The 187,386-nt window shown below is 45.3% G+C and carries 178 protein-coding genes, 1 pseudogene and 4 riboswitches; of the genes and pseudogenes, 137 read left to right on the top strand and 42 right to left on the bottom strand.

Translation table 11 applies throughout. From position 1 onward, the window contains the following. Positions 1 to 32: 32 nt before the first annotated feature. Positions 33 to 1,664 carry an L-glutamate gamma-semialdehyde dehydrogenase gene (gene pruA, locus ACNQGS_RS03790; RefSeq protein ID WP_491486185.1) on the bottom strand — a complete coding sequence of 544 codons (1,632 nt, stop codon included), beginning with the start codon at positions 1,662 to 1,664 and terminating at the stop codon, positions 33 to 35. Positions 1,665 to 1,963: 299 nt separating this feature from the next. Continuing rightward, positions 1,964 to 2,044, top strand: a riboswitch (glycine riboswitch). A gap of 130 nt (positions 2,045 to 2,174) precedes the next feature. Between pruA and ACNQGS_RS03785 the strand changes: the two genes are divergently transcribed. Further along, on the top strand, positions 2,175 to 3,539 hold the full coding sequence (locus ACNQGS_RS03785; protein WP_491486184.1) for an amino acid permease: 1,365 nt from the start codon (positions 2,175 to 2,177) through the stop codon (positions 3,537 to 3,539). A 74-nt stretch (positions 3,540 to 3,613) separates the two neighbouring features. Here ACNQGS_RS03785 and ACNQGS_RS03780 read toward each other — a convergent pair whose 3' ends face one another. The 4 genes from ACNQGS_RS03780 to ACNQGS_RS03765 all read right to left on the bottom strand — a co-directional run bounded on the left by ACNQGS_RS03780 (position 3,614) and on the right by ACNQGS_RS03765 (position 9,290). After that, on the bottom strand, positions 3,614 to 4,813 hold the full coding sequence (locus ACNQGS_RS03780) for a phosphoglycerate dehydrogenase (protein WP_491486183.1): 1,200 nt from the start codon (positions 4,811 to 4,813) through the stop codon (positions 3,614 to 3,616). A 49-nt stretch (positions 4,814 to 4,862) separates the two neighbouring features. After that, a riboswitch (ZMP/ZTP riboswitch) is annotated at positions 4,863 to 4,941 on the bottom strand. 255 nt (positions 4,942 to 5,196) lie between these two features. Beyond that, entirely contained in the window at positions 5,197 to 6,648 is a 1,452-nt protein-coding gene (locus ACNQGS_RS03775) for a carbon starvation CstA family protein (protein WP_491486182.1), read from the bottom strand. Positions 6,649 to 6,818: 170 nt separating this feature from the next. Next, positions 6,819 to 7,556, bottom strand: a complete 738-nt coding sequence (locus ACNQGS_RS03770; protein WP_491486181.1) for a LytR/AlgR family response regulator transcription factor — start codon at positions 7,554 to 7,556, stop codon at positions 6,819 to 6,821. Then, positions 7,557 to 9,290: a LytS/YhcK type 5TM receptor domain-containing protein gene (locus tag ACNQGS_RS03765; protein WP_491486180.1), complete on the bottom strand. Its 1,734-nt coding sequence runs from the start codon at positions 9,288 to 9,290 to the stop codon at positions 7,557 to 7,559. Positions 9,291 to 9,524: 234 nt separating this feature from the next. Between ACNQGS_RS03765 and ACNQGS_RS03760 the strand changes: the two genes are divergently transcribed. The 5 genes from ACNQGS_RS03760 (at position 9,525) to ACNQGS_RS03740 (ending at position 14,152) form a co-directional block, all read left to right on the top strand. Then, entirely contained in the window at positions 9,525 to 10,685 is a 1,161-nt protein-coding gene (locus ACNQGS_RS03760) for an ABC transporter substrate-binding protein (RefSeq protein ID WP_491486179.1), read from the top strand. Between the two features lie 158 nt (positions 10,686 to 10,843). Further along, positions 10,844 to 11,728, top strand: coding sequence for a branched-chain amino acid ABC transporter permease (locus tag ACNQGS_RS03755; RefSeq protein WP_491486178.1), 885 nt, complete (start codon positions 10,844 to 10,846; stop codon positions 11,726 to 11,728). A 4-nt stretch (positions 11,729 to 11,732) separates the two neighbouring features. Continuing rightward, positions 11,733 to 12,704 (top strand): branched-chain amino acid ABC transporter permease, encoded by a 972-nt coding sequence (locus ACNQGS_RS03750; protein ID WP_491486177.1) that lies wholly within the window; start codon positions 11,733 to 11,735, stop codon positions 12,702 to 12,704. Further along, positions 12,676 to 13,449 (top strand): ABC transporter ATP-binding protein, encoded by a 774-nt coding sequence (locus ACNQGS_RS03745; protein WP_491486176.1) that lies wholly within the window; start codon positions 12,676 to 12,678, stop codon positions 13,447 to 13,449. Before ACNQGS_RS03750 ends, ACNQGS_RS03745 begins: the two co-directional genes overlap by 29 nt. Continuing rightward, positions 13,442 to 14,152, top strand: a complete 711-nt coding sequence (locus ACNQGS_RS03740) for an ABC transporter ATP-binding protein (RefSeq protein ID WP_491486175.1) — start codon at positions 13,442 to 13,444, stop codon at positions 14,150 to 14,152. Before ACNQGS_RS03745 ends, ACNQGS_RS03740 begins: the two co-directional genes overlap by 8 nt. Before the next feature lie 44 nt (positions 14,153 to 14,196). Here ACNQGS_RS03740 and ACNQGS_RS03735 read toward each other — a convergent pair whose 3' ends face one another. Continuing rightward, entirely contained in the window at positions 14,197 to 14,796 is a 600-nt protein-coding gene (locus tag ACNQGS_RS03735; RefSeq protein ID WP_491486195.1) for an NADPH-dependent FMN reductase, read from the bottom strand. 247 nt (positions 14,797 to 15,043) lie between these two features. Between ACNQGS_RS03735 and ACNQGS_RS03730 the strand changes: the two genes are divergently transcribed. The 8 genes from ACNQGS_RS03730 to ACNQGS_RS03695 all read left to right on the top strand — a co-directional run bounded on the left by ACNQGS_RS03730 (position 15,044) and on the right by ACNQGS_RS03695 (position 24,301). Next, entirely contained in the window at positions 15,044 to 16,135 is a 1,092-nt protein-coding gene (locus ACNQGS_RS03730; protein ID WP_491486174.1) for an LLM class flavin-dependent oxidoreductase, read from the top strand. Between the two features lie 295 nt (positions 16,136 to 16,430). Continuing rightward, the gene (locus ACNQGS_RS03725) at positions 16,431 to 17,984 is read left to right on the top strand and encodes a flavin monoamine oxidase family protein (protein WP_491486173.1); all 1,554 of its coding nucleotides are present in this window, start codon (positions 16,431 to 16,433) and stop codon (positions 17,982 to 17,984) included. Positions 17,985 to 18,132: 148 nt separating this feature from the next. Then, positions 18,133 to 18,179: riboswitch (PreQ1 riboswitch) on the top strand. Between the two features lie 121 nt (positions 18,180 to 18,300). Further along, a complete protein-coding gene (gene queF, locus ACNQGS_RS03720) occupies positions 18,301 to 18,801 on the top strand; it encodes a preQ(1) synthase (RefSeq protein WP_213147880.1) in 501 nt (166 codons plus the stop codon). A gap of 206 nt (positions 18,802 to 19,007) precedes the next feature. Continuing rightward, complete coding sequence (locus tag ACNQGS_RS03715; protein ID WP_491486172.1) at positions 19,008 to 20,435, top strand: L,D-transpeptidase; 1,428 nt, start codon at positions 19,008 to 19,010, stop codon at positions 20,433 to 20,435. Between the two features lie 113 nt (positions 20,436 to 20,548). Then, positions 20,549 to 20,995 (top strand): DUF3052 domain-containing protein, encoded by a 447-nt coding sequence (locus ACNQGS_RS03710; RefSeq protein ID WP_491486171.1) that lies wholly within the window; start codon positions 20,549 to 20,551, stop codon positions 20,993 to 20,995. 1,121 nt (positions 20,996 to 22,116) lie between these two features. Further along, positions 22,117 to 23,283, top strand: a complete 1,167-nt coding sequence (locus ACNQGS_RS03705) for an Alp7A family actin-like protein (protein WP_491486170.1) — start codon at positions 22,117 to 22,119, stop codon at positions 23,281 to 23,283. A 15-nt stretch (positions 23,284 to 23,298) separates the two neighbouring features. Then, positions 23,299 to 23,892 carry a hypothetical protein gene (locus tag ACNQGS_RS03700; RefSeq protein WP_491486169.1) on the top strand — a complete coding sequence of 198 codons (594 nt, stop codon included), beginning with the start codon at positions 23,299 to 23,301 and terminating at the stop codon, positions 23,890 to 23,892. Between the two features lie 139 nt (positions 23,893 to 24,031). Beyond that, a complete protein-coding gene (locus ACNQGS_RS03695) occupies positions 24,032 to 24,301 on the top strand; it encodes a hypothetical protein (protein ID WP_491486168.1) in 270 nt (89 codons plus the stop codon). 37 nt (positions 24,302 to 24,338) lie between these two features. Here ACNQGS_RS03695 and ACNQGS_RS03690 read toward each other — a convergent pair whose 3' ends face one another. Together ACNQGS_RS03690 and ACNQGS_RS03685 are read right to left on the bottom strand one after the other, a co-directional pair. Further along, positions 24,339 to 24,677 carry a helix-turn-helix domain-containing protein gene (locus ACNQGS_RS03690; protein WP_491486167.1) on the bottom strand — a complete coding sequence of 113 codons (339 nt, stop codon included), beginning with the start codon at positions 24,675 to 24,677 and terminating at the stop codon, positions 24,339 to 24,341. Positions 24,678 to 24,693: 16 nt separating this feature from the next. Then, a complete protein-coding gene (locus ACNQGS_RS03685; protein ID WP_491486166.1) occupies positions 24,694 to 25,629 on the bottom strand; it encodes an ImmA/IrrE family metallo-endopeptidase in 936 nt (311 codons plus the stop codon). A 542-nt stretch (positions 25,630 to 26,171) separates the two neighbouring features. After that, positions 26,172 to 26,256, top strand: a riboswitch (cyclic di-GMP riboswitch). Positions 26,257 to 26,280: 24 nt separating this feature from the next. Here ACNQGS_RS03685 and ACNQGS_RS03680 point away from each other — a divergent pair. Further along, the gene (locus ACNQGS_RS03680) at positions 26,281 to 28,293 is read left to right on the top strand and encodes a PxKF domain-containing protein (RefSeq protein WP_491486165.1); all 2,013 of its coding nucleotides are present in this window, start codon (positions 26,281 to 26,283) and stop codon (positions 28,291 to 28,293) included. Between the two features lie 191 nt (positions 28,294 to 28,484). Here ACNQGS_RS03680 and ACNQGS_RS03675 read toward each other — a convergent pair whose 3' ends face one another. Further along, positions 28,485 to 28,619, bottom strand: a complete 135-nt coding sequence (locus tag ACNQGS_RS03675; RefSeq protein ID WP_464492156.1) for a DUF4023 domain-containing protein — start codon at positions 28,617 to 28,619, stop codon at positions 28,485 to 28,487. Between the two features lie 108 nt (positions 28,620 to 28,727). Further along, entirely contained in the window at positions 28,728 to 30,110 is a 1,383-nt protein-coding gene (gdhA, locus tag ACNQGS_RS03670) for an NADP-specific glutamate dehydrogenase (protein WP_213147887.1), read from the bottom strand. A gap of 158 nt (positions 30,111 to 30,268) precedes the next feature. Here gdhA and gltC point away from each other — a divergent pair, with 158 nt between their 5' ends. From gltC to ACNQGS_RS03655, 3 genes are all read left to right on the top strand, one after another. Then, positions 30,269 to 31,174 (top strand): glutamate biosynthesis transcriptional regulator GltC, encoded by a 906-nt coding sequence (gene gltC / locus ACNQGS_RS03665; RefSeq protein ID WP_491486164.1) that lies wholly within the window; start codon positions 30,269 to 30,271, stop codon positions 31,172 to 31,174. A gap of 127 nt (positions 31,175 to 31,301) precedes the next feature. After that, complete coding sequence (locus ACNQGS_RS03660) at positions 31,302 to 32,891, top strand: glutamate synthase-related protein (RefSeq protein WP_491486163.1); 1,590 nt, start codon at positions 31,302 to 31,304, stop codon at positions 32,889 to 32,891. Between the two features lie 64 nt (positions 32,892 to 32,955). Further along, entirely contained in the window at positions 32,956 to 33,900 is a 945-nt protein-coding gene (locus ACNQGS_RS03655; RefSeq protein WP_491486162.1) for a phosphotransferase, read from the top strand. A 37-nt stretch (positions 33,901 to 33,937) separates the two neighbouring features. Here ACNQGS_RS03655 and pepT read toward each other — a convergent pair whose 3' ends face one another. Together pepT and ACNQGS_RS03645 are read right to left on the bottom strand one after the other, a co-directional pair. Next, complete coding sequence (gene pepT / locus ACNQGS_RS03650; protein ID WP_491486161.1) at positions 33,938 to 35,170, bottom strand: peptidase T; 1,233 nt, start codon at positions 35,168 to 35,170, stop codon at positions 33,938 to 33,940. A 277-nt stretch (positions 35,171 to 35,447) separates the two neighbouring features. Continuing rightward, a complete protein-coding gene (locus ACNQGS_RS03645; protein ID WP_491486160.1) occupies positions 35,448 to 36,443 on the bottom strand; it encodes a nuclease-related domain-containing protein in 996 nt (331 codons plus the stop codon). Between the two features lie 206 nt (positions 36,444 to 36,649). Here ACNQGS_RS03645 and ACNQGS_RS03640 point away from each other — a divergent pair, with 206 nt between their 5' ends. From ACNQGS_RS03640 to ACNQGS_RS03625, 4 genes are all read left to right on the top strand, one after another. After that, positions 36,650 to 37,273, top strand: coding sequence for a TetR/AcrR family transcriptional regulator (locus ACNQGS_RS03640; RefSeq protein WP_491486159.1), 624 nt, complete (start codon positions 36,650 to 36,652; stop codon positions 37,271 to 37,273). Between the two features lie 91 nt (positions 37,274 to 37,364). Beyond that, positions 37,365 to 38,249, top strand: coding sequence for an ABC transporter ATP-binding protein (locus ACNQGS_RS03635; protein WP_491486158.1), 885 nt, complete (start codon positions 37,365 to 37,367; stop codon positions 38,247 to 38,249). Between the two features lie 6 nt (positions 38,250 to 38,255). Beyond that, the gene (locus ACNQGS_RS03630; RefSeq protein ID WP_491486157.1) at positions 38,256 to 39,053 is read left to right on the top strand and encodes an ABC transporter permease subunit; all 798 of its coding nucleotides are present in this window, start codon (positions 38,256 to 38,258) and stop codon (positions 39,051 to 39,053) included. A 16-nt stretch (positions 39,054 to 39,069) separates the two neighbouring features. Then, entirely contained in the window at positions 39,070 to 39,867 is a 798-nt protein-coding gene (locus ACNQGS_RS03625; protein ID WP_491486156.1) for a DUF2705 family protein, read from the top strand. Between the two features lie 42 nt (positions 39,868 to 39,909). Here the strand turns inward: ACNQGS_RS03625 and ACNQGS_RS03620 are convergent, their stop codons facing one another. Then, positions 39,910 to 40,596, bottom strand: a complete 687-nt coding sequence (locus ACNQGS_RS03620; RefSeq protein WP_213147895.1) for a hypothetical protein — start codon at positions 40,594 to 40,596, stop codon at positions 39,910 to 39,912. A 266-nt stretch (positions 40,597 to 40,862) separates the two neighbouring features. On the opposite strand from ACNQGS_RS03620, the gene ACNQGS_RS03615 reads away from it, so the two are divergent. The 11 genes from ACNQGS_RS03615 (at position 40,863) to ACNQGS_RS03565 (ending at position 53,922) form a co-directional block, all read left to right on the top strand. Further along, a complete protein-coding gene (locus tag ACNQGS_RS03615) occupies positions 40,863 to 41,606 on the top strand; it encodes a gluconate 2-dehydrogenase subunit 3 family protein (RefSeq protein WP_213147896.1) in 744 nt (247 codons plus the stop codon). Between the two features lie 59 nt (positions 41,607 to 41,665). Further along, entirely contained in the window at positions 41,666 to 43,387 is a 1,722-nt protein-coding gene (locus ACNQGS_RS03610; protein WP_491486155.1) for a GMC family oxidoreductase, read from the top strand. 96 nt (positions 43,388 to 43,483) lie between these two features. After that, positions 43,484 to 43,828, top strand: coding sequence for an ASCH domain-containing protein (locus ACNQGS_RS03605; protein ID WP_378586444.1), 345 nt, complete (start codon positions 43,484 to 43,486; stop codon positions 43,826 to 43,828). A 150-nt stretch (positions 43,829 to 43,978) separates the two neighbouring features. Continuing rightward, positions 43,979 to 45,721, top strand: a complete 1,743-nt coding sequence (locus ACNQGS_RS03600) for an ABC transporter ATP-binding protein (RefSeq protein WP_491486154.1) — start codon at positions 43,979 to 43,981, stop codon at positions 45,719 to 45,721. Then, positions 45,711 to 47,570 carry an ABC transporter ATP-binding protein gene (locus tag ACNQGS_RS03595; RefSeq protein WP_491486153.1) on the top strand — a complete coding sequence of 620 codons (1,860 nt, stop codon included), beginning with the start codon at positions 45,711 to 45,713 and terminating at the stop codon, positions 47,568 to 47,570. The genes ACNQGS_RS03600 and ACNQGS_RS03595 overlap by 11 nt, the downstream gene beginning before the upstream one ends. 202 nt (positions 47,571 to 47,772) lie before the next feature. Further along, on the top strand, positions 47,773 to 48,984 hold the full coding sequence (locus ACNQGS_RS03590) for an MFS transporter (protein ID WP_491486194.1): 1,212 nt from the start codon (positions 47,773 to 47,775) through the stop codon (positions 48,982 to 48,984). Between the two features lie 314 nt (positions 48,985 to 49,298). Then, positions 49,299 to 50,483, top strand: coding sequence for an ABC transporter substrate-binding protein (locus tag ACNQGS_RS03585; RefSeq protein WP_213147901.1), 1,185 nt, complete (start codon positions 49,299 to 49,301; stop codon positions 50,481 to 50,483). 104 nt (positions 50,484 to 50,587) lie between these two features. Beyond that, the gene (locus tag ACNQGS_RS03580; RefSeq protein WP_213147902.1) at positions 50,588 to 51,469 is read left to right on the top strand and encodes a branched-chain amino acid ABC transporter permease; all 882 of its coding nucleotides are present in this window, start codon (positions 50,588 to 50,590) and stop codon (positions 51,467 to 51,469) included. 15 nt (positions 51,470 to 51,484) lie between these two features. Beyond that, the gene (locus tag ACNQGS_RS03575) at positions 51,485 to 52,459 is read left to right on the top strand and encodes a branched-chain amino acid ABC transporter permease (RefSeq protein ID WP_491486152.1); all 975 of its coding nucleotides are present in this window, start codon (positions 51,485 to 51,487) and stop codon (positions 52,457 to 52,459) included. Further along, a complete protein-coding gene (locus ACNQGS_RS03570) occupies positions 52,434 to 53,213 on the top strand; it encodes an ABC transporter ATP-binding protein (protein WP_213148105.1) in 780 nt (259 codons plus the stop codon). Before ACNQGS_RS03575 ends, ACNQGS_RS03570 begins: the two co-directional genes overlap by 26 nt. A 1-nt stretch (position 53,214) precedes the next feature. Next, positions 53,215 to 53,922: an ABC transporter ATP-binding protein gene (locus ACNQGS_RS03565; RefSeq protein WP_378586457.1), complete on the top strand. Its 708-nt coding sequence runs from the start codon at positions 53,215 to 53,217 to the stop codon at positions 53,920 to 53,922. A gap of 29 nt (positions 53,923 to 53,951) precedes the next feature. Here ACNQGS_RS03565 and ACNQGS_RS03560 read toward each other — a convergent pair whose 3' ends face one another. Continuing rightward, positions 53,952 to 55,754, bottom strand: a complete 1,803-nt coding sequence (locus tag ACNQGS_RS03560) for a TIGR04190 family B12-binding domain/radical SAM domain protein (protein WP_491486151.1) — start codon at positions 55,752 to 55,754, stop codon at positions 53,952 to 53,954. A 454-nt stretch (positions 55,755 to 56,208) separates the two neighbouring features. Here ACNQGS_RS03560 and ACNQGS_RS03555 point away from each other — a divergent pair, with 454 nt between their 5' ends. From ACNQGS_RS03555 to ACNQGS_RS03535, 5 genes are all read left to right on the top strand, one after another. Further along, on the top strand, positions 56,209 to 58,074 hold the full coding sequence (locus ACNQGS_RS03555; RefSeq protein WP_491486150.1) for a GAF domain-containing sensor histidine kinase: 1,866 nt from the start codon (positions 56,209 to 56,211) through the stop codon (positions 58,072 to 58,074). Further along, positions 58,049 to 58,708: a response regulator gene (locus tag ACNQGS_RS03550; protein ID WP_491486149.1), complete on the top strand. Its 660-nt coding sequence runs from the start codon at positions 58,049 to 58,051 to the stop codon at positions 58,706 to 58,708. The genes ACNQGS_RS03555 and ACNQGS_RS03550 overlap by 26 nt, the downstream gene beginning before the upstream one ends. A gap of 273 nt (positions 58,709 to 58,981) precedes the next feature. Further along, entirely contained in the window at positions 58,982 to 61,441 is a 2,460-nt protein-coding gene (locus ACNQGS_RS03545; protein ID WP_491486148.1) for a S8 family serine peptidase, read from the top strand. Between the two features lie 265 nt (positions 61,442 to 61,706). Continuing rightward, positions 61,707 to 62,183: a Cys-tRNA(Pro) deacylase gene (gene ybaK, locus ACNQGS_RS03540; RefSeq protein WP_491486147.1), complete on the top strand. Its 477-nt coding sequence runs from the start codon at positions 61,707 to 61,709 to the stop codon at positions 62,181 to 62,183. Between the two features lie 193 nt (positions 62,184 to 62,376). Continuing rightward, complete coding sequence (locus tag ACNQGS_RS03535; protein WP_491486146.1) at positions 62,377 to 63,477, top strand: PRK06851 family protein; 1,101 nt, start codon at positions 62,377 to 62,379, stop codon at positions 63,475 to 63,477. 95 nt (positions 63,478 to 63,572) lie between these two features. On the opposite strand, the gene ACNQGS_RS03530 is transcribed toward ACNQGS_RS03535, so the two are convergent. Further along, positions 63,573 to 63,749: a hypothetical protein gene (locus ACNQGS_RS03530; protein WP_491486145.1), complete on the bottom strand. Its 177-nt coding sequence runs from the start codon at positions 63,747 to 63,749 to the stop codon at positions 63,573 to 63,575. 90 nt (positions 63,750 to 63,839) lie between these two features. Between ACNQGS_RS03530 and ACNQGS_RS03525 the strand changes: the two genes are divergently transcribed. The 3 genes from ACNQGS_RS03525 to ACNQGS_RS03515 all read left to right on the top strand — a co-directional run bounded on the left by ACNQGS_RS03525 (position 63,840) and on the right by ACNQGS_RS03515 (position 66,522). Continuing rightward, a complete protein-coding gene (locus tag ACNQGS_RS03525) occupies positions 63,840 to 64,517 on the top strand; it encodes a DNA alkylation repair protein (protein ID WP_491486144.1) in 678 nt (225 codons plus the stop codon). A gap of 71 nt (positions 64,518 to 64,588) precedes the next feature. Beyond that, positions 64,589 to 65,440 (top strand): Cof-type HAD-IIB family hydrolase, encoded by an 852-nt coding sequence (locus tag ACNQGS_RS03520; RefSeq protein ID WP_491486143.1) that lies wholly within the window; start codon positions 64,589 to 64,591, stop codon positions 65,438 to 65,440. Between the two features lie 14 nt (positions 65,441 to 65,454). After that, the gene (locus ACNQGS_RS03515; RefSeq protein WP_491486142.1) at positions 65,455 to 66,522 is read left to right on the top strand and encodes a PQQ-dependent sugar dehydrogenase; all 1,068 of its coding nucleotides are present in this window, start codon (positions 65,455 to 65,457) and stop codon (positions 66,520 to 66,522) included. Between the two features lie 346 nt (positions 66,523 to 66,868). Here the strand turns inward: ACNQGS_RS03515 and ACNQGS_RS03510 are convergent, their stop codons facing one another. From ACNQGS_RS03510 to ACNQGS_RS03480, 7 genes are all read right to left on the bottom strand, one after another. Further along, entirely contained in the window at positions 66,869 to 67,789 is a 921-nt protein-coding gene (locus tag ACNQGS_RS03510; RefSeq protein WP_491486141.1) for a FixH family protein, read from the bottom strand. Next, positions 67,786 to 68,463: an ABC transporter ATP-binding protein gene (locus ACNQGS_RS03505; RefSeq protein WP_491486140.1), complete on the bottom strand. Its 678-nt coding sequence runs from the start codon at positions 68,461 to 68,463 to the stop codon at positions 67,786 to 67,788. Before ACNQGS_RS03505 ends, ACNQGS_RS03510 begins: the two co-directional genes overlap by 4 nt. Further along, positions 68,460 to 69,257 carry an ABC transporter permease gene (locus ACNQGS_RS03500; RefSeq protein WP_491486139.1) on the bottom strand — a complete coding sequence of 266 codons (798 nt, stop codon included), beginning with the start codon at positions 69,255 to 69,257 and terminating at the stop codon, positions 68,460 to 68,462. The genes ACNQGS_RS03505 and ACNQGS_RS03500 overlap by 4 nt, the downstream gene beginning before the upstream one ends. Continuing rightward, positions 69,221 to 70,570, bottom strand: a complete 1,350-nt coding sequence (gene nosD, locus ACNQGS_RS03495; protein ID WP_491486138.1) for a nitrous oxide reductase family maturation protein NosD — start codon at positions 70,568 to 70,570, stop codon at positions 69,221 to 69,223. The genes ACNQGS_RS03500 and nosD overlap by 37 nt, the downstream gene beginning before the upstream one ends. Continuing rightward, the gene (locus ACNQGS_RS03490; protein ID WP_491486137.1) at positions 70,567 to 71,154 is read right to left on the bottom strand and encodes a hypothetical protein; all 588 of its coding nucleotides are present in this window, start codon (positions 71,152 to 71,154) and stop codon (positions 70,567 to 70,569) included. Before ACNQGS_RS03490 ends, nosD begins: the two co-directional genes overlap by 4 nt. 148 nt (positions 71,155 to 71,302) lie before the next feature. After that, positions 71,303 to 73,174, bottom strand: coding sequence for a Sec-dependent nitrous-oxide reductase (nosZ, locus tag ACNQGS_RS03485; protein ID WP_491486136.1), 1,872 nt, complete (start codon positions 73,172 to 73,174; stop codon positions 71,303 to 71,305). A gap of 15 nt (positions 73,175 to 73,189) precedes the next feature. After that, on the bottom strand, positions 73,190 to 73,639 hold the full coding sequence (locus ACNQGS_RS03480; protein WP_491486135.1) for a cytochrome C: 450 nt from the start codon (positions 73,637 to 73,639) through the stop codon (positions 73,190 to 73,192). Positions 73,640 to 73,922: 283 nt separating this feature from the next. Between ACNQGS_RS03480 and ACNQGS_RS03475 the strand changes: the two genes are divergently transcribed. Then, a complete protein-coding gene (locus ACNQGS_RS03475; RefSeq protein WP_491486134.1) occupies positions 73,923 to 74,666 on the top strand; it encodes a Crp/Fnr family transcriptional regulator in 744 nt (247 codons plus the stop codon). A gap of 54 nt (positions 74,667 to 74,720) precedes the next feature. On the opposite strand, the gene bshB2 is transcribed toward ACNQGS_RS03475, so the two are convergent. The 3 genes from bshB2 to pdxK form a co-directional block, all read right to left on the bottom strand. Next, a complete protein-coding gene (gene bshB2 / locus ACNQGS_RS03470; protein WP_423800165.1) occupies positions 74,721 to 75,389 on the bottom strand; it encodes a bacillithiol biosynthesis deacetylase BshB2 in 669 nt (222 codons plus the stop codon). A gap of 36 nt (positions 75,390 to 75,425) precedes the next feature. Beyond that, on the bottom strand, positions 75,426 to 75,773 hold the full coding sequence (locus ACNQGS_RS03465; protein ID WP_464492126.1) for a YojF family protein: 348 nt from the start codon (positions 75,771 to 75,773) through the stop codon (positions 75,426 to 75,428). Positions 75,774 to 76,271: 498 nt separating this feature from the next. Continuing rightward, a complete protein-coding gene (gene pdxK, locus ACNQGS_RS03460) occupies positions 76,272 to 77,114 on the bottom strand; it encodes a pyridoxine/pyridoxal/pyridoxamine kinase (protein WP_491486133.1) in 843 nt (280 codons plus the stop codon). A 251-nt stretch (positions 77,115 to 77,365) separates the two neighbouring features. Between pdxK and fdhD the strand changes: the two genes are divergently transcribed. From fdhD to ACNQGS_RS03390, 14 genes and pseudogenes are all read left to right on the top strand, one after another. Continuing rightward, positions 77,366 to 78,163, top strand: a complete 798-nt coding sequence (gene fdhD, locus ACNQGS_RS03455; protein WP_491486132.1) for a formate dehydrogenase accessory sulfurtransferase FdhD — start codon at positions 77,366 to 77,368, stop codon at positions 78,161 to 78,163. Positions 78,164 to 78,212: 49 nt separating this feature from the next. Further along, entirely contained in the window at positions 78,213 to 78,785 is a 573-nt protein-coding gene (locus ACNQGS_RS03450) for a twin-arginine translocation signal domain-containing protein (protein ID WP_241114171.1), read from the top strand. 12 nt (positions 78,786 to 78,797) lie between these two features. Then, positions 78,798 to 81,203: pseudogene (fdnG, locus tag ACNQGS_RS03445) on the top strand (formate dehydrogenase-N subunit alpha); the annotation flags it as partial. Next, positions 81,203 to 82,027, top strand: coding sequence for a 4Fe-4S dicluster domain-containing protein (locus ACNQGS_RS03440; RefSeq protein WP_491486131.1), 825 nt, complete (start codon positions 81,203 to 81,205; stop codon positions 82,025 to 82,027). The pseudogene fdnG and the gene ACNQGS_RS03440, both read left to right, overlap by 1 nt. Continuing rightward, positions 82,020 to 82,724 carry a formate dehydrogenase subunit gamma gene (locus tag ACNQGS_RS03435; protein WP_491486130.1) on the top strand — a complete coding sequence of 235 codons (705 nt, stop codon included), beginning with the start codon at positions 82,020 to 82,022 and terminating at the stop codon, positions 82,722 to 82,724. Before ACNQGS_RS03440 ends, ACNQGS_RS03435 begins: the two co-directional genes overlap by 8 nt. Positions 82,725 to 82,936: 212 nt before the next feature. After that, positions 82,937 to 83,746: a formate dehydrogenase accessory protein FdhE gene (locus tag ACNQGS_RS03430; protein WP_491486129.1), complete on the top strand. Its 810-nt coding sequence runs from the start codon at positions 82,937 to 82,939 to the stop codon at positions 83,744 to 83,746. 12 nt (positions 83,747 to 83,758) lie between these two features. Further along, positions 83,759 to 84,358: a molybdenum cofactor guanylyltransferase gene (mobA, locus tag ACNQGS_RS03425; protein WP_491486128.1), complete on the top strand. Its 600-nt coding sequence runs from the start codon at positions 83,759 to 83,761 to the stop codon at positions 84,356 to 84,358. 16 nt (positions 84,359 to 84,374) lie between these two features. Further along, entirely contained in the window at positions 84,375 to 85,607 is a 1,233-nt protein-coding gene (locus ACNQGS_RS03420; RefSeq protein ID WP_491486127.1) for a molybdopterin molybdotransferase MoeA, read from the top strand. Between the two features lie 14 nt (positions 85,608 to 85,621). Then, positions 85,622 to 87,544 (top strand): molybdopterin biosynthesis protein, encoded by a 1,923-nt coding sequence (locus ACNQGS_RS03415; protein WP_491486126.1) that lies wholly within the window; start codon positions 85,622 to 85,624, stop codon positions 87,542 to 87,544. Beyond that, a complete protein-coding gene (locus ACNQGS_RS03410; RefSeq protein WP_491486125.1) occupies positions 87,545 to 88,012 on the top strand; it encodes a molybdenum cofactor biosynthesis protein MoaE in 468 nt (155 codons plus the stop codon). It abuts the gene before it with no gap. Next, on the top strand, positions 88,005 to 88,238 hold the full coding sequence (gene moaD, locus ACNQGS_RS03405) for a molybdopterin converting factor subunit 1 (protein WP_491486124.1): 234 nt from the start codon (positions 88,005 to 88,007) through the stop codon (positions 88,236 to 88,238). Before ACNQGS_RS03410 ends, moaD begins: the two co-directional genes overlap by 8 nt. Positions 88,239 to 88,487: 249 nt before the next feature. Further along, on the top strand, positions 88,488 to 89,507 hold the full coding sequence (locus ACNQGS_RS03400; RefSeq protein ID WP_491486123.1) for a MoeB/ThiF family adenylyltransferase: 1,020 nt from the start codon (positions 88,488 to 88,490) through the stop codon (positions 89,505 to 89,507). Between the two features lie 163 nt (positions 89,508 to 89,670). Next, positions 89,671 to 90,000 carry a YwdI family protein gene (locus ACNQGS_RS03395; RefSeq protein WP_213147933.1) on the top strand — a complete coding sequence of 110 codons (330 nt, stop codon included), beginning with the start codon at positions 89,671 to 89,673 and terminating at the stop codon, positions 89,998 to 90,000. 143 nt (positions 90,001 to 90,143) lie between these two features. Beyond that, entirely contained in the window at positions 90,144 to 90,515 is a 372-nt protein-coding gene (locus tag ACNQGS_RS03390) for a DUF423 domain-containing protein (RefSeq protein ID WP_491486122.1), read from the top strand. Between the two features lie 47 nt (positions 90,516 to 90,562). On the opposite strand, the gene gerQ is transcribed toward ACNQGS_RS03390, so the two are convergent. Together gerQ and hemQ are read right to left on the bottom strand one after the other, a co-directional pair. Then, positions 90,563 to 91,027 (bottom strand): spore coat protein GerQ, encoded by a 465-nt coding sequence (gene gerQ, locus ACNQGS_RS03385; protein ID WP_491486121.1) that lies wholly within the window; start codon positions 91,025 to 91,027, stop codon positions 90,563 to 90,565. Positions 91,028 to 91,212: 185 nt separating this feature from the next. Then, positions 91,213 to 91,956 carry a hydrogen peroxide-dependent heme synthase gene (gene hemQ, locus ACNQGS_RS03380; RefSeq protein ID WP_491486120.1) on the bottom strand — a complete coding sequence of 248 codons (744 nt, stop codon included), beginning with the start codon at positions 91,954 to 91,956 and terminating at the stop codon, positions 91,213 to 91,215. A 247-nt stretch (positions 91,957 to 92,203) separates the two neighbouring features. On the opposite strand from hemQ, the gene pta reads away from it, so the two are divergent. Continuing rightward, complete coding sequence (gene pta, locus ACNQGS_RS03375) at positions 92,204 to 93,172, top strand: phosphate acetyltransferase (protein ID WP_491486119.1); 969 nt, start codon at positions 92,204 to 92,206, stop codon at positions 93,170 to 93,172. 256 nt (positions 93,173 to 93,428) lie between these two features. Next, positions 93,429 to 94,259: an octanoyl-[GcvH]:protein N-octanoyltransferase gene (gene lipL, locus ACNQGS_RS03370; protein ID WP_491486118.1), complete on the top strand. Its 831-nt coding sequence runs from the start codon at positions 93,429 to 93,431 to the stop codon at positions 94,257 to 94,259. A gap of 244 nt (positions 94,260 to 94,503) precedes the next feature. Here lipL and ACNQGS_RS03365 read toward each other — a convergent pair whose 3' ends face one another. Further along, positions 94,504 to 95,265, bottom strand: coding sequence for an RsfA family transcriptional regulator (locus ACNQGS_RS03365; protein ID WP_491486117.1), 762 nt, complete (start codon positions 95,263 to 95,265; stop codon positions 94,504 to 94,506). 529 nt (positions 95,266 to 95,794) lie between these two features. Here ACNQGS_RS03365 and ACNQGS_RS03360 point away from each other — a divergent pair. The 4 genes from ACNQGS_RS03360 to ACNQGS_RS03345 all read left to right on the top strand — a co-directional run bounded on the left by ACNQGS_RS03360 (position 95,795) and on the right by ACNQGS_RS03345 (position 98,424). Next, positions 95,795 to 96,016: a YuzB family protein gene (locus tag ACNQGS_RS03360; RefSeq protein WP_491486116.1), complete on the top strand. Its 222-nt coding sequence runs from the start codon at positions 95,795 to 95,797 to the stop codon at positions 96,014 to 96,016. Between the two features lie 202 nt (positions 96,017 to 96,218). After that, positions 96,219 to 97,514, top strand: a complete 1,296-nt coding sequence (locus ACNQGS_RS03355) for an HD domain-containing protein (RefSeq protein ID WP_491486115.1) — start codon at positions 96,219 to 96,221, stop codon at positions 97,512 to 97,514. Between the two features lie 32 nt (positions 97,515 to 97,546). Beyond that, positions 97,547 to 98,059, top strand: coding sequence for a YwgA family protein (locus ACNQGS_RS03350; RefSeq protein WP_491486114.1), 513 nt, complete (start codon positions 97,547 to 97,549; stop codon positions 98,057 to 98,059). Between the two features lie 134 nt (positions 98,060 to 98,193). Next, positions 98,194 to 98,424 carry a hypothetical protein gene (locus tag ACNQGS_RS03345; RefSeq protein WP_491486113.1) on the top strand — a complete coding sequence of 77 codons (231 nt, stop codon included), beginning with the start codon at positions 98,194 to 98,196 and terminating at the stop codon, positions 98,422 to 98,424. A 111-nt stretch (positions 98,425 to 98,535) separates the two neighbouring features. Here ACNQGS_RS03345 and thmT read toward each other — a convergent pair whose 3' ends face one another. Further along, positions 98,536 to 98,721: a 2-hydroxymuconate tautomerase gene (gene thmT / locus ACNQGS_RS03340; protein WP_423800147.1), complete on the bottom strand. Its 186-nt coding sequence runs from the start codon at positions 98,719 to 98,721 to the stop codon at positions 98,536 to 98,538. A 167-nt stretch (positions 98,722 to 98,888) separates the two neighbouring features. On the opposite strand from thmT, the gene ACNQGS_RS03335 reads away from it, so the two are divergent. Together ACNQGS_RS03335 and ACNQGS_RS03330 are read left to right on the top strand one after the other, a co-directional pair. Further along, positions 98,889 to 99,548, top strand: coding sequence for a site-2 protease family protein (locus ACNQGS_RS03335; RefSeq protein ID WP_423800146.1), 660 nt, complete (start codon positions 98,889 to 98,891; stop codon positions 99,546 to 99,548). 18 nt (positions 99,549 to 99,566) lie between these two features. Beyond that, positions 99,567 to 100,076: a YwhD family protein gene (locus tag ACNQGS_RS03330; RefSeq protein ID WP_491486112.1), complete on the top strand. Its 510-nt coding sequence runs from the start codon at positions 99,567 to 99,569 to the stop codon at positions 100,074 to 100,076. A gap of 183 nt (positions 100,077 to 100,259) precedes the next feature. Here the strand turns inward: ACNQGS_RS03330 and ACNQGS_RS03325 are convergent, their stop codons facing one another. Then, a complete protein-coding gene (locus ACNQGS_RS03325; protein ID WP_491486111.1) occupies positions 100,260 to 102,329 on the bottom strand; it encodes a transglycosylase domain-containing protein in 2,070 nt (689 codons plus the stop codon). 226 nt (positions 102,330 to 102,555) lie between these two features. On the opposite strand from ACNQGS_RS03325, the gene speE reads away from it, so the two are divergent. From speE to ACNQGS_RS03300, 5 genes are all read left to right on the top strand, one after another. Further along, positions 102,556 to 103,386, top strand: coding sequence for a spermidine synthase (gene speE / locus ACNQGS_RS03320; protein WP_491486110.1), 831 nt, complete (start codon positions 102,556 to 102,558; stop codon positions 103,384 to 103,386). 54 nt (positions 103,387 to 103,440) lie between these two features. After that, positions 103,441 to 104,313 (top strand): agmatinase, encoded by an 873-nt coding sequence (gene speB, locus ACNQGS_RS03315; protein WP_491486109.1) that lies wholly within the window; start codon positions 103,441 to 103,443, stop codon positions 104,311 to 104,313. 228 nt (positions 104,314 to 104,541) lie between these two features. Further along, entirely contained in the window at positions 104,542 to 104,952 is a 411-nt protein-coding gene (locus ACNQGS_RS03310; protein WP_491486108.1) for a YwiB family protein, read from the top strand. Continuing rightward, positions 104,949 to 106,619, top strand: coding sequence for an arginine--tRNA ligase (gene argS, locus ACNQGS_RS03305; protein ID WP_491486107.1), 1,671 nt, complete (start codon positions 104,949 to 104,951; stop codon positions 106,617 to 106,619). The genes ACNQGS_RS03310 and argS overlap by 4 nt, the downstream gene beginning before the upstream one ends. 301 nt (positions 106,620 to 106,920) lie before the next feature. Further along, positions 106,921 to 107,100, top strand: coding sequence for an H-type small acid-soluble spore protein (locus ACNQGS_RS03300; protein ID WP_491486193.1), 180 nt, complete (start codon positions 106,921 to 106,923; stop codon positions 107,098 to 107,100). 36 nt (positions 107,101 to 107,136) lie between these two features. Here the strand turns inward: ACNQGS_RS03300 and uvsE are convergent, their stop codons facing one another. Together uvsE and cls are read right to left on the bottom strand one after the other, a co-directional pair. Further along, positions 107,137 to 108,096 carry a UV DNA damage repair endonuclease UvsE gene (gene uvsE, locus ACNQGS_RS03295; protein WP_491486106.1) on the bottom strand — a complete coding sequence of 320 codons (960 nt, stop codon included), beginning with the start codon at positions 108,094 to 108,096 and terminating at the stop codon, positions 107,137 to 107,139. A gap of 58 nt (positions 108,097 to 108,154) precedes the next feature. Next, positions 108,155 to 109,252, bottom strand: coding sequence for a cardiolipin synthase (cls, locus tag ACNQGS_RS03290; protein ID WP_491486105.1), 1,098 nt, complete (start codon positions 109,250 to 109,252; stop codon positions 108,155 to 108,157). Between the two features lie 290 nt (positions 109,253 to 109,542). On the opposite strand from cls, the gene ACNQGS_RS03285 reads away from it, so the two are divergent. The 10 genes from ACNQGS_RS03285 (at position 109,543) to pyrG (ending at position 123,959) form a co-directional block, all read left to right on the top strand. After that, on the top strand, positions 109,543 to 111,654 hold the full coding sequence (locus ACNQGS_RS03285) for a (Fe-S)-binding protein (RefSeq protein WP_491486104.1): 2,112 nt from the start codon (positions 109,543 to 109,545) through the stop codon (positions 111,652 to 111,654). 324 nt (positions 111,655 to 111,978) lie between these two features. After that, entirely contained in the window at positions 111,979 to 113,166 is a 1,188-nt protein-coding gene (locus ACNQGS_RS03280) for an acetyl-CoA C-acetyltransferase (protein ID WP_491486103.1), read from the top strand. A gap of 192 nt (positions 113,167 to 113,358) precedes the next feature. Then, positions 113,359 to 114,210, top strand: coding sequence for a 3-hydroxybutyryl-CoA dehydrogenase (locus ACNQGS_RS03275; protein ID WP_491486192.1), 852 nt, complete (start codon positions 113,359 to 113,361; stop codon positions 114,208 to 114,210). 201 nt (positions 114,211 to 114,411) lie between these two features. After that, the gene (locus tag ACNQGS_RS03270; protein ID WP_491486191.1) at positions 114,412 to 115,542 is read left to right on the top strand and encodes an acyl-CoA dehydrogenase; all 1,131 of its coding nucleotides are present in this window, start codon (positions 114,412 to 114,414) and stop codon (positions 115,540 to 115,542) included. A gap of 276 nt (positions 115,543 to 115,818) precedes the next feature. After that, a complete protein-coding gene (locus ACNQGS_RS03265; RefSeq protein ID WP_491486102.1) occupies positions 115,819 to 116,958 on the top strand; it encodes an acyl-CoA dehydrogenase in 1,140 nt (379 codons plus the stop codon). Positions 116,959 to 117,102: 144 nt separating this feature from the next. Beyond that, positions 117,103 to 117,735, top strand: a complete 633-nt coding sequence (locus ACNQGS_RS03260) for a TetR/AcrR family transcriptional regulator (RefSeq protein WP_491486101.1) — start codon at positions 117,103 to 117,105, stop codon at positions 117,733 to 117,735. Between the two features lie 45 nt (positions 117,736 to 117,780). Further along, positions 117,781 to 121,041 (top strand): fused isobutyryl-CoA mutase/GTPase IcmF, encoded by a 3,261-nt coding sequence (icmF, locus tag ACNQGS_RS03255; RefSeq protein WP_491486100.1) that lies wholly within the window; start codon positions 117,781 to 117,783, stop codon positions 121,039 to 121,041. Positions 121,042 to 121,176: 135 nt separating this feature from the next. Beyond that, a complete protein-coding gene (locus ACNQGS_RS03250) occupies positions 121,177 to 121,374 on the top strand; it encodes a hypothetical protein (RefSeq protein WP_423800130.1) in 198 nt (65 codons plus the stop codon). Positions 121,375 to 121,507: 133 nt separating this feature from the next. Further along, positions 121,508 to 122,098, top strand: coding sequence for a DNA-directed RNA polymerase subunit delta (rpoE, locus tag ACNQGS_RS03245; protein ID WP_491486099.1), 591 nt, complete (start codon positions 121,508 to 121,510; stop codon positions 122,096 to 122,098). A 265-nt stretch (positions 122,099 to 122,363) separates the two neighbouring features. Continuing rightward, positions 122,364 to 123,959 carry a CTP synthase gene (gene pyrG / locus ACNQGS_RS03240; protein ID WP_491486098.1) on the top strand — a complete coding sequence of 532 codons (1,596 nt, stop codon included), beginning with the start codon at positions 122,364 to 122,366 and terminating at the stop codon, positions 123,957 to 123,959. A 199-nt stretch (positions 123,960 to 124,158) separates the two neighbouring features. Here the strand turns inward: pyrG and ACNQGS_RS03235 are convergent, their stop codons facing one another. Continuing rightward, positions 124,159 to 124,689: a DUF2529 domain-containing protein gene (locus tag ACNQGS_RS03235; RefSeq protein WP_491486097.1), complete on the bottom strand. Its 531-nt coding sequence runs from the start codon at positions 124,687 to 124,689 to the stop codon at positions 124,159 to 124,161. 183 nt (positions 124,690 to 124,872) lie between these two features. Here ACNQGS_RS03235 and ACNQGS_RS03230 point away from each other — a divergent pair, with 183 nt between their 5' ends. The 43 genes from ACNQGS_RS03230 to nuoN all read left to right on the top strand — a co-directional run bounded on the left by ACNQGS_RS03230 (position 124,873) and on the right by nuoN (position 165,995). Beyond that, on the top strand, positions 124,873 to 125,244 hold the full coding sequence (locus ACNQGS_RS03230) for a response regulator (RefSeq protein ID WP_491486096.1): 372 nt from the start codon (positions 124,873 to 124,875) through the stop codon (positions 125,242 to 125,244). A 371-nt stretch (positions 125,245 to 125,615) separates the two neighbouring features. Then, entirely contained in the window at positions 125,616 to 126,470 is an 855-nt protein-coding gene (locus tag ACNQGS_RS03225) for a class II fructose-bisphosphate aldolase (protein WP_491486095.1), read from the top strand. A 106-nt stretch (positions 126,471 to 126,576) separates the two neighbouring features. Further along, on the top strand, positions 126,577 to 127,227 hold the full coding sequence (fsa, locus tag ACNQGS_RS03220; protein ID WP_213147959.1) for a fructose-6-phosphate aldolase: 651 nt from the start codon (positions 126,577 to 126,579) through the stop codon (positions 127,225 to 127,227). Between the two features lie 335 nt (positions 127,228 to 127,562). Next, a complete protein-coding gene (gene murA / locus ACNQGS_RS03215; RefSeq protein ID WP_378586571.1) occupies positions 127,563 to 128,849 on the top strand; it encodes a UDP-N-acetylglucosamine 1-carboxyvinyltransferase in 1,287 nt (428 codons plus the stop codon). Positions 128,850 to 128,907: 58 nt separating this feature from the next. Next, a complete protein-coding gene (gene glpX / locus ACNQGS_RS03210; RefSeq protein WP_213147961.1) occupies positions 128,908 to 129,867 on the top strand; it encodes a class II fructose-bisphosphatase in 960 nt (319 codons plus the stop codon). Between the two features lie 290 nt (positions 129,868 to 130,157). Continuing rightward, complete coding sequence (gene rho, locus ACNQGS_RS03205) at positions 130,158 to 131,423, top strand: transcription termination factor Rho (RefSeq protein WP_491486190.1); 1,266 nt, start codon at positions 130,158 to 130,160, stop codon at positions 131,421 to 131,423. A 202-nt stretch (positions 131,424 to 131,625) separates the two neighbouring features. After that, the gene (gene rpmE, locus ACNQGS_RS03200) at positions 131,626 to 131,835 is read left to right on the top strand and encodes a 50S ribosomal protein L31 (protein WP_213147963.1); all 210 of its coding nucleotides are present in this window, start codon (positions 131,626 to 131,628) and stop codon (positions 131,833 to 131,835) included. A 268-nt stretch (positions 131,836 to 132,103) separates the two neighbouring features. Then, positions 132,104 to 132,715 carry a thymidine kinase gene (locus tag ACNQGS_RS03195; protein WP_213147964.1) on the top strand — a complete coding sequence of 204 codons (612 nt, stop codon included), beginning with the start codon at positions 132,104 to 132,106 and terminating at the stop codon, positions 132,713 to 132,715. A 216-nt stretch (positions 132,716 to 132,931) separates the two neighbouring features. Further along, complete coding sequence (locus tag ACNQGS_RS03190) at positions 132,932 to 133,423, top strand: hypothetical protein (RefSeq protein ID WP_491486094.1); 492 nt, start codon at positions 132,932 to 132,934, stop codon at positions 133,421 to 133,423. A 631-nt stretch (positions 133,424 to 134,054) separates the two neighbouring features. Then, positions 134,055 to 135,128, top strand: coding sequence for a peptide chain release factor 1 (gene prfA / locus ACNQGS_RS03185; RefSeq protein ID WP_491486093.1), 1,074 nt, complete (start codon positions 134,055 to 134,057; stop codon positions 135,126 to 135,128). Continuing rightward, on the top strand, positions 135,121 to 135,990 hold the full coding sequence (gene prmC / locus ACNQGS_RS03180) for a peptide chain release factor N(5)-glutamine methyltransferase (RefSeq protein ID WP_491486189.1): 870 nt from the start codon (positions 135,121 to 135,123) through the stop codon (positions 135,988 to 135,990). Before prfA ends, prmC begins: the two co-directional genes overlap by 8 nt. A gap of 180 nt (positions 135,991 to 136,170) precedes the next feature. After that, entirely contained in the window at positions 136,171 to 137,136 is a 966-nt protein-coding gene (gene spoIIR, locus ACNQGS_RS03175) for a stage II sporulation protein R (protein ID WP_491486092.1), read from the top strand. A 502-nt stretch (positions 137,137 to 137,638) separates the two neighbouring features. Beyond that, positions 137,639 to 138,085: a GNAT family N-acetyltransferase gene (locus ACNQGS_RS03170; protein ID WP_491486091.1), complete on the top strand. Its 447-nt coding sequence runs from the start codon at positions 137,639 to 137,641 to the stop codon at positions 138,083 to 138,085. 186 nt (positions 138,086 to 138,271) lie between these two features. Further along, on the top strand, positions 138,272 to 139,315 hold the full coding sequence (locus ACNQGS_RS03165; protein WP_491486090.1) for an L-threonylcarbamoyladenylate synthase: 1,044 nt from the start codon (positions 138,272 to 138,274) through the stop codon (positions 139,313 to 139,315). A 144-nt stretch (positions 139,316 to 139,459) separates the two neighbouring features. Then, on the top strand, positions 139,460 to 140,017 hold the full coding sequence (locus tag ACNQGS_RS03160) for a manganese efflux pump MntP (RefSeq protein WP_491486089.1): 558 nt from the start codon (positions 139,460 to 139,462) through the stop codon (positions 140,015 to 140,017). A gap of 71 nt (positions 140,018 to 140,088) precedes the next feature. Next, on the top strand, positions 140,089 to 140,529 hold the full coding sequence (locus ACNQGS_RS03155; RefSeq protein ID WP_491486088.1) for a low molecular weight protein arginine phosphatase: 441 nt from the start codon (positions 140,089 to 140,091) through the stop codon (positions 140,527 to 140,529). A 240-nt stretch (positions 140,530 to 140,769) separates the two neighbouring features. Next, a complete protein-coding gene (gene rpiB / locus ACNQGS_RS03150) occupies positions 140,770 to 141,216 on the top strand; it encodes a ribose 5-phosphate isomerase B (RefSeq protein ID WP_491486087.1) in 447 nt (148 codons plus the stop codon). A 114-nt stretch (positions 141,217 to 141,330) separates the two neighbouring features. Next, on the top strand, positions 141,331 to 141,897 hold the full coding sequence (locus ACNQGS_RS03145; protein ID WP_491486086.1) for a TIGR01440 family protein: 567 nt from the start codon (positions 141,331 to 141,333) through the stop codon (positions 141,895 to 141,897). Positions 141,898 to 142,072: 175 nt separating this feature from the next. After that, the gene (gene glyA, locus ACNQGS_RS03140; protein ID WP_491486085.1) at positions 142,073 to 143,314 is read left to right on the top strand and encodes a serine hydroxymethyltransferase; all 1,242 of its coding nucleotides are present in this window, start codon (positions 142,073 to 142,075) and stop codon (positions 143,312 to 143,314) included. A 169-nt stretch (positions 143,315 to 143,483) separates the two neighbouring features. Further along, complete coding sequence (upp, locus tag ACNQGS_RS03135) at positions 143,484 to 144,113, top strand: uracil phosphoribosyltransferase (RefSeq protein ID WP_213117131.1); 630 nt, start codon at positions 143,484 to 143,486, stop codon at positions 144,111 to 144,113. Between the two features lie 510 nt (positions 144,114 to 144,623). Next, a complete protein-coding gene (locus tag ACNQGS_RS03130) occupies positions 144,624 to 146,951 on the top strand; it encodes a S8 family serine peptidase (RefSeq protein WP_491486084.1) in 2,328 nt (775 codons plus the stop codon). A gap of 359 nt (positions 146,952 to 147,310) precedes the next feature. Beyond that, positions 147,311 to 147,535 carry an AtpZ/AtpI family protein gene (locus ACNQGS_RS03125; RefSeq protein WP_491486188.1) on the top strand — a complete coding sequence of 75 codons (225 nt, stop codon included), beginning with the start codon at positions 147,311 to 147,313 and terminating at the stop codon, positions 147,533 to 147,535. 2 nt (positions 147,536 to 147,537) lie between these two features. Continuing rightward, positions 147,538 to 147,912 (top strand): ATP synthase subunit I, encoded by a 375-nt coding sequence (locus tag ACNQGS_RS03120; RefSeq protein ID WP_491486083.1) that lies wholly within the window; start codon positions 147,538 to 147,540, stop codon positions 147,910 to 147,912. A 21-nt stretch (positions 147,913 to 147,933) separates the two neighbouring features. Then, positions 147,934 to 148,647, top strand: coding sequence for a F0F1 ATP synthase subunit A (atpB, locus tag ACNQGS_RS03115; protein WP_213117134.1), 714 nt, complete (start codon positions 147,934 to 147,936; stop codon positions 148,645 to 148,647). A 56-nt stretch (positions 148,648 to 148,703) separates the two neighbouring features. After that, a complete protein-coding gene (gene atpE, locus ACNQGS_RS03110; RefSeq protein WP_027323467.1) occupies positions 148,704 to 148,916 on the top strand; it encodes a F0F1 ATP synthase subunit C in 213 nt (70 codons plus the stop codon). Between the two features lie 107 nt (positions 148,917 to 149,023). Further along, on the top strand, positions 149,024 to 149,554 hold the full coding sequence (locus tag ACNQGS_RS03105; protein WP_213147976.1) for a F0F1 ATP synthase subunit B: 531 nt from the start codon (positions 149,024 to 149,026) through the stop codon (positions 149,552 to 149,554). After that, positions 149,551 to 150,087: a F0F1 ATP synthase subunit delta gene (locus tag ACNQGS_RS03100; protein ID WP_491486082.1), complete on the top strand. Its 537-nt coding sequence runs from the start codon at positions 149,551 to 149,553 to the stop codon at positions 150,085 to 150,087. Before ACNQGS_RS03105 ends, ACNQGS_RS03100 begins: the two co-directional genes overlap by 4 nt. Before the next feature lie 16 nt (positions 150,088 to 150,103). Then, on the top strand, positions 150,104 to 151,615 hold the full coding sequence (gene atpA, locus ACNQGS_RS03095; RefSeq protein WP_491486081.1) for a F0F1 ATP synthase subunit alpha: 1,512 nt from the start codon (positions 150,104 to 150,106) through the stop codon (positions 151,613 to 151,615). A gap of 90 nt (positions 151,616 to 151,705) precedes the next feature. Next, entirely contained in the window at positions 151,706 to 152,563 is an 858-nt protein-coding gene (gene atpG, locus ACNQGS_RS03090; protein ID WP_423800110.1) for an ATP synthase F1 subunit gamma, read from the top strand. Between the two features lie 65 nt (positions 152,564 to 152,628). Further along, positions 152,629 to 154,050, top strand: coding sequence for a F0F1 ATP synthase subunit beta (atpD, locus tag ACNQGS_RS03085; RefSeq protein ID WP_213148114.1), 1,422 nt, complete (start codon positions 152,629 to 152,631; stop codon positions 154,048 to 154,050). 21 nt (positions 154,051 to 154,071) lie between these two features. After that, positions 154,072 to 154,476 (top strand): F0F1 ATP synthase subunit epsilon, encoded by a 405-nt coding sequence (locus tag ACNQGS_RS03080; RefSeq protein ID WP_491486080.1) that lies wholly within the window; start codon positions 154,072 to 154,074, stop codon positions 154,474 to 154,476. Between the two features lie 370 nt (positions 154,477 to 154,846). Further along, on the top strand, positions 154,847 to 155,083 hold the full coding sequence (locus ACNQGS_RS03075; protein ID WP_491486079.1) for a hypothetical protein: 237 nt from the start codon (positions 154,847 to 154,849) through the stop codon (positions 155,081 to 155,083). 94 nt (positions 155,084 to 155,177) lie between these two features. Continuing rightward, positions 155,178 to 155,552 carry an NADH-quinone oxidoreductase subunit A gene (locus ACNQGS_RS03070; RefSeq protein ID WP_491486078.1) on the top strand — a complete coding sequence of 125 codons (375 nt, stop codon included), beginning with the start codon at positions 155,178 to 155,180 and terminating at the stop codon, positions 155,550 to 155,552. Then, entirely contained in the window at positions 155,543 to 156,055 is a 513-nt protein-coding gene (locus ACNQGS_RS03065) for a NuoB/complex I 20 kDa subunit family protein (protein ID WP_213117142.1), read from the top strand. The genes ACNQGS_RS03070 and ACNQGS_RS03065 overlap by 10 nt, the downstream gene beginning before the upstream one ends. Positions 156,056 to 156,058: 3 nt before the next feature. Continuing rightward, positions 156,059 to 157,468 (top strand): NADH-quinone oxidoreductase subunit C, encoded by a 1,410-nt coding sequence (locus tag ACNQGS_RS03060; RefSeq protein WP_491486077.1) that lies wholly within the window; start codon positions 156,059 to 156,061, stop codon positions 157,466 to 157,468. A 3-nt stretch (positions 157,469 to 157,471) separates the two neighbouring features. Continuing rightward, positions 157,472 to 158,572 carry an NADH-quinone oxidoreductase subunit D gene (locus ACNQGS_RS03055; protein ID WP_213147981.1) on the top strand — a complete coding sequence of 367 codons (1,101 nt, stop codon included), beginning with the start codon at positions 157,472 to 157,474 and terminating at the stop codon, positions 158,570 to 158,572. Next, complete coding sequence (gene nuoH / locus ACNQGS_RS03050) at positions 158,572 to 159,576, top strand: NADH-quinone oxidoreductase subunit NuoH (protein ID WP_491486076.1); 1,005 nt, start codon at positions 158,572 to 158,574, stop codon at positions 159,574 to 159,576. Before ACNQGS_RS03055 ends, nuoH begins: the two co-directional genes overlap by 1 nt. A gap of 79 nt (positions 159,577 to 159,655) precedes the next feature. Then, entirely contained in the window at positions 159,656 to 160,075 is a 420-nt protein-coding gene (gene nuoI, locus ACNQGS_RS03045) for an NADH-quinone oxidoreductase subunit NuoI (protein ID WP_213147983.1), read from the top strand. Further along, positions 160,072 to 160,599 carry an NADH-quinone oxidoreductase subunit J gene (locus ACNQGS_RS03040; RefSeq protein ID WP_491486075.1) on the top strand — a complete coding sequence of 176 codons (528 nt, stop codon included), beginning with the start codon at positions 160,072 to 160,074 and terminating at the stop codon, positions 160,597 to 160,599. Before nuoI ends, ACNQGS_RS03040 begins: the two co-directional genes overlap by 4 nt. Then, positions 160,596 to 160,910 carry an NADH-quinone oxidoreductase subunit NuoK gene (gene nuoK / locus ACNQGS_RS03035; protein ID WP_213147985.1) on the top strand — a complete coding sequence of 105 codons (315 nt, stop codon included), beginning with the start codon at positions 160,596 to 160,598 and terminating at the stop codon, positions 160,908 to 160,910. The genes ACNQGS_RS03040 and nuoK overlap by 4 nt, the downstream gene beginning before the upstream one ends. A gap of 169 nt (positions 160,911 to 161,079) precedes the next feature. Next, positions 161,080 to 162,948 carry an NADH-quinone oxidoreductase subunit L gene (nuoL, locus tag ACNQGS_RS03030; protein ID WP_491486187.1) on the top strand — a complete coding sequence of 623 codons (1,869 nt, stop codon included), beginning with the start codon at positions 161,080 to 161,082 and terminating at the stop codon, positions 162,946 to 162,948. Further along, positions 162,945 to 164,450 (top strand): NADH-quinone oxidoreductase subunit M, encoded by a 1,506-nt coding sequence (locus ACNQGS_RS03025; protein ID WP_491486074.1) that lies wholly within the window; start codon positions 162,945 to 162,947, stop codon positions 164,448 to 164,450. Before nuoL ends, ACNQGS_RS03025 begins: the two co-directional genes overlap by 4 nt. A gap of 6 nt (positions 164,451 to 164,456) precedes the next feature. Further along, positions 164,457 to 165,995: an NADH-quinone oxidoreductase subunit NuoN gene (nuoN, locus tag ACNQGS_RS03020; RefSeq protein WP_491486073.1), complete on the top strand. Its 1,539-nt coding sequence runs from the start codon at positions 164,457 to 164,459 to the stop codon at positions 165,993 to 165,995. A 583-nt stretch (positions 165,996 to 166,578) separates the two neighbouring features. On the opposite strand, the gene ACNQGS_RS03015 is transcribed toward nuoN, so the two are convergent. The 3 genes from ACNQGS_RS03015 to ACNQGS_RS03005 all read right to left on the bottom strand — a co-directional run bounded on the left by ACNQGS_RS03015 (position 166,579) and on the right by ACNQGS_RS03005 (position 167,887). Beyond that, entirely contained in the window at positions 166,579 to 167,352 is a 774-nt protein-coding gene (locus ACNQGS_RS03015) for a general stress protein (RefSeq protein ID WP_491486072.1), read from the bottom strand. A 48-nt stretch (positions 167,353 to 167,400) separates the two neighbouring features. After that, complete coding sequence (locus ACNQGS_RS03010; RefSeq protein WP_491486071.1) at positions 167,401 to 167,571, bottom strand: CsbD family protein; 171 nt, start codon at positions 167,569 to 167,571, stop codon at positions 167,401 to 167,403. A 70-nt stretch (positions 167,572 to 167,641) separates the two neighbouring features. Continuing rightward, positions 167,642 to 167,887: a hypothetical protein gene (locus tag ACNQGS_RS03005; RefSeq protein ID WP_491486070.1), complete on the bottom strand. Its 246-nt coding sequence runs from the start codon at positions 167,885 to 167,887 to the stop codon at positions 167,642 to 167,644. A gap of 190 nt (positions 167,888 to 168,077) precedes the next feature. Here ACNQGS_RS03005 and ACNQGS_RS03000 point away from each other — a divergent pair, with 190 nt between their 5' ends. Together ACNQGS_RS03000 and ACNQGS_RS02995 are read left to right on the top strand one after the other, a co-directional pair. Next, positions 168,078 to 169,580 carry a mechanosensitive ion channel gene (locus tag ACNQGS_RS03000; protein WP_491486069.1) on the top strand — a complete coding sequence of 501 codons (1,503 nt, stop codon included), beginning with the start codon at positions 168,078 to 168,080 and terminating at the stop codon, positions 169,578 to 169,580. A gap of 351 nt (positions 169,581 to 169,931) precedes the next feature. Further along, positions 169,932 to 171,230, top strand: a complete 1,299-nt coding sequence (locus ACNQGS_RS02995) for a hemolysin family protein (protein ID WP_491486068.1) — start codon at positions 169,932 to 169,934, stop codon at positions 171,228 to 171,230. Between the two features lie 211 nt (positions 171,231 to 171,441). On the opposite strand, the gene ACNQGS_RS02990 is transcribed toward ACNQGS_RS02995, so the two are convergent. Beyond that, on the bottom strand, positions 171,442 to 172,128 hold the full coding sequence (locus ACNQGS_RS02990) for a TrkA C-terminal domain-containing protein (RefSeq protein ID WP_491486067.1): 687 nt from the start codon (positions 172,126 to 172,128) through the stop codon (positions 171,442 to 171,444). A 289-nt stretch (positions 172,129 to 172,417) separates the two neighbouring features. Next, on the bottom strand, positions 172,418 to 172,690 hold the full coding sequence (locus ACNQGS_RS02985) for a YbyB family protein (RefSeq protein ID WP_491486066.1): 273 nt from the start codon (positions 172,688 to 172,690) through the stop codon (positions 172,418 to 172,420). 125 nt (positions 172,691 to 172,815) lie between these two features. On the opposite strand from ACNQGS_RS02985, the gene ACNQGS_RS02980 reads away from it, so the two are divergent. From ACNQGS_RS02980 to ACNQGS_RS02960, 5 genes are all read left to right on the top strand, one after another. Then, positions 172,816 to 173,745 carry a magnesium transporter CorA family protein gene (locus ACNQGS_RS02980; RefSeq protein WP_491486065.1) on the top strand — a complete coding sequence of 310 codons (930 nt, stop codon included), beginning with the start codon at positions 172,816 to 172,818 and terminating at the stop codon, positions 173,743 to 173,745. Between the two features lie 181 nt (positions 173,746 to 173,926). Beyond that, the gene (locus tag ACNQGS_RS02975; protein WP_213147997.1) at positions 173,927 to 174,238 is read left to right on the top strand and encodes an anti-sigma factor antagonist; all 312 of its coding nucleotides are present in this window, start codon (positions 173,927 to 173,929) and stop codon (positions 174,236 to 174,238) included. A 12-nt stretch (positions 174,239 to 174,250) separates the two neighbouring features. Next, positions 174,251 to 174,724, top strand: a complete 474-nt coding sequence (rsbW, locus tag ACNQGS_RS02970; protein ID WP_491486064.1) for an anti-sigma B factor RsbW — start codon at positions 174,251 to 174,253, stop codon at positions 174,722 to 174,724. Then, positions 174,690 to 175,481 carry an RNA polymerase sigma factor SigB gene (gene sigB, locus ACNQGS_RS02965; RefSeq protein ID WP_491486063.1) on the top strand — a complete coding sequence of 264 codons (792 nt, stop codon included), beginning with the start codon at positions 174,690 to 174,692 and terminating at the stop codon, positions 175,479 to 175,481. Before rsbW ends, sigB begins: the two co-directional genes overlap by 35 nt. A gap of 174 nt (positions 175,482 to 175,655) precedes the next feature. Continuing rightward, positions 175,656 to 176,789, top strand: coding sequence for a PP2C family protein-serine/threonine phosphatase (locus ACNQGS_RS02960; RefSeq protein WP_491486186.1), 1,134 nt, complete (start codon positions 175,656 to 175,658; stop codon positions 176,787 to 176,789). A gap of 178 nt (positions 176,790 to 176,967) precedes the next feature. Here ACNQGS_RS02960 and ACNQGS_RS02955 read toward each other — a convergent pair whose 3' ends face one another. Further along, complete coding sequence (locus ACNQGS_RS02955; RefSeq protein WP_491486062.1) at positions 176,968 to 177,438, bottom strand: Dps family protein; 471 nt, start codon at positions 177,436 to 177,438, stop codon at positions 176,968 to 176,970. A gap of 180 nt (positions 177,439 to 177,618) precedes the next feature. On the opposite strand from ACNQGS_RS02955, the gene ACNQGS_RS02950 reads away from it, so the two are divergent. Together ACNQGS_RS02950 and ACNQGS_RS02945 are read left to right on the top strand one after the other, a co-directional pair. Beyond that, positions 177,619 to 180,369, top strand: a complete 2,751-nt coding sequence (locus ACNQGS_RS02950) for a CHASE3 domain-containing protein (RefSeq protein ID WP_491486061.1) — start codon at positions 177,619 to 177,621, stop codon at positions 180,367 to 180,369. Then, positions 180,362 to 181,261: a CheR family methyltransferase gene (locus ACNQGS_RS02945; RefSeq protein WP_491486060.1), complete on the top strand. Its 900-nt coding sequence runs from the start codon at positions 180,362 to 180,364 to the stop codon at positions 181,259 to 181,261. The genes ACNQGS_RS02950 and ACNQGS_RS02945 overlap by 8 nt, the downstream gene beginning before the upstream one ends. Before the next feature lie 51 nt (positions 181,262 to 181,312). Here ACNQGS_RS02945 and ACNQGS_RS02940 read toward each other — a convergent pair whose 3' ends face one another. Further along, complete coding sequence (locus tag ACNQGS_RS02940; RefSeq protein WP_213148002.1) at positions 181,313 to 181,567, bottom strand: GlsB/YeaQ/YmgE family stress response membrane protein; 255 nt, start codon at positions 181,565 to 181,567, stop codon at positions 181,313 to 181,315. A gap of 130 nt (positions 181,568 to 181,697) precedes the next feature. Continuing rightward, positions 181,698 to 182,015, bottom strand: a complete 318-nt coding sequence (locus tag ACNQGS_RS02935; protein WP_491486059.1) for an IDEAL domain-containing protein — start codon at positions 182,013 to 182,015, stop codon at positions 181,698 to 181,700. Between the two features lie 162 nt (positions 182,016 to 182,177). Here ACNQGS_RS02935 and ACNQGS_RS02930 point away from each other — a divergent pair, with 162 nt between their 5' ends. From ACNQGS_RS02930 to spoIID, 6 genes are all read left to right on the top strand, one after another. Further along, positions 182,178 to 182,504, top strand: a complete 327-nt coding sequence (locus ACNQGS_RS02930; protein ID WP_491486058.1) for a YflT domain-containing protein — start codon at positions 182,178 to 182,180, stop codon at positions 182,502 to 182,504. A gap of 75 nt (positions 182,505 to 182,579) precedes the next feature. Next, entirely contained in the window at positions 182,580 to 182,759 is a 180-nt protein-coding gene (locus ACNQGS_RS02925; RefSeq protein ID WP_491486057.1) for a hypothetical protein, read from the top strand. Between the two features lie 167 nt (positions 182,760 to 182,926). Beyond that, positions 182,927 to 183,160: a DUF1146 family protein gene (locus tag ACNQGS_RS02920; protein WP_423800086.1), complete on the top strand. Its 234-nt coding sequence runs from the start codon at positions 182,927 to 182,929 to the stop codon at positions 183,158 to 183,160. Positions 183,161 to 183,362: 202 nt separating this feature from the next. Further along, positions 183,363 to 184,208 (top strand): YwmB family TATA-box binding protein, encoded by an 846-nt coding sequence (locus tag ACNQGS_RS02915; protein WP_491486056.1) that lies wholly within the window; start codon positions 183,363 to 183,365, stop codon positions 184,206 to 184,208. Between the two features lie 32 nt (positions 184,209 to 184,240). Continuing rightward, complete coding sequence (murA, locus tag ACNQGS_RS02910; RefSeq protein ID WP_213148007.1) at positions 184,241 to 185,551, top strand: UDP-N-acetylglucosamine 1-carboxyvinyltransferase; 1,311 nt, start codon at positions 184,241 to 184,243, stop codon at positions 185,549 to 185,551. Between the two features lie 392 nt (positions 185,552 to 185,943). Then, complete coding sequence (spoIID, locus tag ACNQGS_RS02905) at positions 185,944 to 186,978, top strand: stage II sporulation protein D (RefSeq protein WP_491486055.1); 1,035 nt, start codon at positions 185,944 to 185,946, stop codon at positions 186,976 to 186,978. Between the two features lie 216 nt (positions 186,979 to 187,194). On the opposite strand, the gene ACNQGS_RS02900 is transcribed toward spoIID, so the two are convergent. Continuing rightward, on the bottom strand, positions 187,195 to 187,386 hold a 192-nt coding region (locus ACNQGS_RS02900), incomplete at its 5' end, for a hypothetical protein (protein WP_491486054.1).

Genomic DNA, 187,386 nt, shown 5'->3' with positions numbered 1-187,386 from the left:
GTTTGGTTTCAACCTCTTTTTTACATTATTTATTATTCTGCATCCATAAATGGATAAGCAACCTCTGCAGTTGGTGCAAAGTTTTCTTTGATGACACGAGGACTTGTCCAGCGAATCATGTTGAATACAGAACCTGCTTTATCGTTTGTACCAGATCCACGAGAACCGCCAAATGGCTGTTGATTAATCATCGCACCAGTTGGTTTATCATTGATATAAAAGTTTCCAGCTGCGCCGGATAAGCGGTTTTCTAAGTGAACAATGGCCCCGCGATCTTGGGCAAAGATTGAACCTGTTAAGGCATACATAGAAGCAGTATCTACTGCATGCAATGTTTCTTCTAATTGATCATTTTCATATACATAGATTGTTAAGACTGGTCCAAAGATTTCTTCCACCATTGTTTTGAAGTTTGGATTTGTAGTCACAATGATGGTCGGTTGAACGAAATATCCAACAGAATCATCATAAGTACCGCCAGCAATAATTTCTGCTTCTTCAGAAGCTGCTGCGTAATCGATATAGCTTGTAATTGAATCAAAAGCCGCTTTATCAATAACTGCACCCATGAAGTTTCTAAAATCGCGGACATCCCCAACTTTAAGCTTTGCCGTTTCTGCCACTAAACCGGCTTTTACTTCTTCCCACATACTTGCTGGAATATAAGCACGTGAAGCTGCGGAACATTTTTGACCTTGGTATTCAAATGCACCACGAACAAGGTTGGCTACTACTTTGTCTGCTTGTGCAGTTTCATGAGCGAATACAAAGTCTTTACCGCCTGTTTCCCCAATTAAACGAGGGTATGATTTATAGCTTGCAATGTTTTCCCCAACTGTTTTCCAAATCGTTTGGAACGTGCTTGTTGAACCGGTAAAATGGAATCCAGACATACGAGGGTCTGTTAGGACTACTTCTGATACTTGCGAACCACGAGAAGGCACGAAGTTGATGACACCTTTAGGTAATCCTGCCTCTTCTAAAATACGAATAAAGTAGTAGTTTGCTAGAATAGAAGTGGTAGCTGGTTTCCAAACGACTACGTTCCCCATCATTGCAGGAGCTGCTGGCAGGTTTCCGCCAATGGCTGTGAAGTTAAATGGAGAAATCGCCAATACAAAACCATCTAATGGACGGTAATCAGTACGATTCCATACATTCTTCATGCTGCTTGGCTGAATTTGATAAACTTGATTTGCATAATCAACGCCAAAACGTAAGAAGTCAACTAATTCTTGGGCAGAATCAATTTCAGCTTGAACAACTGTTTTGGACTGTCCTAACATCGTCGCGGCGTTCATTACATCACGGTATGGACCAGAGATTAAATCAGCAGCTTTTAAGAAAATAGCGGCGCGGTGTTCCCAAGCCATATTAGCCCATGCTTCTTTGGCAGCCATCGCCGCTTCAACAGCATCACGCAGCTCTTTTTCTCCGGCTTGCGAATAGTTTGCTAAAACATGTTGATGATCATGTGGCATAACCACTTGCTTCACTGTATCTGTCTTTATATTTTCGCCATTAATAATCACAGGAATATCGATTACGATACTAGATTGGCGTGTTAATTCTGCTTTTAATGTTTCCCGTTCTTTTGTACCTGGAGCATAAGTATTGCCAGGTTCATTTGTAGGAGTTGGGATTTTGAAAATTCCGTTACTCATTCTCTCACGTTCCTTCCCGTTTATATATTCTGTTCCCTTATAGACAAATCTACGTATTTCGACAATTATTATAACATACTTTTTCTGTTCTGGGACTTTCTATTGTCCCTTTATGAAAACGGATTCAAATCCATCCCTCGGGGGTGGTAAGTTAATTTCAGAGAGTCGATAAAATATTTAAGAGTCATTTATTGTTGACAAAGTAATTTAATACTACTAAAATTAAAAATTATTCAACAATACTATCTAAAAAACTTAATAATTAGCAAGCTATGATTGCTATGGATCACACTATAGCAGGAGCAGCTTCTGGAGAGACCGCGAAAATTACGCGGCGCCGAAGGGTTCACAATCTCAGGCAAAAGGACAGAAGAGTACTAAATATATATTTGTCGTGCTGGCAATTTTAAGCATAATAAGTATTATTTGTTATTCTTATGAACTAAGAGATTGGAGGACATCCAATCTCTTTTTTTATTGGGTTTTATAACTTCTAAGGAGGAGTCAACGTTGGCACAGCAAGAATTAAAGAAGAATTTAGCAAATCGGCATGTTCAACTAATTGCAATTGGCGGCACCATTGGTACCGGATTATTCTTAGGGTCGGGTAAAGCAATCCAACTAGCAGGTCCATCTATCATTCTAGCTTATTTAATCGTAGGGATGGCCTGTTTCTTTGTAATGAGGGCACTCGGAGAACTTCTGCTGTCAAAGGCAGGATATCAATCTTTTACCGACATTGCCGAGGATTATCTTGGACCTCGGATTGCGTTTGTAACGGGATGGACTTATTGGTTTTGCTGGATTATGACCGCTATGGCTGATGTGATTGCTGTTGGTGTATATGTACGATATTGGTTTGATATCCCACAGTGGATACCTGCAATGGTCTGTTTGGTCGTCTTATTGGGTCTCAATCTATTAACGGTAAAACTTTTTGGAGAATTGGAGTTCTGGTTTGCCTTAATAAAGGTCATTACCATTCTTGCCTTAATCGGAATTGGGGTGATTTTGCTAGTGATGGGATTCAAGACAGATGCAGGGGCGGTCTCTATTAAAAATCTTTGGGAACATGGCGGCCTTTTTCCAAATGGAATGACAGGCTTCTTGCTTTCATTCCAAATGGTCGTTTTTGCATTCGTTGGTGTGGAATTAGTGGGTGTATCGGCAGCAGAAACAGCCAATCCGGAAAAAAACATCCCTTCAGCCATTAATAAAATTCCTTTACGGATTTTATTTTTCTACGTTGGCGCATTGATCGTTCTTCTATGTATTAATCCATGGACGGAACTGAATGCCGCTGAAAGTCCGTTTGTCAAAACGTTTAGTATAGTCGGGATTCCGATTGCCGCAGGAATTATTAATTTTGTCGTTTTAACTTCAGCCGCTTCTGCTTGTAACAGTGGGATGTTTTCAACAAGCCGGATTTTATATAATTTAAGCAATAATAGCCAAGGTCCAGCGAATTTTGCAAGACTGAATAAAAATCATGTGCCAAGTAACGCGTTATTGATTTCGACTCTTGTCTTGACAGGGGGAGCGCTCCTTAGCAAACTTATTCCGGAGCAGGCTTTTGGAATTGTGACAACCATTAGTGCCATTTGTTTTATTTGGGTTTGGGGTGTTATTCTGGTTTGCCATTTAAGGTATAAAAAAAACCGTCAGGATTTACAGGCAAAGTCAAAATTTAAAGCACCATTTACACCATTTGTTAATTACGTGGTCCTAAGCTTGTTTGCGGCGATTCTCATCATCATGCTGTTTGCTGAGGCTACCCGTCCAGCCCTATTGTTGACACCAGTATGGTTTATTCTATTATTTATTTTGTATTCCTATAGAGGGAAAAAGGAAAAAAACATAAAATTATCAGCATAGACTCTAATAGTTTAAAAGAAATGGAGCCGGTATTGAAACCAGGCTCCATTTTCTTGTTAAAACGTAACATTCAATTAAATAATCCGTACTGTCACCATTCCGGAGATTTGATTTATTTTCTCCTCTAAGGAAGGAATAACATCCCCATTTACTTTATTATCAATGTCAATGATGGTATACGCATATTCTCCGCGGCTTCTGTTGACCATGTCGGCAATGTTTAAATGGTAGCCAGATATAGTTGAGGTAATCTGTCCTACCATGTTTGGAACATTGTGGTGGAATGCCGCCACGCGCCGCTTACCAGTATAAGGAAGGCTGGTATTTGGGAAATTCACTGAGTTTTTGATATTTCCTGTTTCTAAAAATTCCTTTACCTGACGAGCTGCCATGATTGCACAATTTTCCTCTGATTCATTTGTGGAGGCGCCTAGGTGCGGAATTGGAACGATATTTTTCATTTTAAGCACATTTTCATTCGGGAAATCGGTAACATACTTCCCAACTTTTCCGCTTTCTAGGGCTGCAGCCATGTCTGATTCATTGACAAGTTCACCACGGGAGAAGTTTAAAATATGAACACCAGGCTTCATGATACTGAATGTCGCTTGGTTAAACATACCTCTTGTGTCATCTGTTAGCGGTACGTGAACAGTGATATAGTCAGATTCTGCAAATAACTGTTCAATTGTCATTGCCCGCTGTACATTGCGGGACAAATTCCAAGCGGTATCGACAGAGATAAATGGATCAAATCCGATGACATCCATATCTAAATCCAACGCATCATTCGCCACAAGGGCACCAATCGCTCCTAAACCAATGACACCCAATGTTTTCCCTTTAATTTCTTTTCCGACAAATTGTTTTTTGCCTGCTTCGACAAGCTTTGGAATTTGTTCGCCTTCACCATCTAACGACTTAGTCCAAGCTACACCAGCAAAAAGGTTACGGGAAGAAGCTATTAATGAGGTAAGGACCATTTCTTTTACAGCGTTGGCATTTGCTCCAGGGGTATTGAATACAACAATACCTTGCTCTGTACATCTATCGACCGGAATATTGTTAACACCTGCTCCTGCTCTTGCGATTGCCTTTAAATTTTCACCGAATTCTAACGAGTGCATATTAAAGCTGCGAACAAGGATGGCATCGGGGTTTTCACTGCCGTTGTCAACCAGAAAGCCGTTCTTATTGAATACGTTTAGCCCTCTTTCCGCGATATTATTAAGGGTTTTGATGGTGTTCACTTTTTCTAAAGCGATCGTGCTCATTTTTCTTCCTCCTTTTATAAGCAGAAAGAGGCAAGGGAGTTAATTCCCTTACCTCTGCCCAGGCGAACGGCTTCAACACCGTGTGCTCCCTCGCGGTTATCCGCGTTTCGCCAGTTACACACGGCCTTTTAAACTTATTTCATCGTATCACAAATTTTCATAATTTTCTACCCTAAAGATTCATGGGGACGGTTCTTTTGTTTTAAAACAAAAGAACCGTCCCCATGCTTTACCTTATCGAAGGAAGAGCGCTAGGATCCCTCCTGTTATGATGAGTAGAATAATAATTTTAGCCAACAAAGGAACAGAATCCTTGCCCTTTAGATTAAGCTCTTCTTCCTTTTCATTGACAGTTTTCCGGTAGTTCGGGTTACAGCAGCCCATTAGGCCACCTTGTTCCAGCCGGATATGTCTTCTTCGAGAGGAAGATTATTGGCACGAGCCTTCTTAGCGGCATTAAAGAATAATACGAGCAGGATTATTGTGCCGATAGCCCCGCCAATCCATGAAACAGTTACGGATAATCCGAAGCCGATTGGGGCATTAAGGATATAAGTGATAACCATCAAAAGCATAAACGTTCCCGGAATCAGCGGAACAAAGTAGTTCTTCTTCGCAATATATAGATACATAGCGCCGACAAATAGAGCGATGACTGCTGTTGATTGGTTGGCCCAGTTAAAGTATCTCCATAAAATATTAAAGTCGATTTGAGTTAAGGCTGCTGAAATCACGAAAAGTGGAACTGCAATCCATAACCGGCTTGATAATTTCTTTTGCGCGATATTTAAATATTCTGCAATGATCATCCGTGCACTGCGGAAAGCAGTATCCCCGGAAGTGATTGGCAGGACTACAACACCTAGAACAGCAAGTGTACCGCCGATTGCGCCAAGAAGTGTGGTGGAAGCTTGGCTGACCACTGCACCAGGTCCGCCGGCAGCAAGGACTTCCTGCAAGCCGTTATAGCCATGGAACATGCTCATTCCGGCAGCAGCCCAAATCATCGCGATAACACCTTCTGTAATCATCATGCCGTAGAAAATTTTACGGCCTTCTTTTTCATTTTGTGTTGTGCGCGAAATGATTGGTGTTTGTGTAGCATGAAATCCTGATAAAGCGCCACATGAAATCGTGAAAAACAATAATGGGAAAATGGAAGCGCCAGCAGGATGGAAGTTTTTAAAAGATAGTTCTGGAATTGGCTGGCCTGTAACGACTAAGCCGATACCTACGCCGATGGCACTGATTAAAAGTAGCGCGCCGAAATATGGGTAAAGGCGGCCAATTACTTTATCAACTGGCAAAAGTGTAGCCAAAATGTAGTAGAGAAAAATAGCACCAATAATAACGGCTAAAGCTACTTTACCATTCATCAAGACATTCAAAAGTGCGGCTGGTGTTGTGACAAACACTGTACCTACTAATAAAAGCAACAGGACTGCAAAACCATTGACCACGTGTTTCATTACCTTCCCCAAAAATCTGCTGGCAAGCTCAGGAAGATGGGCGCCGCGGTTTCGGATGGAAATCATTCCTGTTAAATAATCGTGGACAGCACCGGCAAAAATACAGCCAACCACAATCCAGATAAAGGCAACAGGTCCATATAAAGCTCCTAATATAGGTCCGTAAACAGGTCCTGTTCCGGCGATATTCAATAATTGAATTAAAGAGTTCTTTGGTGTACTCATTGGCAAATAGTCAACACCATCGTTATTGACAAAGGCCGGCGTTGCTCTGTTTTCCTTTACGCCAAACATTTTTTCAACGAATTTGCCATACGTGAAATAACCGATTATTAACAGGGCAATCCCCGCAAGAAATGTATACAAGTTTTTTCCCCCTTTTAACAAATAAATGAATGCGTTTACATCCATAAGTATAAAAGAGAAGAAGTGAGATATGGGTAAATTGAGATTAAAAGGTAGATTTTTGGGATTAACATGTTTTCTTTCGAGTCTAAGATGCTGAAAATTAAATTACTTGTTCTTTTTTTAAAATATTAAATTTCAAGTCTTGTTCTTAATGCCTTTACATAATTCCTGCTGACAGACAGCATTTCCTTTCTACCTTCGATTTGCAGCTGGTAGGCGCCATTAAACCAAGGGGTCAATCGGGTAACATAGTCAAGGTTCACAAGAAAGCTTTTATGAATTCGGAAGAAACCAAAAGTAATCAGCCTAACCTCCAATTCTTTAAGAGGAATTTTCGTTTCAAACTCACCGTTGTTCGTGATCAGTCGTGTCCATTTGTCATCCCTGTAAATATAAAGAATATCCTTTGGTTCAATATAGAAGATTTCCCCTTCTGTTTCAATGGCTAGCTTTCCGGATTGTTTGCCTGCGTCAGCATCAGCATCCGAGGGGGTGCTCCTATTTTTTATAATACGGTTAACCGTCTCCTGTAATTGTCCCTCATCATAAGGCTTAAGTAGATAATCTATGGCATTATAGCGAAAAGCTTCAACGGCAAATTGCGGGTAGGCAGTGGCAAACACGACTAATGGTGTCTTTTTTAATTCCATCAATGCTTTTGCAGTACTCATCCCATTCATTTTTGGCATTTCAACATCCAGAAAAACGACATCTGGCTGAAGCTGAATGGCCTTCATGATTGTCTCCTGGCCGGATTCCGCTTCCCCGACAATTTGAATAGCAGGGAAATTCCCTAACAGGTGTTTAAGTTCATCCCTGCTGTATAGTTCATCATCTACAATCAGGGTTCTAATCAATTGTTCCATTTAGCCCGCCTCCAAACAAGGAATAGAAAGGGAGATTTCTGTCCCGATATTAATTTCACTTTTTACATTTAGGGCAGCTTCTTCGCCAAACACCATCGTCAATCTGCGATTTACATTATAAAGGGCTAACCCGTTTCCAGATTCAGAAGCTATCGGCGCTTTGCTGATCTGCCTGGCCCGCTCCGTGCTCATTCCAATCCCATTATCCTCAATTTTTACGTATGCCGACTCTTGCAGCATTTGAATCGTAATTTTTACAACGCAATTGCTAACCTTGTCTTTAATACCATGCTTTATGGCGTTTTCAACGATTGGCTGCAGGGTCAGAGGCGGAATCTGCTGCAGAAGGGCAGCTTCTTCTATTTCATAGATAACTTTCAATTTATTGATAAATCTTGCTTCTTCAATCGCTAAATAGGCTTTCACATGCCGCAATTCCTGTTCAAGTGTTGTCATGCTTTGGGTTGTGACGGATAGGTTTTGCCGTAAAAAATGCGACAGTGAGACAAGCAGTTCCCGTGCCTTTGGTGGATTGATTCGAATGAGTGAGAGAATCGTATTTAATGAATTAAATAGAAAATGAGGGCTTATTTGTGCTTGAAGAGCCTTAATTTCCGCTTCCTTTGCCAGCTGATAGGATTTATCGGCTTCAGCAATCTCAAGCTGGTTGCTTAATAGCAGGCTTAGTCCAGAAATCAATTCCATGGTGACTGGGGTGATTTCTTTTTCTGAGCGGAAGAAAAATTGTAAGGTTCCAATCGTCTCTCTCCGTTGTTTTAAAGGTGCAATGACGACGGCGTCAAGCGGACATTCCTCGGTTTCACAAAGGGTATTTCGCCGGGAAGTGGTAATTTCCCCTTTTTTTATAACGTCCTGTATGGTTTTGCTTTTAATCGTAAGATGTGGTAAATGATGATCATAGCCAAGGCCGACATGGGCCAATATTTCCACTGAATTTGTCATGGTCACGGCACTTGTTTTCATTTCATTATGGAGAATGTGGCAAACCACTTTGGCCGATTCGGTATTGAGCCCATTCCGGAGAAAGGCCAGAGTTTTGTCAGCGATACGCAATGTTTTTTGAGCCTGCAGGGCCCCTGCTTTCTCCTCTTCATTTATGACACTTTTAATAATGAGAAGGAAAAGCGCACAGCCAATCCCATTTGCAATAATCATCGGCAGGCCAATAATCTCAACTAAATCCCAGGCTTTTTCAAACGGCCGGGAGATTAATAGAATGACCAGCATTTGTATTGATTCTGCAAGGGCACCAAGCAGAAAAGAAGACTTTAGTTTTACATGCTTGTCTTTCTTATGGAAGAATCCTGCCAGTATTCCTGTCAAGATCGTGGCAAGTCCGCAGGATATCGCTGTAAACCCGCCTAAGGTAAAGCGGTGCAGCCCGGCAATTAGTCCGGCACCAATGCCGACTCGATAGCCGCCGAGGAGGCCCCCCAAAACGACACCTATGACCCGGGAGTTGGCAATCGCTTCATCCGAATTAAGGTCTGAGATCCAACGGTTAAATTGAAGACTATTTGTATTAAGTGTCAGTCCTGAATACGTGCCGATAATCCCAAAGGAGCCAAAGAAGACTATCGCAAGCACTTGCTGTTTTCGATTCAATTCCTCCCGATAAATCATGTCGCGAAAGAAAGGGAATCTTGTCAACACAAACGCGATCATCACAAGGATTCCAAGCCGCTCTACCATCGTAACTAATAATTCAAACATGGAAATCCTCCCTTTGCAAAAATAACTACCTTTCCTCTATTGTAACAGTATTAATAATATTGAAAATTATTTTTTAAAAGAAACTGCTAGATTAAAAGAATGTAAGCGTTTTATTATTTTTCCAATAGAAATAAAATTCTAAAAATTCAGTTCAAAATCTTTACATTGAAATAATATTAGTATTTAATAGATATATATAACTAATTTTGTCGAAAAATAGGGGGAAAGAAGGACATGAGAAAAATCCTTAATAAGTCGTTTCTGCTTTTTACCGTTCTTTTACTTGTTGTCTTAACAGCATGCAGTAATAATTCAGAAACTTCTGGCAAAAAAGACGATACGAAAGAAAGCGGCAAGGCTGTGGAAGCAAAAATCGGTGTTGTTTCCTATTTAACTGGACCTGGAGCAGCTTACGGTGAAGCTATTACTAACGGTTTTAATTTAGCGAAAAAAGAAATTAATGCAAAGGGCGATGTCAAAATCGATCTTGTTGTTGAAGACTCAGCAGGTAAACAGGAACAAGCTTTATCTGCAGCTCAAAAGTTAATGAGTGACGATAGTATTGTAGCCCTATTGGGACCTACTTTAAGTACAGAAATGAATGTTGTCGGCCCTGAGGCAGACTTGAATGGTATTCCAATTATGGGTACGTCCACAACTGCTGATGGAATCCCGCAAATTGGCGACTATGTATTCAGAAACTCGCTGCCTGAAGCACTTGCTATTCCTGCATCTGTGAAAAAGGCAGTTGATAAATATAAAGTGAAGAAAGTTGCGATTCTTTACGGTAATGACGACGTATTCACAAAATCCGGCTATGACACGATGAAAAAGACAGCGGAAAAGATGAAGCTTGATGTCGTAACTACCGAGACTTTCCAAAAGGGTCAAGCTGACTACAATGCGCAATTAACAAAAATCAAAGGACTTCAGCCAGACCTAATCCTATGTTCCGCTCTTTACAATGAAGGTGCTGTAATCATGGACCAGGCACGCAAAATGGGCATTGATGTACCATTTGTCGGCGGAAACGGATTTAACTCTCCACAAGTGATTCAAATTGCTGGACAAGCTGCAGATGGCTTAATTGTGGCAACTCCTTGGTTTGCTGAAAAGGAAGATCCGAAGGTTCAAGAATTCGTGAAAAAATATGAGTCTGAATATGGCAAGAAACCAGACCAATTCGCAGCGCAGGCTTACGATGCACTATACATCATGGCTGAGGCTCTAAAAAATGCGGGTGAGGCAGACCGCGACGCATTGCGTGATTCCCTTGCAGAAATTAAGGACTTCCCAGGTATTCTTGGTAAATTCTCCTTTGACAAGGATGGGGACGTTGTAATGGATCCAACCGTTCTTGTCATCAAAGACGGCAAATTCCAAATCTTTGAATAAGGTGAATCCTTCTTGGGTTGGGAACACTGGAAGAATGATCAGGAATTTGAATTGAAAACTTCCAACCAACTGCTCCTCGCTCCGGGCTTTTAGCCTTCCGGCGGGGGGCTTTCATTACTATTGGTTTCAAAAAATTTGGAGTTAGCGGGTGAGATGTTTTGCTATTAGAACAGCTAATTAACGGAATCACACTAGGAAGCATCTATGCCATCGTTGCCCTTGGATTTACACTTGTCTTTGGAGTTCTAGGCATCATTAATATGGCGCACGGTGAAATCTTTATGTTTGGCGCTTTTATTGGAGTAATTGTGACAGATACACTAGGTTGGCCGATTTGGCTGGCGTTTATTGCAGCCATCGTTGTCACGGCCATTTTAGGTTTCTTGATGGAAAACCTTGCACTGCGCCCGCTGCGCGGGAAACCAGGTGTCTCCCATCTTGCTCCATTAATAAGCACGATTGGCGTATCAATATTATTAGAAAATTTATCGCATCATTTATTTGGAGCAGGTAATCATCCTTTTAAAAATGCCTTTGCAGAGATTCATTTTCAAATTGGCTCGATTACGATTTATGTCGTACAAATTGTTATTTTCGTCATCTCTGTCGTTTTAATGTTAGGTCTTTCCTATTGGCTTTCAAAAACAAGAGCAGGAAAAGCCCTTCGTTCAACGGCTGAGAATTTAGAAACAGCTAGCATTCTCGGAGTAAATACGAAAAGAATCATCACCTTAACGGTTGTCATAGCTTCCGCAATGGGGGGAATCGCCGGGATTCTTGTAGGAATGGCGTTTAACTCGGTTAACCCGCAAATGGGCTTATCGATGGGGTTAAAGGGACTTGCCATTATCATCTTGGGCGGTATGGGCAATGTGAAAGGTGCCATGGCCGGGGGCTTAATTCTTGGTTTAGCTGAAACGCTCATTGTTGCTTATGGTGATTCAGGATATCGGGATGCCATTGCATTCATCGCAATCATCGTGATTCTTCTAATACGGCCGCAGGGATTATTCGGCCAAAAGACATCTGAGGGAAGGCCGTGATGACATGCTTGGAGACTTTCTAAATCCATACTACCTTCAAGTCGCTTCGTTTATTATGATTAACATTATTTTAGGTTTGAGCATTTACGTTACCCTTTCTTCCGGCCAGCTCTCCTTAGGGAATGCCGGGTTTATGGGGATTGGAGCCTATACGTCTGCGTTGTTGACAATAAATTACGATATGCCGATTGTCGTTGGTGTCATTGCCGGGGCATTGATGGCAGGAATCGTCGGTATTATCATCGGCATTCCGTCACTTCGGTTAACGGGCGTTTATCTGGCTATTGCCACGCTTGGCTTCGGCGAAGTCATTCGTGTGTTCCTCATCAATTGGGAATCCCTTACTAAGGGTGCAGTCGGCCTATCAGGTATTCCGCAAATTGGCAGGGAACTGCTCAAATTCTCAAGGGATGCCGGATTTAATCCGCTGGACATTGGTTTGAAAAATAATCAATTTGTTTATTTATTGGTCCTAATCATATTAGTCATCGTTAATATTTTTGTTATTTGGTTTATTATCAGGCAGAATAAGTCACGTGTCGGCCGGGCGTTTGCAGCTATTAAAATGGATGAAAAAGCGGCGGAGGCAATGGGAATTAATATCACTTATTACAAAGTTTTATCTTTTGTTCAAGGGGCTCTTTTTTCAGGCTTTGCGGGTGCATTATTCGCACACGTCATGGGGTATATCAGTCCGGCTGACTTTTCCTACCACCGCGCTGTTGAGATTTTAATTTTTGCGGTATTCGGAGGCAGCGAAGTGATTTGGGGCTCCATTTTCGGTGCCACCTTCATGACCCTGATGCCTGAAGTATTACGCTTTATCAGCGAATACCGTTATATGATTTATGGTGCCATTCTAATCTTAATGATGGCTTTCCGTCCGCAGGGAATTATTGATATTTCCATTTTACAAAAGTTACAGCTGCCAAAGAGGGGGATTAAGCATGGTTCTAAACATCAAAAACATCTCTAAAAATTTTGGCGGAATCTCGGCATTAACTGATGTTTCCTTTTCTCTCAGGGAAGGAGAAATCTACGGTCTCATCGGCCCAAACGGAGCAGGGAAAACGACCATGTTTAACATGATTACGAATATGTTCCCTCCGACATCGGGTGAAATTACTTTTTTTGATGAAAAAATTACCGGCATAAAGCCGCATAAAATTACCAATAAGGGAATTTGCCGGACCTTCCAAAATATCCGTCTGTTCCCGCAAATGACGGTTCTTGAAAATGTATTGGTCGGCGGGCATTCCCGCAGCAAATCGGGTGTCTTTAGCGGCGTGCTAAGGACAAGGTCACAGCGTGCCGAAGAAGAAAGATTGCGGACCACTGCGGGTGAGCTGCTGGAATTGGTGGGCCTAGCCGAGTTTGAAGATGCAGTTGCGGAAAACCTAGCCTATGGCCAGCAAAGAAGGCTGGAAATTGCCAGAGCATTGGCCAGCGATCCGAAGCTTTTATTATTGGATGAGCCCGCGGCAGGCATGAACGAAACGGAAACGGAAGAGCTTTACGGCTTAATTAAGAAGGTCCAGAAAAAGGGTATTACCGTCCTTTTGATCGAACATGACATGCCGCTTGTGATGAAGCTGTGCGACAGAATCGTGGTTTTAAATTTCGGGAAAAAACTTGCTGAAGGTACACCAGAGGAAATTCAAAACAACCAAGCTGTTATTGAGGCCTACCTCGGTAAAGAGGAGGAAGATGATATTGCTTAAAGTAACAGGAATTGAAACGTATTATGGGAAAATCCAGGCCCTTAAAGGAGTCAGCCTTGAGGTTGAACAAGGGAAAATCGTCACCATCCTTGGGGCGAACGGGGCTGGCAAAACCACAACGATGAAAACAATTGCCGGGTTAATTAAGCCAAAGACTGGAAGCATTGAGTTTTTAGGTGAAAATGTAACGGGGCTTCGTCCTGACCAGCTTGTTAAAAAAGGAGTCTCTCTTGTTCCTGAGGGCAGAGCTATCCTATCTGGCATGACCGTCATGGAAAACCTTGAAATGGGAGCATATCAACGAAACGATAAAGAGATTGACAAGGATATCGAAGACGTGATGAGGCGTTTTCCTATTTTAAAGGAAAGAAAGAGTCAATTGGGCGGTACTCTGTCGGGCGGCCAGCAGCAAATGCTTGCCATCGCCCGTGCCTTGCTGGCACGTCCTAAGCTATTATTGCTGGACGAGCCTTCAATGGGACTAGCCCCGTTGATTGTGGCGGAGATTTTTAAAATCATCAAGGAAATTAAAGACGCCGGGACTACAGTGCTTGTCGTCGAACAAAATGCTAAGCAGGCCTTGAAAATTGCCGATTATGGATACGTTCTGGAAACCGGGAAAGTTATCATTCAAGGCAAGGCGAAAGACCTGTTAGAGGATCCGAGAATTGTTGAGGCATATCTGGGGAAAAGAACCGGATGATTTATAAAAAAAGGAGATTGCTTTCGGGCAATCTCCTTGTTTGCTTATCGTAAAGTTTTTAATGCGCCGCTCCAAGAGTTTACCTGATCAAGCATAGCATTTACGTTATCAAGGTGTAATGCTTGTGGCTTGAAAACAGATCCGTTTTCGAAATCAGTGAACAAAGATAATGTTGGATGTACGCGAACGTCAGCGATCATTAACTCGCCCATGATACCGCGTAAATGCTCAGCAGCACGTGCGCCGCCTGTAGAACCATAGCTTACGATACCTGCTGCTTTGTTGTTCCATGCTTCACGAGCAAAATCAAGAGCATTTTTTAAAGCGCCAGTGATGCTGTGGTTGTATTCTTGAACGATAAATACAAAGCCATCCAAGTTAGCAAGCTTTTCATTCCATTTTGCGATTCCTGGTTCTGTTCCATCAGTTGTTCCTAAGAATGGTAAGTTGAAATCAGCGATATCTACGATTTCATAGTTGGCATCCCCGCGTTTGTCCGCGATACCTTTTACCCATTCGCCAACTTGCGGGCTTACACGTCCTTCACGAGTGCTTCCTAAGATAATACCGATATTTAATTTTTCAGTTGTCATTTTGTCTTCCTCCTTAGCTGAATTGCCAAATAATTTGTCTATAAATCCCATTTCCTGCTGCACCACCTTGTATTTTCTTGATGTTAGGCATGTGACCTTATTTTTTTGCTTTATTGCAAAAATTAAACCTAAATAAACAAAGGTAAATGAAGTGTATTAGGCGCATTTACACATCATTTTCCTTGAATTAAAATATCTTTAATCTGAGATTTATGATAGAATAATGAATGGATATTGTCAAGTAATCAATACTATTAGTAAGTTTTGTTTGCTATAGAACTTTGGGAGGATACCGCAAATGAAGACAGATAATATAAATGAAAATAACGGTATGGAAGTTGGCATATATACACTAGGAGACCTGGTACCAGACCCGCAAACAGGTAAAACCATTAGTGCCAGACAAAGGATGGCAGAAATTTTGGAAGCTGCAAAAATGGCCGACGAGGCCGGCCTCGATGTCTTTGGTGTTGGTGAACACCATCGACTTGACTATGCGGCGTCTTCACCGCCTGTGATTCTTTCCGCCATTTCTCAAGTGACAAAACGGGTGAAACTGGCAAGTACAACGACTGTCTTAGGGACTGTTGATCCAGTGCGGTTATTTGAAGACTTCTCGACGCTGGACCTTTTGTCGGATGGACGGGCAGAAGTGATTGCGGGCCGCGGGGCCTTTGTGGAATCCTTTTCACTGTTTGGTTATGATTTGGATGATTATGATGGGCTGTTTGAAGAAAACATCGATTTATTTTTGAAGTTAAATGCAAATGAAAGAGTGACTTGGACAGGAAAATTTAGAACCCCATTAAGGGACGCGGAAATCGCCCCTAGGCCTGTCCAAAAGGGGATTCCGTTTTGGGTAGGAGTCGGAGGTTCGCCGGAAAGCGCGATCCGTGCCGGTAAATATGGCGCGGGCTTAACGATGGCGATCCTTGGCGGTGATCCGATGAGATTTAAGCAGATTGTGGAAGTATATCGCAAGACAGCAACAGAAGCTGGGTTTGCGCTTGATGATTTAAAGGTGGCCGTAACGGGACATGCGTTTATTTCAGAGACGAGCCAACTGGCGAAAGACAATTATTTCCCTTACTACGCAAATTATCGTGGGTTTTTCAATCAGGAACACGGGGTAAATGCCATGGCGCGGGAGGAATTTGAAAAACTTACTGGACCGGAAACCGCCCTGTTTGTCGGCAGTCCGCAGGAGATTACTGAAAAGATCCTTCGCCAATATGAGCTTTTTGGCCATCAACGTTTCATGGCGCAAATGGATATCGGCGGCATGCCATTTAAAAAGGTAGCAGAATCCATTGAACTTTTGGCGACCAAGGTGGCGCCGGTTGTTCGACGCGAAACAAACAAAGCAGTTAAACTGCCTGTTTCATTGTAAGCATCAGTAGTTGGAGTCCAAAAAAATGGGCTCCTTTTTTGCGTTTATAAACCAAAAACCGCCATTTTTTACTCCATGCTAAAGCGGCATAAATGGGAATTCTGGCCATGCTGCCAGCCATTGTGTTCATAAGTATCTACAGGTCACCAGTCCGTTGATAAAAATAAACCAGATGACCTACTGCCTGCCTAAAGCCAAAAAGAGAAGCCATGCATATTTTATTGATAGATATTACTATCACAGGATAGTGATTCAATCATTAGCATGATTTATTTTTGCAAAAGGAGGACAGGCTTTGGCACGAACACCATTAGCAGGTATTTTGCAGAAGTCTTTTGCTGCGGCCAGTGCCGCGGTGGAAAAGGAAAAAAGTACTGGACAAGCTAATTTAAAGGAAGGTATCACGGTACAAGATCTCGATGACATTCCAGATAAGGAAAAGAAGCAGTTAATTACAAGTAGTTTTCATAAAGCACCAAGGGTAGTCATTGTGGGAGCAGGATTGGCGGGACTCACGAGCGCCTTACGACTTAAACAGCAAGGGATTATCGCAACCATTTATGAAGCGGCCAATCGAGTTGGGGGGCGTTGTTGGACAAGAAGGGGGCATTTTAAAGACGGCCAAATCGTCGAACGCGGTGGGGAATTAATAGATACAGGTCATAAAGAGATTCAAGAATTGGGAAAAGAGCTTGGCTTGGAATTTGATAATGTAGTGATGGCAGAACCAAAAGGGACAATGCCATTTTATTTTTTTGATGGCTGCTCCTATACCTTTGAGGAAGTCACAAATGATTTTATGCATATTTTGCCTAAACTCAAAAAGGATTTAATAGAGGTTGGTGAGACCACACTTTACAATCATTATACTGAACGTGGGTATGAACTGGATCATATGTCAGTGTTGGATTATATTAATGAAATTGTACCGGGAGGAATTCAATCAAAATTCGGTAAATTATTGGAAGTTGCCTATACCGTTGAAAATGGAGCAGATGCAAGTCTGCAGAGTGCATTAAATCTCCTCTATATGTTGGGCTTTGCCCAAAAGGATCATTTTCACATATATGGAGACTCAGATGAGTGCTTTCATATTAGAGGTGGAAATGATCAGCTCCCCACCTTATTAGCTGACAATCTTACAGGACAAATCGAGTTAAATTCCCCTCTTATAAAAATTGAACAAACCAGCCAAAATGAAATAAGACTTACCTTTCGAAATCGTATAAAGGAATGGGAGGTTTTGGCCGATAAAGTTATTCTGGCTATTCCTTTTAAGATTTTAAGAACAATAGATTTTGAGAATGCCAGCTTTCGAGACTTAAAGAAAATAGCGATTGAAGAATTGGGAATGGGGGTAAATACAAAGCTCCATGCACAGTTTGCCCAGCGATTCTGGAATGACCTTGGGAATAATGGAGAAACCTTTACGGATACTGGCTACCAGCAGACCTTCGAATCCTCACGTACCCAACAAGGCACTTCAGGAATTTTGGTCAATTATACGGGAGGCGAAACAGCAGCCAAACTTTCTGCGTTAACAGTAACAGAAAAGAAGGAGATTGCTAAAAGTTTCTTGGACAAGTTAGACCCCGTGTTGCCAGGAAGTACAAGTAATTGGAATGGTTTAGCCACGGTTGATCACTGGCTTAGCAACCAATGGTCAAAAGGAGCCTATTCTTACTGGAAAGTAGGCCAATACACAAAATTTGCCGGAATAGTTGGAGAGCGGGAAGGCAATATCTTCTTCGCTGGTGAACACACCTCCATTAAGTATCCAGGCTATTTAAATGGAGCAGTGGAATCCGGGGAAAGGGCTGCGAAAGAAATAATCAATGATTTACTATAAAAAGTAATGTTATGTTCAAAGATTAGATTTCTATAAATTATTAGACAGATACAAACAAAATGCTTGTCCCCTCGCTAAAAATTTTCCATTTGACGAATAGTGCACTGTCCAATATAGTATAAATATAAAAATAGAATACCCGTATCGAACGGGAGAGGTTCATAGCTGTTACCCTCTATAAAAAACTATGGATTCATGTCAATAAAGCCATGTCCATAAGGATGTGGCTTTTCTGCTTTTATCCCCTTAGTTTGATTAGAATGGTGAAGGACCTCTCTTGTGAAAGTGCTGGGGCACATTTACAGGAGGTTTTTTTATGTCTGGACGTACAGATGAACAAGGTTTAAAGGATTTAACACTGCTCGGAAATCAGGGCACCAAATACTTATTTGAATATGCGCCGGAGGTCTTGGAGGCTGTCGACAACCTGCATCCAAATCGCGACTTTTTTGTAAAGTTTAACTGCCCTGAGTTTACAAGCCTTTGCCCGCTGACGGGACAGCCGGATTTTGCAACGATGTATATTTCTTATATCCCGGATCAGAAAATTGTCGAAAGTAAGTCGCTGAAATTATATCTATTCAGCTTCCGTAACCACGGCGATTTCCATGAAGACTGTGTCAACATCATCATGAATGATTTAATCAAGCTTCTGGATCCACGGTATATTGAGGTTTGGGGAAAATTTACGCCGCGCGGCGGAATTTCCATTGACCCATGGTGCAACTATGGTAAACCGGGAACCAAGTATGAAGAAATGGCCCAATTCCGGTTGATGAATCATGACCTTTATCCTGAAAAAGTGGATAACCGATAAGATACAGTTAACAACAAGATATACTCAGAAATCCCCTCCCTCCTTTGGTCCTAAGGCCATGGGAGGTTTTTTTATTAAAAAATCTTTACAATATTTTCACTTATGTTAAAAAATTAGAAGTTTTGCAAATTTACCGCTAAAATTTGACAAAATATTCCTCCGATTCGTGGTACTTTATAATCATCAACAGAATTGGGGAGAGAAATATGAGGAAATTATCGTCTGTGGTTTTAATTTTTGTATTAACTTTCTTTTTCTTTTCAAGCCAATCAGAGGCTGCCACTTCTCAGTTAATCATTATTAATAAGAAGACAAATACCCTAGCATATTACGATGGAGGCACATTAGTAAGGACTTTTAAGGTGGCGACAGGGAGGTCAAGGGACTTAACTCCCGAAGGAAAATTTAGGATTGTTAATAAAATTGTAAATCGTCCTTATTATACAGGCCATATTGCCGGAGGGGACCCCCGCAACCCACTTGGCGACCGCTGGATGGGCCTTGAGGCAAGAGGAACCTATGGAACCACCTATGGCATCCATGGGAATAACAATGAAAGCTCCATCGGCCGGTACGTCAGCTCAGGCTGTGTGCGCATGCATAACTCGGAAATTCGATGGCTCTTTGACCGAATTCAAAATTATACTGAAGTGGTTATTACCCATTCAGGTGATAGTTTTGATACTATCGCCATGGCTAATGGATATGGAGTAACCGTACCAGTTAATGGGGAGAATCAAGGTACGACGGCACCAAAAATTCAAAACGGCTGGGTGCAAGCAGGTGGCAATAAGTATTATTATGAAAATGGAGCGGTAAAAACAGGCTGGCAGACGATAAATGGCAAAAAGTATTTCTTTGATAAAAACGGAATAATGAAGACCGGCTGGCTGACGGATAGCGGCAAGAAATATTATTTGGATAGCAGCGGTGTGTTGAAAACAGGCTGGCAAGAGATTAAAGGGAAGAAATATTATTTTGCAAATGATGGTGTGATGAAGATCGGCTGGCTAGAAGATGGCGGTCAAAAATTCTATCTTGATAAAGACGGTGCAGCGAAAACGGGGTGGTTGGAAGACGGTGGCAATAAGTATTACTTTGACGCTGCCGGGGCAATGAAAACCGGCTGGATCGAGGATGGCGGAATGAAATATTTCCTTGACACTGCAGGCGCGATGAAAACGGGTTGGCTGGAGGACGGCGGTAATAGATATTATTTAGATAATACCGGAGCCATGAAGACCGGCTGGCTTGAAGCGGGCGACAAGAAATATTATTTTGCTGGCGATGGTGTGATGCAAACCGGGTGGGTAAAAGACGGAGAAAACTGGTACTATCTTGACCAAATTGAAGGCATGAAGACCGGCTGGATCAATTATAAAGGAAAATGGTATTACATTAACTCCAATGGCGTGATGGATAACACCGTCATCAGCAAGCTCGAGGACTTTGATCCTGTTGTTACGGAAAATACCGGCTGGACGGATATTGCTGGGAATAAATACTTTTTAAAGAAAAACCCTACTCTTGTCACTGGCTGGTTGAACTTCGAGAATAACTGGTACTATCTCTACATTAATGCCGATATGGCGAAAAACTTCCTTAAAGATAGTAATACGCTTGTACAAAATTAAGAATCGCAAGGAGAAGGCACTTCATGAAGTGTCTTCTTTTTACATGAAAGGTATGATAAGTCAAAGGAAAAGTTTAAAATGTTTGTAGGTGTATAGGAAAGGAAGGAAGTTCAATGTCAGTGCTAAAGAAGTTGCAGTTTAAGGACCAGGGACAGCCAGTGTTGATTGTCAATGCACCGCAGTCCTATGATGAGGTTATTCGAACGTTTGAAGGTGAGGTCCACCGCGAGGCGGTAATGGAAAGCTATGATTTTGTGCAGGTATTTGGGACAAGTAATGAAGAATTAGGAACACTAGCAAAAAGCGCTCAGAAGTTCGTAAAAGACGACGGGCTTTGCTGGTTATGTTATCCAAAAAAGTCCTCAAAGACCTATAAAGGTTCTGATTGCAGCCGCGATACGGTGATGTATTTGCTGGCTGATGAAGGCTACGAACCTGTCCGACAGATTGCCATCGACGACGATTGGTCTGCCTTAAGGTTTCGGAAGGCCGAGAATATTAAAACCATGAGGCGAAGCTTTGCTGTAACGGAAAAAGGAAAAGAGCGGAAGGAAGATTAGGCAAATAAGTCGACACATTCTTTCATCCCCATATATATTAAAAAGCTAAGAAACGGATTTGAAGGTACTCATGTTGGGTACCTTCTATTTAGTTTCAACTATAACTTTGTAAGAATTTACCTATGTATACAACGCGTAAACAGGTTTACTTTTTGTATACATTTAGTTTACAAATCTGTTTACACGTATACAAAGCTGTTTACATACTGACACCTAGCCATGTATACAGATTTGTAATTTTCGTAAACATTGCCGTATACATTTTCATCTGCGTTTACTCCAGCCCATGTCAATTTGTTGGGGAGTTGAATGTCAGTTCTTAAAAAATTCAACCAGGGATCTCCAGTGTTAATTAACAACGCACCAAAGTCTACAATGAGGTTATTCAAACATTTGAAGTTGAGGTCTAAACGTGCGAAAATGGACCGCTATGATTTTGTGCCAGTAATTGGGACAAGCAATGAAGATTTAGGGCCTTAGCAAATAGCGCTGAACGGCTTGTAAAACCAGCCGAGCTTTACTTGCTATGCTATCCGAAAGGTTCAGATTTGCAGCCACGACATGGAGATGTATCTACTCATTGTTGAAGGCTATGAATCTGTCCGGCAAATCGCTATCGACTATGATTGGTCCGCATTAAGGCTTCGGAAGACAGAGTATAGTAAAACTATGTAGTGAAGCTTTGCTGTAACGGAAATTTAAGTGTCACCTTATCGCTCTTTGTAACCGGATTGAGAGCGATTCGATAATGCAGGTAAAACGAAAGGAAGTAGATTTTGAGGGTCCCTAAAAACGGGTCCCCTTTTTTAGTTTCTCTGAAATATTTGTAATAATCTACGGTTGTTTACAATCTGTAAACATGTCCACTTTTTGTATACGTTTTGTTTACAAACATGTTTACATGTATACGAAGTTGTATACATTCCGTTGTTCCGCCATGTATACAACTTTGTTATTTTTGTAAACATTCGCGTTTACAAATTTCTCCATGTTTACATCCTGTTTACAATTTTACACTTGTGTTTCTTTTCGGCCAGCCTCATTGAAGAAACTAGTAATCTTCTATACGCTTATAGAAAGTACTAGATTGCAAGTCTATTAAATGAAAAGGAATGATGAACATGACTAAATCCAGAATTGCAGCTATCGATGTAGGTAATGACTCCATCAAGGCTATTTTTGGTGAATTAGAATATGAATTAAATATTCCTAACATTATCGCAAGAGACACCGAGGACCGCCCTGTCATCGGCATTGAAGAACTGGACAGCAAAGACCCATTGGATGGGATACATATTAAAGTGCACTCCCCTGCCCTAAAGGAAAATAATATTATCTATCGTGTCGGAAATTTGGCGACAAAAAGCAATAACACCACCGAGCTGGACCCTGGCAGCAGCAAGTCTGAGGAAGACCAGACATTAATTATGCTATTTGCGACATTGGCAATGGATGCCGTAAAAGCCGAATTCCCGCGTACGAAAAACATTATTGATGCTAATTACACATTAGGAACTGGCCTGCCGCTGAGGGAAGTAAAGGAAGGCAAGGATGCCGGTTACCGTTCAAAATTGCTTGGTAATGTCCATCAGGTCGAATTTCTTGTAACCCCAAAATACCAAGGCATTAAAGTTAATATTAGGTTCAATGAAGTAAAGGTTTATCCTGAAGGCTTTGCGGCTTATATCAACCTTGTCATGGATAATAATTTAAAAGTTATTAATAAGGACTTAATCGATAAACGCATTTTAATTCAAGACATCGGTGGCCTCTCCACGGACATCGCCGTCATTAAAAACCGCAATGTCGACGATGACAAGGCGCAAGGGTTTAATCTTGGGGTATCCGAATCGCTAGAAATGATTCGTGAGGAAATTCGTAAAAAACACGGTGTGGAGCTCGACAGCCGCCGCGATGTCGTAGAAATTATTACGAAGAAAAACGACCGTAATCACATCATGGTGAAAGGAAGCCGGACAAGTGTCCATGACATCACCGACCGCATCCTGCTAGACCTTGCGAAAAAGCAATACCGCTTGCTGCGTAATGTCTGGTCTAAGAACTCGCAGACTGAAATCTGCTACTTTGTCGGCGGCGGGTCCATCATTTTAAAGGAATATTTAAAAGCATTGAATAACGGTTTAGATGGTTTTAACATTGATTTCTTTGAGGACGAGAAGGAAAGCATTTGGATGATGTCGAATGCTTATTATAAGTTAATTACGGATTTTGTTCGTAAAACTGAGAAGCAAAGGGCTGCCCAAGATAAAGCACCAGTAAAAAGTTAATTTTAGGGTGATTCTATGAAAAAGGCATCCGAAAACGAAATCAAAAGGGGCCAGGCTTTATCCTTCCGCATCCCTTCTGATACTCCGGATCACATATTAAAACAGCTTCAAAAAATTAAGGAAACAGAACGCCGGAATTTTTCCAGCAAAATTGCTTCGTTTGTTATGGAGGGTGTCGGCCAGTCCTTTTCCCGGGAAAAGGAAACGGTCACCATCCCCCTCCCCAAGGGGCTAACGAAAGCACAGCGTGATTGGCTGAAGCACGAGCATTCCGAAGCACTGCTGGGAAGCATTCTTTATCAGTTGATTTCCGACCCGGTAAGGTCGACCGCACTGCTGGCCTCGTTGAACAGCAAGGCTGTAGATATTGATGAGGCGTTGTACCTGCAGGAGAATATGGCATTCCCTGCCCCTGAGCCACTATCTTTTTCGAAGAGCCCTTTTGAAGAAGAAATAGCTGTAGGAATTGACTTGGCTGATGATGATTTGGACGAGTTTGCTTTCGAGACCATCGACCAGGCCATGTCCCCTACTGAGGATGAAGCCGATGAGAAGGATCTTGATGCCGATGACCTGCTGGGCGGGTTTTTGGCGAGTATGAATAAATAAGGATTAGGATGAAGGCACCTTGTGATGAGGTGCCTTTTGCTATGGTTTAGTATCCTATATTACTGGTATTTTATAATTTTAGTAGGGTTATAGCTTAAAAGAATAGAAATTAAGTAGACTAGGAGGGATGAAGATTCATATGAAGGTGTGTATACAGGTAATTCTGGGGATTATTATTGGCTGGCTCCTGTTCTATGTCATGGGGCTTGAACAAGCAGAATTGTTTAAGTTCGTGTATCAATACATAAATTCGACAGTGTTTTATTTTGTTGTTTTGATGGTTGTGCCCGCTATTTGCTTTACTTTTCTTCGTAAATTTAAGGTTTTTGGGGTTGCTGTTGCAGTTACGATGGTGGGGCTGTTTGGGCTGGTTTATGTGGCGCTGAATACAGGAAGTATTGGATTTTAAAAATTTTAAAAGGGTGGTAGAAACCACCCCTTTGGGTCTAATGGAACAATTTCGAAAAAATACTTTTTAGCGAATTCCCTTTTTTAAAATAAATATCTTCCCGCACCTTTTCATTAATTGCCTGCCAAAGCATGATTTCTACGTCCGAGAGCTGCTTGGATTCCGCCTCTTTTAGGAAAGCGGCAAAATAGTCTAACGGCACTCCGTAAAATCTTGAAATATCCGCCATGATCTCAAACGAAACAGACTTACGATCCCCTTTTTCAAGCATGCTTAAATATTGAAGGGTGATTCCAGTCCCCTTTGCAACTTCTTCAAGTCGTAAATTTCTTTCTAACCTTAATCTTCTTAACTCATGCCCCAATGGAGTGGCCATAATATACCCCCTTCCCCTACTCTATTTCCGAGCTGTATTTAATCGTTATGATATAGTACCAGCTAACTGCGGCTTCAAATAATGTGATAATAAGTTCCTCTGATTTTCTTGGAATTTTAAAATACCTTTGTATTTGATAATGAAGCAGCTCGTGAAAAATAGTTTGTAATTGCTCAGGGTAATCCATTTTTTCGTCGATGATAATTATTTTTTTCTTAGGATAATAAACACCCTTTATATCTTTCAAATCCATAAAAACAATAGGGATGTCATATTTTCTCATTATCTTCTTCGTTAATAAATTGATCTGGGATTGATTAATCGAAATAAACTGCTTATGCAGGTATCCAATGATCGTATAGTAGGTTAGAAACAGAATAAGTACCAGATTAACCTCAAGCTGATTGAAGAAAGATAGTATAGGGAATATAACAGCTACTTCAAACATCATAGGTCCAAACCGGTCCAAAAATAGCTTACTAGATGCTGTCCCAGTCTCTAAATACACATAGACATATTTCAAAACTATGCTTAGAGTCAACATAAGCAGTAAAGTTAGATACCGAGCAAAATAAGTCTTGTCACTATAAACATTATAAATCTCGTTGCAGATAATGATAGTGATAATATACATGGTGAGCAAGGATATCCTGGATTGAATGCTGCCTCTTTTTTGAATGAAGCTAGCAACGAAACAATCAACAAGCAAATAAATGAAACCGTAAACAATGGAGAAACGGTCAAATATGATTAATGATAATATGACATGAAAAAAGGAATAGTCGAAACCGGAAAAAACCTTCAGATTAATTTGGTCAAACAGGACCATAATGCAAAGAAAGAAAACAATATTCCATTCCAGCTCTTCGGGGAAAACAATAAATAAATCTGTCAAAACTATGGAAGGAATCATGAAGAACAAATAGATATGATGCCGCCCGAAATGTTTCATGACGATTCTCCTATTAAGCCGTAATTTTATTCCGTTTTTTATTATGTTACTTGAGAAAATTTACAATTTAAATAATTATTTTTCTACAAAGGAATAAAATTTTGACGGATCTTGTCATTCGAAAAACATTCAATTCCACTATCGTTTAATATATTCTTAATATAGAAGGGTGTAAAATTCTAACTTTATTTTCCTCCTATCTTTTAAACGCACTAACTAAGGTTAGTGCACTTTTTTTCTGTATCCAGCATATTAATAAACCGTTTGTGCGGTTTTCTCACAAATTATTTATAAAAATATATATTCCACTATTGTTGAAGTTATTTACTTTTAATCAAACTTACTTAGTTTTGCTGATTTTGTCGAAAATCAGTTGGGTAATGTCGAAGGGAAAAAATACCTATAAACTATAGTTTAAATTATAATATTTTCATAGATATTTAGTTCTATATACTGAACGAACCCTATGAAGGTGATATCGATATAGGGGGTTAATGGGAAGAGGGTGAGCTATGGAAATTATAACTTCAGGTGATACTTTTAATTTTTTGGGAAGCGATGATATATAACCGGCAATCTGGACACTTAGGTTATATGGAGTTAGTAGTGTAACCGGCCCTCTTAATCATTATTTAAGAGGAGAGAAAAGTTATGGAGAAAATTAGCTTTATAAATGTATTAAGCAAAAAAGCCCTAAGCGCAGTTACTGCGTTGGCAATTTCAGGTCTTGTCCCAACAGGTTTTGCTTTGGCAGGTGAACTTGAGATTACTACCTCTGAATTAGTTGCATCATCCACTAATGTATCTGTTGAGCAAGGAGCAACCCAATCTTTTAATCTTATTGTAAGTTCGGATGGTAATATGACTAATGCAGACGTTAAATTACCTACAAACTTTACAATTGCTGCAAATGGGAGTATTACTACTAGCAATTTAGTTACAGTAAACCTAGCTGGCAAAGATAGTTCTAAAAATGTTCCTGCAACTATTCAAGTTGATCCTACCTTACAACCAGGAACATATTCATTTACCTTTAATAGTACTAATGTTGTCATCACTAATAACAATCAACAAGGAGCAAGCCTAGAAAATAAATTTGGTGACACCATTAAATTTGTTGTAACCAAGAAACAAGTACTAGATACAACTGCTCCAGTAGTCACTGCTACTCCTGATAGAGCTGCAAACACTAATGGCTGGTATAACCAAAATGTAACAGTTAATTTCTCCGCTGTAGATGAAGAAGGTGGATCTGGTCTTTTACCAGGCTCAGTATCTGCACCTGTTATAGTTTCTGAAGACGGAACTCATACTATCACTGGTACAGCTAGTGATATAGCTGGAAATATAGGTACTTCTGCACCAATTACAATAAATTTTGATAAAACAAAACCTATGATTTCAGGAAGCACTGACAAAGTGGCTAATTCTGATGGTTGGTATAATCAGGATGTAACAGTTAGTTTTGATGCTCAAGATGCATTATCTGGTTTAGCAAGTGTAACAGACAATAAAACTCTTGGTGAAGGTGCAGGCCAATCTGTTACTGGTACTGCGACTGATAAGGCTGGCAATAGTGAATCAGCAACGGTTTCTGGTATCAATATTGATAAAACAAAACCTACAATATCAGGTAGCCCTGACAGAGCAGCAAATTCATCTGGTTGGTATAATGGAGATGTTACAGTAAGCTTTACAGCAGACGATGCATTATCTGGTTTAGCAAGTGTAACCGGCAATAAAACTCTTGGTGAAGGCGCAGGCCAATCTGTCACTGGTACTGCGACTGATAAGGCTGGCAATAGTGAATCAGCAACGGTTTCTGGTATTAATATTGATAAAACTGCTCCAACAATTTCAGGTAGCCCTGATAGGAAAGCTAACTCAAACGGTTGGTATAATGATGACGTAGTTGTTACATTTGCTGCAAATGATAACTTATCTGGTGTAGCAAGTTTCACACAACCTGTTACCCTTAGTGAAGAAGGTTTAAACAAATCTGCTACTGGTACTGCAACAGATAAGGCAGGGAATACTAGTGCTCAAGTAACTGTATTTGGTTTAAAAATTGATAAAACAAAACCTGTCATTACTATTGGCGGCCTTACTCTTGAAAACGATGGAGTTGTATCAAACATTGGTACTTTTACGCTTAACCAACTTGCTACATGGTCTGCATCAGATGCATTATCTGGTCTTGCAACTGAAGGAAGCGGTACACTAAATACGGCAACAGCTGGTTTACACACTGTTGAGTTAACAGCAACAGACAGGGCTGGAAATATATTCAATAAGACAATCATATATAACGTTGCCTACAATTTTGGTGGGGTTCTTCAACCAATTATCAATGGTTCAAGCGTGTTCAAGGCAGGCAGCACTATCCCTGTTAAATTCCAATTGACCGATTCTCAAGGAGCATTTGTCTCAACTGCAAATGCAACCATTTCGTTTACAAAAATAACCGATGTAGCTTTAGGTACTGAATTATCGGTAGGTGTCAACAGTACACCTAATACAGGAGATGCGTTTAGATATGACCCAACATCAAATCAGTATATCTACAACTTAAGTACTAAGGGCTTATCAAATGGTTCTTACTATGTCTCTATTAATCTCCATGATGGATCTGATGTTAAAAAAGTGTATTTTAGTTTAAAATAAATAAAGGTGGCCGAGGAAATTAGTAGTCCTCGGCTATTAATATGCTCTATAGATAATGTAAGAAATACTAGCGCCTATCGATAGGTAACGCTATGATATGATACTTATGATTTATAATTAGAAAATTGGGAAAATAATTATTTTAGTGGGCAGTAAGGAGGGTTTTAAGTTAAAGTTCCTCCTTACTGCCTTTAATGTGTCTTATTCGGCAATTTCTTACTAGGCGTATCACTGCCCTGATTCTGTCTGTTTTTTAAATCCTTTGCCTGATTTTCATGTAGCTTTTCGACAAATTCATGGGTGCTGCCTTCAAGGTTTTTATCCATCATTCGAACCTCCTATTTAAATTGAACAATGGTTAATGTAACCAACCACACCCCAAAACATGCAGACACAAAAAAATCCCCTCGTCAAAAGGGGATTTTTCAAATATCTTAGATAACGCCCTGCACGATCATCGCGTCAGCGACTTTAGTGAATCCGGCAATATTGGCACCAACCACCAGATTGCCTGGGAAACCGTACTCTTCGGATGCCTTCACAGCGTTTTGATAAATGTTAATCATGATTTGATGCAGTTTAGCATCGACTTCTTCAAACGTCCAAGATAAGCGCTGGCTGTTTTGTGCCATTTCTAGTGCGGAAACTGCAACACCGCCGGCATTGGCTGCTTTTCCAGGGCCAAACAGAACATCGTTGTTTAAAAATACATCGACTGCTTCAAGAGTAGATGGCATGTTAGCGCCCTCTGCAACAGCTTTCACGCCGTTTGCCACCAGCATTCTTGCAGACTCTTCATTGATTTCATTTTGTGTTGCACAAGGAAGAGCGATATCGCATGGAATTGACCAGATGCCGGAGCAGCCTTCATAGTACTGCGCTTCCGGATGGTACTTCACATACTCGCTGATGCGCTTGCGGTCCACTTCCTTAATTTGTTTCACAGTCTCGACATTAATGCCGTTTTCATCATAGATATAGCCGCATGAATCGCTGCAGGCTACAACTTTAGCGCCAAGCTGGGTAGCTTTTTCGATCGCATAGATGGAAACATTGCCGGATCCAGAGACAACGACGGTGCTGCCGGCGATGCTTAGGCCTTGATCTTTCAGCATTTCCTGCACGAAATAAACGGTACCGTAGCCGGTCGCTTCGGTTCTTGTTAAGCTTCCGCCGTAGCCGAGGCCTTTTCCGGTTAAAACGCCAGCCTCATTGCCGCCGCGGATTTTTTTATAATAACCGAAAAGATAGCCGATTTCTCTTCCGCCGACACCGATATCCCCAGCAGGTACGTCGACGTCTGGGCCAATGTGGCGATAAAGCTCTGCCATAAAGCTTTGACAGAAGCGCATGATTTCGCGGTCTGATTTACCCTTAGGGTCGAAGTCGGAGCCGCCTTTGCCGCCACCGATAGGCTGGCCTGTTAATGAGTTTTTGAAAATTTGCTCAAAGCCCAAGAATTTAATGATGCTGGCGTTAACTGATGGATGAAAGCGCAGACCGCCTTTGTATGGCCCGATTGCGCTGTTATACTGGACACGGAAGCCACGGTTCACGTGCACCTTGCCTGAATCATCCACCCATGGAACACGGAAAGTAATAACCCTCTCAGGTTCAACGATTCTTTCGAGAATTCCCTCCTGCATATATTTTGGGTGTTTCGCAAATACAGGCACAAGCGAATCGAAAATTTCCTTAACGGCCTGATGAAATTCACTCTCGAATGGATTGCGGCTTTTCACCGTTTCAAAAACTTCACTTACATAATCCCTTGCTGCCTGTGATCCTGACTGTTTTACATGCTCAATAGTTTGCATGAAATCACCCCTTTTTAAAAATAATAAATTTGTCCTAAATACTGAATATTTTATTTTTTCGCGTCAATTAATTTTATTATGTAAAATCAATCTAATCAATATTAATAATAGATATAATTAATACAGGAATGAGATTGATTGGAAGGGGCATGAAAAAAATGGAGCTCAGGCAGATCAAATATTTTATAGAAGTGGCTAAACGGGAGCATGTGACAGAGGCGGCGTATCGGCTCCACGTTGCGCAATCTGCAGTCAGCAGGCAGATTTCCAACCTGGAGGAGGAGCTTGGGGTCAGCTTATTTATCCGTGAAGGGCGAAATGTCAAACTGACGCCGATTGGTGAAATGTTTTTAAAGCATATGGAGCAGGCGGTCAAGCTAATTGAAGATGCCACAAGTGAGGTAGAGGAATTCCTTGATCCTGAGAAAGGGACAATCCGTATTGGGTTTCCCAGCAGTCTAGCGGGGTATACGCTGCCAACAACGATTTCAGCCTTTAGAGAGCGGTATCCTAATGTAAAGTTTCATTTAAATCAGGGATCCTATGCCTATTTAATTGAAGGGGTAATAAAGGGAGAGTTTAATATGGCGCTAATGGGCCCGGTGCCAAAGAAGGAAAAGAAAATTACTGGGAAAACGCTTTTTACCGAAAACATTGTAGCCTTACTGCCCGAGTCCCACCCACTAGCTAGTAAACGAGTATTGAAGTTAAGCGACTTGCGGGATGAACCCTTTATCGTGTTTCCTCAGGGCTTTATTTTGCGTAAGATCATTGTGGATGCCTGCGCGCAACTTGGCTTTGAGCCCATGGTGGCCTTCGAGGGCGAGGATATTGATGCCATTAAGGGGTTGGTTTCTGCCGGACTGGGCATTACGCTGATTCCTGAAATCACGCTTATCGACAGCCTTCCCCGCTCAACGGTTAAGATTGCTGTCACAGAACCTAACGTCAGCCGCACGGTCGGCGTCATCATCCCGGCAGAACGCAGCCTTTTGCCTACTGAAAAACTGTTTTATGAGTTTTTGAGCGAGTTTTTTGGCATGCTGGACCGATTTCAAATTTAATTTGAAAAATTGACGCTAATAAGTTGTCCATGGATATTACCATAACCATCATACATATGTATTAGGTATGCGTTTGTTGCTTTTGGACTGTACATCTGCAAATGCCAAATAAATAAGGAGGCTTTTGATGGTGTTATGGACAATTTTGACTGTTCTATTGGTAGTCTTCATTGGCGGGCCGCTTTGCTTTTTCCTATGGCTGCGTAATTTGGCGAAAAAGCCGCAGCACTCGATTATCCGGGCCTATCCCTATTTCGGCTGGATCCGCTATGCGCTGGAAATGCTGGGTCCAAAGCTGAGGCAGTATTGGTTTGATGATGATAATGGTGCAAGGCCGTTTTCCCGTGCCGATTATTTAGGAATTGTTTTTTCGGCGAAATATCGGACTGACTTAATCAGCTTTGGCTCGAAGCGGGACTTTGAGCAGCCCGGCTACTATATTGCCAACGGCCTGTTTCCCCTTTTAAAGGAGGAATTAAGAGTCGACAACCAAGAAAAGGTAGAGGGGATGAAATACAAAATTGACCATGAAGGTTTATTTTTCCGCAAGGAGCACTTAGCGGAAGATCAGATTCCACGCTGGCTTTTTCATGAGGAGGAGGCTGTTGTGGTTGGCGGTGAGCGGAGGGAGCCATGGAAGCTCTACGGCCCATTTGGGGCATCGGCCACCTCCTATGGTTCCGTTGGTGAGAACTATATTCTTTCTACTGGGTATGGCTGTCAAATGGCTGGAGGCTCCTGGTTAAATACAGGCGAAGGCGGGATTGCTCCGGAACACTTGTCCGGCGGGGCTGATGTTGTGGCACAGATTGGACCTGGCTTGTTTGGCTTTCGCGATCATGAGGGTAATTTTTCAATCGAGGTATTTAGAAAAATTGCTTTGGAGCCGGCGATTAAAGCCTTTGAACTGAAGTTTGGCCAAGGGGCAAAAATTCAGGGCGGCCACCTTGAGGGCGCGAAGGTGACGGCTAAAGTTGCAAGCATTCGCAAGGTGAAAGAGGGCGAGACGATTATTTCCCCAAACCGCTTTTCGTTTTTACGTAACGCCGAGGCAGCCTTGGAGTTTATTAAACGATTGCAGGATGAAGGCGGGAAACCGGTTGGCATAAAAATTGTTGTGGGGTATCAGTTGGTTTTGGAAGAGTTTTTTGGAGCGATGAAGAGGCTTCAGATTTATCCTGATTTTATTACGGTGGACGGCAGTGAGGGCGGATCGGGCGCAACGTACAAAGCGATGGCGGATACAATGGGGCTGCCGCTTTACCCGGCGCTGCTTGCTGTGGTTGACAAGGCCCATGAATACGGCATCCGCGATCGGTTTAAGATATTTGCCTCCGGAAAACTGATTGCGGCTGATAAAATAGCACTTGCCCTCGCGATCGGCGCCGATGCGGTGAACTCGGCACGCGGCTTTATGATGGCGAACGGCTGCATTATGGCACTGCAATGCCATACCGGCAAATGCCCCACCGGCGTCACCACGACCGACCCTAAGCAGCAGGAGGCGCTCGTGCCTGAGGAGAAGAAATGGCGGGTCATGAACTATATTATCAGCATCCGGCAGGGGCTGTTTGCCCTCGCGGCGGCGTGCGGCCTAGACTCCCCTAGAAAATTTACCCGTGAGCATATTGTTTTTATGGGTGCGGATGGCCAAGTTAGGCGATTATCGGAGCTATTTCCCCTTCCAGAAGAAGGTCCCGCTGTCGTGGATAAATAACTTGCCAAATTATGGGATTGACATTATATTCATAGTGAAAACCTACTAAAAAGGTTGTGGGGCTATGGCGCTGCCAAACGATATCGTCCATGAGGATGGGAGTTTAAATGCCAGTTTGATAGTAAAAAAGGAACGCCTTTATCAGGGCATGAACGGCAGGTTCGTTGAGCGGTTTTATTTGTCTCCTAAGGAAAGCTACATTTTTAAACCGCTGACGAATAACGCCCAGATGGGTAAAGAGACCTGGATTCATGAGCATGTACTCAGCCGGTTCCCAGCCATTTATCCAAAAATTTTGGCTTACTCCAAGCATGATAACCCTGTTTTAAGCTGGATGATTCTCGAGGACCTCGGCCCGCTTTCGCATGAGTTTACGGAGGAAACGGTCCTTGCTGTGGCCAAGTGGATGGCCTGGTGGCACTCCCTTCCGTTGAAGTCGTTTGCGGATGTTCCGTTGACCGGGTTGAAGCCTCGGATTGAGGCGGTGGCGGAGGAGGTCTGCGAGAATAAGGATGCCCTCCTTGGGATGCTTCCGCGATTGGGGCTCACTGGAAAACAGGCTCTGCATGTGTTTAAACAGCTTGATAGTTTCCTATTTTCAAAGCTTCAGGTATTATCACACGGGGATTTGCATTTGGGGAATTACGCTGTCGTGAAGGGGAAATTGATCATTCTGGACTGGGAGCACGCCCATTTGAATACGCCCTACTGGGATTTGTATCATTTGCTGGATATGTCACATCCGATTTTCCCCAAAAAGGTAACTAAGGGGTTTCGGGAGCAGGTGCTTGGGTTTTATCTTGATGCTGTCGGGCTGGAACTGGAAAGTGCCGCGTTTATTCGGGAATACTATTTATTTTCTGCCGTGTATTCAATGTGGATGATTCTGTTGATTCAAAAAGACTTGTTGGCTGACGCCGGCAAGTGGTCGAAGGAGCAGCTGAAGAGGCAATTGCAGGAGACGGTTTCGAGTTTAAGGCAGTGCGCGGAGGCGCTTGATGATTTATAGACAAAAAAGCTAACCTAAGGCGGTTAGCTTTCTTTTTTTAAGCTTTTTTTTCAAAAAGCTTAATGACTTCAATGATGGTTTCGGTTGCTTTCACCATGTTTTGCACGGAAATGAATTCGTATTTGCCGTGGAAGTTTTCGCCGCCGGTAAAGATATTTGGCGTCGGCAGACCCATGAATGATAGCTGGGAACCGTCTGTACCGCCGCGAATTGGCTTAATAAGCGGCTTGATGTCCAAGCTCTCCATCGCTTCCTGGGCAATATCGACGATTTGCTTGACCGGTTCGATTTTTTCGCGCATGTTATAGTATTGGTCTTTCATCTCAAGCTGGACAGTGTCACTGCCGTATTTTTCGTTTAGCTGCTGGACAATGCTTTCCATCGTCGCTTTTCTTTTATTAAAAATTTCTCTGTCATGGTCGCGGATGATGTAGTTAAGCTTGGTTTGCTCAACATCACCGTTAAAGGACAGCAAGTGGAAGAAGCCTTCGTACCCTTCTGTGTGCTCCGGTGCCTCCTGCGTCGGCAGCTGGCTATGTAATTCCATCGCGATTTTCATCGAGTTGACCATTTTGTCTTTAGCGGAACCAGGATGAATATTGTTACCTTTTATCGTGATTTTTGCACCCGCGGCATTGAAGCTTTCGTACTCAAGCTCGCCTAGTGGACCGCCGTCAACAGTGTAAGCATACTTCGCGTTAAAGGCCGCAACGTCAAACTTATGAGGCCCCCTGCCGATTTCCTCATCAGGCGTGAACGCAACGCGGACCTTACCGTGCTTAATATCTGGGTTTTGAATTAGATGCGCCATCGCTGTCATGATTTCGGTGACGCCAGCTTTGTTGTCGGCCCCAAGCAGCGTGGTGCCGTCGGTTGTGATGAGCGTGTGGCCTTTATAGTCTTTTAGGCTCGGGAAGTCGTTTGGTGACATAATAACGTTCAGGGCCTCGTTTAGGACGATTTCCCCGCCTTGATAGCTCTCAAGAATTTGCGGATTGACGTTTTTGCCAGTAAAATCAGTCGCTGTGTCAACGTGGGCAAGGAAGCCGATGGTTGGCACTTCTTTATCGGTATTGGACGGCAGCGTCGCCATCACATAGCCGTTCTCGTCGATGGTCACCTCTTGCATGCCGATTTGGTTGAGTTCTTCAACCAGCATGCGCAGTAGCGTCCACTGCCCTTCTGTTGATGGACAAGTCTCACTGCTTTCGTTGGATTGCGTATCCACTTTCACATAGGAAGTAAATCGTTGAATCAATTCCTCTTTCAATTTAGCACACTCCCTTTTTATATATTTTCATGATTATCATATCACTTTATGGGAGCGGATACACGTATTTGAAGGGGGTGGCTGCAGGTCGGTTTTGGTTTACTGTCGTATAGGGCTCTGTTACTGTCGGATGAGCCTCCGTAACTGTTGTATAACCGGACATTACTGTCGCGGCCGGATTTTACTGTCGGATGAGACCTGTTTACTGTCGTATAGGTACTAATTACTGTTGGATAAATCCCAGTAACTGTCGTATAGCCGAACTATACTGTCGTCCCTATCTATGTCTGTTTGGAATATAGATTCCCCCTGTGTTTTGATGAAAACAGCTGCTACTCAGATCCATAAAATATGACCTATTTCGAAATGTACCCTCGCTTTGCAAATTCATACTTTGCAAAATCCGTTTCGCGACCTGGATATCCACCCCCAAAAACTCCTGGCACTCCCGATTCGTAATGGTCCTACTCATCACCAAAAACCACTCCAATAATGTCCTTTGATGGGCTAAATGGTCTGTTGCACCGCAAAAAGGGCAAATCCATGTGCGAGGTGCCTTCACCATGCCGAATTTGTAGCATACACCACACCGTACTCCATTTTTAAAATCACCCCGCGGGATTTTGTAGAACTCTGAAATCGGTTTTGGAATAAAAGGCTGGTGGCTCTTGAGGAGCTCTAAAGAAAGCCAATGGAAGGTTTCTGGGTCCAACTTAAAGTCTGGCTGCGGGATATTTCGAATGAATGAGGGTATCAAGTTGGGGAATAAAAGCCGCGTTTTCGCTGGGGGAACTGCAACAATCTGCTTCGGATAGGCAAGAACAACGGAACCGTAAATAGGAATGCGGATATTGTGCTTCCGTAACCAATCACTCAATAATTCGTAATTGCGTTCCAATTGGACTACTGGACTTTCGAAGCCGTCCTTGTGTCCATCATCACGGGTTCGGATTAATTGTGGTGGATTATCCTTAAATTCGAGGACCCCAGCGATGTTTTTGACTTCAAGAATATTTCCAAACCAGGGAGTCAGTCCAAAGGAGTCGATTTGAAATTTTTCATCTAAGGAAGGCCGTAAATCATGATAAACGTATTGTGGAAAGGCAAATGTAGTTTTTCGAAAAATCTCTGCCACTCGTTCCTCCCCGGCAATCCCCGCCTCTACAGAAGCCTGCTTGCCAGATAAAATAGGAAGCATGGGATGATTTGGTGCCAGCCTGCTTTGAGCGGCTATCAAACCTTCTAATGTTAATGATCTATCTCTGTTTTTCATGCTAATGGTCGTTCACCTCCAAAAATTTTGCTCTGCACCCGCATCGTATCACAACCCAAATCCCAATACTATCAACATCAAAACAAGTTCATTTTTTTGTAAAAAATAAATGGGTTGACCGGTATTGACCGTAATGGTCAACGGGAATATACTGTAATTGACCAAAACGGTCAACAACTGAACCAAAAGGAAGTGGGACTACTAAAATGTTTTCGAAATTCCTCAACCTAGATCAAGAAAAACAACACCGAATAATAAATGCAGCCATCAAAGAATTTGCCCAGAAAGGCTACGATAAAGCATCGACCAATGAAATCGTAAAGGAAGCGGGAATCTCGAAGGGACTTTTGTTTCATTATTTTCAGAACAAAAAACAACTGTACCTATTTCTGTTTGAATATTGCTATGAGCTCATTGCGGATGAATTTTATAAAAAAGTTGACCTTGCCGATACGGACTTTTTCTCGAGAATGAGACAGGCGATCATGATTAAAATGGATCTGCTGACGCAATATCCAGACCTTTTTAACTTTATGCAGGAGGCCTTAATGGAGGACTCGGCAGAAATTAAAGTGGAAATGGAAAAAAAGAAAAAGGAACTAACCGACATCAATTTTGGAAAAGTTTATGAGGGAATTGATTTGTCGAAGTTCAGGGATGACGTTGACGTCCATAAAATCTTAAAAATTATCTCCTGGACTTTCGAAAAAATGAGTGATGAGGAACTTTATAAAGCAAAGATGCAGCCAGACCACAAAATTGATTACCAAAAGGTCAGCCGAGAAGCAGAGGAATATTTCGAGGTTTTAATTAAATGTTTTTATAAATGAAGACTTGCTGACTGACAAGCCGAAAGCGTAGGCATAGGCGCAGGCTTAGTCGAATTTATGCGTATTAGCAAATTAGAGGGAGGCCTCAACTATGAACGTAATAGAAATTAAAAACCTAACCAAGACTTACGGCAAAGCACGGGGAATCACCGATATCAGCTTTAACGTGGAGGAAGGTGAGATTTTCGGCTTTATCGGGCCTAACGGGGCGGGCAAATCGACAACGATTCGCACGCTGCTGTCGCTCATATATCCGACAAGCGGCAACGCGACGATTTTTGGAAAGGACTGCATCAAATTTGCCCCAGAAATCAAAAAGGAAATCGGCTATCTTCCGTCGGAAGTGTTCTATTACGATAATATGAAGGTAAAGGACCTTTTGAAGTATTCGGCCAGTTTTTACAAAAAGGACTGCAGCAAGCGGATCAAGGAATTAGCGGAGATCATGGACCTCGACTTGAATAAAAAAATCGACGACCTTTCCTTGGGAAATAAAAAGAAAGTGGGCATTGTCCAGGGGCTGCTTCATGAGCCGAAGCTCATCATTCTTGATGAACCAACAAGCGGCCTCGACCCGTTGATGCAGCAGAAATTCTTTGAACTTTTAGAAGAAGAAAATAAAAAAGGCGCCACCATTCTCTTTTCCTCGCACATTCTCAGTGAGGTTCAGAGACTATGTAATCGGGTGGCTATCATTAAAGAGGGTAAGATTGTTACAGTTGAAAAGATTAGTACATTAAAAGAAAACAATTATAAGAAGTTTAAAGTCGAAACAAAGGTGCCGCTTGATCAAAACTATTTTAATATAAACGGAGTTAACAACTTGGCAACTAAGGGTAACGTGACGAGTTTTCTATTTAGAGGCGATATCAATGCGGTCCTAAGGAAAGTCGCAGAAATCGAAATAACCAACTTATGGATTGAAGAGCCAGACCTTGAAGAAATTTTCCTTCATTATTACGAAAAGGAGGCCTAATAAATTATGAATATCTTTTTTCATGAATTAAAGGCCTACCGGAAGTCAACGATCATTTGGACGATTTCGCTAATTGCCGTATTTGCGTTGTTTTTGTCCATGTTTCCGGCCTTCTCAAAGGATGCTGATGAATTCAAAAAGCTGCTGGAAGGCTATCCGGAAGCTTTAAGGAAAGCAATCGGCCTCAACTTGGGCAATTTATTTACGATTCTAGGATTCTATTGTTATGCGTTGACGTTTATCGTCCTGTGCGGGGCGATTCAGGCCATGAATCTGGGGACTTCGATTGTCAGCAAGGAGGTCCGGGAAAAAACGGCGGATTTTCTTTTGACCAAACCAGTTACCCGAAACCAGGTGTTAACCGCCAAGTTGCTGGCAGCCTTCACTTCACTCGTCATCACGAATGTTCTATATATTGCAGCTGCAACGGTAATCACCACCCAGGTGAAAACAGATGATTTTAGCATGAAACAATTCATATTGCTTTCACTGACGATGTTTTTCATTCAACTGATGTTTCTGGCTATCGGCATCATTGTTTCGGTAATCTCACACAAAATAAAGTCCGTGCTGCCCGTGTCACTTGGGACAGTCTTTGCGTTCTATTTTATCGGCGCAATCAGCGCCACAACGGATGATGAAGCGAAGCGCTACTTTTCACCGTTCAAATATTTTAATAACGATTATATTTTAAAACATTCAAGCTATGAATCATCATTTATGATTGTGGGTGCGATGATTATTTTGCTGGCCGTTGTGGCGAGCTATTTCGTTTATACAAAAAAAGATATCCATGCTGTGTAGGAGGGGGCTCGGACAAGTGAATATCTATGTAAGAGAACTGAAGTCCCATCGGAAATCGCTTCTCATTTGGTGCATTGGCGTCTTTCTGATGGTGGTTTCCGGGATGCAAAAATACGCTGGGTTATCATCTTCAGGCCAATCGCTGAATGACCTGTTTCAAGATATGCCGAAGTCCCTACAGGTGGTGATGGGTGTTGGTGCGCTTGACATGAATAAGGTCAGCGGCTACTACGGGATGCTGTTTATCTATCTATTATTGATGGCAACCATTCATGCGGCCATGCTCGGGGCAACCATCATCTCCAAGGAGGAGCGGGATAAGACGTCGGAATTCCTGTTTGTCAAACCGGTTTCACGGACAAAGATCATTATTGCCAAGCTGCTCGCGGCCTTTACGAATATCTTAATCTTTAACCTAGTTACCTGGGGGTCGTCAATTGTCATCGTTGGGAAATACGCTGATGGAGAGTCGGTGAATGGTGATATTGCCATCACCATGATGGGAATGTTCATCCTGCAGCTTTTGTTTATGGCCATTGGCAGTGCCATCTCCGCTTTAAAAAGAAAACCAAAAAAAGCGGCCTCGCTGGCGGCCGGAATCCTGCTTCTTACATTTGTATTATCAGTAGTCATTGATTTAAATGAAAGCATTGAGTTCCTGAAATACGTGACGCCGTTTAAATACTTTGAGGCAAAAAATATGATGTATGGGGGTGGATTGGACACCGGCTTTGTCCTATTATCCATTGTTTTGTTTGCAGCACTAATGGCTGTTACCTTTTTCTTTTATAAAAAGAAAGATTTGAATATATAAATGAAGGACCTGGCAGATTGGTTGCCAGGTCCTTTCCCAATTCTATTTTTCATTTGCCATTTTAACTAATGTGATAATATCACTTGATAGCTTGCTATAGGATGGTGATGGTGCTTTGATATTGGCTTTGATGCCATCTATGAGTGGCAGGGCATTTGGATTTGTGATAGAAAGAACCTGAACTTGGCCGTTAAAGGCCTTGTTCATTAAATCCTTGGCCTTTGCCAAATTATCGTCAGTATTCAGTTTATTAACATCGACACCATCAAGGGTCCCTTTTCCGGAGAGGCCTGAGGTATTTTTTAGCACCTTATTTTGCATTTCATCATAGCTGGTGGAGGTTGTCGCTGGTTCCGCCCTTGCCAAAATCACCGTGTCATCAAGGACAAATACCTTGATACCAGTAATTCCCTGCCCCGCAAGCCTGGATTCTAAATGGGATGAGATACCGCCGTCATGCAGGCTTGAACTTCCAATTAAACTGTAAACATTTTCCCCAAGGCCTGCTGTTTGATTGTTTGTACCTGTCGTGTGTTTCTTCGATCTGTCGACGCTTGGAATCACGTCAACATTATTTTGGCCATGAACGTGACCATTTCCTTTTTCATTTAAAGATTGTTGATGAAGATCTTCTGCATTTCCTTTCAATTCCTGCTGTGCTGAGCATGCGCCAAGAATTAATAGCACAGCAATCATCGGCACATACCACATGTTACTAATTTTTTTCATTTTATTTCCTCCTTTTTAACAAATAAATTCCCCTGATTTTTTGTGCGTATACATGCTTTATTTTGGGAACATTATCAAGCAATAGCGGCGGACTGCCGTATTTTTCAAATAATGTTGTTTATTGTCTAGCTGCAGCGCCTAGCCCCTCGAGTCATAAGCCAATCCGTCATGAAGGTTAAAAAGCAACCTTCCTGCCGGCTCGTCTTATGCTTGTCGGGGCTGAGCAAGGCGCTTCCGCTTTTCTAATTTCCTTGGAGGTGTGTTCTATGGCTGAAGAAAACAAAGAAAAGCAAGAAACATTATCGAGAAGAAGATTTCTCCGCAATACCGGTTTTACCGTAGGGGGACTCGCTGTTGGCGGGATCTTGGGAAGTTTGGTCCCAAGGGGAAAGGATGATAACAAAAACAATCCGCCGGCGCCTCAAGACCAAGATTTCAATCAAGCACTGATGTACTTTACTCCGGAACAATTCAGGATTACCGAAGCTGCCACCGAACGAATATTTCCTGAAGATGATAACGGACCGGGGGCAAAGGCATTGGGCGTTGCCTATTTTATTGATCACCAGTTAGCAGGTGATTGGGGCTTCAATGCCAGGGACTATATGCAGGCACCCTTTTTTCCTGGTGAAAAAGTTCAGGGCTATCAGGGGCGCTTAAAACGAAGAGATATTTTTGATATAGGACTGCGTGAGCTGCAAAATTACAGTAACACAGTAGGTAAGAAAAATTTCGAAGAACTATCGGGTGATGAGCAGGACAAAATTTTGAAAGATTTTGAAGAGGATAAGGTGAATTTAACGACCATATCTCCTAGCGGCTTTTTCCAGCTGCTGAGAAGTGCAACCTTAGAGGGAGTTTACAGCGATCCATTATATGGAGGAAATAAAAATATGGGTGGCTGGAAAATGCGAAACTACCCTGGCAGCCAAATGGCCTATGCCGAGATTATTGAGAAGGACTTTCAGAAGATTAAACCGCAAAGCCTGCAAAGCCATATGAAGCATTAAACGAAAGGGCTCAAGTACCGGTATTAATAGATTTTATTTTTAAAAAAGAAGGTGGAAAAATGGCGAGAAAATTACCGAAAGCTGACGTCGTTCTGGTGGGAGTTGGCTGGACTGGCGGAATTATTGCCTCTGAACTGACGAAAAAGGGCCTGAAGGTGGTCGGCTTGGAACGAGGCAAGGAAAGAAAGACCGAAGATTATTTCATGGTTCATGATGAACTTAGATACGCACTTCGCTATGATCTATTCCAGGATCTTTCCAAAGAAACGATTACCTTCAGAGGTAACGAAAGAATCCGCGCTCTGCCGATGAGGCAGTATGGTTCATTTCTGCTCGGGGACGGTTTAGGCGGCGCTGGTGTTCACTGGAACGGACAGACCTACCGGTTCCTCCCTTATGATTTTGAAATTCGCAGCAAAACGATTGAAAAATATGGGCAAAACAAAATCCCTGCGGAAATGTCTATCCAGGATTGGGGGATTACCTATGACCAGCTGGAGCCTTACTACGACAAATTTGAGAAAACCTGCGGGATTTCCGGTGAGGAGAACCCGCATCCTGGTGCCGGAAAGCGGTCGGATAAATTCCCAACCCCGCCGATGAAGAAATCACCGGCTATTAAAATGTTTGAGACAGCCGCAAAGAACTTGAAGCTGCACCCTTATATGATGCCGTCAGCTAACTTATCGGAATCGTATAAAAACCCGGACGGCATCTCAAGGGCGGCATGTCAGTACTGCGGCTACTGCGAGCGGTTCGGCTGCGAATACGGGGCAAAGGCAGACCCAGTCGTCACGGTTATTCCGGTTGCCAAGAAAACAGGGAATTTTGAGATTCGGACTCATTCCCATGTCAGAAGGATTTTACATACGGGGGGAAAGGCGACCGGGGTTATATATGTCGACACCACAACAGGTGAGGAAATTGAACAGCCAGCCGATATTGTGGTGCTGACAAGCTATGTGTTTAGTAATGTTCGCTTGCTGCTAATGTCGGGGCTTGGCAGACCGTATGATCCGACTACAGGAACTGGTGTGATAGGGAAAAATTATGCTTATCAAGTGATGAAAGGAAATGCCGTCGGCTTTTTTAATAATAAGGAATTCAGTACCTTTGCCGGTGCCGGGTCACTCGGAATGGTCCTTGATGATTACAACGGTGACAATTTTGATCATTCAAACCTGGGCTTTATCCATGGGGGCAGCATATCACTCACCCAAACAGGGTTAAGGCCGATTCAAAATAATCCTGTTCCGAAGGGCACGCCAGCTTGGGGCAAAGAGTTCAAACAACAGTCGCTCAAATATGCCAACCGTTTTCTTTCCGTTGGCGGTCAAGGCTCATCCATGCCGTTTAAGCATCACTATCTCGATTTAGACCCTACTTATAAGGATGCATTTGGCGATCCGTTAATCCGGATTACCTTTGATTTCGAGGATCAGGACCGGAAGTTGGCTGTCTTCCTAGCTGAGAAATCCGCCCAAATCTTGAAGGAAATGGGCGCAAACCATGTTGATTCATTGAAGGAGTTAGGCCCGTACGATATTACAACCTACCAATCCACTCATAATACAGGCGGTGTCATTATGGGGGCCGACCCGTCCACATCTGCCGTCAATAATTATTTGCAAATGTGGGATGTGGACAATTTATTTGTGGTGGGTGCGGCTAACTTTGCCCACAATTCCGGGTATAACCCGACTGGAACCGTCGGCGCCCTCGCTTACCGTTGCGCAGAAGGCATCGACAAATACCGGCAAACCGGCGGGCAGGTAGTCTAATTCACGGCCTCCTCTTTGCTTTTTTCAGTTCGTTTTTATTACAATAGCAATAGTGTTAAAATAAATAACTGAATTGGAAAAAGGAGGATATTAAAAATGACTCAACATGAAAACAATACATTACCACCGAAAACTTGTTCCGTTGACCGATTGGTAACAATGGAGGAAGACGTTAAAAAGGTACTTGCCGGTGAAAAGACAGCAACCCGCCGCAATGGCCGCTATGCTGACCCAGGCGAAATTATGACCTTGGAAGGCCATCAGTTTGTGGTGGATAACGTCTACTCACAAAGTCTGGGCGAACTAACAGATGAGGATGCCCGCCGTGAAGGTTTTAACAATGTGGAAGAATACAAACAATCAATTCTTTCCATTCATCCTGGAATGCCGTGGCTTCCGCAAATGCGCGTCTGGGTTCATGAATTCAGCCCGGTAAAATAAAATCAATGAAAAGGGCCTGTCCCCCGCTGCTTTAATGCGATACGCGAAAGCAATGCGGGGGCAGGCCCCTTTGCTTGTCTATTTTAAGAGCCCGAATTTATAATAGGTTTATTACATTTGTCTGGCAGTTTAGGAGCAGGGGGAGACCTCATGAAGCATTTTGCAAAGTACATAAAAAAGTATTGGAAGTCCTTTTGTATTGCGGTTCTATTCCTCACCTTTGAGGCAATTTGCGATTTGCTGCAGCCGACCGTGATGGCGAAAATTATTGATGAGGGTGTTGCCAACAGAGATATCGATTATGTCCTAAAAATGGGCGGCCTGATGCTCCTGATTACCGCTATTGGGGCCGTGGCCGCTTCTACCAGAAGCATCATGGCCAGCATCGTTTCGCAAAATTTTGGAACAGAGCTGCGGTCTGACCTGTTTAGCAAAATTCAATCTCTTTCATTTAGAAACCTGAACAACTTTGACCGCGCGTCCCTCATCACTAGGCTTACAAATGATGTGACCCAAGTCCAAGTGTTTGTAAACGGTACGATGCGGATTTTCGTAAAAGCTCCGCTGCTGGCGATTGGCGGTCTGGTCATGGCCACACGCCTTAACCTTCACCTCGCGGTCGTCCTTGCGGTGGTGGTGCCGATTGTGGCATTGTTTATCATCATCAACTTAAAGCTTGGCTTTCCTCTGTTTTCCAAGGTTCAGAATGCCATGGACCGGGTGAACGGTGTGCTTCGTGAATATTTATCCGGTGTCCGGGTTGTCAAAGCTTTTAACCGTTTTGAAGTAGAAACAGCTAAATTCTCAAAAGCTAACGAGCATTTCCAGAAGCAATCGATTGCCGCCAATCGACTGATGGCTGTTTTCAGCCCGGCGATTATGCTGACAGTTAACATTGGGATTGTCATTGTCCTCTGGATGGGCGGCCTTGGGGTTGAGTCGGGAAAGATACAGGTTGGCCATATTATTGCTTTTATCAACTACATGACGCAGATCTTATTTTCCCTCATGATGATTTCCATGGTGTTTACCATGTTTGTCAGGGCGAAGGCCTCAGCAGGAAGAATTGGTGAAGTATTCTCTGAGGAAGTCAACATTACGTGGAAAAACGATCAAATGAAATCTCTAACTGGTGAAAAAGGAAGAATTGATTTTGAAAATGTCTCCTTTTCCTATGATGAGGCTGCCGGCGAGCCGGTCCTTAAAGACATTTCCCTTACCATTCTTCCCGGGGAAACAGTCGGCATCATCGGCTCTACCGGATCCGGGAAAACGACGCTCGTCAGCCTGATTCCCCGCTTTTATGATGCATCAAGCGGGACGATAAAGGTAAATGGCGCGAACATTAAGGACATAGATCCGAAAAATCTAAGGGAGAAAATTGCTTTTGTTCCGCAAAAAAATATTTTGTTTACCGGGACAATCGCTGAGAATATTCGCTGGGGGAAGGAAAGTGCCTCTCAGCAGGAAATCGAAACAGCAGCAGCTATAGCCAGTGCAACGGAATTTATCGAGGCCTCACCAGAAGGCTATGACACAAAAATCGGTCAGGGCGGTGTCAATTTTTCCGGCGGGCAGAAGCAGAGGCTTTCCATTGCCAGGGCATTGGTGAAGCAGCCGGAAATCCTCATTTTGGATGACAGCACAAGCGCGGTCGACGCCGCCACTGAAGCCAAAATGAAAACTGCCTTAAAAAAATTCGCCAGGGGACTGACCTGTTTATTGATTGCCCAACGGATTTCCTCGATTATCGATGCAGATAAAATCATTGTCCTCGACCAGGGGGAAGTGGCTGGTATTGGCACCCATCAAGATCTGATCAAGGATTGTCAGGTATATCAAGAAATCTATCGCTCACAAATGGGCAGGGAGGGTCTGCAAAATGGCAAATAACACGAATCAACCGCAAAGAACCCTCCCTCCTGGTCCACCGCCGCTTAGGCCTGGTGGAGGTGCCCACCACCGCGGTCCGGTGGTTAAGCCAAAAAACTTTAAAGGTACCTTAAAACGCCTTTGGGACTATTTTGGCCGCGAAAAGGGAATGCTTTCCCTCATTTTCTTGTTTATCACAGTTGATGCAGCTTTAATGCTGCTTAACCCTTTTCTCATCGGTAAAGCCATCGATGCCATGACCCTAAAGTCTGGGAAGGTGGATTTCAGTTTTCTTGAGGTCATGATTGTCGTTCTTATCAGCGCCTATGTCGGCGATGCCGTCCTCACCTTCTTGCAGGGCTGGCTGATGGCTGGGGTAGCCCAACGGATAGTCAAACGATTACGAGCATCCCTTTTTCAAAAACTGCAAAAGCTCCCTGTTGCCTTCTTTGATTCTCGGACACATGGGGAACTGATGAGCAGGCTCTCAAATGATGTTGATAATATCAGCAATACGATATCCCAATCGACGACACAGTTAATGTCCGGTGTCATTATCATCGCCGGCTCGCTGATCATGATGTTAATACTGAGCCCGATTCTCACGCTGGCCAGCCTGATTACCGTGCCGCTTGTCTTTTTGCTAACAAAAACGATTGCCAAAAGAACGGGCGTCTTGTTTAAAAACCAGCAGGTTCAGCTGGGAAAATTAAATGGACATATTGAGGAATCGATTTCCGGCATTGAGGTTGTTAAAGCGTTTAATCACGAGGAAAAAGTCATTGAGGAATTTGAAAAGGTTAATGCCAAGCTTCGCGAGGTTGGCCTCAAGGCGCAGATTTGGTCCGGTTTCTTAATGCCGATTATGAACGTCATCAATAACCTTGGCTTTGCGGTCGTCGCTATTGTCGGCGGCATCTTAGCTGTCAAAGGGCATATCACGGTTGGAGCGATCGCCAGCTTCATCACCTATTCAAGACAGTTTGTCCGGCCGCTCAATGATCTGGCCAATATTTTTAACATTCTTCAATCAGGTGTCGCCGGAGCAGAGCGGGTCTTTGAAGTCATTGATGAAGAGGAGGAACCTGCTGATTCTCCTGGCGCTGTGCCGCTTAAGAATCCGAAAGGCCATGTTGTATTTGAAAATGTCAGCTTTGGGTACCGCCCTGATGTGCCAATTTTAAAAAACGTCAGCTTTGAGGCGGCGGCAGGAACCAGCACGGCTCTGATTGGTCCGACCGGTGCTGGAAAAACGACCATTGTTAATCTTTTGACAAGATTTTATGATGTGACAGGGGGCCGGATCCTTCTGGATGGCCGCGATATTCGCGACTACACAAGGGACAGCCTGCGGCGCAGCTTTGGCTTTGTGCTCCAAGATACCTATCTTTTTTCGGGGACAATCAAAGAAAATATCATGTACGGAAATCCAGCCGCGACGCAGGAAGAAGTGGAAACGGCGGCACGGATGGCAGGTGCCGAGGGCTTTATCAAACGTCTGCCCAAGCAATATGACACCCTCCTATCGGAAAACGGCGGTAACCTCAGTCAGGGAGAACGCCAGCTGCTGGCCATTGCTAGGGTTATTTTGGCACGACCATCGCTGCTGATTTTGGATGAAGCGACGAGCAGCATTGATACAAGAACGGAACTGCACATTCAGCGGGCATTGTTATCTTTGATGGAGAATCGCACCAGTTTTATTATCGCCCACCGCCTCAACACTATTCGTGATGCTGATGCCATCATGGTCATTGACCACGGGGAAATCGTAGAAACAGGCAGCCACGAGGAACTGATGGCGAAAAAAGAGAGATATTTTACCTTGTTCTCAAATCAATTTAAAAATGCGGAAGCCAATGAAGCGTAGCTCTGAGAAAATTTCAAACTGAGATTTTCTCTTTTTTTTGCTGACTGGTGTAAAGACATCTGTTAGAATTATGTCAGGACAGGGACTTAACAGTTCTTTCTTAAAAAGAAACGTATTGGGGAATAATATCAGAAACTCTGAAAATAGAGGGGGGCTTATGGTGGCTAACACAAATAGTGTTTCTGGCAGTGATTTTATTAAGATGAAATCAGGAAAGAAACGGGAATTATCAAACACGAAACTGCTCGGTATTGCCGGGATGGGCTGGATGTTTGATGCCATGGATGTAGGGATGCTTTCCTTCATAATTGCGGCATTGGCGGCAGAATGGAGTTTATCTCCCGGGCAAATGGGCTGGATTGGCAGCATCAACTCGATTGGTATGGCAGTTGGCGCACTTATTTTTGGCTTAATGGCTGATCGAATCGGGCGGAAAAATGTTTTTATCATTACCTTATTATTATTTTCGATAGGAAGCGGTGCATCGGCATTTGCAGGCTCCTTGACTGTCTTTTTAATTTTCCGGTTCTTAGTTGGAATGGGCTTAGGAGGGGAGCTGCCGGTTGCTTCAACGCTTGTCTCCGAAAGTGTCCCGGCTGAAAAACGCGGCCGGATCGTTGTTCTATTGGAAAGTTTTTGGGCAGGCGGTTGGCTGATTGCGGCGGTCATTTCCTATTTCGTCATCCCATCGATTGGCTGGCAGGCCGCGTTGCTAATCAGTGCGATTCCTGCCCTATATGCCTTATATTTGCGGATAGGGCTTCCTGACTCACCACGTTTTGCAGCAGTTAAAACGAAGGACAAGAGCTCCGTCCTCCATAACCTCACGCAGCTTTGGTCAAAAGAGTATAGCAGACAGACAGCGATGCTTTGGGTTGTTTGGTTCTGTGTCGTGTTCTCTTATTACGGCATGTTCCTATGGCTGCCGAGTGTCATGGTGATGAAGGGCTTCAGTTTGATTAAAAGCTTCGAGTATGTGTTGATTATGACGCTAGCTCAATTGCCAGGTTATTTTACAGCGGCGTGGTGCATTGAAAGGTTTGGCCGGAAGTTTGTCTTGGTTGTCTACCTAACCGGAACGGCTGCCAGCGCTTATTTCTTTGGAACCGCAGACTCTACGGCACTGTTAATGACAGCGGGAATTCTGTTATCATTTTTCAACCTTGGCGCTTGGGGCGGGCTCTACGCCTATACCCCGGAGCAGTATCCAACGGTAATCCGCGGTACGGGTGCCGGAATGGCTGCTGCCATCGGCCGTATCGGCGGTGTCCTCGGCCCATTATTGGTTGGCTACTTAGTGGCTCAAAAATATTCTGTCTCGACCATTTTTACAATCTTTTGTATATCCGTTTTAATTGGTGCTTTGGCAGTGTTTCTGTTGGGAAAAGAAACGAAAAAACAAGAATTGGTATAATGATTTATTGGAGGACCCTTTTTCAAGGGTCTTTTATTTCTGGAAAATCGAGGAAGTTATCCATATTTAGACAAAATAATTTAAAAATAGTTTGCTTTTTAAAGTAAAAACAAATACTGTTCTGCTTTAGCGGAATAACGCATAAAAACGCCCAGAAATCAGCATTTTTTATTATTTTCAAAATTATTTTAAAATAGTGGATACAGGTACTAGACGAACCCATAATTATTATGTACAATGTTTTCAGAATATTATATGTTTTGGGAAGAATTGCGCAACGGTTTAGGAAACTTTTAAAAACAGGGGGTAATTTCGTGAGAAAAAGAAAATTAGCAGGCGTGTTTGCTTCATTTATGCTAGCTGCAGGCGTAATGGCCGGCTGTGGATCATCCACATCCACTAGTTCAGGCGGCGGGGATGAAAAGGGCGGTGAAATCAAAATCGGTGCCAACCTTGAGCTTTCCGGCGGGGTAGCATCCTATGGCCAGTCCATTAAAGAGGGTATTGACCTGGCGCTTGAAGAAATTAATAAAGAGGGAATTGACGGCAAGAAATTGAAGCTGGTTGTCGTTGATAATAAGTCTGAAGCACCTGAAGCGATTAATGGTGCGACAAAGCTGATCAGCCAAGACAAGGTTTCAGCCATTATCGGGGCAGCAACAAGCGGAAATACAAAAGCACAGATTGAAATTGCGCAAAGCAACAATGTTCCAATCATCACGCCGACTGGTACGGCTGCTGACGTAACGGTTAAAGACGGCAAATTAAATGATTTTGTCTTCCGTACCTGCTTCATTGATCCATTCCAGGGTACTGTCGCAGCAAACTTTGCAGCTAAAGAATTAAAGGTTAAAACTGCTGCTGTATTCATTGACAGCTCAAGTGACTACTCTAAAGGCTTGGCAGCATCTTTTAAAGAAAAGTTTGAAAAAGAAGGCGGCAAGGTTGTCACTCAAGAAGCATATGTGGCGAAGGATACAGACTTCCATGCCCAATTAACGAATATTAAAGGGAAAAACCCAGAGTTCGTCTTTGTCCCTGGCTATTATGAAGAGGTTGGTTTAATTGTCAAGCAGGCTCGTGAAGTAGGTCTTGACGCTCCAATGATGGGTGCTGACGGCTGGGATTCTCCTAAACTAGTAGAACTTGCCGGCAAGGATGCTTTGAATAACACCTTTATTACAAACCACTATTCTTCTGGTGACTCCGACCAAAAGGTTCAAGAGTTTGTAAAAGCCTTTAAAGCAAAATACAAGGACAAATCTCCAGATGCTTTCAATGCTTTAGGTTATGATTCTGCTTATTTCCTTGCTGATGCCATCAAACGTGCTGGCGGCGGCGATTCTAAGAAAATTCAAAAGGCTCTTGCAGAAACAAGTGGCCTTGAACTAGTAACAGGGCAAATGAAACTAGATAAAGATCACAACCCAATCAAATCCGCTGTTATCTTAGAGTACAAAGACGGCGAACAAACATTTAAAACAAAGGTTAATCCGTAATTAATTTTATAATAGTCAAATGAATAGGGAGCATGTCCATGTTCCCTATTCCAATTTATAAGGATTAGGAGAAATTTCCTATTCCCACTGGAAGGAGTTGCGACATGGAACAACTAATACAGCAGCTAGTCAACGGCATTTCATTGGGAAGTATTTACGCATTGATTGCCCTTGGGTACACAATGGTATATGGTATCGTCAAGTTAATCAACTTCGCACATGGGGACGTCTTCATGGTCGGCGCTTTTATCGGTTTTTACTCTATTACTGTTCTCCATTTAGGATTTTTCCCGGCATTATTGATTTCAATGGTGGCCTGCGCAATTTTCGGCGTATTGATTGAGCGGATTGCCTACAAGCCGCTTCGGAATGCAACAAGGATTGCGGCATTGATTACCGCTATCGGAGTTTCGCTTTTCATTGAATATGGCACCATCTATATCCGCGGCGCCCAGCCGGAAGCCTATCCAGGCAATATCGTTCCATTGAAAAGCCTGGAGGTCTTCGGTGTTAAGATTAGCGGTCAGTCCATTCTAATTTTGGCCGTTTCCCTTTGTTTAATGATTATTCTTCAATTTATTGTTCATAAAACTAAGATTGGTAAGGCGATGCGCGCTGTTTCCCATGACCAGGATGCGGCCAAATTGATGGGAATTAACGTCAATAACACGATCTCTGCCACCTTTGCAATCGGATCTGCCCTTGCCGGTGCAGCCGGAGTGGTATTTGGAATGTACTATACAAAAATTGAGCCATTGATGGGAATCATTCCGGGTCTGAAGGCTTTCGTTGCCGCTGTTCTAGGGGGAATTGGAATTATCCCTGGGGCAATGGCCGGAGGATTATTATTGGGTGTCATTGAAGCCCTTGTCAGCGCGGCTGGAGGCTCGCTATTCCGTGACGCTGTAGCCTTTGTCGTGTTAATTCTAATTTTAATTTTCCGCCCTGCTGGTCTTTTTGGCAAAAACGTCAGGGAAAAGGTCTAGGGGGTGCTTGGTGAGATGAAAAAGTTAAATAACGCAAAAGGCTTTTGGGGTTCCATTATATTAGCGGTTATTTTTGCCGTTGTCGTCCAATTCCTGATTAATGGCGGTACGTTAAACCCCTTTTATGTAAATGCTCTATTTTCAATCGGCATTAATATCATCCTTGCCGCTTCGCTTCATCTGATCATCGGTATTACCGGGCAGTTTTCGATCGGCCATTCCGGTTTCCTTGCCGTGGGGGCATATGTTTCAGCCATTATCACAATGAAATTGGGATTGCCCTTCCCTGTCGCGATTTTGGCTGCCGGTGCGGCCGCTGCTGTTGCCGGTTTAGTGATCGGGGTTCCTACCCTTAGGCTCCGAGGCGACTACCTTGCCATCGCTACTCTAGGTTTTGCGGAAATCATGCGAATTGTCTTCTTGAATATTGATTATGTTGGCGGCGCTTCCGGGATGACGGTCTCGCACCTGATTACCTGGCCATGGCTGATTGCCTGTGTGGTCATCACCATTGTCGTCATTGTCAACTTTACGAATTCTACCCACGGCCGAGCCTGCATTTCGATTCGCGAAAACGAAATCGCTGCCGATGCGATGGGGATTAATACAACTTATTATAAAGTAATGGCGTTTATCATTGGTGCCTTTTTTGCCGGCGTGGCAGGTGCCTTGCATGCCCATAACTTTTACATTATCCAGCCGACCAACTTTGGCTTCTTAAAATCCTTTGATATTTTGATCTTTGTTGTGCTGGGCGGACTTGGCAGTATGTCCGGTTCCGTGCTTGCAGCGATTTTATTAACGATCATTTCAACATTCTTAGCCAATTATCCGGAAGTCCGGATGGTGATCTACAGCCTTGTGCTAATTGCGATGATGCTGTTCCGTCCGCAAGGATTAATGGGAACAAAGGAAATTACGTCTTTCTTCAAGCTGGGAAAATCCGGGCAAGGAGGGCCTCATGATGCGAACAAAAACACAGTTGCTTAAAGTAGAGAACGCAGGTATCCGATTTGGCGGTTTAAAGGCTGTATCCGGGGTCAACCTAGAGCTTTTGCAGGGAGAACTCGTCGGACTGATCGGGCCAAATGGTGCCGGCAAGACGACCTTCTTCAACCTGTTAACAGGTGTTTATGTTCCAACCGAGGGATCGATTTCTTTGGCCGGTGAAAAATTAAACGGGCATGCGCCTTATAAGATTACCAAAAAAGGAATCAGCCGTACCTTCCAAAACATCCGCTTGTTTGGAGAATTATCGGTGCTCGATAATGTTAAGGTTGCCTATCATTCGCTTGCGAAGCATTCCATTCTCAGTTCAATCTTCCGCCTTCCATCTCATTTTTCCGGTGAAAGGGAAATGGAAGAAAAGGCAATTGAGTTTTTAAAAATCTTTAAGCTTGATAATGTCCAGCATGAAATGGCGAAGAACCTGCCATACGGGCAGCAGCGCCGCTTGGAAATTGCCCGGGCATTAGCAGCAAATCCTAAGCTGTTGCTTTTGGACGAGCCGGCAGCAGGGATGAATCCGCAGGAAACTGATGAACTGATGAACCTGATTGCGTTAATCCGCGAAAAATTCTCGTTAACCATTCTTTTAATCGAGCACGATATGAATCTTGTCATGGGTGTTTGTGAAAGAATCTATGTTCTGGACCATGGACAGCTAATTGCCGATGGTACACCGGAAGAAATCCGTAACAATCCAAAAGTCATCGAAGCGTACCTTGGCGAGGAGGTCTCTTAGTATGCTTAAAGTCAACGATATTAATGTCTATTACGGAAATATCCATGCATTAAAAGGAGTATCCCTCGATATTAACCAGGGTGAAATTGTGACGCTGATTGGTGCGAATGGTGCCGGTAAAAGTACGCTATTAAAGACCCTTTCCGGGCTTTTGAGGCCGAAGAATGGCGAGATTGTGTTTGAAGGCGAACATGTTGCCGGAAAGGTGCCGCAATTGATTGTGAAGCGCGGGATCTCCCAGGTTCCAGAGGGCCGCCGAGTATTTGCCAATATGTCAGTTGAGGAAAATTTGGAGCTTGGCGCCTATTTGCGTAAGGATAGGAAGGGTATTCAGGAGGATTTTGAAAAAATCTATCAGCTCTTTCCGCGCCTGCTGGAGCGCAAAAAGCAGCTGTCTGGTACACTTTCAGGCGGTGAGCAGCAGATGCTCGCAATGGGCCGGGCGCTGATGGCACGACCTAGGCTGCTTTTATTGGACGAGCCTTCCATGGGTCTTGCACCGCTGCTGGTCAAAACAATCTTCCAGATTATTGAGGAAATCAATAAAACGGGAACAACGATCCTGCTGGTTGAACAGAATGCGAACATGGCGTTATCCATCGCTGACCGCGCCTACGTCATTGAAACAGGAAAAATAGTCGCCTCTGGTTTAGCTGAAGAACTCAGTGCCAGTGACCAAATTAGAAAAGCCTACCTCGGTGGGCATTAAAAAAGGTATCGGAGTGAACTCCGGTACCTTTAAATTTTTTGCTGGTCGGAATCAAGTGTAAATTGAAAACGATGTTTCGGCTGGAATGAGTGCTTGATTTTGCTTTTGTATTCGACATACAATTGCTCGAGCCCCACTAACGCAAGCGAGAAGAAATTAGCATAATTCTTCTGGACCTCCCACTTTAGCTCGTTCTTGCCGCAAATGCTGTAATAGTTTAGTTCCTCAATTTCTTTGGCAAGCTTAGCCAGCTCTTTAGTTTGTTTTTCTGTCGGAAGGGCTAGAATTTGGTCGATTTTTTCAATATAGGCCCTCGACTTTTCAATTTTCCCTTTAATATCCTGGAAGCCGGCTAAATCAATTAGCTGGTATTTTAATTTGAATTCGTTCAGCCGTTGTGCGGCCTCATAGGTGGCCCCAACGATTGTCTCACGCGTCATATCCTTCGTTTCGTAGCTGAGCATATGCTTCCAGGACGGCTGGGTGATGGCCTTGCGATGGTCTTCGAGTGTCTGGCACAATTTTTTATAGCCATGGATTTCCGGGTGCTCAAACGCCGGGCTCGCCGGATCCAAAAATGGTGCGAGCGGGGCAACGAAGTAAAAGATTCTTGGGTCCTTCCCGCAGGCCAGGTGGATGGTTTCACAAAATTCAATGTTTTCGACAGCACTTTCATACGTCTGTCCAGGGATTCCAACCATAAAGAACAGGTCAAATTTTTTACAGCCATTTTTGAGAGCGAACTGCAGTGTTTCGATCACCTTTTCATTTGAGCAGCTGAATTTCCCGTTATATTTCCTGATTTTTTCTTCATGGGTTTCAAGGGTAATTTCAATGCTGTAATGAGGCACGCTTTCATTCATCAGCCGGAAAAATTCTTCATCCGCATATTGAAATAACTCAAAGACGATTTCGTTTTTCAGCTTCAATTTTTTCAAACGGCAAAAAAATTCCTCAACATATTCTTGTCCACCCTGTCTTAGATCATGGAGGATAAAAATCGGCGCCCGGCTGAACCGGGAAATAAATTGAATATCCTCGACGAGCTTTTTCGGTGACCGCAATGCTAGCGTATGACGGTTGCAGTTTTGCCCATAAGCCTCTCTTGATCCGCCGCAAATCAAACAGTTCTGTGTGCAGCCGCGTGCGGTCAGCAGTGCGGTGTTCGGGTATTGAAGCCAGCCGTTGTATGGCAGCGGATCGAGGAAATTTCGGTATTTGAAAACGGAACGAATGGTGTAGCGGTAACCGGGAACATCAATATCATCGAGATCCTTTGGCACGTACGTTAACGGATTATAGCCAGTCTCGGTGCCCTTTTTCCACGTTAAATTAGGGATATCTGCAAAATGCGTATTTCCAGTCTCCAGCTTATTCATCAACAGCAGCATCAGCTTTTCTGTCGAGTCCCCGCGCATCACGAAATCAATAAATGGATATTGGATTAGCTCCTTGTGATAATACGTGGCCGACAATCCGCCAAAAATAATCGGGGTGTCCGGATGAAGCTGCTTGACAATTTTCGCTAGCTCAATACTGCCGTGGGCATGTGGCAGCCAGTGCAGATCAATGCCAAACGCACTTGCCCTGATCGATTTTAATTTTTTTTCGACATCAAAGTTTGGGTTCATGAGCATTCGGTTGGCGATATTGATGATTTTGACGCGAAGTCCATAACGCTCCAAATAGTCGGCGATGCTGGTCAGGCCGATGGGGTACATTTCAAACACGGGCGAGGATGGAACAACATCACTGATCGGTCCGGCAAGCAAAGGATTTTTTCGGAAATCGTAAACACTTGGAGCATGCAGCAGTACTAAATCGTATTTCATGGGAAACACCTCTTTGATTTGTAGTGTAATAAGTCCTTTTGGGGTATATATATAAATGTTTTTTCAAGAAAGGATTTGTGAGGGAATTCACAAGGTTTTTTAATGTTATGATCGCTGTTTACTTTAGTTTACTATAATAGTTGTTGGCTAGAGTGACAATCAGGTGACAAATTTTGGGTGATTTTGTGCCGGAATTACTACGAAGGTAGTAGGCAAGAATAATCCTTTAGCCAAATAGAAAACGCATAGCGGTTTATGACATAATAGTGGATATCAAACCATTATGGTTTGCGAGGGACCCAGTCCGGTTAGTGTGTTCATTAGACCGGGTTGGGTCCTTATTTTTTGCGGACATTTGGCGGGTAGGCATTCATATTGTTTTCAAGCTATAAATACATTAAACTGGAATAAACAGAAAATTAAGTAAATCGTCACAGAATTTGGAGGGGAAGCTTTGGGAGATATCGGCATTTTGCAAAAAAAAGAGCAGCTATCAAGGCAATTCCTACTATTTATCTCTGTCGTTGGAGTGTTTATTTATTTTCAATTTGGCTTGTTTCATTTAATGGTACCGCGCGAGCCAATTATTTTGACACTGCTGGTGTTGTTTCTCTTTATTGTGGAGCTATATCCTGTTCCGGTCTGGAAAGGCCATATTACCATCTCTTTTCCACTGGTGTATGCCATATATCTCATGGATGGATTAGCCTATACAATTGTTTTTTATGGGATTATCATTGCAGCAACCAACATAATGAATAGGAGACCGCTCCGAATTATTTTCTTTAATCCGTCCATGCAGGTCATTAGCTTTTTTATTGCCCATCTGCTTTGCCAGTGGCTGTATACGCAGATGCCGATCGAAGGGCTGCCAAGGGTCCTGCAGGGAATTATCCATTTTAATTTGCTTATCATCCCCTTTTATTTCATGAATAATCTCATTGTGGATCTTGTTTTTGCTATCAGGCCACAAACGTATAATCTGAAAATCTGGAAGATGAAAGCTCTCTTTGAGGTTTATAGTTTTCTTATTTCCTATGGTTATCTTGTTTTGTTGCATGTTTTGGGAAATCAAAGGCGGGGAACGATTGATGTTTTTTCATTTTTCTTCTTTTTTATCCCGTTAGTCTGTGTGGCTCTGCTAAGCTCGATTATTGCTAATTTAAAAAAGGAAAAGGCGAAGCTGAAAGCGTTGTTCAGCATTTCATCCGAGCTCAATAAAAAAATTGCGAGGTCTGATTGGTTAACTTTTTTAAAAGATAATCTTCAAGAATTTATCGATGTTGATGCATGGATTTTGTGGAAACGTCCACCGGAAGGCTGGTTGTTCCGATTTGCAGCCGGCCCTGTTAATGAAGATTTAACAATGTCGGCGGAAACGGCTGCTGCTCTTGATAAAATCACAAATTTGACCATTTACCATAATGCCAAAAGAGACCCAAGTCCTGCAGGGATCTTTTTTACAAAGGAAATAGGGACATTACTGTATGCTCCCTTAATTTTAGAAAATGAGCTGGTCGGGATGTTCGTCTTTGGCAGAAGCAGGACCAACAGCTTCGGGGAGGATGATATGCGTTCTGCCGCCACCCTTGCTAATCAGCTGGCTGTCCTGATTAAAACAAGATGGCTGTTTGCCGAGCAGGAGAAGCGGCTGATTTTAGAAGAAAGGAATCGGATTGCCCGGGATATCCATGATGGTGTGGCCCAGTCGCTCGCCGGCGCGATTATGAATCTTGAAACGGCGCAGCGGAAATTTGCGAAAATGCCGGACGATTCACTTCGGTTAATGGGCGAAAGCACCGAGAAGCTGAGGCGCAGCCTGAAAGAGGTGCGGGAATCCATCTATGCTTTAAGACCTTATCCGACTGAGCGGGTGGGGTTATTGTCGGCAATTTCTGCAAAAATTAATGCGGTCAAGCGGGAGCATAATCTGGATATCAATTTGGAGACAAGAGGTCCGGAATTCCACCTGAGCTCGATGGTTGAAAAAATTATTTTCGATATTTGTCAGGAAAGTGTGCAGAATGCCGTTAAACATGCAGAAGCCTCGAAAATTGACATTCTGTTAAGCTATCAAAAAGAAAATGTGCTTTTGAAGGTGAAGGATAATGGCAAGGGGTTTTCGCTTTTCCAGGCCATGATCAAGGCCCGGGAGCACCCGCATTTTGGAATATTACATATGAATGAATCGGCTGATAAAATTCAGGCCTCGCTGCAGGTAGACAGCCGCGAAGGAGCTGGAACAGAGATAACCTTAACGGTGCCAAGAATGGGGATTGAAGGGAGTGATTTGCGTGATCAAGCTTATGCTAGTCGATGATCATGCCGTTTTACGGGATGGGTTGAAAAATATTTTGGAAATGGAAACGGATATTGAGGTGATTGCGGAAGCCATCAATGGCAATGACGCAATTGAAAAGGTAAAAGAGACAATGCCGGATGTGATTTTGATGGATATTAACATTCCAGAGAAGAATGGCATTGAAGCAACGAGCATTATAAAAAAAATGTACCCTTCTATTAAAATTCTGATGCTGACGATGTTTGACCATGATGAGTACTTTATGTCGGCGATTCGCGAAGGGGCCGACGGTTATTTGCTGAAGGATGCCCCTTCCCAGCATGTGGTCGATGCAATTCGCGCGGTGGCAAACGGGCAGTCGGTCATCCACCCATCGATGACGAAGAAGTTTTTGGGCTTTTTCCAGCCGCCGGCTAAACCAGAGCCAGCTGAGGAAGAAAAGTCTGCGGATTCGACGCTGACTGAGCGGGAGAAGGATGTGCTTCTCTGCTTGGTCAAGGGCATGAATAACAAGGAAATCGCCCAAACACTGTTCATCAGTGACAAAACGGTCAAAATCCACGTGTCTAACATATTCAAAAAACTCGGCGTCAAAAGCCGGTCCCAGGTTGTCATTTATGCTGTACAGAATCAGCTTGTGCCGTTGACTTAGGAGTGACTTAAATAGTTTCTGAGAACCAAGCCGTGGGGCTTGGTTTTCTTTTGTAAGTGTAGGTGTGTCCATCCCGGAAAGACAAATGTCTTTTTGCGGTGCCTGACACCCTTTTCTTTGTATCTGCTATTTCTAACGGACTAATAAATATTACTTAAGTAGGAAGGGAAAATAGTACTTCTATTTAGTTGAAATAGACCCTTTGCTGAATAGTGTTTTGGTCCGGTTTCTTAGACAATGGACTCATACTTTAGCAGAAAAGGGGAATGGGTTGTGAAAAGGTGGTTTTCGGGTTTATTAACTCTTATCATTCTTTTGTCATTAGTTATACCAAATTTACCGGCAGCGAAGGCCGATACAACATCCGCTGTACTTGACCTCCAGCTGGTAAAGGCACTGGCCACAGCAGTTGAACCGCTTCAGGTTATCGTTACGTTTGATGGCCAAGGAGCGCCGACAGAGGACAATCTTACTCTATTAAAAACTTTGGGGATTTCTAAGGGCATTTCATTGAAGTCTCTGCCGATTACGGGAATTCTTGCAACAAAGGATCAGATTAATAAACTGGCGGAGCAGCCAGGTGTAAAATCTATCTATTTAAATCGGAAACTGGAATATTATAATGCCGATGCAACGGCATTAACAGGCGTGGATAAGGCGCGCACAGATGCGGCGATGCAAAAAGCAAACGGCGGCATGCCGGTAACTGGCAAAGGTGTCGGAGTTGTCATTAACGACAGCGGTGTCGATGGAACCCACAAGGATATCGAGTTTGGCAGCCATCTTGTGCAGAACGTTATGGCCAGCATTAATTTGGCTAGCCTTGCACCAGGAATACTTCCCATCACTTATGCTGAAAATGTGCCGAACACGGATTCCAACTCCGGGCACGGAACCCATGTAGCCGGTACAGTCGGCGGAACTGGAGCCATGTCCAGTGGAAAATATGAAGGCGTTGCCCCTGGTGCCAATTTAATTGGTTATGGTTCAGGTGCTGCATTGTTTGTCCTTGACGGACTAGGCGGCTTTGACTACGCCATTACCCACCAATTTGACTACAATATTCGCGTCATTACTAACTCCTGGGGTTCATCAGGGGACTTTGATCCCAATGATCCTATTAATATAGCTTCTAAAGCGGCTCATGACCGCGGCATCACTGTATTATTTGCAGCCGGAAATGAAGGCCCGGGCGAAAACACACACAACCCATATGCGAAAGCCCCTTGGGTGATCTCGGTTGCAGCTGGTGAAAAAGATGGTTCTTTAGCGGATTTCTCGTCCAGAGGAACAAAGGGTGTCGGAGGAACATTTGAAATGGACGGCGAAACCTATACATGGAAGGATGAGCCGACGATTACCGCCCCTGGGGTAGATATTATCTCGACTAGAGTGCTGGCGCCTGTATCTTCACTGGCGATTCAGGATGACGCTGCAGCCATTGAGCCTGCCTATCTGCCATACTATACGATGATGAGCGGCACCTCGATGGCAACACCGCACGTTGCCGGTATCACGGCCCTTTTGTTAGAGGCAGACCCAACCCTGTCTCCGGATGAAATCAAACAGGTATTGCAGAATACGGCTACGAATATGCCGGGCTATGAAACATGGGAAGTCGGCGCCGGCTATGTGAATGCTTACGATGCACTGGATGCTGTTATGTTTAATAAAACTTATGGGAAAACATTGAATGCCGGACAAAAATTTAATAGCTATGTCAACTCGACAGTTGATCGATCAGAGTTTACTGTTGACTATAATCCTGTCCTTGCCGAATCCAATATGTATTCCTTTACGGTTGCAGAGGGAGTATCCAATGTATCGGCCAGAATAGATGCCTACGGGTTATTGGGGCAGACCGGGAACCCAGTTAATTTGATGTTAATCTCTCCAGACGGTACGGAATATAGCTCGGGGGTTAGCTTATTGTTCCCGCTTTATCCAGATCGCACGGTGGCCGTGAATTCACCTAAAGCAGGTGAATGGAAGGTAAAAATTGAAGGGCTTCACGGCGATCCTTCTAATCCGCTTGGGATTGGTCTTCCGGAAACCATTACCGGAATGATCTCCACGACAAAAGTCAACGGCTTTTTCGGCCTAAACGATATCACGGGCGATCCTGCTGCTTCCGCTATCCAAATGGCAGTCAGTGAAAGACTTGTTGACGGTTATGTGGACGGCACCTTCAAGCCGAAGCAAAACCTTTTGCGTAAAGAATTGGCCCGCTTCCTCGTAATGGGCGTGGGCATCCGCCAAAGCCAGGCACCTATGTTGAAGGATGTTGCTACGGGTGATGTTCCATTTGTCAAAGCAGTTGTCGCCAAGGGCGCAGCCATTCGCGACGGCGTTTGGGTGCAGGGCGGCGTCATGCAGCCTGATGCGAACGGCAATTTTAATCCAAACGGTGAGGTCAACCGCGCGGAACTGGCTTATACCCTTGTCCAAGCGCTTGGTCTGGAAAAACAAGCCAAGGAATTCGCCGGGGATGTAACGGTTCAATACAAGGATGAGCGGATTAAACTTAAGGATGATGCTTCCATTCCGGCTTCCCTCAAAGGGTATGTGCAAGTGGCCCTCGACCTGAACATCCTAAATGCTACTTTTACGGTAAAACAAGGACCGTATGATTTAGTGCCGAATGTTGAAGCCAGCTTTGAGCCGGCGAAAAAAGTAACCAGAGGCGATTACGCAGTCGCTGTAACGCGCTACTTCCAGGCGTGGCTGCAATAGTTTTTGTAAGGAGAGAGCTTGTGCTAAGATGCAGGTTCTCTTTTTTTTTGAAAAATTCCGGTTGGAAAGTAAAGTGGTATATTTGGAAAGTATTTTATAAGATGTGAAAAGTAAATCTGAAATATATGTAAGTATTTAAAAAGAAAGGAAAGTAAATCGAGCAAAAGTGTAAGTATTTCCAAAAGGCTGGATAACGAAGACCTGTTTTTTAAAAATTTACCTCTTTTTTTGCTAAAATAGAGGAAAAATCAGAAGGATGATTAGAATGGCACAGGCCAAAACCAATGCAATGCGCATTTTGGACGCGAAGAAGATACATTATGAGGTGCTTACATACGAAAATAAGGATGGAAAAATTGATGGGGTGTCGGTTGCTGGGAAAATTGGCAGGTATCTGAAAGAGGTCTATAAGACACTCGTCACGCAAGGGGCAAGCAAAAACCTGTATGTGTTCGTTATTCCTGTTGCCGAGGAATTAAACCTGAAAAAGGCGGCTAAAGCGGCCGGGGAGAAGAGTGTCGAAATGATTCCGGTGAAGGATATCCAAAAATGGACCGGCTATATCCGCGGAGGCTGCTCGCCCGTCGGCATGAAAAAGCAATACCGGACCTTCATCGACCAAAGCTGCTCAGAAAATGACGCAATCGTCGTCAGTGCCGGCAAAATCGGCATGCAAATCGTACTCACGCCCAACCAATTAAAAGAAATCACCAATGCCGAGTTGGCAGATGTAATAAAGTAAACTTCCCGTTTTAAACATTCCTTTTTGTAACATTGTTGATTGGAGCGGAAATCAACACCCCATATAAAAAAAATCAGTTTTTCGCATAGGCATTCACCTATAAACAACAAAAGCATAAGATATGGTGAACTTAATCTTTGTGATTGAAATTGCCTAATGGCAATGTTGATTTTTAAAAAGGGAGTGTTAATGAATGGCAGGGAAAATTAAAAACTATTTTGCCGGCGGTAACACAGCCAGGGGATTTCATAATTTGTACGATTCCAACCTGCAGGGACTTGACCGTTTGTTTATCTTAAAAGGCGGGCCTGGTACGGGCAAATCGTCGCTCATGAAAAAAATTGGCCAGGAATGGGTGGAAAAAGGCTATGACATCGAGCTGCTCCACTGTTCATCTGATAATAACTCCATTGATGGAGTGATAATTCCGGCTTTAAAGGTGGGCATTGTTGACGGAACTGCTCCGCACGTCATTGAGCCGAAAGCGCCGGGCGCGGTGGAAGAATATATTAATCTAGGCGAGGCGTGGGATGCCAAGGCGCTAAGTGCGCAAAAAAACACAATCAAAAAGCTGACCAACCAAATTAGTGAGTCCTTTGCGACAGCCTACGCTACTTTTAAAGAAGCACTTGAAATTCATGATGATTGGGAAAAAATCTATATAAACAGCATGAACTTCCAAAAAGCGGATCAATTAACCAAAAAGCTGATTGAAACTTTCTTTGGAAAAATGAGGTTAAGCAAACAAGCCGATGTCCGCCATCGTTTTCTTGGGGCTGCCACACCAAAAGGCGCAGTTGATTTTGTCCCTAATTTAACGGAAGACATTCAAAAACGCTATTTTATTAAGGGCCGGCCAGGTTCTGGCAAGTCCACGATGCTTAAAAAGCTGGCTGCTGCAGCAGAGGAGCGCGGCGTCGATGTAGAAATCTATCATTGCGGCTTTGACCCGCATAGCCTCGATATGTGTATTTTTAGAGAGCTGGGGATTGCCATTTTCGACAGCACCGCACCGCACGAGTACTTCCCAAGCCGCGACGGTGATGAAATCATTGATATGTATGAAATTTTAATCGAGCAGGGAACAGATGAGATCTTTGCCGATTTTATCAGCAAAATTTCCACCAAGTATAGAAACAAGATGACAGAGGCAACAAGCTGGCTCGCCAAGGCAAAAAAGCTCCATGACGAACTTGAGGACATTTATATTGCCGCAATGGATTTTTCTGTGGTCGAAAAAATCCAAACTAAAATTGCTGCAGAAATCAATGCATTAGCTGGGGTAAACGCTTAGAACCAAGGGGGTTAATTCCCTTGGTTCTTTTTCTTGTTAGTGCTTAAAGCTGCGGGGGTCAGGTCCCAACTGTGTTAATTTGTTAACGACGGGGATCAGGCCCTATTTCCGTTATGGGTGTGGTTTTGCTTTGTTTTGCTCTTCTGGTCTTTGTTGCGTTTGTTTCCTTTGCTGTTGTCGCCGCTTACGAATTCGGCGGCGAATTCAGCTTCTGCATGACCTGCGCGTGGTGAATTTTGGTTTTGGCTGCCTTTATTATATTTTTTCGTCATTCATCATCCCTCCTTCTGCTCATGTTAGTTTGTCGTCAGTCTAACAGTTTATACAAGGGGTTTATCGCCAAAAATAGGATAAAAGAAAGGATGAATTTATTGAAGGAACAGATTGCGTTCTTAACCGAGTTGTTTGAGAAGAAGCGAAATGTAGAAAATGCAGGGCCGATGGAAAAATATATGAAAGGGCATTTTCCGTTTCTTGGCATAAAAAAACCTTTAAGAAGCGAGCTGGAAAAACAATTTTTTAAAGAAACCGGGATTTTGAAGGAGCCATTTAGTCAAGATTTTGTTTGGGGGTTGTGGGAAAAGGAAGAACGGGAATATCAGTATACCGCGCTTGTTTATATGGAAAAATTACTAAGCAAACTAGACAAGGACGACTTGCCATTCATGGAGCGCCTGATCATGACGAAATCCTGGTGGGACACGGTCGATGCGATTGCCCCAAAGCCGGTTGGAACAATTGCACAGGTCTTCCCTGAGGTAATCGAGGAGACCATAAACGGCTGGTCCGTCCATGAATACCTCTGGCTAAGAAGAGCGGCGATTCTTTTTCAATTGAGATATAAAGAAAAAACGGATGAGGAGCTGCTTTATCAATACATACGTGAGAACGCCTCAAGTAAGGAATTTTTTATCCAAAAAGCGATTGGCTGGGCGTTACGGGAATATTCGAAGACAAATCCTGATTCAGTCAAAAGGTTTATCAATACGCACCAATTACCGCCTCTAAGTGTACGTGAAGGCAGCAAGTACTTAAACTGAGCCAATTAGGAGAAAATACCAGTTGTTCATGGTAGAATGGCGATAATGAAAAGATGAAGGAGAACATCATGATGAAATGTATTGCGACAGATATGGATGGAACATTATTGAATTCTATGCAGGTTATTACCCAGGAAAATAAACAGGCGATCTTAAAGGCACAGGAAGCCGGAGTGGAAGTGGTGGTTGCTACCGGCAGATCCTATCAGGAGGCCACCTATGTATTAGATGCTGCTGGATTAAAATGTCCTGTTATATGCGTAAACGGTGCGGAGGTCCGCTCAAAAGAAGGTGAGATTATATCTGCTTCCCCTATATCAAAACAAATGGCCAAGGATGCTGCGGCGGTATTGTACGAAAAGGATATCTATTTCGAGGTATACACGAATAAGGGAGCTTTTTCCGTCGATACCGACAAGGCGGTTTCCATTCTCGTGGACATCGTGATGAGCGCCAATCCTGAGGCCGACCGGGACTATGTCGTTCATGCGGCGGGAGGAAGGATCAGAGATGGCTTGATTCATCCAATTGAAAATTATGAACTTCTTTTTGAAAGTGATGAGTATCAGATTTATAAGTTTTTAGTATTCTCCTTTGATTTGGACAAACTTGGCGATGCAGCCAGCGCTATTAAAGGGTTCGCTGAGCTTGAGGTCACGAAATCGGGCATTGAAAATATTGAAATTACCCATAAGAATGCGCAAAAAGGGATTGCCCTTGAGGCCTTCGTCAACGCAAAAGGGATAGATTTGTCAGAAACGATGGCGATTGGCGATAATTTTAATGACGTGTCAATGTTTGAAAAGGCTGGACGGGCAGTAGCAATGGGGAACGCCAGTCCGCATATTAAGTCGCTGTGTGATTGGATTACCGATACAAATGAAAATAGCGGTGTCGGAAAAGCGATACTGGAAGTTATATAAAAAGGAGGCTCTAAATGTACAAAGCGTGGTCCGTTTTGTTGGTCTTGATTTTGCTGCTTTCAGGCTGTTCTTTTTTTGAAAAAAAAGAGGAGGAGCAACCGGGCGATGAAGCCATTGTCCTTCTGCCTGATGTTGAGGTTGTCGCTGAAAATTTATCTGTCCCATGGTCAATTGATAAAGTGACTGGAACTTATTACATCAGTGAGCGCACAGGAAGCATTGCAAAAATCGAAAATGGCAACATGGAACGGCAGCGGGTGGTACTAAGGAAGCCGCTGGCCGAGGCGGCTGAAGCAGGGCTGCTTGGCTTTGTACTTGATCCTCAGTTTGCAGAAAATCATCAGGCCTACGCCTATTATACGTATTCGGAAGAGGGTCAGTTTAACAGGGTTGTTGTGTTAACTTGGAACGGTGCTGAATGGGTGGAGGGGCGGACTTTGTTGGACCGCATTCCGAGTGCGGCCTACCATCACGGCGGCAGGTTGAAAATAGGACCTGACGGCAAGCTTTATGTGACAACCGGCGATGCTACCGTTCCGGAATCAGCGCAAAATAGGAATTCTATTAATGGGAAAATATTGCGGATGAATTTGGACGGGTCTGTACCTGCCGATAATCCATTTCCAAATTCTTATGTATACAGTTACGGCCACCGGAATCCACAGGGGCTGGCTTGGGTTGGTGGGACGCTTTATGCAAGTGAACACGGGCAGTCCGCACATGATGAAGTTAACCTTATTAAGCCAGGGGCTAACTATGGCTGGCCGGTGATTGAGGGAACGAAGCGGAAGGCGGGGATGGTGACGCCGCTCTTTCAATCCGGGGATGAAACATGGGCGCCGTCCGGGATGGCTGCTTTTGACGGGAAGCTTTATGTGGCGGCCCTTCGCGGCAATGCGGTCCGCAAGTTTGACCTCGCGGCCGGCCGCACCACGGCGGTCATCACTGGACTGGGACGTATCCGCGATGTATACAACGACGGCGAATACCTCTACTTCGTCAGCAACAACACCGACGGGCGCGGCACCCCCGATGAAAAAGATGATAAACTATACCGGGTTTTGGTGAGGAATTTGAAATAAGTATGGGTAATGACTCGTTCATCTTAATGGATTCCCGTTGAATATGGAGGCTATAGCCATGACGATGTATGATGAAGACCATTTCAACTGATTCAAAAGCAGGTAATGTCCTTCATAGGTGTGATGAAGACCATTTCGAATGATTCTAGGTCTGTAAATGTCCTTCATAGGTGTGATGAAGACCATTTCGAATGATTCTAGGTCTGTAAATGTCCTTCATAAGCTTGATGAGGACCATTTCCAATGATTCCAGAACGAGTAATGTCCTTCATAAACAAAATGAAGGACATTTTTCATGATTCTCGCCCATGATTTGTCCTTCATAACGCATAGTGCCTGGCACCTTCTATAATATTTCGATTTTTAGCGAGTTAATCTGCGAGACTAGCAGGTCTTCATACTTCTTTTGGGCTTGGTAGTAAATCTCCTGGTTACCGGCTTTAGGATTTTCTTTTTTTGCTTGGTCAACTAAATCCTTTTGGACTTTTTGGGCAAGGACAATCTGTTTGTATTGCTGCTTTTCAACAGTCCAAAATTTTTCTTCACCATATTGCTTGATTAATGCTTGAGCTGATGGGAATTGTGCGTATTGTCCGCGTGCTTTTTCGACCGCCGCATCCACCTCGGCAGCCTCGGCCTTGTGACCTTTTTCCTCGGCCAGCATCGCCATCGAGCGGAGGCGGATAATCTGTGTTAATAGCTGGTTTTTGTCCTCAGCTAATTTCTCCTGAGAATCTAAAAAAGCCAATTCCTCGTCTAGTTGCGCCCCGCTGTAGTTCTTGCGGGCAGCCTCGCGGTTCATCTCAAGCTGGATCTGGTTGATCAATTTATAAAAAGCAACATCCTCATTGGTAATCCATTTTCCGTTCACCTTGGCTACGCCTTCAGGCTTTGCCACATTGATGGAAATCACTTTTTCAGACTTTTCCCCGTCTTTTTCCAAGTTGAAAACCGCTTCATATTTTCCGTTCATTGGAACCTTTACGTTAGCGGCGTAGGTGCCGTCCTTACTCTCGGCAAACTTTGCCTTCACGGTGCCGTGGTCCATGTTGGACATTGATAATTCAGCGGATATGGAAAGCCCTGTTACTGCCTTTCCGTTCTCCGTCACCTTGATTTCAAACGGCGACGCCTTCTCCTTTTGGAAATAAAGCTCCTTGGTTACGTCAATTTTATAATCAGGCCCCGAACTGCAGCCAGCCATGAAAGCCGCAAGGGCTATTATCATGACCAACAACAGCACCGCGGGCATAAACCTTTTCCTCATGATCCCAAACCTCCTAATTGATGTGTGTCTAAAAACTCTCCAACTGTATATTTTTCAATTTTCCCTTCATTTAAAAAAGCAACATGGGTGCAAACCTGGCGGATTTCATCCAGATGGTGAGACGAGAGCAGGATTGTTTTGTTCTTCAATCCCTTCAACACCTCCAATATTTCCTTCCGGCCCATCGGGTCAATCCCGCTTGTCGGCTCATCGAGAATTAGAATGCTCGACTCCTGATACAAGGTAATGGCCAGGCCCAGCCGTTGCAGCATCCCTTTGGAATACTTCTTTACCTGCTCACCGCGGTCATCCCAAAGCCGGACCGCCCGTAGCACCTCTTCCATCCGGCCAGCATCCGCCTTTCCTGAGACCGCCTCGGCAAAGAACGTCAGATTTTCAAGGCCGGTCAGCATCGGGTATAGCATGAATTTTTCTGGCAGGTAAGCAATCGCCTTTTTCCATTGGTTGTTTTTCTTGGAGACAATATGATCGTTAATGGTAATCTCGCCTTGCTTGACTGGCAAAAGCCCGAGCAAGCTATTAATCAGCGTCGATTTTCCGGCGCCATTGCGGCCGACAAGAGCACAGATTTCATATTGGCTGATTTCGAGATTGACAGAGTCCAACACTAGTTTCTTCCCAAATGATTGATTTAAATTAGCGACTTTAATCATTCGTAGCCCTCCTTGCGGTTAAACAATAGTGCACTCGAAAACGAGACGATGAGCCAAATCAGCAGATTCCCAAATAAAAAGAATACCGGCTTTGTCCACATGAACGCTTCCAACAGCCTCGACATGTGGCCGAAGGAGTATACACCCATGCCTGTTTCCAGAAACATCCGGATCGCCTGAAGCGGATTCAAAAAATAGACTAGTGAAAAGAATTTCACATTTTCATAGGTGACATCCGGCAAAAACGACAGCAGGATAAAGTCATGCAGGAAGAAAAAATAAAACCAGACAAAAATTGTGAAGCCGATAATCTGCATCCGCGAGCGGGCAAAACTACCGATTGCCGTCCCCATTTGCAAGAAGATCAGCACCATCACTAAAATACTAAAAAGAAAAATAAAATAGCTGCCAAAATCAAGCTGGAATTGGAACTTTAACAAAAGTGCATATAGTAGAAACCAGGCAAAAAGAGGCACCAGGACCACCATATAAAGCCCCATGTTTTTTCTCAGCAAAAAGCTGCCAAAGCTGTCCTGCTTCGTCAACAGCATGATTAAGGTCTTTTGTTCTTTTTCTTGAAAAATCGAAAACGCGCCGATAAATAAACATAATATCGGAATGAAATAAATAATTGTATCAAACAAATTGATTAGCAGAATATAAAAGCCTTTATCGAACGAAAGGTCAGCGGAACGGAACAAAATACTGATTGAAATCAGCACTATGATACTTAAGCTTAGCCATAGGCCTTTACCCCTTATATTTTCCTTCCATTCTTTCCAAATGTAATGCATAATCGCTGTCTCCCCTTTATCAAGACCAGCACGGCGGCAAGCGCAATCCCCAAACCAAAGAAAATGGCGAAAGTGGAATGTCCGTCTTTTTTAGACACGAGCGGGTGCGGGTCCTTAAACATAACTTCATCTTCATTAAGGCTTGCGTTGATTTTTTCATAGATGGAAATCGCCGGGCTTTTTAAAAAGAAATTCGTTAATTCTTGATCCTCAATCAACTGATGGAGGGCTGAACGGTAGGTTATCGGAAAATCCCCGATGCTGTCCTGGTTTAAATCGGTAAGCGGGAAGGCGGAGCCCCATTCGTTGCCTTTGCCCTTTTGGGTCCAGACATTGTGTTCACCTTTACCGCCAATCGTGACAGCAGGGATCGTATTTTCAGAGATTTGGTTTAAGGTAAAAATCTGGTCATTGGAACTGGTCCACAGCTCAATTCCGATTTGGTTGCGGATGATTTTATTATCTTTAATCAGATTTCGCGTTGCTTGGTCAATGTACAAGCCACGTTGGTTCATGTAGAATGTATTGTGTTCGATCTGGTTATCATTGGCCTGCATCAGCAATAAACCAAATGATTTGTTTCCATAGTTGACGATAAATTGATTGTCTGTAAGGGTAAGGCCATTGGAATTCATAATCGCGGCGCCGCCCTCATTCATCGTAAAGGTATTTCGTTTAAACGTATTCTCATCCGAGTACATGTAATGCAAGCCGTACCGGGTATTGCTGATGTTGTTGTCGAAGCTTTTATTATGGCTGGAATAATCAAAGAACATGCCGTCCCGGGTGCCATCAATTGTATTATGGGAAAGCAAATTGTTTTCGGCGTACCAAACATGGAGCCCGTTTCCCTGGGCAGCAATTTCACCTTTCCCAAGTCCCTTAATATTGTTATAGCGAACAATGTTGTGGTGGGCTTTGCTTAAATAAATACCGTGAAAGGAATGGCGGATGGTAATATGCTCAATCACGTTGTTATTGGTATAAACCTTAATGGCCGCATATTCCTCGGAAGAGTTGCGGTCCATGCTGCTGCCAGACACGGCAAGGTTTTTTAAACTGACATGAGCAGCTTTTACGGAAATTACGTTGCCTGTTCCGTCTCCTTTAATCACGGTGTTTTTGGAACCAATGATCGTTATCGGTTTCTTGATGACGATATTGCCCGTATAGGTTTGATTGTCAAGCTTCAATACCGCCCCCTCTTTCATGGAGTCGATTTTTGCCTGCAGATTATCGGCTGCCATCTTTCCCTCAGGTTCAAAAAACAACACTAGAGAAAAAACAAGAAACAGGAGCGCTACTTTTTTCATCTTTTTCGATCCTTCCATACCGGAATTAGTAACAAAATAAAGGCGGCAATCACGAAGTAAACGCCTGTACCTAAGATGCTATGGGTAGTAAAGTTTGCCACTGTGTTTTCACCGATTATCGGTGGAACAAATGGGTCCATATGGATCGGCGCTTTAGGGTCTAAATTGGTTCCATATTTTTTTAAGGCAGAATGGAGGTCCAATACGCCGGCAAGGCCGCCGATGACAAAAATGCTAATCAATCCGTAAAGAATTTTTTTATTGCGGAGGACGGCTGTAATCAGAGTGAGCAGTGCTAATCCGCTAATAACGTAAATCAGGTAACCCAATTCTGGGAAATTCTCTGCGCTGAAATTAGACATGCCAATATAGTGGTTAAGCCCGTTAATAATATCGATTTCGCCTTTCAACTTATTAGGGTAGACAATGATATTCAATCCCTCGGGATATTGCGGGGCATAAAACAGCATCTTCCACCATGGAAAAAATATTGATACAACCATTAATACGGCTGAAAGTCCAATGAGCAATGCCGAGGTAATCGATAATTTACTGCCTTTGTTACGACCATTCAAGTTAACCATTCCTTTTATGCTTAATAAGGCGGGGAGGCCGCCTCCCTTAGTGCCGGCCCCAGTAAAGAGGGACCGGACACTTTTCCTGAGACAGCCTCGCCCAAAAGTCGAAAGTATCTGGCTTTTTAAGTGAAGGCCTGTGCTTCGCGGTAATCCGTTAATTTTTTGGTTTAACCAGGAAGTAGCCGTTCATTTCTTGGTGCAGAGCCGAGCAGAAGTTTGTGCAATAAAGCGGGAAGGTACCCGCTTTATCGGCGGTAAACTCCATCGTATTGGTCTGGCCAGGCTGAACTTCCATGTTTAAGTCATAGCTGTTGATCGCAAAACCGTGGGTAATATCTTCATCGAAGTCGATATTCGTCAAATGGATGAAGACATGGTCACCTTGGTTCACCTCAATCACGTCAGGTCGTTTTGACTTACTGTCAAAGACGAATCTAGAGCGCATCGCAATTCCATACACATGGACTTCATTGCCGTTGCGGACAATTTTGGTGTCACTTTGTTTATAGACGGCATCCTTATTGTTTGGATCCTTCGGATAAACATTAATCGTTTTGATTTTGTCAGCTTTGATCATCTGTGCATAGTGCGGCTCAGGGTCAACCGGTGCTGATTGAACGACTTTCATTTTGCCGCTGATATCGATTAACTGCATTGATTCTGGGTGGGACGGTCCGACAGATAAATAGGTGTCTTTAGCAATCTTGTTCAAGGCAATCAGCCATTTGCCATCAGGTGCAACAGTGTCGCCTTCAGCTGCAACAGAGTGGCCTGGAGAATACTGAACAGGCACGCGGTCTAAAGTTTTACCGGTTTTCGGATCCCACTTGACGATTTCAGAAGAGATGAACATCGTTGTATATGCCATGCCTTTGTCATCAAACTGCGTATGAAGTGGTCCGAGTGCGTTTTCTGGGTTTACTTCGCGTTCCATCACAGATTCATATTTTAAGATTGGAATACCGTTGCGGTCGCCGGCAAACTCTTTCTTTTCAATTGCCTTAAAGGCTTTTTCAAATGAGAATACGGTCATCGCAGGGGCAAGTTTGCCGGAAGCGATGAAATATTTTCCATCCGGTGTTACGTCAACACCGTGCGGCGATTTGGCAACCGGCACTAAATAAATGCCGCCTTTTTCTTTTTCAGGGAAAATCATTTTCTGGCCGCCGACATCCTCGTATTTGCCTTCCTTGACCATCTTCTCAAGCTCTTTCCAGTTGAACAGAACGATGTAGTCGCGGTCAGCCTGTGATGCATTTACTTCCATCGTTGTTGTGGATTCTTCCGTGTTGTAGGTTGTCATAACAGCCCAGTCTTTTGAGCTCTTTTTCCCCGCATCGGAAAGGTCATAGGACCATGGTGGAAGGGCCACCTGATAAGCGATGTTCAGCTTTACATTCTTTTCGTCAAAGGTTACGGCTGACATCACACCGCGGTATTTCTGGCTGTAATCATCAAGAGATTCATATTTTTGTCCAAGCGGCACGGCGAAACGCGTCGGCAGGAACATGTACTCGGTATTTTCCGTTACAAACGCGGCACAGTGCGGGCCGGCAGTATTTGGAACATTGAGAATGTCTTTTGTTGTAAATGTTTTTAAGTCAACGACAGCGGCGCGGCTGTTGCCGACATCGGTGGCAAACATCCATTTGCCGTCATAGTCCCCGTTTGTTTCCGAGAAAGCAGGGTGGTGAAGGTCACCCCAAGTATAATCACCCATCATTTTCTTGGAATGCTCATCAAAACCATAGCCAGTAGCGGAATCTGGAGAAAAGACCGGAATCGTTCTGATTTTGCGCATCGAAGGCACACCGTAAATAAACATTTGCCCGGAATGGCCGCCGGATGCGAATAAATAGTAATCATCTTTTTTGCCAAATGGCACATAAACCTTTTCGGCATTGCTCTTGTTGCTGGCGTTTGCGGCCTCAGTCTTTGTGTTGTTCGACGAAAAATCCGCAAACGTCAGCGTTGCTGCAGCAAACCCGGCAAGCAGGCCGGATGCGATTGGAACCCATTTTTTCATACGTTTAACACCACCCTATTTTTCAGATGCCTGCTTGAGCAGGTCTAGTACTTGCTGACGTTCTTCATCTGTTAACGGATTTTTGCCGATAACGCCTGACATAACGGCAGATGTAGGTTGTTTCAGGAATTCCTCAATTGGTTTGCCGTGCTTGCCTTCAACGTTAACAAAGGCTTGTGAAAGATCCGGTCCGACCGCACCGCCTTTGATGTTGAGAGCTTCCACGCTGTGACAGCCAAGGCATCCCTTCTTGTTAAGGATGTTATCGTCATTAGCGCTTGAAGTAGTGGCTGTTTCCTTTGGTTTGCTGGAGTCATCCGCTGCTTTTTCCTTCGAAACAGCCTGAGCGGTTTGCGGTGCCTTTCCTGAGTCACTGGAGTTTCCCGTGATGACATCAAAAACTAGGTATCCAAGCCCGAAGCCGAGCACAAGGCTAATGGCAAAACTTATAAGAGCTTTTTTCAAATTTGTTCCCCCTCCTTTTTGTCAAATGAACAGCTTCATCCTAATCCATTAAATTTTGTGAAAATGTGACGTTCATCACACGAAATAAAGGGTTTTTGAACGTTCTGTGAAAGAGCCCCAAAAGCCTATATCTAAAGCGTTTTTTAAAAAATGAACGTTCTGTGAAAAACAATTTTTCCATGATGTATTGGCGATTTACAGTATTGTGACCCTTTTCACTTCTATAACGTGAGAAATAGCTTACAATTAGAGGAAAATAAGCAAGGTAAAGGTGGTGGGAAGGTTGGAGCGCATCAAAAAATTACTGGAGCCGAATTTATCAGTGATTCAGGAAGTCGACAAAGAGGAATTACTTCGAAAAATTGAGATTTTTAAAGACTTATCCCCGAAATCACTAAATATCATTGAAAGGCGGATTCAAACGCTTGAAGTGAAAAAAGGGATGCAGATTATCAAAGAGGATGAGAAGGCAAAAGGGGTCTTCTTCATTCATTCCGGGTCGGTTAAGCTCGCCAAACAGGATGAGAACGGGAATGAAATTATCGTTTGTGTGAAGCAGCAAGGGGATATTTTCGCCGAAGCATGTTTATTCACACGGAAGGAAGAATGTTACCCGGCAACAGCAACGATGCTTGAGGATGGCCGGCTGTTCTTTTTGGATAAGCAAGAGCTCGAGCAGGATCTTTACCAATATCCGGAGCTTTCTATGCAAATGATCCGCTATATGAGCGATGCTTTAAGAGAAATGACCTCACAGTTAAGGGATGTGGTCCTGCTCGATGTTTATGCAAAAACGGTAAAGATGCTGGAGCGGCTCGGACGGAAGTTTAACCCAGACTTCAAACGCTGGGAAGTTGAAATACCGTTAACCGTACAGGAATTCGCCACCGTCGTCGGCACCTCGCGTGAAAGCATCAGCCGTGTCTTCTCCAAACTTAAAAAAGAGGAAATGATTGATTTGAAATCGCGGAAAATCATTATCCTTGACTGGTGTAAATTTTGTACCTTGCTCCATAAAGAATATTAATAAGAAAGGGACCTGCCCACGCATTAAAGCGGAAGGACGGGTCCCTTTATATATTTAATCAAATTTGTACGTCCAAAAGCGCTCGTTGTTGATCCAGACCATAATTTGTGGGTCTTGGTTTTTTAGTTTTTCGGACACGTCGGCAAACATTTGCTCCGTTTGCGAGCGGTGTGCCTTGATGGCGGCAAGCTTTATTTCAGCGACAGGGCTGATATTATTGATGATGTCAGCTTCACCTAGTTTTTCAATACAATCGTTCGAGAAGGCAACGCAGTGTAAGGTTGGCCGTGCGGCTTCAGGAAGCCTTTCGACAGCGCGGACGACGGCCGCGCCGGTGGCGTCATGGTCGGGATGCACAGCATAGCCGGGATAAAAGGTGATAACCAAAGAAGGATTCAGTTCATCAATCAAGGCGGACATAACGTCGGCCAGCTTTTCTTCATCCTCAAATTCCACAGTTTTATCGCGGTAGCCGAGCATGCGTAAATCTTGGATGCCTAAAGCACGGGCAGCTTCCTTTAGTTCCGCTTTTCTGATTTTCGGGAGATTTTCCCGATTGGTAAATGGCGGATTCCCCATATTGCGGCCCATTTCCCCAAGGGTTAAGCAGGCGTAAGTAACAGGGGTGCCATTTTTGATATGGGTGGCTATTGTCCCGGATACTCCAAATGCCTCATCATCCGGATGTGGAAAGACAACTAAGACATGGCGTTCTTTTTCCATTTTACATTCTCCTTTCAGGACTGACGCATGAAACCACTATTCAAAGGGAGTCGGGCTGATTTCCAATGCGACTGCTAGTTTCCCTTCATTGTCATGGCCGGCAAGCAGAAGCCGTCCCAGTTCATCGATTTCAAAATGTGTGATGCCCTCAGCGTAAATCCAGCCAAGGTTTATTTTTAAGCCCACCCGGTAAGGACCTTTTCCGGTAATTTTCCCTATTTCATATTGGACTTTGGCGTTGCGAATATAAGCCCCTGCCGAAAAGAATGATTGATCGCGATGTGATGCGTAGGCACCGTTTGTGGTTTCAAGGTGAATATATACTTCTTTATTTACGAAGCTATTAATGGCTTCCTGTACTTGATTGGTGTTCACTAGTTCCAAGTTGATTCCTCCCTTCCCGTGATTCTTATAAAAAATAGGATTTAGTCTACGAGATATTTTTCTTTAAGAATGTAACTATCATACTAAAATTGGATAAAAAATGCGAAATGAATGCTCGGTTAAATATATGTTGATTTCCGCTCCAATCAACTAGGTTGGTGATCATTTCACATTTTTAAAGAAGGCTCAGTTATTATCATTGTTGATTTTCGTGTAGGTATGAAAATTCATAGGCAGAGAATTTCCGGCTAATGTATAAAGAGGAAGCTTAAGATGCAGAAATTAGCGGAGATTTTCCGATTAACTGCTCTAAATAACACAAAATCCAACGATTTAGATGATATAAACGGAAAAACTTCCTTTATTTTTATGGAAATATGAGTATTTCCCAAAATACACGGAATTCTTCCGTTTATTTTTCAAAGTAAAATCAACATTCAGTTTATAACAGAGCCTTAAAGAAAAAGAGCCGAACTTTATGTTCGGCTCTTAGAGAAATTATTCTGCGCAGTCTTCGCAGTATTCGGTTTTGCTTGTTGAAGCGCGGTAGGCACCGTGCCAGGTTGGGCCGACGTATTCGTTTAGGCGGAAGCCCTGTTCGATGGCTGCGGCGATAAAGTCTTTCGCCACTTCGACTGCTTCAAAGACGGATTTCCCTTTCGCAAGTTCAGCGGTGACCGCGGATGAGTAGGTGCAGCCGGCGCCGTGCGTAAAGGTTGTATTATATTTTGGTGATTCGTAAATTCGGAATTCCTTCCCATCATATAGAAGGTCGACGGCATTTTCCTCAGATTGAAGCTTGCTGCCGCCTTTGATTAGGACATTTTTTGCCCCTTGATCATAAATTTTTACAGCGGCTTCTTTCATTTCTTCCACTGTCCGCGGCGTCTTCATGCCTGCCAGCTGTCCGGCCTCAAACAGATTTGGTGTCACTACTAAACAGCGCGGCAATAAAAGCTCACGCATCGCATCGGTCGTTTCCGGGTTTAACACCTCGTCTTCGCCTTTACACACCATGACAGGGTCTATTACGACACGCTCTAGCTTATGGGCATCGATGGTTTTTGCAGCAATTTCAATTAACTCGACCGTTCCCAGCATACCTGTCTTCATTGCATCGATCCCAACAGATAGAATGGTTTCCAACTGCTTTTCAAGAATATCCGATGCAATCGGGAACACGTTATGATGCCAGTTGTCTTTAGGGTCCATCGTGACTATGCATGTCAGGGCGCTCATACCATATACGCCAAGCTCCTGGAACGTCTTCAAGTCCGCCTGAAGCCCCGCCCCGCCGCTTGAATCGGAACCGGCAATCGTCATTACTTTTTTAATGTTCATTATGTACTCCTCCTAAAAAAGGCTTAATCATCACCCTATTATTATAATTCAACAGCAAAAAAACAACCAAAATAAACTTTTATAATGATGCAAGTGATTTTTTTCGCCTATCGAAAGTGTTTGACAAAAAAGTGAAATATCCAACTTTTTTACTATTTTAATCAATTTTTAGTGATAAAAATTACTTTCAAAAAATTCCTCCAAAATTACTCTATTAATGAGAAATACTCTTTTAAAGGTGGTGGGAAACAATGAACCACAAAAGTTGCCCCGATGAATATCCCATTTCATTAATCATTAACGGATACGAAATGGCGGTTTTCCAATTGACAAAATTTGACCTTGAGGATTGGACATATGGCTATTTGTTTTCTGAAGGATTTATTCAGACAGCAAATGATATTGAGTCCATCGTCATCAATGAAGATATGGGGAGCATTCATGTTACTTTAAGCGCAGCCTTTGATGAAGATCAGGTCTTTTCAAAGAAGAAGCATTACACAGCAGGCTGCGGCAGGGGCGTTACATTTTTTTCAATGACTGATGTAAAGAATTTCGATAAGGTTACATCAAATCAAATCTATCAGCTTAGCTATCTGTTAAAAAAGCGCAGTGAATTTGCTCAGAACTCCCGTTTTTATTTGGAAACAGGCGGCATGCATGGCGCCTGCATTGTGGATGAAGAGGGAAATATCACCATTCGCGAGGATATCGGCAGGCATAATGCCGTCGATAAGATTATCGGACACGCATTGAGAAATCGCTTACACCCCGACCGGCTTGTACTTCTTACAACCGGCAGGGTTTCATATGAAATGATCTCAAAAGCAGCTAAATTCGGCTTTCCTGTTATCGGCTCGCGGACGGCCGCAACCAAGCAGGCCATCCAGCTGGCGCGGTACTTGAATATAGAAGTAATCGGCTATTTAAGAGGGAAAATGGCGATGATCTATACCGAGGCAGGACGGGTTGAAAATGATGTAAATCCAGAGCCGCTCTTGGAGAGAAGCTTTGAAGGGGGGAATCAGCCGGTAGAACTATATAGATAAACATAAAAATGGGATGTTCTATTCATTACTCTTGGGAAGGAGATTGGAAATGGTTGAAATGAACTTAAATCGCCGGCAATTTTTAAAGCTATCCGGTGCAACCGCTGCCACTTTAGCGGTTGTCGAACTGGGCTTTAATGAACAAAAAGCCTATGCGAAATCAAAGGAATTCAAAATTGCCAAAGCTACTGTAACACCAACCATTTGCTGCTTTTGCGGCGTCGGCTGCGGAATCTTAGTCCATACAAAGGACAACACAGTGGTTTATACGGAGGGGGACCCGGATAACCCAATTAATGAAGGTAAGCTTTGCAGCAAAGGAACGACACTCAGACAGTTATACACTTCTGAAAAGCGGATGACGAAGCCTCTTTATCGGGCTCCTGGCAGTGATAAATGGGAAGAAAAAGACTGGGAATGGATGCTCGATACCATTGCCAAACGTACAAAAGAAAGCCGCGATAAGTCGTTTATCGTTTCGGAAAACGGCGTTACGGTAAATAGAACTGAAAAGATTGCCAGCCTTGGCGGTGCGGCACTTGATAACGAAGAAACGTATTTGGTTTCAAAATTAATGAGAGGGCTTGGCGTTGTTTACTTAGAACACCAGGCACGAATATGACACAGTTCAACGGTTGCCGGTCTGGCACCATCGTTTGGACGTGGAGCAATGACAAACCATTGGAATGACCTGCAGCATACAGATGCAGCGCTAATTATGGGCGCTAACCCTGCTGAGAATCATCCAATCAGCTTTAGATGGCTGACAAAAGCTAAAGAAAACGGCGGTAAAATTATCAGTGTTGACCCACGTTATACTCGGACATCAGCAGTATCTGATATTTACGCTCCGCTTCGTTCCGGAACAGACATTGCGTTCTTGGGCGGAATGATAAAATATGCACTCGAAAATAATCTTATTCACAAAGAATATGTTATTAACTATACAAACGCTTCCTTTATCGTGGCGGATGGCTATGATTTCAAAGATGGCTTATTCTCTGGCTATGACCAAGCAAAACGCACTTATGATAAAACAAAATGGGCTCTTGCTGCAGGACCGGATGGAAAACCGGTTATGGATCCAACCTTGGAGAACCCTCGTACTGTTTTCCAATTACTGAAGAAGCATTATTCGCGCTATGATTTGGATACGGTTTCATCGGTAACAGGCACACCAAAAGAAGATTTATTAAAGGTTTACGAGACATTCTGTGAAACAAGCAAAGTCGGTAAAGCGGGAACCATCCTCTATGCAATGGGTACAACCCAGCATACAGTCGGCTCGCAAAACGTCCGTGCTTATGCGATTATCCAGATGCTCTTGGGCAACATTGGCCTGCCAGGCGGCGGAATTAACGCGATGCGCGGCGAATCAAACGTACAAGGCTCCACTGACTTTGGATTATTATGGGATAACCTGACAGGTTACCTGGCTATTCCTAAAGCATCAGTACCTGAGCACGCAACACTTGACGGCTACTTAAAGAAAGAAACACCCCCATCAGGCTATTGGAGCAACAGACCAAAATTCGTGGTCAGTCTACTAAAGTCGTGGTACGCACAAAATGCAACAGCCGAGAACGAATTTGGCTATCAATATTTACCTAAACCAGGGGCAAAGAACTACTCGCACATTTTCTTATTCAAAGCAATGTACAATAAAGAGCTTGACGGTGCGTTCCTTTGGGGCACAAACCCGGTTGTCGGCGGACCGAATGCCGGCAAGGAAAAAGAAGCACTTGGCAACTTAAAATGGCTGGTTGCTGTTGACCTTTGGGAAACAGAAACAGCGGCCTTCTGGAAAAAAGAAGCCGGCAGCGACCCATCGAAAATCAATACAGAAGTATTCCTGCTCCCAGCATCGGCATCCTTTGAAAAAGAAGGAAGTATTTCCAACAGCTCACGCTGGATGCAATATCGCTGGAAAGCAATTGATTCAAAAGGCGAAGCAAGACCAGACCTTGATATCATCCATGAGCTTGCCCTTAAGCTTAAAAAGCTCTATGCCGGTGACATGAGTGCACAAGCTGCTCCATTCCTGGCGCTTGATTGGAATTTTGGCAACGGTCCTGAATGTGACATTGATCTAGTTGCCAAGGAAATTAACGGCTATGACCTTACAACAGGCAAGCTGCTTCCTGGCTTCGGTGCCTTGAAAGCCGATGGAACAACTACCAGCGGAAACTGGATTTATAGCGGCTTCTATCCTGAAGAAGGCAAGAACAAATCAAAAAGCCGCGACAATAAAGATACGGGCGGACATAACTATCTTAACTGGTCATTTGCTTGGCCGTTGAACCGCCGTGTTCTATACAATCGTGCTGCTGCGGATGCAAACGGTAATCCTTGGAGCAAGGAAAAAGCCATCATCTGGTGGGATGCCATCCAGAATAAATGGGTGGGCAACGACGTTCCTGACTTTAACGCAACATTAGCGCCAACAGCACCAGGCGGTACTGGCGCAATCATGATGAATAAAGATGGTGTAGGGCTGCTTTATGCACCAACGATGAATGAAGGTCCTTTCCCTGAACATTATGAGCCGTTTGAAAGCCCAGTGCCGAATGCCTTCTCATCTGTTGAGTTAAATCCGGCTGTTGTGATCCATGATGGTGAATTCAACAAGAAGGGTGATAAAGGAAAATACCCAATTATCGCCACCACCTACCGGGTATCTGAACACTGGCAGTCCGGTTCGATGACCCGAAACCAAGAATGGCTGTCGGAAATCGCCGGATACATGTTTGTTGAAATAAGTGAAGAACTCGCAAAAGAAAAAGGCATCAAAAACAAAGATAAAATCACTGTCAGCTCAGCACGCGGCGAAATCACTGCATACGCAATGGTTACAAAACGTTATAAACCTTTCAAAGTAAGAGGCAAAGTCGTGCACCAAGTGGGAATGCCATGGCATTTTGGCTATAAGGGATATGTTACAGGAGATACAGCTAATCGCCTGACTCCGCACATTGGAGATGCTAACACGCAAATTCCTGAATACAAAGCATTCCTCTGTGATGTTAGGAGGGCTGACTAATGGCTAAAGAATATGTGAAATTCGTTGATGTTACCAAATGTGACGGCTGTAAAGCCTGCATGGTGGCCTGTAAAAACTGGAACGACCTGCCTGTTGAAGAGACAGCATTCCAGGGCAGTGCTCAGTCCCATCCAAAAACAACAGCTGATACCTGGAACGTCCTTCAGTACATTGAGCATGAGAATTCGGGAGGCGGTCTCGATTACTTGTTCCGCCACTCCTCCTGCTTCCATTGCACGGACGCAGCGTGTGAAAAAGTATGTCCTGAGAATGCCATCAGCTATACCGATTTTGGTTCCGTTGTCATCGACCAAGACAAGTGTGTTGGATGCGGCTATTGCGTCCAAAACTGTCCGTTCGAAATGATTTCTCTAAAGGAATACAAAGATAAAAACGGTAAAGAGTACCGTAAAGCTCACAAATGTACAATGTGTACCGACCGTTTGGAAGAAGGCTTGCAGCCTGCCTGTGTAACGACCTGCCATACTGGAGCAATGGAATTTGGCGATAAAGATGCGATGATCAGAAAGGCTGAAAAGCGAGTTCAAGAAATCAAAGACCGTTATCCTAATGCCCAGGTGTACAATCCGCAAGGCGTTGGCGGCACACACACCGTTTATGTTTTAGCAGAAAAGCCGTCTGTTTACGGTCTTCCGGAAAATCCGAAAGTTCCAACCTCCGCAGTTGCTTGGAAGGATTACGCACAGCCAATCGGCAAGATGATGCTGGGTGCCACCACGATGGCTCTTGTCGGTGCGTTTGTGACAAACAAGCTATTCAATAAAGATGGCAAGGAGCAAGACGGAGGTGGAAGCCATGAGTAATCAGACAAAACCTGATGTAAAAGTTCGCCGCTTTCCAAAGGCGTTTGTTTGGGCCCATGCAATCAATGGGATTTCCTTCTTTGCGTTGTACATTACAGCACTGCCAATGTATACCGAATTCTTTGACTGGCTGTATCCGGTGTTTGGCGGCCCGGCAAATGCCCGGCTGCTGCACAGAATTTTCGCCGTCACATTTATAACGCCAACCTTGATCTTGTTGATTTTTAGCCCGAAGTTCCTGATGCTTTGGCTAAAAGAACTAATCACATGGAAAAAGCGCGACCTTGAATTTTTCGGCAGTTTCGTTAAAGAATTGTTCGGCTTTAAGTTTAAGCATATAAAACAAACCTTCTTCAACGCTGGAGAAAAAATTAACTCGATTCTGCAGATGTTCTGTGCGATTTTGGTTATTTGTTCAGGCTTCACAATGTGGTTTCCTGAGTATTTCCCGAGAGCTCTTGTGCAATGGGGCTACTTATTCCACAACGTCGGCTTCGCTCTTGGAATTGCCGTCATTGTCGGTCACGTTTACTTGAGTGTGATTCATAAAAACTCAAGACCAGGCTACTCCGGCGTCGTTACCGGCGAGGTTCCTGCTTGGTGGGCAAAGGATCATTACCAAGAATGGTATGAAGAAGAGGTCAAAAAGGGTAACTTCCCTGAGTTGGATGATCCGAAACATAAAAAAGGCGCTTAATTTTATGAGGAAAGGGGCTGGCTGTCTGTCAAAGGCAGCCATTCCCATTAAAAAATAGAATCTTTAGTGTGGTTTTGGGGTCCTATTGGCGAATTTCAGCTTTCTATTGGCGAATTGTTGAGTTCTATTGGCGAATTTCAACATTCTATTGGCGAATTATGCAGTTCTATTGGCGAATTTTAAAAAATTAATAAAAAAGAGGTGCAACAACGATGATTAAATCCGTTGTTTCAAAGGAATACCAGAGCCTGCAAAAGGAAATTGTTCAGCTTCAGGAAAAATGGAAGCAGATGATTAATCCGGATACGGTCAGGCCAAATCTGGACAAAGCGGTGCTGGCTGCAGGGGTACCTGCTGCCGCGTTAACGGCGATTGATTTTGAAATTTCACTATACTTACAGTGGATAGAGGAAATAACAGCCCTAATCATAGAAAGAAGCCCAAACCTAAAGCCAAAGCTCGCTGATATCAGCAGTATGCTCAAGGAAGAAACGGCCATCCGCTGGATAGAGGAGGCTTATTCCTTTAACAGCCTCTATTTTGAAGGATTTGCAGAGGAAAATGGACTGGAACCATGGATTCCGCAATTCTTAGCAGAAACCGCACTCCGTCCGTATCTTCAACTAGTGGCTGAAAAAGTCCAGCCGGAAATCGACCGTGCCGTACCGGGTTCAGGCTGCCCTGTCTGCGGTGAGCCTGTAAGACTGGCAGTTTTGGAGGATGAGGGTAAAAAGGTCTGCCAATGTCCGCGCTGCCTCGCCCATTGGAATGCCAAGCGTCTGGAGTGCTCGCATTGCGGTAATGAAGACTACCAAAAAATCAAATTTTTAACGATTGAAGGGGACGCTGTTTCGCAAATACAGGTTTGCGAGGAGTGCAACGGCTATATTAAAATTATTGATACAAGGCAATATATAGAAAAGCCGTCTGCTGCCATGATTGATTTAAATTCAATCCATCTCGATTTTGTAGCGCAGGAAAATGGATTTATGGCGGTAGGCGAGAAAAAAGTAACGAATTAAGAGGTGCTGTCGATGAACGCTTCAGCAATTATTTTATCCGGCGGGAAATCCAGCCGAATGGGCACCAACAAAGCTCTATTAAAAATAAATGAGAAAACTAATATTGAAAGAATTAGAGACACACTTAAGCACCGTTTTAATGGTATAATTCTGGTAACCAATCATTTTGATGATTATGAATTTTTAGAACTGGAAATGGTCGCAGATGACTATCCCGGCATGGGGCCGCTCGCCGGACTTCATGCCGGTTTGAAAGCTTCCAAAGGCGATGTTAATTTTATCGTCGCTTGCGACATGCCGTTTGTGTCCGGGGAACTCGCCGAGACAATGGCAAAGCTATGCGGCGATTATGATGCGGTCATCCCGGTTATCAACGGGAATCAGCATCCGTTATTTGCTGTTTTTAAAAAATCAGTCGCAGCTGTTGCGGAAAGCTGTATTGCGGCGGGGAATCTCCGCATGAAACAGCTGCTGGACCGTCTTAATGTCCTTTATGTAACAGAAAAAGAGCTTGCAGGCTTTAGCCAAACAGAATTGGAGCGGGTCTTCTTCAACATGAACCGCCCGGAGGAATACGAAGACGCGAAAAAGTGGGCCGAAAGCGAACATTAGGGGGAGAAAGAGAACCATGCAATTTTTCAAAGTAAAAACAGTGGAAGAAACATTTGCCTTGATAGATGAAATGATCCCGGCAACCCAACAAACAGAAGTAAGAGAGCTTTCCGAAGCCCTTCATTATATACTAGCCGAGCCGGTGACTGCTAAGGAGAATGTTCCCGGCTTTGACCGCTCGACGGTCGACGGATATGCTGTCCGCGCGAAAGATACGTATGGTTCTTCCGAGTCCATGCCCGGCTTCCTGAACGTTGCCGGGGAAGTCAAAATGGGCGAGGTCCCCGATGTAAAAGTAGGCCTTGGACAAGCTGTTTACGTTCCGACTGGCGGGATGCTTCCGGTTGGCAGTGACAGCGTGATGATGATTGAACATTGTGAGGATGTCGAGGGACTCCTCAATACATATAAACAAGTGGCGCCCGGGGAAAATGTCATCCGGGCCGGCGAGGATATCCGCGAGGGCGAGATTCTCCTTGAAGAAGGGGTGAAACTCCGCGCACAGGAATTGGGTGCCCTTGCCTCCTTGGGGATTACTCATGTCACCGTTTTTCGAAAAATAAAAGCCGGCTACCTGTCGTCCGGCGATGAGATTGTTCCTTATCAAACGGAGAACTTGTCGGTCGGACAAATCCGTGATATTAACGGGCTGACGATTGCTGGCTTGGCGAGCGATTGGAATGTCGAGGTTGTGTACGGCGGCATTGTCCGCGATGACTATGAGGAATTCAGCCAAAAGGCCCGCGAACTTTACGAACAAGTAGACTGCTTGATTATGTCAGGCGGCAGCTCTGTTGGGGCGAAGGATTATACGACGGAGGTTATCCAATCATTGGGTGAGCCTGGCGTGTTTGTCCACGGGATTTCGATCAAGCCCGGAAAACCGACGATTTTAGCGGTGGCGGACGGCAAACCGGTGATTGGACTGCCTGGCCATCCGGCGTCGGCGATGATTATCTTCAAACTTTTTGGCGAGCGGATTTTGAAGAAGTTGTCCGGCGAACATCTCGTGCCGAAGCCTGGGCATATTTTTGCAAAAATAACGAAAAACATCCCGTCAAGCCCGGGCCGGTCGGATTATATCAGAGTCCGGCTTGAGGAAAGGGACGGCGAATGGTGGGCGGAGCCGATTATCGGCAAGTCCGGGTTAATTACGACGCTGGTAAAGAGTGACGGCATTGTGGAAATCAGTTCAGAAAAAGAAGGAGTTTCGCAGGGCGAGTATGTTCCTGTGATTCTGTCCAGGTAAGGGGAGCGACAGTTATGTATAAACGGAAAATTTACTTGGAAGATAAACCACGTTTCGAGGCGCGAGATGAAATTCTCGCTGCTTTTGAGAGTACTCCGGAAAAGGAACTGATTCCGACAGTGGATGCATTAGGGCGTGTGACGGCTGAACCGATTTTTGCACCTGTGTCAACGCCGCACTATCATGCCTCGGCAATGGATGGGGTTGCGGTTGTAGCGGAAAGCACGTATACGGCGCATGAGCAGAACCCGCTTCATTTAAAGCTTGGTGAGCAGTTTGTTCATGTGGATACGGGAAATGCGATACCATCGCCGTTTAATGCGGTGATTATGATTGAGCATGTGCAGGTGTTGGACGAGGAGACGATTGAAATCATCGAACCCGCTACGCCTTGGCAGCACATCCGTCCGATTGGCGAGGATATCGTTCAGGAGGAAATGCTGTTTCCGCAGGGTCATGCATTAAGGCCTGCTGATTTGGGAGTGCTAATTGCGTCAGGGCTGCTTTCGGTTTCGGTTGTGAAAAAACCGGTTGTGGCCGTGATTCCGACCGGTAATGAGTTAGTTGAACCGGGGCAGGAAATGGCGCCTGGAAAAATTGTTGAATTTAACGGCACTGTGTTTGCCAATTTTATTAAAGAATGGGGCGGCGAGCCGCGTTTGCACCGGATTGTTAAGGATGAGCCGGAGAAGATTAAAGAAGCGCTTTTGGAGGCTTCTGAGACTTCGGACTTTATCGTCATCAATGCGGGGTCGTCGGCGGGGCGCAAGGATTATACCGTTCATATCATTCAGGAGCTTGGTACGGTTTATACCCACGGCGTCGCGGCACGTCCTGGGAAGCCGGTTATTTTGGGTAAGATTAATGGTACGGTTGTGATTGGCGTACCGGGATATCCGGTTTCGGCTTATCTGGCGCTGGAATGGTTCGCACGACCGCTTGTCTGCAAATACTTAGGTGTGCCGGAGCCAGAGCGGCAGAAGGTTACCGTCAAGCTTGGCCGGCGCATCGTTTCGTCGATGGGCGCTGAGGATTTTGTGCGAATGAATATCGGCTATGTGAATGGCCAATTTGTCGCTAATCCGCTGACAAGAGCGGCTGGGGTGACGATGTCGTATGTGCGGGCAGATGGGTTATTGGTGGTGCCGCCAGATGTGATCGGCTATGAACAAGGAGAGCTGGCGGAAGTGGAGTTGCTGCGGCCGCTTGAGGAAATCCGAAATGCGATCATGTTTACGGGCAGCCACGATTTGACGATTGACCTATTGTCGTCGGCGCTGAAGCGGGTGCGGACCGAGATGAAAATTGTCTCCTCGCATGTCGGCAGCATGGCCGGCATTATGGCAATCCGAAAAGGCGAGGCCCATGTAGCGGGGATTCATTTGCTTGACCCTGAGACAAAACAATATAATATATCATATGTACGCCGGTTGTTAGCCGGACAGGAGGTTGTCCTGTATCCATTTTTGAAGCGCAAGCAGGGCTGGATTTTACCGGCAGGCAATCCGCTTGAAATCCGTGACGTGCGTGATTTGGTGGAAAAGGGAGCGAACTTCGTGAACCGCCAAAAAGGCGCCGGCACGAGGATTTTGTTTGATATGCTGCTGGAGGAAGCGGGGCTTGAGCCGGAGAGAATAGCGGGCTATGACCGAGAAATGTTCTCGCATTTAGCAGTTGCTGCGGAAGTGAACAGTGATGCTTATGGCGCTGGTCTAGGTATTTATCCTGCGGCAAAGGCAATGAGCTTGGAGTTCGTTCCGGTTTCCGACGAGGAATACGATTTAGTCATGACCAGAAGCTTTTACGAAAGTGAACAGTTCAAGCTGCTAGCGGAAATCATCCATTCCCCTGCCTTCAAGGCTCAGGTGGAGAATATCGGCGGCTATCAAGTGGTGGAAAACGCCGAGCCAAAGCGCTTGGCTGAAGAGGTGAAATAATTGAAGCTTTACGAGATTTCAAAAGAACCTATTAATATACAGGATGTTATCGACAAGGTGATCCAGCGTGAAGCTGGCGCGATTACGACGTTTATCGGTACCGTCCGGGAATTGACCTATGGAAAAAAGACGTTGTTTTTAATCTATGACGCATATGAAGCGATGGCTGTGAAAAAGCTGGAGCAGATTGGCCGCGAGATTGAAGAGCGCTGGGAGGGTTCTCGGGTTGCGATTACTCATCGGGTCGGGCGTTTGGATATTACCGATGTTGCGGTAGTGATCGCGGTGTCGACGCCGCACCGGGCTGATGCCTATGAGGCGAACCGCTATGCGATTGAGCGGATTAAGGAAATTGTCCCAATTTGGAAAAAAGAGCACTGGGAGGACGGCGAGGAGTGGGTCGGCAACCAGCTCGAAACGAAGGCCTATCCGAGCGGAAAGCCTGAGGAAGGTGATTTAAGTGAATAAAATTTTGTTTTTCGCCCATTTGCGCGATGCGGTGGGTGAAGAGTTCCTGAGGCTTGATGCCAGCGGCAAAACGGTGGCTGAATTGAAGGCGGAACTCTCTGAGAAGTACGATTTGCCGCGCATGGAAACGGTGATGACGGCGATTAATGAAGAGTTTGCTTCTAATGATGAAGTCATCCAGGATGGCGATGAGATCGCGTTTATCCCGCCGGTCAGCGGTGGCTGATTTTTTGATTCGCCGATAGAATGGTCAGATTCGCCAATAGAAATAGGAAATTCGCCAATAGAAATAGGAGATTCGCCAATAGAACGTCCCAATTCGCCAATAGAATCTAAAAAACCGCCAATTGACCGTGAAATGAATCTGTAATTCAATAAAATGCAAATTAGAAAAACAATTTTCCTTTAAAATTTGGTAATTTAATGCCCTAAAAGCTCGCCACCAGGCGAGTTTTCTTCTAGAAAGGGGATCTTTATGAACGAACGCTACTCAAGGCAAGTCCTTTTTCCCGGCATCGGTAAGGAAGGCCAAGATAAAATAAGCAGCAAGCATGTATTGATCATCGGCGCCGGGGCTTTGGGTTCGGGTAATGCGGAAATCTTGACCCGCGCCGGCGTCGGCAGATTAACTATCGTCGATCGGGACTATGTTGAAGCCAGTAATCTGCAGCGCCAGCAGCTTTATACAGAAGAGGATGTGGCAGAAAAACTACCTAAGGCAGCAGCAGCTAAAAAGCGTCTAAAAGCAATTAATTCAGATGTTGAAATTAACGCCATCATCGGCGACGCCACTCCGGAGCTACTCGAGGAGCTAGCTGCGGGGGTCGACCTGATGTTAGATGCGACTGACAATTTTGAAACGCGGATGGCGATGAACGACGTTTCCCAGAAATACAACATTCCTTGGATTTACGGGGCCTGCGTCGGCAGCTATGGGATGAGTTTTTCCATCCTTCCGGGTAAAACACCGTGTTTAAATTGCCTGCTGCGGACGATTCCGCTTCAGGGGATGACCTGCGATACGGGCGGCATCATTTCTCCTGCCGTGCAAATGGTCATTGCCCACCAGACTGCGGAAGCGTTGAAGATTCTAGTCGAGGATTGGGATGCAGTCCGCCAGGCGTTTGTCAGCTTCGATTTATGGAGAAATCAATATACAAGCATGAAAATGTCAAAGGCCAAATACTCCGGCTGCCTATCCTGCGGCGAGGAGCGGACCTTTCCTTATCTCGACCGTGAAAATATGACAAAGACCACAGTCCTGTGCGGCCGCGATACCGTGCAAATCCGTCCTGCCACACCTGGAGAAATTTCGCTCGAAAGGCTCGCAGGCCAGCTTAGCTCGCTCGGCTACTCTGTAAAAGGCAATCCATATTTAGTGTCAGTGGAAATGGGCGAGGAGCGGATGGTCATCTTCCAAGACGGCCGGGCCCTTATTCACGGGACAAAAGATTTGACCCATGCGAAAACAATCTATCAAAGGATATTAGGATAAACTAAGAAACCCGAATCTTTAAAGATGCGGGTTTTACATTTTTCAACAAGTTTCACGTGGAACATTTGAAATATGTCGAAAGCCTGTAAAAGACTATTTTTTCGAAAAAAAGCCGATACTCATGTAGAATAAAATAGAGACCGAAAATGAGGAGTATTTGAACGTGAATATATCTGTCCAAAAATTATTAGCCAAAATGGAAGAAGAACTGAATCAGGCACGGGCCAGCCATAAGGAAGAAAGCTTGCGGGAAAGGGTTTACTCTATTAAAATATTATGCGAATTGATATTGGAAGAAAAGCAGACCGGACGGGATGTGCAGCCTGCATCGGCCGTTATTCAGCAAGCAACAACAGCTCAAGTATTCCAGCAGGCAGCTTATCAGCCCGCTGTCTCGCAACCGATTTTTCAACAGCCAACAGTCACTACACCACAGCCAAAAAAATTGGAACTGGACGATGAGGCTAACGGAGATTCATTGTTTGATTTTTAAATAGAAAAGCGGAAGCGCCTTGACCAGCCCCGACAAGCATAAGACAAGCCGGCGAGAAGGCTGTTCTTTAGCCTTCTTGACGGATTGGCTTATGACCTCGAGGGGCTAGGCGCTGCAGCTAGACAAAAGGAGAGAATAATAACATGAAAACTTTTATTGTCATTGGCGCCATCAATGCCTTTTTGGCAGTCGCACTTGGTGCCTTTGGGGCACACGGGTTAAAGGACAGATTAGATGCTCATTATCTTGAGATTTGGAAGACGGGCGTTACTTATCAAATGTTTCATGCAACTGGCATTTTAATCATTGCCCTGCTGCTAGGAAAAGCTGCAACTAGCTCTTTATTTACCTGGTCAGGCTGGTTAATGCTTGTTGGTATCATCTTATTCAGCGGCAGCTTGTATGTATTAAGCTTAACAAAAATTGGACCGCTTGGCGCGATCACCCCAATTGGCGGCGTTTGCTTCCTAGCGGCTTGGGTATTGATGATTCTTGGAGCGATAAAACAATTTTAATCATGAAAAAAAGCATTGAGACATTATTGCTCAATGCTTTTCTCATATTATCTAGGCGGGTAAGTGCCTAATTGCGGTCCTCCGCCAAACGGATATTCATATTCGATTTCTTCGGCAAATGTGATGTAGTCAACAGCTACCATTGGAATCAGGAAGCGGGTACCTTTTTGCGGATCGCTTAAAATCACATGGTCGCGGCCGGCTGCCTCAATAATTCCTCTGAATTCTTTGGCATTCCACTGTGTGTTGCCTTCAAATGTAGCAAATACAGATACAAGCTTACCCTTGTTTAAGCGTAAAATATTCTCAATATACGATTGTTCAATTGGCAGCATGCCTGGAACAGAACTGCCTCCGGCAGGCGGCCTTGGCGGAACAGCTCCTCCCGGCGGAAATCCTCCCGACTGAGTGGGAACAAATCCCTGCCCGCCAGCGATTGGCTGGGCCCCTTGCATTCCGGCTCCACCGCCGGTATAAGGCTGAAATCCTTGAGGATTGTAATATTGGCTCATTTTATTCCCTCCTAAAAAAATATAAATAAAAAGCCCAACAGTCTATACATACTCGGAAACCTATAATTGGTTCCTACTTCTCGCTGTTTTATTAGTATGAGGGAAAGTTTGGAGATATGACTTTAGGACGAGGTGCAAATGAAAAAAGCTCCCAGTTTTGAGTTGGGAGCTTTTAAACGAACGAGTTATACGTGTAAGAAATTAGGAATGCGCTCTTCCTCTAACAGATTGCCGACAAAGAATGCCCCAAATTCACCGTAGCGGGCGCTGACTTCGTCAAATCGCATTTCATAAACAAGCTTTTTAAATTGCAGGACATCGTCCGCGAACAGGGTGACGCCCCACTCGTAATCATCGAAACCGACAGAACCGGTGATGATTTGGCGCACCTTGCCTGCATACTGGCGGCCGATCATGCCGTGGCTGCGCATCATATTGCGGCGCTCCTCCATCGGCAGCATGTACCAGTTATCATTGCCCTGGCGGCGCTTATCCATCGGATAGAAGCAGACATACTGTGTTTTTGGCAGAGTAGGATACAGGCGTGCCAAAATTTGCGGGTTCTGGTACGGATCCTCTCCTGCAGGCAGGTAGTTGCTGAGCTCGACAACGGACACATAAGAATGAGCCGGTATGAGGAATTCAGCAAATTTGGTCTTGTTGAATTCGGTTTCAATTTGGTTCAGTTCTTCCATCGTCGGGCGCAGGATCATCATCATGAAATCTGCCTTTTGGCCTACGATTGTATATAAAGCATGGCTGCCTTCTTTGCGTTCTTGGGTGGTGTTCCATTTTTCAATCAGACTTAAAAACTCGTGAATCGCCGCTTGGCGCTCATCTTCAGAAAGCATCTTCCAGGTGGTCCAGTCCACAGTGCGGAAATCATGCAGGCAGTACCAGCCATCAAGCGTTTGTGCTGCTTCACTCATTAAAATCACTCCTATGTAATCATTCTTCTTAAACAACCATAACTATACCATAGTTTGACCAAGGTTTCCCCAAATAAACCTTTAGTGGATATTTTTATGAAAAAAAGAGAATAGTAAAAAGTAGAGTGTTTATTTTTTGAAAACTAAAACTTCTCCGTGGAAGCGTTGTCTGTGATGAACATCGCTTGAAAAAATAATTTGGTAAAGTATCCTGATTTAAAGGAGTTTTTTAAAAGGAGTGTTTGGTGTGGATTTGTTTGAAGGATTGAAGAATAAAATTTCCGGACGCGGCTTGAAAATTGTTTTTCCAGAAGGTTTGGATGAGCGGATTGTCAGAGCGGCCAGCCGTTTGGCGGAGGAAAACCTGCTTACGCCAATTCTGGTAGGGAACATTGAACAGGTTCAGGCAAAAGCCCAGGAGCTTGGCGTATCCTTGGATGCCACAGAAATTTATGACCCGGCGAACTACGCGGGAATGGATGAGCTTGTGGCTGCGTTTGTGGAACGCCGCAATGGAAAAGCAACCGAAGAGGATGCCCGTAAAATTCTGTTAGATGAAAACTACTTTGGCACGATGCTGGTATATACAAATAAAGCACATGGACTTGTCAGTGGCGCTGCCCATTCGACTGCGGATACCGTCCGCCCTGCTTTGCAGATCATCAAGACAAAGACTGGGGTGAAGAAAACCTCCGGCGTGTTCATTATGGTCCGCGATGACGAGAAATATGTGTTTGCGGATTGCGCGATTAACATTGCACCGGACAGTATGGATTTAGCGGAAATCGCGATTGAAAGCGCGAAAACGGCGGAGAAGTTTGATCTTGAGCCACGTGTAGCGATGCTATCGTTCTCAACGAAGGGCTCTGCGAAGTCGGAAGAAACGGAGCGGGTTGTGGCTGCTGTTGAAGAGGCGAGGCGCCGTGAACCGTCGCTTGTGCTCGACGGGGAATTTCAGTTTGACGCTGCCTTTGTTCCTTCTGTGGCAAAAAGCAAAGCGCCTGGCTCCGTGCTGCAGGGCGATGCGAATGTATTCATCTTCCCTAGTTTGGAAGCAGGAAATATCGGCTATAAAATTGCCCAGCGCTTAGGCGGCTTTGAAGCAGTTGGTCCGATTCTGCAGGGGTTGAACGCGCCGGTTAATGACCTTTCCCGCGGCTGTAACGAAGAGGACGTTTATAAGCTGGCGTTGATTACGGCGGCACAGGGATTGTAATGATATTTTGAGGGCTGGTCCGAGGCTGGACTGGCTCTTTTTTTCGGGCCCGATTAGAATTTGTAGATATCTTACGAAAATGTGTAGATATATCGTGAAAATTGTAGATATCTGAAAAATTTTATAGATAAGTTGCAGAAATTTGTTGATATAAGACAGAAACGTGTCGATATCCTCCTTTGAGAGAGCCCAAACTATTTTTTCCTGAATCATTTTGATAAAATAACTCCATCATACCGTACAAGGAGCAACCAAAATGGAAGGTTTATTGCGACAACCACAGTGGCGGATTATTGACCAGTCCTCGGTCGGGCCGCATTTTCAGGCGCTGCAGTCATTTGGCATCGATGATACGCTGTGCGCCTCGGTCGGAGCGGAACAGGCCCCGGCAACAGCGCGCACGTGGGTGCATTACAACACGATCGTCCTCGGCATACAAGATACAAAACTGCCATTCCTACAGGAGGGCATTCAATTTTTACAAGAAAAGGGCTATCAGTCTATCGTCAGGAATTCCGGCGGACTTGCTGTGGTTCTCGATGAAGGAGTCCTTAACATCTCGTTGATTCTTCCGGAGGCGGAAAAAGGAATCGACATCAACCGCGGCTATGACGCGATGTGGGAGTTGGTCCAACACATGTTTTCCGACTTTCCGCAGCAAATTGAAGCGAGGGAAATCGTCGGTTCCTACTGCCCTGGCAGCTATGACCTCAGCATCGGCGGGAAAAAATTTGCCGGCATCTCGCAGCGCCGTTTGAAAAAAGGGGTTGCTGTCCAGATTTATCTTTGTGTAAACGGCAGCGGGTCAGAGCGTGCTGAACTTGTTCGCGAATTTTACAGGATTGCCAAACGGGATGAGCAAACTAGGTTCGCGTATCCCGAAATCGTTCCGGAAGTCATGGCCTCACTTTCAGAGCTGCTCGGGGTGGAACTTAGCATAGGGGATGTCATGCTCAGACTATTAACGGAGTTGAAAAATACCAGTGACCGGCTGTTTGCTGGCCCGTTAAATGAATACGAACTGGAGCTTTTGCCTGGCTACTACCAGAGAATTGTCGAGCGGAATGAAAAGCTGGCGGAGATGTAGCAAATCCGGCAAAGCTCGCTGCCGTTACAGCTTTCCGCCAATTGGTGGGTCTTATCAAGTAAACGCGCTTTATCTGCAAGTTGGCTGGCCCTATCCGCAAGTTGGGACTGGCGTGGAGTGTATTTACGGAGCTAATTTTTCAAACCAAGCAAAAAAGCCGTCACACTCCTTTGTTAAAGAATGTACGGCTTTTTTTGAATAAAGATGCTGTGCGTCTCTCTCCCTGGGCTTTCTGTCTAGAGAATTATTCGGCTACCTTTTCGAGGTTCCCGTTGCGGTCCATTTTGAACTTTGTTGCAGGACGTTCCTCTTCCTCAAAAAGAACAAGCTTGCGGGCGCGGTTCATGATCTTCATAAGGGTCTCGTAATCTTCCTGCATCGTTTCGCGGTTATCCTCAAGATCCCTGACTTTCGAGCTCAATTCTTCATTCTGCTGTCTCAGATCAGCAATTTCTCTTTTTAATCTTTCATTCTCAGTTTTTAATACATCATTTTGCAGATTGGAATGTTTAAAGTTTTCCAAGAAAGCAATGATGGTATCCATTGTGAGACCTGATGCGGATGTTGTCACGGCTGGCCTGTAGGTCTGTACCGGCGCTGTTTGCGCTTGCGTCTGCACCAATGCTTCTACTGCCATTTCAACCGTCATGTCCTGCATTTCAACAGGGCCCTCAGGAATCACTTCACTCTGAACGTTTAAAACTCCTAAATCTTCGGAGACTGGAACCGGCGGATTGTAGAGAAGCTTTTTCTTGCCGCCCTGATCCTTTCCTAGGATTCTTTGTCTTTGTTTGCGCTGTTTTTTCGCTAATTGCAACGCTTTTTCATAGCGATGGCGGACAACGGCGTTCCATCTGAAACCGCAGGCTGCGGAGGTCCGGTTCAATTTGTCTCCTACCTCTTCAAATGCGTTCAGCTGGGTGCTGCCCTCCCTCACGTGTCTGAGGACGGTTTCAGCTAATAGCAAATCGTCTTCATCTGTCCATGCATCTTGACGAACTTTCATATTTTTCATCTCCCTAACATAATTTCCAAGTGATTTGCCGGGCAAATTCCGGCGAAATTATAAAAAGTTCTAGTCTTATGATGGACAAGTTTTCTAGGCTTTATACCAAAATGGTTAAAAGGATAATAGATTTTTTTGCTAATAGGTTAAATGAAAACTCGCCGATTGGCGAGTCCGATAGGACGAAGACAGAGGCGTAGTTGAATTTATGCGTTAAGAAGTATAAAGTTTTCGACAGAAAATTTATACTTTCTTATTAGCAAATATAAAGCACGATTTGGGCGATTGCTTTGTTTATGCCGATTAGCGGCTGTTGTGTGGCGGTATTATTGAGAAGTAGAACCATGATTGCTAAACTTTGCAACTTGCATTGAAAACAGAGAAATTGTAAAATACGTTAGTAGTTCAATGTACGGACCAAGGCTTTATAAAGTTTTTTCAAAATCAAATTTTTCGCATTGTAATTTCAATATGGTAGTTGGTTAAACTATTATTTATAGATTGTTGATGTAGAAAGGGTTGTAATAAAATGTCCAATGAATTTCGCGTGTGCGACGATTGTCAGGCCGTAAATTTAAAGACATTGATCCCTCGTCTGAAAGAAATTGACCCGGAGGCCGAGATTAAAATTGGCTGCCAGTCCTATTGCGGACCAGGCCGGAAAAAGACCTTCGCCTTCGTCAATAACCGCCCGCTTGCGGCTCTGTCAGAAGAGGAATTAATGGAAAAAATCAATAAAAAACTAAAATAATCACCTATCGCACATCAGTTTAGGTGATTTTTTCTTTTGTATGGAGCTGCGGTTGCCGACCCCATATGGACAACTGTCAATAAGCGGTGCCTGACACCCTAGCCTTGTCGAAAAATACTGAGGAAAATTGTTGAATTTTGGATGATTTACCCTTTTGATGGGGATATAATAGAACCAAGAAAGATCAGGAAGAGGGAAGCCCATGGTGTATTCGGCGGAAAAATTGAGCGAAGAAAAAGTGTTTAAGGACCCCGTACATCGCTATGTCCACGTCCGCGACCGGGTGATTTGGGATTTGGTCGGGACGAAGGAGTTTCAGCGTTTAAGACGCATTAAGCAGCTGGGGACGACCTTTTTGACCTTTCACGGTGCAGAGCACAGCCGATTCAACCATTCCCTTGGCGTTTATGAAATTGTCCGCCGGATCATCGATGACGTGTTCGAAGGAAGGCCGGAATGGAACGACGATGACCGCCTTCTCACGCTTTGCGCGGCCTTGCTGCACGACCTCGGCCACGGTCCGTTTTCCCACGCCTTTGAGAAAGTGTTCGGCTTTGACCATGAGGACTTCACCCGTGCGATTATCCTCGGAAGCACAGAGGTAAACAGGGTCCTCCAAAGAGTCAGCCCGGAGTTTCCTGAGCAGGTAGCCGAAGTGATTGCGAAAACATCGGAAAAGAAGATGGTTGTCAGCCTGATTTCCAGTCAAATTGACGCCGACCGGATGGATTATCTCCAGCGTGATGCCTACTTTACCGGGGTAAGCTATGGGCAGTTTGACATGGAGCGGATTTTAAGGGTGATGCGCCCGCGCGAGGACCAGGTTGTCATTAAAAAGAGCGGCATGCATGCGGTCGAGGATTATATCATGAGCCGCTACCAAATGTACTGGCAGGTTTACTTCCACCCCGTCTCCCGCAGTGCGGAGGTTATTTTGACAAAAATCCTCCATCGCGCCAAGGAATTATTTAAGAAAAACTATTCTTTTAAACATGAACCGATTCACTTTATCTCTTTTTTCACGGAGCAAGTGACGTTAGAAGACTATTTAAAATTAGATGAATCTGTGATTATGTTTTATTTTCAGATCTGGCAGGAGGAGGCCGACCCCATTTTAAGCGACCTCTGCCAACGTTTTGTCAATCGGAATTTATTCAAGTATGCCGAATTTGATCCTGCCAAGGAATATAAAAAGCTTGCCGAATTAACGTTGCTTTTTGAAAAAGCAGGCATTGACCCCGAATATTACTTGGTGGTCGATTCTTCATCAGATCTGCCATATGACTTTTACCGTCCAGGTGAGGAAGAGGAACGGCTGCCGATTCATCTATTGATGAAAAATGGGGACTTGCGAGAGCTTTCCCGCGAATCGGAAATCGTCGATGCAATTTCGGGAAAACGCAGAACGGACCACAAGCTTTACTATCCGGCTGATTTTCTTGAGGACACTGCCATTGGTGCAGAGTGGAAAAAGAAAATTCGCGCCCTTTTACAATAAGTATTGTTAAATGGAGTAGGAGATGACGAACATTGCTGAAAGATCATGCCAAACTGATGCAGGCAATTCTAGTTTCCGGTGAAATAATCGGAAGAAAAAAGCTGCAGAAGATGATATATATTGCTAAAAAAATTGATTTTCCGTTTCAAGACCGCTTCCAATTTCACTTTTACGGCCCATACTCTGAGGAATTGACCACACGCGTGGAGGAGCTTTGCAATATGGGTTTTCTTAATGAAGTGAAGGAGAAAAAGGGCGGATATTATCAATATCGCTATACATTGACCGATTCAGGCAAGGAGTTTTTGAGTTTAAACGAAGTGGACATGCCTTGCTTGGAGGATTGCCTGACCGATATGAATGACCAGAATGCTAGATTCCTTGAACTGGTTTCTACGGTTTTATATTTTGATAATCTTCCAAAGGAAGAGGTGGCCCAGAAGGTTTTCACGCTAAAAAGCAGCCAGCGCTACACGGTTGAAGAAATCGATGAGGCGTATCGGTATATCGAAACACTTAGAGAAAAAGTAATCCAGGAAGTTTAAATAGAGGTTGAAGCGCCCACGTCCGCTACAGGATGTCTGGGCGTTTTTTATTGGGAATTTTCGCGGCTCTCGGTATCCATTTTTGTGTAGGTTTGGTACAATTTTACTACTAAAGTTGTGATGGGGTGTGGAATATGGGGGAATTTGCAGGATTGGTTGCGATCATAATGGTATTTACGATTCCGATTGTTGCGATTGTCGGCGGATTATCACTTCAAAAGACAAAATTACATGCAAAAATGGTAAAAGATCAGTTGGAACTTGAAAAATTAAAGCACCAAAACTACTTAATTGAAACGGAAAAAATGAGGCTGGAACTCGAAAAAATACAGCTGGAAAGCCCAAAAAACGACTTTAAACTATAAATAAAAAATAAAGTGTGAATCCAAAGCAAGACTTAGCGGATTCACACTTTATTGATTTTATTGGGGGAGTATCCACCCAAGGCGGACAAATGTTAACAAGCGGTTGACACCCTATTTGTCGCTGAAGCGAACCCCAGCTCTTGCGTAGTGGTTTTTGCTCATTTCTTCGATGAAGATGGTGATGTTTTCTTTTGGTGCGCCGGTAGTTTCGCTGACGGCGTCGGTTACTTTTTCAACGAGCGCTTTTTTTTGATCCTCGGTGCGACCTTCAAGCATTTTAACAGTTACATATGGCATACTAACTTCCTCCTTTTAATGGGTCATGATTGTAGTGTTCCACAAACGGCCAAAATGTGCAAGAATGGTCGGCACATTTGGTTTTCTTTTTCAATAAGGTTTCATGTATACTTAAAGGAAACTAGAGAGATACCAAGCTGTTTTTTCACGAGAGAGGAGAAACCCATTTGGAAGGTTTTAGTCGCTTTTTCGCATACCCGTTGGAGCTGGTTCCCTACGTCGCGATTACGCTCGTGTTTGCCTTTACATTTCACGAATTTGCCCATGCTTATGTTGCCTATAAATTCGGCGACCACACTGCCCAAAAGCAAGGCCGCCTGACGTTAAACCCGCTGCAGCATCTTGATCCATTCGGGACCATTTTAATTTTTATCGCTGGCTTTGGCTGGGCCCGTCCTGTTCCGGTCAATCGCTTTTTCTTTAAAAAGCCGCGCCTTGCCGGAGTGCTTGTGTCAGCCGCGGGGCCGCTAAGCAATTTGGTGCTGGCCTGCCTCGGCTTTATTATCGCCTATGGGCTGAACCGGTTTGGGGTCAATGCACCAGATCGTTTATATGATTTTTTTGAAATCTTTATTCAGCTCAATGTGGTATTGTTTATTTTTAATCTGCTTCCCCTGCCGCCGCTTGACGGCTACCGGATTGTGGAAGATTTGGCGCCCAATGAAGTCCGGGCCAAAATGACACAATATGAACAGTATGGGATATTAATTTTTCTGATATTAGTCATCACACCGCTCGACAGCTATACGATTCAGCCGATTTTTAATGTTGTCGTCCCGTGGGTGGCTGGTGGATTAAGCAATTTCTTTTATGGGCTGTTTTTTTAAAGGAGGTTTATAGCATCAATGGAAGAAAACAAGAAAAAACTAGGTTTTAATATTATTAAAAACGACCCGACGGACGGGCACAAGGGCTATGGCAAGGGGGCGTTGAGCCTTGATAATGTTTCGCCGGTCATTATTGACGTCAATGCCGGAGAAGCAGAGATTGATGTCGGTGCGATGCATGCCCGCAGCGTTGTTGAAAAAGGGATCAAATTCCTCCCGAATCAGGACGATGTGCCAAACGGCAAGCCTTATTGGCTTGTGTGGGTGACGGTTGACCGCAAGCCGGAAGGTCCTTATTATGCTGGAGTGACGGCCTGTTATATGACTGTTGACCGGGAAATCCGCCGCGGCTACAAGTCGCTGCCGGAGCACGTTAACCGCATGGATAAATCGCTGAAGCGCCACATTATCGTCGAACATATGGACGACAAATCGAAAAAGGTGCTAGCCGATTTCCTGCGCGGCCATAACGAAGATTTATGGAACAATTCGACCGATGAACTGAAAAACGGTTTGCAGGCTGATTAGAATATTTTAGGAAAAATCAAGCCCCTTTTAAACGCTAATTATGAACATTTTTTTACAAAAATAAAAGATGTCAAACTCTTGTAGTTTTTTTCAAAAATGGGTAGTATTATAAGAAGTGTGAAAACACTGTAAGACTAGGACAGGAAAAAGCTCCGGGGCTGCCCCGGAGCTTTTTCCGTTCATTTAACTCCATGGAAGAATGCGTTTATACCATGGGGTTTTTTGGTCATCGCCGTTCTTATCATGCTTTTTGGAACCGCCTTTGCCGATATGCTCGGTGCAATATTCGGTTGGTTCAGTGCCAGTCACGTAGTAGGTGAAGCGGCGGACTGGGCAATCCCTGGTCGCCAGCTTGCCGTTCGTCGGGTCGACGTAAAGCCCGATGACACCCTCTTTTGGCGGCTTGAATGCTTTGACGGGCTTGCCGTCCAAAGCCTCCTCCATGAAATTCGCCCAAACGTTCTTCGCATACGTTTTTTCGGCAGTAACATCAAGCGGTTTGCCGATATCATAGCCTGCCCAAACGGCCGTCACCAGCTGCGGCGAGAAGCCAATCATCCAGCTGTCCGTTTCCGTCGAACCGGATTTTCCGGCATAGGGACGGGTCAAGTCGTTGATGATAGTACTTCCCGTCACCCTGGCATAGCCGCTTAGCTTTGGATCGAACACGCCGGTCATCATTTGCGTCATGACGAACGCTTTGGCCGGGTCCAGCACTTTTTCATCTTTATTTTCCTTTTCAAAAATGACATTGCCATTAAAGTCTTCCACTCTCGTAATCAGGTTCGGGCTGACCTTTTTACCGCCATTGGCGAACATGCTGTAGGCGTTCGCCATTTCAATCACCCGGACGCCTGAGGTGCCAAGCGCAAGTGACGGTACCTTTGACATTTTGGTCGACAGGCCAAATTTCTTCGCTGTATCAATTAATGTTTCTTCCCCTAAAAAGAGGTGGGTTTTTACGGCAAAAATATTATCCGAAACGGCAAGGGCCTGAGCAAGAGTAATCTCGCCGTCAGCATACTTGTTGTTAAAATTATGCGGCGTATAGTCGGCCTGGCCGTCATCAAACTGGAATTTCGTAACCTCGCTCCGCATCGTTGACGATGGCGTGAAGCCGTGCTCAAGGGCCGCGTAATATAGGAGCGGCTTGATGGTCGAGCCTGGCTGGCGGACCGCCTGAACGGCTCGGTTGAATGGACTTTTTTCATAATCCCGGCCGCCGACCATCGCCTTAACATTGCCGTTTTTCGGATCCATTGCGACAAGACCGACCTGAATTTCCGAGGATTTTGAGACATACCGATTGACCTGCTCCTCAGCCGCCTCCTGCTGCTTCATGTTCAGCGTTGTATAGACCTTTAGGCCACCAAGGGCAATCGTCCGGTCATCGAGATGAAGCTGATTTTTCAAGGCTTTTTTAACCGCATCCTGAAAATAAGGGGCGGTTCTGGCTTTGTGCGTCGGGTATTCGCCCACAAAAATAAGGCGCTGCCCCGCCGCAATTTGGGCTGCATCTTTCTTGATGTATCCGTTTTTCACCATGCTTTGCAAAATGATGTTTTGCCGGGCTTTCGCGTTTTCGATAGATCGGAGCGGCGAATAGATGCCCGGCCCCTTCGGAATGCCTGCGAGCAAGCTTGCTTCTGCCAGCGAGAGGTCGGCCGCTTTTTTACCATAATAATATTGGCTGGCTGCTTCGACTCCATAAGCGCCGTTGCCGTAATAAATCGTATTTAAATAGCCTTCGAGAATTTGTTGTTTAGAATAGTTCATCTCAAGGCGGATCGCATAAAAGGCTTCGGTCAGCTTTCGCGTCCATGTTTTGTCATGCTCGAGGAAAAGGTTCCGAGCGTATTGCTGGGTGATGGTACTTGCCCCCTGAACCTTGGCGAAGGCCTTGACATCGGCAAGAACCGCCCCGGCAATCCGCTTATAATCAAACCCATGATGCTCGTAAAAATTTTTATCCTCTATCGCGATGGTCGCATTGACGAGATCCGGAGAGATATCGTTAAGCTTTGCCCAGTAGCGCTTCTGGCCGTTATTGCTTTCGCCGATCAGCGTTCCGTCGTCAGCGAAGAATAACGTCGACTGCGGAACGGCGAGCGGCGGCGGTCCTAGTATTTTCGCATAGGCGAGGACGCCGAGGAAAAGTACAAGCATACAAATCATGCCAATCAAGCTGATGATGATTAGAGCACGCAAATATTTAACTGTTTTTCGAAAACCGTGATTCGTCATGACTTCCATGCTAACTTCACCCCCTGTTTGTTTGTCATACCGTTTTGACGGGAAATTTTGGATTTTGAAAAAAACCGATAGTAATAGTATTGAAAAAATAGACTCTTTTTAAACAATTTTTTGCAGGAATTTGAAACATTTTTGCTAGACTTTTTCGTGTGTTTGTAATTCAATAGTTTGGGTAGTATAAGTTTGAAGTGTTTACTTAGAAAAAAGAGGAAAGGAAGATGGTTAGATGGGCGGACTTTGGTTTACGGAAAAGCAGACCGAGAACTTTGGGATTACGATGAAAGTGAATCAAACTTTACATACAGAACAAACCGAGTTTCAAATGCTGGAAATGGTAGAAACAGCCGAGTGGGGCAACATGCTCTTGCTAGACGGCATGGTCATGACTTCGGTAAAAGACGAGTTCGTTTACCATGAGATGGTCGCACATGTGCCGTTATTTACGCATCCGAATCCGGAGAATGTGCTGGTGGTCGGCGGCGGTGATGGGGGCGTCATCCGCGAGGTGTTGAAGCACCCAAGTGTGAAAAAGGCGACGCTTGTCGATATCGACGGGAAAGTAATCGAGTATTCGAAGAAGTTCCTTCCTGAGATTGCCGGCTGGCTGGACGACCCTCGTGTCGATGTCCGCGTTGATGATGGGTTTATGCACATTGCCAATAGTGAAAATGAATACGATGTCATTATGGTAGACTCGACTGAACCGGTTGGACCCGCCGTTAACCTGTTTACAAAGGGCTTCTATGCCGGGATTTCCAAGGCATTGAAGGAAGACGGAATCTTTGTGGCCCAGTCAGACAACCCGTGGTTTAAAGCGGATCTGATTCGCAATGTGCAGCGTGACGTCCGTGAAATTTTCCCGCTGACCAACCTTTATGTTGCCAATATCCCAACCTATCCAAGCGGCCTGTGGGCATTCACCATTGGATCGAAAAAATACGATCCGCTCGCAGTTAGCGACGACCGCTTCCATGACATCGAAACACGATACTACACAAAAGAACTCCACAAGGCAGCCTTTGTTCTGCCGAAATTTGTGGGGGATTTATTGAAATAAATTGATCCGGTGATGTATTGGGGGGCGTACCCCCGTTAGAAAGGGGAATAAATGATGCGTTTTGATGAAGCGTATTCGGGGAATGTGTACATTAAGAGCCACCCGAATTTTGAGGAGAGTCAGGTTGTATTATATGGAATGCCGATGGACTGGACGGTAAGCTACCGCCCGGGTTCCCGTTTCGGCCCGGCACGGATTCGCGAGGTGTCGATCGGGCTTGAGGAGTACAGCCCGTACCTCGACCGTGAGCTTGATGAAGTAAAATATTTTGATGCGGGCGATATTCCGCTTCCGTTTGGGAATGCCCAGAAGAGCCTTGATATTATTGAAGATTTCCTTGACCAGGTATTGGCTGCGGGCAAATTCCCGTTTGGCATGGGCGGGGAGCACCTAGTTTCCTGGCCGGTTATGAAGGCTGTTTTTAAAAAATATCCGGATTTGGCGATTATCCATATGGATGCTCATACCGACCTGCGTGAAAATTATGAGGGTGAGCCGTTATCGCACTCTACACCAATTCGTAAAATCGCTGAGCATATTGGGCCGCACAATGTGTATTCTTTCGGCATCCGTTCCGGGATGAAGGAAGAATTCGAGTGGGCCAAACAAAACGGCATGCATATTTCCAAGTTTGAAGTGCTTGAGCCGTTAAAGGAAATCCTGCCGAAGCTTGCCGGTCGTCCGGTTTATGTCACAATCGATATCGACGTCCTCGATCCGGCGCATGCGCCAGGAACTGGTACCGTCGATGCGGGTGGAATCACCTCAAAAGAGTTGCTTGCTTCGATTCATGCGATTGCCCGTTCTGAGGTAAATGTGGTCGGCTGCGATCTTGTTGAAGTGGCGCCAATCTATGATCCATCCGAACAAACAGCCAATACTGCGAGCAAGCTAATTCGTGAAATGATGCTGGGATGGGTGAAATAACTAGTGGGGGTCATCTGGCTCCGATGATGTAACGAGTAAAAATAAAGGGGGAACTGACCCCTACAGGTTGCCTGCCCTAGTTTTGGGTAGGCTTCTTTTTGATTTGCAGGCTTTCCAAGTTTATAATAGGAAAAGTATGCGAAACGGCGTGAAAGTCAATGTTATAGACATGGACAGAGAAAAAAGAGCTTATCAAAGTTCCTTTTTAAAAAGAAAAGGAAGTGCAGTATGGAGATTCCGGTAAGGGTTAATGTAAAGACGACGATTGATGAACAGGAGACGTTTGAACTGACGGTGTTTGGCCGCTATTTTCAAAAGAATAACGGCTCCTACCTGCAGTATGAGGAAGTGCTGGAGGAGGGGACGGTGCGCACGATTGTGAAAACATCTCAAGACGAGGCACTGATCCTAAGAAGCGGCCCTTTGAAGATGCGCCTGCCCTTTCAACTGAATCGGAAGCTTCGCGGTAGTTATGAGCTGGCGTTTGGGACATTTGAGACAACGACAAAGGCGCGGAAGCTGGACTATTCATACGACAATGGCAACGGACAAATTAGCATCCTATATGATTTTGCCATGCAGGGGACGCCTGCCGGTACATACCATTTAGAAATAAGTTTTCAGGAGGAACAAAAATGAATATTGTGGGACAAGTGCAGCAAAAGATTAAGGAGGAAATTCGGGCGGCGGTGCTGAAGGCAGGGCTCGCGTCTGAAGAACAGATTCCGGATGTGATTCTCGAAACCCCGAAGGAAAAGGCGCATGGTGACTATTCGACCAATATGGCGATGCAGCTGGCACGGGTGGCAAAGAAGGCGCCGCGGATGATTGCCGAGGCCCTTGTGGAGAACTTTGACCGTTCCAAGGCTTCTATTGAAAAAATGGAAATTGCCGGGCCGGGGTTTATCAATTTTTACATGAATAATTCGTATTTGACTGAGCTGATTCCGACAATTTTGCAGGCTGGGGACAAGTATGGCGAGACGACAGTTGGCGGCGGCCAGAAAATCCAAGTGGAATTCGTGTCGGCGAATCCAACGGGTGACCTTCACTTAGGACATGCTCGCGGTGCGGCGGTCGGTGATTCTTTAAGCAACATTTTGGCCAAGGCTGGCTATGATGTGTCCCGTGAATATTACATCAATGATGCGGGAAATCAGATTAATAACCTGGCGCTTTCTGTGGAAGCGCGCTATTTCCAAGCGCTTGGTCTGGAAAAAGAAATGCCGGAGGACGGCTACCACGGTGCGGACATTGTGGGGATCGGCAAGCAGCTTGCGGAAGAGTTTGGCGATAAATATGTAAATGTCTCGGAAGAGGAGCGGTTTGAATTTTTCCGGGAGTATGGCTTGAAATACGAAATGAAAAAGCTCCAAAGGGACCTCGAGGACTTCCGTGTCCGCTTTGATGTGTGGTACTCGGAAACATCCCTTTATAAAAATGGAAAAATTGACACGGCGCTGGCGGCATTGCGGGAGAGCGGATATATTTACGAGCAGGACGGCGCGACCTGGCTGCGTTCTACCGAACTTGGCGACGACAAGGACCGCGTGCTGATTAAGCAGGACGGCTCTTACACGTATTTAACGCCGGATATTGCCTATCACAAGGACAAACTCGAGCGGGGCTTTGAAAAGTTGATCAATATTTGGGGAGCGGACCATCACGGTTATATACCAAGGATGAAGGCGGCGATTCAGGCGCTCGGCTATGACCGCGAGGCGCTCGAGGTTGAGATCATCCAGCTTGTTCATTTATATAAAAACGGCGAGAAGATGAAGATGTCGAAGCGGACTGGAAAGGCTGTCACAATGCGGGATCTGGTCGATGAGGTCGGCCTCGATGCGACGCGTTATTTCTTTGCGATGCGCAGCTCGGATACGCATATGGATTTTGATTTGGATTTGGCGGTGTCGCAGTCCAATGAAAATCCGGTTTACTATGCGCAGTATGCTCATGCGCGGATTTGTTCCATTTTGCGGTCTGGCGAAGAACAGGGCTTTGCAGTTGATTCCGGCGCTGACTTTTCAATGGTCGCTTCCGAAAAGGAAATCGAATTGTTGAAAAAATTGGGCGAGTTCCCGCATGCGGTTGGCGAAGCGGCATTGAAGCGCGTGCCGCACCGGGTTACCAATTACATTTTTGAATTGGCTTCGACGTTCCACAGCTTTTATAATGCGGAAAAGGTACTTGAAAGCGGTGAGCCTGAGCGGACTAAGGCCCGCCTTGGATTGGTGAACGCTGTGCAGATTACGTTACGGAATGCGCTGGCGTTGATTGGGGTTTCGGCACCGGAAAAAATGTAATTTTTGAATAGGTTTTGGTATTGAGGTTCCTTCGATATATGAGGGAACCTTTTTAGAATTATTTTAATGTGTAAGTAAAATTGAAAAAGTGGAAAGTAAAGTTCGCAGTTAGGAAAGTATTTTTGAAAAATGGAAAGTATTTTACCGGAATTGGAAAGTAAACGCCTCAAAACGGAAAGTAAATGAATTGGGACCATGAATCAGAGGTGATTTTTCCATAAAAATACCTAAAAATATGAATACCCTCCAAAAAAATGCAAATAGTAATAGTGTACTTATTTGTGAGGAGTGGACCGAACGCATGAATGTAGGCAGAGCAAAGGAAATTTTGGAATCCGCGGATATGATTAATGTGACCTATGAGGGAACGCAAGTCATTATCCAGCATGTGGACGAAGCATCGAAAATGGCGCGGATATATTCCAGGACGGATCCTGAACATGAGCAGGACGTTCCTGTCTTAAATTTAATTGAAGAATAAAAGAGTCTCCGGGGTCGGGGACTCTTTTTACTGGAGTTATTTAATTTCTAGCGCACCTCCACTAATCCGTTTAAAGCCGCGAATCTTGCTTAAATCCTCCACTAATTTCAAACAGGCTTGATCCTTCGCTTTTGCCTCAATCATGAAATCAACATCCTGCCCAGCCTCTTTCAGCAATTTTAAAAATGGCATGATAAACTCTGGGTCGACGAAATCCGCATGGGAGCGGTATTCTTTTTCTGACTTGGGAGAGGAGATGTGTACCTTTGGCAAGAGGCTCGGCCGATGGGACCAGGTTTGGAAAATGCTTGATATCAGTTCCTCAAGCGGCTTGGCACAAGGATTGGCCATATGGTGATGGTAATCAAAAACGAACGGAATCGTCTCTTCTTCACACACAGCCAGCGTCTCTTCTGCGGTATACGTTTTGTCGTCATTTTCTAAGGTCATAATATTTTTTATATGAGCAGGCAAGGCTTTCAGGTTTTGATGGAAACTGGAAAGGGCCTTCTGTTTGTCACCATAAGCACCGCCGATATGGATGTTAATCAAGCTTTCAGCCGCAACTCCCATGGCATCCAGCATTTGAAAATGGTAAGTCATGTCGATTACCGCGTTCTTAGTAATTTGCGGCTTTGGCGAGGTAAACAAGGTAAATTGGTTCGGGTGAAAACTGACCCTTAGGTTGTGCTTTTTCACAAGGTCGCCAATTTCCTGCCACTCGCTGCGAAATGGGGCGACGAAGTCCCAGCGCACCTCCGGATGGGTGGCAAGCGGAACAATCGAGCTGGAGAATCGATACAGCTCCAGCTCATGAGCCACATTATAATGGAGCATCCGCAGTGTGTGGTTCAGATTTTGTTTCGTAATCTCGCGGAGTTTAGCAGCCCGCTCCTCAGAGTCCAGCTGTTGATACCGCGCAAAGGTAAGCGTCTTGGCCGGAGAGGCATCCCACAAACTAATCGCATGGGAAACATACCCAAAGCGAATTCTCATTACTCCCACCTCCCATAGAAATAGTTCACCACAAATGTTCACGCCAGTGCCTGAGGCCTTATAAAAAGTAAGAAACTACTCCAGCAACAGCTTCTTTCATAGACCTGGACAAGTTTGGTTTGTTCAGTTGCTCGAGTGTGAGCCGGGTGGAGTCGTGGATGTCTTTGTCCAGTATGCCTTTTATTTGCTCAATAAAGCTTGGGTCGTAGATGTAGCAGTTGATTTCTTGGTTTAAAAAGAGGCTGCGTTTGTCAAAGTTAGCGGTACCGATGTCGGCGACCTTGTCATCAATGACGATGGTTTTGGCATGGTAAAAACCTTTATTATACTGATAAACCAATGCGCCTTCGCGAAGCAGCGTTCGTAAATACTTGAACGAAGCCTCTTTCACGAGTGCGTGGTCAGAAACTGCCGGTACAATGATTGTCAGACAGACGCCCCGCTGCACCGCCTTCTGCAGCTCCGCAAAAATCCTCCTGCTTGGAATAAAATAAGGTGTGCCGATGGTAATTGATTTTTCGGCCAATTGGATGAGACTGATGAACATACGTTCCAGCTGATCGGCTTCTGTCGGAATAAATTGCTGGCGGACGGAACCCTTAGGCAATTTCGGGAAATATTTTGCCTCACCCTGCAAGTAAACCCCTGTGCCCCGCTCCCAATCCATCAGAAACTCACTTTGTAGAAAATTGACACTTTCATTGCTAATTTTTAGATGATAATCGCGCCATGGACCAAGGCTTGGGTCTTCGTCAATATATTCCTTCCCGATATTAAACCCGCCAAGATAGCCAATGCGCCCATCTATAATCGAAATCTTGCGGTGGTTCCGGACCTGCATCGAGTAAAAAAGAAAGGGGAGTTTCACCGGATTGCTGAAGGCAAACTTGACGCCCGCCTCATGTAGCTCTTTTATCGCCGCCCCTTTTACTTTCCAGCTGCCAAGCCGATCCAGCAGCAAGCGAACCTCAACTCCGGTCCGTGCTTTTTCTTTTAAAATTGAAAAAAACTCCTGACTAAAGGCATCATCCTTTACAATATAAAACAACACATGGATATGTTTTTCTGCCTTACGCAGCACGGAGAAGTAGTCGTGAAACAGCTCCTTGCCATGAGTAAAAATGTCAAAATCACCATGCAGGATGGGAGTTTCCATTTTTCTTACAGAAGAATGATGCTTCTGTCGCCCTAGACAAAAGTCCAGAATAAGCCATATAATGAAAAGTAAGACAATTCCGAAAAAAATGACGAAAAAATTCATTGGAAAACCTTCCTCCAATCAGTTTCGTTAGTTTTTCCAACAACAAACATTTCTATAAGTTAGTAAAAATGGATTGACTGAATGCTCATTCATATTATAATAGAGTTAAGGTAATTCAGAAAATTTACTATTTTGAACATCTAGTAAAAAACTTAGGGGAGAAATCAACGAAAGGGGCTTATTTCATGAATGGACTTTTATGGGTCAACCTTATTGCCTTCTTGGCCGTAACCGCTTACGCGCTCAGCCTGTTCGTCTATGTTGTCAAAACACGGATCGAATATATGAAGCTTGGCAAAAAGGAAGAGTTTGACAACAATGTCAAAGAACGTATGCGAAAAATCTGGGTCATGGTATTCGGGCAGAAGAAGCTTTTAAAGGATAAAAAGAGTGGTGCCATCCACGTTATGTTCTTCTACGGCTTCATTCTTGTTCAATTTGGAGCGATTGATTTTATTTGGAAAGGGATTGCACCAGGATCCCACCTTCCGCTAGGACCGCTTTATCCGGCATTTACATTCTTCCAGGAGATCGTCACTTTAGTCATTTTAGTGGCAACTTTCTGGGCATTTCATCGCCGTTATGTTGAAAAACTTGTCCGCTTAAAAAGAGGCTTTAAATCAGGTCTTGTATTAATCTTTATCGGCGGCTTAATGGTTTGGGTACTGTTAGGTAACGGTATGGATCTTATCTGGCATGGCGAGGAACCTTCTTGGTCAGAACCGGTTGCATCGCTCATTTCAATCATCTTCGCCGGTATTGGCAAAACAGCAGCAGTATCCATCCTTTATGTGGCATGGTGGCTGCACTTGATTTTCTTATTGGCATTCTTAGTATATGTGCCGCAAGGAAAACACGCTCACTTAATCGCCGGTCCTGCAAACGTTTACCTGAATCGTTTGGATAAGGCAGGCAAACTGAGAAAGATTGACTTTGAAGACGAATCCGCTGAATCATTTGGCGTTGGAAAAATTGAAGACTTCACACAGCTGCAAATGGTTGACTTCTATGCTTGTGTAGAATGCGGCCGCTGTACCAATATGTGTCCGGCAACCGGCACAGGCAAAATGCTGTCACCGATGGATTTAATCGTGAAAATGCGTGATCACCTCACCAACCATGGTGCGGCTGTGACGCAAAAGCAGCCATGGGTGCCGACATTTGCATTCGCTGGCACCAAAGGTAACCAGATTGCACTTGCCGCAGCAGGCCAAGGCGCTTCTGAAACTGCAGCAACTTCCGTCTATAGCCCAAGCCTGATCGGCGATGTCATCACCGAAGAAGAAATCTGGGCTTGTACAACCTGCCGTAACTGTGAAGACCAATGTCCGGTTATGAACGAGCATGTTGAGAAAATTATTGATCTTCGCCGTTACCTAGTTTTAACAGAAGGAAAATTGGACGCTGATGCACAGCGCGCGATCACGAACATCGAGCGTCAGGGCAACCCTTGGGGCTTGAACAGAAAAGAGCGCGAAACATGGCGCGAAGCACGTGAAGATGTTCATGTTCCGACTGTCAAAGAAATGAACAAAGCTGGCGAAGAGTTCGAGTACCTGTTCTGGGTTGGCTCAATGGGCTCTTACGACAACCGCAGCCAGAAGATTGCGTTGTCCTTCGCTAAATTGTTGAACGAAGCTGGCGTGAAATTCGCTATCCTTGGAAACAAAGAAAAGAACTCCGGCGACACGGTCCGCCGTCTTGGAAACGAGTTCCTGTTCCAGGATCTTGCTGTGAAAAACATTGAAGAATTCGAAAAGGCTGAGGTTAAGAAAATCGTGACAATTGACCCGCACGCCTACAATATTTTCAAAAATGAATACCCTGATTTCGGGTTGCAGGCTGAGGTTTACCACCATACGGAGGTTCTTTTCGAACTAGTCCGCGATGGCCGTTTGAAGCCAAAGCATGCCGTGAACGAAACGATTACGTTCCATGACTCTTGTTACTTAGGACGTTACAACGACGTTTATGATGCACCGCGTGAAATCTTGAAGGCCATCCCAGGCGTGAAGCTGGTGGAAATGGAACGGAACCGTGAAAAGGGAATGTGCTGTGGCGCCGGCGGCGGCTTGATGTGGATGGAGGAAGAAACAGGACACCGCATCAACGTGGCACGTACAGAGCAGGCATTATCGGTGAACCCATCAGTCATCAGCTCCGGCTGTCCATACTGCTTGACAATGCTGTCAGACGGTACGAAGGCGAAAGAGGTTGAAGACAAGGTTGCTACCTACGACGTGGCTGAGCTTCTTGAAAAAGCTGTCTGTGGTGAACCCGCGGCAGTTGCATCGTAAGACTGAAAATTGAATTTTAAAATAGCAGAGGTTGATTGCATACACGCGAAAAAATTTTAGGAATTTTGTGTAAAACAATTCAACTTCTGCTATTTTTTTTGTAAAATAGAATAAGTGGATTAAAACGCTTACATTTCCTTTTTTAATTAAATGCGTGGGCAGGGTGATCCCCTGGACCTGCGTTAGTTTTTGCAGCAGTGTTGAGCGAGCGTTCAGTCGATGATGAAATCAGCACGCTCCCATTTTTTTATGTACCAGTGACTGAAAATTGGGAAAAGGCATAATTGTTTTTTGAAATAAAAACAGGGGAAAGGAATGTTTTGAATGAGCAGAACGGTTATCTTAAGCGGGGTTAGAACGCCTTTTGGTAAATTGGGCGGGGCATTGAGCGGCTTTAGCGCTTCTCAGTTAGGCGGTATAGCCATTAAAGAAGCGTTACAACGTGCTAATGTGAATCCGGAAGACGTGCAAGAAGTGATATTTGGATCAGTCCTGCAGGGTGGACAAGGGCAAATCCCATCCCGCCAAGCTGCGCGGGGCGCTGGGCTGCCATGGGAAGTAAAAACAGAAACGATTAACAAGGTCTGTGCATCAGGTCTGCGCAGCGTCACGCTTGCTGACCAAATCATCCGCGCCGGCGATGAAGAAGTGATTGTTGCAGGCGGTATGGAATCAATGTCAAATGCACCGTACATTTTGCCAAAAGCAAGGTGGGGCCTAAGAATGGGCGACGCGGCTGTTCAGGATTTGATGATTCACGATGGATTGAGCTGCAGCTTTACCGGCGTGCATATGGGAACGTACGGAAACTCGACTGCTGAAGAGATGTCGCTTAGCCGCGAAGCACAGGATGAGTGGGCATTAAGAAGCCACCAGCGGGCAATTGAAGCAATCGAGAGCGGCAAGTTTGCCGAAGAGATTGTGAAGGTGGAGGTGCCGCAGCGCAAAGGGGCGACGGTAGTAGTCGAGCATGATGAAGCGCCGCGGAAAGACACTTCTATAGAAAAATTAGCGAAGCTTGGACCGGCGTTTAATGGTGAAGGTACCATCACAGCAGGAAACGCACCAGGGGTCAATGATGGGGCCGGTGCACTCGTGTTGATGAGCGAGGAACGTGCGGAGCATGAAGGCCGGCGGGTAGAAGCGGTCATCATCGGCCAGGCTGCGATTGCGGTAGAAGCCAAGGACTTCCCGCAAACACCGGGACTTGTTATCAATGAAATTTTACGAAAAACAGGCCGAAGCCCTGAGGAAATTGACTTATTTGAAATCAACGAAGCGTTCGCGGCCGTAGCGCTGGCGAGCGGCCAAATCGCCGGCTTGGATCCGGAAAAAGTTAATGTCAACGGCGGTGCGGTTGCCCTTGGCCATCCAATTGGCGCAAGCGGAGCGCGCATCATCATTACTTTGTTGCATGAGTTAAAGCGCCGCGGCGGCGGGATCGGAATTGCGGCCATCTGCAGCGGCGGCGGCCAGGGCGATGCGATTATGATTGAGGTGCCGAAGAGGTAACGTGAGGCGGCTTACTCTCGGATAAGGAAGAAATACTCTCGGATAGATTGGCTTTACTCTCGGATAAGGAAAAAATACTCTCGGATAGAGTGAACTTACTCTCGGATGAGAGGGAAATACTCTCGAATGAAACAAATAATACAAAAAATCGCGGCCGAAAATTTAATTCCGACCGCAAACGGAGGGGAAAACATGAAGGTTGAAAAGGTAATGGTAATTGGGGCCGGCCAAATGGGCTCGGGAATTGCCCAGGTTTGTGCACAAGCTGGTTATAAGGTTATTTTAAACGATTTGAAATCGGAATTTGTTGAGCGCGGACTCGGGGTTATTAACAAAAACCTATCCCGCAACGTGGAAAAAGGCCGCCTAAGTGAGGAGCAAAAGCAGGAGGTGCTTAGCAACCTGACTTCATCAACAGACCTGCAAGACGCATCCGGCGTGGATCTTGTCATCGAAGCAGCTGTTGAAAACATGGAAATCAAAACGAAAATCTTTGCGCAGTTAGACGAAATTGCACCGGCGCATGCGATTTTAGCAAGCAATACCTCCTCGCTGCCGATTACGGAAATCGCGGCAGCAACGAAGCGTCCGGAAAAGGTCATCGGTATGCACTTCATGAACCCGGTGCCTGTCATGAGGTTGGTGGAAATCATCCGCGGCTTGGCAACGGCTGATGAAGTGTATCAGGTCATCGAAGACATGACAAAAACGTTATCCAAAGTGCCTGTAGAGGTAAACGACTTCCCTGGCTTTGTTGCCAACCGCGTGCTGATGCCGATGATTAACGAAGCGATCTATACATTGTACGAGGGCGTGGCTACGAAGGAAGCGATCGACGAAGTGATGAAGCTTGGCATGAACCACCCAATGGGGCCGTTAACGCTGGCCGACTTTATCGGTTTGGATACCTGCCTTTACATCATGGAAACATTGCACGAAGGCTTTGGTGATGACAAGTACCGCCCATGCCCGCTGCTGCGTAAATATGTAAAAGCAGGCTGGCTGGGTAAGAAAACGGGACGTGGATTTTACGAATACGCATAAGCAGAATTACTGTTAAATTTTATAAAAATAGAAAAATAGAGATAACGAATTGGTCTACTCGGGAGAAAACTTTTTCAAGAATAGCAGTAGGGGTCTTAAAAATAGGGGTAGCAAGATTCAAGCAAAGAATACAGAATCCTCGAGAAAGGGGCATTAAAAATGAGTTCGGTCACACTACTTTCTCCAAAAGGGGAGTTCAGCATGAATCTAACATTCACACAAGAGCAAGAAATGATGCGCAAAATGGTGCGCGACTTTGCCGCCATTGAAGTAGCGCCGTTTATAGAAAAAATGGAAAAAGGAGAGTTCCCACGTGAAATTCTCCGCAAAATGGGCGGGCTTGGCCTGATGGGCATCCCGGTTCCAGAGCAATATGGCGGCGCTGAGATGGATTTCACCTCCTATATCATCGCCATCAACGAGCTTTCTAAGGTCAGTGCGACAATGGGCGTGATTTTGTCGGTGCACACTTCTGTGGGCACGAACCCGATTCTTTACTTTGGAACGGAGGAGCAGAAGCAAAAGTACGTACCAAAGCTGGCCGCTGGTGAATACTTAGGCGCTTTCTGTTTAACGGAGCCGAGCGCCGGGTCGGATGCCGCCAGCATGAAGTCGAGGGCGGTTTGCGACGGCGGCCATTATGTGATTAACGGTTCCAAGGTCTTCATTACCAATGGCGGCGAGGCTGATGTTTACATTGTTTTTGCAAAAACAACTCCTGAATTGGGAGCTAAAGGCGTGTCTGCCTTTATTGTGGAAAAAAATACCCCCGGACTTGTGATTGGCAAGGACGAGAAGAAAATGGGCCTGCATGGCTCGAGAACGGTGCAGCTTACTTTTGAGGATATGCGCGTTCCGGCTGAGAACCTGCTTGGTGCTGAGGGCGAAGGTTTTAAAATTGCGATGGCGAACCTCGATGCCGGCCGCATCGGAATTGCCGCCCAGGCGCTTGGAATTGCTGAAGCCGCACTGTCGGCCGCAACCGAATATGCGAAGGGGCGCCATCAGTTTGGGAAACCGATTGCCGCCCAGCAAGGGATCGGATTTAAGCTTGCTGATATGGCGACGAATGTGGAGGCTGCTAGATTACTAGTCTACCGAGCAGCTGATTTGCGTGGACAGGGCTTGAAATGCGGCAAGGAAGCGTCGATGGCGAAGCTTTTTGCAACAAGAACAGCGGTTGAGGTTGCGACTGAAGCAATCCAGGTCTTCGGAGGCTACGGCTATACCGAGGATTATCCAGTTGAGCGCTACTTCCGCGATGCCAAGGTGACGGAGATTTATGAGGGAACGAGCGAGATTCAGAGGATTGTGATTAGCAAGCATCTGTAATTTCTTTATATTTCCAATAAATGTTGAGAGACTGCTAATTTTTGTAGTGGAATCTTAAAAAAATGTCGTGAGAGGGTCCGAATACGTCGTGAGAATCTTGCGTTTGTAAGTATTATCCAAATTTTGTTTTGAAACACCTCACAATTGTCGTGAGAACGCTGAATGATGTCGTGAAGCGCTCTAAATTTGTCGTGAACTACACAAATTGTGTCGTGAACAGTATAAAGCTTGTACCAGGATACCTATCAATTTTCATAATCAAGGAGGATACCCAAAATGAACTTCAAATTAACCGAAGAACATGAAATGATTCGCAAAATGGTGCGCGACTTTGCGCAGAACGAGATTGCTCCAACGGCTGCTGAGCGTGATGAGGAAGAGCGCTTTGACCGGGAGATTTTTGACAAAATGGCGGAGCTTGGCTTAACGGGAATTCCATGGCCGGAAGAGTACGGCGGCATCGGCAGCGATTATCTTGCTTACTGTATCGCGGTTGAAGAGCTTTCCCGCATCGATTCATCAGTCGGGGTTACCCTTTCCGCACACACATCTCTTGCCAGCTGGCCAATTTACAAGTTCGGTAATGAAGAGCAAAAGCAAAAATACCTTCGTCCGCTGGCTGAAGGTTCAAAAATCGGAGCTTATGGCTTAACCGAGCCAGGCAGCGGCTCTGACGCAGGCGGGATGAGAACGACGGCACGCCTTGAGGGCGACCACTACGTGCTGAACGGTTCAAAAATTTTCATTACTAATGGCGGTGAGGCCGACATTTATGTCGTATTTGCACTAACCGATCCATCCAACAAGCAGCGCGGTACAACAGCATTTATCGTTGAAAAAGATTTCGCGGGATTCTCTGTTGGGAAAAAAGAAAAGAAACTGGGCATTCGTTCATCACCGACAACAGAAATTATTTTTGAAGATTGCAAGGTTCCGGTTGAAAATAGACTTGGCGAAGAGGGTGAAGGCTTTAAAGTGGCGATGATGACACTTGATGGCGGCCGCAACGGCATCGCGGCGCAGGCAGTCGGTATTGCCCAAGGCGCGCTTGATGCAGCAGTTGACTATGCGAAGGAACGCGTTCAGTTCGGCAAGCCAATCGCCGCCAACCAAGGCATCAGCTTCAAGCTTGCCGATATGGCGACAAACATTGAAGCAGCAAGACTATTAACCTATCAGGCAGCATGGCTTGAGTCCAACGGTCTTCCTTATGGTAAGGAGTCCGCTATGTCTAAACTGTTTGCAGGCGATACAGCGATGAAGGTAACAACAGAAGCAGTTCAGGTGTTCGGCGGCTACGGCTATACGAAGGATTATCCGGTCGAACGCTTCATGCGTGATGCAAAAATCACGCAAATTTACGAGGGCACTCAGGAAATTCAGCGCCTTGTTATTTCTAGAATGATTACGAAGTAAAACGAAAAGCGGAAGCGCCTTGACCGGGGGCGACAGGCATAAGACGAGCCGGCGAGAAGGCTGCTTTTTAGCCTTCTTGACGGATTGGCTGTAGACCTTCGAGCCCCTAGGCGCTGTAGCTAGACAAGGAGCGGTTCGAGCGCGATGAATAAACGGGAGGTTCAGGCCTCGGTCAAAGACGAACGCCTTGTGCAAAAAAGGCGTGATCAAATGATCAAAGGGGCCGTTGCACTTTTTAAAGAAAAGGGGTTTCATCGGACAACGACCCGGGAAATTGCCAGAGCGGCGGGCTTTAGCATCGGGACGTTGTACGAGTACATCCGGACGAAGGAAGATATTTTATATCTGGTGTGCGACAGCATCTATGATCATGTGAAGGAGCAGCTCGAGGAGAACCTTGATCACAAGCAAGGGACATTAGAGAGCTTAAAAGTGGGAATCTCAAACTTCTTCCATGTTATGGATGAATTGCAGGACGAAATCCTCGTCATGTATCAGGAAGTAAAATCCTTATCCAAGGACGCCCTTCCATATGTGTTAAAGAAGGAATTAGAGATGGTCGCCATGTTTGAAAATATGCTCCATAAATGTGTGGAGAACGGCGAACTTGAGATGTCAGAAAAACAAATCAAAATCATCGCCCACGATATTTTTGTCCAGGGGCAAATGTGGGGCTTCCGCCGCTGGGCGCTCCGGAAGCTGTTTACGCTGGACGAATACATTGAATTGCAGACGGAGTTTATTTTTAAAGGGCTTGGGGTAAAAAGGGACGGTTAAAAGAAGTAATTCAAGAATTTAAAAAAACAAGGGGGCTAAATTGAGATGAGTACAACCGGAAAATATCAGCCGAAGCATCATATTCGCTTTGTGACCGCGTCGAGTTTGTTTGACGGACATGATGCTTCCATCAATATCATGCGGCGCATCCTTCAATCAAGCGGAGCCGAGGTTATTCACCTTGGCCACAACCGCTCGGTCGAGGAGGTTGTCAACGCCGCCATCCAGGAAGATGCCCAGGGCATTGCGATTTCCTCTTATCAAGGAGGGCACGTTGAATACTTTAAATACATGTATGACCTATTAAAAGAAAAAGGCGCATCGCATATCCGCATTTATGGCGGCGGCGGGGGCGTCATCATCCCAAGAGAAATCAATGAACTCCAAGAGTACGGCATTGCCGGCATCTTCTCGCCAGAAGACGGCCGAAAGCTCGGGTTGCAGGGAATGATCGACCTAATGATTCAAGAGTGTGATTTTTCAACGGTTGCTTCAGAAAATATCCCAGAGCAAATCGAAAAGCTGCCGACGGGCGACACGAATGCCGTTGCCAAGCTGATTACAATTGCGGAAAATCATGTTGACCAAAAAAATGAGGCGGCTGCCACGGCTGAGCAGGTTCTTGAAAAAGTGAAGGAGCTTGAGAAGTCGATTCCGGTTATCGGGATCACCGGTACGGGCGGGGCCGGAAAAAGCTCGCTGACCGACGAATTGATTCGCCGTTTTATCAACGAGTTTCCAGCCAAAAAGGTTGCTATCCTTTCGGTTGACCCAACCAAGCAAAAAACGGGCGGGGCGTTACTTGGCGACCGAATCCGTATGAATGCGATTTTTTCGCCAAACGTCTATATGCGCAGCTTGGCAACCCGTGCATCAAGGAGCGAATTGTCGCTGGCCATTAAAGACGCCGTAGCGGTCACGAAGGCAGCCGGATTTGACTTGGTCATCGTCGAAACGAGCGGAATCGGCCAGGGCGACGCCGGCATCACGGAAATTTGCGATGTTGCCATGTACGTGATGACCAGCGAGTTCGGGGCGCCGTCCCAGCTGGAGAAAATCGACATGATTGACTTTGCCGACCTGATTGTCATCAATAAATTTGAGCGTAAGGGCTCCGAGGACGCGAAGCGCCAGGTGCAGAAGCAGTACCAGCGCAGCCATATGCTTTTTGAAAAAGATCCATCGGAAATGCCGGTGTACGGCACAATCGCCAGCCAGTTCCATGACCCTGGCACGAACGCCCTGTTTGCAGCCCTCGTTGAAAAAATCAATGAAAAAGCGGCGACCAATTGGGTGACATCATACAGCAAAGAGGCGAAGGTCGAAAAGCAAAACATCATCATTCCGACGGACCGCCGCTATTACTTAAGGGAAATTTCCGAAACTGTCCGCGGCTACCATAAAAAGGCGGAGCAGCAAGCAAATATTTCCCGGAAATTATTCCAGCTTGAAGGCGCCATTGAAGCGGTGAAGGATCAGCCAGAAGTCGTTGCAGCCCTTGAAGCGGTTAAACAGCAAACCGAAGCGCAGCTGACACCTGAGTCGAAGCTTATCTTGGACGGTTGGGAACAAACAAAAGCAGCTTACACAGCTGACAAATTCGTTACCAGAATCCGCGACAAAGAGATCATTACCATTTTAAAAGCAAAGAGCTTATCAGGGCTTGATATTCCAAAAGTGGCCCTGCCGAAATACAAGGATTACGGTGAAATCCTGCGCTGGGTGTATCGTGAGAACCTGCCGGGCTCCTTCCCGTACACAGCAGGCGTATTCCCGTTCAAGCGTGAAGGGGAGGATCCAAAACGCCAGTTTGCCGGCGAAGGCACACCGGAACGGACGAACCGCCGTTTCCACTATTTATCGAAGGACGATTCGGCAAAACGCTTAAGTACGGCGTTTGACTCAGTAACCCTATACGGCGAAGACCCGGATTACCGTCCCGACATTTACGGTAAAGTCGGCGAAAGCGGCGTCAGCGTTTGTACGTTAGACGATATGAAAAAGCTGTACGATGGCTTCGACCTCTGTCATCCGTCAACATCCGTATCGATGACGATCAATGGTCCGGCACCAATCATCCTGGCGATGTTCATGAACACGGCAATTGACCAGCAGGTGAAACGTAAAGAAGCTGAACTAGGCCGCGTTCTGACCGTCGAAGAATTTGCCCAAGTCCGCGCCTACACGCTGAAAACCGTCCGCGGTACAGTTCAGGCTGATATTTTAAAAGAAGACCAGGGCCAAAATACATGTATTTTTTCAACAGAATTTGCTTTAAGGATGATGGGCGATATCCAGCAATATTTCATCGATCATCAGGTTCGTAACTACTATTCCGTGTCGATTTCCGGCTATCATATTGCCGAAGCGGGAGCGAACCCGATTTCACAGCTGGCATTCACTTTGTCTAATGGCTTTACCTACGTTGAGTACTATTTAAGCCGCGGCATGAACATTGATGACTTCGCTCCGAACCTGTCGTTCTTCTTCTCGAATGGTTTGGATCCGGAGTACACCGTGATTGGCCGGGTGGCCCGCCGCATTTGGGCAACTGTCATGCGTGACAAGTATGGTGCCAACGAGCGCAGCCAAAAGCTGAAGTATCATGTGCAGACATCGGGCCGTTCACTGCACGCGCAGGAAATCGATTTTAATGATATCCGCACCACACTTCAGGCATTGATGGCGCTGCAAGATAACTGCAACTCGCTGCATACGAATGCATATGATGAGGCGATTACGACACCGACCGAGGAATCGGTCCGTCGGGCAATGGCGATTCAGATGATTATCACTAAGGAGCACGGCTTGACGAAGAATGAAAATCCGCTTCAGGGCTCTTTTATCGTAGAAGAGCTGACTGATTTAGTTGAAGAAGCGGTGCTTCAAGAATTCGAACGGCTGAATGACCGCGGCGGCGTCCTAGGCGCAATGGAAACTCAGTACCAGCGCGGCAAGATTCAGGATGAGTCGATGCACTATGAAATGTTAAAACATACGGGCGAACTGCCGATTATCGGGGTAAATACGTATTTGAATCCAAATCCTCCATCCGAGGAAGCGATTGATAATATGGAATTGGCTCGGGCGACGACGGAGGAGAAAGAGCTGCAGATTCACAATTTGCGTGCCTTCCAGGATGCGCACGCAGCAGAATCCGATGCAGCGCTGAAGCGGTTGAAGGAAGCGGCCACAAGCGGCGGCAACATCTTTGCCGAACTTATGGAAACCGTCAAAGTCGCCAGTCTCGGCCAAATCACACGCGCTCTATACGAAGTAGGCGGACAGTATCGCCGTAATATGTAATGAATGGGGACGTTAATTAAAAGGGGGGCACTCCCCCTTTTTTCGTTCCTTAAAAAATATTTTCCAATATTATGATATATCCTATATAATCAATATAGTATTTTACCTCCAGAGGTTATGGGCAGGTGTCAGCTTATGAGAGTAAATCATATAATCATGGTTTTAATAATTACAGCCTGGCCGTTATATTATCTTTATGAACTGCAACTAGGTGCTGTTTCGTTCCTGTTGCTGGCCATCTTCTTTTTGTACATATCTCTTAAAGAGCTAAAAATAGTAAGAGAACAGATTAAAAAGGATGAAGAGAAGCCAAAAAAGGAAAAAATCAAGTAAAACAAACAGCTAGAACTAGCATAAACCTCTAGAATTTGTTTATAATGAGGAATATGCGTTTTTAAGGAAAAACTTTGAAATAGCCGTTATTCACTCTACTAAGAGTGTTAAATAGAGAAAGGAAGTGCCGATATTGAGTTTAGCAATGTACTCAAAAGAGGAGCTGCAAGAGTTATCGCTCATCGAAATGGCTTATGAATTTATGAAAAATAGTAAGCAGCCAGTCGCCTTCGCCGATTTAGTGAAGGAAATTACCAAGGCTGCGGGTATTTCTGAATCAGAAATGCGTGCTCGTCTGGCACAGTTTTACACCGATCTAAATATCGATGGCCGATTCTTGACTTTAGGTGAAAACCGCTGGGGACTTCGCGTTTGGTATCCGGTTGATACCCAAGAGGAAGAAGTTGTCGCAGTCGTCAAATCGAAGAAGAAGAAGAAGAAGGTTGTCGAAGACGAGGATATCGATGAAATCGACGAATTTGAAGAACTCGATGACGAAGACTACGACGATGTCGACGACTTTGAAGAGGAAGATGATCTCCTTGACGATGAAGAGGAGAACCTTGACGAGATTGATGAAATCGACGACGAATTCGAAGATGAAGATGACGTTCTTGAGGATGAAGAAGAACTTGAATTCGAAGATGATGAAGAACTTGAAGATGACCTAGAAGAGGAAGAAGAACTTGAACTAGAAGATGAGGAAGAGGACGAGGATCTCTAATCTTAAACATCTCATCTCGGGATGAATAGGCTTGACTTTTTCATCAGCCCCTTGTATCATCTTGTTTGGGCTCCTTAAAAAGGACCATTCGAACGAATGTATACGCGCTCCCTTACAATGCGTAAGAGGAGCGCTTTTTATTTTGATAAAAACCCAGCTTTTATGGGGTTTTTTATTTTTTGGAGCAGCAGAAAAATAATTTTTGCAAAAATACCCTTTAACATTCTGAATAATGCACAAACTGTATCTGAGGGGGAATATTTACATGACAAAGTATATTTTTGTAACTGGCGGTGTTGTTTCATCGCTTGGAAAAGGGATTACCGCCGCATCTTTAGGACGCTTATTGAAAAATCGCGGCTTAAGCGTGACCACTCAAAAATTAGACCCGTACATCAACGTTGACCCGGGAACAATGAGCCCGTATCAACACGGCGAAGTGTTCGTAACCGATGATGGTGCGGAAACCGATTTGGATTTGGGCCACTATGAGCGTTTTATTGATATTAACGTAAACAAGTACAGCAACGTGACAACTGGAAAAATTTATTCCACTGTCCTTCGCAAAGAGCGCCGCGGTGACTATCTTGGCGCAACCGTGCAAGTTATTCCGCACATTACTAACGAAATCAAGGACCGTGTCTTCCGTGCCGGCAAAGAAACAAATGCCGATGTGGTAATTACGGAAATCGGCGGTACTGTCGGTGACATCGAGTCCCTGCCGTTTTTAGAAGCAATCCGTCAAATTAAAAGCGATATTGGCAGTGAAAACGTCATGTATATTCACTGTTCACTTGTTCCTTATATTAAAGCGGCTGGTGAAATGAAGACAAAGCCAACCCAGCACAGCGTAAAAGAGCTGCGCAGCCTTGGCATTCAGCCTAATATTATTGTTGTTCGTACTGAAATGGAAATTTCGCAGGATATGAAAGATAAACTAGCGTTATTCTGTGATATTGATGCAAAAGCAGTGATCGAGTGCCGTGATGCCGATACGCTATACTCCATTCCACTTGCTTTGCAGGAGCAAAACATGGACCAAATCGTTTGCGACCATTTGAAGCTGCAAACTGGGGAAGCGGATATGACTGAATGGAAAGCACTAGTTGACCGTGTGCTGAATCTTGCCAATAAGACTCGTATCGGATTAGTCGGTAAATACGTGGAACTTCAGGATGCCTATATTTCCGTAGTTGAAGCGTTGAAACATGCTGGTTACGCGTTTGATTCCGATGTAGAAATTAAGTGGATTAATGCTGAAGAAGTGACTAGCGAAAATGTGGTGGAACTTCTTGATGATGTAGACGGAGTGCTGATTCCAGGCGGATTCGGCGACCGCGGTGTCGAAGGAAAAATTGAAGCGATCCGCTATGCACGTGAGTCCAAAAAGCCATTGCTTGGCATCTGCTTAGGCATGCAGCTGGCGACCATTGAATTCGCCCGCAACGTAATTGGTTACAAGGATGCTCATTCTTCTGAGTTCGTACCGGAAACACAGCATCCAATCATCGACTTGCTTCCAGAGCAGAAGGATGTTGAGGATTTGGGCGGAACGTTACGTCTTGGTCTGTACCCTTGCCGTGTTGTTGAGGGAACAAAAGCCCATGAAGCGTACGAAAATAATGTCGTTTACGAGCGCCATCGTCATCGTTATGAGTTCAACAATCATTATCGTCAAGAAATGGAAGAGGCAGGCTTTGTCTTCTCAGGGACAAGCCCAGACGGCCGTTTAGTGGAAATCATTGAGTTGAAGGATCACCCATGGTTTGTGGCATCCCAGTTCCATCCGGAATTCATCTCTAGACCAAACCGCCCGCAGCCTTTGTTCCGTGACTTTATTAAGGCTACTTTACAGAAATAATTTTTTGAAATAATAAGACCAGTTATCCGGGCGCGGGACTGGTCTTTGTTTTTTGGTTAAAAATGGGCGGTTGGCGAGTAAAATGAGGAATTTGGCGAGTAAAAGTTAAAAATGAGCGAGTAAATCATGAAATCTGGCGAGTAAATTTCAATTTTAAGCCAGTAAATCAAAACGGCCCTTATTACAAGGACCGTTTCGCTTACATTTCGTATTCCGCCAAGATCTCTTCAATCGTAAATTTCAATCCGTAGTACACAAACAAGGCTGCCATCGAGGACGGATAGCCAATTCGGTTCCCAAACTCGTCTGGCAGCAAGCCTTTTGTCAGTCGCAAATCAATATGAACATCAGCAATTTCTGATAACCCACCCTCAGAATCATCCATCACAGTCGAAATAGCCACGAACGGAATTCCTTTTTCCTGAAGTTGACTCGCAATTGACAAAGCTGCCTCATCCGCAGAAGTACGCGCGAAAATCAATACACGATCGGCGATATCCAGGTCAGTCGCAGACTCCATCAGCAAAGCTTTCGCTGATTTTAAAGGCTCAGCGCCATCCACAGCTTCAGCTGAAACAGCCTTCATTTCTTTTTCACCATAAATATAAATAGAGCCGTCGCCGACAGGGGCCTGGGCAAGCAGGCGGGCCGCATCCTCAAACGCAAACTCTTCTTTTTCCTCTATTCTTTTAAATAAACCCATTAATTGAGTAGTGAACATTTTTAACATAAAAACCCTCCTCATATGCACTAATATTATAGACCTTTTTATAAAAATGCCAAAATAAATAAATTTCCATAAAATAACATGAACAGTTTCTAAAAATGATGCAGGATTTTTTCCTCGAGAAGGAGAATTTAATAATGATATATACATATTGAATCTATTAAATGAGGGAAGAGGTGTGGAAGAATGAAGGAGAAAATTTTAATCGTTGACGACCAGTTCGGCATCCGCATTTTATTGAATGAGGTTTTTCAAAAAGAAGGGTATCAGACCTTTCAGGCTGCCAACGGAGTGCAGGCGCTGGAGATTGTGAAAACACATGACCCGGACCTCGTGCTGTTGGATATGAAAATTCCAGGCATGGACGGGATTGAAATTTTAAAAAGAATGAGAGTGCTCGACCCGGACATTCGCGTCATTATCATGACCGCTTACGGCGAACTGGACATGATTCAGGAAGCAAAAGACCTTGGCGCCATCACCCACTTTGCCAAGCCGTTTGACATCGACGACATTCGCGCTGCCGTCAGAAAACATATCCCGCAAAAAACGAATTAATATATTTTTGAAAAAAAGCAGCGTCATATCGTTTGCTTTTTTTCAGCTAATAAGAAAGTATAAACTTTCTGTCGAAAGCTTTATACTTTCTTAACGCATAAGTGCAACTACGCCTCTGTCTTCGCCCTTAGGGGCTCGCCAATCGGCGAGTTTTCTTTATCCAGCGGAATGACGACGTTTTCATTATGACACTTTTACAAAACGCTGTTAGATTAATAGCAATTCTTACTTTCTTTTGATATGATACATAGTGAAAATTTGATTGGCTGCTATCTTTTGGAAACGATACATAATCAGCCATATGGTGGGAAAAATCAATATGGATAAACTCATTTCCGAAAGATACCGACCGAATTTAAGGAGGAAGAGATATGCCATTAGTTTCCATGAAAGAAATGCTCAACAAAGGTAAAGCAGAAGGCTATGCTGTAGGGCAATTTAACATCAATAACTTAGAATTCACACAAGCTATTCTTCAAGCTGCTCAAGAAGAGAATTCACCTGTAATCCTTGGTGTCTCTGAAGGCGCTGGCCGTTACATTGGCGGATTCAAAACCGTTGTAAAAATGGTAGAAGGCTTAATGGAAGATTATAAAATTACGGTACCAGTGGCTATTCACCTTGATCACGGTTCAAGTTTTGAAAAATGTAAAGAAGCAATTGATGCAGGTTTTACATCTGTTATGATCGATGCTTCACACCACCCATTCGAAGAGAACGTGGAAATTACTAAAAAGGTAGTAGACTACGCTCATTCAAAAGGTGTTTCCGTTGAAGCTGAACTAGGAACAGTTGGCGGACAAGAGGACGACGTTTCTGGAAGCATTATCTATGCTGACGCTAACGAGTGTGTTGAATTAGTTAAACGCACAGGTATCGACTGCCTAGCTCCTGCATTAGGTTCAGTACACGGCCCTTATAAAGGCGAACCAAATCTTGGTTTCAAAGAAATGGAAGAAATTGGTAAACTTACTGGTATGCCACTAGTATTACACGGTGGTACTGGAATCCCAACAAAGGACATCCAGCGTTCTGTTTCACTTGGAACTGCAAAAATTAACGTAAACACTGAAAACCAAATTGCTTCTGCAAAAACAGTTCGTGAAGTGCTAGCTGCTAAACCAAACGAGTATGACCCACGCAAATACTTGGGCCCTGCTCGCGATGCCATCAAAGAAACCGTAATTGGCAAAATGCGCGAATTCGGTTCTTCAGGCAAAGCCTAAAAAGCACTTTTTTGTAGTTATGATAAAATAAACCGCCCTACCAATAGGGCGGTTTCCGTGTGTTCAAAGTATATAGAAAATTTAGGCAAAAATGGAGGAGAGCAACATGAAATTTTTTATTGATACAGCCAACCTGGAAGAAATCCGCGAAGCGCATGACCTTGGTTTATTAGCAGGTGTTACGACAAACCCATCCCTTGTGGCTAAAGAAAAAGGCGTTTCTTTTCACGATCGTTTAAAAGAAATTACCGCCCTTGTTCCTGGTTCTGTTAGTGCAGAAGTAATCGCCCTTGATGCTGAAGGCATGATCAAAGAAGGCCTCGAGCTTGCTGCCATCGCACCAAATATCACCGTCAAAGTTCCAATGACTCCAGACGGCCTGAAAGCGGTCCATGCTTTTTCAAAAAAAGGCATTAAAACAAACGTAACTTTAATCTTCAACGCGAACCAAGCTCTGCTTGCTGCCCGCGCCGGTGCAACCTATGTATCTCCATTCTTAGGAAGACTGGATGATATCGGCCAAAACGGCTTAGACTTAATTTCCACGATTGCTGACATTTTCGCCGTTCATGACATTAAAACGGAAATCATCGCGGCATCTATCCGCCACCCGCTGCATGTTACGGAGGCAGCATTAAGAGGCGCGCATATCGCGACCATTCCTTACAAAGTATTGATGGGACTTACTCAGCACCCACTAACAGACAAAGGGATCGAAGCTTTCTTGAAAGATTGGAATAACCGCCAAGAAGCCTAAGATTTTTATGGAAATTTCTGTCTTTCCAAAATGATGGAATCCCTGCAAAAAAGGCATAATGGTTCCGCCGTTTTTCCATTTTCGTGTAAATTTTTTTATTTGTCATACATGAAAATATAATTTTCGTGTAAACTATAAATTAGACAACCTGTCGGAATTTGACTTATAATGTTGGAAAAATATACCTGTGGCCTTATTTTGGTTTAAAGGTGCTTTTTTTCGGGCAGTCTGCTAGAAAAGCTCGGTGAAAAAACAGACTTGTGTCACGTTCAAAAAAGTACCATTCCATTCAATCGATAAATCAATTTTTATATAGGCTTAGAAGGGAGTCGAAAATGGAAAAACTTAAAATTGCGGGCGGATATCCATTAAAGGGAACTGTAAGGGTCAGCGGTGCCAAAAATAGTGCTGTTGCCCTTATACCTGCGACGATTTTAGCGGAATCACCCGTTACAATCGAAGGACTGCCTGATATTTCCGATGTTGAAATTTTAAAGGACTTGCTTGAGGAAATTGGCGGCACAGTGAATATTACAGACGATGAAATGACGGTCGACCCATCGGCAATGATCTCCATGCCGCTGCCAAACGGCAAAGTTAAAAAGCTGCGCGCTTCTTATTATTTAATGGGCGCGATGCTCGGCCGCTTCAAAAAGGCAGTGATTGGTCTGCCCGGCGGCTGTCACTTAGGACCAAGACCGATTGACCAGCATATCAAAGGCTTTGAAGCGCTTGGTGCTCAAATCACGAACGAGCAGGGAGCTATTTATCTGCGCGCGGACGAGCTTCGCGGCGCCCGGATTTATTTGGACGTCGTCAGTGTCGGAGCAACGATTAATATCATGCTGGCAGCGGTAAGAGCGAAAGGCAGAACGATAATTGAAAACGCCGCCAAAGAGCCGGAAATCATTGATGTTGCGACCTTGCTCACGAATATGGGTGCGAAAATCAAAGGGGCCGGAACTGATGTCATCCGGATTGACGGGGTGGACAGCCTGCACGGCTGCAGACACACCATCATTCCAGACCGGATTGAGGCCGGAACCTATATGATTCTTGGCGCAGCAATGGGCGAGGGCGTGCTGATTGATAACGTGATTCCGCAGCACTTGGAATCGTTGATTGCTAAGCTTCGCGAGATGGGCGTGAATATCGAATCCGGCGATGATCAGGTGTTTGTTAACGGCCCTTCGAACCTGAAAGCTGTTGATATCAAAACGCTTGTTTATCCGGGTTTTCCAACCGACCTGCAGCAGCCATTTACAGCCTTGTTAACAAAGGCAGCGGGCTCAAGTGTGGTAACTGACACTATTTATGGTGCCCGTTTTAAGCATATTGATGAGTTAAGAAGAATGAACGCCAACATTAAAGTGGAGGGACGCTCTGCTATTATCAACGGACCAATCCAGCTCCACGGGGCCAAAGTCAAGGCGAGTGACCTTCGTGCCGGTGCAGCGCTGTTCATTGCTGGTTTGATGGCGGAAGGAATCACCGAAGTAACCGGTCTCGACCACATCGACCGCGGCTACAGCAACCTGGTCGAAAAATTAAACGGCCTCGGCGCCACTGTCTGGCGGGAGGCATTAACGCAGGAAGAATTAGAGCACCTTAAAAACACATAATGAGATATACTTATGAAGAAACGAAGTCTCATCAGAAAAAAATGGGGGATGGAGAACAATGGAAAGAAGTTTAACGATGGAGCTTGTCCGGGTAACTGAAGCAGCAGCGCTTGCTTCCGCACGCTGGATGGGCCGCGGTAAAAAAGACGAAGCAGATGGAGCAGCCACTTCGGCGATGCGCGATGTGTTTGACACCATTCCGATGAAAGGAACTGTTGTCATCGGTGAAGGGGAAATGGACGAAGCGCCAATGCTTTATATTGGAGAAAAGCTTGGGAATGGCTACGGGCCTCGTGTCGATGTTGCCGTTGACCCGCTTGAAGGTACCAATATTTTGGCGTCCGGCGGCTGGAATGCATTAGCTGTTCTCGCTGTGGCTGACCATGGCTGCCTGCTCCATGCTCCAGATATGTATATGGAAAAAATTGCAGTCGGGCCGGAAGCAGTTGGGCTAATTGATATCGACGCTCCTGTCATTGATAACCTGAAGGCTGTCGCGAAAGCAAAGAATAAAGACATTCAAGACGTGGTAGCGACTGTGCTGAACCGTCCGCGCCACGAGCATATCATTGCCCAAATTCGTGAAGCGGGTGCCCGCATTAAACTGATTAATGACGGTGATGTGGCCGGGGCCATCAATACTGCTTTTGATAATACCGGTGTTGATATTCTGTTCGGTTCGGGTGGTGCACCGGAGGGTGTTATTTCAGCAGTCGCCTTGAAATGCCTTGGCGGTGAACTGATTGGCAAATTGCTGCCGCAAAATGATGCTGAGCTTGAACGCTGTAAAAAGATGGGCTTGGACGTAAGCCGCATTCTCCGCATGGAGGACTTGGTCAAAGGTGACGACGCTATCTTTACGGCAACAGGCGTAACGGACGGGGAACTGTTGCGCGGTGTCCAGTTCAAGGGCTCTCATGCTTCGACCCATTCTGTTGTTATGCGGGCAAAGTCAGGAACTGTTCGTTTCATCGACGGCCGACACAGCCTAAACAAAAAACCAAATTTAGTACTATAGGTAGCGAACATCGGGTGGTGCCTTCCACCACCCGAAATTTGCAGAAATCTCCCCATTCTCCATGAGGATTCCTTCCAGAAAATATTTCCAATAAGGGATGTTTAAAAAATAAGTTGATTAACTTTTCGCTGAGAGGGTAAAATAGAGATTGTTTTATCATGCAAGTTTTCTGCCAATCTATTCATTTCTATCAACTTCTATTCATTTCCTCAATTCTATTATCTTACTATCATTTCTCGCTCCTAATTACAGCGGATATGAAGGAAAAATTTAAAAGCGTGGTGTACACATTGGAATTAACGATTTCAAGTTTAGAAAATATGAAGCTGAAGGAGCTTTATGAGCTTGCGCGCGAATATAAAGTGACCTATTACAGCAAATTAACGAAAAAAGAATTGATTTTTGCAATTTTAAAATCCCGTGCCGAGCAGCAGGGCTATTTCTTCATGGAAGGCGTTCTGGAAATCATCCAGTCAGAAGGCTTCGGCTTCCTGCGCCCAATCAACTATTCGCCAAGCTCGGAGGATATTTATATTTCGGCATCGCAGATTCGCCGTTTCGACCTTAGAAATGGGGACAAGGTATCGGGTAAGGTTCGTCCGCCAAAGGAAAATGAGCGTTATTTCGGATTGCTTCATGTAGAAGCCGTTAACGGAGAAGATCCGGAATCTGCGAAAGAACGCGTCTACTTCCCGGCATTGACACCTTTATATCCGAACCGGATGATGAGGCTCGAAACAACTCAAAAAGCCTTATCAACGAGGATTATGGACCTTGTGGCACCGGTCGGTTTTGGCCAGCGTGGTCTGATTGTTGCGCCTCCAAAAGCTGGTAAAACAATGCTTCTGAAGGAAATTGCTAACAGCGTTACCACAAACCACCCGGATGTCGAGTTAATCGTGCTGTTAATTGATGAGCGTCCGGAAGAGGTGACCGACATTGAGCGTTCTGTTGCCGGAGATGTGGTCAGTTCGACGTTTGATGAGGTTCCCGAGAACCATATCAAGGTTGCTGAGCTTGTTCTGGACCGGGCAATGCGTCTTGTTGAGCACAAACGTGATGTTGTTATCTTGATGGATAGTATTACGCGTTTGGCTCGTGCCTATAACCTAGTGATTCCGCCAAGCGGCCGGACGTTGTCCGGTGGTATTGACCCGGCTGCGTTCCACCGTCCGAAGCGTTTCTTCGGGGCGGCCCGTAATATTGAAGAGGGCGGCAGCTTAACGATCCTAGCGACGGCGCTGGTTGACACCGGTTCGCGTATGGATGACGTCATTTATGAAGAATTTAAGGGTACCGGTAACATGGAACTGCACCTTGACAGACAGCTTGCAGAACGCCGTGTGTTCCCTGCGCTTGATATCCGCCGTTCCGGAACGCGTAAGGAAGAGCTTCTTATTCCGAAGGATCATCTTGACAAACTTTGGGCAATCCGCAAATCTATGTCAGATTCACCGGATTTTGCCGAGCGTTTCTTGAAAAAGTTACGTCAGACGAAGTCCAACCAGGAGTTTTTCGATCAGCTTGGTGAAGAGCTTAAGGCGCGCCGCTCTTAGGTTTTGAGTTTGGGGCGAGGTCTCGAGCGAACCCGATATTTTGGTTTTGTTTTTTCAAAAAGGCTGAAAATCCCAGCTTGCAAACAATTAGTCTGGCTGTTATAATGTGGTCAGTGTGTTTTTTGTAATTCTGTGACTTGTTTAGACAAGCACTGTATATAACTCTGTTTCGAATGATTCAGGGCGGAAGGAGATGAAAAGAATGAAAGCAGGAATTCATCCAAATTTTAAAAAAGTAATGGTGACATGCGCATGCGGCAACACTTTCGAAAGCGGTTCTGTAAAGAACGAGATCCGCGTTGAAACTTGCTCTGAGTGCCACCCATTCTATACTGGTCGTCAAAAATTCGCTGAAGCAGGCGGACGTGTTGACCGTTTCAACAAAAAATACGGTCTTAAGACACAAGAATAATGTGAAACTTCCATCAGTGGAGACTTCGCTAGAACGTGCTGCGTAGATTCCACTGATGGTTAGTTGAACTTATCGGGCTTTTACGGGCAGTTGCGACCGAAGGGAGTTACTGCGCGTTAAAGCGGGATAAATACTCGCGCAAAAGACAGGCAAGATGCAACATTGGCTTGCCTGTTTTTTATTGGCTAAATGGCCAGTTTTCTTTAAAATAAATGATTTTGTATATGATAAATAGAGATGGTTTCGTTTGAGGAAGGAGACGCCGTTAATGTATGTTATGACGCAAAGCGGATGGGTTGAGGTTATCTGCGGCAGTATGTTTTCTGGAAAATCAGAGGAGTTAATTCGGCGGGTGCGGCGTGCTCAGTTTGCTAAACAAAAAATAGCTGTATTTAAACCGAAAATCGATAATCGCTATCATGACCAGTCTGTTGTTTCCCATAATGGCACTTCTTTTGAGGCGAAGCCGATTTCCCATTCGATTGAGATTTTGCATCATGTGGAAGCGGATATGGATATTGTCGCAATTGATGAGGCGCAGTTTTTCGATGAAGGCATCGTAAGAGTTGTCCAACAGCTGGCAGATTCCGGCCACCGCGTGATTGTCGCGGGGCTTGATCAGGATTTCCGCGGCGAGGCGTTCGGACAAATGCCGAAGCTGATGGCGATTGCCGAGTCAGTGACAAAGCTGCAGGCTGTTTGTGCTGTTTGCGGATCACCGGCAAGCAGGACGCAGCGTTTGATTGACGGACATCCGGCTTCCTACCATGATCCGGTGATTTTGGTTGGTGCCTCTGAAGCATATGAGCCGCGCTGTCGTCATCATCATGAAGTGCCTAGGACTGCGGCGGTGCGCCAGGCGGTTGAAGAGGGCGTATAAGTTTAGGTTTTGATTTTTGAAGGGGGTGTTCAGGGTTGCCATGTTTGCGTGGTGCCGGGCACCTTTTTGTTGTTTTTAGGAGTCTGGCGGCAATGGCTGGGTAGAGTGACAGGTATTTATGTGAAATTTCGTAAAGGTGCCTGTCGCCTTTTGCTGTATTAAGACTGTGTTTAAGGTTGGAAAGAATTCACTCGGGGATGGTGCGTGTGGCAGGGCATGCTAGTACCATGGAGGTGTAATTCGATGAAAAAGTGGATGTTTCTTGTCGGTGTCATGCTTTTGTTGGCGACGGGCTGCCAAAATGGCCGTAGTGCTGATGATGATGCGGCTAATGACTTGCGCGGCGACCGACAGACGAGGAATCTTGTGTCCAATCACGATATCAACGACCAACATATGGTCGAGGACGATGTGACCAATCAAAACCCGAACTTCCTTGACCTGACGGGGACTGGAAGCGGCAGCGAAGCCGGTGCTAACAACCAGGGCAACGATATCGCCAAAGCTAAGCAGGTGATTGCCAATACGCATGAATTTGTGACGGATTCTGTTTGGATTAATGGCGACAGAATGTGGGTGAAGGTTCACAAAAAAGGGATGCTTTCCGGCGGTGACAAACGGAATGCGGAAGCCCGCTTGCATAAGAAACTGATGCGTGCCTTGCCGCGTTATAATATTGAAGTTAATGTACAGGAAGATAGGAGATAATGGGCATGCTCTGGGGACCAGGGCATGCTTTTTTGATGTGATGTGTATATTTAGAGATTTTAGAGGTATTTTATAGAGTTAAATAAGGGGGTTTTTTTAAAAAGGTATCTTGCTCGCTTGATTTAGGGATTTACTGGTCTGATTTGGCGGTTTACTCGCCCAAATTTAGGATTTACTCGTCATTTTTATCTATTTACTCGCCAACTTTTAAAATTTACTCGCCAACTAACACAATTTTGATATTGGAAGGCCTCTTTTGCACCCTTTTGATGCACGAGAACCTTACCCGCGCATCAAAATTCTATTTGGATATACTTTCCGATATGGGGCGTTTACTTTCCAATTCAGAGTGGGTACTTTCCAATTTGCGATTTTACTTACATCTTTTGAACAAATACTTTCCAAATTTCCTATTTTACTTTCCTGGAGTATCAATTAGGATACGATACAGAAATTGTGAGGCATGAGAACCGTCCCTGTGCATCAAATTGTGAGGCACGAGAACCGTCCCCATGCATCACATTGACGGGGGTTTTTAGCTATACTATAATTAGAATGTTATGGACAATTTTCGGCCCGGTGTTGCGGGTGTTTAGATAGAAGTTTTGAATTTAATTTGAGGTGAATGACTGTGTTTGATCGTCTACAATCGGTAGAGGACCGTTATGAGCGGCTTAATGAGCTGCTAAGCGATCCGGAAATTATAAATGATTCTAAAAAGCTTCGTGATTATTCGAAGGAACAGGCGGACCTGCAGGAGACTGTGCAAGCGTACCGCCAGTATAAGGAAGCGAAAGCCCAGCTACAGGACGCAAAGGCGATGCTTGAGGACAAGCTTGATGCGGACATGCGCGAAATGGTTAAGGAAGAGGTCAGTGAGCTGGAGACGCAGATTGAAGAGCTTGAAGGCAATCTGAAGATTTTACTTGTTCCGAAGGACCCTAACGATGACAAGAACGTTATCATGGAAATCCGCGGCGCAGCGGGCGGCGAAGAGGCAGCTTTGTTTGCCGGTACGCTATATCGCATGTACTCACGATATGCGGAAGCGCAGGGCTGGAAGACGGAAGTGATTGATGCCAACGAGACTGGACTTGGCGGCTTTAAAGAGATTATTTTTATGATTACAGGCCATGGCGCGTTTTCTAAATTGAAATTTGAAAATGGCGCTCACCGGGTGCAGCGTGTACCGGAAACCGAGTCCGGCGGCCGAATTCACACATCAACTGCTACGGTGGCATCCCTACCGGAAGTCGAAGAATTTGATATTGAGATTCATGATAAAGACATCCGTTTTGATACGTTTGCATCAAGCGGTGCGGGCGGACAGAGCGTTAATACAACAATGTCAGCGGTTCGTTTGACGCACATTCCAACCGGTATTGTTGCAACATCTCAGGACGAACGTTCGCAGCATAAGAACAAGGATAAAGCGATGAAAATTCTGCGTGCACGGGTTTACGATAAATTCCAGCAGGAAGCCCAAGCTGAGTATGACCAAGTGCGGAAATCTGCCGTTGGTACCGGTGATCGTTCGGAGCGGATTCGTACGTACAACTATCCGCAAAATCGGGTGACCGACCACCGCATCGGGTTAACAATCCAAAAGCTTGACCAAATTATTGAAGGTAAGCTCGATGAAATTATTGAAGCATTGGTACTCGATGATCAGGCAAGAAGATTGGAAAATGCATCAAATGAGTAAAAAGGTATTCGAAGCTCTGAAATGGGCTTCTTCTTTTTTAGTTGAAGCAGGCCGGGATGAGAATGCGGGGGAATTGCTGCTAAGGCATTTTACCGGGATGACGCGCTCGCAGCTGTTTGCCAATGTGCGCGAGGAGCTGGAGCCTGAAGTGTGGGAGCTTTTTGAAAAAGCGGTCCGCGAACACGCTTCCGGGGTTCCGGTCCAATATATTATGGGCACGGAGGAGTTTTACGGGCGGACCTTTGTGGTTACGCCGGAAGTGCTCATCCCTAGGCCGGAGACGGAGGAGCTGGTCTACGGGACATTGCAGCGGATCCACCGGCTATTTGGCGGGCGTGAAGAAATTAGACTTGCTGATATTGGAACAGGCAGTGGGGCCATCGCTATTACCTTAAAGATGGAACAGCCGTCTTTGAAAGTAACTGCTACCGATATTGCTGAATCCTCTCTAAAGGTGGCGAAGGAGAATGCCCGCCAGCTTGGTGCGGATGTCGAATTCATCCAAGGTGACTTGTTGCAGCCGTTTATGGCGGCCGGTGAAAAGCTAAATGTAGTGGTGTCGAATCCGCCGTATATTCCGGTTGCTGACATGGCTGAGATGTCCGAGGTGGTGACGGATCATGAGCCGCACCGGGCACTCTTCGCAGGAGCGGACGGCTTGGATTTTTACCGCCGTTTTATGGTGGAGCTTCCGCAGGTGCTCGCATCAAGCGCGCTGGTGTGTTTCGAAATCGGGGCCGGTCAGGGCGAAGCGGTAGCGGAGCTTTTTCGAAAAGCATTTGAGAATGTTTTGGTTGAAGTAGTGAATGATATTAATGGCAAGGACCGGATGGTGTTTGCGGAGATTGGCTTCGGGGGTTAAGAACCCGGAGCTTTTTTGGCTAATAAGAAAGTATAAGTGCAACTACGCCTCTGTCTTCGCCCTAAGGGGCTCGCCAATCAGCGAGTTTTCTTTATAACTTAAAAATAGTAAAATTTAATAGTTTAAGATTCTGGCATTTTGTCCACAATGGTAAGGCAAAGGGAAGGGACGGTGCTAGAGATGAGAGGGAAACTGGTAGTTTGGGGATATTTAGTGGTTTTATCGTTAGCGACAATGCTAAATTTATATATGCCAAAAACAGAAGCAGCACAGAAGGAGTCGATTGTGATTCCGGGCGAGGCGATTCGATTAAGGATTTTGGCCAACAGCGATTTTGAAGAGGATCAGGCGATTAAGCGCAAGGTCCGCGATGCAGTGAACGCACAGATTACACTGTGGGTGCAGGATTTAACTTCGATGGAAGAGGCTCGCAAGGTGATCAAGGGCCATTTGCCGGAGATTCAAGGGATTGCGGAAAAAGTGGTGAGCGAATCGGGTTCGGATCAGTCGGTTAACGTAGAGTTTGGCAAGGTGCAGTTTCCGACAAAGCTGTATGGTCAGTTTTTGTATCCTGCAGGAAAGTATCAAGCAGTGTTAATTACGTTGGGCGCGGGTGAAGGGGCAAACTGGTGGTGCGTGCTGTACCCGCCGCTATGCTTCCTAGATTTTTCAAATGGGGTAGCTGTCAGTGAGGGGTTTGAGGAAAAAGAAACGGCTGCTGTTGCTGAAGCGAAAGAGGAAAAGGGAGCTAGTTCTGTCACCCAGGTGAAAGAGAAGCGGTCCGATGTGAAAACAAAGTCTGTGGAAGGAAAAAAGGAAGTGGCTGTTCAGAAAGAGAATACTGAGGTAAAAAAGGTACAAAGGCCGGACTTTGAAGAGACGCGTTCAGTTAAGGATACTGATGATGATATACCTGTGATGAAGAGCAGGGATTTTGAAAAAACGGAAACGGCTGTGGTGAAGAAGCAGCGTTCATCAGAAAAAATGAAAACGGCTGTGGTGGAGGAGCCAGATTCAGAAGAGGCAGAAGTCACTGTGGTTAAGAAACCGGTAAAGAAGGATAAGCCAGTTTACGTTTCGGAAGACGAGCAGCCAGTAAAAGTAAAATTCTTTGTGGTTGAGATGTGGAATAAGCTTTTTAACTAACAGCTCTTTGAGGGGGCTGTTTTTTTGTGTATATGAGGACGAATGGATTGGAAAATTGAGAGGAAGTGTTCTCTTAGAGGGTTCATGAGGACACCTCTGCTTCTTTTTCAAGCGGTTTCGTCCGAAGGTTGGACTGGTTCGGACACTTCTGCCGCTTTTTCAAGTGATTCTGTCCGAAGGTTGGACTGATTCGGACACTTTTGCCGCTTTTTCAAGTGATTTTGTCCGAAGGTTGGACTGGTTCGGACACTTCTGCCGCTTTTTCAAGTGATTCTGTCCGAAGGTTGGACTGGTTCGGACACTTCTGCCGCTTTTTCAAGTGATTCTGTCCGAAGGTGAACTGAGCCGGACATTCCTGACTAAAAATTGAAAGGAGTTGTCCTCATACTCTCTCTCCTAGGTTCGAATGTCCAAAAAATATGCTAGAAATAGCCCCAACCTGTTCTACTTTTTCTATTTTTTCATATTCATAGAGTAGAATCTGAAAAATGGGGTGGATGGGATGCAGGCGTTGATTCGAAAGGCGACTAAAGGGGATTTGGACAGGCTGAAAAGCTTTCTTACGAGGGCTAATCTTGGGACGGATGGACTCAGCGAAGAAACGATAGAATGGTTTTTGTTGCTAGAGGACGAGCAGGGAGAGCTGGTCGGATCGCTTGGAATGGAGGTTTGTGAACAGTTTGGGCTGTTGCGCTCACTGGTGGTCACGGCGGGGCAAGCGGAAAAGGAAATCTTCGTTCTGTTTGACCAAATGGTGAAGCTCGCTAAAGAAAAGGGAATGGAAAGCTTGTTTTTGGCCACAAATAAGGGGGCGGCGTTGCCGTTTTTTGAACTGATGGGGTTTGAGAAGATTGGGCGCGGGGAGCTGCCGGTCGGGTTTTATCAATCTGAGCACATTCGACACGTTTTAAATGTGGATAACTCGTTGTTTTTGAGACTAACGATATAATATTGTGGATATATCGCCAAAGTTATCCACTTTTTCGGGTAAGTTATGCACAATTTGTGGATATCACTTGTGTTTAGGTCTGCCTTCTTTTATACTTTCAAACGTATCATGCGAAAAATATGAGTATATACGCCGAAATTCGTCAAAATTCGATAAAAAACGAGATAGGTTTTGAAGGTGGATAAAATGAACACAAAAGTCTGGAAAGTGGATAAGTATGTGGATAATTTAGAAAATAATCCACATATTGTGGATGCCGCCCATTTTTTGCGGGAAAATGAAGTCGTCGCGATGCCGACGGAGACAGTTTATGGGTTGGCCGGAAATGCCGAGAATGATGAGGCTGTGGCGAAAATTTTTGCAGCCAAGGAGCGGCCGGCGGATAATCCCCTGATTATCCACATTGCTGAACAGGAACAGTTGAACCGCTTTGTGGCGGAGGTTCCTGAGAAGGCGGCCATCCTAATGGATAAGTTTTGGCCTGGGCCGCTGACGATTATTTTTAAAATGAAGGAAGGCGTGCTTTCGGAAAAAGCATCAGCGGGTCTCGGGACGGTTGGAGTGCGGATGCCGGACCACCCGGTAGCGCTGGCGCTGCTCCGAACTTGCGGGCTGCCGATTGCCGCACCAAGTGCAAATTCCTCAGGGAAACCTAGCCCGACAACAGCCGGGCATGTCCTTGATGATCTTGAAGGAAAAATTGCCGGCGTGGTGGACGGAGGTCCGACAGGAGTCGGTGTCGAATCCACTGTCATCGACTGTACGGAAACAGTACCAGTAATCCTACGGCCAGGCGGGGTGACCAAGGAGCAGCTTGAGGCGGTAATAGGAGAGGTCCATATCGACCCGGCTTTAAAAAATGAAGCGGCAAAGCCGAAGGCGCCGGGTATGAAGTACCGCCACTACGCGCCAAATGCTCCGCTCTATTTGGTGTCAGGCACCCGGGAATTTTTGCAGGGGCTTGCTGCCGAAAAACGCGCGGAAGGTTTGCGAGTCGGGGTGCTGACGACAGAGGAGCATGCGGACGAGTACCAAGCCGATGTCGTCCTCACCTGTGGAAGACGCGCTGAACTCGAGACAGTAGCTGCCGCTCTCTACGATGTGCTCCGCCGATTCAATGAGCAGCAGGTCGATGTGATTTTCAGCGAAATGTTCCCGTATGAAGGCGTGGGATATGCCATTATGAACCGGTTGGAAAAAGCGGCTGGGAATAAAGTGATCAAGGAATAAAAAATAACCATCTAGACCAGTTCTCCTTAAATGGAGGGCTGGTCTTTTTTTTAAAAGGGCCTTCCGCTAATTTCCCAGCTTGGCTTCTAAAACGATTTGGACGTGCATATGCTGAAATAGTTAGTCCAAGGGGGAGAAGTCAGAATGTCTGAAATCGTTGGAGAAATTATCACACTCATGTTGATGGCAGCGGCTCTAGGAATGGATGCTTTCTCAGTCGGCCTTGGCATGGGGATGTACAAATTGCGGCTTCGAAAAATATTTGAAATAGGAATTATCATTGGAATCTTTCATGTGTTGATGCCGCTAGCTGGCATGACGGCTGGAAGATTTTTATCAGAACAATTTGGAGAGCTGGCCTCCTTTATCGGCGGCCTGCTGTTAATCCTTTTAGGGATGCAGATGATTTGGTCGAGCCTGAAGGACGATGATGAAAAGGTAATTACGCCGGTCGGCTTTGGCCTTTTGTTTTTTGCGTTGAGCGTAAGTCTGGACAGCTTTTCCGTCGGTTTGACGCTGGGGATTTATGGGGCAAAAACAGTTTTGGTCCTGATCTGTTTCGGTGTTATGGCCACCGTGCAGACATGGGCAGGCCTGCTTTTGGGCAAAAAAGTCCGGGGCTGGCTCGGTGCCTACAGCGAGGCGCTTGGGGGAGCGATTTTACTGGCGTTCGGCATTAAGCTGATGGCTGTGTTTTTATAAGAAATTTTTAGAAAAACAACGGTTTGAATGTGGAAAATTGTTCTATAATAGGTGGGGAAGGGGGCGTACGTATGCAGCGGATATTATTTGTTTGTACAGGAAATACCTGCAGGAGTCCGATGGCGGAGGCCATTTTAAAAAATAAACAGCTGGACGGAATCGAGGTCAAGTCCGCCGGAATTTATGCCGCAAGCGGAAGCGATGCCTCGGCGAACGCAAAAGAGGTGCTCGCAAACAACAAGATTACGCAAAATCACCGCTCCACCTTGCTGTCTGGTGATGAGGTCGACTGGGCGGATTTGATTTTAACCATGACAACCTCGCATAAGTTCGCCATCCAGCAGCAATACCCAAAGGCGATTGAAAAAGTGTTTACATTAAAGGAATTTACCGGCGAAGAGTTCGACCACGACGTCACCGATCCGTACGGCGGCAGCCTCGCCATCTATGAAACCACCTACCAAGAACTCGATAAGCTGATTGACAAAGCGATTGAAAAGATAAAGCCATAGAAAAAGGTCAGGAGTGTTTTACTCTTGGCCTTTTTCTATGTTAGGTAAAGGGACCAAGCGTGAACAAATTGTCATTTTGTCCATGTGGAATGGACACATTTTTTTCCATTGTGAGAATTCTATTGTTTTTCGTATGGTTTTTTACTATTTGATTTCGTTGCGGTGTTCTTGCTTTATATTTTTAAGGCTGTATGTCAAAATTAAGTACAGATTGATGTTATGAATAGGGGGATTTTTGAGATGAGAGTGGCTTTAGCGTCTGACCATGGCGGCATGAATATTCGTAAGGAAATTGCCAGCTTGCTTGAGGAATTAAAGATTGAGTATGTGGATTTTGGCTGCGAATGTGAGTCGTCTGTTGATTATCCGGATTATGCCCTGCCTGTAGCGGAAAAGGTAGCGAGCGGCGAGTTTGACCGCGGTATTTTAATTTGTGGGACAGGCATTGGCATGAGCATTGCCGCTAACAAGGTGAAAGGTGTCCGTTGTGCACTTGTGCACGATACCTTTAGTGCAAAGGCAACACGTGGCCACAATGACAGCAACATCTTGGCGATGGGCGAACGCGTCATCGGTCCTGGACTGGCCCGTGATATTGCCCAAATATGGCTCACTGGCGAATTCGAAGGCGGACGTCACGCCAACCGCGTCGGTAAAATTACGGATTATGAGGAGAAACACCAATAGATATCACATCGGATGAAGCAGTAGAGTGGCTGAGGACAGGTCCCGCAATAGAGTAAAATATTAAAGTGGCGGGGCCAGGAACCTAGGAACATGAATGATGGGAGGTCAATGGGTATGATTCAGCAATGGGAGAACGAACTTGAAGCAATTTTAACGGAATTTAAGGAGCAGGCATCCTTGAGTCCGGGGCAGCTTCTCGTGATCGGCTGCAGCACCAGCGAGGTAATTGGCGAGCGCATCGGAACGGCCGGAACGATTGAAGTAGCCGAAATGATTTTTCGCCAAATGCAAAAATTCCAAACCGAAACCGGAGTTCACCTAGCCTTTCAATGCTGCGAGCACTTGAACCGGGCACTCGTGGTGGAACGGTCGGTTGCCTTCGTGCGAGGCTTCGAAGAGGTTTCGGTCGTCCCGGTCCGGAAGGCAGGCGGAGCGATGGCAACATTTGCTTTTGAAAAAATGAACGACGCCGTTGTGGTCGAGTTTGTAAAGGCGGAGGCAGGCATTGACATTGGCAGCACCCTGATCGGCATGCACCTGAAACATGTTGCCGTCCCAGTCCGTGTTAAACAGAAGTTCCTGGGACATGCTCATGTGACGCTGGCTAAAACAAGACCAAAACTTATCGGCGGGGCCCGCGCGGTATACGAACGGACCGACGCTAATTCAAGCTGCAGTTAGAAATATTTGACTAAACACGAACGATTGTATTGTATTTTAACTTATTTGTTATATAAAACACGAACGATAAAAATAACAAAAATGGAATCTTACGTGTTTACATAATAAAAAAACATGTTACAATAAAGAGGGAATTTTCTAACGTCTTTTATTTACATATGAGGGGGAATGAATCATGAACCATCTACCTAAAGCCGATGAACAGGTTTTTCAAGCAATCCAGCAAGAATTGGGCCGTCAACGTTCTAAAATTGAACTGATTGCCTCCGAAAACTTTGTCAGTGAAGCAGTAATGGAAGCCCAAGGCTCCGTTTTAACGAATAAATACGCAGAAGGCTACCCTGGACGCCGTTACTATGGCGGCTGCGAATATGTTGATGTTGTTGAGGATTTAGCTCGTGATCGCGCCAAGCAAATATTTGGAGCAGAATATGTCAACGTTCAGCCCCACTCGGGTGCACAGGCAAACATGGCCGTTTACTTCACCGTCCTTCAGCAAGGTGACACCGTGCTTGGCATGAACTTATCCCACGGCGGCCACTTAACACACGGCAGCCCGGTTAACTTCAGTGGTATTCAATATAACTTCGTTGAATATGGTGTCGACAAAGAAACACACCGTATTGATTATGCTGATGTTCGTGCAAAAGCCCTTGAGCATAAGCCAAAAATGATTGTTGCCGGTGCCAGCGCGTACCCTCGCGAAATTGATTTTGCGAAGTTCCGTGAGATTGCTGATGAAGTTGGCGCGTACCTAATGGTCGACATGGCGCACATCGCTGGTCTTGTTGCGGCTGGTCTGCACCAAAACCCAGTGCCATATGCTGATTTCGTCACAACTACTACTCATAAAACCCTTCGCGGTCCACGCGGCGGGATGATTTTAACCACAGAGGAATGGGGCAAGAAAATCGATAAGTCGATCTTCCCTGGAATCCAAGGCGGTCCGCTTATGCACGTTATCGCTGCAAAAGCTGTTGCTTTTGGCGAAGCGCTTCAGGACAGCTTTAAGGAATATGCTCAGCAAATCGTTGCTAACGCTCAGCGTTTAGCAGAAAGCCTGCAAAAAGAAGGCTTGAAGCTTGTTTCCGGCGGTACGGACAACCACTTAATGCTTGTCGATGTGACAAGCCTTGGTTTAACCGGAAAAGTGGCTGAAAAAGTGCTTGACGAAGTCGGCATTACTGTTAACAAAAACACCATTCCATTCGACCAGAACAGCCCGTTCGTCACTAGCGGTGTCCGCATTGGTACAGCTGCTGTAACAAGCCGCGGCTTTGGGTTGGAAGATATGGACGAAATTGCTTCCATCATCGCCTTCACGTTGAAAAATCACGAAGACGAAGCAAAGCTTGAAGAAGCACGCAAACAAGTTGACGCATTAACAAGCAAATTTACCCTTTACCCTGAATATTGATGCATGGGTGATGCATGGGGACGGTTCTCATGCCTCACTTTTGTGAGGCAGAAGGACCGTCCTTTTGTTTCAGAAAAATCTAACATCAGTCTGCGAGTTGCTCGCGGGCTTTTTTTTCTGTAAAATGAGACGACTGCAAAATTAAATCTTTAATAAAGGGGCGATCGCTGTGGCAAAGGTATATGTTTTTGACCATCCACTCATTCAGCACAAGCTTACTTACATACGTGATAAACATACAGGAACAAAGGAATTCCGCGAGTTGGTTGACGAAGTGGCAACCTTGATGGCGTTTGAAATTACAAGAGACATGCCGCTTGAAGAAACTAACATTGAAACACCTGTATGTCCGGCAAAATCGAAAATTCTTTCTGGTAAAAAAATCGGCCTTGTGCCAATTTTACGCGCTGGTATTGGCATGGTGGACGGAATCTTGAAATTAATCCCGGCTGCAAAAGTGGGCCATATCGGTCTTTACCGCGATCCGGAAACGCTAAAGCCGGTTGAATATTACGTCAAGCTTCCAAGTGATGTTGAAGAGCGCGACTTCATCGTGGTTGACCCGATGCTCGCAACTGGCGGCTCAGCCGTTGAAGCGATTCACGGCTTGAAAAAGCGGGGAGCCAAAAATATCAAATTTATGTGTTTGATTGCCGCACCAGAAGGCGTCGAAGCTCTGAAAGAGGCGCACCCTGACGTCGACATTTACATCGCTGCCCTTGATGAGAAGCTGAACGACCACGGTTACATCGTACCAGGACTTGGTGATGCTGGAGACCGGTTGTTTGGGACGAAATAATTTTTATAAAATTACCTAAGCCAGGCTGAACGCCTGGCTTTTTGTGTGGAATTTCACGTGAAAAATGGGGTTGGAAAGTAAAATAGGGATTTTGGAAAGTATTTCGCTAAAAAGTGGAAGTAAAACGCCCATAGTGGAAAGTATCCGATCCAATTTGGAAAGTAAATGCCCTAAATCGGAAAGTATATCCAAATAAATGGAAATTCTTAGAAGAATGTATTGAAAAGACACCTAAGCCAGGCTGAACGCCTGGCTTTTTGTGTGGAATTCCAGGTGAAAAATGGGGTTGGAAAGTAAAATAGGGATTTTGGAAAGTATTTTGCTAAAAAGTGTAAGTAAAACGCACAAAGTGGAAAGTATCCGATCCAATCTGGAAAGTAAATGCCCCAAATCGGAAAGTATATCCAAATAAATGGAAATGTAAAACGAAAATAACGAGCTATAATCGAAGTCTCCCTGCATACTTTCCCCTCCCAAAGAAAACGATATGGAAAAAAGGGGGATTTTCACATGAAATTGGTACTCGCACTGCTCCTCACGTTCGGAACTATTAATGTTGGGACCACCGTCATCCCAGCCATACCCAAAATCCTAATCCATCCCCCAATCCAAAAATCAACAAAGGACACTGTCGCCATCGTCATGCTTGACCATCCGAAAACAAAACAGGAAATCAAGCAGCTGCTCGCACCCTATAAGGATATCAAGCTACGCCGTGTATATGAGAAAGCCATTGACGGATTTTCGATTCAAGGGCCACCAAGCGCCATTGCCCGGCTAACAGAGGCCCAGACCCGGAACCGCCAGCAAACGCAAATCCAGCATGTCTCCCCGGTAACAGAGTATCGGGTCGAGACCGAGGAAAGCGTGAAAATCATTGGCGGTGAGGCGGTGCGCGGTTTTTTTTCAAAGAAGAATGAACGTCTGACCGGCCGAGGTGTGACGGTCGGGGTCATCGATACCGGGGTGGACTACACCCATCCAGACCTCGCTCGGAATTATGCGGGCGGCCATGACCTTGTTGATAACGACCAAGACCCGATGGAAACACTCACGCAAGGTCGGGCGACGATCCACGGTACCCATGTCGCCGGCATTATTGCCGCCAATGGAAAAATCAAAGGCGTGGCCCCGGAGGCAAAAATTGTTGCGTACCGCGCGCTTGGTCCGGGCGGCGGGGGAACGACCGAGCAAGTGCTGGCTGCGATTGACCAGGCCATCAAAGACAAGGTCGACATCATGAACCTCTCGCTTGGCAACAGCATTAACGGTCCAGACCTGCCGATCAGCCAGGCGCTCGACCGTGCTGTCGAGAACGGGATCGTCGCTGTCGCTGCATCGGGCAATTCTGGACCGAATGTATGGACGGTCGGTTCACCGGGAACATCCGCAAAAGCAATTTCAGTCGGCGCCTCGACGCCCACCATGGAAATTCCCCAATTATTAATAGAAGGAATGCAAAATCCGCTCCGGGTCCAGCCAATGGAGGGGTCGGGGAATTGGTCGCTTGACCGGACGCTCCCAATCGTCGACGGCGGCATCGGCCAACCCAATGAACTCGAGAACGTGCAGGGGAAAATCGTTCTAATGAAGCGCGGTGAATTGACTTTTTCAGAAAAAGCAAAAAATGCCCATGAGGCGGGGGCAAAGGCGGTCGTGGTCGCCAACAATCTAAAGGGCACCTTCATCGGCAATCTCGATGCGCCCGCTGCTATACCGATTGGGTCGATCACCAAAAGCGAGGGAGAATTTTTACGAAAAAAATTGAAAAACACCGATGTGACGGCAAGACTCATAATAAATGAAGAAATTGACCGGCTTGCTGATTTCAGTTCCAGAGGACCCGTCACGGATACATGGGATATCAAGCCGGACCTTGTTGCCCCAGGGGTGGCTATTAATTCGACCATTCCCGGCGGCTACCTGAGCCTGCAGGGTACGAGTATGGCAGCACCGCATGTGGCCGGTGCCTGCGCGTTGATCAAGCAGGCCCACCCGGAGTGGACGCCGGAGCAGATTAAGGCGGCGCTGATGAATACCGCAAAACCGCTGGCAAAGGAACCCGGTGAGCCAAGCAGCATGAGCCCGGGAACAACCCGGAAACCAATCGAAATCGGTCCAATCGGCAAGAACCAAAACAAAACCAAGCTTACCCCCGGACCCTACTACCGCACATACGAGCAGGGGGCCGGCCGCATCCAGGTGGACGCAGCGATCCAAACCGAATCGCTTGTCATGCCGGGCAGTATTCGGTTCGGAAAGTTTAGCAGCCTGAAAAATGTTCATAAAGCCCAATTAAAAATTGAAAATATCAGCGACAGTCCAAAACGCTACACGTTTGACATCCCGCAGCACATCGATGGCCTCGAGTGGCGTTTCCCGCTCGCGTTCACCCTGGAGCCGAAAGAAACAAAGGACATTACTGTTGAGCTCGCCGTCGACCCGCAGATCTTTAAAGGGAAAATTCACGATGGTTTTCTAACCTTGCATGCTGGGAGCCAGTCCATCCATATCCCGTTTTTGTATGTTCTTGAGGAGCCGGGATACCCAAGGATTATGGGCTTTGATTTTGCAGAAGGAGATGAGCCGGGTACTTACCAGTACGAGGTCTACGTCCCGGGGGGAGCGGAGGAATTTGGTATCGCCTTATTCAACCCTGACGATTACCGCTTTGTCGGCTTTCTTGACACGAGCACCGATGTAAAGAAGGGACTGATCCGTAAAGCCTTCAAAGCTGAAGACCTTCCATATGAAGGGACCTACCGAGCCAAAGTCTTCGCCAAAAAGGCAGGCAAAGAGGATTTTATTGAAACGATGATTTCTATTTATAAAAATTAAGACAAAAATTAGGGCGGCAAACGAAGTGAGAATGCCGCCCGCAATTCCGCCTAACCTTTGGGAAATTTTTTAAAAAGTCAGAAATAATTGTTCACAAAATGGACACAAAATAGCCAAAAAAACTTCAAAAATTACAATACAATAAGAGTGTTGACTTTCACTTCCAAATCGCAAAAATTTTGGGAAATTGTTTGTGGAATAATTCACGTAAATTCATTGACAATGCATGGTGCCTATTGTATGCTAACAAAGGGTGTGCATGGTAGGGTTTTCATCGAAATTTAATTTGACAAAATCCCGCGCATGATTTATCATAATCACCTTTTGTTTTTCATTCTCTACGCAGTGAGGATGATTTTATTATGCGAAAGAACCGCAATCCTTTTCAAGCCATGGCTTTAATGTCTGCTATTGTTTCCCAGTTGGTCGGCTCCATCCTGATTGGCATTTTTGCCGGAAGATGGCTGGACGGAAAGTGGGGTACAGAACCAATTTTCTTAATAATCGGACTGCTCCTGGGTCTTGCGGCAGGGGTTTATTCTATGCTTGTCTCAATCCGCCATTTCTATTCAGGAGATAAATAACAATGCCAGATTTCAGAGAAATGTACAACAGGCAGAGAAAATGGATGTTGTACTTGTTGTCCATCTATGTTCTTGGCTGGGGCTTCACTACATACAAAACGTCTTTCCTTGGGTTGATCCTTGGGACATGCTTTAGCTTCATTATGCTTTGGATGTTAGTGAGAAAAACAGAGAAATTCGACAAAGCCGTTTCGGCAGGAAAAAAGGTCAAATCATTGGGCTCGCTGCAAAGAATGGCGATCGCAGCAATTGCGGTAATGATCGCATTAGAGTACCCTGATTATTTTCAAATTGTTAGTGTTGTTTTGGGACTAATGACAGCCTATATTGTCATTATGATAGATTATTTTTATCATGCTCTGCATGCTCAAAAGTGAAGGGAAGCGAGGTGAGTTTATATGCATCATGGGGCTCCTGAGTTTGAATTGTTTGGTCTCTGGTTTAACGGGGCAAACGTTCTTATGATCACAATTGCAAGTGCAATTGTCTTTCTTATTGCCGTATTAGCAACCCGCAAGCTGGCAATGAAACCTACGGGGATGCAAAACTTTATGGAATGGGTGATGGACTTTGTAAAAGGCATCATCAACAGCACAATGGATTGGAAAGAAGGCGGGCGATTCCACATCCTGGGGATTACATTAATCATGTATATTTTTGTATCAAATATGCTGGGTCTTCCTTTCGCAATCGTCGTTGACGATAAGCTTTGGTGGAAATCACCGACAGCTGACCCGATTATTACGTTAACCCTAGCGGTCATGATTTTGGGTCTTACCCATTATTACGGCGTTAAGCTAAAGGGCGCAAAAGGATATGGAGAAGGCTTCTTCACTCCAATGAAATTCTTATTCCCGTTAAAGATTATCGAGGAATTTGCGAACACATTGACGCTTGGTCTGCGTCTTTACGGTAACATTTACGCTGGTGAATTGCTTCTATCGCTCTTGGCAGCGGGATTAGCACACCAAGGAATCGCCGGCACAATCGCCGCCATTCCGCTTACACTTGTATGGCAAGGCTTCTCGATCTTCGTCGGATCCATCCAAGCGTACATCTTTACTATGTTAACGATGGTTTATATGGCACACAAAGTGAGTCATGACCATTAATATATTTTTTTATAAAAAATAAAACATATTTATACATTTTAAGGAGGAACAAAATAATGAATCTTATAGCAGCAGCAATTGCAATTGGTCTAGCAGCAGTAGGCGCAGGTATTGGTAACGGTCTTATCGTAGGACGTACAGTTGAAGGTATCGCTCGTCAGCCAGAAGCACGTGGTTTACTACAAACTACAATGTTCATCGGGGTTGCGTTAGTAGAAGCATTACCGATCATCGGCGTTGTTATCGCGTTCATGGTCTTAAACCGATAAAATTTAAAAACTCCAGATGGCGAAGTGACAAACAAAACCTTCGCCATTCTATTATGTTCGTTTATGCATTTCTAGTGTGAGCAACTCTTGAAAGGAGTGAACCCAGGGTGTTAACAAGCAGTTTAGTATTAGGTGCAGCCGAGCACAGCGCCGGCCACGTTAATTATGGAGATATCTTCTTCCAACTGATCGTGTTTATTGTCCTCTTGGCATTGCTGAAAAAGTTTGCGTGGGGTCCATTAATGGGCATCATGAAACAGCGCGAAGAGCATATTGCAAGTGAAATCAATGCAGCTGAAGAAAGCCGCGGAGAAGCGAAGAAGCTTTTAGAAGAACAAAGAAATCTTTTAAAAGAAGCCCGTGCAGAAGCACAGAGCTTAATTGAAAGTGCGAAAAAGCAAGGCGATATCCAGCGTGAGGAAATCATCGCAGCGGCCCGACAAGAAGCGGAACGCCAAAAGGATGCTGCCAAGCTTGAAATCGAACAACAGAAAGAAAAAGCTGTTGCCGCTATTCGCGAACAAGTGGCTTCATTGTCTGTGTTAATTGCTTCTAAAGTAATTGAAAGAGAATTATCTCAAGCGGACCAAGATGCGCTTATTAACGAATATATCAAAGAGGCAGGAGAAGGGCGATGAGCAACCAACTAGTAGCAAAACGCTACGCGTCGGCTCTTTTTCAAATTGCAAAGGAACAGCAGATTCTAAGTACAGTAGAAGAAGAACTTCGTGTAGTCAAGGAAGTTTTACAATACAATCCTGATTTAAAAGCTGTTCTCAAATCTTCGAAGCTTCCTATTGAAAAGAAAAAAGAGATTGTGAAAAACGCTTTTACATCTGTAAATCAATATGTCTTAAATACAGTATTGATCCTAATCGAACGCCATCGTGAAGGCGAAATCGTGGAAGTTGTGAATCAATTCACGGAGTTGACAAATGATGAACTCGGCATTGCCGAAGCGGAAGTGACCAGCATCCGCCCGCTTTCAGACGCGGAGCGTGAAGCTATTTCTGCCACATTTGCAGCTAAGATTGGGAAGAAATCATTACGAATTGAAAATATCGTGGATTCCAATTTGCTCGGAGGCGTTATGCTTCGCATTGGAAACCGTATATATGATGGATCATTACGCGGCAAGCTAAGCCGTTTAGAACGTAAATTGTTATCGTAGATAAGGGGTGAAACTCATGAGCATCAAAGCTGAAGAAATCAGTGCCCTGATAAAGAAGCAGATTGAAAACTATCAGGCAGAAATTCAAGTGACCGATGTTGGTACTGTTATCTCCGTTGGTGACGGTATCGCACGTGTCCACGGTCTTGACAATGTCATGGCCGGAGAACTTGTTGAATTCTCAAACGGCGTTATGGGTATGTCGCAAAACCTTGAAGAGAATAACGTCGGTATCATTATCTTAGGACCTTTCACTGACATCAAAGAAGGTGACGAGGTTCGCCGTACAGGACGCATCATGGAGGTTCCGGTTGGTGAGGAACTAATTGGACGTGTAGTTAACTCATTAGGACAACCAATCGATGGCATGGGGCCAATCAATGCAAAGAAAACCCGCCCTGTTGAGCAAGTAGCAACTGGCGTTATGGCTCGTAAATCCGTTCATGAGCCGCTGCAAACTGGTATTAAAGCGATTGACGCACTAGTACCAATCGGACGTGGACAGCGTGAGTTAATCATCGGTGACCGTCAAACAGGTAAAACATCCGTTGCAATCGATACAATCATCAACCAAAAAGGTCAAAACATGATCTGTATCTATGTTGCGATTGGACAAAAAGAATCAACAGTACGTAACGCCGTTGAATCACTTCGTAAAAATGGCGCATTAGAATACACTATCGTTGTTTCTGCATCTGCATCACAGCCTGCTCCAATGCTATTCTTAGCACCATATGCAGGGGTTGCAATGGGTGAAGAATTTATGTTCAACGGTAAGCACGTATTAATCGTATATGATGATTTAACAAAGCAGGCATCTGCATATCGTGAGCTTTCCTTGTTACTTCGCCGTCCTCCAGGCCGTGAAGCATATCCAGGGGATGTATTCTACTTACACTCACGCTTACTAGAGCGCGCTGCAAAATTAAATGATGAGCTTGGCGCTGGTTCCATCACAGCATTGCCATTTATTGAAACACAAGCAGGTGACGTTTCTGCTTATATTCCAACAAACGTTATCTCCATCACTGATGGACAGATTTTCTTACAATCCGACCTTTTCTTCTCTGGCGTACGTCCAGCGATCAACGCAGGTCTTTCCGTTTCCCGTGTAGGGGGTTCTGCGCAAATCAAGGCAATGAAGAAGGTTGCCGGTACATTGCGTCTTGACCTTGCATCCTACCGTGAATTAGAAGCATTTGCTCAGTTCGGTTCTGACCTTGATAAGGCAACTCAAGCAAAGCTTAACCGTGGTGCGCGTACAGTTGAGGTTCTAAAGCAGGATCTTAACAAGCCGCTATCTGTTGAAAAGCAAGTTATGATTCTTTATGCATTAACTCGCGGTTTCCTTGACGATATTCCAGTACAGGATATTCGCCGTTTTGAAGGAGAATTCCATAGCTGGTTAGACCACAACCGTAAAGATCTGTTAGACCACATCACGACTACGAAGGATCTTCCTAAAGACGATGATATGGCTGAAGCAATCAACGCCTTCAAAAAGACGTTTGCTGCTTCTGAACAATAAGGTCTAGCAATTTGAACGGCGGCGATGGTTTTGGACCCGGTGTCTGTAGCCATCGCCTGACATTCTTTGAATGAGGGTGGTGAGAACCTAATGGCTTCATTACGCGATATAAAAACGCGGATTAATTCGACGAAAAAGACAAGTCAAATTACAAAGGCAATGGAAATGACTTCTGCTGCGAAGTGGAATCGCGGTGTTATGAACGCGAAATCATTCGTGCCTTATATGGAAAAAATCCAGGAAGTGACTGCATCGATTGCCCTTGGTGCAGGCGGCGTGAGTCATCCGATGCTGACCCATCGTCCTGTGAAAAAGACAGGCTACATCGTGATTACATCCGACCGCGGTCTTGCTGGTGCGTTTAACAGTAACGTAATCCGCCGCGTCCATCAAACAATCAAAAGCCGTCATACATCCAATGACGAATTTGCGATTATTGCGATTGGCCGAGTGGGGCGTGACTTTTTTGTGAAGCGGGGTTACAACGTTGTCCTTGATATCGTCGGGGTTAACGATCAGCCAAGCTTCCAAGATATTAAAGACATTGCAAGCACAACTGTCGGCATGTTCTCTGATGGAACATTCGATGAATTATTTGTTTATTACAGCCACTATATCAGTGCGATTTCGCAGGAAGTAACTGAGAAGAAGCTGCTTCCGTTAACGGATATTTCTACTTCTCATAAGCTCACTTCGTATGAGTTCGAACCAAGTGCCGAAGAGATTTTAGAAGTCCTTCTTCCACAATACGCGGAAAGCTTGATTTATGGTGCACTGTTAGACAGTAAAGCAAGTGAACACGCTGCCCGGATGACCGCAATGCGTAACGCAACCGACAATGCGGGCGAACTGATCCGCGGCCTGACATTAAGCTACAACCGTGCCCGCCAAGCGGCGATCACGCAGGAAATCACGGAAATCGTCGGCGGTGCCGCAGCGTTAGAATAGTAAGTATTTGGTGTTTAGCGCCAATTTGATAGTTTTTGCAAAGAGTAAGTTAGGAGGGAAAAATGATGAGCAAAGGACATGTTCTTCAGGTTATGGGTCCGGTTGTTGACGTTAAGTTCGAAAATGGTCATCTTCCTGAGATCTATAATGCGCTTAAAGTCGTGAGAAAAGCGCAAAACGCATCTGAAGTAGATATTAACCTAACCCTTGAAGTAGCCCTTCATTTAGGTGATGATACAGTTCGTACAATCGCGATGGCATCTACTGATGGTGTAACCCGCGGTTTAGAAGTAGAAGACACTGGTAAGCCAATTTCCGTACCAGTTGGAGAGCCGACACTTGGCCGCGTATTTAACGTACTAGGTGAGGCAATCGACTTAAAAGAGGAAATTCCAGCAAGTGCACGCCGTGATTCGATTCACCGCGAAGCACCAACATATGAAAATCTTTCAACTGAGGTTGAAATTCTTGAAACTGGTATTAAGGTAGTTGACCTTCTTGCTCCATATATTAAGGGTGGTAAGATTGGTCTATTCGGTGGTGCCGGTGTAGGTAAAACCGTTTTAATCCAGGAATTAATCAATAACATCGCGCAAGAGCACAGCGGTATTTCTGTATTCGCAGGTGTAGGTGAGCGTACTCGTGAGGGTAACGACCTTTACCACGAAATGACAGATTCCGGCGTTATCAAGCAAACAGCGATGGTATTCGGACAAATGAACGAGCCGCCAGGAGCACGTATGCGTGTTGCCTTGACTGGTTTGACAATGGCTGAATATTTCCGTGATGAGCAGGGACAAGACGTGTTATTGTTCATCGATAACATCTTCCGTTTCACACAAGCAGGTTCTGAGGTTTCCGCGCTACTTGGCCGTATGCCATCTGCCGTTGGTTACCAGCCGACACTTGCTACTGAAATGGGTAAATTACAAGAACGTATTACTTCTACTAATAAAGGTTCTGTTACATCAATCCAAGCGATTTACGTACCAGCCGATGACTATACTGACCCGGCTCCGGCGACAACTTTCGCTCACTTAGATGCGACAACAAACCTTGAGCGTAAGCTTTCTGAAATGGGTATCTACCCTGCGGTTGACCCTCTTGCTTCTACTTCTCGTGCATTATCACCTGATATTGTTGGAGAAGAGCATTACAATGTTGCTCGTCAAGTACAGCAAACATTACAAAAATATCGTGAATTACAGGATATCATCGCGATCCTTGGTATGGACGAACTTTCTGATGATGATAAGTTAGTCGTTGCCCGTGCGCGTCGTATCCAGTTCTTCTTATCACAAAACTTCCACGTTGCTGAACAGTTCACTGGTCAGCCAGGTTCATATGTACCTGTTAAAGAAACAGTTAAAGGATTCAAAGAAATCCTTGAAGGTAAATATGACCATCTTCCAGAAGATGCATTCCGTCTTGTCGGCCGCATTGAAGAAGTGGTTGAGGCCGCAAAACGCATGGGCGTAGAGGTCTAACCTTTCAGGGAGGGGTAAAATATGAAGACGATTAAAGTCAGTGTTGTAACTCCCGATGGTCCGGTTTATGAATCAGATGTGGAAATGGTGAGTACAAAAGCAAAAAGCGGCGAGCTAGGCATTTTGCCAGGCCACATTCCATTGGTGGCACCACTGGAAATCGGTGCTGTCCGTTTGAAATTGGCTGGCGGCCAACAAGAGCAAATCGCGGTCAGCGGCGGCTTTTTAGAAGTCCGTCCTGAACAGGTAACTGTTCTTGCCCAGGCTGCTGAAAAAGCATCGGATATCGATGTAGAACGTGCGCAGCGTGCAAAAGAGCGTGCTGAACAGCGTCTCCAGCAGGCGCAGCAGGAGCATGTCGACTTCAAACGTGCTGAGCTGGCATTGCGCCGCGCGGTCAACCGTTTGAATGTATCAGGTAAATAATTTTAATCCAACCCCTTTGGCCGGCCATAGACGCCGGTCGGAGGGGTTTTTATTTTTGTTGGGGTTACGGATTGATGCATGGGGACGGTTCTTATGCATCACCCGAATATGGTGAGGTTTTGTGAAGAGGAAAGTAAATTGAAGGAACTGGAAAGTAAACTGCTATAAATGGAAAGTAAATGGTCCAATCAGGAAAGTAAATATCTAAAAAGTGAAAGTAAATGTTCAAAATCGGAAAGTATTGTAAATTGACTGGAAATTACCCGCTATAAATGTTTGCTTTCCAACCTAAAATGAATGAATTTTGATTTTAAGAATATGAATGTATTGAGCGGGAAGTACAAACTGCGAGGCCTGCACTAATTTTTATGTGAAAAACCAATCAAACAGCAATTTTTCAAAAAGGTTTGGGCTAAAAATGACAAACCTCACTGACATGAGCGGGATTTTGGTTTTAAATAGGGGTAGTTGTCGAATTGGGAGGCATTGTGGGGCAATCGGGGGACTTAAGACCCGAAAAAAATTTGTAACAAAATACCTTTTTGAGGGGCAGTTTTTCAACAGCCTTAATTTGGAAAATGAGTTTGTGAATAGATTTCCAAATTAAAGGATTGGCTTGTCGACATGGGTTTGTAACAATGCTATAATGAATTCGGTTACAATCTTATGAATGAAAATTTACAACATTGGAGGGGATAGGCATGGAACTTTTGAATGTATATCAGAATAATTATCTGATAGTTTTCGTGTTCCTATGTCTCGGGGTGTTGCTGCCGGTGGTGGCATTATATTTAGGTAAGCTTTTGCGTCCGCACAAACCTAGCGAAGCAAAGTTGACCACATATGAGAGCGGTGTTGAGCCATTTCACGATTCCCGTGTACAGTTCAATGTCCGCTATTATATTTTTGCCCTAATGTTTGTTATTTTTGATGTGGAAACGGTGTTTTTATATCCATGGGCGGTTGCCTATGATAAGCTAGGTGTTTTCGCATTGATTGAAATGTTAGTTTTCGTATTCTTACTATTATTAGGCCTAGTGTATGCTTGGAAAAAGAAGGTGCTACGATGGATCTAAAACTAGATGGCGTTACCGATTTGGAGATGCAGGAGTTAAAACAGAATGTGTTTATGACTTCGCTGGAGCAAGTGAAGGCCTGGGCGCGAAGCAGTTCGCTGTACCCGGTGACATTTGGTCTGGCTTGTTGTGCGATAGAAATGATGGGTGTGGGTGCGGCTCACTACGACTTGGACCGGTTTGGATCGTTTTTCCGTCCGTCACCGCGTCAGTCTGACTGTATGATCGTTTCTGGGACAGTTACGAAAAAGATGGCGCCGATTTTACGCCGTTTGTATGACCAGATGCCGGAGCCAAAATGGGTAATCGCGATGGGTTCCTGTGCAACCGCTGGTGGACCGTACATAAAATCGTATTCCGTCGTTAAGGGTGTTGACCAGATTGTGCCGGTTGACGTATATATCCCAGGTTGCCCGCCAAACCCAGCTGCCTTAATTTATGGAATCAATAAATTAAAGGAAAAAATTCGTTACGAAGCGAAGACTGGGAAGAAGGTGACCTGATAAATGAGCGGGGAAAAAGATCTCGAACAATTAAAGCGAGAGGCCGTGGCAAAGGCAAAGGCCGAAGCGGCGGCGAAACGAGCAGCCCGGGAAGCCGGGGGAGCTCCAGGTCAGAAGCCGGCTGAGTCAGGTGCTCCAAAGCAAGAAGCTGAGCCGAAGTCTGTTGAACCGGAAAAGGCACCTGCTGCATCAGGAGCAGGCGACGCTGATGATTTAGCGAAGAAAAAAGCCGCAGCCGCTGCGAAAGCGAAAGCAGCAGCGTTAGCGAAAAAGAAACGCGAAGGGATCGCGGATGAAGAGCCAGCCGCAGAGGCCGTAGCACCTGTAGAAGCACCAGAAACACCGGTAGCCGCAGACGCAGGAGCAGGCGGCGACGCTGATGACCTAGCGAAGAAAAAGGCCGCAGCTGTAGCGAAAGCAAAAGCAGCCGCAGCAGCAAAACGGAAAGCGATGGAGCTAGCGGGTGGTGCAGACCAGGCCGCAGAACCTGTAGCAGCACCAGAAGCACCGGCAGCAGCAGACGCTGGAGCAGGCGGGGACGCTGATGACCTGGCGAAGAAAAAAGCCGCAGCAGTAGCGAAAGCAAAAGCTGCAGCAGCAGCGAAACGGAAAGCAATGGAACTAGCGGGTGGCGCGGACGAAGGCGCAGAACCTGCTGCAGAAGCATCCGGAGACGACGCCAAAGCGAAAGCAGCGGCAGCGGCAAAAGCGAAGGCAGCCGCAGCAGCGAAGGCCAAAGCAGCGGCAGCAGCCAAAGCAAAACGTGAAGGCGGGGCTGAAGATGCACCGGCAGGCGATGATGAAAAAGCAAAAGCTATCGCCGCAGCGAAAGCGAAGGCAGCCGCAGTAGCAGCAGCGAAGGCCAAAGCGGCCGCAGCAAAAGGCGGTGCAGCCGGGGCAGGAGCTGCCGAACCAGCAGCCGAAGCGAAACCATCTCCGAACCAGCCGTACCTAGACAAGTACGTGAAGGTAATCGAAGAAAACATGGGCTCAGATGTTTTAGAAGATTTTTATATTAATAAACTATCTAAGGATGTTCCTACCCTTGTGGTGAAACGGGAAGCCTACTTTAAGCTTGCACAATTTTTAAAATATAATGAGCTGTTAGGCTTCGACTATTTATCAGAGCTGCATGGAACTGACTTTGAAACACATATGGAAATTTATGTTCACTTATACTCATACAAAAACCGTCAATCCGTCGCCTTTAAGGTGAAAATTGACCGCAATGAGCCGATCATCGAATCCATACAGCCAGTTTGGGCGGGCGCTGACTGGCCTGAGTGTGAAGCATACGACTTACTTGGCATCAAGTTTACCGGACATCCAAACCTGCACCGGATTATGCTTGGCGAAGAATGGGTTGGCTATCCACTGAGAAAAGACTATGAGCCGTATGATGTGGAGGTGTAACCAGTGATCAAAACAGAAGAAATGATGCTTAACGTAGGTCCTCAGCATCCAAGTACGCACGGCGTATTCCGGCTTGTCGTTAAACTGGACGGGGAAATCATTACCGAAGCACAGCCTGTCATCGGTTACCTGCACCGCGGGACTGAGAAATTGGCTGAGAACCTGCAATATACACAAATTATTCCGTACACAGACCGGATGGACTACCTGTCGGCAATGACCAACAACTACGTGCTCTGTCACGCAGTAGAAACGATGATGGGCATCGAGATTCCGGAACGGGCGGATTTCCTGCGCGTGATTGCGATGGAATTGGGCCGGGTAGCGAGTCACCTGGTTTGGTGGGGTACATACCTGCTTGACCTTGGGGCAACATCCCCGTTCATCTATGCCTTCCGCGAACGGGAAATGATCATAAACATGCTGAATGAGCTTTCAGGTGGACGGTTGACGTTTAACTACATGCGTGTCGGCGGCGTCAAGTGGGATGCGCCGGAGGGCTGGATTCAAAAAGTAAAAGAATTTGTTCCGTATATGCGCGAGCAGCTTGCCGGCTACCACGACCTAGTAACCGGGAATGAGATTTTCTTAAACCGGGTAAAAGGAATTGGCAAGTATTCGAAGGAAGACGCACTGCAATACAGCTTGAGCGGTGTTAACCTGCGCTGTACCGGCGTGAAATGGGATCTGCGCAAAGACGAGCCGTATTCCATCTACAACCGCTTCGACTTTGATGTTCCGGTTCAGGAAAGTGGCGATGCTTGGGCGCGTTACCAGTGCCGCCTGGCGGAAATCGAAGAATCGTTGAAAATTTTAGAACAGGCTGCTGAGCAGTTCCCTGAGGAAGGCGAAATCCTCGCGAAGGTGCCGAAAATCATCAAGGCGCCAAAAGGGGAAGCTTTTGTCAGAATTGAATCGCCGCGCGGGGAAATTGGCTGCTATATTTACAGCGACGGGAAGAAAGAACCGTACCGCTTAAAATTTAGAAGACCATCTTTCTATAACTTGCAAATTCTTCCGAAGCTATTAAAGGGAGAAAACATTGCAAACATGATTGCCATTTTAGGGGCAATTGACATTGTCCTTGGAGAGGTGGATGGCTAATGATACAGGATCTGCTGCAATCAAGTCCTAGTTGGTTTAACTTTTTCTTCTTCTTTATCTTTGGAGCTGTCTTACTACTAGTTGTATTAGGGTTTGTTACGTACTCTATCCTGGCGGAACGGAAGGTTATGGGTTACATTCAGCTCCGCCACGGTCCGAACCAGCTCGGCGGACGCTTTGGACTTTTGCAAACCGTTGCCGACGTTTTAAAGCTTTTATTAAAAGAAGATATCATCCCGAAACTGGCTGACCGTCCAATGTTTATTTTGGCACCGGTTATCGCCTTCGCACCATCGTTCATGGTGCTGGCAACGATTCCGTTTACAGACCGTTTTCAGTTCGCTGACCTTGGCGTCGGGCTGCTCTACTATGTGGCCGTATCCGGATTGACGGTTTTTGGAATTCTGCTTGGGGGCTGGGCTTCCAACAACAAATACTCCCTGCTCGGGGGCGCACGGGCAACAGCGCAGATGATTTCATATGAAATTCCGCTTGTTATGTCCGTTCTTGGTGTTATTTTATTATCGGGCAGCTTGAACCTAAATGATATCGTTCATGCCCAAAAGCACGGCTGGTTCATTTTACTGCAGCCAATCGGGTTTATCGTGTTTTTAATCGCATCGACTGCAGAGCTGTCCCGGACACCGTTTGACCTTCCGGAATCAGAATCCGAGCTTGTTGCCGGTTATCATACCGAGTACACCGGTTTCCGCTGGGCATTCTTCATGCTGGCAGAATATGTGTATTTGTTCGCAATGACGGCCTTAATTACCGTATTATTCTTTGGCGGCTGGATGGCCCCATTCGGATTCCTTGATTTTATCCCGGGAGCCGTTTGGTTCGCGTTGAAGTTCTGCGTGATCTTGTTCCTCTATCTGTGGTTCCGAAGCACATTCCCACGGATGCGCGCCGATAAACTTATGGAATTCGCTTGGAAAATCTTAATGCCAGTGGCATTAGCAAACATTATGCTGACGGCCATCATCAAATCGTTATTTTTTTAAAAAAATAAATGGGTGTCAGGCACCGCTTATGGGCACCACATATTAATAGAAGTGAAAATTTTTAAAAGGGGTGAAAAACGTGCTTGGATTAGCTAAAGGCTTGAAGTATACCCTGAAGCAGTTGTCTCGTGAGAAGGTTACTTATGATTATCCGAATGAGCCGCTGCCGCTTCCGGACCGGTTCCGCGGGATTCAGAAGTTTTATCCTGAAAAATGTATCGTCTGTAACCAGTGTGCAAATATTTGCCCGACGGATTGCATTCAGTTAACGGGTAAGAAGCATCCGGACCCAACGAAAAAAGGGAAAATCATCGACACATATGATATTAACTTTGAAATCTGTATCCTGTGCGACCTTTGTACAGAGGTCTGCCCGACAGAGGCGATCGTTATGACCAATAACTTTGAGCTGGCAGAATATAGCCGGGACATGTTATTTAAGAACCTTGAATATTTGGATGAGAACGACGAAAACGTACGGCAGGTGAATAAAGCATGACATTAACAGGCGAGTTTTTCGCATTTATGGCCCTTGCACTTGTGGCGATTATCGGCGGCGTGCTTTTACTCAACCTGAACAAAGTCGTACACATGGTCGTGGCCTTAATCTTCACATTCGTGGCCATTGCGGGAATCTACATTCTGCTCAATGCCGAATTCGTGGCAGCGGTGCAGATACTGATCTATTCCGGTGCGATTACCATCATCATGCTTTTCGGGATCATGTTAACGAAGCCGTATGATGATGAGGGTGAAAGTGCCTCTCATGGCAGCAAGTGGAGAAGAATCTTATTATTCCTCGGTGTTTTGGGTTTTGCCTTTGCCGTTTACGTCGGCATTTACAATTTCCCAATCGAGCAGGTTCCTTCTGCACTAAATGAAAACAACACGCTGGAAGTTGGTAAAGCATTATACAGCAAATATATTATTCCATTTGAATTTGTATCTGTTTTACTATTAGCATCTCTGATCGGCGCGATTATTTTAGCTAAACGAGAGGATAAGGAGGGGGATAGCAAATGAGTTCAGTCCCCGCTTCAGCGTTCCTGGCACTAGCACTCATTTTATTTTGCATCGGCTTGTACGGTGCTCTTACAAAAAGAAATACCGTGATCGTGTTGATTTCCATTGAATTGATGCTGAATGCTGTGAACATCAACCTCGTCACCTTCAGCAAATACGGCTTGAGCCCGTCCATCACCGGACAGGTTTTCGCGTTGTTTGCCATGGCCGTTGCTGCTGCCGAAGCAGCCGTAGGTCTGGCTATCCTAATGTCGCTTTACCGTAACAGGAAAACGGTCAATATTGACGAAATGGACCAAATGAAACACTAAAAAGTGACAGATGGACCCGGTCAGGCGGGCATTGCCACTGTAACAATAGTGCACAGCACACTAAGGGTGTCAGGCACCGCGTGTGGACATTTGTCCGCCCAAGGTGGAGACGACGCCAATTTCGACTAATTCCGGGTGGGGCATTCAACCACCCAGACAAAGGATGATAATGATGGAAAATGCATGGCTTATACCGCTTTTCCCGCTATTATCGTTTTTGATCCTTCTTCTCATCGGTAAGCGGCTGAGGGAGGCGAGTGCGTATGTGGGGATTCTGCTTACGCTGGCATCGCTTGTTTTCTCAATTCTCGTGTTATTCGAGCGCTTTTCAGAGCCAACCTATATCAACAAGTTCGACTGGCTCACGATAGGAGATCTGCATCTAACAGCGGGCTTTGAAGTGAATCAATTAAATGCATTAATGCTGTTTATCGTATCGCTTGTCAGCTTTCTTGTACATACCTACTCCAAAGGGTACATGCATGGGGATGAGCGCTTTCCAGTGTTCTATGCATACTTAGGACTATTTACGTTTGCGATGCTCGGTCTCGTCATTTCGCCGAACCTGCTCCAAACTTATATCTTCTGGGAACTTGTCGGTGTCGGTTCGTTCCTATTAATCGGTTTTTATTTTTACAAAGAAGAAGCGAAGGCGGCCGCTAAGAAAGCCTTCATCATGACTCGTATCGGGGACGTTGGTCTGTTTATCGGGATGATTCTTCTTTTCTGGCAAACAAAAAGCTTTGAATACAGCGAAATTTTCCAGGCAGTGGAAGGCGGCGCTGTATCACAGACGATGATTACCTTGACAGCGATCTTAATTTTTATCGGGGCGGTTGGTAAATCTGGTCAGTTCCCGCTTCATACATGGCTTCCAGACGCGATGGAAGGTCCAACACCAGTTTCGGCGTTAATCCACGCCGCAACGATGGTTGCCGCCGGGGTGTACTTGGTTGCTGCGCTATTCCCGCTTTTCCAAGCGAGCCAAACAGCGCTGCTAACTGTAGCAACTATCGGTGCATTTACCGCGATTTTTGCCGCAAGCATCGGCCTTGTGCAAACGGATATCAAACGCGTTCTCGCATATTCAACTGTTTCACAGCTTGGTTACATGATGCTGGCACTCGGTTCTGCCGGTTATGTGGCAGGTGTGTTCCACCTGATGACACACGCATTTTTCAAAGCATTGCTATTCTTGGCGGCCGGTTCCGTAATCCATGCGGTTCACACTCAGAACATCGAGGAAATGGGCGGCCTTTGGAAAAAATTAAAATTTACCGGTCCGTTATTCTTAATCGGAACACTCGCCATCAGCGGGGTGCCGGGACTATCCGGTTTCTTCAGTAAAGATGAAATTTTAGTCGCAGCATGGGAAGGCGGCCATCCGGTGCTATTCCTATTAGCGTTAATCGCGGCGTTCTTTACCGCATTCTATATGTTCCGCCTGTTCTTCCTGGTGTTCACTGGCGAAGCACGCGGCGAACAGAAACATGTTCACGAGTCACCATCCGTAATGACCCTGCCAATGCTTGTCCTTGGCGTTTTGGCTATCATCGGCGGTTACGTGAACACACCATGGTTCGGTTCGTTCCTTGGCGACTGGCTCGTTGACGGCAACGAAGCACTCGGACATAGCCATATCGAAGGTCCAGCCTGGATTATGATTGCTGCCACCGTCGTTTCCTTGCTGGGAATCTTCTTGGCATGGTTAATGTACAGCAAGCGGAGTGTAGCCCGCGACTGGCTTAGTGGTGCAGGCGGCACACTGCATACCATTTTACTGAACAAATATTATGTGGACGAATTCTATCAATTAATCGTCGTTAATTTTGTCAAAGGCTTCAGCTACTTCCTGCGCTTCATTGACGTGTTCTTGGTAGAAGGCATCGTCAAAGGCGTGGCTGGGTTCGTGCAAGGGCTTGGGAGAACAGGCTCGAAAATGCAGAACGGACAGGTGCAAACCTACGGAGCAGTGGCCTTTATCGGACTTGCGGTGCTCGCAGTCATCTTTGCATTAACAGGGGGGTACTTGAAATGAATTTATCTTGGGTTCTGACAACACTAGTATTCTCCCCTTTACTAGGTATTGTCGTGTTAGCTTTTATGCCAAAATCGCAGGAAAAAGCAATCAAGTTTGTCGGCTTCCTGGCAACACTGCCGGCACTAGCTTTAGCGCTTGCTGCGTACGCTCATTATCTTGCCGGAAAAAAATTATCGGACTTCACAATTGGACATGAATGGATTCAATTCCGCGGTATGAGCGGCGATGCGCCAATCTTTTCAGTCTATTATGAGCTGGGCTTAAGCGGCTTCCAACTGCTGCTCGTCGTGTTAACCGCCGTTGTCGCAACACTTGCGGCCATTGCAGCAAGGTTTGTGAAAAAAGAATGGAAAGGCTACTTCATGCTGTTCCTTCTTTTAGAAGTCGGCATGCTCGGCGTATTTACAGCGGAAAACTTAATTCTGTTCTTCATCTTTTTCGAGATTACCCTTATCCCAACTTTCTTCCTGATTGGAAAATGGGGTTATTTTGAAAAAGAAAAAGCAGCTTACAGCTTCTTAATCTATAACGGATTAGGTTCAGCGGTACTGTTAATCGTGATCATGATTCTTTTTGCCAAAACAGGCACGACCAACATCGACCTGCTGACAAAAATCATGGCCGACCCAAGTGCGCCGCTGTCAGGCGACTTAAAGCTTGGTTTATTAATTTCCTTATTAATTGCGTTCGGGGTAAAATTACCGATTTTCCCGCTGCACAGCTGGATGTTGAAAGTCCACGTGCAGGCACCGCCATCCGTAGTTATGATCCACTCTGGGATTCTACTAAAAATCGGTGCGTACGGTTTAATCCGCTTTGGAATGGGGATTTTTCCAAAGCAATTCGAAACGCTTGCAACTTTGATTGCAATTCTTGGCGTGATCAACCTGCTTTATGGAGCGTTCCTGGCGTTTATTCAATCTGACTTTAAAATGGTCTTGGCATATTCGTCGATTTCCCACATGGGCATTGTGCTTATTGGACTGGCGGCGATGAATGAGGCCGGCGTCCAAGGTGCGATTTTCCAAGTGGTATCGCATGGTTTGATTTCAGCTTTATTGTTCTTCTTAGTGGGAGTTTTATACGAGCGGACCGATACGTCGCTCATCGAAAACCTTGGCGGTGTGGCGAAAGGCATGCCACTTGCAGCTGGCTTCTTATTGGCTGGTGCAATGGCATCACTCGGATTGCCAGGCATGTCCGGATTCGTCAGCGAATTCATGGCCTTCCTTGGCTTGTTTAAGGAACTTCCATGGGTAGCTGCAGTCGGAACAATCGGCATCATCATGACCGCAGCGTACCTGCTTCGTGCAGTACTTGGCATGACGTTTGGCAAGGCGCACCGCGAGTTCACTGGTGTGGTCGATTTGAAGGGCGTAGAATTCGTGCCGGTTGTAGTTTTACTAGCGTTAATCGTGTTAATTGGTGTTTACCCAAGTGTTCTAAGCTCACCGCTTCAAGCCACACTTGAGACTATCATGCTTGGGTTAGGAGGGTGATGAAGGATGAGTTTTGAGCAATTTCAATCGTTAAACTGGAGCATCATGACACCGGAATTCATCATCCTTGCTGTGATTGCAATTTTGGTGATTATGGATTTGTTTATGCCAAAACATATGGACCGAAAAATCCTCGGCTGGATTGGCATTGCGGCCATCCTTGCGGCGATGGTTTCGGTCTTCGGAATGGCCGGCGGTCACGTCGAGTCAATCCTGCACGACACGTTCCGCCTCGACAGCTTTGCAATCGCGTTTAAGCTGCTGATTTTAGGCGGCGGGGCGCTGGTATTGTTCCTAGCTACTAGCTACAAAGCGACTGATGGCTTGGAAAGATATACGGGCGAGTTTTATTACCTATTATTATCAGCGTTATTAGGCGCCATGGTGATGACGTCAAGCGGCGATTTAATCACGCTTTACATCGGCCTTGAGCTGTTATCGATTCCGTCTTATATATTGGCGGGCATTCAGAAGGACCGGTTAAGCTCCAACGAGTCCGCGATGAAATACGTCATCAACGGCGGTATTTCGTCCGCAATTGCGTTGTTCGGAATGAGCTATGTGTACGGCTTAACTGGCTCGACGAACTTGCTGGAAATTGCAGGTCAGCTGTCGATGCTTATGGACGGGCAGCAGGCGTACCTGCTTGGCATTTCGTTCTTGATGATTTTGGTTGGTTTATCGTTTAAATTGGCGGCTGCTCCATACCACATGTGGGCACCAGACGTGTACCAAGGTGCGCCAACGCCGGTTACATCGTTCTTGAGCGTTGTTTCAAAGACAGCCGGTTTTGTGATTGTTGTGCGGATTTTGTTAACGGTATTTGGTTCTGCGGCCACAAACGGGCCGGGTTCGATTCCAATTTTGTTGGATATGCAAAATTACCTTGCGGTGATTGCAGCGGCTACGATGATTATCGGTAACGTTGTGGCATTAAGGCAGTCCGATATTAAGCGGATGTTCGCGTACTCCAGTATCGCGCATGCTGGTTATTTATTAGTAGCCGTAACAACGTTAACATCGAATATGTTCTATTCCATCTGGTTCTATTTGCTGGCGTACTTGTTCATGAACATGGGCGCATTCGCAGTAATCCAGGTGGTGTCGGAAAAAACAGGCTCCACGAAGATTTCGGACTTTGCCGGCCTATACCGCCGCTCACCGTGGCTGGCTGTGACAATGGGAATTTTGTTGATTTCCTTGGCAGGCTTCCCGGGAACAGCGGGCTTTATCGGTAAATTAAACATTTTTGTGGGTGCCTTTGCCGGTCAGCCGCATTACGTGTTGGCTTCGGTGATGATTGCGACCACGGTCGTGTCCTACTTCTATTATTTCGGCGTCATGACGCAAATCTTCTTCCGCCCGGCTCCTGCAGGATCTGAAGGAGAAGGTGAGGGCAAGGGCAGCAAATTCAACATGCCGTTCGGAATTGTGGTTGTGTTGATTGTGGCAGTGGTTGGATCGGTGTTGTTCGGTATCATGCCAAACATCGCGTTAGACTTTATGCATAATAACCTGGATATTGTTCAGGATTTCTTTAGTTAATTTTTGAGAAAGAGGCTTAGGGGTTTTTGCTCCTGGGCCTCTTTCTTTTTTTATAAGGCAAAAATAAAGGGTTGGCGAGTAAAATTAGGATTTGGGCGAGTAAAAGTCAAAAGTTGGCGAGTAAATCCTATCTTTTGACGAGTAAAATCTCATATTCAGCGAGTAAATTTTAAAAAGGTATTATTAAGATTTCATATGCTACATGAGTCAGGCCCCGCCGCCTGGCTTTTTGAGTGAATTCCCACTGAAAAATAAGTTTGGAAAGTAAATTAGGTATTCTGGTAAGTATTTAGCTAAAAAGTGTAAGTAAAATCATGCATGTGGAAAGTATTTCTTCCCAATTGGAAAGTAAACTCACCAAATCGGAAAGTATATCCAAATAAATGGTAATATTCCCAAAAAGGTTAATTGAAAAGTTACCATTTTGGGATGGATCAGTCGCTCTGGCTGGGGGGTGGTGAGTAAATCCTGACTTGGGCTCAACGGTGAAATGATGCACGAGAACCGTCCCCATGCTTCATGAACACAAAAAAGAGGCCTAAGCCTCTTTTTTTAGATGGTGGATGGTGTGGGTGAGTGAATTTTACGCTTTATTTGTTGATTGCAGCGGGTCTGGTTTCAGATGATTGTCTCGGAGCGTTTCCTCTGTAGGTTGTTGTTCCATTTCATCCCCCAGTTTCTTCATTTCGGAAAAATCCTGGGCCATGGAGCTGTTGTTGGCTTTCTTTAAGGTGTCACGGTCCTTTAGTGAGGACTCTTTATCGATGTTAGAGCCAGATTCAAGAGGTTTATAGATTGAACCTAGAACTGGCGGTTCCTCTTTAAGAAACTCACCTTCCTTACGATTCCGCCCATCTACTCCCACTAATGGCGGGTGATCAAGCTCGGTATCTTCATGTAAATAGTTCCGGTCATTTCGATTATCAAAGCGCTTTTCAACTAACACTAATATTTTCCCTTGTTTAACCGAATTTTCATAGGACTCCGCCTCGTCGTGGGGAATGCCCATTCCGACAAACGCTCCGGTCAAGCCGCCAATACCAGCTCCGGTAATGGCCCCCATAAGCCCGGCCGCAATCGGTCCGGCCGCGACAAGCGGGCCAATCCCCGGTATAGCCAGCGCGCCAGCCCCTGCCAGTAATCCTGGTATTCCGCCAAGGACACCGCCGACAGCCGCTCCGGTCGCCGCGGTTTCTTCTATCGCAGTTCCTGTGTCCACTGTAACCTGTTTAACGTTTTTTCCAATCACAGAGATTTCATTTTTGTGGTATCCTTGCTCTAATAGCCTATCAATCGCCTCAATTGCTTCCTGTTCGGTCTCGTATACACCAACTACATTCTTCATATGCTTGTCCATTTTGCTTCCTCCTCTATTTTTAATAGATTACTAGATGCGGGGCATGCATTAGTCCGACAGCTTGTCCTTGACTTCTCCGTATCCTTCCTTTACCTTTCCTTTCGCCTTGTCGACTTTTCCTTCTACGACCTTGGACTCGTCATCCGTTAACCGGCCCCATTGTTCTTTTAGCTCACCTTTTGCTTGATCAATACTGCCTTTTACCTGGTCTTTATTCATTGTTTTTAACCTCCTTTAATTTGTTTCTTTCCCTAATCGGTTTACCGTGAAACATTTTTTTAGAAAAACTTTAATTTTGATCTTTGCTTTTTTCCTTCATTTCCTGCTCAACATCTTTCATCGCTTCTTTAATATTATCCTTTGCCTCTTGCATAGTGCCTTTGGCGTCGGCTTTTGTATCATTATCAATCTGATCCTTTTGCTCGCCATCGCTAAGGCCATTATCCTGGTCGACACCATCGCCGCAGCCGGCCAACCCGCCAAATGTCAATAACGCAGCCATTCCGGCAACAGCTACATTCTTGCGATTCAACATATTTCATTCCCTCCCAAAAATTTTTTGAACCAACTTTCGGTTCGTTTGCCGTGCACCATTTATATTCCCAGCGGAAAAAGGGATGAAACATTTTTTTAGAAAAACTTTCCTGCTAGAAAAAGAGGTTTCAATTTTTCCAAACGGGGTTAAATACGTATCAGAGCACGACAAACAAAAAGGAGAGATGAATATGAACGTAAAGGACATGTTGGCCGAGTGGTACATATACACGGACCGGCTGCCGATCTTAATCCTCGCACTACTTCTATTAATAGTAGGCTGGCTAGTGGCCAAAAAAATAGGGAAAGTGACGGAAGCGGCCCTCAAAAAGACAAGCTTCGATAACAAGCTTTTTTCAGGCTACGGAAGCCGAAAGTATTCTTCAGAAAAAATCATTGGAAAAATTGTTTACTACCTTTTACTGGTGTTCGTCTGGATTATCTTCTTTAATATGTTGAACTTAAGCTATATTGCATCGCCGCTGGTTCATATGCTGTCGTCGATTACCGGCGCGATACCCAATGTATTAAAAGCAGCATTAATTCTATTGTTTGCTTGGATTGTAGCAACCGTCTTGCGCAAAGCATTTGAAAAAGGGGCGGCGGCGCTTCATTTGCCAGACCGGTTAACTAAATGGAAGCTGGCGAAAAATGATGCCGATGGCCGTGAAAAAGTGGCCAAAATTGCCAAAGCACTGTTCTATTTCGTCCTGCTGCTGTTCCTTCCGGGTGTGCTTGGCGCCTTACAAATAGAGGGAGTATCAGAACCGGTCGCCGGGATTCTGACAACCTTCCTATCATTTATTCCGAAGCTGTTTGCGGCCGCGTTAATTGTGTTTATCGGCTGGCTGCTGGCGAAATTGGTCCGCGATATTTTAACGAATTTTTTAAAAAGCATTGGCAGTGAGACGCTAGGTGAACGGTTCGGTCTGAAGGGAAGCCTTGACCTGGCGGGGATCGTTGGAAATATTGCGTTTATCTTAATCTTGATTCCTACTATTATTACTGCTTTGGAAAAATTGGACCTGCAGGGGGTATCCGCTCCGGCGATTGCGATGCTGCAAAAAGTGGTGGCGTTGATTCCAAATATCGCGGTTGCGGTGGTGCTGATCTTGGCGGGAATCTGGCTTGGCAAGTGGGTGGAAAAACTGGTTGCGCAAATGCTGTGGCGTCTGCGGTTTGATGGTTTGCTTCACCAGCTGGGCATTGGTGGTGCTGTTGGTCCTGAATCAGCGAAGTACAGCCTGTCCCAGCTTGTGGGTATGGTAGTGAAAATTGTCATTGTTTTATTATTTACCGTGGAAGCATTGCAAATAGTCGGCTTGGACTTCTTAGTGACCCTTGCGTCGGCGGTGTTGGCTTACCTGCCTATGGTGTTTGCCGCTCTGGTGATTCTGGGGGTTGGTTTGTACGTCGGGAATATGGTTGAGCGCATTGTTAAGAATGTGGTCAAGAAAAGCTATGCCCGTACGCTAGCGGTGGTTGCTAAGTATGCCATTTTCGCAGTTAGTGTGTTTATGGCGCTCGACCAGCTTGGCGTCGCTCATTCGATTGTCAATGCTGCGTTTATCCTCCTCTTAGGCGGCTTGGCCCTGGCGTTCGGTCTATCATTTGGTCTTGGCGGTAAAGACTTTGCGGCGAAATATTTACGTAAGCTTGATAACAAGCTGGATCAGGGAGGAAACAACCAATAATGGAAGATCACAATCCGGAATCGACACGCCGATTTCGGATTGTTATTTTTTAGGTTATAACTGAATGTTGATTTTACTGAGTTTGAAAAATAAACGGAAGAATTCCGTTTATTTTGGGAAATACTCATATTCTCTTAAAAATAAAGGAGGCTTTTCCGGCTATATCATTTAAATCTTTGGATTTTGTGTTATTTCGAGCAGTTAATCGGAATATCACCGCTTATCTCTGCTTCTTAAGCTTCCTTTTTATACATTAGCCGGAAATTCTCCGCTTATGAATTTTCATACCTACACGAAAATCAACAATGAATAATAACAGAGCCATTTTTTAAAAAAGGAGGGAAGTCGTCAATGCTGATCTTTAAATTAGTGACAATCGCGGTTTTGATTATCCTGACAGGATTTTTTGTGGCGGTGGAATTTGCTATTGTAAAGGTGCGGCCGTCGCGGCTTGACGAATTAGTGCTCGCCGGGAAGAAGGGGGCGATGCCGGCAAAGCAGGTCGTTACCAAGCTCGATGAATACCTCTCGGCCTGTCAGCTTGGCATCACTGTTACAGCGCTAGGGCTCGGGTGGTTAGGGGAGCCGACCGTTGAAAAATTGCTGCATCCGTTGTTTAGCTTTATACATTTAAATCCAACCATTTCACATTTGCTGTCCTTCGTACTAGCTTTTGTTTTGGTGACCTTTCTGCATGTCGTGGTCGGGGAACTGGCGCCAAAGACCATTGCTATTCAAAAAGCGGAGGCGATTGCGCTGCTGTTCGCCCGGCCGATGATTCTGTTTAACAAACTCATGCATCCATTTATTTGGGCATTGAACAGCTCGGCAAGTGCGCTAGCTGGTTTGTTCGGCTTTAAGCCGGCAACAGAGCAGGAATTGGCCCACTCGGAGGAAGAGCTGCGCCTACTGCTGGCGGAAAGCTTGGAGCAGGGGGAGATTAATCAGAATGAGTACCAATATGTCAGCAATATTTTTGAATTTGATGAGCGGACGGCCAAGGAAATTATGGTGCCGCGGGTGGATATGAGCTGCATCTCCGTCGACGAGCCTGTTTCGGAGGTGCTTCGAAAGTTGAAGGAGGAGGGGTACACCCGCTATCCGGTTGTCGAAGGGGATAAGGATCATATTATCGGTGTGCTCAACGTAAAAAGGTTTTTAACAGCGAGATTGATGAATAAAGGGGTGTATGAAAATTGGAAAATCAAATCGTATATCCAACCCGTGATTACCGTGATTGAAACGGTTCCGATTCATGATTTGCTTGTCAGAATGCAGATGGAGCGGATCCATATGGCGGTTCTGCACGATGAATATGGCGGGACCTCGGGGCTGGTGACAGTAGAGGACATCATCGAAGAAATAGTTGGCGAGGTGCGGGATGAATTTGATGCCGATGAAGTCGCGGACATTCGGCAGATAGCCGATAACCACTATATAGTAGATGCCAAAGTTCCAATCGACGTGGTCAATCAACTCCTCGACACAAGCTTAGCGGCCGAAGACGTCCACACCATCGGCGGCTGGTTCCTCACCCAACACAACGCCCCCCAACTCGGAACCGGCGCCACCCTCGAAACCCAAGGCTGGCTCTTCAAAATCAATGAAGCAAACGGATCCCACATAATGTATTTGGATGTCCAAAAGTGAGGCATGGGGACGGTTCTCGTGCCTCACTTTTTAATGCAAGGGGGGCTTCTAAAAGACAAAATGGAGTGGGATTGAGGGGGAAATGTATTTGATAGCACTTCTAAAAGACAAAACAGCCCGGATTTGAGCTAAATTGTCTTTAATCCGGGTTGCCTGTGATGGTTGCCTTTTTGGAGTATTGGGGCACACAATATCTAAGGTTCAGTAAACTCTAATGTTTCTCCCTAATCTCCATATCATGCTGGAATGTTTCGAACATCACCTGCTTATTGCCGTATAGCAGAATTTGATCGGCTTCATGGAGTGGACTGTCATAGACCTTCTTTCGAATGACAGTGTCACCGCGCTTGATGAACACGACTTCAAGGTCGAGGGCATCGATGTCAGGAAGGACCTGCTGGATAGTACGGTTCGCAAACTGGGAATCTTGGTAAATGGTAAGAAAAAACATCGTATCCTGATCGCTTTTTAAAAATATTTCCCTTATCGGCAGATCGGCCAACTCAATGTTTTGTTTCATTTTTCGATTAAAAAAATGAGATAAGCGCTTTTTAACGTGGGGTTGTCTAAGTATCCCAAAAACAATTAGGACAGCCGCAGCACTCAGAAGAATCTCCCTTGTTCGCAATCCGTTCGAAAGAAATTCACTGATGGAAGAGATAATCACGGCCAGGGAAAAAGCGCCGAACAAAATGAGAAACGTCGCGAGCTTGCGGCGAATCGGATGCCCCGAGATTAACTCAGATTCTTTAGTGGTAAACCCCGTGCCGGTCATCATCGAAATCACCTGAAACCTCGATATTTCCACCTTTAAACCAGTCAAACGAAACAAAATCACAAAAATTTCAATCACGGTTAAAATGATCAAGAAATATATGAATAGAAAAATAGCGATCATGGTCACCTCCAGCTAAGACAGAAGAATGAGACAAGGGGCGCTTCCCTTGTCTCATTTTTTAATAAGCCTCGAATTTGGTTTTAAATGGGCTAATAATGAAAGTTCGATGGTACTTGATTACTTGATAACGGTGTTTCTTCCTCAAAGATGAGGCAGAAGAACCGTCCCCATGCATCACCCCAAAAATGAGGCAGGAGAACCGTCCCCGTGCATCACTCTAAAAATGAGGCAGGAGAACCGTCCCCATGCATCACTCTAAAAAATGAGGCAAAAGAACCGTCCCCATGCATCACTGCATTTTTTCGTTGTAGAATTGTACGGAGTAGGTGGCGCCTTCGTCGACCATTTTGTTGTCTTCGATGTCGTGCGGGTGGGGGTGGCCGCCTTTATGGATTGGGAGTTGTTCCGCTTTTTCAAAGACTGTCGGCATCACTTTTCGCTTCATGTCTCTTAGAAAGCTTTCCGCTTTAAGGCGGTTCGGTTTATTTGATAGCCACATTGCTGCCGCTGAGGCCCCAGCTCCTACTGCCACTAACGATCCTATACCTACAACTCGTTTCATATTAAAAGCCTCCTTATCGATTTTCTATATGCATACCCCAAGCTCCCACACATGAAACGTGTTTGGGGCGGCTAATTTTTGGGGAGAAAAAGAAAATAGGAGTTTTTGAGAAGGGAGCGAGTAGTTTGGAGACTTACTTTGGCAAACACAACTGGAAATGGGTGTCACTAAATCAAATGGAGCTGGAGAATATCAATCCGCCGCTTCCTCAAGATCCTGCTTCGGATGCCTGGCTTGAACATGCCCGTAAAAATCAAACGAACTATGTCAAGGTCGGCAGCCTTGAAAACGGAGAAAAGGTATTGAAGGGGTCACTTATTTATCAGCAAAATTTTAGTGAGGAATGGGATTTTAAAATCTTTCATTTTTATTTAAAAAAGAACCTGCTGGTTACGGTCGGTCTTGAATTGCCAGAGTCTGAACAGGAAGAAATCCACCAGCAGCTGGGCAGCAACGCGGAAAACGCCGTGGACGGCTTTTTATTTTTCCTCGGGGAAATTGTCAATGGATTGCTCGTGGAGATTGATAAGTTTGAAGTGGCGCTCAAAACGTTGATTTGGGGTGTTCGAAAACGAAATGAGACGAAGATTCTCGAGTTGCTCTACACGCGCCGGCATGAATTATTAGTGGCGAAGAACGTGTTAATTCCAATCAAAGAACTGCGGATGGCGATTGAAGAGATCAATCTTCATGGCAACAGCGAGGTATATAAGAGCACCTGCAGGCGGATTGAGCGGGCGATGGCGCTACTTGGCGAATATGAGCACGAGCTCGATGCGATGATCAATCTAGAGGAGGTCATTTCCTCGCATCGCGGCAATGAAATCATGAAAACATTGACAGTGATGACAACGATTTTTACGCCGGTGATGGCCTTCGGGGCGTTATGGGGGATGAATTTCAAGCACATGCCGGAGCTCGAGTGGCGCTTTGGCTATATTCTGTCGCTCGTGTTGATAATCGTATCGACCGCCTTATTATATGGCTATTTAAAAATGAAAGGCTGGACCGGGGACTTGTTGAAAGGGAAAAAGAGAGGATCCTTTTTTAAATAAGACACGCCTTTTGAGCGTGTTTTTTTTGTGCGGATCTCCCACTATTTATCTAGGCCATCCGCTCGATTCGAGAAACTAGCATATTTTGGTATAATACTAGAAAAAATTTTTTCAAAAAAATAGGTTTCAGATATAAACAACGTGGGTATATACCCTATAAATCATGTAGAGGTGAGGATGGATGAATTTAACGATAGACAAGCAGCAAAATGAGAATGAAGTGGTAGTTAAAGCGTCAGGGGAAATTGATGCGTTTACGGCACCAAAGCTTAGAGAGGAATTAGCGGCACTTGTGGATGGAAAAAATAAAGTGATTACCATCGATTTAAAGGACGTGTCATATCTGGATAGTACTGGGCTTGGCGTATTTGTCGGCTTGTTCAAACAATTGAAAAATAATGGCGGCGAGCTCAGGCTGATTGAAATGTCGGAGCGCCTGAAGCGGCTGTTTCAAATCACGGGATTGAGTCATGTAATGGAAATTAAAGGATAGGGGAAGAACGATATGATGGATTATATTGAAATGAAAATTCCGGCCAAGCCGGAGTATGTTGGTGTCATGCGTTTGACGTTATCGGGAATTGCCAGCCGGATGGGGTATACATACGAGGAAATTGAGGATTTAAAAATTGCCTTAAGCGAGGCGGTTACAAATGCGGTCCAGCATGCGTACACCAAGGATGAGGGCGGAGAAGTGATTGTCGGCTTTGGCATTTACGAGGACAAGCTGGAAATGGCGGTGGCCGACAGCGGCAAGAGTTTTGATTTTATTCAGGCAAAAAATGAACTGGGTCCTTACACCGAATCAAGTACTGTGGAGCAATTGACAGAGGGAGGGTTAGGACTGTTTTTAATCGAAACGCTGATGGATGAAGTCCGAGTGTTGAATCATTCCGGAGTGACGGTCTTCATGGCGAAGTATTTGGGCGGGGAGCGTGAAAATCATGACACAGCCATCGCAAACCATGAAACGAACTAAGGAAGAAATCGAAGCATTAATTGCCGAATTCCAGAAAAATGAAAGTCCAAAAGCCCAAAACATCTTAGTCGAGCATTACACGGCTTTGGTCGCAAGCATTGCGCAGAAATATTCAAAGGGGAAAAGCTTTCAAGAGGATATCATGCAGGTGGCGATGATTGGGCTGTTATCGGCAATCAGAAGATTCGACCCAAGTATTGGCCGGCCGTTTGAGTCGTTTTTGATCCCGACCGTGATCGGGGAAATTAAGCGGTTTTTGCGGGATAAAACCTGGAGTGTACATGTGCCGCGGCGGGTAAAGGATGTTTGGCCGAAGCTCAAAAAGGTGGTAGACGAGCTGACCAACCAGTATCAGCGGTCACCTAAGGTTCATGAAATTGCCGAGTATCTAGAGCTATCCGAGGAGGAAGTGCTGGAGGCGATGGAAATGGGCAAGAGCTATCAGGCTACATCAGTCGACCAATCAATTGAAGCAGGCTCAGATGGCAGTACGGTGACGGTATTGGATATTGTTGGCACTCCTGATGAAGGCTTTAATAGGGTTGACCAGAAGCTCCTGCTCGAAGACGCGCTCCAAGTACTGTCAGAGCGCGAAAAGCTGATCATCCATTGCACGTTTATTGAAAACAAAAGCCAGCGGGAAACCGGAGAATTTCTGGGAATCTCACAAATGCACGTTTCTCGGCTGCAGAAGAAGGCGCTTGAAAAATTGCGGAGAGCACTGGGGAGTCAGGCACCTGATGAGGTGGCGCGGTGAAGAACTGGGGTTAGCAGCCGTTTGAGGTGGTGCCTGGGGTCAGTCGCCCAATAAGGTGGCGCGATGATCGGCCAAGGGTCAGCCTCTCCGATAGAGTATGAGGGTAATCGACGGGAGACAGGAAGGACCTCGATGAACTCTGATAAAAGCATCTAAAGATTGGGGGGAGCAGCTATGAATATTGTAATTGTCGACGATAATCGCACAAACCTGATGATTATAGAAAAAATCCTGCAGAAGGCGGGTTACGATAAATTGGTGCTGCTGACATCAGCCCGGCAAGTATATGACTATTTGCAGCTGGAGGCGGATAGACCGCAAGAGGTTCCGGTTGATTTAATTCTGATGGATTTGATGATGCCGGAAATCGACGGAATCGAGGCGTGCCGGACGATTCTCAACAACGAGCGTTTCCACGACCTTCCGATTATTTTTGTATCTGCTATGGGTGATTCCTATAAAATGGCCGAAGCAATGGATGCCGGGGCGCTCGATTATGTCATGAAGCCCATTAACAAGGTTGAACTGCTGGCGCGAATTCGCTCGGTGCTGCGGCTAAAGCATGAGAAGAATTTGCGCAAGGAACGAGATAAGCGGATCCAATTTGAGCTGGATCTGGCCAAGCAGGTCCAGCGCAGCGTGCTTGGCAGTCCGCTTGAGAACGAAGATGTGACGATTTCCGCCGTTTATAGGCCTTCCTTTGAACTGGCCGGCGACCTGTACGCCTGGTACCAAATCAGCCCCCATCGATATGGGGTTATTTTGCTTGATATGATGGGGCACGGTATTTCCTCGTCACTCGTCTGTATGTACATATATTCTGCATTAAAGGACGCGATTACAGGAATGGGCGACCCGGCGGCCGTGATGCAGGAGCTGAACCGGCGCATGAATCAGCTGCATATGCCTGAAAGTCTGATAAACTACTATTTCACTGCGATTTATTTTGTGCTGGATACGGAAAAACAGACCATTGAGTATGTGAATGCGGGGCATCCGGCAGGGCTTGCGCTGATTGATGGGGAAGTGCAGCAGCTTGATCAAGGCTCATCTGCGATTGGCTTTTTTGAAAAAATAGAGGTAACCAAGGGTGTGATTTCTTATAAGGAAAGTGCGCGGATTCTGCTGTTTACCGACGGGTTGTCGGAATGGCTTGAGGAGGAATACGAGGACGCATGGGAAAAGCTGATCAGCGGTTTGCAGCAGACCGATAATCCGGAGCGCTTGCTCGAGCAGCTGCTGCCGGGCGCGGAGCCATTGAAGGAGCAGAAGGATGACCTGTGCCTGGTGATGATTTCTGCGAATTAGATGGGCGAAGGACAGGGTGCCGGCCATAAGCCGGCACCCTTGCCTTATGCGACAGTTAAAACTAGTTTTTGAGTGGTCTTTTTGAGGCTGATATTAAAGGTTGGATTACCTATTTTCATCTACTCGCCAACGTTGTCCATTTTTCGCCAGTCAAGGAATTGTGAGGGGATGTCGCCCATCACGACGCCAAATACGCCCTCAGCATCCACCCATGCTTCTCCAACGAAGCTCGAATCTCCGTGAACAAGTCGGCGGTTGGCTCGTCTTCGTGCTCCTCGGCCATCGTGATGCCCTCGCTAAGCTCTCTGCAAATAGTGTTCACATCATCAACCAGTGTCTGAACCATGTCGTTTGCGGATTCTTCGCCAAGTGCTTCCTCAAGCGACGAAAGCTTTAACGTTTCCTCGAGTGTGGATGCCGGTGCGGCGCCCAATGCCAGCATCCGCTCGGCGATGGTGTCGACATGAAGCGCCGCCTGGTTGTACAATTCTTCAAATTTTACATGCAGGGTGAAAAAATTCTCCCCTTTTACGTACCAGTGGTAATGATGCAATTTCATATATAGAACTGAGAAATTGGCCACCTGCTTGTTCATCGTATTAGCTAATCGTGTGCCTTTATCCTTTGCTTTCATTCTAGTATTTGCCATTCTAATAACCTCCAATTTCATGGTGATACTTAAGTATTTACCCGTCTTTCAGGAGCATGAAACAATAAATGTTTAAAAGGGTCTATCGTCCCGTCTGGCTCTCGGGACCTGCGACTCATTGGGCGAATGTAATAGAAACGATATGATAGTTTTAAGAAAAAAACACAGGGGGGTGACGCAATGAAAGGCATCCATTACAGCATTCATGCAAAAATTATCACGGGCTATTTCGCAATCCTGATTTGCCTTGTGCTGTCCCTGCTCGTTGTGGTGAACCGGATGACCGCACTGCAGGATGAAATAAAATTCATTTCGCAACACGACATTGAGGTTCATGACCTGGCAAATCAGATTCAAAAAAATGTCCTCGATATGGAGACCGGAATCCGCGGCTACGCGTTAACCGGACAGGAGGAGTATCTCGAGCCGTATCACGAAGGGAATCGCAGCTGGCTCGACAACTACAACAAGCTCCATTCCTTGCTTGCTGATAACAGCAGTCAGCAGCAAAACCTCGAAGAGATCAAGCCGGTGATTGAAAAATGGATCATGAATACTGGCGAATTTACCATCAATCAGAAAAAGGCAGGGAACGAAACGGAGCTGGCTAAGGATTTTAAAGAACAAAATGGAAAAAAGGTGACCGACCAGATCCGCACCCAGCTGGATTCCTTTTTGGAAAAGGAAAAGGAGATGACGTCAAAACGTACAGATGAGCTCCTTCAGAACAATAACAATTTAAAAATCATCTTATATGGCATTATTGTTTTTGTAACCTTCTTAACCATCCTAACGGCGCTTTTCTTGTCAAACTCGATTGTCAAAACGATCAAACAAGTCGTAAAAACGATCCAGAGTATCACCGATTCGAAGGTTGATTTGACGACACGGATCAGCGTGAAGGCGAAAGACGAGACGCGTGAGCTTGCCGAGGCCATGAACAGCCTGCTCGGCAGCCTAGAAAAACAGCAATGGGTGCAAAAAAGTCTCACAGATATTTCCACACTGTATCAGGGAATTACCGATATTAATGAGCTGGCGCAGCGGGTCATACACAAGCTGGCACCGCTATTTGAAGCCTGTTACGGCGTGGTCTATCTGCGCCGGGAACAGGGCGGCGAGGTCGACTTCGTCAAGGTCGCAGGCTATGCTGTCTCCGGTGAGGTGGACGTTAAGGCCAGCTTCCGCTTTGGTGAAGGGCTCGTCGGCCAGGCGGCACTCGACCAGCGTATTTTTCTCATCGACCGTTTGCCGGAAGAGCATATGAAAGTGACCAGCGGCCTCGGGGCGTCGTCACCAAGAAATTTATTGGTTGCTCCGATTATCTATCAGGGCCGGGTCGAAGCTGTCGTGGAATTCGCAGCGTTGAAGCCGTTCCTCTCTCAGCACCTGACATTGCTCGACCTCCTGCAGGATAAATTTGGATCCTCAATTACCAATGTGCTCGGAAGGATGGAAGTCGAACGGCTGCTTTCGGAATCACAGGTCATGACCGAGGAGCTCCAAGCCCAATCCGAAGAACTGCAGGCCCAGTCCGAGGAATTGCAAATGCAGCAGGAGCAGCTAAAGCACACGAACGAATATTTAGAGGAGCAGAATCGGTTAGCCGAAGAGCGTGCGCTTGAACTGAAAAAAGCGAAGGATGAGCTCGAGGAGTATTCACGCCAGCTGCAGCAAAGCTCGCAGTACAAATCCGACTTTTTAGCGAATATGTCGCATGAACTAAGGACGCCGCTGAACAGTATTTTGATTCTGTCACAAATGCTGATGGAAAATGGCGGCATGGAACAAGACGAGATTGAAGAATACGCCCGTGTCGTCAACACGGCTGGCGCCGATTTGTTACGGCTGATTGATGATATCCTCGATTTATCAAAAATTGAGGCGGGAAAAATTGAGATTCTGACAGACGAGGTCAACGTAACCGAATTGCCGCAGACGTTAAAAAGCCTGTTCGATCCGGTCGCAGCCAAAAAGAATGTAACGTTTGAGGTCCTGACAGATGCAAACGTGCCGCCGGTGATTTCTACAGACGGCCAGCGCTTGCAACAAATTTTAAAAAATCTATTATCGAATGCGTTTAAATTTACGGAACAGGGCTCAGTGACAGTCCAGATCGCCGTATCGCCTCCGGAAAAAGCGGAGCAGTTTCGTTGCAGCGGCCCGGTTCTGGCCATATCGGTAGCCGATACAGGAATCGGAATTCCAGATGATAAACAGCAGATTATTTTCGAAGCGTTTCAGCAAGTAGACGGGACGACGAATCGACAATACGGTGGTACCGGGCTCGGCTTATCGATTTGCCGAGAATTTACCCGCCTGCTTGGCGGTGCCCTTGAGGTTGACAGTGAGGTCGGGAAGGGAAGTACGTTTACCCTGTATATTCCGAGCCAGCTGGAGCCGGAGCCTGTGGTGTTAACGGCACTGGAGGAAGTGGCGGTAGCTCGTGAGGCCGAGATGCCGAGGGGGCTGCTTCTGGAAGAGCCCGTTCAGGATGCTGATATCATTGAGGCAGAACATAGCACTAATGAGGAGCTGTTTGCAGGAAAAAAAGTCCTTCTTGTTGAGGATGACGGCCGCAATATTTATGCGCTGGTTACGGCCCTTGAGCGCAAGGGGATCGCTGTACAAGTTGCGAAAAACGGAAAACAGGCCATCGAAATGTTGCGTGACCATGCTGATTTTGACTTGATTTTTATGGATATCATGATGCCGGTGATGGGCGGCTACGAGGCGATGAAAGTGATACGCGATGGACTCGGGCTACACAGTCTGCCAATCATTGCGTTAACCGCCAAGGCGATGAAGGGCGAGCGTGACAAGTGCATGGAAGCAGGGGCATCCGATTATATCATGAAGCCGTTAAATATCGAGCAGTTGTTCTCGCTGATGCGAGTATGGCTGACAGAGCAGGTGAATCCAGATGAGTAACAAAACGAGCATATCGCCGAGCGATACGTGTGATACACCATCACCAGAGACCGAACCATTTGCCTTAACGGAGGTCCAGAAAGTCGAGTTGAATTTGCTGCTTGAGGGGCTGTATCAAATGTATGGTTACGACTTTCGCGGTTATGTCCGGGCCTCGTTGACGCGGAGGATTATAAACAGAATGAAGGCAGAGCGCCTGCCGACAATTACCGCTTTATTGGAAAAAGTCCTCCACGAACCTGGCTTTTTGGAGCGGCTTTTGAATGATCTGTCAATCCGGATGACGGAAATGTACCGCGACCCCAGCTTCTTTGCGGCATTTCGTGAGCAGGTTGTCCCGCTCTTGCGGGAGCTTCCTGAAATTCGAATTTGGCATGCCGGCTGTGCAACCGGGGAAGAGGTTTATTCGATGGCCATCCTCCTGCATGAAGAGGGGCTTGCTAAAAAAACGGAAATCTACGCAACTGATATGAACGAAAAAGCGCTTCAGGCTGCCCAGAAAGGGGCCTTCCCGCTTAAAAAAATGCAGCAATATACGAAAAATTACCTGAAAGCGGGCGGACGCAAGGCATTTTCGGAATACTATACGACCGACCATCAGTATGCTTATTTTAAACCGCTGTTGGACGATAACCTGATTTTTGCCCAGCATAACTTGGTGACGGATGGATCCTTCAATGAGTTCCATGTGATTCTCTGCCGGAACGTGATGATTTATTTTGACAATAGCCTGCAGCAGCAGGTCCACCGTCTCTTTTACGGCAGTCTGGCGAGCGGCGGCTTTATCGGGCTCGGCAGCAAGGAGTCGATTCTGTTTTTGCCAAAAGGGTTGCATTATGAAGAATTCAATGCCCAGGAACGAATTTATCGTAAAGGTAATGGGGCGGGGTAAAATGCAAAAAAGAGACTGTCCAGCGGTGACAGTCTCTTTTTTCTTACTATATTAATGAGAATGTTTGGCGTTTCTTAGAATCAGACTGAGAATAAAGACCAGAGCCGCTGCGCCGATTAGGGCCGGAAAGACGTAGAAGCCGCCAATTACTGGTCCCCAGCTCCCCAACAGAAACGACCCGAGCCAAGCTCCGATAAAACCGGCAATAATATTACCAATAATGCCTCCCGGTACATCACGCCCAAGAATCAGTCCAGCCAGCCAGCCGATTACCCCTCCAATAATTAATGACCAAATAAATCCCATAAATAATCTCCCCTTTTCAACAAGATATAGACTAATTACCCGTTTGTAATGAAAATAAACCTGTAGTGATGCACGGGGATGGTTCTCTTGCCTCACAAAGTGAGGCACAAGAACCGTCCCCATGCCTCATTTACACTTTTTCGGGATGATTTCTTCCTATATGTAGGGCCCGCCAGCAGGTCTTTAATTCTTCTGTCAGTTCTTGAAACCGTGACTCATCCCGGTTATCGAGGCAGCTGTCTATCTCACGGGTTAACAGGCTGATTTTTGAGATGAGTTCGGCCTTGCGTTTTTGTTCCTTTCGAAAAAGCTGCTCCCACTTGGCGTCCCTTTCAGTGTGATAATCACTAACCTTCTTTAAACGCATCCCGCATTTGCACAGCGTCTCATTTACACTTAGAACGTAAAATTCCTTGTTCCCACAATATTTACAGGATAATTTCCTCATCTAAACCACCTCCGCTTTCTATATACCCACGCTTTGAATCAGAATAACCTGCTTGCAAAAAATTTTGATGCACGAGAACCGTCCCCATGTTTCAAAAAATAGGTTTCAATTTTCAACGGAGCGGTTATATAACCTGTACAACGTTAAAAGGAGGAATGGAACATGAATACAGTTAAAGTAGTAGAGAATGGTGTACAAGCTAAGAGGGAAATTGATGATTTAATCATGCAGGGTTATTCAAAGAATGAAATTTATTTATTGGCACATGACAAAAACCGGTCTGAGGATTTGAGTGATTCGTTAGATATAAAGGATATTGGCGTGGCGGAGCAAGGCGTATTGGAGTCGGTTGCCAACGTATTTCGGACAAGGGGAGACGCACTGCGCGCCAAGCTGGAGTCATTAGGGATGTCGCCGCTTGAAGCGGAGCGCTATGAAGAAGAATTGGACCGAGGAAAAGTCGTCGTCGTCGCGGGAAAATCAGCTTAAGGTAAAGGAAAAGAGCTGCCGCCCTAATCAATAGGGCGGCGGCTCACAAAAAAATTTGGAAGGGGAGAATCTTTTATGAAAACTTCATCAATAAAATTTGAAAAATTAATGGGAGAACGTACCAGAGCAAGACGCAAAAGTCGGGCAAGGCTTCACTTGGAGCAATTTTTCGAGGAGCCCATGATTCATCGAGAAATTCAGGGAGAAAGGGTGTATGTACCACTGAGATTACAGCAGATATGGAATGAGGTGTAAATTGGCCATCCTTAAATTACCTGCCTAAACACGTTTAACCGATTCAATCGTGCTTAGGCAGGTAATTTATTATGGGCAAAAGTCTCCTCTCTAAATAACCCCTAAATAAAGGAAATAAGTTGGAGGGTGTGGTAGAATAGGGATTGTGTGAAAAGGAGGCGAAATAGATGGATGATTTTGGGCAAATTGCGTTAGTCAGCATTCTGTCTCATTTGGTGTGTATCGCGGTTTCCTGGTGGGCCCTGCAGGCGATTCGCCTGGAAAAACTGCTGAAGCCTAACCATGTATTTCAAGCACGTTTATTGTACATATTATTGGCAATCTTCATCGGATCATCAGTTAGTAACTTTTTCCTTGATTACCTGCAATGGTCCAGACAACTACCGTTAATGTTTCAATAAAACATTAATTGGAAAAAAATTAAAGGTTCCAAAATGGTTATAGATTGAGTACAATCAAATTTATGTGGAAAAATAACCTGAAACTTGTCAGACGTTTTACCACCTATAGATAAAAAACGGGATTTTGTCTAAAAGTGACGAGAATTCCCAAGTATGCTCTCTCCCTCCTTGGAAACAATGGTAGTAAGGGGGAGACGAGAGAATGAAAAGAGATAGAGTCACTTATATATGCCTGATTATATGTTTTAGTATTATTCTGGTTGTGATGGGGAACCGAACCACTGAGGCAAACGGCGGCCTGGATTTGAATATCGCATCTTTATTTAAGGGAGAAACGAGCGTCGGCGAAACTGTATCCCAGACACAAGGCGATGCTGGCGTCCGCGAGGTATTTTTCCAAGAAGAAAAGGATCTTGGAAAAATGGCAGCTGTTTTTCAGGCCCAAGATATTATGCTTCAGGATTGGTCTTTTTATGCAAGGGAGCAGGCGGCTGGTATTGACGTGAAGGAATACGCGAGAAAGTTACAGAAGAAGTTTCCCGACTGGCGTTGGACGGAGAGGACAACAGGCGAGACTTGGGAAATGACAGCAGTATCCACAGCATCTAACCACCACACTGAAAAGCTTCAATTTTTGGCAACCCGCACAAAACAACCTACGACTGCGTATATAGTATATAGTGTAAGGGGCAATGAGTGGAACGAGGCCTCTAAATCCTTTATCATGAGCGGTCAATTTGGAAATAGGCTAAATGACATATTTCGTGGTAAACCAACAGTTTTTTCTTGTATGAAAGGCGTTGTGAGTGATAAGATTGATAAGGCTTTAGAAAAGACGGCGAGTAAACTGATGTCGGGCTTTCAAGCTAAAGAGATCGAGGCGTTAAAAGAGGAGAATTTCATGTCTGTTTCGGCCATGTCGCCGATGTTTACAGACGCGATTGACATGAAAAATAACATGAATTTGCAAATTGGCTTACGCTCCGAAGGATTGGGCGGTCCGACTACGGTTGTAGTAGGAACCCCTATCATTACGATTGAATATTAATATAGAGAAAATGGACGCGGAGGGGAATACTCTTGGAAAAGATCATCGTCCGCGGCGGACAAAGGCTATACGGAACGGTTAAAGTTGAAGGAGCAAAGAATGCCGTTCTGCCTGTTATCGCTGCAACATTATTAGCAAGTGATGGAAAAAGTGTGATACGTGATGTACCGACACTCTCCGATGTATTTACAATTAATGAAGTGCTACGTAACCTAAACGCTGAAGTGGCTTTCGATAATAATACCGTTGTTGTTGATGCATCTAGAGTGTTAAAAGAGGAAGCGCCTTTTGAGTATGTTCGCAAAATGCGCGCGTCTGTGCTTGTCATGGGATCACTTCTTGCACGTAATGGCCGTGCCCGGGTGGCCTTGCCTGGCGGTTGTGCGATTGGATCCCGGCCGATTGACCAGCATTTGAAGGGCTTTGAAGCCATGGGTGCGAAGGTCAAGGTGGGCAATGGCTTTATCGAGGCGGAGGTTGAAGGCCGTCTGCATGGAGCAAAGGTTTATTTAGATTTCCCAAGTGTTGGTGCTACTGAAAACATTATGATGGCGGCAACGCTGGCTGTAGGTACAACTACGATTGAAAATGCTGCAAAAGAACCAGAAATCGTTGATTTAGCGAACTTTTTAAATAAAATGGGTGCGCGCGTGAAGGGTGCCGGCACTGGTACGCTTCGCATCGAGGGTGTCGATGTGTTGTTTGGCGCGGACCATAATATCATTCCGGACCGGATCGAGGCAGGCACGTTCATGACGGCGGCTGCGATTACGGGTGGAAATGTGCTTGTAAAGGGTGCAGTTCCGGAACATCTTTCTTCATTGATTGCGAAAATGGAGGAGATGGGTGTGACGATTATCGAGGAAGAGGATGGCGTTCGCGTGATTGGACCTGAGCGTTTAAAGGCGGTCGACATCAAGACGATGCCGCATCCAGGCTTCCCGACTGATATGCAGTCACAGATGATGGCTTTGCTGCTTTGTGCAGATGGTACATCAATGATTACGGAAACTGTGTTTGAAAATCGTTTTATGCATGTTGAGGAATTCCGCCGCATGAATGCCGATGTGAAAATTGAAGGCCGTTCTGTCATCTTAAATGGTCCTTCTAACTTACAAGGCGCCGAAGTGGCGGCAACAGACCTTCGTGCTGCAGCTGCATTAATTTTAACCGGGCTGGTTGCTGAAGGTGTAACACGTGTAACTGAATTGAAGCATTTGGACCGCGGCTACGTGAATTTCCACGAAAAGCTGGCTGGTTTAGGTGCTGACATCGAGCGTGTGAAGGAAGCAGATGAAACCTTTATCGAACTTGGAAAATATGTTACGGATCTAAATGCCTAAGTGGCGTGCTAAGTTCCATTTTTGGACTAAATGCCGCGGGTATTTAGTTCTATACTCAGCTTAAATCCTATTTTAAGGGTACAACTGAACACAACCAAAGCAACGGGGCCTGGAATAACGGGTCCTGTTTTTTTGTATTTGTTTAGGGAGCGTTTGGTTTGGGGGTTGTCCACAAGCGGTTTTCGGTTTTCATTATAAATAACATGGAATTATACCCAATTGTGTCTGATAACGTTGTGGATAAGTCTAATAACTCTGTGATTTGTGGATAACTTTTCAACGAGTTGATTTTTCGAAAAAGAAGTAATAAATGCTTGTCCGTCTCCATATGTTGTAATGTGACGCATCCCGGGCGCAAGTGGGCTGTGAATTTACAAACTGGAGGCACAATCATGAAAAATATCAAACCACTCATCGTACTAGCAGCATTTCTTATTGCCTTGACACTGATTATCCCCGCTGTGTTGGTATTGCCTTTTTCGAGCGAGAAGGCGAGCGGCAAGCTGGGCGAGGACCTCGCCAAGAAGCCGGCGGCGCAGGAAACGACTTCTCCATCCTCTGACACGGCAATTGACGTGGCCGTGTTCCGCACCGCCAAATCTGCGATCGAAGAAACCCCATTGGAGGATTACCTTGTTGGGGTAGTCGCTGCCGAGATGCCGGCGGATTTCAATGAGGAGGCGCTCAAGGCCCAGGCGCTGACGGCGAGGACGTATATTGTTAATCGGTTGGTTAAAGGGGATACGATTGGTGCCCCAAAAGGTTCGCAGGTAACGGACACCCCACAGCTCCATCAAGCCTACATAGATGACGCTCAGCAAAGGAAGAACTGGGGAAAAGATTATGAATGGAAAAAGAAAAAGATTATGGAGGCTGTTCGGTCAACGAGCGGACAGATTTTGACTTATAATGGCGAGCCAATTGATGCGTTGTTTTTCTCCACCAGCAACGGCTTTACGGAGAATTCGGAGGACTACTGGTCTGGAAGTATCCCGTATTTGCGAAGTGTTTCAAGTCCTTGGGATAAGGATTCCCCTAAATTCACCAATCAGAAGGTTGTAACCGTGAAAGAGTTTGAATCACGGTTAGGGGTGAAAATCGGGTCAAGTAATGCGCTTGGAAAAATTGTCGCCCGGACCGAGGGCAAGCGCGTGGCCAAGGTTGACTTTAATGGTAAGGTATTGACCGGAAGAAACATCCGCGATAAGTTAGACTTGAAGTCGTCGGATTTTTCGTGGGAGCGCAAGGGGAATAATATTGTGATCACAACACGCGGCAACGGCCACGGCGTGGGCATGAGCCAGTACGGCGCGAACGGAATGGCCGCGGAGGGCAAGAACTACAAGGATATCGTCCAGTACTACTACAAGGGCGTAGAGGTGACCTCGGCGGAGAACATGATGGCTACGATTACGGCGAAGAAATAGGGTGTGTGTGGAGGCCAGGCGTGTGGCGGTGCCTGGCTTTTTTGTGTGGGTGCTGGGTGTTCATAGGGTTTGGAAAGTAAAAGAGGAAATTTGGAAAGTATTTGATGAGCATGTGTAAGTAAAAACGTAAAAGTGGAAAGTAAGTGCGCTAAATTGGTAAGTAACCACACTAAATCGGAAAGTATATCCAAATAAATGGTAATCTCTCAAAAAAGGTCATTGAAAAGATACCTGGGCCAGGCTCGCCGCCTGGCTTTTTAGCTGTTTTGGGTGGTGGTTGGAAGGGGAGTTCTGTTCTAAAAAGGGTTTGGAAAGTAAAAGAGGAAATATGGAAAGTATTTGATCAAAATGTGTAAGTAAAATCTTCAAAGTGGAAAGTAAGTGCGTTAAACCGGTAAGTAACCACAC

The organism is Neobacillus sp. PVCKKU3 (genome assembly GCF_058323225.1).
This window is presented reverse-complemented; position numbering and strand designations above follow the sequence as displayed.

Coding starts and splice junctions, on each gene's coding strand:
- spoIIR (WP_491486092.1), top strand. CDS start 136,171: ATGAGAGGGAAACTGGTAGTTTGGGGATATTTAGTGGTTTTATCGTTA.
- ACNQGS_RS03270 (WP_491486191.1), top strand. CDS start 114,412: ATGAATCTAACATTCACACAAGAGCAAGAAATGATGCGCAAAATGGTG.
- ACNQGS_RS03745 (WP_491486176.1), top strand. CDS start 12,676: ATGGTTCTAAACATCAAAAACATCTCTAAAAATTTTGGCGGAATCTCG.
- ACNQGS_RS03355 (WP_491486115.1), top strand. CDS start 96,219: ATGGTGTATTCGGCGGAAAAATTGAGCGAAGAAAAAGTGTTTAAGGAC.
- ACNQGS_RS03715 (WP_491486172.1), top strand. CDS start 19,008: ATGAGGAAATTATCGTCTGTGGTTTTAATTTTTGTATTAACTTTCTTT.
- ACNQGS_RS03040 (WP_491486075.1), top strand. CDS start 160,072: ATGACATTAACAGGCGAGTTTTTCGCATTTATGGCCCTTGCACTTGTG.
- ACNQGS_RS03515 (WP_491486142.1), top strand. CDS start 65,455: ATGTACAAAGCGTGGTCCGTTTTGTTGGTCTTGATTTTGCTGCTTTCA.
- ACNQGS_RS03365 (WP_491486117.1), bottom strand. CDS start 95,265: ATGAAAGTTCGTCAAGATGCATGGACAGATGAAGACGATTTGCTATTA.
- cls (WP_491486105.1), bottom strand. CDS start 109,252: ATGGAAACTCCCATCCTGCATGGTGATTTTGACATTTTTACTCATGGC.
- ACNQGS_RS03145 (WP_491486086.1), top strand. CDS start 141,331: ATGATTCAGCAATGGGAGAACGAACTTGAAGCAATTTTAACGGAATTT.
- rsbW (WP_491486064.1), top strand. CDS start 174,251: ATGATGGATTATATTGAAATGAAAATTCCGGCCAAGCCGGAGTATGTT.
- ACNQGS_RS03500 (WP_491486139.1), bottom strand. CDS start 69,257: ATGCATTACATTTGGAAAGAATGGAAGGAAAATATAAGGGGTAAAGGC.
- ACNQGS_RS03330 (WP_491486112.1), top strand. CDS start 99,567: ATGGAAGAAAACAAGAAAAAACTAGGTTTTAATATTATTAAAAACGAC.
- ACNQGS_RS03450 (WP_241114171.1), top strand. CDS start 78,213: ATGGTTGAAATGAACTTAAATCGCCGGCAATTTTTAAAGCTATCCGGT.
- ACNQGS_RS02935 (WP_491486059.1), bottom strand. CDS start 182,015: ATGAGGAAATTATCCTGTAAATATTGTGGGAACAAGGAATTTTACGTT.
- lipL (WP_491486118.1), top strand. CDS start 93,429: ATGGAAGGTTTATTGCGACAACCACAGTGGCGGATTATTGACCAGTCC.
- ACNQGS_RS03310 (WP_491486108.1), top strand. CDS start 104,542: ATGGAGATTCCGGTAAGGGTTAATGTAAAGACGACGATTGATGAACAG.
- ACNQGS_RS03510 (WP_491486141.1), bottom strand. CDS start 67,789: ATGAGGAAAAGGTTTATGCCCGCGGTGCTGTTGTTGGTCATGATAATA.
- ACNQGS_RS03600 (WP_491486154.1), top strand. CDS start 43,979: ATGAAGCATTTTGCAAAGTACATAAAAAAGTATTGGAAGTCCTTTTGT.
- mobA (WP_491486128.1), top strand. CDS start 83,759: ATGAACGCTTCAGCAATTATTTTATCCGGCGGGAAATCCAGCCGAATG.
- ACNQGS_RS03345 (WP_491486113.1), top strand. CDS start 98,194: ATGGGGGAATTTGCAGGATTGGTTGCGATCATAATGGTATTTACGATT.
- ACNQGS_RS03100 (WP_491486082.1), top strand. CDS start 149,551: ATGAGCAACCAACTAGTAGCAAAACGCTACGCGTCGGCTCTTTTTCAA.
- nuoK (WP_213147985.1), top strand. CDS start 160,596: ATGAGTTCAGTCCCCGCTTCAGCGTTCCTGGCACTAGCACTCATTTTA.
- ACNQGS_RS03400 (WP_491486123.1), top strand. CDS start 88,488: ATGAACGAACGCTACTCAAGGCAAGTCCTTTTTCCCGGCATCGGTAAG.
- ACNQGS_RS03490 (WP_491486137.1), bottom strand. CDS start 71,154: ATGGTTAACTTGAATGGTCGTAACAAAGGCAGTAAATTATCGATTACC.
- ACNQGS_RS03705 (WP_491486170.1), top strand. CDS start 22,117: ATGACTAAATCCAGAATTGCAGCTATCGATGTAGGTAATGACTCCATC.
- ACNQGS_RS03280 (WP_491486103.1), top strand. CDS start 111,979: ATGAGCAGAACGGTTATCTTAAGCGGGGTTAGAACGCCTTTTGGTAAA.
- queF (WP_213147880.1), top strand. CDS start 18,301: ATGTCTGGACGTACAGATGAACAAGGTTTAAAGGATTTAACACTGCTC.
- ACNQGS_RS03520 (WP_491486143.1), top strand. CDS start 64,589: ATGAAATGTATTGCGACAGATATGGATGGAACATTATTGAATTCTATG.
- gerQ (WP_491486121.1), bottom strand. CDS start 91,027: ATGAGCCAATATTACAATCCTCAAGGATTTCAGCCTTATACCGGCGGT.
- ACNQGS_RS03530 (WP_491486145.1), bottom strand. CDS start 63,749: ATGACGAAAAAATATAATAAAGGCAGCCAAAACCAAAATTCACCACGC.
- ACNQGS_RS03390 (WP_491486122.1), top strand. CDS start 90,144: ATGAAAACTTTTATTGTCATTGGCGCCATCAATGCCTTTTTGGCAGTC.
- pyrG (WP_491486098.1), top strand. CDS start 122,364: ATGACAAAGTATATTTTTGTAACTGGCGGTGTTGTTTCATCGCTTGGA.
- ACNQGS_RS03675 (WP_464492156.1), bottom strand. CDS start 28,619: ATGGATAAAAACCTTGAAGGCAGCACCCATGAATTTGTCGAAAAGCTA.
- ACNQGS_RS03525 (WP_491486144.1), top strand. CDS start 63,840: ATGAATTTATTGAAGGAACAGATTGCGTTCTTAACCGAGTTGTTTGAG.
- ACNQGS_RS03010 (WP_491486071.1), bottom strand. CDS start 167,571: ATGAATAAAGACCAGGTAAAAGGCAGTATTGATCAAGCAAAAGGTGAG.
- ACNQGS_RS03780 (WP_491486183.1), bottom strand. CDS start 4,813: ATGAGCACGATCGCTTTAGAAAAAGTGAACACCATCAAAACCCTTAAT.
- ACNQGS_RS03630 (WP_491486157.1), top strand. CDS start 38,256: ATGAATATCTTTTTTCATGAATTAAAGGCCTACCGGAAGTCAACGATC.
- ACNQGS_RS02990 (WP_491486067.1), bottom strand. CDS start 172,128: ATGATCGCTATTTTTCTATTCATATATTTCTTGATCATTTTAACCGTG.
- ACNQGS_RS03605 (WP_378586444.1), top strand. CDS start 43,484: ATGACTCAACATGAAAACAATACATTACCACCGAAAACTTGTTCCGTT.
- nosD (WP_491486138.1), bottom strand. CDS start 70,570: ATGAAAAAAGTAGCGCTCCTGTTTCTTGTTTTTTCTCTAGTGTTGTTT.
- ACNQGS_RS03595 (WP_491486153.1), top strand. CDS start 45,711: ATGGCAAATAACACGAATCAACCGCAAAGAACCCTCCCTCCTGGTCCA.
- speE (WP_491486110.1), top strand. CDS start 102,556: ATGGGCGGACTTTGGTTTACGGAAAAGCAGACCGAGAACTTTGGGATT.
- hemQ (WP_491486120.1), bottom strand. CDS start 91,956: ATGAGTGAAGCAGCACAAACGCTTGATGGCTGGTACTGCCTGCATGAT.
- icmF (WP_491486100.1), top strand. CDS start 117,781: ATGAGTACAACCGGAAAATATCAGCCGAAGCATCATATTCGCTTTGTG.
- ACNQGS_RS03190 (WP_491486094.1), top strand. CDS start 132,932: ATGCTAGTACCATGGAGGTGTAATTCGATGAAAAAGTGGATGTTTCTT.
- ACNQGS_RS03645 (WP_491486160.1), bottom strand. CDS start 36,443: ATGAAAAACAGAGATAGATCATTAACATTAGAAGGTTTGATAGCCGCT.
- nuoL (WP_491486187.1), top strand. CDS start 161,080: ATGATGGAAAATGCATGGCTTATACCGCTTTTCCCGCTATTATCGTTT.
- gltC (WP_491486164.1), top strand. CDS start 30,269: ATGGAGCTCAGGCAGATCAAATATTTTATAGAAGTGGCTAAACGGGAG.
- argS (WP_491486107.1), top strand. CDS start 104,949: ATGAATATTGTGGGACAAGTGCAGCAAAAGATTAAGGAGGAAATTCGG.
- ACNQGS_RS02940 (WP_213148002.1), bottom strand. CDS start 181,567: ATGGGATTTATTTGGTCATTAATTATTGGAGGGGTAATCGGCTGGCTG.
- ACNQGS_RS03440 (WP_491486131.1), top strand. CDS start 81,203: ATGGCTAAAGAATATGTGAAATTCGTTGATGTTACCAAATGTGACGGC.
- ACNQGS_RS03535 (WP_491486146.1), top strand. CDS start 62,377: ATGGCAGGGAAAATTAAAAACTATTTTGCCGGCGGTAACACAGCCAGG.
- ACNQGS_RS03580 (WP_213147902.1), top strand. CDS start 50,588: ATGGAACAACTAATACAGCAGCTAGTCAACGGCATTTCATTGGGAAGT.
- ACNQGS_RS03635 (WP_491486158.1), top strand. CDS start 37,365: ATGAACGTAATAGAAATTAAAAACCTAACCAAGACTTACGGCAAAGCA.
- ACNQGS_RS03565 (WP_378586457.1), top strand. CDS start 53,215: ATGCTTAAAGTCAACGATATTAATGTCTATTACGGAAATATCCATGCA.
- ACNQGS_RS03065 (WP_213117142.1), top strand. CDS start 155,543: ATGGATCTAAAACTAGATGGCGTTACCGATTTGGAGATGCAGGAGTTA.
- ACNQGS_RS03325 (WP_491486111.1), bottom strand. CDS start 102,329: ATGGAAGTCATGACGAATCACGGTTTTCGAAAAACAGTTAAATATTTG.
- glyA (WP_491486085.1), top strand. CDS start 142,073: ATGAACCATCTACCTAAAGCCGATGAACAGGTTTTTCAAGCAATCCAG.
- ACNQGS_RS03160 (WP_491486089.1), top strand. CDS start 139,460: ATGTCTGAAATCGTTGGAGAAATTATCACACTCATGTTGATGGCAGCG.
- ACNQGS_RS03230 (WP_491486096.1), top strand. CDS start 124,873: ATGAAGGAGAAAATTTTAATCGTTGACGACCAGTTCGGCATCCGCATT.
- ACNQGS_RS03655 (WP_491486162.1), top strand. CDS start 32,956: ATGGCGCTGCCAAACGATATCGTCCATGAGGATGGGAGTTTAAATGCC.
- ACNQGS_RS03170 (WP_491486091.1), top strand. CDS start 137,639: ATGCAGGCGTTGATTCGAAAGGCGACTAAAGGGGATTTGGACAGGCTG.
- ACNQGS_RS03080 (WP_491486080.1), top strand. CDS start 154,072: ATGAAGACGATTAAAGTCAGTGTTGTAACTCCCGATGGTCCGGTTTAT.
- ACNQGS_RS03590 (WP_491486194.1), top strand. CDS start 47,773: ATGAAATCAGGAAAGAAACGGGAATTATCAAACACGAAACTGCTCGGT.
- glpX (WP_213147961.1), top strand. CDS start 128,908: ATGGAAAGAAGTTTAACGATGGAGCTTGTCCGGGTAACTGAAGCAGCA.
- atpG (WP_423800110.1), top strand. CDS start 151,706: ATGGCTTCATTACGCGATATAAAAACGCGGATTAATTCGACGAAAAAG.
- ACNQGS_RS02930 (WP_491486058.1), top strand. CDS start 182,178: ATGAATACAGTTAAAGTAGTAGAGAATGGTGTACAAGCTAAGAGGGAA.
- atpD (WP_213148114.1), top strand. CDS start 152,629: ATGAGCAAAGGACATGTTCTTCAGGTTATGGGTCCGGTTGTTGACGTT.
- atpA (WP_491486081.1), top strand. CDS start 150,104: ATGAGCATCAAAGCTGAAGAAATCAGTGCCCTGATAAAGAAGCAGATT.
- ACNQGS_RS03285 (WP_491486104.1), top strand. CDS start 109,543: ATGAATGGACTTTTATGGGTCAACCTTATTGCCTTCTTGGCCGTAACC.
- ybaK (WP_491486147.1), top strand. CDS start 61,707: ATGGCACAGGCCAAAACCAATGCAATGCGCATTTTGGACGCGAAGAAG.
- fdhD (WP_491486132.1), top strand. CDS start 77,366: ATGAACCACAAAAGTTGCCCCGATGAATATCCCATTTCATTAATCATT.
- ACNQGS_RS03070 (WP_491486078.1), top strand. CDS start 155,178: ATGGAACTTTTGAATGTATATCAGAATAATTATCTGATAGTTTTCGTG.
- thmT (WP_423800147.1), bottom strand. CDS start 98,721: ATGCCATATGTAACTGTTAAAATGCTTGAAGGTCGCACCGAGGATCAA.
- ACNQGS_RS03640 (WP_491486159.1), top strand. CDS start 36,650: ATGTTTTCGAAATTCCTCAACCTAGATCAAGAAAAACAACACCGAATA.
- ACNQGS_RS03300 (WP_491486193.1), top strand. CDS start 106,921: ATGAATGTAGGCAGAGCAAAGGAAATTTTGGAATCCGCGGATATGATT.
- ACNQGS_RS03120 (WP_491486083.1), top strand. CDS start 147,538: ATGCCAGATTTCAGAGAAATGTACAACAGGCAGAGAAAATGGATGTTG.
- ACNQGS_RS03615 (WP_213147896.1), top strand. CDS start 40,863: ATGGCTGAAGAAAACAAAGAAAAGCAAGAAACATTATCGAGAAGAAGA.
- ACNQGS_RS03760 (WP_491486179.1), top strand. CDS start 9,525: ATGAGAAAAATCCTTAATAAGTCGTTTCTGCTTTTTACCGTTCTTTTA.
- ACNQGS_RS03610 (WP_491486155.1), top strand. CDS start 41,666: ATGGCGAGAAAATTACCGAAAGCTGACGTCGTTCTGGTGGGAGTTGGC.
- ACNQGS_RS03225 (WP_491486095.1), top strand. CDS start 125,616: ATGCCATTAGTTTCCATGAAAGAAATGCTCAACAAAGGTAAAGCAGAA.
- ACNQGS_RS03680 (WP_491486165.1), top strand. CDS start 26,281: ATGGAGAAAATTAGCTTTATAAATGTATTAAGCAAAAAAGCCCTAAGC.
- ACNQGS_RS02925 (WP_491486057.1), top strand. CDS start 182,580: ATGAAAACTTCATCAATAAAATTTGAAAAATTAATGGGAGAACGTACC.
- ACNQGS_RS03195 (WP_213147964.1), top strand. CDS start 132,104: ATGTATGTTATGACGCAAAGCGGATGGGTTGAGGTTATCTGCGGCAGT.
- ACNQGS_RS03505 (WP_491486140.1), bottom strand. CDS start 68,463: ATGATTAAAGTCGCTAATTTAAATCAATCATTTGGGAAGAAACTAGTG.
- ACNQGS_RS03750 (WP_491486177.1), top strand. CDS start 11,733: ATGCTTGGAGACTTTCTAAATCCATACTACCTTCAAGTCGCTTCGTTT.
- ACNQGS_RS03005 (WP_491486070.1), bottom strand. CDS start 167,887: ATGTTGAATCGCAAGAATGTAGCTGTTGCCGGAATGGCTGCGTTATTG.
- ACNQGS_RS03735 (WP_491486195.1), bottom strand. CDS start 14,796: ATGGGATTTATAGACAAATTATTTGGCAATTCAGCTAAGGAGGAAGAC.
- ACNQGS_RS03060 (WP_491486077.1), top strand. CDS start 156,059: ATGAGCGGGGAAAAAGATCTCGAACAATTAAAGCGAGAGGCCGTGGCA.
- ACNQGS_RS03695 (WP_491486168.1), top strand. CDS start 24,032: ATGAAGGTGTGTATACAGGTAATTCTGGGGATTATTATTGGCTGGCTC.
- ACNQGS_RS02955 (WP_491486062.1), bottom strand. CDS start 177,438: ATGGCAAATACTAGAATGAAAGCAAAGGATAAAGGCACACGATTAGCT.
- ACNQGS_RS02995 (WP_491486068.1), top strand. CDS start 169,932: ATGCTGATCTTTAAATTAGTGACAATCGCGGTTTTGATTATCCTGACA.
- ACNQGS_RS03415 (WP_491486126.1), top strand. CDS start 85,622: ATGTATAAACGGAAAATTTACTTGGAAGATAAACCACGTTTCGAGGCG.
- atpB (WP_213117134.1), top strand. CDS start 147,934: ATGCATCATGGGGCTCCTGAGTTTGAATTGTTTGGTCTCTGGTTTAAC.
- ACNQGS_RS03165 (WP_491486090.1), top strand. CDS start 138,272: ATGAACACAAAAGTCTGGAAAGTGGATAAGTATGTGGATAATTTAGAA.
- ACNQGS_RS03130 (WP_491486084.1), top strand. CDS start 144,624: ATGAAATTGGTACTCGCACTGCTCCTCACGTTCGGAACTATTAATGTT.
- ACNQGS_RS03360 (WP_491486116.1), top strand. CDS start 95,795: ATGTCCAATGAATTTCGCGTGTGCGACGATTGTCAGGCCGTAAATTTA.
- ACNQGS_RS03685 (WP_491486166.1), bottom strand. CDS start 25,629: ATGAAACATTTCGGGCGGCATCATATCTATTTGTTCTTCATGATTCCT.
- nuoH (WP_491486076.1), top strand. CDS start 158,572: ATGATACAGGATCTGCTGCAATCAAGTCCTAGTTGGTTTAACTTTTTC.
- sigB (WP_491486063.1), top strand. CDS start 174,690: ATGACACAGCCATCGCAAACCATGAAACGAACTAAGGAAGAAATCGAA.
- bshB2 (WP_423800165.1), bottom strand. CDS start 75,389: ATGGAAAAAGAACGCCATGTCTTAGTTGTCTTTCCACATCCGGATGAT.
- ACNQGS_RS03000 (WP_491486069.1), top strand. CDS start 168,078: ATGAACGTAAAGGACATGTTGGCCGAGTGGTACATATACACGGACCGG.
- speB (WP_491486109.1), top strand. CDS start 103,441: ATGCGTTTTGATGAAGCGTATTCGGGGAATGTGTACATTAAGAGCCAC.
- prmC (WP_491486189.1), top strand. CDS start 135,121: ATGAGTAAAAAGGTATTCGAAGCTCTGAAATGGGCTTCTTCTTTTTTA.
- ACNQGS_RS03620 (WP_213147895.1), bottom strand. CDS start 40,596: ATGAAAAAAATTAGTAACATGTGGTATGTGCCGATGATTGCTGTGCTA.
- nuoN (WP_491486073.1), top strand. CDS start 164,457: ATGAGTTTTGAGCAATTTCAATCGTTAAACTGGAGCATCATGACACCG.
- ACNQGS_RS03025 (WP_491486074.1), top strand. CDS start 162,945: ATGAATTTATCTTGGGTTCTGACAACACTAGTATTCTCCCCTTTACTA.
- ACNQGS_RS03260 (WP_491486101.1), top strand. CDS start 117,103: ATGAATAAACGGGAGGTTCAGGCCTCGGTCAAAGACGAACGCCTTGTG.
- ACNQGS_RS03765 (WP_491486180.1), bottom strand. CDS start 9,290: ATGTTTGAATTATTAGTTACGATGGTAGAGCGGCTTGGAATCCTTGTG.
- ACNQGS_RS02985 (WP_491486066.1), bottom strand. CDS start 172,690: ATGAAACGAGTTGTAGGTATAGGATCGTTAGTGGCAGTAGGAGCTGGG.
- pruA (WP_491486185.1), bottom strand. CDS start 1,664: ATGAGTAACGGAATTTTCAAAATCCCAACTCCTACAAATGAACCTGGC.
- ACNQGS_RS03570 (WP_213148105.1), top strand. CDS start 52,434: ATGCGAACAAAAACACAGTTGCTTAAAGTAGAGAACGCAGGTATCCGA.
- ACNQGS_RS03560 (WP_491486151.1), bottom strand. CDS start 55,754: ATGAAATACGATTTAGTACTGCTGCATGCTCCAAGTGTTTACGATTTC.
- rpmE (WP_213147963.1), top strand. CDS start 131,626: ATGAAAGCAGGAATTCATCCAAATTTTAAAAAAGTAATGGTGACATGC.
- ACNQGS_RS03420 (WP_491486127.1), top strand. CDS start 84,375: ATGCAATTTTTCAAAGTAAAAACAGTGGAAGAAACATTTGCCTTGATA.
- murA (WP_378586571.1), top strand. CDS start 127,563: ATGGAAAAACTTAAAATTGCGGGCGGATATCCATTAAAGGGAACTGTA.
- ACNQGS_RS03155 (WP_491486088.1), top strand. CDS start 140,089: ATGCAGCGGATATTATTTGTTTGTACAGGAAATACCTGCAGGAGTCCG.
- ACNQGS_RS03435 (WP_491486130.1), top strand. CDS start 82,020: ATGAGTAATCAGACAAAACCTGATGTAAAAGTTCGCCGCTTTCCAAAG.
- ACNQGS_RS03235 (WP_491486097.1), bottom strand. CDS start 124,689: ATGTTAAAAATGTTCACTACTCAATTAATGGGTTTATTTAAAAGAATA.
- atpE (WP_027323467.1), top strand. CDS start 148,704: ATGAATCTTATAGCAGCAGCAATTGCAATTGGTCTAGCAGCAGTAGGC.
- ACNQGS_RS03575 (WP_491486152.1), top strand. CDS start 51,485: ATGAAAAAGTTAAATAACGCAAAAGGCTTTTGGGGTTCCATTATATTA.
- ACNQGS_RS03690 (WP_491486167.1), bottom strand. CDS start 24,677: ATGGCCACTCCATTGGGGCATGAGTTAAGAAGATTAAGGTTAGAAAGA.
- spoIID (WP_491486055.1), top strand. CDS start 185,944: ATGAAAAATATCAAACCACTCATCGTACTAGCAGCATTTCTTATTGCC.
- gdhA (WP_213147887.1), bottom strand. CDS start 30,110: ATGCAAACTATTGAGCATGTAAAACAGTCAGGATCACAGGCAGCAAGG.
- ACNQGS_RS03770 (WP_491486181.1), bottom strand. CDS start 7,556: ATGGAACAATTGATTAGAACCCTGATTGTAGATGATGAACTATACAGC.
- nosZ (WP_491486136.1), bottom strand. CDS start 73,174: ATGAAAAAATGGGTTCCAATCGCATCCGGCCTGCTTGCCGGGTTTGCT.
- ACNQGS_RS03430 (WP_491486129.1), top strand. CDS start 82,937: ATGATTAAATCCGTTGTTTCAAAGGAATACCAGAGCCTGCAAAAGGAA.
- ACNQGS_RS03710 (WP_491486171.1), top strand. CDS start 20,549: ATGTCAGTGCTAAAGAAGTTGCAGTTTAAGGACCAGGGACAGCCAGTG.
- ACNQGS_RS03660 (WP_491486163.1), top strand. CDS start 31,302: ATGGTGTTATGGACAATTTTGACTGTTCTATTGGTAGTCTTCATTGGC.
- ACNQGS_RS03250 (WP_423800130.1), top strand. CDS start 121,177: ATGAGAGTAAATCATATAATCATGGTTTTAATAATTACAGCCTGGCCG.
- ACNQGS_RS02920 (WP_423800086.1), top strand. CDS start 182,927: ATGGATGATTTTGGGCAAATTGCGTTAGTCAGCATTCTGTCTCATTTG.
- ACNQGS_RS03730 (WP_491486174.1), top strand. CDS start 15,044: ATGAAGACAGATAATATAAATGAAAATAACGGTATGGAAGTTGGCATA.
- ACNQGS_RS03700 (WP_491486169.1), top strand. CDS start 23,299: ATGAAAAAGGCATCCGAAAACGAAATCAAAAGGGGCCAGGCTTTATCC.
- ACNQGS_RS02915 (WP_491486056.1), top strand. CDS start 183,363: ATGAAAAGAGATAGAGTCACTTATATATGCCTGATTATATGTTTTAGT.
- ACNQGS_RS02960 (WP_491486186.1), top strand. CDS start 175,656: ATGAATATTGTAATTGTCGACGATAATCGCACAAACCTGATGATTATA.
- ACNQGS_RS02950 (WP_491486061.1), top strand. CDS start 177,619: ATGAAAGGCATCCATTACAGCATTCATGCAAAAATTATCACGGGCTAT.
- rpiB (WP_491486087.1), top strand. CDS start 140,770: ATGAGAGTGGCTTTAGCGTCTGACCATGGCGGCATGAATATTCGTAAG.
- ACNQGS_RS03015 (WP_491486072.1), bottom strand. CDS start 167,352: ATGGACAAGCATATGAAGAATGTAGTTGGTGTATACGAGACCGAACAG.
- ACNQGS_RS03275 (WP_491486192.1), top strand. CDS start 113,359: ATGAAGGTTGAAAAGGTAATGGTAATTGGGGCCGGCCAAATGGGCTCG.
- ACNQGS_RS03265 (WP_491486102.1), top strand. CDS start 115,819: ATGAACTTCAAATTAACCGAAGAACATGAAATGATTCGCAAAATGGTG.
- pdxK (WP_491486133.1), bottom strand. CDS start 77,114: ATGAACATTAAAAAAGTAATGACGATTGCCGGTTCCGATTCAAGCGGC.
- ACNQGS_RS02945 (WP_491486060.1), top strand. CDS start 180,362: ATGAGTAACAAAACGAGCATATCGCCGAGCGATACGTGTGATACACCA.
- ACNQGS_RS02975 (WP_213147997.1), top strand. CDS start 173,927: ATGAATTTAACGATAGACAAGCAGCAAAATGAGAATGAAGTGGTAGTT.
- fsa (WP_213147959.1), top strand. CDS start 126,577: ATGAAATTTTTTATTGATACAGCCAACCTGGAAGAAATCCGCGAAGCG.
- uvsE (WP_491486106.1), bottom strand. CDS start 108,096: ATGAGAATTCGCTTTGGGTATGTTTCCCATGCGATTAGTTTGTGGGAT.